At 50.8% G+C, this 230686-nt stretch carries 183 protein-coding genes, 3 rRNA genes, 11 pseudogenes and 5 riboswitches (2 of these 202 cut by a window edge); of the genes and pseudogenes, 42 read left to right on the top strand and 155 right to left on the bottom strand.

The window, feature by feature from the left end; genetic code table 11:
- Positions 1-164, top strand: the 3' end of a protein-coding gene (locus JI735_RS12890) for an ABC transporter ATP-binding protein (RefSeq protein WP_039835242.1). It extends 697 nt beyond the left edge of the window; 164 of the gene's 861 nt are visible here — the last part of the coding sequence; its start codon lies beyond the left edge, outside the window; the stop codon is at positions 162-164.
- Complete coding sequence (locus tag JI735_RS12885; protein ID WP_039835241.1) at positions 164-820, top strand: ABC-2 transporter permease; 657 nt, start codon at positions 164-166, stop codon at positions 818-820. Before JI735_RS12890 ends, JI735_RS12885 begins: the two co-directional genes overlap by 1 nt.
- Positions 821-1059: 239 nt before the next feature.
- On the opposite strand, the gene JI735_RS12880 is transcribed toward JI735_RS12885, so the two are convergent.
- From JI735_RS12880 to JI735_RS12850, 7 genes are all read right to left on the bottom strand, one after another.
- Positions 1060-2475, bottom strand: coding sequence for a flotillin family protein (locus tag JI735_RS12880; RefSeq protein ID WP_233476376.1), 1416 nt, complete (start codon positions 2473-2475; stop codon positions 1060-1062).
- A 28-nt stretch (positions 2476-2503) separates the two neighbouring features.
- Entirely contained in the window at positions 2504-3010 is a 507-nt protein-coding gene (locus JI735_RS12875; RefSeq protein ID WP_233476375.1) for an NfeD family membrane protein, read from the bottom strand.
- A 184-nt stretch (positions 3011-3194) separates the two neighbouring features.
- A riboswitch (cyclic di-AMP (ydaO/yuaA leader) is annotated at positions 3195-3382 on the bottom strand.
- A 198-nt stretch (positions 3383-3580) separates the two neighbouring features.
- Positions 3581-4321, bottom strand: coding sequence for an ABC transporter permease (locus JI735_RS12870; RefSeq protein ID WP_039835238.1), 741 nt, complete (start codon positions 4319-4321; stop codon positions 3581-3583).
- A gap of 17 nt (positions 4322-4338) precedes the next feature.
- Entirely contained in the window at positions 4339-5046 is a 708-nt protein-coding gene (locus tag JI735_RS12865) for an ABC transporter permease (protein WP_039835236.1), read from the bottom strand.
- Positions 5043-5954, bottom strand: a complete 912-nt coding sequence (locus JI735_RS12860; protein ID WP_039835234.1) for an ABC transporter ATP-binding protein — start codon at positions 5952-5954, stop codon at positions 5043-5045. The genes JI735_RS12865 and JI735_RS12860 overlap by 4 nt, the downstream gene beginning before the upstream one ends.
- A gap of 6 nt (positions 5955-5960) precedes the next feature.
- Positions 5961-7208 carry a sensor histidine kinase gene (locus tag JI735_RS12855; RefSeq protein ID WP_202677446.1) on the bottom strand — a complete coding sequence of 416 codons (1248 nt, stop codon included), beginning with the start codon at positions 7206-7208 and terminating at the stop codon, positions 5961-5963.
- Positions 7205-7918: a response regulator transcription factor gene (locus JI735_RS12850; protein ID WP_020430442.1), complete on the bottom strand. Its 714-nt coding sequence runs from the start codon at positions 7916-7918 to the stop codon at positions 7205-7207. Before JI735_RS12850 ends, JI735_RS12855 begins: the two co-directional genes overlap by 4 nt.
- A 139-nt stretch (positions 7919-8057) precedes the next feature.
- Here JI735_RS12850 and JI735_RS12845 point away from each other — a divergent pair, with 139 nt between their 5' ends.
- Positions 8058-8600, top strand: coding sequence for a CDP-alcohol phosphatidyltransferase family protein (locus JI735_RS12845; protein WP_202677445.1), 543 nt, complete (start codon positions 8058-8060; stop codon positions 8598-8600).
- Positions 8601-8889: 289 nt separating this feature from the next.
- Here the strand turns inward: JI735_RS12845 and JI735_RS12840 are convergent, their stop codons facing one another.
- The 4 genes from JI735_RS12840 to JI735_RS12825 form a co-directional block, all read right to left on the bottom strand.
- A complete protein-coding gene (locus JI735_RS12840; RefSeq protein WP_039835230.1) occupies positions 8890-9528 on the bottom strand; it encodes a glycoside hydrolase family 11 protein in 639 nt (212 codons plus the stop codon).
- Positions 9529-9896: 368 nt separating this feature from the next.
- A complete protein-coding gene (locus tag JI735_RS12835; RefSeq protein ID WP_039835229.1) occupies positions 9897-10937 on the bottom strand; it encodes an NAD(P)-dependent alcohol dehydrogenase in 1041 nt (346 codons plus the stop codon).
- 221 nt (positions 10938-11158) lie between these two features.
- Positions 11159-11731: an ROK family protein gene (locus tag JI735_RS12830; RefSeq protein WP_411830118.1), complete on the bottom strand. Its 573-nt coding sequence runs from the start codon at positions 11729-11731 to the stop codon at positions 11159-11161.
- The gene (locus JI735_RS12825) at positions 11662-12285 is read right to left on the bottom strand and encodes an ROK family transcriptional regulator (RefSeq protein ID WP_202677444.1); all 624 of its coding nucleotides are present in this window, start codon (positions 12283-12285) and stop codon (positions 11662-11664) included. The genes JI735_RS12830 and JI735_RS12825 overlap by 70 nt, the downstream gene beginning before the upstream one ends.
- Before the next feature lie 73 nt (positions 12286-12358).
- Between JI735_RS12825 and JI735_RS12820 the strand changes: the two genes are divergently transcribed.
- Complete coding sequence (locus JI735_RS12820) at positions 12359-12802, top strand: acetyltransferase (protein ID WP_202677443.1); 444 nt, start codon at positions 12359-12361, stop codon at positions 12800-12802.
- Here the strand turns inward: JI735_RS12820 and JI735_RS12815 are convergent.
- Together JI735_RS12815 and JI735_RS12810 are read right to left on the bottom strand one after the other, a co-directional pair.
- Complete coding sequence (locus JI735_RS12815) at positions 12797-16162, bottom strand: HEAT repeat domain-containing protein (protein ID WP_039835226.1); 3366 nt, start codon at positions 16160-16162, stop codon at positions 12797-12799. The genes JI735_RS12820 and JI735_RS12815 overlap by 6 nt on opposite strands.
- A gap of 167 nt (positions 16163-16329) precedes the next feature.
- Positions 16330-17359 (bottom strand): annotated as a pseudogene (locus JI735_RS12810) (glycoside hydrolase family 88/105 protein).
- Between the two features lie 195 nt (positions 17360-17554).
- Here JI735_RS12810 and JI735_RS12805 point away from each other — a divergent pair.
- A complete protein-coding gene (locus JI735_RS12805) occupies positions 17555-18496 on the top strand; it encodes an AraC family transcriptional regulator (protein ID WP_039835224.1) in 942 nt (313 codons plus the stop codon).
- A 539-nt stretch (positions 18497-19035) separates the two neighbouring features.
- Here the strand turns inward: JI735_RS12805 and JI735_RS12800 are convergent.
- From JI735_RS12800 to JI735_RS12760, 9 genes are all read right to left on the bottom strand, one after another.
- The gene (locus JI735_RS12800; protein ID WP_233476373.1) at positions 19036-19944 is read right to left on the bottom strand and encodes a glycoside hydrolase family 43 protein; all 909 of its coding nucleotides are present in this window, start codon (positions 19942-19944) and stop codon (positions 19036-19038) included.
- 13 nt (positions 19945-19957) lie between these two features.
- Positions 19958-20728 carry a carbohydrate ABC transporter permease gene (locus JI735_RS12795; protein WP_083886641.1) on the bottom strand — a complete coding sequence of 257 codons (771 nt, stop codon included), beginning with the start codon at positions 20726-20728 and terminating at the stop codon, positions 19958-19960.
- A 56-nt stretch (positions 20729-20784) separates the two neighbouring features.
- Positions 20785-21672 carry a carbohydrate ABC transporter permease gene (locus JI735_RS12790; protein ID WP_039835218.1) on the bottom strand — a complete coding sequence of 296 codons (888 nt, stop codon included), beginning with the start codon at positions 21670-21672 and terminating at the stop codon, positions 20785-20787.
- Positions 21673-21685: 13 nt separating this feature from the next.
- Positions 21686-23098, bottom strand: coding sequence for an ABC transporter substrate-binding protein (locus JI735_RS12785; RefSeq protein WP_051051740.1), 1413 nt, complete (start codon positions 23096-23098; stop codon positions 21686-21688).
- A gap of 126 nt (positions 23099-23224) precedes the next feature.
- Positions 23225-24985: a cache domain-containing sensor histidine kinase gene (locus JI735_RS12780; RefSeq protein WP_083886639.1), complete on the bottom strand. Its 1761-nt coding sequence runs from the start codon at positions 24983-24985 to the stop codon at positions 23225-23227.
- A gap of 2 nt (positions 24986-24987) precedes the next feature.
- Complete coding sequence (locus tag JI735_RS12775) at positions 24988-25959, bottom strand: helix-turn-helix transcriptional regulator (protein WP_202677442.1); 972 nt, start codon at positions 25957-25959, stop codon at positions 24988-24990.
- Positions 25932-26582, bottom strand: a complete 651-nt coding sequence (locus JI735_RS12770; protein ID WP_202677441.1) for a response regulator — start codon at positions 26580-26582, stop codon at positions 25932-25934. Before JI735_RS12770 ends, JI735_RS12775 begins: the two co-directional genes overlap by 28 nt.
- A gap of 343 nt (positions 26583-26925) precedes the next feature.
- Positions 26926-28092 carry a DUF4317 domain-containing protein gene (locus JI735_RS12765; RefSeq protein WP_039835214.1) on the bottom strand — a complete coding sequence of 389 codons (1167 nt, stop codon included), beginning with the start codon at positions 28090-28092 and terminating at the stop codon, positions 26926-26928.
- 131 nt (positions 28093-28223) lie between these two features.
- Positions 28224-28967, bottom strand: a complete 744-nt coding sequence (locus tag JI735_RS12760; RefSeq protein ID WP_202677440.1) for a hypothetical protein — start codon at positions 28965-28967, stop codon at positions 28224-28226.
- A 68-nt stretch (positions 28968-29035) separates the two neighbouring features.
- On the opposite strand from JI735_RS12760, the gene JI735_RS36900 reads away from it, so the two are divergent.
- Entirely contained in the window at positions 29036-29158 is a 123-nt protein-coding gene (locus JI735_RS36900) for a hypothetical protein (protein WP_267919230.1), read from the top strand.
- A gap of 60 nt (positions 29159-29218) precedes the next feature.
- On the opposite strand, the gene JI735_RS12755 is transcribed toward JI735_RS36900, so the two are convergent.
- From JI735_RS12755 to JI735_RS12725, 7 genes are all read right to left on the bottom strand, one after another.
- Positions 29219-30541, bottom strand: a complete 1323-nt coding sequence (locus JI735_RS12755) for a metal-dependent hydrolase family protein (protein WP_039835212.1) — start codon at positions 30539-30541, stop codon at positions 29219-29221.
- 90 nt (positions 30542-30631) lie between these two features.
- A complete protein-coding gene (locus JI735_RS12750; RefSeq protein WP_039835211.1) occupies positions 30632-31240 on the bottom strand; it encodes a TetR/AcrR family transcriptional regulator in 609 nt (202 codons plus the stop codon).
- Between the two features lie 64 nt (positions 31241-31304).
- Positions 31305-31466 carry a hypothetical protein gene (locus tag JI735_RS12745; RefSeq protein ID WP_167330803.1) on the bottom strand — a complete coding sequence of 54 codons (162 nt, stop codon included), beginning with the start codon at positions 31464-31466 and terminating at the stop codon, positions 31305-31307.
- A 163-nt stretch (positions 31467-31629) separates the two neighbouring features.
- On the bottom strand, positions 31630-33639 hold the full coding sequence (locus JI735_RS12740) for a serine hydrolase domain-containing protein (RefSeq protein ID WP_202677439.1): 2010 nt from the start codon (positions 33637-33639) through the stop codon (positions 31630-31632).
- A gap of 217 nt (positions 33640-33856) precedes the next feature.
- Entirely contained in the window at positions 33857-35017 is a 1161-nt protein-coding gene (locus tag JI735_RS12735) for a cobalamin-independent methionine synthase II family protein (RefSeq protein WP_039833039.1), read from the bottom strand.
- A 357-nt stretch (positions 35018-35374) separates the two neighbouring features.
- On the bottom strand, positions 35375-36169 hold the full coding sequence (locus JI735_RS12730) for a hypothetical protein (RefSeq protein WP_039833038.1): 795 nt from the start codon (positions 36167-36169) through the stop codon (positions 35375-35377).
- 138 nt (positions 36170-36307) lie between these two features.
- A complete protein-coding gene (locus tag JI735_RS12725) occupies positions 36308-37411 on the bottom strand; it encodes a slipin family protein (protein WP_039833037.1) in 1104 nt (367 codons plus the stop codon).
- A 719-nt stretch (positions 37412-38130) separates the two neighbouring features.
- Here JI735_RS12725 and JI735_RS37305 point away from each other — a divergent pair.
- Positions 38131-38214 (top strand): putative holin-like toxin, encoded by an 84-nt coding sequence (locus JI735_RS37305; RefSeq protein ID WP_219214875.1) that lies wholly within the window; start codon positions 38131-38133, stop codon positions 38212-38214.
- A 222-nt stretch (positions 38215-38436) separates the two neighbouring features.
- Here the strand turns inward: JI735_RS37305 and JI735_RS12720 are convergent, their stop codons facing one another.
- The 20 genes and pseudogenes from JI735_RS12720 to JI735_RS12630 all read right to left on the bottom strand — a co-directional run bounded on the left by JI735_RS12720 (position 38437) and on the right by JI735_RS12630 (position 65331).
- Positions 38437-39234: a DUF6602 domain-containing protein gene (locus JI735_RS12720; RefSeq protein ID WP_039833036.1), complete on the bottom strand. Its 798-nt coding sequence runs from the start codon at positions 39232-39234 to the stop codon at positions 38437-38439.
- A gap of 62 nt (positions 39235-39296) precedes the next feature.
- Entirely contained in the window at positions 39297-41711 is a 2415-nt protein-coding gene (locus JI735_RS12715; RefSeq protein WP_039833035.1) for a restriction endonuclease-like protein, read from the bottom strand.
- Entirely contained in the window at positions 41683-43872 is a 2190-nt protein-coding gene (locus tag JI735_RS12710) for an McrB family protein (protein ID WP_039833034.1), read from the bottom strand. The genes JI735_RS12715 and JI735_RS12710 overlap by 29 nt, the downstream gene beginning before the upstream one ends.
- 34 nt (positions 43873-43906) lie before the next feature.
- Positions 43907-44344 (bottom strand): nuclease-related domain-containing protein, encoded by a 438-nt coding sequence (locus JI735_RS35635; RefSeq protein WP_233476372.1) that lies wholly within the window; start codon positions 44342-44344, stop codon positions 43907-43909.
- A complete protein-coding gene (locus JI735_RS35630; protein WP_233476371.1) occupies positions 44337-44603 on the bottom strand; it encodes a hypothetical protein in 267 nt (88 codons plus the stop codon). Before JI735_RS35630 ends, JI735_RS35635 begins: the two co-directional genes overlap by 8 nt.
- Before the next feature lie 146 nt (positions 44604-44749).
- Entirely contained in the window at positions 44750-45205 is a 456-nt protein-coding gene (locus JI735_RS12700; protein ID WP_233476370.1) for a hypothetical protein, read from the bottom strand.
- A gap of 770 nt (positions 45206-45975) precedes the next feature.
- Positions 45976-47730 carry a type I restriction-modification system subunit M gene (locus JI735_RS12695; protein WP_039833032.1) on the bottom strand — a complete coding sequence of 585 codons (1755 nt, stop codon included), beginning with the start codon at positions 47728-47730 and terminating at the stop codon, positions 45976-45978.
- On the bottom strand, positions 47723-48859 hold the full coding sequence (locus JI735_RS12690; protein WP_039833031.1) for an AAA family ATPase: 1137 nt from the start codon (positions 48857-48859) through the stop codon (positions 47723-47725). The genes JI735_RS12695 and JI735_RS12690 overlap by 8 nt, the downstream gene beginning before the upstream one ends.
- Positions 48856-50055, bottom strand: coding sequence for a restriction endonuclease subunit S (locus JI735_RS12685; RefSeq protein ID WP_039833030.1), 1200 nt, complete (start codon positions 50053-50055; stop codon positions 48856-48858). Before JI735_RS12685 ends, JI735_RS12690 begins: the two co-directional genes overlap by 4 nt.
- Entirely contained in the window at positions 50048-53056 is a 3009-nt protein-coding gene (locus tag JI735_RS12680) for a type I restriction endonuclease subunit R (RefSeq protein WP_039833029.1), read from the bottom strand. Before JI735_RS12680 ends, JI735_RS12685 begins: the two co-directional genes overlap by 8 nt.
- A gap of 424 nt (positions 53057-53480) precedes the next feature.
- Positions 53481-53789 carry a hypothetical protein gene (locus tag JI735_RS12675; RefSeq protein WP_039833028.1) on the bottom strand — a complete coding sequence of 103 codons (309 nt, stop codon included), beginning with the start codon at positions 53787-53789 and terminating at the stop codon, positions 53481-53483.
- A 129-nt stretch (positions 53790-53918) separates the two neighbouring features.
- The gene (locus JI735_RS12670; RefSeq protein WP_233476369.1) at positions 53919-54929 is read right to left on the bottom strand and encodes a carbohydrate-binding protein; all 1011 of its coding nucleotides are present in this window, start codon (positions 54927-54929) and stop codon (positions 53919-53921) included.
- A gap of 137 nt (positions 54930-55066) precedes the next feature.
- A complete protein-coding gene (locus JI735_RS12665; protein WP_039833042.1) occupies positions 55067-55633 on the bottom strand; it encodes an SF0329 family protein in 567 nt (188 codons plus the stop codon).
- Between the two features lie 131 nt (positions 55634-55764).
- A complete protein-coding gene (locus JI735_RS12660; RefSeq protein WP_039833041.1) occupies positions 55765-56754 on the bottom strand; it encodes a tRNA dihydrouridine synthase in 990 nt (329 codons plus the stop codon).
- Between the two features lie 208 nt (positions 56755-56962).
- Positions 56963-59338, bottom strand: a complete 2376-nt coding sequence (locus JI735_RS12655; protein ID WP_202677438.1) for an S-layer homology domain-containing protein — start codon at positions 59336-59338, stop codon at positions 56963-56965.
- Positions 59339-59361: 23 nt separating this feature from the next.
- Positions 59362-60828: a hypothetical protein gene (locus JI735_RS12650; protein ID WP_202677437.1), complete on the bottom strand. Its 1467-nt coding sequence runs from the start codon at positions 60826-60828 to the stop codon at positions 59362-59364.
- A 723-nt stretch (positions 60829-61551) separates the two neighbouring features.
- Entirely contained in the window at positions 61552-61944 is a 393-nt protein-coding gene (locus JI735_RS12645; protein WP_039836611.1) for a hypothetical protein, read from the bottom strand.
- A gap of 117 nt (positions 61945-62061) precedes the next feature.
- Entirely contained in the window at positions 62062-63363 is a 1302-nt protein-coding gene (locus tag JI735_RS12640; protein ID WP_039836612.1) for an ATP-binding protein, read from the bottom strand.
- 207 nt (positions 63364-63570) lie between these two features.
- Positions 63571-64023 (bottom strand): annotated as a pseudogene (locus tag JI735_RS12635) (RtcB family protein); the annotation flags it as partial.
- A 30-nt stretch (positions 64024-64053) separates the two neighbouring features.
- Positions 64054-65331, bottom strand: coding sequence for a limonene hydroxylase (locus tag JI735_RS12630; RefSeq protein WP_233476368.1), 1278 nt, complete (start codon positions 65329-65331; stop codon positions 64054-64056).
- Positions 65332-65836: 505 nt separating this feature from the next.
- Between JI735_RS12630 and JI735_RS12625 the strand changes: the two genes are divergently transcribed.
- On the top strand, positions 65837-67147 hold the full coding sequence (locus JI735_RS12625) for a helix-turn-helix transcriptional regulator (RefSeq protein ID WP_039836614.1): 1311 nt from the start codon (positions 65837-65839) through the stop codon (positions 67145-67147).
- Positions 67134-67958, top strand: a complete 825-nt coding sequence (locus JI735_RS12620; protein WP_039836615.1) for a WYL domain-containing protein — start codon at positions 67134-67136, stop codon at positions 67956-67958. The genes JI735_RS12625 and JI735_RS12620 overlap by 14 nt, the downstream gene beginning before the upstream one ends.
- Before the next feature lie 56 nt (positions 67959-68014).
- On the opposite strand, the gene JI735_RS12615 is transcribed toward JI735_RS12620, so the two are convergent.
- A complete protein-coding gene (locus JI735_RS12615; RefSeq protein WP_267919278.1) occupies positions 68015-68293 on the bottom strand; it encodes an NUDIX domain-containing protein in 279 nt (92 codons plus the stop codon).
- Positions 68294-68391: 98 nt separating this feature from the next.
- Positions 68392-69108: a hypothetical protein gene (locus JI735_RS12610; protein WP_051051961.1), complete on the bottom strand. Its 717-nt coding sequence runs from the start codon at positions 69106-69108 to the stop codon at positions 68392-68394.
- 241 nt (positions 69109-69349) lie between these two features.
- Here JI735_RS12610 and JI735_RS12605 point away from each other — a divergent pair, with 241 nt between their 5' ends.
- From JI735_RS12605 to JI735_RS12590, 4 genes are all read left to right on the top strand, one after another.
- Entirely contained in the window at positions 69350-70036 is a 687-nt protein-coding gene (locus JI735_RS12605) for a response regulator transcription factor (protein WP_039836616.1), read from the top strand.
- A complete protein-coding gene (locus JI735_RS12600; protein ID WP_039836617.1) occupies positions 70023-71012 on the top strand; it encodes a sensor histidine kinase in 990 nt (329 codons plus the stop codon). The genes JI735_RS12605 and JI735_RS12600 overlap by 14 nt, the downstream gene beginning before the upstream one ends.
- 82 nt (positions 71013-71094) lie before the next feature.
- Entirely contained in the window at positions 71095-71778 is a 684-nt protein-coding gene (locus JI735_RS12595) for an ABC transporter ATP-binding protein (protein ID WP_039836619.1), read from the top strand.
- Positions 71775-74360: an ABC transporter permease gene (locus JI735_RS12590; RefSeq protein ID WP_039836621.1), complete on the top strand. Its 2586-nt coding sequence runs from the start codon at positions 71775-71777 to the stop codon at positions 74358-74360. The genes JI735_RS12595 and JI735_RS12590 overlap by 4 nt, the downstream gene beginning before the upstream one ends.
- A 6-nt stretch (positions 74361-74366) precedes the next feature.
- On the opposite strand, the gene JI735_RS35625 is transcribed toward JI735_RS12590, so the two are convergent.
- Together JI735_RS35625 and JI735_RS12585 are read right to left on the bottom strand one after the other, a co-directional pair.
- Positions 74367-74624, bottom strand: a complete 258-nt coding sequence (locus JI735_RS35625) for a type 2 periplasmic-binding domain-containing protein (RefSeq protein ID WP_233476367.1) — start codon at positions 74622-74624, stop codon at positions 74367-74369.
- Between the two features lie 5 nt (positions 74625-74629).
- Complete coding sequence (locus JI735_RS12585; RefSeq protein WP_233476366.1) at positions 74630-75247, bottom strand: LysR family transcriptional regulator; 618 nt, start codon at positions 75245-75247, stop codon at positions 74630-74632.
- Between the two features lie 123 nt (positions 75248-75370).
- On the opposite strand from JI735_RS12585, the gene JI735_RS12580 reads away from it, so the two are divergent.
- Positions 75371-76330: an NmrA family NAD(P)-binding protein gene (locus JI735_RS12580; RefSeq protein ID WP_039836624.1), complete on the top strand. Its 960-nt coding sequence runs from the start codon at positions 75371-75373 to the stop codon at positions 76328-76330.
- Between the two features lie 15 nt (positions 76331-76345).
- Complete coding sequence (locus tag JI735_RS12575; protein WP_039836626.1) at positions 76346-76852, top strand: phenolic acid decarboxylase; 507 nt, start codon at positions 76346-76348, stop codon at positions 76850-76852.
- Between the two features lie 126 nt (positions 76853-76978).
- On the opposite strand, the gene JI735_RS12570 is transcribed toward JI735_RS12575, so the two are convergent.
- On the bottom strand, positions 76979-79219 hold the full coding sequence (locus JI735_RS12570) for a right-handed parallel beta-helix repeat-containing protein (protein WP_039836627.1): 2241 nt from the start codon (positions 79217-79219) through the stop codon (positions 76979-76981).
- Between the two features lie 316 nt (positions 79220-79535).
- Between JI735_RS12570 and JI735_RS12565 the strand changes: the two are divergent.
- Together JI735_RS12565 and JI735_RS12560 are read left to right on the top strand one after the other, a co-directional pair.
- A pseudogene (locus tag JI735_RS12565) lies at positions 79536-81373 on the top strand (HSP90 family protein).
- Positions 81374-82432, top strand: a complete 1059-nt coding sequence (locus tag JI735_RS12560; protein ID WP_039836629.1) for a hypothetical protein — start codon at positions 81374-81376, stop codon at positions 82430-82432.
- 128 nt (positions 82433-82560) lie between these two features.
- Here the strand turns inward: JI735_RS12560 and JI735_RS12555 are convergent, their stop codons facing one another.
- Positions 82561-84186 carry an amidohydrolase family protein gene (locus JI735_RS12555; protein ID WP_039836630.1) on the bottom strand — a complete coding sequence of 542 codons (1626 nt, stop codon included), beginning with the start codon at positions 84184-84186 and terminating at the stop codon, positions 82561-82563.
- 111 nt (positions 84187-84297) lie between these two features.
- On the opposite strand from JI735_RS12555, the gene JI735_RS12550 reads away from it, so the two are divergent.
- Together JI735_RS12550 and JI735_RS36895 are read left to right on the top strand one after the other, a co-directional pair.
- Positions 84298-84849, top strand: a complete 552-nt coding sequence (locus JI735_RS12550) for a TetR/AcrR family transcriptional regulator (protein ID WP_039836631.1) — start codon at positions 84298-84300, stop codon at positions 84847-84849.
- Positions 84850-84855: 6 nt separating this feature from the next.
- Positions 84856-85071: an SDR family NAD(P)-dependent oxidoreductase gene (locus JI735_RS36895; RefSeq protein ID WP_267919277.1), complete on the top strand. Its 216-nt coding sequence runs from the start codon at positions 84856-84858 to the stop codon at positions 85069-85071.
- Between the two features lie 303 nt (positions 85072-85374).
- Here JI735_RS36895 and JI735_RS35620 read toward each other — a convergent pair.
- The 6 genes and pseudogenes from JI735_RS35620 to JI735_RS12520 all read right to left on the bottom strand — a co-directional run.
- Positions 85375-85446: pseudogene (locus JI735_RS35620) on the bottom strand (NAD(P)H:quinone oxidoreductase, type IV); the annotation flags it as partial.
- 40 nt (positions 85447-85486) lie between these two features.
- Positions 85487-86356, bottom strand: coding sequence for a hypothetical protein (locus tag JI735_RS12540; RefSeq protein ID WP_039836632.1), 870 nt, complete (start codon positions 86354-86356; stop codon positions 85487-85489).
- 303 nt (positions 86357-86659) lie between these two features.
- On the bottom strand, positions 86660-88246 hold the full coding sequence (gene rlmD / locus JI735_RS12535; protein ID WP_202677436.1) for a 23S rRNA (uracil(1939)-C(5))-methyltransferase RlmD: 1587 nt from the start codon (positions 88244-88246) through the stop codon (positions 86660-86662).
- 88 nt (positions 88247-88334) lie between these two features.
- Positions 88335-89228 (bottom strand): diacylglycerol kinase, encoded by an 894-nt coding sequence (locus tag JI735_RS12530; protein ID WP_039836639.1) that lies wholly within the window; start codon positions 89226-89228, stop codon positions 88335-88337.
- A 433-nt stretch (positions 89229-89661) separates the two neighbouring features.
- Positions 89662-90432 (bottom strand): sirohydrochlorin chelatase, encoded by a 771-nt coding sequence (locus JI735_RS12525; protein ID WP_202677435.1) that lies wholly within the window; start codon positions 90430-90432, stop codon positions 89662-89664.
- 3 nt (positions 90433-90435) lie between these two features.
- Complete coding sequence (locus JI735_RS12520) at positions 90436-90726, bottom strand: YerC/YecD family TrpR-related protein (protein ID WP_020428424.1); 291 nt, start codon at positions 90724-90726, stop codon at positions 90436-90438.
- Between the two features lie 429 nt (positions 90727-91155).
- On the opposite strand from JI735_RS12520, the gene JI735_RS12515 reads away from it, so the two are divergent.
- The gene (locus JI735_RS12515; protein WP_233476364.1) at positions 91156-91836 is read left to right on the top strand and encodes a tyrosine protein kinase; all 681 of its coding nucleotides are present in this window, start codon (positions 91156-91158) and stop codon (positions 91834-91836) included.
- Here the strand turns inward: JI735_RS12515 and corA are convergent.
- The 14 genes and pseudogenes from corA to JI735_RS12445 form a co-directional block, all read right to left on the bottom strand.
- On the bottom strand, positions 91755-92714 hold the full coding sequence (corA, locus tag JI735_RS12510; RefSeq protein ID WP_039836645.1) for a magnesium/cobalt transporter CorA: 960 nt from the start codon (positions 92712-92714) through the stop codon (positions 91755-91757). The two genes, JI735_RS12515 and corA, sit on opposite strands and share 82 nt — an antisense overlap.
- 196 nt (positions 92715-92910) lie before the next feature.
- Positions 92911-93813: a response regulator gene (locus JI735_RS12505; RefSeq protein WP_039836647.1), complete on the bottom strand. Its 903-nt coding sequence runs from the start codon at positions 93811-93813 to the stop codon at positions 92911-92913.
- Between the two features lie 3 nt (positions 93814-93816).
- Positions 93817-95106, bottom strand: coding sequence for an ATP-binding protein (locus JI735_RS12500; protein WP_202677434.1), 1290 nt, complete (start codon positions 95104-95106; stop codon positions 93817-93819).
- Positions 95107-95195: 89 nt separating this feature from the next.
- Positions 95196-95846 (bottom strand): amino acid ABC transporter permease, encoded by a 651-nt coding sequence (locus JI735_RS12495; protein ID WP_039836651.1) that lies wholly within the window; start codon positions 95844-95846, stop codon positions 95196-95198.
- On the bottom strand, positions 95810-96124 hold the full coding sequence (locus tag JI735_RS12490) for a hypothetical protein (RefSeq protein WP_167330824.1): 315 nt from the start codon (positions 96122-96124) through the stop codon (positions 95810-95812). The genes JI735_RS12495 and JI735_RS12490 overlap by 37 nt, the downstream gene beginning before the upstream one ends.
- Positions 96125-96270: 146 nt before the next feature.
- Positions 96271-96921, bottom strand: a complete 651-nt coding sequence (locus JI735_RS12485; RefSeq protein WP_039836653.1) for an amino acid ABC transporter permease — start codon at positions 96919-96921, stop codon at positions 96271-96273.
- A gap of 121 nt (positions 96922-97042) precedes the next feature.
- Complete coding sequence (locus tag JI735_RS12480) at positions 97043-97891, bottom strand: glutamate ABC transporter substrate-binding protein (protein ID WP_083886793.1); 849 nt, start codon at positions 97889-97891, stop codon at positions 97043-97045.
- Positions 97892-97930: 39 nt separating this feature from the next.
- Positions 97931-98659, bottom strand: coding sequence for an amino acid ABC transporter ATP-binding protein (locus JI735_RS12475; RefSeq protein WP_020428575.1), 729 nt, complete (start codon positions 98657-98659; stop codon positions 97931-97933).
- A gap of 345 nt (positions 98660-99004) precedes the next feature.
- A pseudogene (locus tag JI735_RS12470) lies at positions 99005-99993 on the bottom strand (inorganic phosphate transporter).
- Positions 99994-100005: 12 nt separating this feature from the next.
- Entirely contained in the window at positions 100006-100623 is a 618-nt protein-coding gene (locus JI735_RS12465; protein WP_039836659.1) for a DUF47 domain-containing protein, read from the bottom strand.
- Between the two features lie 204 nt (positions 100624-100827).
- Entirely contained in the window at positions 100828-101937 is a 1110-nt protein-coding gene (locus JI735_RS12460; RefSeq protein WP_202677433.1) for a DUF3048 domain-containing protein, read from the bottom strand.
- Between the two features lie 591 nt (positions 101938-102528).
- Complete coding sequence (locus tag JI735_RS12455; protein ID WP_039836665.1) at positions 102529-103305, bottom strand: DODA-type extradiol aromatic ring-opening family dioxygenase; 777 nt, start codon at positions 103303-103305, stop codon at positions 102529-102531.
- Positions 103306-103415: 110 nt separating this feature from the next.
- Complete coding sequence (locus JI735_RS12450) at positions 103416-104246, bottom strand: alpha/beta hydrolase family protein (protein WP_039836666.1); 831 nt, start codon at positions 104244-104246, stop codon at positions 103416-103418.
- Between the two features lie 198 nt (positions 104247-104444).
- Entirely contained in the window at positions 104445-104645 is a 201-nt protein-coding gene (locus JI735_RS12445; protein ID WP_039836667.1) for a hypothetical protein, read from the bottom strand.
- 183 nt (positions 104646-104828) lie between these two features.
- Between JI735_RS12445 and JI735_RS12440 the strand changes: the two genes are divergently transcribed.
- Both JI735_RS12440 and JI735_RS12435 read left to right on the top strand, forming a co-directional pair.
- Positions 104829-105491 carry a DUF1129 family protein gene (locus JI735_RS12440; protein WP_039836668.1) on the top strand — a complete coding sequence of 221 codons (663 nt, stop codon included), beginning with the start codon at positions 104829-104831 and terminating at the stop codon, positions 105489-105491.
- Between the two features lie 43 nt (positions 105492-105534).
- Entirely contained in the window at positions 105535-106479 is a 945-nt protein-coding gene (locus tag JI735_RS12435) for a glycine zipper family protein (protein WP_051051962.1), read from the top strand.
- A gap of 74 nt (positions 106480-106553) precedes the next feature.
- Here the strand turns inward: JI735_RS12435 and ilvA are convergent, their stop codons facing one another.
- The 4 genes from ilvA to JI735_RS12415 form a co-directional block, all read right to left on the bottom strand.
- On the bottom strand, positions 106554-107816 hold the full coding sequence (ilvA, locus tag JI735_RS12430; protein WP_039836669.1) for a threonine ammonia-lyase IlvA: 1263 nt from the start codon (positions 107814-107816) through the stop codon (positions 106554-106556).
- Positions 107817-108338: 522 nt separating this feature from the next.
- A complete protein-coding gene (locus JI735_RS12425; protein WP_020430599.1) occupies positions 108339-108596 on the bottom strand; it encodes an aspartyl-phosphate phosphatase Spo0E family protein in 258 nt (85 codons plus the stop codon).
- A 232-nt stretch (positions 108597-108828) separates the two neighbouring features.
- The gene (locus tag JI735_RS12420) at positions 108829-110238 is read right to left on the bottom strand and encodes a hypothetical protein (protein ID WP_039836670.1); all 1410 of its coding nucleotides are present in this window, start codon (positions 110236-110238) and stop codon (positions 108829-108831) included.
- Between the two features lie 265 nt (positions 110239-110503).
- Positions 110504-112495, bottom strand: a complete 1992-nt coding sequence (locus JI735_RS12415; RefSeq protein ID WP_039836671.1) for a serine hydrolase domain-containing protein — start codon at positions 112493-112495, stop codon at positions 110504-110506.
- 206 nt (positions 112496-112701) lie between these two features.
- On the opposite strand from JI735_RS12415, the gene JI735_RS12410 reads away from it, so the two are divergent.
- The gene (locus JI735_RS12410) at positions 112702-113289 is read left to right on the top strand and encodes a sensor domain-containing protein (protein ID WP_039836672.1); all 588 of its coding nucleotides are present in this window, start codon (positions 112702-112704) and stop codon (positions 113287-113289) included.
- A gap of 114 nt (positions 113290-113403) precedes the next feature.
- On the top strand, positions 113404-115227 hold the full coding sequence (locus tag JI735_RS12405) for a helix-turn-helix transcriptional regulator (protein ID WP_233476363.1): 1824 nt from the start codon (positions 113404-113406) through the stop codon (positions 115225-115227).
- A gap of 54 nt (positions 115228-115281) precedes the next feature.
- Here the strand turns inward: JI735_RS12405 and JI735_RS12400 are convergent, their stop codons facing one another.
- The 38 genes and pseudogenes from JI735_RS12400 to JI735_RS12205 form a co-directional block, all read right to left on the bottom strand.
- Positions 115282-116598 (bottom strand): SEC-C metal-binding domain-containing protein, encoded by a 1317-nt coding sequence (locus JI735_RS12400; RefSeq protein WP_039836675.1) that lies wholly within the window; start codon positions 116596-116598, stop codon positions 115282-115284.
- Between the two features lie 275 nt (positions 116599-116873).
- Positions 116874-118139: a phosphoribosylamine--glycine ligase gene (gene purD / locus JI735_RS12395; RefSeq protein ID WP_039836676.1), complete on the bottom strand. Its 1266-nt coding sequence runs from the start codon at positions 118137-118139 to the stop codon at positions 116874-116876.
- A gap of 22 nt (positions 118140-118161) precedes the next feature.
- Positions 118162-119709, bottom strand: a complete 1548-nt coding sequence (purH, locus tag JI735_RS12390) for a bifunctional phosphoribosylaminoimidazolecarboxamide formyltransferase/IMP cyclohydrolase (protein ID WP_039836677.1) — start codon at positions 119707-119709, stop codon at positions 118162-118164.
- 281 nt (positions 119710-119990) lie between these two features.
- A complete protein-coding gene (purN, locus tag JI735_RS12385) occupies positions 119991-120605 on the bottom strand; it encodes a phosphoribosylglycinamide formyltransferase (RefSeq protein WP_039836679.1) in 615 nt (204 codons plus the stop codon).
- Complete coding sequence (gene purM, locus JI735_RS12380) at positions 120605-121645, bottom strand: phosphoribosylformylglycinamidine cyclo-ligase (RefSeq protein WP_202677432.1); 1041 nt, start codon at positions 121643-121645, stop codon at positions 120605-120607. Before purM ends, purN begins: the two co-directional genes overlap by 1 nt.
- An 885-nt stretch (positions 121646-122530) precedes the next feature.
- Positions 122531-124025 (bottom strand): annotated as a pseudogene (purF, locus tag JI735_RS12375) (amidophosphoribosyltransferase).
- Entirely contained in the window at positions 124010-126256 is a 2247-nt protein-coding gene (purL, locus tag JI735_RS12370) for a phosphoribosylformylglycinamidine synthase subunit PurL (protein ID WP_039836686.1), read from the bottom strand. The pseudogene purF and the gene purL overlap by 16 nt, the downstream one beginning before the upstream one ends.
- Positions 126234-126923, bottom strand: a complete 690-nt coding sequence (gene purQ / locus JI735_RS12365) for a phosphoribosylformylglycinamidine synthase subunit PurQ (RefSeq protein WP_039836687.1) — start codon at positions 126921-126923, stop codon at positions 126234-126236. Before purQ ends, purL begins: the two co-directional genes overlap by 23 nt.
- Before the next feature lie 5 nt (positions 126924-126928).
- Entirely contained in the window at positions 126929-127174 is a 246-nt protein-coding gene (gene purS, locus JI735_RS12360; RefSeq protein ID WP_019913657.1) for a phosphoribosylformylglycinamidine synthase subunit PurS, read from the bottom strand.
- A 311-nt stretch (positions 127175-127485) separates the two neighbouring features.
- Positions 127486-128375: pseudogene (locus JI735_RS12355) on the bottom strand (phosphoribosylaminoimidazolesuccinocarboxamide synthase).
- A 49-nt stretch (positions 128376-128424) separates the two neighbouring features.
- The gene (gene purB, locus JI735_RS12350; protein ID WP_039836689.1) at positions 128425-129720 is read right to left on the bottom strand and encodes an adenylosuccinate lyase; all 1296 of its coding nucleotides are present in this window, start codon (positions 129718-129720) and stop codon (positions 128425-128427) included.
- A 6-nt stretch (positions 129721-129726) separates the two neighbouring features.
- Positions 129727-130950 carry a 5-(carboxyamino)imidazole ribonucleotide synthase gene (gene purK / locus JI735_RS12345; protein WP_267919228.1) on the bottom strand — a complete coding sequence of 408 codons (1224 nt, stop codon included), beginning with the start codon at positions 130948-130950 and terminating at the stop codon, positions 129727-129729.
- Between the two features lie 101 nt (positions 130951-131051).
- On the bottom strand, positions 131052-131537 hold the full coding sequence (purE, locus tag JI735_RS12340; protein WP_039832235.1) for a 5-(carboxyamino)imidazole ribonucleotide mutase: 486 nt from the start codon (positions 131535-131537) through the stop codon (positions 131052-131054).
- A 241-nt stretch (positions 131538-131778) separates the two neighbouring features.
- A riboswitch (purine riboswitch) is annotated at positions 131779-131880 on the bottom strand.
- Between the two features lie 159 nt (positions 131881-132039).
- On the bottom strand, positions 132040-132474 hold the full coding sequence (locus JI735_RS12335) for a universal stress protein (protein ID WP_020427263.1): 435 nt from the start codon (positions 132472-132474) through the stop codon (positions 132040-132042).
- Positions 132475-132500: 26 nt separating this feature from the next.
- Complete coding sequence (locus tag JI735_RS12330; RefSeq protein WP_020427264.1) at positions 132501-132764, bottom strand: DUF1294 domain-containing protein; 264 nt, start codon at positions 132762-132764, stop codon at positions 132501-132503.
- 223 nt (positions 132765-132987) lie between these two features.
- Positions 132988-134232, bottom strand: coding sequence for an MFS transporter (locus JI735_RS12325; protein WP_051051317.1), 1245 nt, complete (start codon positions 134230-134232; stop codon positions 132988-132990).
- 84 nt (positions 134233-134316) lie between these two features.
- Positions 134317-136455: a DNA topoisomerase III gene (locus JI735_RS12320; protein WP_039832234.1), complete on the bottom strand. Its 2139-nt coding sequence runs from the start codon at positions 136453-136455 to the stop codon at positions 134317-134319.
- A 108-nt stretch (positions 136456-136563) separates the two neighbouring features.
- On the bottom strand, positions 136564-137754 hold the full coding sequence (locus tag JI735_RS12315; RefSeq protein WP_039832233.1) for a DUF4179 domain-containing protein: 1191 nt from the start codon (positions 137752-137754) through the stop codon (positions 136564-136566).
- Positions 137729-138313 (bottom strand): RNA polymerase sigma factor, encoded by a 585-nt coding sequence (locus tag JI735_RS12310; RefSeq protein ID WP_039832232.1) that lies wholly within the window; start codon positions 138311-138313, stop codon positions 137729-137731. Before JI735_RS12310 ends, JI735_RS12315 begins: the two co-directional genes overlap by 26 nt.
- Before the next feature lie 147 nt (positions 138314-138460).
- The gene (locus JI735_RS12305; RefSeq protein WP_039832231.1) at positions 138461-139207 is read right to left on the bottom strand and encodes an acyl-[acyl-carrier-protein] thioesterase; all 747 of its coding nucleotides are present in this window, start codon (positions 139205-139207) and stop codon (positions 138461-138463) included.
- Positions 139208-139404: 197 nt separating this feature from the next.
- Positions 139405-139521: ribosomal RNA gene (gene rrf / locus JI735_RS12300) — 5S ribosomal RNA — on the bottom strand.
- A gap of 148 nt (positions 139522-139669) precedes the next feature.
- Positions 139670-142596 (bottom strand): 23S ribosomal RNA (locus JI735_RS12295).
- Positions 142597-142967: 371 nt separating this feature from the next.
- Positions 142968-144518 (bottom strand): 16S ribosomal RNA (locus JI735_RS12290).
- Together the 16S, 23S and 5S rRNA genes form the textbook arrangement of a ribosomal RNA operon.
- Positions 144519-144929: 411 nt before the next feature.
- The gene (locus JI735_RS12285) at positions 144930-145739 is read right to left on the bottom strand and encodes a transglutaminase-like domain-containing protein (RefSeq protein ID WP_039832950.1); all 810 of its coding nucleotides are present in this window, start codon (positions 145737-145739) and stop codon (positions 144930-144932) included.
- Between the two features lie 13 nt (positions 145740-145752).
- A riboswitch (cyclic di-GMP riboswitch) is annotated at positions 145753-145834 on the bottom strand.
- Between the two features lie 74 nt (positions 145835-145908).
- Positions 145909-145990: riboswitch (cyclic di-GMP riboswitch) on the bottom strand.
- 120 nt (positions 145991-146110) lie between these two features.
- Positions 146111-146767 (bottom strand): class D sortase, encoded by a 657-nt coding sequence (locus JI735_RS12280; RefSeq protein WP_020431872.1) that lies wholly within the window; start codon positions 146765-146767, stop codon positions 146111-146113.
- A gap of 52 nt (positions 146768-146819) precedes the next feature.
- Positions 146820-146990, bottom strand: a complete 171-nt coding sequence (locus JI735_RS36890) for a GtrA family protein (protein ID WP_202677430.1) — start codon at positions 146988-146990, stop codon at positions 146820-146822.
- Positions 146978-147223, bottom strand: a complete 246-nt coding sequence (locus tag JI735_RS36885; RefSeq protein WP_202677429.1) for a GtrA family protein — start codon at positions 147221-147223, stop codon at positions 146978-146980. Before JI735_RS36885 ends, JI735_RS36890 begins: the two co-directional genes overlap by 13 nt.
- Entirely contained in the window at positions 147213-148202 is a 990-nt protein-coding gene (locus JI735_RS12265) for a glycosyltransferase family 2 protein (RefSeq protein ID WP_039832948.1), read from the bottom strand. The genes JI735_RS36885 and JI735_RS12265 overlap by 11 nt, the downstream gene beginning before the upstream one ends.
- A gap of 51 nt (positions 148203-148253) precedes the next feature.
- Complete coding sequence (locus JI735_RS12260) at positions 148254-149528, bottom strand: phospholipid carrier-dependent glycosyltransferase (protein ID WP_202677428.1); 1275 nt, start codon at positions 149526-149528, stop codon at positions 148254-148256.
- Positions 149525-151036: a glycosyltransferase 87 family protein gene (locus JI735_RS12255; RefSeq protein ID WP_233476362.1), complete on the bottom strand. Its 1512-nt coding sequence runs from the start codon at positions 151034-151036 to the stop codon at positions 149525-149527. The genes JI735_RS12260 and JI735_RS12255 overlap by 4 nt, the downstream gene beginning before the upstream one ends.
- Positions 151021-152079 carry a carbohydrate binding domain-containing protein gene (locus JI735_RS12250; protein WP_202677427.1) on the bottom strand — a complete coding sequence of 353 codons (1059 nt, stop codon included), beginning with the start codon at positions 152077-152079 and terminating at the stop codon, positions 151021-151023. The genes JI735_RS12255 and JI735_RS12250 overlap by 16 nt, the downstream gene beginning before the upstream one ends.
- Entirely contained in the window at positions 152076-153296 is a 1221-nt protein-coding gene (locus JI735_RS12245; RefSeq protein WP_233476361.1) for a hypothetical protein, read from the bottom strand. The genes JI735_RS12250 and JI735_RS12245 overlap by 4 nt, the downstream gene beginning before the upstream one ends.
- 131 nt (positions 153297-153427) lie before the next feature.
- Positions 153428-154075, bottom strand: a complete 648-nt coding sequence (locus JI735_RS12240; protein WP_233476360.1) for an ArnT family glycosyltransferase — start codon at positions 154073-154075, stop codon at positions 153428-153430.
- Positions 154076-154197: 122 nt separating this feature from the next.
- A complete protein-coding gene (locus JI735_RS12235) occupies positions 154198-155598 on the bottom strand; it encodes an NCS2 family permease (RefSeq protein WP_039832945.1) in 1401 nt (466 codons plus the stop codon).
- A 122-nt stretch (positions 155599-155720) separates the two neighbouring features.
- A riboswitch (purine riboswitch) is annotated at positions 155721-155819 on the bottom strand.
- A 597-nt stretch (positions 155820-156416) separates the two neighbouring features.
- A pseudogene (locus tag JI735_RS38125) lies at positions 156417-157590 on the bottom strand (IS3 family transposase).
- A gap of 452 nt (positions 157591-158042) precedes the next feature.
- Positions 158043-159581 (bottom strand): glutamine-hydrolyzing GMP synthase, encoded by a 1539-nt coding sequence (gene guaA / locus JI735_RS12215; RefSeq protein WP_039832582.1) that lies wholly within the window; start codon positions 159579-159581, stop codon positions 158043-158045.
- A gap of 516 nt (positions 159582-160097) precedes the next feature.
- Complete coding sequence (locus tag JI735_RS12210) at positions 160098-164072, bottom strand: transglutaminase domain-containing protein (protein WP_202677424.1); 3975 nt, start codon at positions 164070-164072, stop codon at positions 160098-160100.
- 103 nt (positions 164073-164175) lie between these two features.
- Positions 164176-165573 carry a polysaccharide deacetylase family protein gene (locus JI735_RS12205; protein ID WP_039839685.1) on the bottom strand — a complete coding sequence of 466 codons (1398 nt, stop codon included), beginning with the start codon at positions 165571-165573 and terminating at the stop codon, positions 164176-164178.
- A gap of 108 nt (positions 165574-165681) precedes the next feature.
- Here JI735_RS12205 and JI735_RS12200 point away from each other — a divergent pair.
- Positions 165682-166352, top strand: a pseudogene (locus JI735_RS12200) (DedA family protein).
- Between the two features lie 22 nt (positions 166353-166374).
- Here JI735_RS12200 and JI735_RS12195 read toward each other — a convergent pair.
- A complete protein-coding gene (locus JI735_RS12195; RefSeq protein ID WP_039839688.1) occupies positions 166375-167658 on the bottom strand; it encodes an MFS transporter in 1284 nt (427 codons plus the stop codon).
- A gap of 152 nt (positions 167659-167810) precedes the next feature.
- On the opposite strand from JI735_RS12195, the gene JI735_RS12190 reads away from it, so the two are divergent.
- The gene (locus JI735_RS12190; RefSeq protein ID WP_039839690.1) at positions 167811-168749 is read left to right on the top strand and encodes a helix-turn-helix transcriptional regulator; all 939 of its coding nucleotides are present in this window, start codon (positions 167811-167813) and stop codon (positions 168747-168749) included.
- 166 nt (positions 168750-168915) lie between these two features.
- Here the strand turns inward: JI735_RS12190 and JI735_RS12185 are convergent, their stop codons facing one another.
- Both JI735_RS12185 and JI735_RS12180 read right to left on the bottom strand, forming a co-directional pair.
- The gene (locus tag JI735_RS12185; RefSeq protein WP_039839693.1) at positions 168916-170445 is read right to left on the bottom strand and encodes a DHA2 family efflux MFS transporter permease subunit; all 1530 of its coding nucleotides are present in this window, start codon (positions 170443-170445) and stop codon (positions 168916-168918) included.
- The gene (locus JI735_RS12180; protein ID WP_039839696.1) at positions 170442-170897 is read right to left on the bottom strand and encodes a MarR family winged helix-turn-helix transcriptional regulator; all 456 of its coding nucleotides are present in this window, start codon (positions 170895-170897) and stop codon (positions 170442-170444) included. The genes JI735_RS12185 and JI735_RS12180 overlap by 4 nt, the downstream gene beginning before the upstream one ends.
- A 239-nt stretch (positions 170898-171136) precedes the next feature.
- Here JI735_RS12180 and JI735_RS12175 point away from each other — a divergent pair, with 239 nt between their 5' ends.
- Positions 171137-171823 (top strand): hypothetical protein, encoded by a 687-nt coding sequence (locus tag JI735_RS12175; RefSeq protein WP_039839697.1) that lies wholly within the window; start codon positions 171137-171139, stop codon positions 171821-171823.
- A gap of 115 nt (positions 171824-171938) precedes the next feature.
- On the opposite strand, the gene JI735_RS12170 is transcribed toward JI735_RS12175, so the two are convergent.
- Positions 171939-176228: a 2-hydroxyacyl-CoA dehydratase gene (locus tag JI735_RS12170; protein WP_233476466.1), complete on the bottom strand. Its 4290-nt coding sequence runs from the start codon at positions 176226-176228 to the stop codon at positions 171939-171941.
- Between the two features lie 125 nt (positions 176229-176353).
- Positions 176354-176821, bottom strand: a complete 468-nt coding sequence (bcp, locus tag JI735_RS12165) for a thioredoxin-dependent thiol peroxidase (RefSeq protein WP_039839704.1) — start codon at positions 176819-176821, stop codon at positions 176354-176356.
- 102 nt (positions 176822-176923) lie between these two features.
- Here bcp and JI735_RS12160 point away from each other — a divergent pair, with 102 nt between their 5' ends.
- Complete coding sequence (locus JI735_RS12160; protein ID WP_051052347.1) at positions 176924-177976, top strand: LCP family protein; 1053 nt, start codon at positions 176924-176926, stop codon at positions 177974-177976.
- A 164-nt stretch (positions 177977-178140) separates the two neighbouring features.
- Complete coding sequence (locus JI735_RS12155; protein ID WP_202677423.1) at positions 178141-179457, top strand: glutamate-1-semialdehyde 2,1-aminomutase; 1317 nt, start codon at positions 178141-178143, stop codon at positions 179455-179457.
- Between the two features lie 784 nt (positions 179458-180241).
- Here the strand turns inward: JI735_RS12155 and def are convergent.
- The 8 genes from def to JI735_RS35610 form a co-directional block, all read right to left on the bottom strand.
- Positions 180242-180805 (bottom strand): peptide deformylase, encoded by a 564-nt coding sequence (def, locus tag JI735_RS12150; protein WP_233181565.1) that lies wholly within the window; start codon positions 180803-180805, stop codon positions 180242-180244.
- Positions 180806-180957: 152 nt separating this feature from the next.
- Positions 180958-182253, bottom strand: a complete 1296-nt coding sequence (locus tag JI735_RS12145; RefSeq protein WP_202677422.1) for a stalk domain-containing protein — start codon at positions 182251-182253, stop codon at positions 180958-180960.
- 97 nt (positions 182254-182350) lie between these two features.
- Positions 182351-182620 carry a hypothetical protein gene (locus JI735_RS12140; RefSeq protein ID WP_202677421.1) on the bottom strand — a complete coding sequence of 90 codons (270 nt, stop codon included), beginning with the start codon at positions 182618-182620 and terminating at the stop codon, positions 182351-182353.
- Between the two features lie 17 nt (positions 182621-182637).
- Positions 182638-183522, bottom strand: coding sequence for an inositol monophosphatase family protein (locus JI735_RS12135; protein ID WP_051052349.1), 885 nt, complete (start codon positions 183520-183522; stop codon positions 182638-182640).
- Between the two features lie 211 nt (positions 183523-183733).
- Positions 183734-184741: a UV DNA damage repair endonuclease UvsE gene (gene uvsE / locus JI735_RS12130; RefSeq protein ID WP_039839713.1), complete on the bottom strand. Its 1008-nt coding sequence runs from the start codon at positions 184739-184741 to the stop codon at positions 183734-183736.
- A complete protein-coding gene (locus tag JI735_RS12125; protein WP_039839714.1) occupies positions 184738-185055 on the bottom strand; it encodes a hypothetical protein in 318 nt (105 codons plus the stop codon). Before JI735_RS12125 ends, uvsE begins: the two co-directional genes overlap by 4 nt.
- Positions 185056-185103: 48 nt before the next feature.
- Positions 185104-186195, bottom strand: coding sequence for a D-alanine--D-alanine ligase (locus JI735_RS12120; RefSeq protein ID WP_039839715.1), 1092 nt, complete (start codon positions 186193-186195; stop codon positions 185104-185106).
- Between the two features lie 19 nt (positions 186196-186214).
- Positions 186215-186805 carry an amidase domain-containing protein gene (locus JI735_RS35610; RefSeq protein WP_233476359.1) on the bottom strand — a complete coding sequence of 197 codons (591 nt, stop codon included), beginning with the start codon at positions 186803-186805 and terminating at the stop codon, positions 186215-186217.
- Here JI735_RS35610 and JI735_RS35605 point away from each other — a divergent pair, their 5' ends adjacent.
- Positions 186806-186952, top strand: coding sequence for a hypothetical protein (locus JI735_RS35605; protein WP_233476358.1), 147 nt, complete (start codon positions 186806-186808; stop codon positions 186950-186952).
- A gap of 1141 nt (positions 186953-188093) precedes the next feature.
- On the opposite strand, the gene JI735_RS12110 is transcribed toward JI735_RS35605, so the two are convergent.
- Positions 188094-188264 (bottom strand): hypothetical protein, encoded by a 171-nt coding sequence (locus tag JI735_RS12110; RefSeq protein ID WP_167330856.1) that lies wholly within the window; start codon positions 188262-188264, stop codon positions 188094-188096.
- Positions 188265-188397: 133 nt separating this feature from the next.
- Between JI735_RS12110 and acnA the strand changes: the two genes are divergently transcribed.
- Positions 188398-191142, top strand: coding sequence for an aconitate hydratase AcnA (gene acnA, locus JI735_RS12105; protein ID WP_202677420.1), 2745 nt, complete (start codon positions 188398-188400; stop codon positions 191140-191142).
- A gap of 166 nt (positions 191143-191308) precedes the next feature.
- Here the strand turns inward: acnA and JI735_RS37300 are convergent, their stop codons facing one another.
- The 3 genes from JI735_RS37300 to JI735_RS12090 form a co-directional block, all read right to left on the bottom strand.
- A complete protein-coding gene (locus JI735_RS37300) occupies positions 191309-191713 on the bottom strand; it encodes a response regulator transcription factor (RefSeq protein WP_325175603.1) in 405 nt (134 codons plus the stop codon).
- Positions 191710-193530: a hypothetical protein gene (locus tag JI735_RS12095; protein ID WP_202677419.1), complete on the bottom strand. Its 1821-nt coding sequence runs from the start codon at positions 193528-193530 to the stop codon at positions 191710-191712. Before JI735_RS12095 ends, JI735_RS37300 begins: the two co-directional genes overlap by 4 nt.
- Positions 193531-193640: 110 nt before the next feature.
- Positions 193641-194384 (bottom strand): IclR family transcriptional regulator, encoded by a 744-nt coding sequence (locus JI735_RS12090; protein ID WP_039839721.1) that lies wholly within the window; start codon positions 194382-194384, stop codon positions 193641-193643.
- 276 nt (positions 194385-194660) lie between these two features.
- Here JI735_RS12090 and JI735_RS12085 point away from each other — a divergent pair, with 276 nt between their 5' ends.
- Positions 194661-195629 carry an alpha/beta hydrolase gene (locus JI735_RS12085; protein WP_039839745.1) on the top strand — a complete coding sequence of 323 codons (969 nt, stop codon included), beginning with the start codon at positions 194661-194663 and terminating at the stop codon, positions 195627-195629.
- Positions 195630-195668: 39 nt separating this feature from the next.
- Here the strand turns inward: JI735_RS12085 and JI735_RS12080 are convergent, their stop codons facing one another.
- On the bottom strand, positions 195669-197237 hold the full coding sequence (locus tag JI735_RS12080; protein ID WP_167330857.1) for a sensor histidine kinase: 1569 nt from the start codon (positions 197235-197237) through the stop codon (positions 195669-195671).
- Positions 197238-197399: 162 nt separating this feature from the next.
- Positions 197400-198920, bottom strand: coding sequence for a response regulator transcription factor (locus JI735_RS12075; protein ID WP_039839726.1), 1521 nt, complete (start codon positions 198918-198920; stop codon positions 197400-197402).
- Positions 198921-199188: 268 nt separating this feature from the next.
- Between JI735_RS12075 and JI735_RS12070 the strand changes: the two genes are divergently transcribed.
- The 5 genes from JI735_RS12070 to JI735_RS12050 all read left to right on the top strand — a co-directional run bounded on the left by JI735_RS12070 (position 199189) and on the right by JI735_RS12050 (position 206253).
- On the top strand, positions 199189-200907 hold the full coding sequence (locus JI735_RS12070) for an extracellular solute-binding protein (RefSeq protein WP_039839729.1): 1719 nt from the start codon (positions 199189-199191) through the stop codon (positions 200905-200907).
- A 19-nt stretch (positions 200908-200926) separates the two neighbouring features.
- Positions 200927-201817 carry an ABC transporter permease gene (locus JI735_RS12065; protein WP_039839731.1) on the top strand — a complete coding sequence of 297 codons (891 nt, stop codon included), beginning with the start codon at positions 200927-200929 and terminating at the stop codon, positions 201815-201817.
- A gap of 158 nt (positions 201818-201975) precedes the next feature.
- The gene (locus tag JI735_RS12060; RefSeq protein WP_020430618.1) at positions 201976-202713 is read left to right on the top strand and encodes a carbohydrate ABC transporter permease; all 738 of its coding nucleotides are present in this window, start codon (positions 201976-201978) and stop codon (positions 202711-202713) included.
- 33 nt (positions 202714-202746) lie between these two features.
- Positions 202747-204993, top strand: coding sequence for an amylo-alpha-1,6-glucosidase (locus JI735_RS12055; protein ID WP_051052354.1), 2247 nt, complete (start codon positions 202747-202749; stop codon positions 204991-204993).
- 81 nt (positions 204994-205074) lie between these two features.
- Positions 205075-206253: a Fe-Mn family superoxide dismutase gene (locus JI735_RS12050; RefSeq protein ID WP_039839733.1), complete on the top strand. Its 1179-nt coding sequence runs from the start codon at positions 205075-205077 to the stop codon at positions 206251-206253.
- Positions 206254-206364: 111 nt separating this feature from the next.
- Here JI735_RS12050 and folE read toward each other — a convergent pair whose 3' ends face one another.
- The 5 genes and pseudogenes from folE to JI735_RS12025 form a co-directional block, all read right to left on the bottom strand.
- Positions 206365-206958 (bottom strand): GTP cyclohydrolase I FolE, encoded by a 594-nt coding sequence (gene folE / locus JI735_RS12045; RefSeq protein WP_020430615.1) that lies wholly within the window; start codon positions 206956-206958, stop codon positions 206365-206367.
- Between the two features lie 50 nt (positions 206959-207008).
- Entirely contained in the window at positions 207009-207260 is a 252-nt protein-coding gene (locus JI735_RS12040; RefSeq protein WP_039839736.1) for a YneF family protein, read from the bottom strand.
- Positions 207261-207378: 118 nt separating this feature from the next.
- Positions 207379-208580 (bottom strand): annotated as a pseudogene (gene queG / locus JI735_RS12035) (tRNA epoxyqueuosine(34) reductase QueG); the annotation flags it as partial.
- An 18-nt stretch (positions 208581-208598) separates the two neighbouring features.
- Complete coding sequence (gene lepB / locus JI735_RS12030) at positions 208599-209216, bottom strand: signal peptidase I (protein ID WP_039839738.1); 618 nt, start codon at positions 209214-209216, stop codon at positions 208599-208601.
- 241 nt (positions 209217-209457) lie between these two features.
- Positions 209458-209877, bottom strand: a complete 420-nt coding sequence (locus tag JI735_RS12025; protein WP_039839740.1) for a GNAT family N-acetyltransferase — start codon at positions 209875-209877, stop codon at positions 209458-209460.
- 588 nt (positions 209878-210465) lie between these two features.
- Here JI735_RS12025 and JI735_RS12020 point away from each other — a divergent pair.
- Positions 210466-211074, top strand: a complete 609-nt coding sequence (locus JI735_RS12020; protein ID WP_020430610.1) for a superoxide dismutase — start codon at positions 210466-210468, stop codon at positions 211072-211074.
- A 419-nt stretch (positions 211075-211493) separates the two neighbouring features.
- On the opposite strand, the gene mutY is transcribed toward JI735_RS12020, so the two are convergent.
- Both mutY and acpS read right to left on the bottom strand, forming a co-directional pair.
- Positions 211494-212942 carry an A/G-specific adenine glycosylase gene (gene mutY, locus JI735_RS12015; protein WP_202677418.1) on the bottom strand — a complete coding sequence of 483 codons (1449 nt, stop codon included), beginning with the start codon at positions 212940-212942 and terminating at the stop codon, positions 211494-211496.
- A gap of 84 nt (positions 212943-213026) precedes the next feature.
- The gene (acpS, locus tag JI735_RS12010; protein WP_039833434.1) at positions 213027-213425 is read right to left on the bottom strand and encodes a holo-ACP synthase; all 399 of its coding nucleotides are present in this window, start codon (positions 213423-213425) and stop codon (positions 213027-213029) included.
- A 524-nt stretch (positions 213426-213949) separates the two neighbouring features.
- On the opposite strand from acpS, the gene JI735_RS12005 reads away from it, so the two are divergent.
- Positions 213950-214768 (top strand): alpha/beta hydrolase family protein, encoded by an 819-nt coding sequence (locus tag JI735_RS12005; RefSeq protein WP_039833433.1) that lies wholly within the window; start codon positions 213950-213952, stop codon positions 214766-214768.
- 69 nt (positions 214769-214837) lie between these two features.
- Here JI735_RS12005 and nadE read toward each other — a convergent pair whose 3' ends face one another.
- From nadE to JI735_RS11990, 3 genes are all read right to left on the bottom strand, one after another.
- Complete coding sequence (nadE, locus tag JI735_RS12000; RefSeq protein ID WP_039833432.1) at positions 214838-215647, bottom strand: NAD(+) synthase; 810 nt, start codon at positions 215645-215647, stop codon at positions 214838-214840.
- 124 nt (positions 215648-215771) lie between these two features.
- Entirely contained in the window at positions 215772-216206 is a 435-nt protein-coding gene (locus JI735_RS11995; RefSeq protein ID WP_039833431.1) for a BrxA/BrxB family bacilliredoxin, read from the bottom strand.
- 129 nt (positions 216207-216335) lie between these two features.
- Complete coding sequence (locus JI735_RS11990; protein WP_233476357.1) at positions 216336-217901, bottom strand: two-component system sensor histidine kinase NtrB; 1566 nt, start codon at positions 217899-217901, stop codon at positions 216336-216338.
- A 359-nt stretch (positions 217902-218260) separates the two neighbouring features.
- On the opposite strand from JI735_RS11990, the gene JI735_RS11985 reads away from it, so the two are divergent.
- Positions 218261-219532, top strand: a complete 1272-nt coding sequence (locus tag JI735_RS11985) for a BaiN/RdsA family NAD(P)/FAD-dependent oxidoreductase (protein ID WP_039833430.1) — start codon at positions 218261-218263, stop codon at positions 219530-219532.
- Here JI735_RS11985 and JI735_RS11980 read toward each other — a convergent pair.
- The 5 genes and pseudogenes from JI735_RS11980 to JI735_RS11960 form a co-directional block, all read right to left on the bottom strand.
- Positions 219468-220082, bottom strand: a complete 615-nt coding sequence (locus JI735_RS11980; RefSeq protein WP_202677417.1) for a hypothetical protein — start codon at positions 220080-220082, stop codon at positions 219468-219470. The two genes, JI735_RS11985 and JI735_RS11980, sit on opposite strands and share 65 nt — an antisense overlap.
- Positions 220079-220408 carry a hypothetical protein gene (locus tag JI735_RS11975; RefSeq protein WP_202677416.1) on the bottom strand — a complete coding sequence of 110 codons (330 nt, stop codon included), beginning with the start codon at positions 220406-220408 and terminating at the stop codon, positions 220079-220081. Before JI735_RS11975 ends, JI735_RS11980 begins: the two co-directional genes overlap by 4 nt.
- Before the next feature lie 175 nt (positions 220409-220583).
- Positions 220584-221834 carry an ABC transporter permease gene (locus tag JI735_RS11970; protein WP_202677415.1) on the bottom strand — a complete coding sequence of 417 codons (1251 nt, stop codon included), beginning with the start codon at positions 221832-221834 and terminating at the stop codon, positions 220584-220586.
- Positions 221831-222603 (bottom strand): annotated as a pseudogene (locus JI735_RS11965) (ABC transporter ATP-binding protein). Before JI735_RS11965 ends, JI735_RS11970 begins: the two are co-directional and overlap by 4 nt.
- A gap of 113 nt (positions 222604-222716) precedes the next feature.
- Positions 222717-224015, bottom strand: a complete 1299-nt coding sequence (locus JI735_RS11960) for an MFS transporter (protein WP_051051541.1) — start codon at positions 224013-224015, stop codon at positions 222717-222719.
- Between the two features lie 333 nt (positions 224016-224348).
- On the opposite strand from JI735_RS11960, the gene JI735_RS11955 reads away from it, so the two are divergent.
- Complete coding sequence (locus JI735_RS11955) at positions 224349-224816, top strand: MarR family winged helix-turn-helix transcriptional regulator (protein WP_020428240.1); 468 nt, start codon at positions 224349-224351, stop codon at positions 224814-224816.
- Between the two features lie 142 nt (positions 224817-224958).
- On the opposite strand, the gene JI735_RS11950 is transcribed toward JI735_RS11955, so the two are convergent.
- The 3 genes from JI735_RS11950 to JI735_RS11940 all read right to left on the bottom strand — a co-directional run bounded on the left by JI735_RS11950 (position 224959) and on the right by JI735_RS11940 (position 227522).
- Positions 224959-226467 carry an MDR family MFS transporter gene (locus JI735_RS11950; protein WP_408637969.1) on the bottom strand — a complete coding sequence of 503 codons (1509 nt, stop codon included), beginning with the start codon at positions 226465-226467 and terminating at the stop codon, positions 224959-224961.
- Positions 226468-226511: 44 nt separating this feature from the next.
- Positions 226512-227063 (bottom strand): GNAT family N-acetyltransferase, encoded by a 552-nt coding sequence (locus tag JI735_RS11945; protein ID WP_039833424.1) that lies wholly within the window; start codon positions 227061-227063, stop codon positions 226512-226514.
- Positions 227064-227222: 159 nt separating this feature from the next.
- Complete coding sequence (locus tag JI735_RS11940) at positions 227223-227522, bottom strand: hypothetical protein (RefSeq protein ID WP_020428244.1); 300 nt, start codon at positions 227520-227522, stop codon at positions 227223-227225.
- Positions 227523-227762: 240 nt separating this feature from the next.
- On the opposite strand from JI735_RS11940, the gene JI735_RS11935 reads away from it, so the two are divergent.
- Positions 227763-228245 (top strand): GAF domain-containing protein, encoded by a 483-nt coding sequence (locus tag JI735_RS11935; protein ID WP_202677413.1) that lies wholly within the window; start codon positions 227763-227765, stop codon positions 228243-228245.
- A 117-nt stretch (positions 228246-228362) separates the two neighbouring features.
- On the opposite strand, the gene JI735_RS11930 is transcribed toward JI735_RS11935, so the two are convergent.
- Positions 228363-230686, bottom strand: the 3' portion of a protein-coding gene (locus JI735_RS11930; protein WP_039833423.1) for a glycogen/starch/alpha-glucan phosphorylase. Its footprint extends 109 nt past the window's final position; 2324 of the gene's 2433 nt are visible here — the last part of the coding sequence; the start codon falls outside the window, past its right edge; the stop codon is at positions 228363-228365.

Below are 230686 nucleotides of genomic sequence, written 5' to 3'. Positions count from 1 at the left end.
AGATTGACAAATCGGAGGTCCTTGCCTACCGGAAGTGCGACTATCAGTGGGATGTGCTGGTTGCCGATAAGGAACAAGCGCGCCGCAAGCATAAGACGGCAGTAGTGGACGACGCTTCTATTGACGATATTCTTCTTCTCTATGTAAAGGGGGAACAGGTGTAATGAAAAGCTTGATTTTAAAAGATTTGTATAACATTGGACACAACGCAAAATCCATGTTTTTTATGCTGCTGGTTTTTGCCTTCATATTTGTTCCTTTCAGCGGACCGGAAGCCTATATTATCGCGAGTGGGGTTCTATGCAGCATGATGGTTATGACTACGTTCAGCTTTGATGACAACTCCAAGTGGATGAAATATGCTATGGTTACCCCAGTTACCAAAAAAGACTTAGTGGCTAGCAAGTTTATCGTTCTGCTGATTTTCTCGATTATCGGTGTTGTCATCGGTCTAGTGATTGGTTTCATTGGCGGCATCATCGTCCGTAAAGTTGATTACAGCAACATGAGCGACGTCCTCACTCTGCCGGTAGTGGCTGTGGTTGGACTTGTGATTGCGGAAATCTTAGGAAGTATGTCTATCCCTCTCTTATTTAAGTTCGGTACAGAAAAAGCCCGTACATTATCACTTGTTTCCTTTATCATTCCCGCTGTAATTTGCTTTGGTGTATATGAGATTCTTATCTTCTTTGGTGTTTCTTTCACAGATCAGCTTGAATTGATCCTGCTGTGCTGCTCCCCGGTGATAGCGCTGGTATGGAACTTGATGATGTACAAAATCAGCTATGCGATCTTCTCAAAGAAGGAACTTTTATATTAAGAAATGAAAGAAGGACAAACAGGTACGCCGCACGCCCGGAAGTTCTATCCTAATGTTGTTCAAATTGAGTCAGGAAAAAGTTATAAAAAAATCCAAGTGGAAAAAGGATTACTAATTCAGTTCATTTCGCTCCTGAGAGTAAAATCACCCAATTAAGTTCCCTTTTTCCACTTGAATCTCCATTTGTTGACTGTTTTAAAACCTTCAATCTATTATTCCTATTCCTACGAAGCTACAGATTACTGCTCCTTATCCCGCCCGAGCAGCCCGCTGAGCGCCTCTGTCACGTTCATGCCGGTAAGCGTCTTTGTCAATTCAGGAACCTGGGTCATGATTTTGGCGATATCGCTGGTAATTTTGTTCACGCCGGATGAAGCTCCATCCTGGGAAATCACTGTAATCTTATCGACCTTGGCCAGCGGAGAGGCGATTTTCTCGGCCAATTCCGGCAGGACCTTCAGGAATTCCACTGTAAGCGCAGCTTGCGTGAACTGTTTGTACGCCTCGGCTTTCTTCTCCAGCGCTCCCGCTTCCGCCGCTCCAGCCAATTGTACAATTTCCGCGTTGGCTCTCCCCTTCGCCAGCTCGGCTTCTGCTGTGGCCAGCCCCCGCTTGGTCGTCGTGGCCGCCTCTGCCTCCGCTTCAAGAATTTGCCGCTGCTTGGCCGCTTCCGCTCTCATAATCGTAGCCTGGTTCTCCGCCTGGGCCGGCTTGATCACCGTTGCCTCCAGCTCCTTCTGTCTCAGCTCCACTTCAATTTCCCGGACAGTCCGGTTAGCCTCCGCTTCCATCTGCGTGATCTTGACCTGCTCGGTAACCAGCGACTGCTTGATTTTGTTCTGCTGCAATTCGTACGCAAGATCCGCCTGGGCTTTCTTCACTTCTGTCTCCAGCTTAAAGTCCGCCTGCTTAATGTTCAATTCCTTCTCGAACTGAGATTCCTTGGCGCGGGCGGCGGTTCCCGCTTCGATGGTGGCCTGATGCGCATTGGCTTTGGCAATCGAGGATTCCTTCTCCGCCTCAGCTTGCTTGATCTGGATATCGCGTTCCGCTTCTGCCTTGGCGATGCTGGCATCGCGGCGGATGCGCTCAATTTCCGGAACCCCCATGTTGTCGATATACCCTTTGTCATCCGTAATTTTCTTAATGGTGAAGCTGACTACCTCAAGCCCCATCTTGTCGAGGTCTTCCGAGCAGGTCTCCCGCATCTTGCTGTTGATTTCGTCAGGAGTTTTTAGAATGGATTCCACTGTCAATTGTCCGATCAAGCCGCGCAAATGGCCTTCCACCGAATGCAGGATAATCGTCTCGCGGTCCTCTTCCGGCCGGTCGATAAACTGCTCACTGGCCGTCAGAATAGCGGTTGGATCGCTTTTTATCTTAATCTGGGCCACCGCCTCCAGGTTGAGCTTGATGCCCTGCTGGGAGAACATCGCCTGCGCCGGGATGACATCGAAGCTCATCAGCATCATGGAGATGGTCTTATTGTTCTGGAAGCCGGGGATGACGAACGTCCCGCCGCCCTGAACCACTCTTTTTCCGCCGAGGCCGTAGACTATCATCGCCTGATTGGGCGGAACTTTTTTATAAGCGTTCACGATACTGAACAAAGCCAGGAGAATAACAACAACAATTCCCGAGATTAAATAGAGCATAACCATCCGGTTCGACACTCCCCGTTATTTATAATTGTCCGCTTTCCCTCTCGAAGAGGGTTACAGACGCCATTCCTTTTTCCACCTTTAAAATAATCACCCTGTCGCCCTTGGCGAGCTGCTGCCCGGGCTCTGCCCGCACACCAATGGAGCGCATCGTTCCGTGCAGCACATATTTCATTTCTCCAACTGCTCCATCCGCTGCAGGAATGCTGATATACCCGAGCTGCCCCGCCTGCTCATAATCCAATTCATTCATGCTGTTATCGTACCGGGTCATCACCCGGGCCAGCACCGCATACATCAGACAGCCGACCAGCAAGGCAACCACGGTGCCGATCAGCAACACGGCAAGCATATTTATTCCGCTGAACCGGGTAAGCACATAACCAGTGCCGCCCCAGACCGTGACAAACACCATCAGAGGGAGTATAGGCACAAAGCCCGGACCACCAGCATCGCCGCCTCCCGCATGCAGATGGCCCGCCAGGCCATGCCCATGAAATCCGCCGCTGAGGAGGAGCAATAGTCCCACCCAGAAGCACACGATAAATACAGTAACGATAACTATCCCTCCTTTTAAGCAGTTTAGATCGTATCAAAATACTCTAAATATCGTTGTTATACGATTTTTAGTTTCTCATGCAGATCGCCTGCACAGCAAAAAGACCACAGAAGCGGCAGGGCTCTCCGTGGTCGGTTAATCGATCATGGCGCTCATCCTCTCTCTTCGAGGCTTACGGGGTTAGCTGACGGATTCGGGCAGCGAGATTGCCCTACCCTGCAAGAAGCGGCTTGTCAGCACGCTGCAAGGATTCACCCCAGGTGAGCGGAAGCTATCCCAGCAAAAGCCGCATTCACCATTGGTTCCCCCGTTCCCAGTACCGGAATTCAGCCATTTGAGAACAGTTATATTTCATTCGGTTGCTGATTTGAATCTTACGCCTGTAGCCGTTTAATGTAAAACGTTTCCTGTGACAAAAGAAGCCAAAAATGCCACCACTTCACGAATGAAGGCGCATTCTTGGGTTTCGCTCTTAAGCGGCCGGTGATTTACTCTATTTTGCTCCATTTCTCGAAAGCAGTGAGGCACCTCAACACTTCTCTATAGCCGAGCCCCACGCACAAGCGAACGGCGGCCCGCCCAGATGTACGCAGCAGAGGTGGCGGCCACAATGAGAATGAACGGGATCACATCCAGCCGGGGCGACAAAGCGGTTCCTCTTGGGTACATTGCGTAATAGGCCGTTGTGGAGGGGAACCAGGCACCGATCGAAGCATGGAGCCCGGTAAGCACAATATTGGCTATCACAATCGAAGCCGATAAAATCAGAGAGGACACAAACGACTTCAAGCGCATGGACACCCATAACTGCAGCGCCGCAAACGGCAGGATAGCCAGCCAGCCCCCAACCGTACCGGTGATCAATTCGGTAACATCCAAATCATTCCCCAAGTGAAGCAGTTCTCCCGCGAGCAGATAAGAGCCGGCAAAAAGCAGTTGAATTAAACCCAACAGCAGCATCAGCGTCCCCAATTTGGCATAATAGACACGGGAACGGGGAATGGGCAGGCAAAACAGCTGTTTCCAGCCCCCGTTAATATGCTCATAACGGCAGATAAAAGAAGCCAGCACCCCGGCATAAAGCGGATATAAAAACAAGCCGTGAAAGCTGGCCATATGCAGATAGAAGGTTTTCCAGCCGCGCACATAGAAACCGGCAAAATTCTCTGAATCTAAACTATTGATTCCGAGCATCACCGTTCCAACCGCACCGATAAGGAACAGGATGAAGATGACGGGATACTGCAGCTTCATTCGTTCGGCTTTCATCAAAAATTCCATAATCACACCTCTGTTAATCAGAATTGTTTGTTTTTGAAATGCAGGGTCCCGGCGGCCAGCAGCATCGCTCCCAGGCCTGCGCTAATGCCAATCCACCTCCCGGGATGCGCCATGAACGGACTGGACAGGGTCGGATAGGCCCATGGCCACACCCAGGTCCACAATGCTGCACTGCTGTCCCGCGCGATGAACAGGCCGGACACAGCGCCCAATAAGCCAATGGACATCGGAATGGCCTGGTTCGAGAATTGGACCGACAGCCACATCTGCAGCCCCAGCACCGCTGCTGAGGCGAGAAAGCTGTACACGATTTGCCTGATCAGGAACTGGAACGGCAGCGGTTCGGAGGTGTAGCAGATCCAGAGCAGAAGCAGGCCGGCAATAATCAGCAAGGCAGTACAGAGCAGCAGGACAAGAACCCACAACGCCTTGGCCCAATAAAGAGCAGCACGGGATATGGGCAGGGTCAACAGCTGCTTCCAGCTGTTGGATTCGTGTTCCACACCGGCAATCATGCCAGCGAGCAACGCGGTGTTCAGCAGCATCACGAAACCCAGAAACATATACATCACATTAAACACGCCGTATACCCCTGCCGGACCTTTGAAATAGAGGTACCATTCCAGCGCCATAAATGCGATGAACAGCCCGGAGCTGATAACCGGCAGCCAGCAGGCTGCCGGTTTGAGCCGCATGCCTTCGGCCCGCAGGACCCGCCACATCATAAGCTTACTCCCTTTCCGGTCAGCTCCATGAACAGCTCTTCCAGCGATTTGCTGTGTTCCCGTGCATTCATAATCCCGTATGGGCCCAGCAGCTTGAACAATTCTGCCTGCGGCATACTGGCATTCTCTGCCGCAACCGACAGCATATTGCCTTTCCGCTCCACGATGAATCCTTGCAGCAATAGCGTACGCAGTGCTTCCTCCGGGCGCTCCACGGCAAATTCCAGCACTTTGCCCCTCCGCCGCTCCAGCAATTCCAATGCCCCCTGATAGACGAGCCGGCCGCTGCTGATAATCCCGATCTCATCTGCAATCGTATCCACCTCGCTCAGCAGATGGCTGGACAGCAGGATCGTCATCCCCTGATCATGGGCCAGCGACAGCATCAGATGCCGTATTTCCTGGATGCCCGCGGGGTCCAGGCCGTTGGTCGGCTCATCCAGGATCAGCAGCTGCGGCCCCCGCAGCAGGGCTGCTGCGATGCCCAGCCGCTGCTTCATGCCAAGGGAATATCCGCTCACTTTGCGGTTCGCGCTTGACGTCAGCCGCACAATTTCCAATACCTCACCGATGCGCCGGTCAGGCAGCTTCAGCAGTGTGCTCAATATTTTCAAATTTTTGTACCCGGTCAGATGCCCGTAATAGGACGGGTTCTCTACCAGAGAGCCTACCTTGCGCAAAATGTCCAGACTGTTCTCCGGCATCTCTTGTCCAAACATGCGGATCGTCCCGGCATCTGCGCGGAGCAATCCCAGCAGCATTTTAATCGTTGTAGTCTTTCCCGCACCGTTCGGCCCCAGAAAACCGTAGATCTTTCCCTTGGGAACCTCCAGGTTCACTTCATTAACCGACACCAGTTCGCCGAAGCGGCGGGTCAGCCCTTTGGTCTCCACTATAAGTTGCGGCATCTCCTGTCACCTCATATCTTTAATATGGAGACTATAATAGCCGCTGGAAGTAGCAGCGGGGTAAAGAAAAGTAAAAATCAAGTAAAATTCCCCCACACAATAATTTCCAATATAATAAAAAACAGGCCAACACCCCAAAGATGGGTCCGGCCTGCTTTCAAAACAGAAAAAAAGGGTGATACGTGTTCCTTGCTGCAGTTTGCTATGTACCGTCATTGTGCCGCCATGCCGTGTTACAAAATCTTTTGCCAGCACCATGCCCAGGCCGGAGCCCGCCAATCTGGCCCGTGCCGACAACACATCGTCTTCAGCAGCATTCAGCCGCTCCAGCGTCTCCGCATCGATTCCCGTCCCATTGTCGCGGATCTCAACCGTCAGTCCGTGCTGATCCCAGTATACTTCAGCTTCAATATGGCATCCCGCGGGATTGTGAATCACCGCATTCCACAGCAGGTTGTGCAGCGCCCGCCGAATCATGCGTTGGTCGATATCCAGGCATTTCTCCCCGGCTGTATTGAAGGCGAAGGTATGCTGTGCAGCCAGCGGATGATCGGCGACATCGGTAACAATCTGCCGGATAAACCTTGCCATCTCCGTAGACTCCCGTGAGAGCGGGGCCTCGCTGCCGTCCAGCTGGTAGGAAGCATTCATATCTTCAATCAGCTGCTCAACCTGGATCGTCTTTTGTTCCATTAAGGAGCCGAACTGGATGATTTCCGCAGTGGACCACGAATATTGGTCGGCAGCCGCAATCATGGAGCTGTAACCGCGAATATAAGCCAGCGGGGTTTTCAGATCATGCCGCACACCCGCAATCCAGCTTTTGCGCTTCTCATCCAATTCGCGTCTTTCTTTCTCTGTCCGCTGCAGCGCAAGGGTCAACATAGACATCTGCCCGATGATTTCCCTAAAGAGCGTATAAGGCAGCTTGAGCTGATTTCCGGAAAGGGGGCGTCCGCGCCAATTGCTCCGCGAAGGTTCGTCATAGTGGCCTTGCGCCAGCCGCTTCAGCCAGGTCAGCATATAAAAAACCGGCTTCATCAGGCTCCACAGATAAAAGGCAAGGGCAGCCAAGCACACAGCCAGGAAGCTCCAGATTTGAAACTGCATGTACCGAAACCCCTTCAGCCATGGAACCAGATCACGCATAAAAAGAAAAAGAATAAACAGGACGAGCCAGACGGCAACAGCACCTACGAACAGCGCCAGCAGAAAGAGCAGCAGCCGCAGACCAACACGAAGAACCCCTGTCATACTTGTCCGCCCGGCACGGGGTCCGGAATAAATTTGTAGCCTAACCCGCGGAAATTAACAATGTAACGGGGCTGCTTCGGGTCCCGCTCTATTTTGTTCCTGACTTTGGAGATATAAATCACAACCGTTTTTTCATCGCCCAGCTGCATTTGGCCCCAGACCTGTTCATAGAGCTGAGCCGTTGTAAAAAGCCGGCCCGGATGCTCGGCGAAAAACAGCAGCAGCGCAAACTCCTTAGCCGTACAATGCACCTGCTGGCCGCGCACCGTCAGCCCGCCGGTGTCCTTGCTGATCTCAAAATCAGCAAAAGCGTAACAGGCGGCCGGAGCCTCCTGCTGATACAGCCTTTTTCTGGCAAGCTGGGCTTTGATCCGCGCCACCACCTCCAGGGAGTTGAACGGCTTCGTGATATAATCGTCCCCGCCCATCGCAAATCCGGTCAGCTTGTCATAATCGGCAGCCCTCGAAGTCAGGAATAAGACCGGGGCGTTTGTTTTTTTGCGCAGTTCCAGACACAGCTCGAAGCCGTTGCAGTCCGGGAGCATCACATCCAGCAAAATAATATCAGGCTCCCGGCTGTCCAGCAGGCTCATCGCCTCCGCCCCGGTAGAAGCGGTAAGGACGGAAGAATATCCTTCCCTCGACAGCAGCAGCTCTAGCATGCAGGCAATTCCTGCTTCATCTTCTATGATCAATATCGTGTCGTTCATTGTCGTTTCCCCTCCATTACCTTTCCGATTATACTGCAAAATGGGGATTTCTTCCTCATGAACGATAACACCTATGATATAATATGAACGCCAATGCAGTACTAATTGCCGGCTGATACATAGAATCCCGTGTGATGAGGTGGGACAAATAAAACATATACCCAATATACTCTCTGCCCTGAGGATACTGTGCTCTCTGCTGCTGCTCGCTCTGCAACCGTTATCCGCCATGTTTTTGGGCCTGTATCTTATATGCGGGGCAAGTGATGTGCTCGATGGATATGTCGCGAGAAAGACCAACAGCACCAGTTCTTTAGGGGCCAGTATAGACAGTGTTGCGGATGTTGTTTTTATAACCGTTCTGCTGGTTGTCTTCCTTCCGATCCTTCAGCTCTCCCTGTGGGTCATCTGCTGGATAGCCGCGATTGCTCTGATTCGCCTGGGCTCATTGCTGGTCGGATATGTAAAATACCACGCATTATCTTTTCTGCACACTTATGCCAACAAGGCAACAGGACTGGCGCTATTCAGTTTCCCGTTTCTGTACAGTATATCCGGACTCACCACGACCTCCATTATAATTTGCGGATTAGCCAGCTGCTCGGCCATAGAAGAACTGCTGATCAATATACAATCCAAAGAGCTGTTAAGGGATGACGCGGGGTGGATGTTTAGAAAATGAGGAGCCGTTGTCGACTGAAATCATTGATTTTGAGTTTTTTTAATCTTGTTCATGAATCCATTGAAAAAATGCTGAAGGACTGTGGACTACTCTGACAATTCACCTGAGGCGCTCCTATTCCGCTTCTGTCGGTAAACGGTAACCATTAGCCCCCGTAATGATGGTTACTGTGAAATAAGGCCGCCGGCTATGAAGCCGGACAGCCTTAGACACACTCAATGATTAAAGACCTGCTCAACCTTCCGGATACGGCCAGGTTGCGTCAGTTGCCTTGCTTGGAGATGAACTGTTACCACACTGTTACATTAGAACTCCCGCTGCTTTGATATCCCTCTGTAGCCAGTACCTGGTAAGACCAGCTGCTTCCCAGATTCATTCCTTTACTCGCCCATGCTTTAACGTGGTTGGCAAAAGTGATCGTGGCATTGCTTCCGGTCGGTCTCTTTGTCTGTCTCACACTCCAGAACTGCTGGAATGTTTGTACGCCGTCAATGGAAGGTGCGTTGTAGCGCATAGTTGTATAGATGTCATAGGTGCCGCCATCACTCGTCACTGTGCCTTTGTACGTTCCGGTAGGTCTATAAGTGCCCCAGCTATCAACAACGTAATATTCGATGAGTGAGTTTCTCGTCCATCCATAGAGCGTTAAATATCCATTGCCGGACGGTGCCCAGACACCCGCGTTGTAATTGATAGTTCTGTCGGGCGACCCGACGGTCCAGCCTTTGCCCACAACAAAATTTCCCGTATTGGACCAGTTGACACTGTAATTTCCGCCACTGCCATTAACCGCATTAACTGTCCCGCCGCCATCAGTCCAATTTTGCCAATAATCCGTTGCTGCGCTGGCGGTTGCTGCGAACAAAGCGGTACAGCTCATGGAAACTGCCATCACTATCGTCATGATTTTCTTATTGAACTTAATCATCGTTTACCTCCCCAAATTTTTAATTTGTAATTATTCACCTGTATACGGTTTGAATAATATCCTTTTTTAGATCACCCCTTTTCTTTTTGGGTCAGTTGATTCTCTTGGCAGTCATATCCTAACCTCTGTCCTGAATCCGTAAGCCCCTGACTGCAGCCTCTATCCTGAGAAGAAATTTCTCTTTCTAGTACAATGCAAGACAACCTGCGTCTTACATATAGCAAATTATAATAAGTAAGCGCATTCATTTACATTACCAAATTAAAGAATTATCCCATATTTTTTCAGTCATTTGACTTCGCACAGCAAAAAACCGCCCGGTTAGGACGGCTACACATTATGGAATCTTGAAAAGTAACTCGGGTGCGTCATCCCATCCGGATCACAGCCTTCACCACTTCTTGCTTATTATCGGTCACATAATCGAAGGCTTTCTGGGTATCCTCAAAGCTGAATTCATGCGTCACGATGCCCTTGACGTCAATTTTACCATCTGCGATTGCTCCAATGGCGGCAGGATACAGATTGCGGTAGCGGAACACCGATTTGATGTCAGCCTCCTTAAACATGATCTGCATAAAATCAAAATCGATGATATCCTTGGCCGCCAGGCCCACAAGGACAATCGTTCCGCCTCTTTTGACCAGATAGGGCGTCTGCTTAACGGTATGCTCGCTCCCTGCCGTTTCAATCACCTTGTCCATGCCCTGGCCGTCCGTTAGCAGGGATATTACATCCCGGACATTCTCCTGCTTGGCGTTGATTACCCGGGTTGCACCCAGCTTCTTTGCTGCTTCCAGCCGCTTTTCAATGATATCTACCACCACAATGTCTGTTGCCCCGTAAGCTTTGCAGGCCAGGAGCGTTACGAGCCCGATGCAGCCGGCCCCCAGAATAACGACGCGGTCACCCAGCTTGATTCCGCCTTGGGCCGCAGCATGCAGACCCACTGCCAGCGGCTCCACCAGCGCTCCCTCTTCTGAAGATACGTTGTCCGGCAGCTTGAAGGCCATGTTCTCCGGAAAAGCGATATAGTCCAGCAGGCAGCCGTGGTAGGGCGGGGTAGCCAGAAACTTCACATCCGGGCAGAGATTATACTTTCCGCTCTTGCAGAATTCACACTGGCCGCAGGTGACTCCAGGCTCCAGCGCGACCCTGTCTCCCACCTTCAGATTCTTCACCCCGGGGCCCAGTTCAACCACTGCTCCGGCACATTCATGCCCCAGAATAAAATCGCCCTCAACAACGAAGTCACCGATCCGGCCATGCTCCAGATAGTGGACATCGGAACCGCAAATGCCGACATACTCCAGTTTGACAATAACCTCGCCCTCTTTGGCCTTGGGCATGCCGATTTCATTCATTTCCAATTTCTTCAGATCCGTCATATAAAAAGCTCTGTTCTTCATAAGATATTCCTCCTCGGGGATAATAGCGCCTAACTATCGCTAAAATACTTTTATAAAACTATTTAAATAAGATTATAGTCCGATTTGATTTGAAGTCAACACAAACACTAAAAACTCCCCCGGCTGAGGGCGGGGCCGCAAACGCGGCGCCACCCTTTTCCGGAGGAGCGGTAGAACAAGAGTATACAGTTTCTGTTAGATTCACGCTATTCGGCAACAATCTAGATGCTGTCAATAAATTCTGTTACCAGCTCCAGGGCGGCTCCCACGGCAGTAGCCTCCAGCTTGTATTTGCAGACGCGGAGGTATGTGCCATCCCGCTCGAAGGTGTTCTTCCGGGCCGCCAGCCCTTGAAGGGTATCTATATACTCCTCCATATATGCACCGGCATAGCCGCCCAGAATCACATCGCAATCGTACAGCATCCGCAGGTTGTTAACCGTGATCACCAGATAGCCGATGTACTCCTGCCAGATTGCCTTTTGCGGCTCATGTCCCTCCCGCAGCCGCCGGAAAAATTCGGAAATGCTTCCCTGCGTGCTGTCCGAGAGAATTTTCGCTGAGCAATAGGCATCCACGCAGCCCTTCTGCCCGCAGTAGCAGGTACGGCCTTCAGGCATGATCGTCATATGACCGAATTCCCCGCCTCTGTGGTTCTGCCCGGTATAGATCTGATTATTGACGATAATTGAACCGCCGACACTGTTGTTAAGGGACAGATAGACTACATTGTGAATGTCTTTTTCTCCCCACAATTCGGTGAAGCCGGCTGCGTTCGCATCATTGCTGAGAATACAGGGATAGCGGATAAATTCGGCGAAACGCCGGATGCTCCCCCCTTGAAGTCAATGACGGTGGCATAGCTCACCGTTTGGCGGTCATCGGAGAGAATGGCGGGCAGCGCAATCCCGACTCCCAGAATTTTGCTGCTGTCAATCCGGCTTTCTTCCACACAATCATCCACCAGCTTGCCCACGCTTTTAAAGTAGACTTCAGTGTTCGCAAAGGGAAAGTGGTTTCTGACATGCTTGATGATTGTACCGCTCAGGTCAATGATGACAATGCCGACATGATTCCGGGTCACATCCAGCCCGATTGCGTATCCCGCCACACTGTTGCAAGCCATCGATTTCGCCTTCCTGCCTCCGGTGGACTGAAACAACCCGGTCTCCACGATCAGCTCTCTTTCCTGCAGCTCCTTAATGTTCTGGGTAACCGTAGGAAGACTCAGATGGAGCGCCTGTGCAATCTCCTGGATGGAAGTAGCTTCACGGTGGTACAAATATCGATAAATGGCGTTACGGTTCATCTTTTTTACTTCCATGCTGTTCAAGCGGTGTGTCGCCATTCCAAACCCTCCGGCTTTTGCAAATGTACTTTAATAATACTATACTCAAAGGAAAATGGTTAAGGTAGAACATATGAACCCGATACATAGGATCACAGACAGAAATGAGGAAGTATCGCATCAACTGCTGTATATTTGGGAAACAGCTGTGCGGGCTACGCATCTATTCCTTACCGAACAGAATATTGCAGCATTAAGCCCCTTGGTCATTCAAGGTATCCGGCAAATTCCCCACCTGCTGGCTTATACAGATTCGGATCATTATCTCGGCTTTATAGGCGTTCAGGATACTAAGATTGAAATGCTGTTCGTAAACCCCGCCGCCAGGGGAAGAGGCATAGGAAAACAACTCGTGACTTATGCCGTACAGACACTAAACGTGCTCTACGTTGATGTGAATGAACAAAATCCCCAGGCAATCGGATTCTACGAGCATTTGGGATTCCGGGTATTTGACCGGTCTGAACGGGATGAGCAAGGCCAGCCTTTTCCTATTTTGCATATGAAGTTATCATAGCTTGTGGGTCCAAATGTTAAGCGCAAGTGAGCGGACGGCAATGTTCGTGTGATTCCTATACAGCCTCAAACGGTCAGCACACTCCTGACCCCACAATAAAGCACTTCCGGCAGCTTCAAGCACAGAAAGTCCTATATACTGATGTTCATAACCTCTTTCAGCGCCTAGGAGATCTACAATTTCCAGCAGGGTTTCCGGATTCCAATAGCCTGTGCTGTCTTGTAAGTTATCCGCGATCTGCTTATAGGCATCGCCTAACAGCTGTGGCTGATTTGTAATACAGTCGACCATCCGATGGAGATAAGCGACGGATTCCTCCACATTATTCCAATCTATGGCTGCTATATACAATTTCATCACCACTTGATGCAAAGTCTCATCATAAACCAGACAGTCAATCAGGCCCATAAACAAAGGTACGAGGTGTATACGTGAATTTTTGGGCAAAGCGATCAGCTCGTTGATAAGTTGCATGAGACGCTGCCGGTGAGGCAAATCTCTTGTGGCCGTTGCATTCCATTCATCGCTTATGGCCGTATTGGCCAATTTCTGACAAACACCGGTTACAGCTTCATTGACCTTCCCGTCACGGCATGCTTCGATCAGCGTGTTCATGGCAAAATTCCACCTGCTGCTGTCCTCCAAATCCGTAATCGCCTGGGCAGTGGCAGCTGCAATGACTTCTTCATTTCCATTGGTCCACTGCATCATACTGCTGAATGCACATCTGCCGGCAAACGTATCCGGATGACCTGCAATTTCAATGATTAACCCTAAATAACGCGGTCTATAGTCTAACGGAAGATCATTAGGCCGCTGAGATAATAAACTGGCCGCGATGTCCCTCTCTGATGAAGCAGCCATTGCACTTAAAATAGTCCAGCTGCGTTCATCGTCCAAAAGCTGTCTCGCTGCATGCCCTATGGCAATAATTACGTCCTTATGCGCATTTGGTTTTTCGAACTCCTCCAACAATAGCGGAATGCTGTCACTGCTTCTATACGCCCCCAGCAGCCGGATGGCCTCTTTTCGGACCGTAACTTTCAGCTTGTCCCGGTGTAACAGCTCCTTAAGCATTGAAGCCAGTAACACCGGATTCACTCTGCGGATGCATCTCGGTATCGAATACATGGCTACACGGGCCCGGTCGCCATCCAGATTCTCCAGCAGAACGGGAAGTGCCTTCTCCGGTTCTTCCATGAGTGAAAGGGCATGAAGCGCGGCTTCTGCTACAGGCACTTCCTTATCGTGAATAAGCTCCAGTAACTGATCCGGACCAAGGTCAGGCATACTTCCCATGATCCTAATCACTCTGGAACGCTCTGAAAGGCTGCGTTTGGCATCGAATGCAATTTTGCCCAATAATGAACTTAAAGATTGCTGCTGGCGCGGCAGCCACCTGTTGAACCCGTCCGCAGCAGGCACCGGATAGATGGTTTTGCCCGATAAGAACCTGCCTTTAATCACAGTACCCGAAATAAACGGGTCCAGCCATTCTTGACGTTTCCGGTGCAGATGTTGGAACACTTCATATATGGTAATAAACGATTTATCCAGAGCCAGTAATTCCCCAACTCTTTCATCCCGTGTGTGATGCGGGGCAAGCCAATGTCTGGCCGCTTGTATGGCTGTCGAATCTGTTTTGGCCCGCGTTGCTTCCTTTAACAATTGTTGAAGTTTGGTGATGCCATAACCTCTTTTGCCGAATGAGTTAGCCAGGCTGAGGACCAGATTGTAGTCTTCCCGCCGGTTGGCCTGTACAGCTAATGTATAAATGGCGTCGAAGACAATCCCTTCTACTCCCCGGGGTACATTCTTCTCCAAGGATGGAAGGGCAAGCTGTCCGCTCTGCTTAGCCAGCTTCTGGATCGTATTTAACGAAAACTTGAACAGCTCACCGTGAGGATACGATGCGTTATGGCGCAGAATGGCAAATGCCAATTGTTGAACGGAGAATCGGGTACCATATGAAGTATCCCTGGCATCCATAACACTATCTACAAGCAAAGTCAGATCCTGCACATGGGCATCCGTGAACACAGACGCAGGACTATCCGAAAGCTCTTTAAAAACTGCGCCCCGGACAGGGTCCTGGTCATTTTTGATCCGGCCCAAATACACCAAGGTTTCATGCATCCCCTGTCTCGACAGAACCGTACTCCGGATCAGCTGCATAAGCGCCGTTGCGCGTTCGTCTGCGTTGGATACCTGTGCCGCTTGCTCGAGCTTCTCTCTTGAATGATGAATTGAACGGCAAGCCGTAATTCTAAGCATCCGTTCCCGGTCATCAGAGACCTCACGAAGGCCAAGCATCCGGGCGGCTTCCTTGTCACGTAAGGCATGCGGCAGCACATACAGCAATTTTTCCGGAAAAATGCGTTCCTGGCGTTTACCTTCTTCATACACCGCATCAAAAACCGCTTTACGGCTGGAAGGCGCTAGATGATGAAGTAATTTCGTCATATGCACAGGCCGGTCTGCGAGTAATTTGGCTAATTCCATCCATTGATCTAAGGATAAATAGCTTCTTCTTTTTAGAACCCCGTCAGGGATACCCTGCGAAATCAGGTCGCTTCGCGACTCCTTCCGTGTCAGCAGCCTGTACACTCCATCAGGATTGATGCGGGTTAAAGTACTAAGCTGTTTCTTCAGCGCAGGATGCAGGATACCCATGGGTCCATGATTCGCTGCACATTCCAGCACTACCTCCGCCTTCGTCAGGCATAAAATTCCAAAAGCTGAGGAGAACCTCCACCAGACATAACCTTGTTCCCTAAACGGTGTGTTTGCTAAAGTCGTCTTGAAATACTCAGCAACCGCATCAGGATGCCGGCCGGCTAATTTGCTCCAGTCTTTTATGGCATAACCGATCTCTGTAAGCCATTGACTGACCGTATCCTTCCTGCATGCCGATAGTACAATGGCTGCCTCCTCCGCTCCCCACCGGGCATACACCACAGGCAGCAGCCGCTCCGCCAGTTCTTGACGGTTCATAAAAGAAACACTGCGCAGCAGCTTCCGGCGGCAATCCTGTGATAAATGGGGAAGCTCGCGCTCTATATCCGTATCTGAAGCCATTTTGGCCAAAAGCCCCGCTGCCGTATTTCTGACACTTGCCATAGGATGCCGCAAGGCTGACAAAACAACACTAGCATCCTTGGTGACTTCAGCCCCGGCCAATGCAAGACGTCCTTCATAAGCACCATCCTCCAGTAAGGAAGACAGCAGCCCGGAATACTCGGTTGAGCCTCTATGGTCACGGCCTAGAACCGCTATCTTTTTAATCCTGTCTGAATATCCCAGTGAGTCTAATTCTTTGAGCAGGCTCTTTTTATCCAGTGAATCTTTTCTGAAAATCATAAGTTCCCTCCTCCACCTGTTCTGATCTCATTCAAGCTTTATTCTCCATATCACAATCCATCCCCTTTAATAAATCTATAATTTTACATCCCCGCAAAAAAACAAGAGTAACCGTGAAGCCGTTTGTTCAACCGCCTTCAAAGTTACCCTGTAGTGTATTACTTACTCTATTCATTCCGCTGCTTAAGCATATCGGACAGAAAAGCCAGTGCCAGGCCTTGGCCCCAGCCCTGAATCCAGTCTTTGGGGATGTTGCGGTACCCTTCCCGGTCCTTCATCACTGCTGTGCCGCCGGACACACCAAGTACCCGCCCGTCTTCGCTGATATTTTGCAGGATGCCTTGCAGGGCCTTTTGCACATATTTGGTATGCAGCGGATTGCCGTTGTTGATCATAGCCGCCGCAATCCCGCAGGATGCAGATACTTCCTCATAGGAGTCTTCATCATCCAGCACCGTCCGCCACAAGCCGTTCTCCGTCTGAACAAGCTTCAGCGCCGCCAGCTGATCCCGGAGCGAACACTCCACATCCATACACTGCGGGTACAAATACCAGTCCTTCAAAAGCGGTTTGACCTGCGACATGGTATAGGCGCCCCAGGCATTCGCCCTCCCCAGAATAAACCGGACATATGATCCTGCTGCACATGATTGTAACCGTGGAACCAGAACCCGCTGCCAGGGTCTTGCAGATATTTGATATGCCAGTAATACTGATTGAGGGCATCTTGGATCAAGTCCTGGTCGTTAATTTTGCTTCCTGCGCGGAGCAGAAAAAATGCCGCCATAAACAACGTATCCGCCCAGGCCTGCTCCGGAAAATCATTGGACACGGATACCGTATGCTGCAGCACCTTGTCCCCGAACCTGAGCGCATCGTTCCGGAGATAATCCACCTTGCTCATCACAATATCCCAATATTTCTGGTTCCCTGTCTCTTCATACAAGGTGATCAGCATGTGGCCCATGGCACAGGTGTTCACTGTCCAGTCCGGCAGGCCCAGCCCGATATATTCATCCGTCCACTGGACAAGCCTATCCAAATACTCTTTATTCCCCGTGGTCTGGTAAGCTCTGGACACCCCATAATAAGCCACCCGCAGGGCCATTCCCAGGTTAAATCCATCGCCAGTGTTTTTCTGGTAACCCTGTCGATCACGCTTAGGATTTCTTCCCTGTCATATTTCAATTGAAGCATCTAAATTCCCCTCTCTGATACACACGCCCCCCAAAGGCGCTTGAGAGCCGTCCGTAATCCTGCAAACGCTTTATATACTCCATTGTAAGCAGTATAATGGTCTACATCTAAGCACATTCGCAGCAAAACTGCGCAATTCCAATCATTTATTCATAATTCCAAAATTAACGTCAATGAGAGCAGGAGTACTTCAGTATGCCCAGAAAAAAGAAGCCCGTTATTGAATACCGCCACTATAGCCTGCCCATCGATTTTCCGGTCTTGCTGTTAAGCGGGGAACGCTGGAAGATTTCCGATATCCGAAGCGAGCATCTCCATTTCCATAACCATTTGGAGATCGGCATCTGCTATTCCGACAGCGGCATCATGGAGATCAAAGGGGAAGCGGTACCTTTTACAGCCGGTGACGTAACCTTCATCCCAAGGTATCTCCCCCATACGACATACAGTTCGCCGGATACCGCCAGCCTGTGGTCCTATCTCTTCTTTTCGCCGGAGGACCTCTTTCAGCATTCCTTCAAAAGCGCATACAGCAGCTTCGAGCCGAATTTATGGGCGGTGACGGGAAAAAACTGTATATTAAACAAGGAGCAGTATCCCAAGGTGTATACCCTTGCCACGTCGGTCGTAGAGGAACTGAAGCAGCAGAAGCCCTACTACCAGGAAAATGCCTACGGCTTATTGTTATCCCTTTATATAGAGCTCCTTAGAATTCATTCCACGAATGAAATGCTGGCAGAACAAGAAGCAGAGCATAGCCTGAAAGGTGATTTTGTCATTTCCCCGGCGCTGGAGCATATCACGAAAAACTACATGACCCCCATCACCATCGATTCCCTAGCCGGGCTATGCCACTTAAGCACAACCCATTTCCGCCGAAAATTCCATGAAATCATGGGAGCCGCCCCCCTCGATTTTCTGAGCAGGACCCGAATCGAAGAAGCCTGCAAGCAGTTAAAAAGCACGGATCACTCCATTCTTTCGATCTCCGGGCAAGTCGGCTTTCACTCCATCTCCAGCTTCAACCGCTGCTTCTCCAGGCTTATGGGAGAGTCCCCCAAACAATGGCGCAAAGGCGCACAAGCCGAAGCGCAATCGGCAAAGGCGTCGATATTGGAGTTTACGGGGTGGGTGTGATGGGGGCGGCCTTGTCGGCTAACCTGCGGAGATAAGTTCAACCAGGGTAAATTTGAGCGGATCCCCTTCGGCCAATCCAAGTGGAAAAAGGTTAACTAATTTGCTCAAACACCATGCCCTCCGCAGATTAAGTGGAAAAAGGTGCATTAATTCTGCCCATTTCGCCGCTGACGAGGTAATATGGCCCAATTAAGTTCCCTTTTTCCACTTAACTCTCACAATTGTTGATTTTGGGGAGAAATAAGCTCCCTTTTTCCAACTAGCGCTTACGAAGAGGCCGGTGAGATAGCGCTAGTGGAATTAGGATAGCTAGACCGGCGGATTCCCCAACTTTATAGGTCCCAAGATAAGGGGAAACTGGCCGGCCTCGCTCCAACAACGGCATTTCTGCCGTTGTTTCCGGGCGATCCGACCTTCGGCGCTTCAACAACGGTAGTTCTGCCGTTGTTTCCAGGCGAACCGGCCTTCGGCGCTTCAACAACGGCATTTCTGCCGTTGTTTCCAGGCGAACCGGCCTTCGGCGTATTCGCAAGGAGCGCTTACCAGCGATCGGTCATGATTACCGGCTTAATCCCTCCGGCCTCAAATTCCATCCTGTCGATGCATAACACGCGGTTGCCCGGCTCCTTGTCCCCGATGATTCTCCGGTGATAGACAATCAGCCATTCATCCTCATCGGGCAGATGCAAATATCCGTGATGGCCGGGGCCCTCTGCCACAGGCTCCTGCCTTTCCAGAATGGTTCCCTCGTTGGCGAATGGCCCGAGCGGACTGGCGCTGACACCGTAGGCCACACGATAGGTGCCGTTGGTCCATCCGCCCATGGACCACATCAGATAATAGAGGCCGTCCTTCTTGATCATGCATGGCCCCTCCACATAGCCAGGAGGCGTAATAGAACGAACCGTCTGCCCATCGGAAAAAGCAACAAATCCGGTCATATCCTCATTCATCCGGGCCACGTTGCAGTGTCCCCAGCCCCCGTAATAGAGATAGACCGCGCCGTCATCATCCTTGAATAAATGGGCGTCGATCGGCTGGGCGCCGTGAATGAAACGGTCAATCAGCGGCTTGCCGAGATAACCCCTGTAAGGGCCTTCCGGGGAATCTGCAACGGCAATCTCCAATCCTCCGGCTTCCCCGTCCTTCTGGATATCATTGGAGGCGAACACAAGGTAATGCCTGCCCTGATGCTCAATCTGGGTAGGCGCCCACACCGCTCTCCAGATCCAGGGGAAATCCTTCATCTCAATAATGCTGTCGTGTCTGTTCCAATGGATCAGATCCACAGAACTGAAAGCATCCAGATTCATCTGCTGCGTATATTCCGTAAAAGACCTGGTGGCATAAATCCAGTGCCTGCCTTGATAGGTTCTTGCCTCCGGGTCCGCATACCAGCCGGGTATGACAGGGTTCGTTATCCCTTTCAGCAGATGCTCTTCTTTCAACGGACATCCTCCTTTATCCTTTTAATCCCGTTAAGGTTATGCCCTCCAGAAAGTAGCGCTGGCCGGCCAGAAACACAATGACACAAGGCAGGACAACTGTGGCCGAAGCCGCCATCAGCAGATCCCACTGTGCGGTGTAGGAGCCCTGGAACATTTGCAGGCCCAGAGCAAGGGTGAAGAGGCTGTCGCTCTTCAAATAAATCAGCGGTCCCATGAAGTCGTTCCAGGAGGCCAGGAAGCTGAATAAAGCGACCACGATCACGGCGGAACGGCTCAAAGGGAAAATGATGCGGGTATAGATTTGCCAATAACTGGCCCCGTCCACAAAGGCTGCCTCATCAAAATCACGCGGAATCGTTAAATAGAACTGCCGCAGCAGGAAAATATTGAAGATTCCGCCGCCGAAGTAAGCGGGGATAATGAGCGGATATAATGTATCATAGAAGCCCAGCGCCTGCCAGCCCAGAAAGCTCGGTATCATCGTTACCGCCGCCGGCAGCATCATGCTGGTCATCAGAATGGCGAATACGGTATCCCTGCCCTTCCACTGAATCCGTGAAAATCCAAAGGCGCCGATCGTGCTCGTGATGACAGTCCCCACAAGCACCGTGACCACAATAATAAGCGTATTCTTGAAAAAGGTGTCAAACGGCAGCGCCGTGAGCGCCCTCTGAAAATTGCTCCATTGAAACGGGGCCGGAATCCATTCCGGAGGCATGGTGAAAATCTGCGATAAATTCATCAATGAGCTGCGGACCAGCCATACAAACGGAATGATGAACATTCCCGAGATGAGTACAAGCGCTCCATAACCTGCGGCAAGTGTCAGCTTCGATTGCCTCAAGAACGTTCCCCTCCTTCGTAATATACCCAGGACTTCGAGGTTCTGAAGACGATAACGGTAAAGAACAGAATAATCACAAACAAAATCCAGGCCAGCGCAGACGCATAACCCATATCGGCATCCCGGAAGCCCGTTCTCCACAGATAAAATACGTAGAAGAGGCTTTTATTGTTCGGTCCGCCTTGCGTCAAAATATAGGCTTCGTTGAAGACCTGGAAGGAGCCGATAATAGTCATGATCGTATTGAAGAAAATCGTGGGGGTCACCATCGGAATCGTCACGTGGCGCAGCCTGTGAAACCAGCCGCCTCCATCGACCTCAATCGCTTCATAATATTGCCGGGGGATGCCGGAAAGTCCCGCGAGGAAAATAATCACCGTGCTTCCGATGCCCCACAATGTGGTGAGAACGACCGACGGAATGACGCTTTCCTCCGAATACAGCCAGCCGCTGGTCGGCAGATGCAGCCGGCTTAACAGCGAGTTGATCAGACCAAGATCGGGATTAAGCAGCCACATCCAGATCATGGCCGACGCCACCGCCGGTACGATGCTCGGGAGATAGATAATCGTGCGGAATATCGCCCGGCCCTTCACATTGAGATTCAGCAGCAGCGCGACGGCGAAGGACAGGATGATCACGGCAGGCACACGCAGCACGACGAAATAGAAGGTTGCGCCCAGCGATTGATAGAACAGCTCATCCTCGCCGGAGAACAGCCGTATATAATGATCCAGGCCGGTAAAAGAGGTGTGCGCTTTGAAGACATTGTAGTCGGTCAGGCTGAGCACCAGGCTTGCAATCATGGGACCCAGCGTAAAGACGGCAAATCCGAGTATGGCGGGGGCGGTGAACAACAGCCCGTAGAACATTCCCTTTCGCATACCTGCCTCCAGTCTATTCCTTGATATCGCGGCGTCCCTTGATTTGTGCCTGCACTTTTGCCGCAATGGAATCCATCGCTTCCTGGGCCGATTGCTGGCCGAGCCACACCTTATCCAAGGCAGGATTGACGATATCCATAATATTATTGAAATTCTTCACATAGCCTGTCGGCGTCTGATGCCCTTTCGTCAGAATCACATCAACAATCGCCTCTTTGTAGCCGGAGGGTCGTGCCTCCAGATTTTCTGTCCATTTTGCCAGCAGCGCGGGGTCCGTGTACCAATCCTTGAGGGAAGGCATCCAGGTGCCGGCTGTAATCATATCTATTGAAGCCTCCGGGTCAACAAGCGCTTTCATGAGCTCCCATGCTTCCTGGGGATGCTTGGTAGACTTGAAGATAGAAAACATCGCGCAGACCACAGTAGTCACCGGCTCTTTCAGAACAGGCATAACTCCGACATTGAAATTGAACTTGGATTGCGCCAGCCCTGCGCTCGCCCATTGCCCGTCGATGGTCATCGCCACCTTTTTGGTCTGGAGAGCTACGTTCGTAGCCGGGATATTCTTCGACTGCACGGGGGAAGGCGATACGTGATATACGTTCATCAGATCTGATATTTTCTGAATGGCTTCTACAGCCTCCGGCTGGTTGAGTCCGAACGACTTTCCATCCGCCGAGATAAAGTCTCCGCCGTTGGAGTAGATAAAGTTGCTGTACACTCCCCACCAGGTGGAGGCATTCACCCCGTATTGTTTGATTTTGCGGGGATCGAAATCCGGATCAGCCGCTGTTTTGCCGTTGGTGTCCACGGTCAGCTTCTTGGCGGTCTCCACGAATTCATCCCAGGTCCAGGCATCGGCTACATTCGACGGGGGCGGTGCAATTCCGGCTTCCTTAAAGATATCTTCATTGTAGAACAGGCCGAAGGACTCGGGTCCCGGACCAATGCCGATTACATTTCCCGGCTCCAGTGAATAGATAATATTGGGAACCAGCGTACCGGGGCTGATATCGGCATCATGATCGAGAAATTCCTGGAGATTATAGAACTTCCCCTGCTCGGCCAGAGGGAAAGCGATGGTGCCGGATTCCATCATGGCGACATCCGGAACATCGTTTCCGGCCACCATGGTTGTAAGCTTGGTATCATAATCAGCGGCAATATGCTGAAGCTCTACCTTGATATTAGGAAATTTGTCCTCAAACCTCTGGATGGCCTTTTTGTACGGAGCCACTTCTTCGGGCGAACCCCAGACCGTCATCCGCAAGGTAATCTTCTCCTTGGATCCGGAATTCCCGGAACTCCCGGAAGACGCGGAGGTATTAGAGCTTTCTGAACCGGATTTCGAGCATGCAGACAGTACAGCGGCAAGCATCAGGACCAGTGCCATTACAGTGAAGAGCGATTTTCTTTGTCGCAACATCTTCCGAGCCCCTCTCGATTTCAAAATTCAACGGTTCATAGCTGCAGTCTATGATGGCTTTATTATAAAATAATAGATAGCGCTTACATAACCCTAATCTCTTTGGAATGGTGGATTAAGATTAGCTTATACCGGCAGTGTAATCACAACCCTTGTCCCTTCTCCCGGAGCGGAAACAATGGAAACGCCGTATGGCGTCCCATAAGCGATCTGAATGCGGTCAATGGTATTCTTAATGCCCACGGATGAAGATTTCTGGTACAAAATCGCCTGAACCGTCTCCTGGCTCATGCCCCGTCCGTTATCGGCCACCTCATAAAACCGGGTTCCCTCTGCAATCCAGCCGCGGATGCGGATCATGCCGCCCGATTCCGTCTGGTTGAAGCCGTGCAGAATCGCATTCTCTACAAACGGCTGGAACAAAAGCCTGGGCACATCGTATTCATAGAGCTGCGGATCGATAGCATACTCTACAGTGAACTTGTCCTCGAAACGGATCGACATGATATAGAAATAGTTATCCATCCAGTTCATTTCTTCGGACAGATGGACAGCATCCCAGGTCTTTCTGGAGGTGTAGTGCAGCATATTGGATAAACAGACCAGCATTCTGCTCAGCTCCTGCTGACCGTTCTCAATCGCCGTCCAGTTCATCACATTCAGGGTATTGTATAGAAAATGCGGATGCATCTGCATCGTAAGCGCCTGAATTTCGGCTTCCTTTTCCTTCAGCTTGATCTCGTAATTTTCCGTGACCAGCAGATGAATGCGGTCATTCATCCGGTTGAAGCGCTTGGTCAGCATGCCGAACTCATCGTTGGTCACGACCTCCACCCGGGTCTGAAAATCCCCCTCGCCCACCGATCTCATCGCGCTTAGCAGCCTTTTGATCGGCTTGGTGATTTTGCCGGCGATAAAAAAAGCGAGAATAAAGGCCGCAATGCCGAGTACAACCGCCAGTACGGTAATGGACGTCCGGATTACGGGCACAAAGCTGCTCAGCAGCCCCGCTTCGGGAATCCAGACCACAGACATCCATCCGGTAACCTCCGAGCGGTCAAAACAGACAATGACCGCTTCCCCGTCCAGGGTCATCCTCCGGGCCCCGCTTCTCTCCTGCTTCAGCTCATCCAGCCATGCCTCCTTAGAAGTGCGTGCTACAGCGCCCGGCTCACTGCTGGCCACGACCTTATCATACGGATCAAGCACCATATAGCGCGCGCTTCCCGAAATGCTGTCCGCGTACAAGGATTTCAGCACCTCGGATTTGAAGCTGATGGCAAGGACAGGCCGCTCCGCCCGGGCATTCATTTTTTCCAGCTTCGTATTGCCCAGATACGTGAAATCCAGCACGCGTGTAGCGGAGAACAAATAACGGAACTCCAGATTTCCGCTCTGGAGATAGGGCTGGTGGAACATGGATACGAAATCGTAGGTCGGAACCCAGACCAATTTCCCTCCCGCCTGCCGCGCCACTTCATAGATATCCGATTGCGTAGGATCGCCTTGAGGCAGCGTTTGTCCAAAGGTGAAGTAAGAGGTCCATAACTGGTAGGCATAAATATCCTGATTCTGTGAAAAGTATTTGCCGAGTATAGCCGTTACCTGCCGGTCCGCTTCAAACAGCCCCGCTTCGTTCGCGGGGTCCAGCTGGTTGAAAATGCGGAATAAATCCTTATCCAGGAATAAGGACATGCTGTTCTGGTCCACGATCCGCAGCTTCGTATCCATGACCTCATTGTTCTTTTTGACAAGCTCATACACATTTTTCTGCGCCTGTTCCGTGATAATCTGCAGGCTGGTCCGATAGAATAAGGTCCCCAGTACGAGAAGGGGGATGGTGATCAGAAAAATATAACTGGCCAGCAGCCGGTACCGGAAGGTCATCTTCATGCCTCCCGTTTCCTTTGCGAAAGTACGTGCTTATAGGTTTTTGGCGACATGCTGTGATATTTTTTGAATACGCGGCAGAAATATTTGGGGTCCTGAAACCCGCACTCTACAGAGATCTCGTATATTCTGAGCTTATCCTCCGCAAGCAGCTCCTTGGCCCGCTTCATCCGGACTGCCGTTACATGCTCGGAGAAGGTCCGTCCCGTCCTGCTCTTGAATAACGTGCTGAAGTAGGAAGGGTTGAAATGGAAGTAATCTGCCGCCCGTTCCAGCGTCACCTCTTCCTTCGTATGCTCCCGTATCCAGCTTAGACATTCGGTGATGACAACCTCCCCTTGATCCTGTCTGGACAGGCTCAGCGCAAGCTGCACCTCCTGGAGAGCCTTTGCCAGCCGGGCCATCAATTCCTTATATGAGCTGCACGAACGGATAAGCCTTGTGGCGGTATCGGCGAGGATCTGCCCGGCCTTCCTGTCCAGAATATCCTGGTTGTCACTCCGGATCTGGAGCAGCATAAGCGACGCCTTCTCCTTCAACAGCATCGGAACGGCATGCCCGCCGCCCGCAAGCTGTGTGAATATTTCGCCGCATATGTGCAGAACAAGCGCCGCATCGTCCCCTTTCAGAGCTTCGTACAGCCTGCCCCAATCCGGACTTGCCGCCAGGGGCGAGGAAGAGATTTCATCTGAAAAAACCAGCCCATTCCAGCCTTCATAAAAATTATAGCTGCAGGCCCTTCTGGCCAAGAGATAAGCCTGCGGCGCGCCGGCAAGCAGGGAAGGGGATGCCGGCCCGATACCATGGGCAAGGCGTCCCGTATGCGCCCAATCGGACGCCAGGGCGGCGGCGAGGGCCCGCGCCTTCCCCCGCTGCTCTCCGTCAAGCCGCCGCAGGCCAACCAGGGTAACGGCTGCCTGGCGGCCATCCTCCAGCGTTCCGCTTAACGGAACCGTGAGCGCCTCCCCCATTGGGACCAGACCTGCTCAAGCCTGCTTACGAGCTGGTCACTGTCCTGCGGTTGAGCGCCTTCCCGGAAGCTTTCCAGCTCCGAATACACCACAACCCCGCTCTCCCGCAGCCATTCATAACGGTTCAGCTCCTCCAGCTCCGGCACTGTCGCACTTCCGTTCAGCCAGGCCAGAATCAGGCGGTTGCGGTAGGCACAGGAAGACAGCTGAAGGCGGCGCTCCAGCGCCTCCGCTTCGCGGCGCTGCTTCCGTTCCGCATTCAGCTGGACGTCGATGCGGCTCAATACATCCTCTATTTTCTGGACGTCCACCGGCTTCAGCAGGTAATCATAAGCGCCGTGACGGACTGCCGTCTGCGCATATTCGAACAGATTGTAAGCGGATACCATTACAACTTTGGCTTTAATGCCCTCCAGTTTAAGCCACTCCAGAAACTCCAGTCCATCCATGCCAGGCATACGGATATCCGTCAATATCGCCTCCGGGCGATGCGATTTCGCCAGTTCCATGGCCGCCAAGCCATCCTTTGCCACGGCAACCTGGTCTTCCGGCCGAAGGCGGTGAATCAGGTTAACCATTCCCCGCAGATGCCTGGGCTCATCATCCACAATCAATATTCTCACTATGCTCAGCCTCCCGACTCTTATTGCAGTTCATAACAGCCGTCCCGCAAGAGCGTTTCATCAGGATAAGCCGCCCTGCGGTATGAATCAGCCGGTTGTTTGCTCTAATTATAAAAGTCCTTCCTGCCTCTTCATAGTACATTCATATTGGATAGGTGGACTGTGATTGGGAGAGGGAGAATTACTCAAGGTCCTCCGGTGACTCATCCTCCAGCAAGACGATATCTTCTCCTTGGGATTGTCTCATTGTGATATTCTCTTTCCCCCAGGTACACATAAATACAAGCATGGGCTACCCCCAGTCTTTATCCAAGACTTCAAGGATAGCCCTTCCTCCAGAAAATTATAACGTCTCCGTATTGAGCGTAAACCCTTCGATCACAACTTCCTCGTCCACCTCGATCATGATGCAGCGTTTCCCCTGATAATTCACCTGCTTCACATATCTGAGATCCTGCGGGCTGACCGAAATCGTGGCAACCTTCGTCTCGATCTTAATCGATTTGGTCGTATATTTCGGGATAACGCTGCTTGCCTTCATTTCGTAGTACTTATCATCGATGACCGTTTCGAACGCCCGCTCCACCTTTTCCGCCGTCACGTTCTCAACGCCGCTTGATGCCAGGACGCGTTCTACATCTTTGTAATCCAGCTTAGGAGGCTCTTCCTCCCCTTCGCCGCTTTCGATGACCTGTTGGATTTCCTCATACACCTGGGCGAGGGTGGTTGTATCGAGCTGTTCGCCCGCCAATTCCTTCACGATATCCTCGAAGAAGCTTCTCTCTTCCAAGGCGGTCACCGATCGCTCGGCATTCAGGACCTGCTCGATGAACTGCGGGTCCGGATAATTCGATTTTCCCGTACAGTACAGAACGCGGTTCACATCCGAATAGTTGTCCGTCACACTCGGATAAAAGAAGCCCTGCTCCGGCGAGCTCAGCTTGATAATCGGATCGACAATAATATTGTACTTGAATTCCCGCTCCACATAGTCGAACATGAGGTTTTTGCGCTGCTGTTCCGTGGAATTTACGCTGCACAGAATGAACGGATGCGCGAACATCTCATCCTTCCCGCTCTCTTCGGCTTCTTCATTTCTCGCCTTAGTCGGCCGGTAATACTGCCCGCGGACAAAAGTGACTACCATATCCTTTTCATACTTGGCATCTACCAGCATCTTGTCCACGAGCAACATCATCAGGTCCTGCCATTCTTCAGGATCACCTGTCACCAGGCCCTGGTGAAGCATGACCCGCGCCGGCTCCTCCGAATCCTCCTGAAACTTCAGCTCGAACAGCTTATGGTCCAGCTCGCCGGTGAGCAGTTTTTTGAAATTGCCCATATACAGCTCCTGCTTCTCTCTGTCCACGAGGCCAAACGGCAGGCGCTCCCAATGATAGATCTCGCTAGTTTCCTTCATAATATACACGTTCAGAATGTCGTAGATGTTCATCAGATCATGATCCAGCTTAAATTGCTTGCGTATGTGCGCGACTTCTTTTTTATTCATAACAGGTTCGGCAGCTCCTTAGGTGTGTAATGGCTCTATCTAGTATAAATGATAAGGACGAAGTTTGTTAACAGTATTGCAGCAAGCAAAAATACCCGCAGGCGGATCGTCACAGGTATTCAGCGGGAGGGTCAAGCTCCCCTATAGCTTCTCAACATACTGCTTCGCCTCGCCCAGAGACAGATCCGTATGCTGGCGGACGAGCTTAATGGCCGGAATGAGCTTACCGTCCTTCTTGAGCTGGCGGACCGATGCCTGAATATCTTCAGGGGAATCTGCCGGCCATTACCTGCTTCCGCTCTGCGCTTCATCTCAGCAGCTGCTTTCTGCTCTTGTTCTTCCGTCAGGAACTCGTCTGCAGTCTGGATTAACGGTAGACTGTGCTGCGGCAGCATGCCAATGACGGCTCCAAGAAGGGTTCCGGCAATGGAGTACAAGGCCAAATACTGTACAAAGCGGTATAAATACAGCCATGCCGTGCTAAGCTCCAGAACCTCCCCGCTCTGCTTCAGAATGGTGATATGATCCGTGATGGCATATTCACCGGGCGCATAATTATTTACATCCTGCATGACCTGCAATTCCCCGATCGGCGAAACGATCCATTCGAGCGGCTTATTAAAAACAGGGTTGCCTGCCGTATCGATCATCATGCTGAACAACGTGAATACGGCAATGACATAGACAATATTACGGTTCCACGTAAACCGTTTCGCAAGCACCACAATACTAAACACCACCAGCAAGGTAAGGCCCCTTATGTAATTGTTATGTAGATAAGCTTGTAAAACCGCCGGCAAAACCCATCCGAACAACAGCACCATAATGGCTGCAAACAGAAAGACAAACAATAGGACCTTGGCATTTTTTTTCATATATCAGCATCCTCTCTTTCACTCTAATACATTTTTACCCAAACGACCTGAACTTGTTGCGGTAAAACATGGGGCGGAGAGCAGAAGCGATGCATTATTTGGCGCAGCTGCAATTCAAATACGGAGCCGAAAAGCGATGGGCGATATTTGAGAGGAAATATGGAGCTATTTTTGAGGAGTATGGGATTTGAAATATGCTGAATATTATGTAAACAAAAAGAAATAGGCCGCCCTGCTCAAAGGTAGCGGTCCTATTCCCACACCAAATCAAGCAGCTCGTCCACTGCCTGAATTCGGGTCACCGCTGGTGTCTGTATAAGGTTTCCTCTGACCATAACCATAGCGGTGCCCGCCAAAGCTTGTATGTTATCCAGCGGGTTCTGCTCCAGCACGATTAAATCCGCCTGCTTGCCGATATCAATGCTCCCCGTCAGGTGATCAATCCCCAGAATTTCTGCATTAGATTTCGTCACCTGCTCAATGATCCGGCGCGAGTTCAGCTTCGTTTGTCTCATGAAATGGTCCAGCTCCCGCCACAGATCGTAATGGGTGACATAGGGCATAGCGGCATCCGTACCAACGCCAATTTTGATATTATGTTCTACGGCTTGCCGCACCCCTTTCAGCATGGAGTCATACACCCGCCGGGAATTTTCCTTAACCGTCTCACTTACCTTCGTCAGGCTCAGGTCCAATTTGGCACTCGGATATGCGGCCTGCAACGTTGGAATCAAAGCGGTGTAGCCTTTTAATGCCCTGGGATTATTCTGGTACAGGCTGATAATCTCTTCATCCATCTCCGCGCCGTGTTCAATGGTATCGACCCCGCCCTTTAGCGCGACTCTCACCCCTTCGGTACTTTCCACATGGGCCGCCACGCGTATGCCAATTTTATGGGCTTCCTCACAAATAGCGGCGACTTCTTCCTCCGTCATTTGCAGACGGCCTGCTTCTCCGACTGTTTTGGCATCGGTAACCCCGCCGGTCACACAGATTTTGATGAGATCTACTCCGTTTTTCACATTGATTCTCACATTTTTCCTTGCTTCCCATGGTGAATCGCCAACCAAAGCCAAATAAGGTGCACCATGCCCGCCCGTTACGCTCAGAAAATAACCGGACACCAGCAGATTAGGCCCGACAAACTGATTCGCCTTAATTTCATCCCTCAACTGCACATCAGTATACAAGAACTCCCCTACGCTGCGCATAGTGGTTACCCCGGAATGCAGGGCGGTCAGGGCATTTCGCTTCATCCGTTTCTTCAGCACGCTTCGGCCCAGCCTCGTATCCAACATATGACGAAACGCAAAATCCAGCAGCCCTTCGCTGGCTGACAGCGTAAACGGCTTACCGTCGGCAAAAAGATGGACATGCGCATTGATCAAACCGGGCATCACATATTTCCCTTCTACATCGATTACTTGATAATGGCTTGGGATGGCCGTCTCGCTTGCTTTGCCAATCTCCTGAATCAGCCCGTCACGGATCAGAATCGTCATATGGGCAGCTACGCCTCTCTCCGCGTCTCCATAAATCACATTGCAGTTCTTAAATGCATAACCTGTCTTCACCGTTTCTTCCTCCTTCGCATAATCACGCTGCTCAATATTGAATCACAAATTCATTATTAGGTTAAAAAAATAGGGACTCGCACATCGGCGTTATTCATTGATGCCCGTGAGTCCATGCAGCCAATATAAGCTCAGTGCCTCAAAAATCCGTCTCCGGCTATCAGCGCCCATTTCCCGCTTCAATAAATCCAGAATCATATTGATGACATTGCTCGCAATAATGCTCAGCAGAATCATATTTTCTTGGGTGCCGATTTCATATCTTTTATAATGATCCTTTAAAAAGGGCTTTTTGGTTTCGATCATCAGCTCAATTAGCTCGTTTTTGGCATTGCTGTAGACTGTCCCTTTATTTTTCTCAAAAATAATGACGATCTGCATGCTATATTGCGTTAACAGGTTCATTTGCTCCTGAACGATGGCCGATTGCTTGGCACTACCCGCTCTCTCAAAAAAAGTCTGGTTATCCAGACGAATGCTCTCCACCAGCACATTCTTCAAATAATCCACCAATGACGGCGGCACCACGGCATAGAATAATTCCTTTTTATTTTTAAAATAAGTATAAATATTCCCGACCGAAATCTGGATTTCATCGGCAATATCGTTCATTTTGGCATCCGCAAAACCTTTGCGGAAAAACACCTTCAAAGCAGCGGATTCGATATCCCTCTTAACTTCGTCTTTCTTCGCTTGCATGCTGGGCGCTCCTTAATAGTGAATGGGTTATTCGTTATTAGGGTAATGCAGAAATAGGGGTTTGTCAAACTTCCGCAAGAATTTCTTTCATTCCATTAGAATGTTCTTTCACTAATTTGCCCGCCTCGTCTTTGTAGACAACATAAGTTCCATTTGCCTTAGCGTCCAGCTTTGCACGTTCACCTGTTAACTTAATCAGCTTCATTAAATCATTGTTAGCTTCCATACTTGAACACCCCATTTCTTTCAGAATACCATTAAAAAAGAATATATGCACTTCCACATATTTTCAACAACATGTATCCAAAAAAATCATTCACCACCAACTCCGCATGTATTGAATGAGCTATCCCAAGTCTTTAATCAAAGACTTGGGATAGCCCTTAAATTCATTTCACGGACAACCGATTGCAAAACAGGCTCAGCAATGCGGCAGCCTCCTGCCGCAAGAGGGGCTCGGTTGACCGGTAGTCCAAAGCTCCGGCGGAATTCGGTGCAAGTTCCGGCCCGTACATGCCGTTATTCACAATATACTTCACAGCATCCACGGCCCAAGGCGCCGTGTCCCCCGCAAGCTTGGCTCCGGATGATTGGGTCATATTCACTCCGGCGATCATCGCCGCCCGCCACATCAAGACAGCGGCCTCCTGGCGCGTAATATCCGCAGTGACAGCAAAGCTCTGCTCCGGTCCGCGCCCTTGCACAAGCCCAAGCTCGATGGCTTTCTGCACATAGCCCAAATATTTTTTCTCTTCGGGTTCACTCGTTAACGTCGTGTTTTTGGATGGGGCTACCCCTGTCAAATGCATAAGCCCCGAAATAAACTCCGCCCGGGTGATTTCCCGCTCCGGATGAAAAGCGCTCTCCCCATCAGAAGCCAATACACCGAGCTGACCGGCTTCATGAATCCATGCCGCATAAGGATGCTCCTTCCCCACATCCGAATATACAGGGGGTTCAGGCACTTTTTTCGCCCAGCTATCCATCTTATTGTAAAAGGCATATTGGGTACCGTTGGAATTGACCTTGAAGGCCGCCTTATTCCCTAGCTCATCTTCAAACAACAAGGGAGCTATTTCCCGGAGGATATGCGACCCATAAGGGTCCTTGATTTTCAACTTGCCATCATCCGTAGCGGAAACCTGAAGAATCCAGAAGGGAAGCCGCAAATCCTGATAAATCCCGGTCAGCTGGCCCAGCTCCGCCTGGGATGTGACTGTAGTGGAAGCCGTTGTTGGTTTCCCAGGATAATAATGATCCATAAAAGCTTTGAAGAACTTCTCCCGCAAATCCGGGCCGTCACTGTTAAAAATAACAAAACCGCCTACGTTCTGTTCCGGCATAAGCCACATCCAGGAGTGATACCCCGGCAAATCCCCGCCCTTACCAATAACACGCTGGCCGTTGTAGCTATTTTGATAAAAGGATTCAAAACCGTAGCCCGTGCCAGGAACCTGCGGATGAATCTGATGGTGGATCTGCTGCATATCCTTAACCGAATCCCCGCTCAGAATCCGGGCCCCTGCGAGCTGTCCGCCATTCAACTGCGCGATCATAAATTGGGCCATGTCCCTTCCGGTGGAGAACATGCCGCCATCCGGTGACTCGGCGGGCCTGGACGGATATTCGGGGATCGGGTCTTTTTGGGCTGTATAGGGTACAGCCAGATCCTTCCGCAGCCCGGGCGTCAGCTTAAAACTGCTGCTCCCCATGCCAAGGGGCTTGAAAATATGCTCCTGCACATATTGGGTAAACGGAACGCCGGTCATCCGCTCCACAATATACCCCTGCAAATTAAAGGCATAGTTATCGTACCGGTAAGCTTCACCGGGCTCCCGGACAATCGTAGGCACATTTTCCTTGATGAACTGCTTGTTGGAAATCTCTTGTGCTGAGCCGCCGGCGCTATCCGTATAATCAAACCCGGAGGTATGGGTCAACAGATGCTCCATGGTTAGGGTTTTATTGGTTTTGTTGACAATGTTCAATTCTCCCAGATAAGTCTGGAGACCAGCATGTAAATCAATGGCCCCCTGTTCGGCCAGCTGCATGACCGCTGTTGCGGTGAACAATTTGGAAATGGAAGCTACACGGAAAACGGTCTTTTCCGGATCGATCGGCTTCTTGCTGCTGATATCAGCGTAGCCGTAGCCCTTTTCAAGCAAAATCTGATTATTCTTCACTAACACAACGGCTGCCCCGGCAAGCTGCTTCTTGATTTGCGGCTGATTGAAGAATTGATCGGCAAAAGCTTCCGCTTCCTTCGCTTCCGTTACCCCTGTGGTTTGTGGTTTAAGGGCGGATGCATATGCCGCCGGCTGCGGGACAAACGAAGCTATGAGCAAACTGCTGAATACGGGTAAAAGAACCTTCCGACAAACAATTGTGCGAATATGCATTACACTGCCTCCTGTTTTGAATGCCTGGATGAATGTGCCGGACCGACAGCAAAATACCCGCTAATCTGGTTAATCCCACTCCTTTCATGTATTGCGGGCTGATCCGGGACCTCCCCAACCTAACAGAAGCCTTGTCATAAAGACGAGTGACAACCCGTCATAACTTCATACGACAACAAAAACGCCTCAGAGATAGTCTCTGAAGCTAAGTTAAATATTAATTACCCCAATATTGCTGCGCAATCTGTTGTCCTTGTCTAATCTTCGCCCACTGCTGATCTTCCGTTAATTCGTTGCCGCCGTCGCAGGACGCGAAGCCGCATTGATGGGACAGCAGTAATCTGTCCTTCGGAATGATTTTGGAGGCTTCGTCCAGCATTCTGATTACGCGGGCTTCATCGTCCAGTGTGCTCGTTTTGGAAGACAGCAAGCCAAGTACAATTTCCGTGTCGGGTCTGTCTTGGAACACCGCAAGTGCCTCCAGAGAGCCTGCACGTTCATCATCCCATTCCAGGAAGAAGCGGTCGTATTTGAGCTGCTTCAGGAACAGATTCGCAATCTTCGCATAGGAGCCGCCGCCCATATTACGGGAATCATAGTTGCCACGGCAGTTATGCGTCCACATTTTGAGGCCCAAGCTATGACCGTAATCAATAATGGTGTTGTTGATGTCAATAAATTCTGCCGCCAGCTGCTGTACTTCCGCTTGATTGATATGCTCACCGGTATATGGAGAGTTCGGGTTATCGTCGGCGAACAGCTCCCATAGGCAATCGTCGAACTGCAAAATGGTTCCTCCGGCCGCAGCGAATTCCTGGACAAAATCCTTATAAGCGTTAACCAGACCGGCCTTCAGCTCAAGTCTGTCCTTATACACCGCTTCTGTTCCGCCAATGTTATCCGACCAGGACAGCTCACCAAAAATATGGGACGGAGAAGGCACGCACAGCTTGGTCTCGCGGTCTCCAGCCAGAGCCTGAAGCTTGCGGTAGGCATGAAGGAAATGATGGTTCTTCGCACCGAGTTCACCGGTAATGCGCAGACCGATATCTTTTCGGGTCTCATATTTGGAAGCTCCGTCTGTATCTCTGAAGAAGTATCCATGATCCGCGATATAACGCTCAATTCCCTGGAAGCCCCAGACAAAGTCCAGATGCCACATCGATTTGGAATATTCCCCATCTGTCAGAATGGACAGCCCATTCTCGCTTTCTTGCTCGACTACAGCCTGAATCGCCTCAGCTTCACACTGCTCATACCCCTGAAAGTCCTGGTAAAAGGGATACCGGATATCATCCCTGTGTTCAATTTGCTGTTTATATTCTAATAGCTCCGCCGGACGCAGCAGGCTGCCTACGATCTGAAATCTGTTGCACATGGTTAGTCCTCCTCTATTTCTCACACATCTCTTTCTCTTGTGTTTAAATTCTAGCATGGAGGACTTAAAGGTACGTAACACTTAAAAATGATATCTGGTTATAGTGAAAGGTTATAGTGCAGCAGCCCGGATATAAATTATCTGTTGGCTTCGTGAGACAATCGTAATACTTAGCTTAGAGAATCGTAAGCTCTCTTACTTATTTTAATCCATGTAAGAATAGCCGGTGCGGCCATAAAGTAAGAATATGTAATGGGGATTGATATTTCACAACAGGTTCCCGGAATTAATCTAACTTCATAGCCTCAGCCCACTCTTCCGGCGGAGTGAAAACCCTCATTTAAATTCATAGAGAATCTACAAAAACGCTCCGAAATACAACTCTACTGCCTCCTGAGAATAGCCGTCATCCCCCTGCCACTCTGCCACAGAGTTAAAATCGTGACTTCCGCCTCTGCGTTTCCGTGGTGTGTCCCGCGGTACCAGCAATCCGGCATAGCCCCATATCTCCATGATCACATCCCGTTCATTCTTACTGGAGGGAATCACTTCCTTCCACCGCTTCTCCAGCATCCGTGCACTCTCATGGTCCGCACAATCCCGGATCGCTTCCAGCATCCCGGAGAGTATGGCAGCATCCTCGTTGGTAACCTCGAACCCTTCTTCTTTACTGAATAATTCAAGGTCCAGCCAGCAGTATAAAAGCCAGTTCAGACGAATACCGCCCCATTTAACCCGTTCGAAATTCAGCACATTCAGATCCTGATTAATATATTCCCGGTCAGACATTAATCTGTGAAAGTTACAATCCCCGCAGCTGCTGTGATTGGGCCGGACTGAGCTCCGCTCTCCATAGGTATGCACAGGTAGAGCGGAAGTCAGGGCCCAGCTGGAAAGGGCGCTCCGCAAATGAACCTTCTTCGTTGATAGACTGTGCAGGAACGCGGCAGCTACCCGCTCCTTAGTAATCGTCTGATGCAGCTCATGCAGCCGCAAGACAATCTCGTCATGGGTAATCGTCACAGGATCGAACATCAACCCTTTGCTTTTGGCATAGTCGAAATCCTCACCGGTGAAGGCAGCAGGACTGCTCCTCCAGCCAGATGAGGTCCAGAAGGTGTTTATAAGGATTTTCTTTGCTTTGTTGTCCATGGGATCACTTCCTTAGGGTTAGGCTTAATCATCTCAATAGCTTAGTTCTATAGCTTCTATGTAATTACCTGTTTTCCGGTACTCTGACTAAGATTAATTCCCTTTATTTGCACAAGAAATAGACCGCCAGGAAGCGGTCTACTTCTTGGCACCGATGAGTGAGCTTAACCGCTCCAGCAAATCGCCGCCGCCCGTAACAGAGATGGAACCGATTTTGTCGCATATCTTCTCGAGGAATTCCAGCTCCTTCAGACGGAACAGTGTCTGATTCTCGTCCATCAGCTTCGCTGTATTCAGCAGGCTGCGCGTCGAAGCTGTCTCTTCCCGGCGGGTAAGCAGGTTCGCCTGCGCTTTCTTCTCTGCGAGCAGGACGGTGTTTAGGATGTCCTTCATTTCCCCCGGTAAAATTACATCCTTTACCCCCGCCCCGAGGAAACGTACCCCGAACTCTTCTTCCTTCTCCTGGATACGGGACAAAATGAATGTGGCAACATCCTCTTTCCGCTTCAGAAGATCGTCCAATTTCAGCGTCCCGACATATTCCCGGAGCAGGAGCTGAAGCTGGATGTGTATCTGCTCGTCAAAAGCTTTCAACTCCAGAACGCGGTGCGGATTGACGATTTTGTACTGGCATACGAAGTTCAGACGCAGCGTAACCTTATCCTCTGTCATCATTTCCTGGCCAACCAGATCCATCTGCTGTTGTCTTAGATCGACCGTTTTTGTCAGCACCGAGACCGGTCCCTTCCAGAAATAATACTTACCAGGCGTAAGCTCCCGCTTGAGCGTATGATCATAGAACAGGAATCCTTGCTCATAACTCGCGATTTCACAGCACTGCACATACGGAGTAAGCTTCGTGATAATTGAACGGTCGATCCCGGCAGGTAGCTCCGGCTGTCTGGTATCCGTATGTACGAAGGTGTGCTTTTTCAGAAGGTTCCAATAAGCATACACACCCGGCTTCAGCAGCTGTATGAATTGACCATCCTCATAGTGCAAAACAATCTCATGATCCTGTACGCGTACGACATCGAGCTCCCGCAGGAGTCCATCATCCTGTAAAAACAGCTGCAGGTCTTTGCCCTCGACACTAAACGGTTTGGCAATATTCAGTACTGCCACTGTATGCTGCGACCATGATAAGTAACGGTAGGTTCCCGGTAGCAGCCGTTTCACATAACTTCCCTTATAAAAGAGCAGACCGCGCTGGTCCGCTTGAATCGTTATTTGCTTCAACATAGTATTGCCCCCTTCATGTTTGACCAATGGATGACAGAATCCCGCTGCAGACCGGGCGGAATCACGTTTGAGAGAGGCGGTCTGCCGGGAGGTCCGGGAGGACATTTGAGTCCGGGGCTAACCCATACTTCAGCCGGCCTTCGTTCTCTTCTGTCCTTGCCAAAATCTCCCCAGCTGCCGCACCATCGGTATCCACGGATTGCAAAGCCCTTTCGCAGTGCGCTATACTAGCCGCCAGAGATTCTGTCCATTGGTTTGCTAACTCAAAATACGCTCAAATTTGTAGCTCGATGGAATCGAGTACTCTACCAGAATCGCTCCCAAGGCGATTGGGGAATCGAACCCCAAAGGTGACTCTTACCGAAACGGACCGTACAGGATACCGTAACATACATGCCGGCACTGCGGGATCGCCTGAGATCCGCGCCTCGTTACGCCCGCCCGGATAAGAACCGAATGTTTCTTACAGGTTCTATCATCGCTGAGATCATGCTGAACGAACATGGCGAAAGTATTACGATGGAAGAATAAATTTCCAGAGGGGGGTCTTGGGCTGCATAGAAAAAAGCTCAAAGGCAGGTATGGGAAGCCCTGCCTCTGAGCTTTTTTTGGAGATTCGGTTTTTATACTCAAAATTTTCCATTCATGGTATAATCGCAGGAGCAATAGAAAGGCTTATATGGGCGGTCGGCTAAGCTCCCGGAAGGGAGGTGACGCCAATGGAGGTTTACCAAGCATTGTCCCTGATGTTCATGTTCGGCATGTTCATTATCGCGCTGCTAAATTACCTCAAAAAGAAATAGACCGCCCTGCTCAAGGGAAGCGGTCTATTCTTTGACTGGTATTTAAAGCCGCCGCCCTTAAAAGCGGCTATTGCTCCGAGAGTCGTGTGTCCAGCACGGCTCTCTTTGTATTCTACGTTTTTTCTGCCTTTACTATACCACAAATCATTTCATAAAGTAAGAAAATCTCAGTTGTTGGTATCATGGAGCCATCACTGTCTTTATGACATGAGCCCCACTTGATCAAAACCCAATCCTTTCCTTAAGAAGCACGCTAGACTCCTTCGACTGAGGAAACCATAACGGCTTAGAAAGAGTAATAGCAGTATTATCTAATGTACTTAATAAATTGGACACAAAATAATTGAAGGATTGCTCTCTAGTATCATATAATCCAAATTCAGGACTATTTTGGGTTGTATCATTCCAATGCAGGCCATATAGTTGTTCATTCATACATAAAGACGTTAAAGTTCTCGTCTGCAAAAATTGCAGGTCCGTCCCTTCATACTGCACCCTTTTATCCCGGTAGAACTCCTTAATTTTCGTAAATAATCGTTGTGCGACATTCCCTGGACCAATGTTACGATAATCCTTATAGCCAAATGAAAAAATCCCAAAATAAACGTTATCGGAAGGCCGTTTCATTATTGATTGTACGGTATAAAGATTCTCTAGAGCATCTATCAATTTTGTCCCTACGCTCAGACTAGTCTTCACTTCTATTACCGCTCTAACATATTGGTCTGGAATAATAACAAAGTTAGGTCCATTAAAAAGTAATGGGGAGGCTTGATCATAGATAATAATATCCAGTTGCTTACTGCAAGATTCGCCATCATTAGAGAGAATAAATCCACTGGAAACTGAATACTTCTGAGGAATAAACCTCTTTAATACATCTTGCAAAATAGCCTCTTTATGTGTTCCATCAGAAATCCAATGAGCACTTCCGATGATATCTCTCACCCGGTTTTTAGCAACATCTAATTCCTTGCTAAAGCTCTGGTAATAACTTGGCAAGCTTCTCTCAACAGGCATTTGACCACCTCAGTCATCTGTATCAAAACCACATTATTATTAGTTTTTTGGTGTCATCCACTTCAAATATTCCTAACCTCCACAACCCTACCCAAATCCACAAACTCCTCATGATCCAGCTTCACCTTAACTCTGCCCTTGCGGCGCTTCTCGCGCCATTCCCGTAGTGCTTCCTCTGTTTCCAGACGGAGCTCGGCAATCTCCAAGGCCCGGTCCAGGATATACTTACTGGTGTAGAGCACCGTGAGAATCCCTTGTCCCCCTAGCATAATAGGAGCAGTTAAGATCTTCCATTGCTCAATCGTAAAGCGTACATACAGATCTTCTTCGGTCCCCGGGCGACAAGGAACTTCCTTAATCTCTTTACGCCGCAGCACCTTCCAATCCGCTACCTTCCCCACCCAGTGAATGCCTGTTTTAGCGGGATCAACGAACTTTTTGCGGGATTGGCACATCGCTACGTACTCGATCTGGGTAAGTATCTTCTGGCTGGCAAGATTCTTAAGCGGCATATGATAAAAAGCCTTCCGCACCGCCACCTCCACCTGCTCCCGCCCCCGGACAGAACCGACAAGCACATTTTTGCCCGCAAGCTGATTGGCATAGTATTCTTTCGTCCCGCGTGGACGTGTAGAGCGTTCAAAGGCTTTTTCCGGACTATCCTGAATGATCTCATCCAGGAATTGCTCCACCAAGCTTGTAGAATTCGGCAGGAACGGCAACGCACCAATATTCAATAGCTCGATGCTTTTGTAAAATTGGTGGCTCTTGTACCGCTCTTCATCCGGATAAGGAAATAACACATAAGCGCCAAACATGCTTCGCTCATATTCACCTGTGCCCTTTTCCTGATACACTATCGCGTCCCGATAACGATGCATTGTATTAATGTCGTCCTCTTCCGGCCCAGGCTGCCCATACTTCCCCTGATAAGGCGTACCTTCATAAGCGGGATTCAAGCGGTATTTCGCATCAAACACATACTTGTATTCCTTGATCTGACCAGCATCCTTCTTCTTCAGGGTGAGCACATTATCCGGACGCTGACTGAGCGTCGGGGTCTTATCCGAGTCAGGAATCGAGTTATAATACAGGATGAACTGCTCCCCGTTGACCGGATTCTCGTACACCATATTAGCGCTCTGTGAGCGATCAAGAGTAACGAAAATACCGTTCCGTTTCACCTTAATGATGTCCTGCTTCACCAGTTTATATTTCTGCCCCAGAAGCTGATTCAGCTTCAAGAAGCACCAATACTCATAGAGCTGAGCTACATCCTTCATGGATAAGCGGAACAGCTCACCTTGAATAGATAAGCCTTTAAGCAGCATTAGATAACAGCGATAGACTTCGCGGTATCCAGGGGCCATCTGCAGCACAAGGGTAACGGACATCTGCTTCAGCACTCCAGCCTCACGCAAAAAATCCATCTTGAGCACCCGTTCCAGCTGAGTAAGCATCTTATCTATTCTTTTGCTGAGTAGCGGATCTGGAGTCCGGCTATTTTCTTTCCAGCGGCCCTTAAGCTCCTTAAGCTTCCCATGAATTCGTTCCAGCATCCAGCGGATGAACCGGTTCTCATTGGTATCATAGGAGAGGCGTCTGCGGTTCTCCATGAAGTGCGTTGCTGTGTAATTCTGACCATTAATTCTTAAAAATCCATTGCTTTCATCTACTTTTAATCGTTCAGGATGCTTCGCCAGCTCGCGGATGTTCTCTCTTCCGGCCTTTTTGACCCGATTGGCATCCATGAGCCGGCGATCCTGGAGCAGAGCGTAATTAGGATTCTTGTTAATCCGTTCGACTGCATCCAAGAGTTGTCTAAAGACATGCTGTAGTATGGTGAAAAACTCCGTCAAGCTCTGATGCTGCGTCTCCCGCAGGCCTGTTAGCTGATAGGTTTTGCGCAAAAAATCAAACGCCAAATTATAAATCTGCGCATTCACTTCATTCAAAATATTCTGGTAATCCAGCTTGTAATCCATCTTCGAGGGGAAAATCTCCATCTCTACCCGCAGCAAAGTCTGTCCATTACTTCGGACTTCCCATTCCGTCAAACCGACCTCATTCCCAAAGTTCAGAACACCCGCAAGAATAGAATCACCTAGGGGCTTAACTGCCTGCCGAAGCAACACATTTTCATGATAAAAGGAAAGGCTGGCAGCGGTCTTATTCTGGATAACCAGTTCATACGACTGTGTCTCATAAAAACAAGGAAAAACAGAAACTCCCTGCTGCCAGTCCACCATCCCGTGGGCTTCAGGCGAAAAGACTTTGATCTGAACATCACCAAGCCGTTCGGAGCAAGCAAGCCCAAGCTGTGCACTCACCCACTCCTGCTCCGAAGACCGATGAAGCTGCAATGTCTCCACCGTAGGATGATAAGGGCGCCCTTGAAGAAAAAGCGTAAAAAGCTCTGTTTCTACACGGAGCAATTCTACCGTCTGATTAAGAGAGCCAGTATGAGGTAAATCCATCTTCCTCCAGCCTCCTGAGCATAAAAGCCAATTTACGGGCACTTTGTGGATGTTTGGCCGTAGGCGGAGTTTGACCAGCAGCCCATTTCATATAGAGCGGAGAAGCATCATCCATAAGTTTCGGAAGGTCTACTGTAACGCCAGATCCGCTACCAAGAGCGCCTTTCATCAGATTCAACAATACCCGGCGAACCGAAGAATGGCTCCCTTGAATGCGCGGCAGTATCTTTTGCAGCAGTTGCCAGTCAAAGGCTTCTTCCTCACTCATCAGCTTGTACCGATCGTTATAAATCATATAAAAGCAAATCGCATCCCGCACCCGAAAGCCCACATGAGCATGAATATCCTCCAGCAAGGTATTGATCTTAACCAATCTCTCTGTCGTCCGGACAACGAGCTCTTTGTTGGTATCATAGGCATTTACTAGCTGCAAATAATCAGAGCGCAGAAAAAGATGATTCAGTTCAGTAAGATCAGCGGGAGCATCCGCTTCTTCCTGCCCATTCACGTCCGGATACTGCTGCAGATTGATGTAATTGAACTCTAGCGTGTTGGCGCGGTCGAGGACTTTTTTGCTAAAAGGATGTGTGGTCTCGTCCATGTTCACCGTCCCGATCAAGAACACATTTTCCGGGATACCAAGACCGCCATACTCCGCTTGATCCTCAGGCGTATCCAGCAAGGTAGAAGAGATGAGCGCCTGCGTCTGAATCATCCCCTCCTGCCACTCCTGCGTCTCTAGCACACTTAACATGTCGCTGAAATAATGCTCCACCCGTGCCAAATTCATCTCATCCAGGCAGATAAAATAAGGCTTGTGCTGATTCCCCGGCTTCCGCGCCTCCACGAACACCTTCGTAATCGGACCCGCTTGGAACCTCCCCGACAGGTCCTTGTACCCCAGCAGATCTGTAGGATCGCTCCAATCCGGCCGCACCGGAATCTGGGCATACTGCCCGTTATCCTTCGTTGCCCCTAGTGCTTCCGCAAACAGCTTCACCAGTTTAGTCTTCCCTGTGCCCGATATCCCTGCCAGGATAACAAAAGGTTTAGCTTTTAGCGAGAGGTAGAAGTTCTCGATAAGGTGCTCAGGGAAGAAGAAGCCTTGGCGGCGGATGTGGGATTGGATTTGGTGGAGTAATGTTGTAATACTAGAATCTGACGACGGTAAAATAGGAATCACCTCATGCGAGCTCTCCGTATTGGAGATAGTCTCATCTTGATCTAAAATGGCAAAATCAGGCCAATTCACTTCTGCCGTAAGCGACTGAAGCACTTGAAGAGCTTGTCTTGAAAAGCGGAACAGATATCCTTGGTTCACTCCACCTCCAGAATGAAGCGGACCTTGGGTTATGTTCAGTTGCATAATTTGCTGATTAAACTGTTGTAGCATAATAGGCGGAATGAGTTCCACATACTCTGTTCGAACCAATCGTCCTTCTTCTTGCCAGTTCGTATTGGCCATGGAGCCTGGTTTGGGTGCTTCCACCGCCGCATCTGTTACCTGGCTTACATAACGAATAGCTTTATTGGAGTAATGGAGGATGATATCTCCTTGTTTAACTTCCTTCATCGTCTCCCAATGATATAGCTTTCGGCCTTGAGTATTCAGTAGGGGTGCCCACAGAATTCCCTCTTCCTTCTCCTCCTTAATAGTAGCTCCTTGATTCACCCACCAAACGTTGGGCTTCGCCTTATATGTTATAAACTCCAAACGGTATTCGAAAGGAATTCCTGTCGCGTAGAAATCTATGTATTCAGCTTGATCTTCAGGAACGACAACCTGGGGTTTCTTCGCATCATCTGCTAGTTGATTTGTTCTCTCTTGCATAATGTAGGAATAGGAATGCTTGAAGGTTTCAATGAACAAATCCTTTAACATTTGATTTCCGTTATATCGAAGTTGAAGAGCTTCCCGACTAGCAGATACTTGATCAATTTTAAATAAGGTGGCTTCATAATTTCGATCTTCATAGATGAGCTTAACCTTTATTCCTTCACCTAAATTAGGCTGTTGACCTTGATTAGCTTCCAAAAAATCCGGATGAAACTCAACTGGAATATGCGTACCGTCACGAAAGATAGAAAAGTCCACCTTTTTGCGACCGATTAAGTTATGGATCTCTGTATCCTTCCACCAGCTTCGTAGTTGTTTGATCATTTCTGTTAACTCCCTTAGTCCAATGATAGGTATTTTACTGATGCTTCGTGTTGTTCCCCTTTATTCTCTGTACATGAAGCTTACGAATTTCGGAGTCGGTAATATTAGCCTGAACCAGATGATCGTATATGCTTTGGGCCTGCGCCGCAGAAATAGGAGGTTCAGGAGTTCCCGTTTTTAAACTAATCAGCTTCCTAGAGATAAACTCACTTAGTTCCACATCATAGACAACCAGTTCATCTGAGTCGATTTTCCGAAGCTCTGGATCAATACTGAACCGACATCTCATCGTGAATGAAATCATAGAGATGAATTTTACTGCGGCTACACCTTTTAACAGGCCCTCGATGGCCTTGATATGTCCATAGTTTTGTTTCAGCGGATTGTACATCTTGTAGCGGTTGCTCACTGACCATTGCTGATCCTGACGCCCACCTTTAATCTCACCCTGATAATTCTTCGTCTCAATCACGAATAGGCCGTACGGAGAAATAACGAGATGATCCACCTGAGAATAGCCCGTGCGCGCTTGGATTTGGAATCAATAAATCGCTCAACGCTTTGCATTCTTTAGGAAGCTGCTCCAATTGAAGATTGATTTTGTGCTCGCCCAGCTCTCCGATTCGGGTTAGAGCTACCTTTGGTTTCGGCTTGGGAGTTTGCACCTTACGCCCCGCCTGTGGCGGCTTAGTGTCGGGTTTTTTGAAGAGAGACAATAGCGTTTTAAACATAGCAAAACCTCGTATCAACTGGATTTACAATATGTATGGTTATTCGACAATATGGGAATGTATTCCTTCCAAACATGTACACAAGAAAAAAGGACTGTCGCATGGACAGCCTCAACATAAAGTTAACGTATACCTTGGATTTCGTCTTAATCTGATAGAACAGAAGGAGCAGCAAATGCATTAGCAAGCTGCATTCCATCCTTAAGCCCTTGTAGATATAGACGTTCATATATAACGGATTGCTTTAAAGAAAGCTTATCCTCCCAATACTCAAACTCTGGCTTACGTGCAATATCCATGGAGGCAAACAACGCAAGAAAAGCTTTGCGCTCTTCTTCAAAAGCTTGTCTTGGCTCGGATTGATGTTCAATCCGTGCGCTCACCTCATCCAATCGCCCTTGAATCGTTTGTATAAACCATGCCGGAAAGCTCACCCCATCCCCTCCTAGACAATATTCGGAACGAAATGTTCCTACATGTCCGTTTTTTTTCTGATACATCCGATTAATGAGTTCGTCCACCTTACGACTCTGGGCCTGAACCGCTTCATTGCTGCTTAACGGAATCCCCTGCTCCAGTGATTTCTGTCCGAGTTCATTCAACTTGCGCTTCTCCTCCTCATATTTGTGCGTCAGATTGTGCATTGCATCCTCACCTTTCTAGCAAAGCTATTATCATTAGCTAAGCTTTTCAAATGGCTACAACTCGCACTCCAATGAAATTTTTGTCACCGGTGAATCTTTTCGATGCTTCATTTCGGTATCGCCTATAGCCAAATTGTATGCGAAGAAAATGTTATTTTAATGCGAATATCGAATTAAAATAAAATAAAATCGATAAACGAATTGAAATTTCTATACATCGTCTACAGGAAAAAGGGATACATTCCCAAGTTGCATATCTTCGGTTTAGACATCAGCCCGACCAGTTTATCGCGATTGGAAGGTCAACAGGCTTGTGTAGGATTATGAGGTGGTGGCAATTGCGAAAGCGCTGGAGGTTTCTGTTGGGGGAGAGTGAATGAAGAGAAAGTGTAATTTAACTATCCTGGTATAAAGAGATCGTTATTTTCTTTAACTGAATGCACTTGCATAAACCTACCTTTCCTATTTGTCCAAACCCTTTACTCAACCCCTAATGGGTATTGGCAATTACGCGTAAGTATATACCTAAAATGTTCAAAAGGTTAGTGACCTGAAGCAATGTCCAACTTTGTATCTCCTTTAGTTTCGCTTATACGAGATATACCTGGTCTGTAAAACACTTTGTGTAAGCTCTCAAACCTACTAAATTAGAATCAAAAAAAGATTTGAGAGCACACATGGGATTATAGACAAATGAGCTGCTCGGAAGCTGAAACAACATCTTAGCCTTATGGCAACTCAGGTAAACCAAGCTCTTTTAAAAATTGGTTGTGCATAACCTTTGCTTTGCTAATAGTATCTTCGATTTCATCCAGATTCTTTTTCACATCTGTAAGGTTGACAATTTCTTCTTCTGCAGCCGTGCTCACATATCGTGACATGTTCAGATTATAGCCGTTTCTCTCGATTTCTTCCATTGAGACGCGGCGAGAATACCTTTTGTCGTCTTCTTTTCGATATTGATATGTGTCAACTATTTTATCAATATGTTCCGGCAAAAGAACATTTTGCCGTTTACCCTTATTGTAGTACTCACTTGCATTTATAAACAGCACGTCATCAAATTTTTTGCATTTTTTAAGTACAAGAATACAAACCGGAATACCTGTTGAGAAAAACAGGTTAGCAGGCAAGCCAATAACAGTGTCGATATTTCCATCTTTGAGTAGTTTTGTTCTGATTTTCTCCTCTGCACCACCACGGAACAGAACACCATGAGGCAAGATGATTGCCATTGTTCCCTCATCACTTAAAAAGTGAAACCCATGAAGTAAAAATGCGAAGTCGGCCGCCGATTTTGGTGCAACGCCGTAGCTTTTAAAGCGGAAATCTTCTGCCAGAGTGTCATTAGGCTCCCAACGGTAGCTGAAAGGTGGATTGGCTACTACTGCATCAAATTCCAACTTTTTTGCCGGGTTCATTTCATTAAGAATGTCCCAATCATTTAGCAGAGAATCTCCGTGAAATATTTTAAACTCAGAATCTTTAAGCCCATGCAGAAGCATATTCATACGAGCAAGGTTGTAAGTTGTAATATTCTTTTCCTGTCCGTATATCTGACCGATGCTATTAGCACCAAGCTGTTTTCTAACATTAATTAGAAGCGAGCCGGAGCCACACGCAAAGTCAAGCACGTTTTTGAGTTGCTTCTTTTTGCCTGTGCTTGGGTCTTGGCTGTCAAGAGTAACTATGCGAGAAAGGATGGTTGAAATTTGCTGAGGCGTATAAAATTCCCCGGCTTTTTTGCCTGAGCCCGCTGCAAATTGCCCTATTAAGTATTCATAAGCATCGCCTAAAATATCACTTTCGTTAGGGAACTCTGATAATCCTTCTGCAATAGCAGTTATTATTGAGCACAGCGTTTCATTTCGCAATTCATAATTTTTTCCAATTTTGTCAGAGTCGAGATTAACCTCGGAGAACAAACCACGAAATGTACTATCAAAGGATTCATTTTCTATAAACTTAAAGCCTGATTGCAAGGTCTTCAAAAGGTATTTACTTTGTGTGCGGGCTAATTCATATATATTACTCCAAAGATAGTGTGGCTTAATTACAAAATGAACTTTACGGCGCATTTGTTTTTCAAATGTAGTCACTTGATCTAAATTGTTAATATACCAAACCACAAGAGGTGTCAGCTTCCCACTTTCCAACAACGCCTCATGTTCTTCAATTAAGGTCTTTTTTACCTTGCTATCTAATTGCTGTTTATTAAAATAGTCTGTTATCTGTTCTTTCAATGCATTAACAGCATCATCTTGATTAGCTGAAACGACGATTTTATTTATTTCTTCCTCAGATTGCAAATAATCGCTTCCAAGCTCTTTTTTTACAGCTTCCTCATAATTATCTGAAAGATAGCGCAAGAAGAGAAAGGATAGCATATAATCACGGAAATCGTCGGCATTCATAGCACCACGCAGTTTATCGGCGATACCCCACAGGGTTGCACCTAATTGTTTTTGTTGTGCATCATTCATCATTTTCCCTCGTTTCTTCGTTAAACAAATCAGGGTTAAACCTATATAAATTCATATAACGATCTAAAATATCTCTAAAGACCTTTTTATTATCGTCAACCATTTCTCTCGGTTCAAATAGGGAATAATTACCATGACTTAATATATTCACATACCTTGCATATGTAACTTCATCTGAGTCGTCATCTCCACTCTTAATACACTCGCTAAAATCTGTATATCCATGAAATGATGCCGATTTTTCAAGAATATTACGTAAGATATTAAAATGATATGTGTATAGCTTCCCAGTTCTCACCGCTTCTCTCAATTCTATAATCAATGCAACATGATGGAAAAATGGTGTCTCACCAGTATCTTGAAGTGCATACTCGCCAGTTTCTCTGTTTTTAGTTAAAAAGTAATCTTTCCCCTTTGATTTTTTTAACTCATTATACATTACATTGAAGAACAACGCATGGTGAGAGGAGATCACAACTTTTAAATCTTCTTGCTCTTTCAATAACTGAGCCAAATGGCTTGCAATTGCAATTGCATTATTATCGTCTAAAGATGAGATTGGATCATCAATATAGATGTACTTAACCCAACTATATGCCGGCTCTTGGTCAACTACAAGTTCAACAATCGCAAGAAAGAAGCACCAAACAAAAATATTTTCTTCTCCACGAGAAACTTTAATATTTTCCACTTTTTCAGTTGCGTTATTATTGTTTCGCACTTCTCTTGAAAAGTGTACAAACCATTCATCATACATAATATCAAAATCAAAATCTGCATATCGCCTTAAAAACTTGCGTATGCGTTCTTCCATTGCAAGCTCCCGTAAGCCATTAAAAAACTTTGAACTTCTATTTAGATACAAACGCCTTTCCGTATCACCTTCTAAATCGTTATCCCAAGTAAACAAGTCTTCCGTAAAAGCGTTATAATACAACGTGTCTGTCGACTTTTCTTCACTACCGGGAATGGGTTGTTTCCCCAAATCCTTAAACGCGCAGGAAAGTCTTGTTTTCCCAGTCCCATTATAGGCAAAAAGAAGAACATACTTCTTGCTACCAAGAAGCGTTCTAAAATGGGTCGCCAACGCGTTTAAATCGGAAAAAGAAGATATCGGTTGGGGACTCATTCACTCACCTCCTTAATAGAAGGGAAGAGCCCTTGCATTAAGCCTTTTTTGTGGGCCTGTAGAACTTCAATTTTATCTGCTTGTGAGATTATGAGATCATCAAGGGAAGAAAGACAATCAGCAATTTTTTGTTGTTCTTTTTCTTCTTTCGGAACACACGTTGTTATTTTTTCAAGTGTTTCAACCGACAAGCCTGGTTGTGCCTGCCCTGTTGCATATTGGTTTAATTTTAGATTTATTAATAAATAGTAAAGCCACTTTGCAATTATGCCTTCACTCTTTGTTGCCACAACTGCATGTTCAGTTGCATGAAAATCACCTGTTCCATAAGTAACATTACCACAGAGTGCGCCCTGTCTGCCAATAAGGGGAAACTCGCCAGAATGAGTGTACGAGAACGTATATCCACGTAAGCCATTCCCTCCATAACATGGATGCATATTGTCTTTTCTTTCTTTAAAAATCTCTGACGCCTTCACAAATTTCCCAGCCTGCATAGCGCAAACCTTTGAAAGCTTTCTTTCTTCCCATTCACCACTACCCCTAAACTCCGGAAACCTCCACTCTGGTACAGTCTCACCCTCGGCGGGGAATAACTTCTGCATTAAGCCTTTTTTATGCGCTTTAAGAGCCTCAAGCTTTTTATCTTCAGCGCTGATCAGACTATCAAGTGAAGAAAGGCATTCAGCAATTTTTTGTTGTTCTTTGTTTTCTGGTTTAGGTAGTAGTATAGAAGAAAATTGACTATAGCTCACCATCTTACCATCTCTTATGCCTTCTAAGTCTTTGTTTAGATCTTGTATAAACTTATTTGTTTTAAAATAATACTTGTAGTATTGTTCCACTATTGGAGTTTTTTTGCGTAAAATAATATAAGCTGGACTGCAAATACCATGATACAACGAATATTCTATGCCGCCTTGAAATGACCTTAAACTAATGATAAAGTCTCCTATCTCGACAACCTTGTAACTTACAAGGCTCTTATCCGTTACTGACACATTATAATCAATCTGATCTCTTGGAACTGCTCCATGTTCCTGCGTTATAGCGAGAACAAGAAGATCGGAGTTATGATTTTTATTACTGATTGATTCAAATATTACATTTCCATTCTCAAGGTTAATTGCGCCGTTTTCACTAAATTCAGGAAACCTTAGTTTCGGTACCATAGTCACTTTATCTTTCTTATTCATACGCATTCAGCCCCACAATCACACGTCCGTCTGCAAGCTTTTTAAGCAGCGGGATTAAATTGTCCATTAATTCCAGTTCCTTCTTTGTCCTGTCTCTCCAGCCAAGCTCCAGAGGCTCTAACAAATCGCTTAGTTTTTCACCGTCAAAAATCATACGACCTATAATTTCATCTACAAAGGCTTGCAACGATGCAGGTTCAATACCATGTTTGTTTGCAATTAATTTCATTTCTTTCTCTGCTTTTTCTTCCTTGAATTTTTGGTATCCTGCTTTTATTGCCTTTTCATCCAACCCTTTTCCGGTTTCCAACATACTGATATAAGCAATTATATCCTCACGCTCTTCCATCATATTGGAATTGGAACAAAGCAAACTAATGAGCTGATCACGACTCATTTTTTCTTTTTTAGGCACATCCGGTTGTGTATACCTAGAAATTAGTGACATGATGTAATCATAATCAATTACGGCAGAGGAAAACAGAACAAACTCAAAATCGAGCTGTTCGACCACAGGGTCTTTATCCTTGAAATCTTTGCCTTGCTGTGCTTTTAGCATTTGAGCTGTTTCAATATATACACCACGGAACGCACGCAAAGTGTCTTCTGGCAATAATTCCTCAACTTTTGCCGCTTGTTCTTCTTTAATATCTGTATATTGGTCAAGCTGTGTTTTAAGGCGCTGCACTTCTTTGAATTTATTGATGAATTCGCCTCGTGCGGCATCACCCTTAAGATTATTTACTTGTTCCGGCTTGTATTCTAACCCCTGGGATTCCATAAACCTTTCAAGCTCGGCAACCGCCTTATCCAGCTTTTCAACCACAACAGGAGCCGGATCGACAAGCCAAATTTCTTTTGCCCTACTACTGTTTCCTTTTCCAGAGAACAGCGCAATTGCTCCATCTACATCCTTCTCTTGCCCTCTAAAGTCAAGAATATTTCCGTAAGGCTTTGTGTCGTTCAAAACACGATTTGTTCGTGAAAATGCTTGGATTAAACCATGTTGTTTTAAATTTTTATCAACGTACAGGGTATTTAGATACTTGGAATCAAATCCGGTTAAAAGCATATCCACCACAATAGTTATATCAATTTTGTTTGCATGCGGATAGTCGGAATTAGGGTACTTTTGGTCTTTAATGCGTTTTTGCACATCTTGATAGTATAAATCGAATTCATTTATGCTGTGATTTGTGCCGTACTGCAAGTTATAGTCATCAATGATGATTTTGAGCGCAGCCTTTTTCTTATCGGGTTCTTGTTCGTTATCCGCTTTTTCTTGCTGCAGGTCTTCTTGTAACTGCTTAACATCTTTGTTTCCTTCAGCCGGTGGAGAGAAAACACAGGCAATATTCAATGACTCAAAGCTTCTGGCCTCATTCTTTTTGCGTTCCCCTTGTAACGACTTGAAGATCTCAAAGTATTCTATTGCATCATTGATAGAAGCTGTAGCAAACATCGCATTGTAACGTCTACCATTAGTAGCGGCATCGTGTTTTGATAGTATTGCTTCGGCAATTGCCTTTTTACTTACATTGTCAGAGACCTTTACTGCTTTTTTGAGATCTTCCGGCTTATAATAATCAATGTGAAAACGAAGTACATTACGGTCATCAATGGCATTCGTTATGGTATAGGCATGCAGTTCTTTTTCAAAAACATCTATTGTTGTGATAAGAGTTTTAACTTCACCATCAATTTGCTTATATGTTGCGTTTTCTGGAAATATTGGCGTTCCAGTAAACCCAAAAAGCTGTGCTTTTGGGAAAAAGTTTTTAATTGCTTCATGATTATCACCAAACTGGGAACGATGACATTCATCAAAAATAATAGCAATACGTTGATCAGTAAGCTTTGCCAAACGATCTTTGTAGGTAGGCTCGCCCCTTTTCTTTTTCTCTTGGTTACGCTTGTGGTCTTCATCAAGAGCAAGACCAAGCTTTTGGATTGTGGTAACTATAACTTTGTCACGATAATCATCCGAAGTCAGACGCTTAACCAAACTTTCTGTATTTGTGTTCTCTTCAACGCAGCCTTCTTGAAATTTATTGAATTCTAATCGAGTTTGTCTATCAAGGTCTTTTCTGTCAACAACAAATAGACACTTCTTAATTTCAGGGTTGTCTTTCAAAAGGGTTGATGCTTTAAATGATGTAAGTGTTTTACCGCTTCCGGTAGTGTGCCAAATATATCCATTACCACGATTCTGGTCGATACAGTTCATTATCGCCTTAACAGCATAGATCTGATAAGGACGCATAATCATCAATTTCTGCTCACTTACCACAAGCACCATATATCGACTGATTAGTTGCCCGAGAGTGCATTTTAGCAAAAACTTATCAGAAAAATCATGGAGATGGGTAATTTTATTATTGTCTTCATCTGCCATCTGATAAATCGGCAAAAAACGCTCGTCTGCATTGAAGCAAAAGTGCTCCTTGTGATTGTTGGCGAAATAATATGTGTTACTCTCATTGCTCACAATAAAAAGCTGCATAAAGCAAAGCAATGAATTTGTATAACCATTGCCCGGGTCGTTTTTATATTCTACAATTTGCTCCATTGCTTTTTTAGGTGTGATTTGCAGTGACTTCAGCTCAACCTGAACAACAGGAACACCATTAATGAGGATGATAACATCATAACGATGGTTGCTATTATCCGTATTAATTCGCAACTGATTTATCACTTCAAATTCATTTTTACACCAGTCTTTAATATTAACAAGAGTGTATTGTAATGGCGTGTCATCATCACGTTTGAAGGTATTGATTTCTCTTAAAGTCTTAGCTGCAGTGAACACATCTGCAGTGATAATATTATCCCTGAGGCGTGAAAATTCAGAATCACTTAAATTTACACGATTCAATTTTTCGAAATGCTCTTTGAAATTAGCTTCAAGTGCCGATTTGTCTCGAATGTCTTCCCGATATATGTATTTTAAATCACGAAGCTTTTCAATAAATTCGACCTCTATTTGTCTTTCAGATTTCATATCCAAACCTCCTTATGCTATAAAATAGTATTAGCCGAAGCCCTTTCAGTATGCAATGCCTAATTGTTTTCATGAGCAGCCCAATCAGCTGAAGACTAATATTTTCATTCTTACAAAGCTCTATTAAAGCATGACGGGCTATTGAATTCGGCCTTGTATAATTATTCTCGCATCTATTCACAGATGTAAATCCAACATGAAGCTCACGCGCAAGCCCATCTTGAGACAAACACAGCTCCAAACGCACTTTTTAATCGCTTCGCTTAACTCCATTTAGAATCAGCTCGTTATTGTACAGCTAACCATAATGAATTATATCATAAGATATATGCGTTTTTTGAAAAGTTATTGACAGACACCATGCACTAATATCAAAAACACGCCTCAGGCTTACTACCCAAGGCGTGTATTCTTTAATTTTTCACTACACAAACCCATCCTCAGGCTCCCCCACCTCAAACCCCAATACTCTCGTCGCTTCTGATTTAAACCTATCCATCCATGAATCCCAATCGCTCTGATTCATCTGCGCATGAAATGATAATCCGCTCGGCTCAACGGATGCCGAAATGAAAATATCATCCTCTTCCTGCCCAAACCAGTGTGGAATCCCGTCTGTATAGCCCATCCAACCAGGCATAGACTCATATATATTAGCAACCTTATTCCATACTTCATCAGGTAGATGAGCCCATATATTCAGATTACAATGATGAGAGTTTGTTTCATTCACTGGCCTTCCCCCTTAGCCTAGATCCTTCAGATAGACTTCTATTACATCGTACCATATGTTGGGATATCCATCCCAAGGTGCAAAATAAAGACGCTGCGAGGAAATCCCCGAGCGTCTTTTTGCCTTCTTTTAATTCTTCCCGCCATACCCCTTATATGTAGCATAAACGGCATTGGCGTATTGATCTGCCAGAATAGGACGGCCATAGGAATCTGTAGCGCCTGGATACCAGTTGTCTCCTCCGTTATAGTGCAACAGTCCGTTGTATATATTTCCGAACCTGACAATCTTCTCATCCAGAATCAGTGCGCCCAGGCATACCTGATCCTGTTCACTGCTGTGATTATACGAGCGACCAAATTTGGCACTGAACTGGGATAGATAAGCATTACGTGTGTTAGGTTCTACCTGCATCAATCCGTCACCGGCTGATGGGCTCCCCGGCAGACCTGCTCCAAAGCTGCTTTCCTTCTTGATCACTGCACTCAGCAATAAAGCAAAATCTCCGCCTTTACCGAATTTATTGTCTACATTCATTACATAGGTCCAGATTTGGCTTGGAACTTCGGAAGGCTTGGTTACAGACGTAGGCGGTGAACCCGTATAAATCTTAACCGAGGTCATCTTGTCATTGACACTGTCGCCGACCCAGGATGAGCTTGCAGTAAAGGTCCATTTAGTTCCTCCAAAATTTTCATCCTCATAGACTTCAACCGTCCAGCCGCTGGGCACCTTGAGCGAGGACATCCAGTCATTCGGAATTCCTGCAGCATTTAACTGAGATAGTACATAATTGCCTACTCCAAGGGTTACTGCCTTTCCGCCATAGTTGATATCTGCATAGAATGTGACTCCGTTGGTTGCCGGGGGTGTTGTTGGTGTCGGTGTTGTGGTGCCTCCACTCTGCCATAGTGCAGGAACATTCGGCGGCTCCCAGCCTGTGAGGGAAGTATGTGCCTGAAGACAGGTATACGTACTTCCGCTATAGGTTACTGTATCATTGACTGCATATGCAGTATTTGGAGCCCATGCTCCTCTGGCGGCCGCGTTTGCAGGCGGTAATGCGGTGAAGAATACGGAGAGGAATACTGCTAAAACTATCAATACGGATAACGCTCTGGCAGGAACTTTTTTATTCAATAGCCAAGCCTCCTTATAATATATTGGCCTGTATCCCGCCCACGGGAGGATAAGCATCCACTTGGATGATCCACAGGGTACTATATTTTATTACCGTTTTTATAATTAATTCCATGATTAATGTATCTTTAGCATTTTTATTTACCCCGCCGCAATTCATAAAAATACTGCACAACCGGATGCTTTAACTGCATCATCTCAGACATGCTTAAAATCCGCTTTTTGCCAACTCTCCTGTCCAGCAGGGCTAGAATATTCAATACCATATCCTTGCTCTCTAAGCTTTCCTCTATCGGAGTAGTTAGGAACTTATTCGCCACCACAATAAAATTCGATTTAGTTAATGCAGCCTGTGCTGACATTAGCTCTTTGGCATGCTCTGTACTTTTTCTGCTTCTGGCCATTACGATTAGACGATCCTCCGGCACTGGCCCCTTCGTCGCTTGTCTGACTGCTTCAATGTCGTCACTGGTGATAGGAATTTGGATATCCGGATCATTTTTGATTTCCAGCTCTGTTTGATACCATCTGATCGCGTTCGTTTTATCACTCATGTTGAGTACGTTCTTTTTATCTACCGAAATATAGCAAATCCCTGATTTATCAGGCAGGTAACGGTAACCTGGGGCGCGGTATTCTACCCTTCCGTTTAATGCAGGACTGAGAAAGCCCTCCAGTTGTTGCTTCAATTTGCTCCAGGACATGTGATCCCCCTCCATATAAAAAAGAGGAAAGGCTTATTGGCTCCGGGTGGGTCCCCCTCTCCATTCATCCAATCCTCAATCATTTCACTTCTTTTTCTATTTTCCACACAGATTTCTACAATCTTGGCAGCTTAATCCCCAAGTTCCTCCGCCCCATCTTGCTCCTTGCCTCCAAATTCACCCAGAAGCGCACGCACTTCACTTGTGGACTTGGTGTTCATTAAGCTATTTCTTAATTCACTTGCCCCGCGGAATCCGCGGACATATATTTTGAAGAATCGTTGAAGGGGGCTGAACGAACGTGGTGCCTGCACTGAGTATTGATCATAGAGATCCAGATGCAGCCGCAGCAGATCAAGCAATTCCCTACTACTGTGCTCCTTCGGCTCCTTTTCAAAAGCAAATGGATTATGAAAAATACCGCGCCCGATCATAATACCATCCACACCGTACTCTTCAGCGAGCCTCAGGCCGGTCTGGCGGTCAGGGATATCCCCGTTAATGGTCAGAAGGGTATCTGGCGCCACCTCATCACGAAGCTGCTTGATCTCCGGAATCAGTTCCCAGTGGGCATCTGCTTTGCTCATTTCCTCTCTTGTGCGCAGATGAATGGACAGATTCACAATGTCTTGCTGCAAAATATGGGTTAACCAGCCGCGCCATTCGTCTAAGCTGCTGAAACCGAGCCTTGTTTTTACGCTGACGGGCAGTCCCCCGGCTTTGGCAGCCTGGATGATATCCGCTGCGAGTTCGGGACGGTAGATCAGGCCGCTTCCCTTCCCGTTCTCTGCTACATTCGCTACAGGACAACCCATATTAATATCGATGCCTTTGAAGCCTTCTTGCGCCATCCCGATGCTCATCTGACGGAAGAATTCCGGCTTATCTCCCCAGATATGAGCTACAATGGGCTGTTCATCCTCTGTAAACGTCAAACGCCCGCGCACCGCATGGTTTCCCTCCGGGTGACAATAACTCTCTGTATTCGCAAACTCCGTAAAAAACACATCCGGTCTGGCTGCTTCACTTACGACATGGCGAAAAACAACATCCGTCACGTCTTCCATGGGTGCCAGTATAAAAAAAGGCCGGGGTAAATCACGCCAAAAATTCTCTGTCATATCCAAAACCTCTCTATGAATACAGGACAAATCTTTATCCCGAAGTAGTAAAACTAAGTTGTTTATGCCCTTACTTCTTTAATGAGTATATCATACCCCCGAGAGATCCGTTAAATTAAAGGGGATACCTAAACCTATTTTCGCCGCACATAGAAGAAACCGCGCCAGCAATAGCTGTCACGGCTTCCATCATCCTTATGCGAATTTCTTACTTATTATACAGTCTGTAGAGGAACACCGCAGCTTCTGCTTTGGTTGTGTTTCCGGTCGGATTGACTTTGTTCCCGCTGCCTTCGATCAACCCTTCCTTAACCATCGCAGCTACGCTGTTCACCGCATAGGAAGCAACTTCGGACTTGTCGGTGAATCTCTCCAGATCTGCAGCCTCAGCCTGGTTACTCAACTTCTTCTCAAGTTTCAAGGCTCTTTCGGTCAACACCATCATGTCCTGTCTTGTGATCTTATAGGCGCTGCCGAAACTGTCGTTGTCTATGCCATTCGTAATACCAAGTGCTTTAGCAATTGCAATTTCATTATAGTAATAAGTACTCTTCTGTACATCGCTGAAATTTCCATTTACTCTTGCATTCAAGCCAAGTGCCCTGACAAGGGAGTACAGGAAATCTGCCCTTGTGATACCGGTTGACGGATTGAATACATGACCTTCTGTCTTGAGAATATCCTTTGACGCAAGTACTTCGACCGCGTTCTTGGCCCATACAGCCGTTCCGAGATCTGTAAATGTCCTGGATACGTAAGCTACTGCGTAGCTGCTGAAATGAGTAGTTGTGAATGTTACCATACCGGTCTTGGGAGCATAGCGTCCGCTCGGTACTGTTAGAACATCCCCGCTTCCGTCAATGTACCAGACAACAATCATTTCGGGATTCTTCAATTCATCCGCAGACGGCTTGTAAGGCACGGATACCGTTACAGGTGCATCGGGATTGCTCCAGGCCGTTTCTTTGCCGTCCACCTTAAGGCTAAGCTGAATGACCGGCTTATCGCCGAGAGCCGTCTTCACTTCCGCCGGAAGCTTGGCCTTGTCGCCTTTTCCAATCTCCAGTGCTACTTCCTTGCCGCTGCTTTCAGTTGTGCCTGTTAACATGTTACCGGATATTACTACCTGACCGAATTCTGTGGAAATGGTGAGTTTGTCATCCTTTGTTCCGCTTGTCAGCGCTGCAGCAGGCAAGCCTACCGAGTATGAATTCACTCCTTGTGCCGCTGGTATGTCCAGGGTAACATTTTTCTCCATGAATTCCTTTACTTTTGCCAGATCCAGTACCTTAACAAATGCAGTTCCATTATTCACAGTCGCCTGCATGGTTACTTTCTGGCCCTGTACAACTGGTGCTGCAGGTGCAGGTGTTGCAGATGCTGCAGGTGCAGACGTTGAATACGTTCCAGGTGCAGGCGTTGAAGATGTCCCAGGATCAGGCGTTGCGGATGGTGTTCCAGGTTCCGGAGTGGACGGAGTCTCCGTCTTGCTATTGGTTACTTTTAGGGTATACGTCTTGACCCTGCCGTCTGCACCTGTGACCTCAACCTTTATATCCGTTTTTGTACCAGGTGTCAGCGTTATAGCTTCAGAAGCGGTACCGCTGGCAACCGCCGTATCGTTCACTTTAATGGTTGACCTGCTGTCTGCCGCTGCCGCTGTCACGGTAATGCTGTCAGCATCCTTCAGGGACACATCATACTCTGTGGTGGCTGCGTTGAACGCCGGCTGGAGTGTTCCCGCACTCAGTGTCAGGCTGCTGAGGTCGGCATTCACACTATTTGGTGTATAGACTCCAAGATCGCCAAGGTCGATGGCATTATTCCCGATGGTCTGATATTCGCCTGCAAAGTAATCATCCAGATACGAATGTCCAAGAATAAATCTGTCCGGCTTCATGGCGCCATAGTAGCCGGCATTTGCATTGCTCTGCCCGTCAAACAGGACATAGCTCCCCTGCCATCCGGAACCGGATACCCCCCAGCTGATGATGTGATCGATATACGGGGCGAACTTGTTGAACATTTTGTAGAGCAGCGCGTACTGATAACCAAGGGCGTCTGACTGTCTGACATTGAGTACTGCGGGAGCAGTCGCACCGCCTCCGGGAGCATCGGTCGGCACCTTAAGGTCAAGCTCTGAATAGGTAATACCAGATAGCAGGCCCCGGTCCACGAGAGAGGCATAGAGGGCCATCGCATATTGGTTATCGCTTGCAAGGGTCTTACCCACCGCGTCGTGTCCCTGGATACCGATGTCCTCGATAAGAGGTCTTCCGTCATACAGCGGATCGGAGCGCCATGCAGTATTTAATTCGAGAACCATGTTGTATACAGTCCTCGCTTTGCTGCGGGTCGCAAGTCCGTAATCGTTGTAGGTCAGCTTCGGAGGATTATCAACGATGTAAGCGTCAATGCTGCCTTCATTGTCGTGTCCATCAAGCTTCATGTACTCTGGAAGGTTAGCGTAATTGGCTTTGTAAGCTTCCGCCATCTTGGCGTTGGGGGCCGCGATGTGCGCGTTTTTGAAAAGCAAGTAAACGTAATGATCTGTGATGTCGCCGCCAATCTGATCATCTGACATTGCAGCAAGCCAGTTGGTGTGTTTCAGGCTCGTTCTCCAGCTGTTCGCATCCCCGGGATGAGTTCGCTGTGGCGGCTTTCGTGTATCTCTTCGTTGAGTACATCCCAGGAATTGAAAGGAATGACGCCACGGGATTCGCTTGAGCCGTACTTCGTATCTGTGGTCAGGAAGTGCCGCATCACATACATGGTGTGGTTAAACTGCACTCTTCTTGCCATCTCTTTGTCTACCTTAACCGTAGTGGTAACGCCGTTGCCAAGTCCGTAGAAATCGGTCCCGCCATTATACCCGGAGGCAAGGTTCGCAGGAATAATCTGAGTCATCCAGCCAGGCGCCTGGTTGTACCATGCCAGAACATGGCCGTGAGACTTGTACTGTCCGGGAGTTCCCGAATCCCTGATCGCCTGATAAGCGTTGGTCGGGAAACTGTATTCCGCTAAGCCAGGGGCAGTGGTTGCGCCGTTCAGAGCCTCGCCGTTAACGCTTTTCAGCCATTCCGGGCCACGGGGATGCGTTCCATCGGCCTTCAGATTGTTGCCGTCGACGAAGATTTCATAGTGATTGGCTCTGGTTCCGGTTACGGGTCCGGTGCCGATCGCACCAACCATAAACAGGCCATTTTCCTTATTGTAAACACTCTTTAGAGGCGCTACGGCACTCTGGTGTTCCTTGTTGACTACGTCCGGAAGTGCAACACCATTAGGATCAGGTGCGGTAATCTGGATGTTGGCGACAAGCAGCATACCAGTTTCTTCAGGACGGGCATTCTCGCCATGAAGCTCAAGAATAAAGCTGGAGGAAACGCCTGTTGAGGCGGTAATACTGTGATGCGCCTTCAACCAGGATTCACCGTTGTAACTGCCAACCCAGTCGGGATTTAGGTTGTTGTACTGGTAATCCCTGAGGTAGCTATCGAGGTTGGTGTTGGTATTTCTGACTCTCCACCTCATGTATTTGCCCTGCGCGCTCTTAGGATAGTAGACATCGAATTCAATCGTTGAACCATCAGTGACATTTACGGACGGGGACAACGGGGATTCGAGACTTATGCCGCCGAACGTGCTTTTTCCGTTATGGGCGTAATTAATCTGAAGCACTTCCGCTTTACCTTGGGCATCTGCAAAAGGATACGGGATCGTCTTGAATGTGCCACCGGCAAAGTCGGCGGGGACACGGTTGTCCAGCGGAGTTCTTGCCGTCCAGGTATTAGTGGGCGCGGTAACTTTTACAGGAACCTTACCCGGACCCGGATCAAGACGGAAATAGGGATCGGAATCATAGACAGCTCCATACACAGACTGACTGACTTGGAGCGGGAATTCCGGATTGCCGGTTTTTAAAGCTTCGGCTTGAGCAATGAGGTCGTTCAGTTCAATTGACGGTTCCTCTCCAGCCGCAGCAGCCGGGACGGGAGTATACGTGAAGATGGAGAACAACATGATGAAGACGAGGAGACGGGAGATGTTGATTACACATTTTCTACTGTTCATCTTAGTTTGACTCCTTTTCTTAAGGAAATCTCTAAAGTCTTGTTTTAGAGTCATCGCAATTAATAGGTTGTTTCGGTTGCAGATATCCTATTTTTTAATATTTACTCCTGGGTTGATGTCATGTCTGGATTGACGATCAATACAACACCTCCCTCTGAACTTAAATAGCAGACAATAGCTTGAAAACGCATTCACAAAAGCGGACGGATAGAAGACCTCGATTATCTACAGCCCTGACATATGAATGCAGCCCTGCTTCTACTGACCACACTGATCCGCCAAATGTCTTGCGCAGTAACAAAACGATGCCCTTCCCTTCCAGATGTTAATTGTATGCGCTTTCCTGGACAGCGTTTAAACGCCAATTACTTGCTGTAACAGCTTTCATAATAACAACAGGAAGGGAAAGTCTAAATATGGGTAATGCACGAATGATTTTAATATATTACGAAAATACAACTTCTCATCTGATCCTGCATAAGCATAAAAAAAGAAGACACCAGGTTTCCTGGTGTCTTCTTTTCATTTAGGACAACGCCAAAAATTCTCTGTCATATCCAAAACCTCTCTATGAATACAGGACAAATTTTTATCCCGAAGTAGTAAAACTAAGTTGTTTATGCCCTTACTTCTTTCACGAGTATATCATACCCTCAAAACCATGATTTCCAAAGGCCAGATTGTTCCCTTCTCCACGGATATATTTTATATGATAGCCAGCTCTTATAAAAACCATTGATTATTCTCTTCAATAAAACCCAGGCATTCCGTCACATTGCCTTCATACAAACTGACCCATTGTCCGGTGTGTCGCTGAAAAGCCGCTTCGCATTTGTCACCATGCGTATCAAAAAGCGTAATGCGGGCCATAGGAAACTCCGCATATTTGCCCTCAATTAACGGCTTTATAAATTGCGCCTCCGGGTTATCCCAACCAAACTGTTCATGCAGGCGATACAAGTATATCCTTCCTGCCTTTACTTCAACACGATGAACTCTTTGGGTTAGCTCCGGGGAAGCCGTTACCGCTTGTTTGACTGCCGCTTCCAACCTTGATTTATCCGTCGCCCCCAGTTTAACCGGCTTGGGATTATACGACCAACGTTTATCTGCCATGACTTTTCGCCTCCATAAATTGTATATACACGAAAAAACGCCAACCGGACTTCAGCGCTGACGTATTTCTGAATCTTATATATCATCACTTTAGCTCTAGTCTTGAAATAACATTCTTTATATCCGCTTCAAACAAGACAACGCATAAAGTGGGATACTTCTCAGCCCATTTTCAAACCCGAAATTTTTAGCGGAGACCCGAATCGCATAAGGCGGCTGATACAAGGAAATATAGTTTTTCAAGCTTTTCGCTCGGACGTTATCCGCTGATTTCCCCTCCAAGGGAATAATATTCCCCTGCCTATCTTGAAACACAAAATCCAATTCCGCTTTGCCTGGAGAACTCCAGTAGTACGGAGTGAAGCCGTTCGTGACAAGAGCCTGCATAATATAATTCTCGGCCAAGGCGCCTTTAAATCCATTAAAGTTTGCCGGGCCGTTCATGATCACATTCGCTGCGATATCAAATTTGGAACACAACAATCCGGTATCCATCATGTACACTTTGAAGGAACTGTTATCTGCATAAGCGCTAAGCGGCATTTTCCCTTCTGTAATCCGAATACATTTGTTGATCATTCCTGCTGTCCTCAACCAATCCAGCGGCGTTTCGTACTCATAAGCCCTTGCACCCGATTTAATCACTTTATACTGAAACTTGTGGTTCTCTTTGGCTAGCTGCGCGGGAACACTGGCCCATGCGGCCATGATTTTTGTCGTTTCCTGCGGTGAGGCATACTTGGCCATGTCAGCGATATATGCATCGTTCAGCATTTTCTGAGCGGCAACGACAAAATTAAAGTCCTGCGTATCTACATATTCAATAACGGCCCTTGGCATTCCTCCAACTACCAAATAAGTTTTATACAAGTCCATAGCCGTTTCATGCAAGGATAAGGGAGTAAAGTGCTCATACGATTCTTTAATCAACTCGCACATATCCTTATGCCCTGTCGCCCATAAGAACTCTTCAAAATCAAGGGGGTACAAATTCATCATATCCACTTTTCCAACGGGGAAGGAATACTTCTCACGATTCAGCGCCACACTTAATAAGCTGCCCGCAGCAATAATATGATAGTCCGGCTCGTTCTCACAGAAATACTTTAAAGAGGTTAACGCCCGCTCGCAGGCCTGAATTTCATCAAAAATAATCAGGGTATCGTCTTTAAAAATGGTTTGTCCACTTTTTACAGACAATTCCTTGATAATACGTTCTGGATTTAAATCCCGCTCAAAGATGGAGGCAATCTCACTGGAGCCCTCCATATTAAAATAAACGGTGTTTTTATAATGGTTTTTTCCAAAGGTAAGCGCCGTATAGGTTTTTCCTACCTGCCTAGCTCCATAGATGACAAGAGGCATTCTTTGGGGCTTATTCTTCCATGAAACTAATCTTTCTACAACTTTACGTTCCATAAAGTGTATTCACCTCACACTTAATATGACATTCCTGCAAATGTGAAGCAAGCGCACTTCCTGATTTTTGATAAGCGGAAACGGCTGCGCTGTTCTTTTAAAGGACGGGGGGGTCAGCGAGAAATAGAAGGATAATATATAGCATGAAACATATACGATCGTGTCCAGAGACCGATTGCCGATCTTTGATGTACTTTTGGAATTGCCTCAATCCTTATACGGATCAAACTCATCTGCTCCAGCCATGCACACACCAATCGGTTTCAGTACATGCATGACCTCGATTGTTCCGGCATGCGCATCTAATACTTCTTGAAGCTTCCGGTAAACAAAAGGACTTTCGTCCGTGCCTGCACCGCGCAGTTCAACACCGAAATCCCGGACAGCCTCCAGCATTTGCTCTGCAGTAATTTGACCGCCGCTGCGGGTGCGGGTTTTCCAGTTCATTTTGCCTGCCGCCTGGGTCCGGCTCATGATTCGCCCTGCTCCATGAACGGTGCTGTAGTAAGAATCTTTGCTCTCTATGCTATCCTTTCCTTTTACGACTACGGATATATCCCCCATACTGCCGCCGATAAAACCAACCTGGCCGGGCGCGGACGGGGTCGCCCCTTTGCGGACGACGACGACTTCTTTGCCGTTGTGTGTCTCTTTCCAGGCACTCCTACATAATAAATGCTTTTCCCATACTTACAAACCTTTTGCCTCACGGAGTTCGCGAAGCCGTTCTTTTACCGAGTCTTCAGGCTCGACTACTAATAAGTGAGTGACCGCTTCAACAAGCCGATCCCCCCAAGAAGTAACGTTCCAGCCCTCCAATGCCTTGAGCGCCATGTTCCGGTTTGAGATTACTGGACTGTTCAGGCCAGTGAAGATCAATTCTGTACCAATCCCTTCGAACCGGTCCAAGCTCTGCAAAATAGCGCCCAAATTCCTATGTGCTGCATATTCTTCGCCATACCCCATCTTATTCCCGGGGCCTGTGGCGATTTGCTGCAAGGGAAGATGTTCGGTGGCGAATTGAACAAACTTTCGAATCCGGTCTGGATCATTCGATTTCATAAGCTGATAGTAATAAAAATTCTGTAGCGGGTTTGCTGCAAGCTGATCGTAAAGAGTGTCCCAAATATCAATGCCAAGCTGCTCCGCACAAGCTACGCCATAGTAACGGTCCGGCGAATCACCGCTGCTAACAGTATCCATAACAATGCTGATCCACTTGGTGTCGGCCATAATAGATTGGCAAGCATCGCTAATACCGGTTCTTAACTGCCCGCTCCAGCCCGCCGACATCCGGACAGCCCACTCCTCCTCATCCTGAGTCAGGAAGGCGTGAATGCTAAATATAGCTGACAGATGTTTTGCGGCTGTCCCTATCTCCCGGGTCAGCCTCACGTAATCAGACAACACCTGCGGAGCATGCTCATAATCATCCATGTTCTCAGCCGGCCCGCCATTCAATAACGCTTCAATGATATCGGTTGCCCCATCTAATAATGCGCTATCTACCCGATCAGCCGAAAGCGCCTCCCGCAAGCCGCCATTTCTTGCACAAATACAGGCTAAATATTCGTTCATGACGCTGTTGCGGCATCCTTGCCGCAGCAGCCAATCTTTTATCTCCTGACTAGCCGGCTCAAGTCTCTCGACGATATGTATTTTCCCCCAGCCATGAACACGTTGAGCCAATTCAAATAGAACCTGATTGCTGTCTTCCATTCCATTATGAATCGCAACCGCAGCATATAGCGTAAATTCCTCGTGTCTCCCCAGGGTTAAAAGCAGGTCCTTTTCTTGCTCATTCTGAAAAAGGCCCAGCATTGCAATTCCGAATTTGACGGCATTCCGGTGAGCCGCATGTTCCGCCAGCCATTTCGCCTCAAGGAATACGGGACCTGGCTGTATTCCGGGCTGCATGCGTACCTCATCTAGAACGGTATCCATCATGCCGCCGATATCTGTCTTCACAAGCTTAGCATATAGGGCCTTTCTTATTGAATTTTTAGGCTTTCTGGATTGCTTCGCCAGCAGGTGAACCAGCTCCCGTGCCTCATCCGTCATCTTAGCAGGTCCGGCATGATGCCCAAATGCTCCATCCATACCGCCCGCTACCCATCTGATTGTACTGCCGGCCCAAAATTCTTCGTCATCCGGCAGCGATCCGTCCACGGATTCCCCTTGTCCCTGAATATAGGAATAAATGGAGGGCTTGCCCTCCCAAAGTGGCCGTATAGCTCTATCGAAAAAAATAACCATCGTTCACATCACCTCTTCCTTACTTTCTTCAATACCTATCGGAACAACCCGATGATCTTGTAAGCCGCCGCATTATCGCATCAGCTTCTGTATCTATATTCGCTTACTTGGTGCGGAACGAACATGGCGAAAGTATTACGACCGAAGTTTTTTCATTTCATCCCATTCCCTCCCCTGTTACAATGGAAGAAGATGCTTTTGGGAACGGGGGATCACTTTGGCTAAGGAGAGCTTCGATAAAGAAATCCAATTCTTGCGTATGCTAGTACTGACTAGCGGGGCGTTTAGCAGACAACAGTTCGCAGAGCGGCTCGGCATTTCCGTCCACACCTTTGATAAAACAATCCGGCGGCTCAAAGAGGTCGTCAGTTCCGTGCACCAGCATTTGCCGCAGGAACAAAGCAAGGAATTATCTGAAACTATACGGTACAGCTATTATGACTCCACCGACCCGCTGCTCCTGTTTCTGTATCGCGCCAAATCCGTCAAGAAATCCGAAAGTCAGAGAGTCTCGCTGCTACTGGCCGCGATGAATGAACAGGCTTTGACTGCGATGGAGCTCTTGGATATATGCTGTAGCAGTCTGCCTTCCCATCTTCCTCTGCCTGACGAGAAGACTATCCGCTCGGACCTCAAGTACCTGGAGGAGGTCGGAGTCATCAAGAGGGAGCAAGGGCCCCGCCCCTTCCGTTACCGCATTCAAGACGAATTAATCCGCGGCTTATCGGACGATGAGCTTATCGATTTATATGATTTTGTGGATGTGATGGCGAACACGCAGGTCCCTTCCGTTCAAGGCTACCTGCTGCGCGATGGGTTAAAGAAGCATCTTCTGCACAATCAATTCGAGCAGCATGCTGTTGAACCATTTTTATATAAATATCACTTTTACTCCCGGATCTTGGACGAAGCGCATCTCTTCACGCTCCTTCATGCCATCCGTCTCCGCCGCAAGGTCCGTTTTCTGTACTTCTCGCCGAAGTCTGAAAAAAACTACGCCTCCCAAAACACCAATCCCCTGTTTGAACGGGATACGGAGGGCAAAGCTGAAAAGACGCTGCCGCTGAAAATTGTCTATGATCATCAATATGGAAGATGGTATCTGCTTTCCCACAGCCGGGAGGGGATTCGAAAATACCGCATGGAAGGAATCACGCACATTGAAGAGGATGAACCCGTGGATGAGGCCTGGTATGAGGAAAAGAAAAGCGAGCTTGCCGAGAAAATACGCTACAGTTGGCTGATCGATACGGGACGTCCGGTGACAGTCCGCGCCCGATTTTATAATCCGGGAGGTTCCGGACCGAACTTCATCAAGGAACGGGTACAACTGCAGGGACAGTGGGGACAGATCGTGTCTGAAGATGAACATTCATTTATCTACGAAATTACTGTTAACGGGATCACCGAAATCAAGCCGTGGCTGCGGAGTTTCGGTTCCAGCTGTGAGATTCTGGAGCCTGTTCAGCTGCGCCGGGAAATGATTGCCGAATGGAAGGAGATTCAGTCTTACTATGAATCTGTTTGAGAAAATATTCAATCACCAGATCATCTCCCGGTTGGAGGATTCCGGTACCTTTATGGTCACGTCACACGAACGGGCCTGGCTGAAGACGATGCTGGAACATCCCGCCGCGGCGGATGCTTTCACAGCAGATACTTTGGACAAGCTGCGTTCTGCCCTCGCCTCGGATCAGATGATGGATACTACAAGCCATTTAATTGAAAAAGCCCGTACGATGGAAAAGCAGATCTACCACCCGCTCCTGCGGCCTTTGCGCCGACACATTCTGAATAAGACGGGCATCCGTATAACCTGCGAGATTAAGGGTGGACGTGTAAACACAGACTATCCGGGTTTTCCGTATAAGCTGGAGTACTCCATGGTCAAACGGGAATGGTATTTGCTCTGGTATCACACCAGGCATCACGCCTTCATGAGCACCAGGCTGAAGAAGATCCAATCCGTCACACCTGAACCTATCGGACCGTCAGCAGCACAAAGCATTCAACAGGAGATCGGAAAAACACTTGAATCCCGTAAGAGTGAAGTGCTCATTGAAATTGTCCGGATGTATAACGCGGAGTTGTCCCGCATCCTGTACACCTTCTCCAGCTTTGAAAAAAACGTTGAGTACGATATGGAGAACGATACCTATCAAGTCCGTGTCACTCTGCTTGGGGACGAAATGGAGTATTTACTTTCCAAGATCCGTTTTCTGGGGAAGCGGGTTCGGGTGGCCCAAAGCGATTATTTAAAAAGACGTATGTTGGAGTCATCGACGAAGGCTTTAGAACGCTACGGGGTTAATACGGCTGATGAGGAGCTGTCTTCGTAATTCTGAACGAAGCCGGGTTGTCATCACGCACATCAGCCGAAATATAATCCAGCGGCCTATATTCTTGCTAACGCTACTCTTCGTATACTCTCTTTTGTCCAAGGAGGAGCTTGGGGGTGATTCATTATTTCCTCGTAGGTCATCCAATATACGGCTTCAACCTCATCTGGACTTTTGCTATGTGCTGTACCGCTGTCATATTCGCATAGGAAGACCATATTTATAACGTTGCGTCCATCATCTGTCACAAAGGAGGAGCTGTATGCAAAAGTAACAGTATCTTTTATCTCGATTCCAACTTCTTCATACAGTTCCCGTTTTACAGTCCGTTCCAGGATTTCGAGTGTGTTCAGGTATAGAAAGTCCCGTAGAAGAGTCAGATACGCGTAACTTCCCTTCTCATTTTTTCATGGTTATATATCACGTAATATCACTATCTTGTTTTTGAAGTCACTGTTGATATATTCTCTTGAGAAAATTCATACCACGTTACATCCCTTTTAGCATCTTCTTCTTTAACAAAAGCTTTATATGAATCTTCAGTAACTAGTTTATTATTGATGTAGTATGCTATGGCGAATGTGGTGGATGATTCATTAGTAGCACTCGATTCATGATAAGCTAAATTGTCAATTTCACAGGAATTGGTTTGGAATCTTAATTTTCCATATCCGTTGTAAGTTAACCCGCCGCTTAACCATCTAAATGTTCCGTCAGTTTTAAGATCACTTAACTGGTCGTTTCCAAAAAAGTAGCCATAGACTTCACTGTTCATATAATGCAGGACTTCAACAAAATTCGGATTCTCATCTACTGTTAATCCAAGAACAACTTCAGGTATTTTGTCACCATCCATATCAAGCACGGCAAAGTGATTTATTTTAGATGTAGTTCCATAAATCTCGTTATTAGTTAAAAAATCATTCAAATATACCTTTTTCTTAGTTTCTATGCTGTAAAATTCAATCTTATTTTGCAATACTGTCTTATATGCTTCCATAGCTAAACTCTTATTGTTCTCAAGTTTACTTTCAGAAGGAGTAATATGGGCAGAAGAAGTAATTGTTGGAACACTGGTGTCAGAAATTTTATTACTACTTGAAATACTTAACAAAAACATAAGAAGCACATACATAATTTGTGATTTCATTTAATCTCTCCTCAACTATCTTCCGAAAGGTTATTTCAGTATAGCGGGAAATGGGCAATATTGGAACCTGACATTTCGGAATACCAAGCTGATTGCTGGAATGCTGATCTTTAATGCCGCCCTGCTTGTATATTTCCGTCAAAAGAAATTTAATAGTTATGGAGGTGTTAGGCGTAGTTGACGCCGAAAACCCGGCAGATTGACAGTATATGAGCAGTAAAGTAAAGGATGATGAACATAAATGAAACGGATATTTTTGGTTGAGGACGATAAGGCAATCGCTAAAAACCTTATCCTTTTGCTTCGCTCGGAAGGATTTACAGTCACCCACGCCCCTACGCGGAGTGAAGCCCTTGCCGCAATTGCCGGAAATAAATTTGACTTGGCGTTGATTGATATTTCTTTGCCTGACGGAAATGGCTTTACAGTGTGCACGGAAATCAAAGAAACTGGGGATGTTCCCGTTATCTTTCTGACGGCTTCCGGCGATGAGGCGAGTGTTGTTACCGGGCTGAACATAGGCGCGGACGACTATATCACCAAGCCTTTTCGTCCGCGTGAATTGATTGCGCGAATTGGAACCGCCCTGCGAAGAAGCGGACGTTCCGGTTCGGCTTTTGAAATCTGCGGGCTTCATGTCGATACGGCAAGCGGTGTTGTGAAAAAAAACGGCAACGAGGTTTTTCTTTCAGCATTAGAATACCGCTTGCTGCTGGTGTTTATTAGCAACCCAAAAAGTATTATCACGCGGGGCAGGCTGCTTGACGAATTGTGGGACGCAGCAGGCGAGTTTGTCAATGACAATACACTGACCGTGTACATCAAACGTCTGCGGGAGAAGATCGAGAACGACCCGGCAAACCCGCAAATCATTCTGACCGTTCGCGGGACAGGGTATAGATTGGGGAGCGAGTATGCTTCGGAATAGAGAGTTTCGGCTGTTTGCCATTTTGTTCTCTTTAATGGCCGCCACCTCTGTAATGGTGGGATTTGCAATCAATACGTTGGCGGGAATCCTTGCCATGGCTTCTGCCGCCGCCTTTGGCACAGCGTTTTTCGTGTTTACCAAAGCCCGGTACAAAAACATTGCGCGGATTTCCAATCAAATTGACCTTGTGCTTCATAATGCTGACCATCTGTTTATTGGTGAATCGGACGAGGGCGAACTTTCCATTCTGCACAGCGAGATCACAAAAATGACGCTGCGTATTCGGGACCAAAACAACGCGCTGAAAAAAGAAAAAGAACATCTTGCCGATTCGCTGGCCGACATCGCCCACCAGCTCCGGACCCCGCTCACATCCGCGAACCTCATTCTGTCATTGTTAGCGAATAACCCGGATGAAAACGAGCGGAAAGCATTTGTGCGGGAAACAGAGGAATTGCTTGTGCGGATGGATTGGCTGATTACTTCCCTATTGAAATTATCCCGCTTGGACGCGGGCATTGTGGTGTTCCAAAGCGGGCAGATCGATGTGAACCACTTGATAAACGCCGCGCTTCGCCCGTTCCTGATCCCCATGGAGCTGCATGATATTGATCTTCAAATAGACGCACCGGAAGGGATGATTATTCAGGGCGATTCCGGTTGGCTTTCGGAAGCCATTCAAAATATCCTCAAAAATTGCATGGAAAGCACAGGCGAGAACGGGAGGATTGAGATTGTCTGCACAGACAACCCCTTATTTACTGAGATAACCATCCACGACAGCGGCGCAGGCTTTGAAAAAGAAGATTTGCCCTCCCTGTTTGACAGGTTTTACCGCGGGACAAACCCAAACGCTACAGGATACGGGATTGGACTTTCTCTCTGCAAGATGATCATAACACGGCAGGGAGGGACGATTACCGCAAAAAATCACCCGCAGGGCGGCGCGATATTTGCCATTCGTTTCCCCAAGTGACGGATCTCTCACCTGAAAGTCACAGAGATGTAAGTTGAAGGTTCTATTATATGGGTAAAACATGAGATAGGAGACTCACATAATGGAGTTTTTAAAAATTGAAAATTTATGCAAGCTCTATGGCAAGGCCGAAAATCAAGTTACTGCGCTAGACCATGTTTCGCTTACCCTCGAAAAGGGGGAGTTTACCGCAATTATCGGCTCCTCCGGCTCCGGCAAATCCACGTTGCTGCACATCATCGGCGGCGTGGACGTGCCGACAAGCGGAAAAGTGTATTTGGAGGGGCAGGATGTATATGCCCAAAGCAATGAAAAACTCGCCATCTTCCGCAGGCGGCAGGTCGGACTGATCTACCAGTTTCACAACCTCATTCCCACGCTGAATGTGGTGGAAAACATCACCTTGCCTATCCTGATGGACAAGCGGAAGGTCAACGGGGAACGGCTGAATGACCTGCTCGAAATGCTTGGGCTGCAAGACCGCAAAACGCATTTACCCAATCAGCTTTCGGGTGGTCAGCAACAGCGCGTTTCCATAGGACGTGCCTTGATGAATGCCCCGGCGGTCATGCTTGCCGACGAACCCACGGGCAGTCTGGACAGCCGGAATGGACATGAAATCATCAAGCTGCTGAAAGAAAGCAATAAAAAATATGGGCAGACCCTGCTCCTCGTCACCCATGACGAGAATATCGCCCTCCAGGCAGACCGCATTATCGGCATATCAGACGGCAAAGTAGTGCGGGACGAGAGGGTGCGGCCATGAACATTTTTAACAAGGTCACCCTGCAAAGCATGAAAAAAAGCCGTACCCGAACAATTGTCACAATTATCGGAGTTGTTCTGTCCGCCGCCATGATCACAGGCGTAGCCACCTTTGGCGTTTCCCTGCTGAACTATATGGCAAACGGCGCGGCCCAGAAATACGGCGGTTGGCACGTCGAGTTTTTGAACGTTGATTCCTCTTTCGCACAGGAACGAACTCTCGACAAGGGAGTTGCAAACACCGCAACAGTTGAAAATATCGGCTACGCAAAACTTGACGGAGGGAAAAACCCCAAAAAGCCGTATCTTTTTATGGCCGGATTTAGCAAGAAAGCCTTTGATACCTTGCCCATCAGCCTGATGTCCGGCAGGCTGCCTGAAAACAGCGGGGAGATTCTTGTTCCGATGAGCGCCGAAGTAAACAGCGGCGTTAAATTCGCGGAGGGTGACACGCTTTCACTTGCTGTCGGAAACCGCATGAATGGCAACAAGAATCTCGGTCAACACGACCCTTACATTTCCGGGAAAGAAACTCTTATGCCAAAAGCCAAGAGAACCTACAATATTGTCGGTATCTACTATTTACCCGGTTTTGAGGAACCTTCCGCGCCGGGATATACCTTGATAACGAAAGCAGATGCCGGGGACACAGCGGACAGCTTAAACCTATTTGTCACGCTTAAAAACCCGCGTAGTGTTCACGCTTACGCAAGCAGCACAGCCGGAACCGGGGCTTACGTCTTTAACGATAATGTGCTGCGCTTCATGGGTCTTTCGGGCGATAATATATTCAACACGCTTCTGTACTCGGTTGGCGGCATTTTGGTTGCCTTGATCATGATCGGCTCGATTTTTCTGATTTATAATTCGTTCAACATATCGCTGAACGAGCGCACACACCAGTTCGGGATTCTCTCGTCAGTGGGAGCCACAGCGAGGCAGCTGCGAAATTCGGTGCTGTTTGAGGGACTTTGCATTGGTGCGGCCGGCATACCGATTGGCGTTATTGCCGGCATAGGCAGTATCAGGCTTGTGATTTCCGTTGTCGCCAGGAATTTTGAGAACATTCTCTACACCAACGTACCTTTAACATTGACAGTGTCCATTCCCGTAATTGTTGCTGCGGCTGCAGTTAGCATGGTTACCATTCTGATTTCGGCCTATATTCCGGCCCGAAAGGCCGCAAGTACTCCCGTTATGGAGATTATTCGTCAGACGAACGAGGTCAAAATTGAATCCAAAGCCGTGAAAACGTCAAAACTGGCGCAGCGTATTTACGGTTTAGAGGGAACCCTTGCGCTAAAGAATTTTAAAAGAAACAAGAAACGGTATCGCAGCATTGTACTATCCCTTGTTTTAAGCGTAGTGCTGTTTATATCCACCAGTGCTTTTGTAACGGATTTGAAGCAATGGTCGGAGCGGGCAGTAGTGTTTACTACATTTGACATCATTATGTCCACACAGGACATGAACGATAGCGAAATGCTGCCGCTTTATGACAAACTAAAAACCGCCGATGGTGTTTACGAAAGCTCGTATCAAGCGCTTATGAAGTATTCATGCGTTGCCAAAGCAAGCGATCTTTCAGATGATTATTGGAAATACGCGGGTTCACATTCGCTGGATGAAACGGTTAATTTGCCAATGGAAATTCAGTTTCTTGATGACAGCGCCTACCTGAACATTATCAAAAGCTTGAACTTGCCGGAAGAGGAATATACCGGGCAAAATGCGAAAATGATCGCCGTTGCAAAAATGAAAAACCACATGAAAGATAACCGGGAGGAAGAGGTTGAGAATATTAGTGATCTGTTCAAGAGTTCTTCCATGAATTTTACCATCGCTCCCGAAACCAATGGCAAGCCGAAGATGGAACAGGGGCGAAACGTAAGTATTAAGTTTGTCAATACCGTGCCACCTGATGGACCTTCGATCCCAGAAGACTCCAAGGTGAAGAATCCGTTCATTTTTAAGGTGATGGTCCCTTATTCAATCAAAGAGAAATTTGAAACCTCCGATACCCATGTGGCTGTTAAGGCCTTGACCTTTCGGTCAAAGACTCCCATACAGTCGACGGCTAAAATGGAAGCGATGATTAAGGGTGCGGGAATTAAATCCAATTATACCCTGTACAATTTTTCTAAAGTGCTTGATGAGAACCGTAATATGATATTCATTGCCAACGTGTTCGCTTATACTTTTATCATTATGATTTCGCTGATTACGGTTGCCAATGTGTTCAACACCATTTCCACCAATATCAAGCTGCGCCGGCGGGAGCTTGCCATGCTCCGCTCTGTGGGGATGTCGGAACGCGATTTCCAAAAGATGATGAATTTCGAGTGTGCCTTTTATGGCATGAGCGCGCTGATCTTCGGGCTTCCCATAGCGGCAATCTCTGCTTGGCTGATTTACAAAGTGATGGGCGGCGGGGCGGACAATATCGCTTTTGTGTTCCCGTGGGGCAGTATCGGAATCAGCGTGTTCAGCGTGTTCTTTGTGGTGTTCATTACAATGCTGTATGCCATTAGCAGGATAAAAAGAGAAAATATTATTGACGCGCTTCGGGATGATATGACTTGATTTGGTTTAAGTGAGTAACTCTTTTATAGTTGAAATCCAGTGTTTTACTTCTAAGCGCACTTCGCTTCTAAGGCAAGCAAGACCGTAAACCACTTCTTCAGTATAGCTTAAAGGAACACTGGCGATCTCGCAATCCTCTCCAATCACAAAGTCCGGCAGAACCGAAACGCCAAGATCACTTTTTATCATGGTATGTACTGTATTAATGGTATCTCCATAGGTATAAATGGAATCGGGGCAATTCTCAATAATTTTCCTGTTCATCTTTTTTAGGGTTGGGGGGATTGGTGTTCGTCAAATAAAATGATCGATTGATGATTTAATTGTTCGATGTCCAGCTCACTTTCATTCGCGAAAGGATGATTTTTGGGCAGTACACAAACATAGGCCCCTTGAAGTACCGGATAAAAACAAAAATCAATGTCCTTTCCCAAATTATCTTCCGAAGTAAATATGATATCAAACTTTTGGTTTAATAAATCTTCTTTCTCTCTGGTCAAATTAGACTTTTTCAACTGAATTTGAATCTGCGGGTATTTTTCCTTAAATCGCCTAATCATGTCCGGCAAAACTTTCTTCTCAAAAACAGTCTCTGTGTATCCGATAACCAAAGTGCTTTCATATTTTTCCGAGAGCCGTTTTGCTTTCTTAATAGATTGGTCTAATCTGAATAGAAGCCCTTCCATATCTTCGTAAAAGCTTTTGCCGGCTAAAGTCAAATTAACAGTCCTTTTGTTGCGGACAAATAAAATGATTCCCAGCTCATTTTCTAAACTTTTTATGTTGTGGCTTACAGCAGGTTGTGTCAAATTTAATTTCTCCGCCGTTGTTGAAAAATTCAGTGTCTCGGCAAGAGAAACAAAGCACTTTAATTGCTGAATATTCATTTGAAACATCCTTTTTATTAATAAATCCTTTTTATAAATCATAACATAGGGTAATTTCACTCTAGTGTCAACCTATGCTATTCTTTCCTTGTGAAAGTTATCACTAGGAAAGAAGGAATAAACATGCGTTATATTGTAACAGGCGTAGACGGTCAACTAGCAAGCCGTGTGGCGGAAACGGTTCTTGCAGAAGTAGATGGTTGCAATTTAACCTTCACATGCATGAAAAAAGACAGAATTCCCAAAGATACGGTTCAACGTTGGGAAAATGCGGGAGTCACAATCTTTGAAATCAATTATGATGACATTCCATCCATGGAACGGGCTTTCAAAGATGGTGATCGTATCTATATTGTCTCTGGCCTTGAAGTAGGCAGAAGAGTCCAGCAACACAAAAATGCAATTGATACGGCAATCAAAGCAGGAATCTCTCACATCACATATAGTTCATTTGTCGGTGCGACAGATCCTAATTACGCTCACGTTTTTGTAACTCCAGACCATACAGCAACTGAAAACTACTTAAAGTCAACAGGTATTACCTACAATGCAATGAGAAATAACTTGTATTTAGAAAACTATCTGACTATGTATACGATGCTGGCACTAATGTCCAACAATAAATGGTTAAGCACTGCCGGCGAAGGCCGGGCTACTTTAGTTCACAAAGATGATTGCGCAAGGGCCGCAGCCGCAGCCCTGCTCGGAAAAGGCAAAGATAACAAGGCTTATAATATCGTAGGATCAGAGTCTGTTTCCGTAAGGGATCTGTGCAACCTCATTAAAGAAGTTTCCGGTAGAGACCTGGAGTATACTCCTGTGAATGCGGAGCAATATTATGAACACCTGGGCAAACTGCACATTCCCAGAGAAATTACCGGAGATTTCTCCTGCTCGCCTGTTCCCTTCTGCGGCGATGATCTCGTGACCACCGATGCCAGCATTAAAGAAGGGCTTTTAGACGTTCAATCCGATGCCATTGAAGCTTTGACTGGACAAAAGCCAAAAACAGCAAGAGATATTATCGGAAAATATAAATATATTTGGGAGAACAATATTCAAAACTGGCGGGATATGAAATAATAAGGAGAACTCCATATGCAACCAAAAGAAGCTTTAAAAGACTTTGTAGGAAGCCATATGATTTATACTTATGAAATTGGCTGGGAATACGAAATCTACATCAAGAATGACCATACCATTGATTATCGTATCCATAGCGGCATGGTGGCGGGCCGCTGGGTGCGCGACCAGGAAGTTGATATTGTAAAACTAACAGAAGGCGTTTATAAAGTATCATGGACCGAGCCAACAGGAACGGACGTTGCCTTGAACTTTATGCCAAATGAAAAACGAATGCACGGTGTTATTTTTTTCCCAAAGTGGGTTCATGAACATCCGGAAATTACGGTTTGTTATCAAAATGATCATCTTGAATTAATGAAAGAAGCGCGCGAAAAATATGAAACTTATCCAAAATATGTTGTTCCTGAATTTGCTGATATCACATTTTTGGAAAACGCCGGTATTGACAATCAAGAACTAATTTCCAAAGCGCCTTATAAAGGGATGACAGACGACATCCGTGCAGGAAAATTGAAATAAGTAAATCCAAAAACGGATTATCGAAATGATTTCGGTCAAACTGAAGAAGAACAACAATCGGCCTATTCGCATGCAGTGCGAACAAGGCCGATTTTTCATATGATAACCCTACTCTGTAAAAATAATTTATTGCTCAACTACCCCAAAATCATCCACATAAACATATGCTGTACCGGGATTCTTGTAAGCATACACTGTTGCCCTGGTAGCGCCTGCTCCGGTTGTAAAAGGGATGTTTACCATTGTCCAGGATGTACTGTCAGATGTTGCAGATGCATCCGTTCCTTTAAAGCCATTAACGCCAATCTGAATCTGCTCTCCTGTGTCTGCCTTAACCCAGGCGGTATACATATAGCTGGTATTAGGACTTAGCCCAGTAAGTACCTGCTCGATACCATCTTTTCCGGGTCCCAATCTGACACTCTTAGAACCGCTTCTTGCTTCCGGTACACTTGCAGCAGTATCTGAATATGTTCCTGCCCATGGTGAGATTATCCCTTTCTCGAAATCAGATTGCCTTACGTTATTAACATAAAGTAAGCTGACACTCTCAAAAACCGGGTCCGGAGGTGAAGAAAAATTATGCCCGGCAGTCCAGACAGTTCTACCAAACTCATATGCTCCAAGATCCGGTGCCGCACCCACATAATCATTCGTGATTCCAGATATTACAACCCCTGCATTAATCGCTGGAGAAGTAGACTGCAACCTGAAATCATATGCTGCGGGATTTACATATAACGGATTGGTTTCTGAGGTCATATTATTTCCTTCTATATGAGTACCAGGCAGTGTAAAGGCTGTAGTAAAGATATTGTTGAAAATTCTGTCGCCGTACATATCTGACTGAAAATCACTTCCCCAATATCCTACATTCCCGTTACTGTAGGTGGTATTGTTATAAATTAGATTAAAATTACTGGGTGTATTCAATCTTATCCCTGTATAGTTTCCCCATACAACATTATGATGCACAATATAACCCTTGCTGCCGTTATCCAGATAGATCCCAGTGCCGGAATAATTTTTTGCCAGATTATCATGGATGTAATTATGATGAATTACCGTCCCTTGCCCATCCCAGGCAAATTCATAGAGTATTCCGCAGTCTTTTGTCAGCTTTCCTGCATTGTACAGATTATTATATTGGATCCGGCTGTTTTGGGTAGGCATAAATATCAGATGACGCCCAGCGTTATATACCGTATTATGACTGATTAGATGGTTTGCCCCTAATAGATAGATTGCCGGAATATCCGCTGCCGAATAGTTTGCTTCATGAATAAGATTATTAATTACCTTATTTCCTGTTCCCTCTATACTCACCAGATTACCGGAACTGTAGGTCAAAGTACTGTCTCTAAGCTCATTATTGGTACCGGACATAAATATCCCTGTACTGTATTGTCTGGTAACATCCGAATCATGACTGACATATTCCGCAATCATATTAGAAACTTTACAGTAATTAGAATTAGACATTTTAATGCTGGAGGCGAAGATATTAATTCCGGTAATATTTATGTAAGAGCGGGAACTTAAATCAAAAGCATAAGTCCGCGTCTTTGCTTCTACTGTCAAAGTATTCGGATCAGCTCCACCAGGGGCCCATAAATAAAGTCTGCCAGTCATGCTGTCATAATACCATTCTCCCGCACTGTCAAGATCTTCAAGATTACCAGTAATATAATAGCTGTTACCGCCTGTCGCTGCAGCAGCCATTTGATCAAAGGTAATGGAGCCGCTACTTGAGCCGGTAATGGTACTTTTATAAGATTTGTAGCCTGTTCCCGGAACACTCCAAACCGTTTTGCCCACCCAGTATCCAGGTGCCTGAGTTAAGTCCCCATCCTTGATGGTTGTAGTGGAACCGGAATCAACTGTTGCATATGTTGAATTCAAGGGATCAAATGTTGGTGAATTGGGCCATCTGGTTTCAAATTGCATTTGCTTATTAACAAATATCTGATCTTTTGTTCCAAGGGAACCCGTCATTTTCGCGTAATAGATGGACCGGGAATGATTTTTCCAGCCAGTAACCGGATCGGCACCGGATACCGTTACGTTCTCTCCTGTATAAGCCTTAAAGTTTATGGGATTTGCAGAAGTTCCGGAAGTAGGAGGTGTTACTGTTTCCCGGTATGTACCGCCTCGTATGATGCAGGTATCTCCGGCTGTCATGGTATCTGCTGCCTTTTGTATGGTCTTCCATGGATTTGATCGTGTACCGGTTCCAGTGATGTCATTCCCCGTTGTAGACACATAATATACGGAATTTGCCTTTACCGTTTCCACACCCAGATTAAAACTAAATACATAAATCATCATAATTACAACTAAAAACCTAATGCCTGTTCTCTTATTCATAGCTTACCTCCTGTAATGAGTTCTATTAATAGATACGGCTTCTACGCCTGGGCTTAAGCTCATTGCTAGGTATGTTCTATTATGGGAAATTTATGTATATAAGCCCTAATTATTTAATCGACTTCTACCGGCTTAAAGTTTATGCTTCTTTCGGCGGAGCTTCTCCGATACTGAAGCAATCCAGTTATTACATCCTTAGAACTAAACGGGATCACGAGGGGATTGGCAATATCTGTTTCTTATAATGCGGCTTCTGGGTAATATATAGAGTTGCGTCCGTCTACATATCAAATGATTACAGAACAGGAGAACAAGAATGGAGAACCAGAACCGGGATACCTACCGCTTCCAGGTCAACTTAAGCGGTATGATCAACATTTTGTCTAACCATTTGTATAGCAGCCCGAAGGTATTCTTAAGGGAGCTGCTGCAGAATGGCATAGACGCGATTACTGCACGGCAGGCTTATTCCCTGACGGATACGAAGGCAAGATTCATGTCGAGGTAAGCGGGACCTCAACCGGGGCGACCTTATTGGTAGAAGATAACGGAATCGGGTTAAACGAAGCAGAGATTCATGAGTTCCTGGCGATGATCGGACAATCCTCCAAGCGGGGTGAAGACTTTCTCTCCACCAACACCTCTTTTATCGGGCGGTTTGGCATCGGACTCTTGTCCTGCTTCATGGTGAGTGATGATATCGTCATGGTCACCCAATCCGCCAAGGGCGGACCTGCACTGGAATGGCGCGGGAAGCCGGACGGCACCTATACGATCCGCAAGCTCGAAGGGCAACATGCTCCGGGCACCAAGGTTTTTTTGCGTTGCAAAGAAGGCTCCGAAGCTTACTTCGAGGAGAACAATCTGCAGGAAGGGCTGTTCCATTACGGGGCTTTGCTGCCTTACCCGATCCAACTGGTGTCAGACCGTAACACCCGCCTGATTAATCCGCTGACTCCGCCATGGGTCAAAGATCCGCAACTGGCCCGGAAGCACCGTGACGAGGTGCTGGCCTTCGGCAAGCAGGTGCTGGGGGAGACGTTCCGCGATTTCATTCCCCTGCACACCGCCTCGGGCCGGACGGGAGGCATCGCCTTCATTTTGCCGCAGGCGGTGAACCTCAATGCCAAACGCAATCACCGGGTGTACTTGAAGCACATGCTGGTCTCTGAAGCTGCCAGCAATATCCTGCCGGACTGGGCGTTTTTCGTGAAATCCCTGATCTGGACCGATGAGCTGCAGCCGACCGCTTCCCGGGAGCATTTCTATGAGAATGCCCAGCTGGAGCAGGTGCGGGAAGAGCTGGGGAACTCCATCCGCCAGGAATTGATGCGGATGGCGGAGTACGACCCGGATCGCCTGCAATCTATCATTTCGCTGCACGCCTTATCCATGAAGGCCCTCGCGGTGGAAGATTTGTCTTTCTATTCGATTATTCATGAGTGGCTGCCGTTTGAGAGCACATTTGGCAGGAAGCCGCTTGGCGAACTGAAGCAGCACCCTCCCCTTTACTTCACTGCGACGCTGGACGAATACCGCCAGATTACCCATGTGGCTTCGGCCCAATCCATGCTGGTGGTGAATGGCGGATTTATTTACGATGCCGAGCTGCTGTCCCAGCTGCCGCTCGTTGACCCGGACGTGGAGACTGAACGGCTGCTGCCGGAGGAGGTATCGTTATCCTTTACCGATATTACACCTCAAGAGCGGCTGAACTACTATGAATCCGTAAGACTCGCAGACAGTGTCCTGCAGAAATTCCGCTGCCAGGTGCAGCTGCGCCGCTTCAAGCCGGAGGAGATTCCTGTACTCTACACGCTGTCCGAGGAGTCCGCCCAGTGGCGCGTACTTGAAGCAACGAAGGAAGTGAGCACTGACGCCCTGTCCTCCGTGCTGGGCAGCCTGGGCGCTACGCTCAAGGATGCGGCATACGCCACGCTCTACTTCAACCTGAACAACCCGGTCATCGAGCGGGCATTTCATCCGGCGCACCAGAAGATGCTGCCCTCCATTATCGAAATGCTGTACTGTAATGCGCTGATGATGGGACATTATCCGATGAACCGCCAGGAGATCGCGCTTCTGAACAAAGGCATTATTCAATTTATTGATTGGGGATTGACGGCCAGTCATGTCACAGGAGGAAACGAATAGATGAACTTTACCGAGATGAGTTTCGACGACTTGATGGAAGAAGCCTATGGCCTGCCGGGAGGCAAGGCTAAGCTGGAGCTGCTGGAGCAGGCGGTACGGGTGGCAGATGCCGCAGGAGATATCGATCAGGGCTATGAGGCCCGCAGCGAAATCGTAGAGCTGGGCAGCTTCCATGGCTATCCGATGAAGGCGCTGGTCGCCTTTTCCTGGCAGCTGGGACAGTATGACAAGAACCCGGGCCGGTTCGATGATTACAGCCTGATGTGGTCGTACAAGTGGGTGCTGGACCGCATCTCCGCTTTTGCAGAAATTAGCCGTGTCCAGATTGAGAACCTGCTGGAGGATATGAAGACCCGCTTTGCGGCCGAAGGCTACAGCAGCCGGACCTATCACTATTACCGGGCGAAGCTTCTCGCCGATTTCGGAGAACTGGATGCTTCTGAAGTCGAGTGGGATATCGTACAGTCCATGGAACGGGATGAGATGAGCGATTGTGAGGCCTGTGAGCAGCACGGTCTGGTCGAATTTCTGGCGAAGCGGAACGAAGACGAGAAGACCGTGAAGGCAGCCGAGCCGATTCTCAAGGGTCGAATGACCTGCGGTGAGGTCCCTCATGTGACGATTACGAAAGTCCTGTTCCCCCTCCTGCGGCTGGGCCGTCAGAAGGAAGCGGATAAGCTTCAGAAGAAAGGCTACAAATTGGTAAAGGGAAACCGCGACTTTCTGTATCACCAGGGAGAGCATATTGGCTACCTGACGTTGACCGATCCGGTCAAGGCACTGGAGGTCTTCGAAGAGTACGTCGCCTCCTCGCTGGATCATGAGAACCCGATCGATCAGATGATCTTCAATGCCTATTCGGCCAAGATGTTCCGCCGGCTGGCGGAAGAATCCATCCGGTTCCAGGTCAAGCTTCCGGCAGGGCACCCGTATGAGCACCAGTCCGGGGAGGTTGAGTCGCTCGCGAAGCATTTCCAGCAATTGGCTCTCGCCACAGCGGAAAAGCTGGATAAGCGAAACGGTAACGCCTACTATACCACACTCCTGCAGCAGTTGTAGGCTGTGTTCCGGCAGCCGTCCTTGATTAAGGACAGGCGCGGCAAAAAGCAGCTCCCGTATTGGGGCTGCTTTTTGTGTTGAGAAGCAGACACTATGCGTTCCAATCTGCTGCAGACAAACTGCATTCACTATTTCGTTCCCAGCTTTTGCTTAATGGAGCTAAGCTTTTGATTATCGTGATAGGCACCCGCCCGTATCACAGCGTTAATTTTATGAAGATTTTGTACGCTTTCTATGGGGTTGGCGTCCAGAAGGACCATATCGGCGTTTTTGCCAATATCCACGGTGCCCATATCGTTCATCCGATCCAGAAATTCAGCCCCATTCAGAGTTGTCATCTGAAGAACATGAAGCGGCGGGATACCGGCTCTCTCAAGCTCATCAAATTCCTCGTGAAGGGAATAGCCCGCTATCTGCCAGCTGTCTCCGCTGCCCCCATCTGTACCCGTCATCATCTTGACGCCCTTCGCATCATAAGTCCTGACGAGCTTCAGATAAAGATCGAAAAGCGCCTGGGCGGTAGCTTCACTTCCATCTGAAAACAGGCCGGACCGCATACGTACCAGGGTCGGACACTGCCAGGTATTGTATTGCACATAAACATCGGCAAGTTCCTTTGCCTTTTCATCGCTATACGTATTGATGATATGCCTCAGCTCCGCCTCATCCTCTTTGCCGCCTGAGGTTTTGATGGCCATCTTGAGAACCTGAGCATTCACAAAATCCCGTAGGCCTTTGATCTTCATAAGCTGCACAAAAACCGGATTCTCTGTGATTCCAGCCGGTATCCTCTTTGCCTGCGCCCGCAGCATGTCTTCATCCGTGGAGCTTGAGATCAAGCTCCCGTTGTTGATTCCGAAATGCTCTACACTGCGGAAGCCGTGTTGGGCAACCTCTTTTAAATCCATATCGGACAGCACATGCCCCACAAGCGGCATATTCAATCTGTCCGTTTCCGCCTGAATGGCCTTGAACACATCGGGCGTAACGCCGCCCACTTTGATAAAACCGGCCCCTGCCTGTTTTTGCAGCCGGACTAAACCGACGGCAATCCCGGGCGTCGGCGCGTTGATCGGTGTCAGAACATCGCCAGGCATGGTGAGGAGCGCCGGCCGGTCTGCCGAATTGGTAAAAGCGCCGGAATGCCATTCTTTCAATAGCTCGTACGAGCCGCTCATCTGCCTGAACCCTGTGATACCGTTAGCCAAGAGACTCTCCATCATCTCGTCTGTGTGCTTGTCCCCAATAACGTGCATATGCATATTCAGATATCCGGGAACGGCGTATTTTCCCGCAGCATCTACGACCTTGGTATTTTCACCAGCTTGGAGCGTGCCCGTTGGCGCAATAGCTTTGATTTTCCCGTCGGCGCACAGAATGCTCATGTTGGAAGCTAAGCTGCCGGTACGCGTATCCACAATGGTGACGTTATTCAACAGGAGCTGATAGGGCGCGCTGGGCTGTTCCAGATTTTGTCCGGTGTAGGGTTCGATAACGGGCGAAGGCTGCCCTGCAAACAAACCGGCCCATGCCACGGCCAGTGCGATGACCCAACAAAGCGGGACGCGCCACCCGTGCCAGAATGTCGACCTTCTCACAAACACCAACGCTCCGATGCAGGCTGCCAGTATCAGATACGCAAACCAGCGTTCTCCGCTGCTGATCATCAGCACGAGCACAATACCAAACAGAAGCACGGACAGCAGTGTAAATCCGCTCGTCTTCAGAAAGCTTCTTCTTATATGATTCTTCATGATGTAACCTTCCTTGATCCATTTTATTATGGGGCTAAATTATGATACAAATATATCATAAGTCTGAATGTGATCAATGGAAGATGAAGAAGTGGAACAGGAGCGGCGGTAATGTATCGTATTGGCAATGATAAACGGAAAACACAATCGGCAAAACTGGTTTGTAAAGGCCTGGAGGAATTGATGCGGACGCTTGATTATAATGACATCACCGTAACCAACATCGTCAACACCTCCGGTGTCGGCAGAGCGACCTTTTATCGGTTGTTTGACGACAAGTCGGATGTTGTCCTGTACCAGATGGAATCAGTCTTCACTGAATTACTAAGGAGTGTGGGACCTTATTCCGATTCCAACGCGATGGTTGAGGCTTTATTTGAGATCTGCTTTGGTCAAAAAGAGTTCTTTCTATCGCTCATAAAAGCAAATCTGTACGGAGAGTTTCAAACCCGGCTCGCCAATATCCTCAGCCAAAAACTGAGCTTCGTTAAAGAAAGGACTGGTTTGGATGACAGGAGCTGGCAGTACTTTATACAAGTCCGCACGGCAATGCTTTTGTCCGCTCTGCGCGTTGCGATTACCCAGTTTAACGAAGACAATCCGCCGGATGTACTGGAGACACTGAACAAGCTTTTCGGCAAACAGCCGGCGTTATTCAATTAAGCGGGGATATCCGCGTGCTTTCGATTCGTTTTAGGTTACCAGTTAGTTAATAATGGTGGTGTCGGTGGGCCCATGTTGTTAACTGAGATGAGCGAAGAATACTTCGACAAGATTCTTAATACGAACTTCAAAGGATCGATTTTTTTAACACAACAACTTGTCGGATTCATGGAGGATGCTGGAGCTTTGCCTTATGAATGCCAGAGTACAACTACGACATGACTGGGTAGCGCTTATCGCAGATTATAAAGCGAGCGGACTCACCATGTCTGCTCGGTGCACGGCTAATCAATTCAAACGCGCTGGATTCGACCCGAAGCTGCTCCGTGAAGCCAGACTTCTCGCATAAACAGGTTTTGGCATCGCAGCTGTGACGAGCGGGTTTTGAACATCTTCACGTTGCGCGGCTTACGACTCTCTTCGTTTTAGCAACACTGCACACTCCACGTAAGCGGGTTGCATAATTTAGACGCTAAATGTAGCAGCTCCAGTGGGGTCAGCACCGATTACAGCAATATCGAACATTTGGTCAACCGTTACACTAGTTCCGTAAGGAATTCCTCCCGCAGCGAACAAAACAGGATCGGTGCAGCCAGGTGTTGTGATGACATTTTATGCTTAGAGATGACTTTGAGCGCTAATTACACCTGCACTTTGGTCGTCCACCGTATAAAATGTTTATCATCCACACGGATAAACACATCCACAGAAGCAAAAGAATACTAATTCGTACAAACAAACCTGCTCTGAAGATTAAGAGATGGCTTTTGTATCCGAAGTAAATAATCGCACCAACCAAAGTTACCGCTGCTATTTTCCGCTTCAAATGTTGCTGAAAGTACCCCCATACGATAATCGGATAACTGATCGAAACAAAAGTGATCCAGATACCGAAACGGCTTATTTGGGGATTAGAGGATAACGCTTCCGTAAATCGCATTAGTCCGAGCAAATCAAGCACACCCCATTGAAACAGGATCGTAGAAACGGGGAACATAGCCAAAACGATATAGCCATAATAGTATATCGGACGGACACCTCGAACGATATGGGCATACAACCACTTCGAAATAGTGAACAGCAGGAGCAATCCAATAAATGTCATCCAGGTTTTCCACCAATGTTGCTGATAAATGTCTAATGCCTTGAAAATTTCCTCCAGCATACAGTATAGGAAGGCAACGATAACCCCCCAGTAAAATGACTTTCGGCGAATCGTCAATAACAGGGCTGATGATGCCACACCGAACTGTGAGAACAGATTACCCGTTAAAACGTCATTAAACGGATCAAGATTTGGACTGCGAATAATTTCAGGCGAATAGGTATACGCATCAAAAAAAATTAAAATAAAGGTTTCGAAATATAGGGGTAAGCCAACAATCGACAAGTAAAACGCAAAGGTTCTCATGCGATTCTCTGAATGATACAAAGTATATATGACTTGAATTACGATTGCCAAACCTAACAACAAATACCATATAGTATGTGACCAGAATAGATTCACGGCTTGATCCTCTTATTTCGATGTAGTATTGAACATTTACCATTTTAACCATTTTATCACTCGTAAATTCTTCTGGGACAATTTCATTATCCGTTATTTTCGAACAACGCATGTTTTTGCTTGATACATTTTTGACCGGAGAAAATACGGAGAAAACCTGATTTCTCAAGGTGTTTCAGTTCTTACAACCCTTTTAAAAAGAAAAGAGCCGTGGAAAACAGGAGTGGATACCTGAATTTCGCTTGGCTCTTTGGCAGAGTTTTTAGGCTTAAGGCAAACTTCGTAAGCTCAGGAGTGACTGAATTAGCTTTCCACATTTATTCTCACGAGCGACGCACAACACTCCACATGCACCGTATGCGGAAACATATCCACCGGAGTGACCTCCGCGGTCTTGTACCCGCCATCCTCCAGCACCCTCAAATCTCTCGCCAACGTCGACGGATTACACGATACATACACCACCCGCTCCGGCTGCATCGCCAGAATGGTATTCAACAGGCGAGGATCACAGCCCTTGCGCGGCGGATCGACGACGATGACATCCGGAGTGACGCCCTGCTCTTTCCAGTTCGGAATCACGTCTTCGGACGCGCCGACTTCAAACACTACGTTGTTCATATTGTTAAGCTTCGCATTCGCCCGCGCATCTTCTATAGCTTCAGGCACAATCTCTACACCGTACACCTTAGCCGCATGCTGGGCCAGGAACAGCGAAATGGTCCCGATGCCGCAGTAGGCGTCGATCACTGTCTCATTACCGGTCAGGCCTGCGTACTCTACGGTTTTGCCGTACAGCACCTCGGTCTGGGCCGGGTTGACCTGGTAGAAGGAACGGGGCGAGATGGCGAACTGCACATCGCCGATGTAGTCATAAATGACATCTCTGCCCCACAGCACGCGGGTTTCGCTGCCGAAGATTACGTTGGTCCGCTGGGTGTTGACGTTCTGGCAGATGCTCTCCACCTGCGGCAGCGCCTCGCGGATGCTGCCGATCCAGGCATCCAGATGCGGAATATCGCGGCCGTTTGTGATCAGCACCAGCATCATTTCGCCGGTGCTGAAGGCCTTCTTCACCACGACGTGGCGAAGAAGGCCGCGTCCGGTTTCTTCATCGTAAGCTGTGATCCCCAGGTCTCTGCCGATGCCTTTTACAGCAGCAACGACCGCGTCGTTATCCTCATGCTGAATCAGACAAGTCTCCATGTCGACAATCCGGTGGCTGCCGCGGGCATAGAAGCCGCCGACAAGGCCGCCTTCGGTGACGCCGATGGGCACCTGGGCCTTGTTGCGGTAGCGCCAAGGCTCGTCCATGCCCAAGGCAGGGCGGACGATGATGCCGTCAGAGCCGCCGGCAGAATTTGCCGCATTGCTGCCGTTGCCCGCTGCCTCAGCCAGCTTGATCCCCGCATCCTCCGGGGAATCTGAACCGCCAGCAGCGTTAGCCAACGCACCTTCCAGCTTGTCCGCGCCTCTCCCCGCTGCCCCCGCCACCTGCAGCTTCCCAATCCGCTGCAGGTTGTCCACCACCAGCTGGCGTTTCCACGCCAGCTGGGCGGTGTAGTCCATATGCTGCAGCTGGCAGCCGCCGCATTGGTCATAGATCGGGCAAGGCGGCGCGATCCGGTCGCCGCTGGCCTGGACAAGCTCAAGCAGCTTGGCGTAGCCATACTGCTTTTTGGTCTTAAGGACCTTGGCGCGGACCTTCTCACCGGGAAGCGCACCCTGCACAAAAAGGGTAAAGCCTTCTACTCGGCCTACCCCTTCGCCTTCATGAGTCATGCCGATAATATCGAGCATGACCTCGTCGTTCTTGTTCACTGGCAGTCCGGCGGCAGGTGCCGAGCTGCCCCGGCGGCTTGCGCTGCGTCCACTGCGTTGCTTACTCATCTATTGGGTTCACTTCTTTCATTATCTTCACTGTTAAGCGTCTTAACTATCATCCCCGGAATCTATATCATCATTTAGTTACTCCCGGTCAATTATTCTGTGCAAAAATCTGCAGATGCTGCGGCAAAATGCTGAATTGGCCCGGCAGTGTCCCGCCAAGCTCGCCGTCCAGGTTCAGCTGGACATAACCGGGGGAGGTGACCTCCATCGCATCGGTGCGAAAGTATACGACTTTCTTATCTTGAAGGTGCTCGCCACGGATCGCCAGGCTGACCAGCCGGATGAACTCGGCCAGGTTGCATTTTTTGACTCCGATCACGTCGAACAATCCATCATCAATGCGGGCATCTGGAGCAAGCTTTTCGAAGCCGCCTACGGAATTGGTATTGGCAATGAGAAAAAGCATGAACTCGTCATGGATCAGCTCCTGCCCGTTCGCACGGATGAACAGCTCCTGCGGAGACAGGCTGGCCATTTTTTCAATACCCTTCAAATAGTAAGCAAGCTGGCCCATCATGGTCTTCAGCCTGCTGGGAACCTCGTATGTCAGCTCGGTCAGCCTTCCGCCGCCGGCTATATTAATGAAGTAACGGTCATTGGCTTTGCCGAGGTCAATCAGACGCGACTCCTGGCGTAGAATCAGATCACAGGAATCCTCCCAGTTCTTTGGAATGCCCATCGCCCGGGCAAAATCATTGGTAGTCCCCAGCGGCAGTACACCCAGCGGAGGAAGATTCGGCTTCTCAGCCATGCCATTAATGACCTCATTCAGCGTACCGTCGCCGCCGGCCGCAATGATCAGATCATAACATCCGCGCTCCACAGCTTCCGCTGCCGCTGCCGTTGCATCGCCCTCTCCGGTTGTTGCATGGCATGTGGCTTCAATACCGCCAATATCCAGCCGGTCCAAAATATCGGCGAGCCGCTTCTTCATTTCCTCCCGACCAGAAGTGGGGTTATAAATCAATCTCGCAGTTTTCATTACCGGAACGCCACCTGTTTTTATAATAGATAACCTTACTGATTATACCCAATTCGGGGGCACACAAGCAATCTCGGCATGCAAAAACGGCTTCACTATCCTTACAATCAGGCGCCAGTACCGTTTCAGCGGGTAACGGAGGAATATTTACAGCATGAAGATATACATTCATATATTTACAGATGAGAGGAATATTTCTGCATTTCTGCAGGAGGGACAAGCTTGTTCCGCCGCCAGACATCCATCCCGCTCCTTCGCGGCACTTCCGGCGATGAAATTTCGGGGAAGATCCCCAATCGGTCCTCGCCAAATTCGGGTTTTCCACAGCAATGTCCTCTGTCCGGACATCGTTATTAGGATCGACAGCATAAATATATGTATGCAGCAGCAGGGAGAATAAATACCGGATACGTGTTTACTTGTAAAATATCCTTTAGCAGTGTTCCCCAAGCTGCTCCAGCATAACCTTCACCTGTCGCTCTATCCAATGCGGCAGCAAGGGATGCGGCAGCAGCGTCTGGCCCGAATAGGCATATTCTAAGCCGCGAAGCCGTTCGGGAATCACAACTTTGGTGAAATAGCCTTCACTTAAAAAGAGCGGTGCCACCAATACCTCATGGCCCTGCTCCCGCCAATGCTCCACCTTGCCCCGTACACTGTCCGGGTTCAGCAGCCCGTAATCCGCCGCTGCCGCTCCGCTGATCCGGCGCACACGCTCCGCCAGCGAAGAGATGCCCTGCTGCCAGCGCTGCCGGAAGCCCTCATGCCTGCTGCCGTGGCCCACGAGCAGAATCGTCTCCCGCTCCGGATGCTTCGACAGGCCGCGCAGCTTATCCCAGATCATAACGGCAATATCCGGGTCATCGTCGACCGGGTACCCGTAATGCACCTTTGCTTTGACGGCAAAGCGTTCAAGCTCGGTTTCCTTTTCAGGCGCAGCTTTGGCTCCCAGCGCATACTCTATTTCGTCGACATGCGTACTGCCGGAAGACACAAACAAGGGGATCACAAGAATATCTGTGACCCCTGCACCTTCCAATCTGTCTATGCCATCCTGAATCAGCCGGCCTTCTACCAGCTCCAGAAAAGAAGCCTCAACATTCAGCTCTTCCCCAAGCGTTAAATGGCTTACCGCCTCATCGACCATGGACACCCAGGTCTTGTCGCGTGAGCCGTGACTGATAATCAGTATGCCCGGCTTCATGAATTAGCGTCCCAAACGTTCCAGCGTTAATTTGTAACCGTCATTGCCGTAATTCAGGCAGCGCTTCACACGCGAAATCGTCGCCGTGCTGGCTCCGGTCTCCGCTTCGATCTGATTGTATGTAGACCCTTTGCCCAGCATACGTGCTACTTCGAGACGCTGCGAGAGGGATTGAATCTCATTCACTGTGCAAAGATCATCAAAGAAAACATAGCATTCTTCCATATCCTTTAATGTTAAAATGGCTTCAAATAATTGGTCTATACTTTTATCGTTTAGCTTCTTAAGCTGCATCGATTATCATCCCCTAAAAGTTTGGTCAGTGCTGACATCACTGATAAGATATTCTTCGAAAAAAAGAGTTCAGAAACTTAAAATTAATGACCATCTTGCCTCTACTATATTGTACTGGAGCACATTTTTCAAGCATTAACGGTTTCACGCTGTAAAGAACGAAATCGACGGACAATCGTCCACCCTACACGCACAAAATTCACCCGGCTAAATATTTACTTTTTAAGAGTTCAGAGGATTTACCGCCTTAACTATAGTACTACATAAGCGCCGAAAATCAAGCATGGTCACGTTTTCTTCACTTCCGGCCCGGCCGGGTGGGCATCCGCCCTTTTCCGCTGCTGCCCCGGTAAACCGGGCGTTTGTCTATACCTTATGTTCGCCTATGACATACAGTATAGCAAACCACTAACGAAGGAATGTGATGTTATGCCTCATCATTACTATAATCATTCCCGCCGGGGTACGCGTTCGCTGGCTGAGCCGTATCCTTCATCGCCGTATCCCGGAATCAGTTCATATGCCCAGCCTCCCTTGTACGGGGAAGCCGCAATGCTGCCCGCCGCAGGAGCGGAAGCCGCTGCAGAAACGGCACTGGCCGTCCCCGTTGCCGAAGCCGCCACCGCCAAACCCGGCGGGTTACTCGGAAGCCTTGGCAATCTGGGCAACCTTGGCAATCTCGCAAATATGGAACAGATCAAGGGCATTGTTGACCGGCTGGGCGGCATAGACGGCATTGTCAGTTCTATGGGCAAGGTGCAGAAGGTCATGCAGGGATTTCAACAGATGGCCCCGATGGTGAAGCTGGTCATGGGCAGCTTTGGCAAGAAAAAGGCTCGGGCGGTGAGCTTGCCGCTGAAGAGGATGCTGCGCTCTACAGCCCCAAACGGCGCAAGAAGAGACGCCAGCGCCCGCAGCCGCGCAAAAAGACGGCTCCAAAGAGCCGCCGCAAATCCTCCTCCGTTAAACGCCGCCGCAAGTAGGCGGCGTTTAACGCTTTTAGCCAGCCGGAGCCCGTTGATCCATGCTCACTTGAACCAGCCGCTGCGCCGGAACCAGCGGACCATGCCCGCGCCGAGCACCAGCATCAGCAGAAGCACCCCAAAGTAGCCATATTTCCAATCCAGCTCCGGCATGACCCGGAAATTCATGCCATAAATCCCGGCAATCAGGGTCAGCGGCATAAAGATGGTCGTTATGACCGTAAGGGTCTTCATAATCGAGTTCATCCGGTTGGAGTTGAGCGAGATGTAGCTGTCGCGCAGATCGGCGGTCATTTCCCGGTCGACTTCGATCATATCGGTCAGCTTCAGCAGATGATCATAAATATCACCGAAATAGATCCGTTCCTCCCCATTACTCTGCACATGCTGTGAGTTCAGAATCCGGTACATCAGATCCCGCATCGGCACAATCGTCCGCCGGAGCTTAAGCAGACGGCCGCGCACATTAAAAACCTGGCTCATCAGCTCTTCCACCGACTCGCTGCCCCCTTGGCTCTCCAGGTCGGCAAGCTCGTCCTCCAGACTGTACAAGCTTGGAAAATACCGGTCCACCAGCTTATCCATCACCGTGTAAGCAGCAGCCATTGGACCGCCTGACCAGCCTTTACGGCTATGGATTTCCGCCTTCACCATCTGCCAGGCCTCTTCCATCTCCTGCTTCTCCTGATGATGATAGGATACGAGAAACCGTTTGCTGAGGAACAGGTCTATCTCCTCGGCTTCCAGCGTCCGCTCATTGAGCGCATGCAGCACAAAAAACTGCACGTCCTCATAATAATCCAGCTTCGGGCGCTGCAGAATATGCATGCAGTCTTCAATGGCCAAGGGATGAAAATGAAAATATGTATCCAGCAGCAAAGTCTCCTCCGCTGTAGGTGTGGAAAAATCCGCCCAAACCCAGGCATAGTCCGCAATGGTGATGTCCTGAAGCGGCAGATCCGTCAGCACCTCACCTGTATGGGTTACCGCAAGCGTTCGTATCATATGCGTCCTCCGTCTATTTCTTTCCGCAGCTCTTTTCTTCTACTTAACCATTGTACCGCAAGAAGACGCTTCTTCCCAAATCCCCGCTGTCCCGCTCACCTCCGCAAAAAAATAACCTCCGGAACGGAACCGCTGTATAGCAATAGCAGTCCCTATCCGGAGGTTAATTGTACTTCATTCAGCGCCCTGCTTCATCTCAGCGGTTCATGCCTTCCATCAGCTCCAGGTGGAGCACCTGCAGGAACTTCTTGATGTTGACCTTGACCTTGCCGGATTCCCTGCCCTGTTCAATCTCCTTCATCTTCAGCCGCACCTCTTCAAAATCGAAATAAAGCGGCGCGTAATATTCGAATTTGGGATTGCCGTAATCGGTAATGCCGATGGAAGCCAGGTTCGTCAGGCCCGCCGCCAGCGCCCGGCGCAGCCGCTGCTCAATCGCTTTGACTTCCTTGGCCGCTTCGGCGGGAACGGTTTTGTAGGTGGCGGCAGCCAGCTCATACAGCTCCTTGAGCGGAGGAAGACTGTCTGTGTTTTCTTTTGCCGCAGCGAGCTCCATGATTGTAATAATATCCCGGCTTCCGCTCTCCGAGATCATCCCCATATTCATCAGGATGGGCTGAATGATCTCCTTGACCGTACGTTTGCTGGCCTGAACCGGCGGCAATCCGAACTGCAGCCCTTCCAGCTTGCCAAGGCTCAGCTTAATCTCGTCCAGATAGCGGCCCAGCGCGTAGCGCTCATTTATTTTGTGCAGCACCGACTCTACCTCAATTTTGTTGATCGGCTTGCGGATGAAGAACTCAATTCCGCTGCGGTACGCGCGGCTGACCATGTCCCCTTTCTCAATCTGCGAGATCATCACGAACTTGGAGCGGCAGCCCTGGGACTGCAGCGAAATGATCGTTTCAATTCCATCCTGATCCGGCATCAGCAGGTCCATCAGCACAATATCGGGATTCTCGCTCAGGATCAGGCGTACTCCATCCTGCCCGCTTTCTGCCGTGCCGGCCACTTCGCCCAGCCCGCTGTCCTCTATAATATGCTGCAGCATTCTTCTGGCAGCCCCATCATCATCCACTATACAGAAAGAAAGCGGCATGCTCTATTCCTCCTTCCGCAGCTGTGCCGTCGGCACAATAATCTGAAACATGGCCCCTCCGCTATGGGAAGCCGGCTGGACGGTTATTTCTCCTGCAAATAAATGAACAATATCCCGTACATGTGACAGTCCAATTCCCGTCGCGGCTACGCCTTCTTCATTGAATTTGGTCGTGAAACCAGGCTCAAACACCAGTTCCAGGTCGCGTTCCGGAATCCCGCTGCCGCTGTCGGTGACGGTGAACAGGGTATTGTCTTCTTTTTCATACATGTCCAGAGAGATACTGCCCTTCCCTTGGATCACTTCAACGGCATTGGCGGTGAGATTGTTCAGCAGCGTCAAAAGGGGGATGTAGCTGTCCGTGGTGTAATCAGAGGTATGTTGGATGCTGAAGCTGATCTGTTTGCCGAGCATTTCTGCATATTTGGCATTGCTCTTTACGGTGAAGCGGAGAATGTCGGATATCGGCATATCGCCGGTAACCTCGCGCTCTGCCAATTTGACAAGACCTGCCAGAATCCGCTGGGAATCCTTCTTCACTTCATGAATCTGCTGGGTGATCTCTAGGACCTGCCTGCTGTACCGCGGCATCCCTTCCTCGGCCTTAAGATTCCGGTACAGCTCATAGCTGCTGAGCGTTACATTTTCCAGGGTCCCGATCGATTTCTCCAGATAAAAAACTTCACCATACAGCCCCGAGCCGAATCCGAGCATCTGTTCAATCCGCCGGGTCTGCTCCCTTTGGGTGATCCTGAGCTGGCTGACCGAAATGCTGCTGTACACCCCGGTGGTAAAATACGTGCGCAGCACAGCAATCGCCATCAAATAAGTCCATTCATTCAGCCGAAAGGTGGCCGAGTCCAGCACAATCAGCCGGGTCAGCAGCTCCATTTCATTGGACAGCAGATCAATCAGCGCAGCTACCCCGCCTAGCACCAGCGGATGGAAGGAATCAATCCGGCTTTTGATCAGATTCATCAGCAGCGCAAACACCATATAATAGACCATAGCTGAGAAATGGCTGGTCAGGCTCTGCAGGAGGGTCAGCCCGCTACCCCACACGGCATCCATTGCAGTACGGAACAGCAGAACAACAATCCCTGTAGCCACTCCGGTGATCACATAGGGCAGCCGCCTCATTAAAAGCAAAAACAGCAGAAAAGCGCTGCTGCCCATTGCAATCCGGAAGATATCGCCATCAAACGGATTTATTTTGAATTCTCCGGCCACTGCCGTACCGGCTGCAGCCATTGAGATTTGTACAAGTCTTGATTTCAGAAAAGATTGTCCCATCACTCACTGCTCCTGCCCGGGGATGTTGACAATTATAGTATCATAACCGCCTCTCATTTTATACGCATTCCTGCATGAATTCTCCTGGTTTAGACGGTTTTATTCTCCAATTTCCGCGAGACGACCGAAAGCATGTAATTGACGGCAAAATAAATTAGAGCTACCAGCATCAGTGTTGGTATCGCGTAGCTGTAGCTGTGCCCGATGACAATGTTGGCGTTATGCATCAGCTCCGGCAATGAAATGACTACCGCCAGCGAGGTATCCTTCAGCAGGGATATGAACTGGCTGACCAGCGGCGGAACCATCCGCCGGAGTCCCTGCGGCAGCACGATATGCCACAAGGTCTGAAAGCTGCTGAGCCCGGAGGAGCGTGCGGCTTCAATCTGCCCCTTATCAATAGAAGTGAGTCCGCCGCGGACGATCTCGGCAATCATCGCAGCCTCGAATATGGTTAACGCGACAATGGCCGCTGTAATCAGGCTCATCTTGATGCCCACCTCAGGCAGCGCGAAGCGGACGAAGAAAATAATCAGCAGCAGCGGCAGATTGCGGATCAGCTCCACCAGGTAGAACATCACTGGCGATAATACCGGAATCCCGGCGTAGCGGACCACGCCAATTACGCAGCCGATCACAAAGCTCAGGATGATCGACACAAACGCCACGATCAGGGTAATGTACAGCCCGTCGAGCAGAAATTTCAAATTATCGGCAGAGAAGGCACCGGCAAAATCCAAAAGAATCCCTCCTTAATGCTTTGATTGTAAAGGTGTTGAAAAATGAGAGAAGGCGGCTGCTTGAGGGTGCGGGCAGTTGCGGCACACTTCTGCGCTGCGGTGGTGGCGTGGGCCAAGCCGGAAAATAAAGATTCGGGGCGGGGCATGCCGGTGACGGGTAACTCCGGAGAATGTTTGGACTTCCGGCCGCTGTTATGTTTGGATTTCCTCGATTTAAACCGCTGGCTGCGGTAGAAATCCAAACATAAAGGCGGACGCTGACGCTCCTCCAGTTCCAAACTTCCCCTCCGTTACTTTCACCTTCAAGCTGCGCTTATCTTCATTTCGGGCAGAGCCTTAAGCTTCAGGCGAACGCAAAACCTGCAAGATTGAAGATCTGACAGCCGCTTCGCGGACTACATAAGAGCAAAACGCGAAACTTTAACTAATATTTACGCTGCAACCTGCGCTCCCACACGCGCACGCCATAGCTGAGCGGGAGGGTAAGCACCAGGTAGAACAGAGCTACGAAAATGTAAGTATCAAATGTGCGGTAGGTTTCCGTTGAAATCCCGTCCGCGAAATACATTAGGTCCAGGCCGGCAACGAGGGTCAGTACCGAAGAGTTTTTGATCAGGTTGATGAACTGGTTGCCGAGCGGAGGGATCACCAGCTTGATCGCCTGAGGCAGGATCACATGCGTCATCGTCTGCATATAGCTAAGGCCGGAGGAGCGTGCGGCCTCCATCTGTCCCTTGGGGACTGCTACAATTCCCGCGCGGATGGCTTCGGCGATGAAGGCCGAGGTATAGACGGTTAGTCCAATCGTGCCTGCCTTGAATCCATCCAGCGTAAATCCCAGCGCAGAAGGGCCGTAGAAGAAAACATACACCACCAGCAGCAGCGGAATGTTGCGGATAAACTCCACGTAGCCCGTTCCAAACCACCGCAGCGGTTTAACCGGAGTAATGCGGAAGACCGCGATTACTGTCCCGATGATGAAGCTGCCGATTAGCGCGAGCACACTGGAGAGGACGGTTCCCCGGAAGCCCTCCAGATACTGGCCGAAATGATCGGTTAATATTGAGAATTCCATAGATGTCACCTGCCCTTGCCTAAAAATAATTGGAGCACAAACACGAAAGGATGGCCGGCTGGCTTCCCCGTTCCATCCTTTCGCTTTTGCCTATAAGCCCTGCTGTGTTACTCAGTAACCTTTATTTTGCCGGAGCTTTACCGATCCACTTGGTGTAGATGGCATCATATTCGCCGTTTGCTTTTAGTTCAGCCAGTGTATCATTCACAGCTTTAACTACAGCGGTGTTGCCTTTTTGTACAGCAATCCCGTAAGGCTCGTCAGTGAACGGCTTGCCGACCACCTCATACCCCGGGTCCTGGGCAGCCATACCGTACAGTATCGCATCATCGGTTGTGAGCGCATCTCCTTGGCCGGCCTTCAGCGCGCTGAACGCATCCTGGTAGTTGTCGAATTCCAGCACGGTCACACCCGGAACCTTCTCTTTAATATTTTTGATCGAAGTTGCGCCCTTGGAGCCGAGGATCTTGGTATCCTTGGTCACGTCCTCAATACCTGTGATCGGGCTGCCCTTCTTCACCAGCAGCGATTGTCCGGCCTGGAAGTAGACATCGGAGAAATCCACTTCTTTTTTACGTTCCTCTGTAATAGTCATGGTAGCGACAACCATGTCAATTTCGCCGTTGTTCAGCATGGGGATGCGTGTCTTGGAGGTCACTTCTTTCAGCTCAATCGCGTTTTCATCACCGAGAATGTGCTTGGCGATGGCTTTGGAGATGTCAATGTCGAAGCCTTCCACTTTGCCGGAAGCCGGATCTTTCAGCCCGAACAGCCGGGTATCGTACTTCACGCCGACCAGCAGCTTGCCGCGGTCCTTAATCTTCGCGATGGCTTTGGAATCCGTGCTGTTTCCGGCAGCCGCATTATCACTGCCTGCATTGTTACTCTTGGCATTGTTGTTGCCGCATCCGGCAATCACCAGCATAGCCGCAATCATCAGCACACTTAAACATTTGAAGCTCTTGGACATTTTCATTTCTCTTCCTCCCCTTATTCCTGTCTATTTTGTTTAATGGCTTAATACCCGGCTGAGAAAAGTGCGCGTCCGTTCTTCCTGCGGATTCGCGAAGAATTGCTCCGGTTCCGCCTCTTCCACGATTTGGCCCTGATCCATGAAGATGACACGGTCCGCAACCTCACGGGCAAAGCCCATTTCATGAGTGACCACAACCATGGTCATGCCCTCACGGGCCAGGTTGCGCATCACGTCAAGCACCTCGCCGACCATTTCCGGGTCAAGCGCTGAGGTTGGTTCGTCGAACAGCATAATTTTGGGCTTCATGGCCAAGCCTCTGGCAATCGCTACGCGCTGCTGCTGGCCGCCGGACAATTGCGACGGATAGGACTGGGCTTTGTCGGCGATGCCGACCTTTTCCAGATAATACATAGCCGTTTTCTCGGCTTCTGCCTTGGTCAGGCCCAGCACTTTAACCGGTGCCAATGTAATGTTGTCGATCACTTTTTTATGCGGATACAGATTGAAATGCTGGAACACCATCCCGATTTCCTTGCGCAGCTTGTTGATGTCCGTCTTGCGTTCATTTACTGTGATTCCATCAACGGTTAAGCCTCCGCTCGTGATCGTTTCCAGCCGGTTGATGCAGCGCAGCATAGTGCTCTTACCGGAGCCGGAAGGACCGACTACAACGACTACTTCCCCTTCCTGAACATGCAGATCAATATTCTTCAGCACGTGGAATTGTCCGTAATGTTTCTCTACTTGATGAAAGTCAATCAACGACAGGCCTCCTTTGCCAGACATTGTATACTTATAGAATCTTCGGGCTTCCTTCTGTCAGCTATGGTAACACTTAAAACACACCTTATCGCAGAGACTACTAAATCCTACATAATCCTACGCAAGCCACAAAATATTCATGTCATTTTCTTTTCAAATTGTGATGTATTTCATTTATTTTTAGCCCTGATTAATGATTTTTATCATTTAACTGTAAGTTTTTATGACATTCCTCTCTTGAAAAAATAAGCATAAACGGTTATGCCATCCTAAAAAAGGCAACAAAAAAAGATGTCCGCAGCCAGCTCTGGCTTCCGTGACATCTTATGCATACAGCAATGCAGTTTAGAATATGAGTTTGAACACAAGTCCTGCCAGCACTGCGCTGATTGGAATGGTAATAAACCAAGTGACCACAATCCGTCCGGCAACTCCCCATTTCACAGCAGAGAAACGCTTGGCCGAGCCGACACCAAGAATGGAGGATGTAATAGCATGTGTCGTACTGACCGGCAGGTGCAGCATTGTTGCCGAGAAAATAACGGAAGCGGCCGAAATATCAGCAGCGAAGCCGTTAATGGGCTCGATCTTGAAAATCTTGGTTCCCATGGTCTTGATAATTTTCCAGCCGCCGATCGACGTACCGAGCGCCATCGATGTAGCTGCAGCGATTTTGACCCATAAAGGGACCTCCATCGTATCCAGACGGCCCGAGGTAACAAGCGCAAAGGTGATAATCCCCATCGCTTTCTGGGCATCATTGGTACCGTGCGTAAAGGATTGAAGCGCCGCTGTAATCACCTGCATGGAGCGGAAGCCCTTGTTCACGGTATGCGGACTGCGATTGGCGAAGATCCATTTCAGAATCGTCATGACAATATAACCAATTACAAAAGCAATCAGCGGGGAGAATACGAGCCCCTCCACGATTTCGATAAAACCATGCCATTTAATATGCTCGGTGCCTGCACCTACATAAACCGCTCCAGCCAGTGCCCCGATAAGCGCATGGGAGGAGGAGGACGGAATTCCCAGCCACCAGGTCACCAGATTCCAGATAATCGCGGCGATCAGCGTGGCTATGACGATGTCTACCCGTTGTCCAGCAGGGACGGGTCCGTGATGCTGCCGCCGATTTTTTTGGCTACGCCTGTGAACATCAGCGCCCCGATAAAGTTCATCGAAGCCGCCATAATAATGGCCGTCCGGGGCCGGAGCGCCCGCGTGGAGACCGAAGTGGCAATCGCATTAGCCGTATCGTGGAACCCGTTGATGAAATCGAAAGCAAGCGCGAGAAAGATAACAAAACCCAGCACAAATAATGATGTTTCCATATTTCAGGCCCCTTATGAGTTGCGCATGATGATCGATTCCAGCATGTTGGCTACATCTTCGCATTTATCGGTTGTAGTTTCGAGCCGCTCGTACAGCTCTTTGCGCTTGATGAGCTCAATAGGGTCTTTTACCGATTCAAACAGGGCTTTGGTGCAGATGCGGAGCACTTCATCGCCCTGGTTCTCCAGGTCGTTCAGACGGATGGTGTACTCGCGGATCGCCAGCAGCTTCTTCTGGGAGAGCAGATGAACCGCTTTTTGAATTTCATACGCCGACTGGCGGAGAATTTCTGCGAACTGCACGATATACTCGTCCGGTTCGAGCAGGTTGTACATATAAAAACGTGAGGCTGAAGCTTCAAGACCGTCAATGACATCATCCATGCTTGTGATCAGGTCCATAATATCGTCGCGTTCCAACGGTGTGATAAACGTTTTGTTCAGTTCCTTGATAACGGTGTGCGTGTACGTATCGCACTGGGATTCATATTTCTTCATTACCCCTGCGAAGTTCTCTACATTTTCCCGGAGAGCCGTAATATTCTGAGCGAAATAGTCTGCTGCCTGGACAATGGTATCGGCCATATTTTCAAGTGTTTCAAAAAATATGTCCTTTTTTCTCAACTTCATTAGTTTAAACCCCTTTACATAAAATTGCCGTGAAAACGTGAAGCCATTCATATGTAAACAGCATGAAAATGAATGACAACCCTTGTTATCTTATCATATCCATAGAAGGGATAGAAGTAAAAGAAACGAACTTTTTTACACTATATTAACAATTCCCTCTAATCGGGAAAATAATCATCCGGACGGCAAGCCTTCGCTCAGGAATCAGGTAGAAACTGGAACTCGGGATACTTCCATATGGCTGCTGAAGGTTGGACTATTCGGTACAATCAGAATATGGGTGACGCCTGGATACATCGCTGCCTCTTTACCGTCACGCTTCACGAAGCGGATGACATCCTCCGGCTTGCGCGACCATCTGCCCTTCACTGCTTGTCCACGCTGGAACAGCACAGCTTCGCCGCCAAGCTCGATGTCAATCTGCAGTCTTCCCACATCGTCGAGCACTTTATGGTCCGCCCCCATCACGATCACATTGGCTGCCTCCACCGGATTGCCGTTGTTCAGATCCAGATGCGGCTTGCCGTTCACCCCGCGCAGATAGGTCCCCCGTTCACTGCTGTACTTATAGCTTACGGTGTAGCTTTTCAGCAGGAAATTGATATTGAACTCCGCCGCAGGCTCCCCTTCAACCGGCACATCATCCTTATCTGTGAAAAGATACCCGGGAACCTCAGCGGTTCCGGCGTATCCGAGCTTGTCCGCCCCCTCGCGCAGCTTGGCGGCATTGCTGTAGAGATTATGCGGCGCTTTGCGTTCCTTGTCCCGCCAGAAATACGCCCCGGCCCGGCCAATCTCGTCCATATCATCCTTCTTCTCCTTCTGGAGAATGGCATATGCCGCCGGACTTCCTCCGGCATGTACCGTCACTCCTCTGTAGCTTTCGCCAATGTCAATCAGATAGGGCCGGATGCTGCGGATCGGTCCGATTTTGACCACGCCGGTATGGCTCTGGAAAATTCCGATCAGGCGCGTAATTCCGCCTTCGGCCAGCACCTCATACAGGATATCCGCCTCACTGATCCCGGACTGCGGCCGGGCCGCCGGCGCGTTGTTGATCATCACCGCCAAAGGGCGGGGCAGGCTGCTGCCCTCCAGCGGAAGTCCGGTCAGCCCGGAGGTGATTAACCCTGCCGCAGGCTCGGCTGCCGGCGACGGTCCGGCAGTGGCGGCAGGCGATGGCAATGGCGCAGGAACAGGCGCTGCCGTAGGAGCAGGCACCGTCTCCGCTTCCTGTGCCCCGCAGGCGGTAAGGAGCAGGGCAGCAAGCACACACCCGGAAATTAGACGGGAAGAGTAACGGCTTAGAGTCATATGTATTTTTCCTCCTATATTTTCTTGCATTCAGGTGACTTCAGAAGCGTTGGCTGCGTTTTGTCAGCTTTCTTCCATTTAATCACAGCCGGATGCGTTTGTCTTGGTTCCGGCGAAGAATAAAAGAGCTCATATTGTTAAATCACATACACAACGCTCGCCCAGAAGTCAGTTAGGACATGCATGAAGGCCGTATAATTATGGTGTGGGATTCTGCGGACACGCTGAGCTCCCTTCACGATCTATCCGCAGCTGTTGCGGACAGGAAAGCCGTTATTGAAGGAGGATTCGTCTATTCCGCAGGATTACGGACTGAGATGCCTTTATTTGTCCCTTTCCCCTTTATTCCAGGCTCCATCGGACGAACTAACGGCTCCTGAGTCCGTAACTGCTGAAAAAGTAAGGTTTTTGGCAAAATAAGGGCTCCTCAGTCCGCATCAGTCTGCTGATGGAGCCAATCCTCCTGCATCGCATATATCCTCGGAGGCTTCCAGGATCTCCGCATTTTTTGACATTGTATAATTTCCTATAGAATTAAAAAAGATACAGCGCATCATGCTGTATCCTTCATGTCTCGTATGTGTAAGTAATTTAGTCAACCATCCAGCAGTTCAAGCTGAGCGTACCGTACTGGTAGGCCTGGATCATCAGCTGTGCGCGCCTGCCCTCATCGGCTGTCCCCATCACATAGAAGAGCGGCACAAAATGCTCCCGTCCATAGGTGGGTACCGCATCGCGCACATGCGGCGCTTTTTTCTCGTAAGCGAACAGGGAAGGCAAATCCCATGCTGTAAGGCCAGCGGCGATCCAGGCATCGAAGTCAAGCGCCCATTGCTCGGGCTGATCGTCCTGCTTCAGCAGCCGCAGATTATGAACAAGCCCTCCGCTCCCGATCAGCAGAACCCCCTCATCCCGCAGCGGAGCCAGCATTTTGCCGATATTGTACTGCTCCTCCGGGGCACGCAGGGAATCAACAGATAACGCCACTACCGGAATATCGGCAGCCGGGAACATCTTCTTCAGAATCACCCAGATTCCATGATCCAGGCCCCTTCCCAGCACAGGCTGGTGAGGGAGGTTGTTTGCGGCAAAGAGCTCGGAGATTCGGCGGCTTAGTGCGGGATCACCCGGGGCCGGATAGGTCAGCGAGTACATCTCGTCCGGAAATCCATAGAAATCATGCAAGGTTTCGTGCTGTCCGTCCACTGTAATCAGCTGCTCAGGGCTGTCCCAATGCGCAGAGAAGACTACAATGCCGCGTGGGGTCCCCAGATCAGCCCCCAGACGTTCCAGAAAACGGGTATATTCGTTATCCTCAAGGGCAAGCAGCGGAGAACCATGTGCAATAAAAAATGCCGGTAATTTCATAGGGTGCCAACCTCCATAACCCAGTATATGGTCTGCCTCTTTATTTTACCGCTAATTCTGAGTTAATGCGAGTGGAGGACAATCCCTGGTGCACCGGAAATCTTAATGTACTATATCATCCAGTTCTGCCATTCTTCCTGAATATGCTCCTGCTGATTCATCCAGTCCTTCGTCCGCTTCATGACCTGGGCTTGGGCGGGACCTGATGAGAAGGTATGATCGGCCTGAAAAATCACCTCTTTGTCGCAGCGCCCCTCCGGACGTGTCCAGAACAGCTTCTGGTAGAGGAAGGCATAATCCACGGGAATCACATCATCAGAGGTGCCGTGGATCACCAGCACATCGCCGCTGAACTTGCCCGCTTCCTGAAACGGCTGAAACGCAGCAAGCGAGTTGAAATACACTGGAGTGAACGAGTAGCCGGCAAAGTCCGAGGTGCCGCTTTTCACCGCACGGTCGTAAGCTTCCCTCCCCACGATCTTTACGATATCATTGAACGGGTAGCCCACCGCTGCCCACAGCACAAGATTCTTGACCCGGCGGTCCCGCACTCCGGTAAGCAAGGCCACTGCACCGCCAAGACTGTGTCCGATCAGCGTGACCCGCTGCGGGTCTACATCGGCAGAGCTGATTCCATAATCCAGGACGGCCCGGGTCTGGGCAATCATCGATTCCATGTCTTCACTGCCGTAATTTCCGCTGCTTTCCCCGCAGCCGGCATAGTCAAAGCGGATAACCATATATCCGTCTGCAGCCAGCTCCCGGGCAGCCTTGACAAAAATCCGGTCAACCCCGATCCGGTTGCCAACAAACCCGTGGCAGATTACCGCAAGCGGCACGCGGTCCTTGCAGCGCCCTGAAGTCCCCTTCTCTCTGGCTGGATAGTGGATGCTTGCTGTTAATTCTTCCCCGTTATGCCGGATGATAATATTCCGTTCCATTGCCGGACCCCTCCTCCAAAAGTACACAATTTCAAATTATAATTATCCCGATTAAATTAGTCAGATTAATATCTTAATTATACGTTTTGTGCTATCGTTGTCAATAAGCTGCCGGGATAAGAGGCTCTGCGGGGAAGAAAAGGCCCCCTTCGCTTCCAAAAAGGAGCAAAAGGAGCCCGGCACAGGACAGGCTAAGCCTCATTCATAGCTCTGATGAAACATATCATGTGTTTCCCGTCTGCCTTCCCAGTCTTCCAGCCCATTCTCAGGCTCTCCCTGCACGGAATCCCATAGGCTGAAGCCGTCAGAATTGCCCCAATCTCCAACTTCACCCGCCAGCGGAGGCGCGAAGCCGTCACCTACAAATTTGCCAGGTTCCTGTCTTTTCTCAGTATCCATAATGCTCCCTGCCTTCCTTGAAGCTATAGTGGTGAAGCAGTACCATTATCATTGTTCACTCATCCATACAGATTATTCATGCCCGGGGGCAGAACGGCTTGTCCTTGCGCTGAGCCGCTGCCCAAACGTATACTCTAGGTTAAAGGCTACTCTGATCCACTATTGGAGGTTTATATTTCTGCTATGAAAGTCAAAGCTATGATTAAGCAAAATAACGCGCTCCGTGAGCAGATGACACCGTTTAACCGCTCTTATTATGAAGATATGCTGCTGGGGCTCCGGGCCAGCAAGGTGGACCCTGTCCGCACCGAGGAGCTGCTGCTTGAGGCAGCGGCGCTGCTGCTGGAGGGACAGGCCAAAGGTAAAAACGCCAAGCAGATTTTTGGCGAACATCCGGAGGATTACTTCAAGGAGATTGCGGGCAGCGCTCCCGCCCGCAAAGTGCGCAGCAAGCTAAACTATTACCTGATGATTCCCTGGGCTGCCCTGACCGGACTGTTCAGCGTGTATGCAATCGCCGGACTGGTCCTGTTATGGAGCACAGGTGACACGGAGATGTTCGGACAAATCAGCATCTTTACAATACTTGTCGTAGGGGCAGGAGCTGTTGTCCTGATCGAGATCATCATGAAGTGGCTGTCCTCCTTATCCGAAGATGATGCCCCGAAGCCCAAACCCTTCGATATTAAGGGTCTCGGAATTTATGTGGGCATAGCCATCATCGTAGTATTCCTGGGCATTTTTCTGGACAACCTGTTTCCGGTCATTTCTCTCTCCCCGTGGGTGAGCCTTGTTCTGGCGGTGGCTGGAGGGCTTGGATTGAAATTTATATTCTTCAAATCATAGATGCCACATTTCAATTCCAACTCAAAACAGGAGGAATATTTCCATGAAGATGAAAACAACGGTTCTAACCGCAGCGATAGCTGCAGCTCTGGGATTGCAGACAGGCCTTCCCGGACATGTCCTTGCCGAAGGTTCGGGAAGCAGTACCGGCGGCGCTGCAGGAAGCAAGACGGCAGCATCGGCCAACAGCCATGCGGAGGCGGTATACAAGGCAGCCCTGCCGCTGCTGTCCTCTTCTGCCAGGCTGCCGGAGGCTATTAAATATCTGAACAGCAATATCTATGCGGTCACCCCCTATCAGGCAACCGTGTTGACCCTGAAGCTGGAGAATCTCCACAAGGCTGCACTGAGGGCATGGGAGAGCAAATTCATGAACAGCATTGTCCAGAGAAAACTTACCTCTGTCTATAAGGCGGGGATCAGTATGGCCAAGCTGGCCGACAGCACAGATGACACTTCTTTGCGGAGCCTCCTGAAGAGTGCGGGAGAAAGCGGCTATAAGCTGGAGACGGCGGAAGGCTCATTTTTTCCGGTGATTGACTATGCGGCTTACCGCAAATATAGAGTGTACGTCACGGCTGATATCCGTAATTATATTTCGATCATGGGCACGGAAACGGATCTTCCTTCCTCCAAGGATAACGGTCTGATCATTTCCTGGGGCGATGTTGCCGCACGCGCACTGGCCCAGGAGGAGTTCATCCAGAGCTACCCTAAGTCCAACCGCATTTCGGCGGTAAAAAACTTGTATTCCACCTATGTGACTAATACCTTTTATGGACAGAACAATACTCCCCTTTTCCATTACGACAATCTGGAAATGGATCTGGAGGCGCAGAAGGCTTACAGCGGCCTGCTGGCCAAGTACAACGGCAGCAGCCCGTTTTTGCAGAAGCTGGACGGCCTCATGAAGCTGCTGAAAGACAATGGATACAAGCTGGATGATGGCGTAACCGAGTATCTGAAATCTGAAGTACCTCAGTCCTGATCATTTATTATGCAGAAGGCCCGCCCCATAACATCTGGGGCGGGCCTTTTATAGTGCTCGTTTCCGATCGGGAATCAGATCAGCATATTAAACAGGTTGGGGTCCTTGTTAATTTCCAGATACTCTACGCCCTTCTGCTGCATGCGTTCGATAAGCGGGGTGTAATCCTCCTTATGCTGCAGCTCGATGCCGACCAGTGCCGGACCGTTTTCCTTGTCATTTTTCTTCGTGTATTCGAAGCGGGTAATATCATCCCCGGGTCCCAGCACATCCGCCAGGAACTCGCGCAGTGCCCCGGCACGCTGCGGAAAATTAACCATGAAGTAATGCTTAAGGCCCTCGTAAATCAGCGACCGTTCTTTGATCTCCTGCATCCGGTCAATGTCATTATTGCCGCCGCTGACGATGCAGACCACCGTCTTGCCGCGGATTTGGTCGCGGTACAGATCAAGCGCCGCGATGGGCAGTGAACCCGCAGGCTCCACAACAATCGCATTCTCATTGTACAGCTCCAGAATGGTTGTACAAGCTTTGCCCTCCGGTACTTTTACCACATCGTCCAGGCGGCGGGAGCAGATATCATAGGTCAAGCCGCCCACCCGTTTCACGGCAGCCCCATCGACAAATTTATTGATCTCTTCCAGCGTGACTACTTCCCCGCGCTGCAGCGCTTCGCTCATGGATGCCGCCCCGGAAGGCTCGACGCCAATAACCTTGGTAGACGGGTTAACCGTCTTCACATAGGTAGCCACACCTGCCGCCAGTCCGCCGCCGCCAATGGTGACGAACACAAAGTCTGCGGGCTTGTCCAGACTCTCCATGACCTCCATGGCAATCGTACCGTTGCCGGCGATAATGCGCGGCTCATCAAAGGGATGGATCAGTGTCATGCTATGATCAATGCATGCCTGCAGCGCCTCATCGTATGCATCATCGAAGGTATCCCCCTTCAGAATCACCTCTACGAATTCACCGCCGAACTTGCGGACCTGCTTAATCTTCTGATTAGGGGTCGTACTTGGCATATAAATCTTGCCTTTAATGCCCAGCGCCTTGCAGGAATATGCTACCCCCTGCGCATGGTTTCCCGCGCTTGCACAGACAATACCCTTGGCTCTGTCCTCTGCAGACAGGCTGCGGATCATATTGTAGGCACCCCGGATCTTGAAGGAGCGGACAATCTGCAAATCCTCGCGTTTCAAATACACACTACAGCCGTATCTGGCCGACAGCACTGCATCCAGTTGCAGAGGGGTGCGTACAATAACTTCCCGCAGCACATGATGAGCACGCACGATATCTTCCATTCCGACGATCCGGTCTTCGCCTTCTTTCATTTTCTCTCGCCTCGCTGTCTCTATCTAATCATTTCACTTCTTGTAACATACTATCCCGAGGACATTTTATCAAGTATTGTCCGCTCCCGGCAATACAATTTGCCGGAACTCAAGCCTTGAAATTAGATACGGTATGAAGCAGCTTCTCCGAACTGTGCTTGATCTCTTCCATCTCGGTGTCCATGTCAGGTATTCTGCGAAAAATAACATAGTTAAATAAGCGTTTACCTATGTAAACACCTGTTCAGAGTATTATTTCATAGTTTTCTAAAAAATCATGCACTTCCATGTCATGTTATGTATCAGAAGAGAGGATTGGCAGTGATTTGAGGGGAGTCAACAAGGCGGGCGAAAGATGAGGATTAGCAGGAGCATTATTGCCGCAGGCATTCTAATGGCAGTTACTCATGTGAAGCCCGCAGCGTAAGCACCCTGCTATTCCAATTACATTAAAGTATGCTGGCGCATCTAGAGAAAAATAATAGAAGGTTGTGTAGTGCGCAGATTGGGTTACCCTCCGTTTTATGACGCGGAGTTTGCGGTGCGGTACAGCTGTGAACGGGTTGGCCATAGCTCTTCGGATGCCAGCCGGTTGATTGCTGCGCCTGATCTTTTTTTCACTTGGGTGATGCTGCTTCGGGTGTATTGGTTAATCAGTTCGTCGAGTACCATCGATTGATGAAGCACGGCTGGATGATCCAGATCGTACTGGTATTGCAAATTATTCAAATCTTGTCTGGCTTGTTCCAATATTTGTTTCAAACATTCTTCTTCTCTCACTCTTATCCCTCCTCTTTTAGTATTTTAGAGGGCTATGTCTTTTTCGGGGTGAAAATTTTTTCAGATAATTTTAGAGAGAATTCAAAAAAAGACCAGCCGGAGACTGGTCTTTTTTCAACTATTTATTAACAACAGAATAATAGCGATCGATTACCCCCCATGAGAATCGGACAAAATAACGATGCCACGCGAGGTACCCGAATGAACCGGAACAACCAGCACCAGGGCAAAACTAGCTACGACCAATAGGGATGCCAATATTCTTTTCATGTTCTTCTTCCTCCTCTTTTAATAGGTTCTGATATCTATTTTGCGTTTCTGGGGATGCCAGCGCTCTATATTTCTCAAATAATCTCACACAGGCGAGAATACGGGTTTCATTGTTGATGAGAGATGACTTGGACAGACTAGCCAATAAGTATTCAAACCCAACCAGATATAGCTCTTGCTTCAGATAGTACTGGGCAACCCCATACAGAAAACGGGCATGCTGCTCAGAGACTACCTGCTTCGTATATACACCAACAGCCTCTTGATGTTTGATCTGCATGTAGCCCTTGATTTCGGAATCAAAATACTGCAGAATGACATCCACATTGAGATCGAACAGGTTGGCAGCGGTTGTTATGTTAAGTAAGCCCACTAACAGCTCATCCTTGTTCTTTTCGATATAGGCCACATAATCGGCAAGCACGCTTTCATCCCCGCGCATCAGCTTGGATACGTAGATGTTAGCCTGTGCCCATCCTTTATACAGTTTCAGCCAATGCAAGGTTTCTTCATCGGTTTCCTTAACCCAGCTCAAGTCTTCATAGGCATATGTATATTGGATTCCCTGCTCATAATCGTTCCTGGAATCGCAGACGCTCCCACGAAGCAGATAAGAGAAGGCCAAATAAACAAACATAGGCTTTTTCGGTTTCTTCTTCGGCTCCTGTTTTGCTCTCGCTGGCTGTGGTGTCATAAAAAGTTGAATTTTTGCCAGCCGCCCCATTTCCTCGGCTATCCGTTCCACTTTGTCCCAACGCCTCAGAGAACGGTAGGTATTCGCCAGGTCCCTAAGCGCATCAAGCTGGTCGATCTCATCAAGCCGGTCTACAAAAGGCTCAAACTGGAGCGCACACTGGAGGTTGTCCTCCTGATTATCGCTTAGCCGGAGCGTAAACAGGCGATACTGGCAAAAAGCCAGCCGTTCGGAATGCTGTCTCCTCTCACTGAGGGCAACGCTTTCATAGAGCAACGCTGCCGCGGCGCGTCTGCCTTCCGCGAAAAATTCTTCAGCTGTCTCAAACAGCAAAGGAGAATACGTCAGATTGTCCAGGAGCAGCGGCAGGATTCGCCTGATGCAATCCAGCTTGTCCAGCTCCGCACAACGGTACAGAAAGGGTTTGACCCTGCGCCAGTTCGGTACGGCTTCAACCATACATTCCTGAATATACTGCTCGTAAAAATGCCCTTTGGGCATGCCCAGCACAGCAGTCATCCGGTCCAGCTGATCCACTCCCATAATCCGGTTACCCTTCAGAATAGAGCTCACCGTGCCTGCATTAAGCCCCGCCAGCCTTCCTAACTGGCTGAAGCTCAAAGCCTCCCGTTCAATAAAACTCTCCAGCTCGGTGCGAATCGTGGTTGCATGGTTCAAAAAAAACCACCCCTTAGAAACGCTTCACAATGGCGAATTTCCCCGCTTCAGCTTCGCTAGCATTTGATAATATTTTCTAATATATTGCAAATATAACCATAACCTGCGGCCATGTCAATTCATTTTTTCGCATTCTCTTTTTTTCTGCATTATGTTATACAATACGCCATTTTTCGCGTAGCAATTTGTTCGATAATGCGGGAATTCATTCCCCAAAAAGATGAAGCGCTGTTCCATTCAGCGCCTCACTTTTAACAGATTATATTCAGGGTTTAATTGGTAAGGTGTAGTAACCGAAAGCTTTATCAAGCAGCGCGCTGGCTTCTTGGCGGCTCAAAGTTTGTGTGGACCGGAAATTAACAGTCTGGCCGGAATTAATCTTCGTATCCGGGTCTGTAATGCCTTGAGAAACAAGTGCAGCGATTGCATCAACCGCCCATGAATCCGTTTTGCCGGTTAGCTTAACCTTCGTTTCAGGCACTGCATGCTTAAGATTTTGAATCATTACTGCCGCCATTTGTCTTGTGATTAAGGATTTTGGCTGATAATTAGGGACCCCCGCTATCATCCGCTTCTTATTTTCACGAAATTCATCCGGAAACGTATGCATGCCATGGGCACGCAGCAATACATCCGCAAATTCTCCCTGTGTTATCTTTCCTTTAGGATCAAAGCGGTTACCTGATTTGGCTCCCATAATGTCTAAACTGTTTAGATTATCAATATACGATTTATATACACTGTCATTGGGCACATCGGAAAATGCAGGTTTCATCTTTACTTTTTGGGAGTAAGCAACGAAATCCATTCCGTTGGGATTCGTATAATAGAAATAGGTGATATCGCCGGATTTATCTTTTTTGAATGCCATTTTATTGCCGGCTTCATCTTCAAATAAAAGCGGATGAACCATTTTCAGCGTATGCTTGCCCGTAGTCCCCGTTTCCATGAATAAATTCCCGTCCGCATAGGAAATTTTAGACCTTACCCCATATAAACGTGTGTTTCTGTATAATCCAACATAGGCTTGGGCGGCTTGCTTGCTTATTTTCGAATAGGTGGATGGCTGCGCTTCTACAGTCTTAGGAAAATAGTGATTCATAAATGCCTCGTACACACCTAAACTCATCATTGAATCGTTATTATAAGACAAGTATAAAGCAGTATTCTTCTCTGGCAAAAGGGCAATTAAAGAGGAATGCCCCGGAACATTTCCGCCCTTGAGGATTACATGCTGGCCATTCATCACATTGTTGAAATACCCTTCGAATCCAACGGTTGTGATAGGAATTGCAGGATCAGCGTAAAATTGATAGGTATGCATCAAATCGATGCTTTTTCTGCTGACGATTTGTTTGCCTTCAAATTCTCCTTTGTTTAAGTGCATAATCAAGTACTTAGCCATGTCTTCACCTGTTGAAGTCATACCTCCATCAGGTTTCTCGGACGGCGCGAATCCATTTGTCGGCTGAAGCTCACCGTTCGGTCCATAGTGCGCAGCCATATTGGATAATATTTCAGGGGTTAATCTAACACTGGTCTTGTTCATCCCTAATGGTTTGAATACATTCTTCTCCATATATTGCGAATAAGGCATGCCGCTTACGTTCTCTACTGCATATCCCGCCAGCATAAAACCAAAATTGTCATACGTATAAACTTCTCCCGGAGGTCTTACCACAGTCGGCATATTCTTATTGAGATACCCCTTCATTGAAATGTCCTTATTCAAATACTCCACCGAGTAATCAGTGACGATATCCGGCAAGTCCACCCCGCTCGTATAGGTAAGCAGATCAAACATCGTCAGCGGTTTTCCCGTTTTGTTAGGTACCTTCATCCCACCGAGATATTCTTGGATGTCATGCTTAAGATCAATTTTTCCTTGATCGACAAGCTGCATAGCCGCCAATGCTGTAAAAGACTTGGTAACAGATCCAATTTGGAAAACAGTATCTTTATCGACTGGTATCTTCTTTTCTCTATCTGCATAACCGTACCCTTTACTTAAAAGCACTTTTCCGTCCTTAACGACTACAAAATTGGAGCCGACTGTATTGAATTTCTTCATATTGTCCGCAAATACAGAATCAGCGAACGCCTCCACTTCCTTTGAATCTTTTGGCCCTTCCAAGCTGACTTTCTCTGCTGGTTTCTGATCTGATGCAGCTGCACCATCAGCAGCTGTACAAGCTGTAACGATACCCGCAGATAATAGCAGAACTGCAAGACCGGTGTTGCGGATTGCTTTTCTCATTGTTCCTGTCTCCCTTTTATCATATTTGCCCTATGACCACTTGGCCTACCCAAGTATTGCAAAGTGCCTGTCATACGGACAAGCTGCGTTTCGTCACCACTTTCTCCGGGGTCTCTAATCATGTCACATGACATTTTCGCACTAGATGAAGTGACACGGGAATCAGTATGATACGTCTATTACATTGAAGGGACGATGGAACATTCATGAATAAAACGATCCGCTGCTTTTTCCAAAATGGGTACTTCTTATTGCTCACTTTTGCTACAGGATTATTTTACTTTTGCTTTTACCTGGTTACTCTGACATTAGGCATAGGCCTTTCTTTTACAGTCGCAGGCATTCCCCTGCTCACACAAGTATTGCGAACCACGCTAACCTTTGTGCAATACGAACGTATCCAAACGAAGATCTACACCGATATCACCACTCAGCCTTACGAATGGAGGATAAGCACAGAGCAACCTTTATGGGCGCAAGCTAAAGAGGAGCTTACGGATAGACGTAACTGGGTCGCGATCTGTTGGTTGATGTTGAAGTTTGGGATTGGTTTTCTGTGTCTCCCAAGTGTTGCTTTGCTCTGCGTGACGCCTCTTTTGTTAATGCTAACTCCGCTGTTCTTTCACATCTTTGATATCCGCCTTTTTGGGATACAGATAGATACCTTCATGAAATCACTTTTAATTATGGCTATGGGGGTTATTTTTGCTTTTATAAGTTCTAGGCTATTAAATGCCTTGGTTCGTCTAATAGGCGGTTACACGCGTCAAATGACAAAAAGGTTAAACCGGTAGCTTCTGTGTACAACTTGCATTTGTCCAAACCTTGCTGCGGAAACTTATCATTTTATCGAACTTAGACTTATAATAGTAAATAATAAAAAGACATAGAAGATTTAGCAGGGGGTGATGAACTTGTTTGAAACGGTAAAACAGTGGTTCTGGTATGACTGGATCATGTTCATATTTCGGCTTATTCTTAGTATTTCTCTCATGTTCACAACCGTACAACTGCATACCCAGATATCCCTGCCGCTTTGGGCTTTGATTTTTTGGCAGATTTTCGCTTTTTCCGTTCCCTGGCTTTGTTTGCAGCTCAACTATAAGTATTATCTGCTTACAGAAATGATTTTTTCGGGCGGACTATGCCTGTATTTAACATCTTTGTTTCCTGAAGCTTATCTCGCGTTTATAACCTATGCTTTCCTGATTGCGGTGAATAGCGCCCGTCAATCCTATCGTTGGACAGGGCCCGTAACAATCCTGCTCCTGCCGGTTTTGATAAATGTGTTATCTCACCAGAGCAATTATTTGGTCATGATGCTCCAAATCGGACTCGCTTATGCCATCGGGTTTGCCTTTCATTTGCTGGTGGTCAATCATCGGCAGAGTGAAATTATCCGGGAACAGAATACGGTCTTAAAACAGTATTTTCCCCAAATTGAACGCATCACGCTAGCTGAAGAACGGGACCGGCTCTCCAAGGATCTCCACGATACCATTGGACATTCCTATACTTCTATCATCATGGGATTAGAAACATTGCGTCCTGAGCTTTCTACAGAGGACGTGAAACAGAAGGTCAGCTCTTTATTGAATCTAGCCCGAAAAAGTTTACAAGAAGTCAGAGGATACCTGCATCAAATCGATTCCCAGCAGGAGACACTGCCGATGCTGCAATCGTTGCAGCAATTAGTAGAAGATTTTCAATCCCAAGCAAAGGTAAACGTTCACTTCCGGACCTTTGGAGAGGAATACCCGCTATCCAAGCTGGCCAAGATGGCATTCTATCGTTGCTTGCAGGAATCGTTGACTAACGCCGTCCGGCATGGAGAGTCTACGGAAATTACTGCTACGCTGAAATTTGAGCAGCGGCAAGCCAGACTGGAAATACAGGACAACGGGAAAGGAATGGAGAAATGGCAGGATGGCTTTGGCTTGAACGCGATGAAAGAGCGCGCCATGAATCTGCAAGGACAAGTGTCTGTTTATTCCGAGCCCGGGGAAGGAACGCTCGTGACCTGCACCTTGCCAAGACAAGCAGAATTACCGGATGAGGTTATTCGCCTGCTGATCGTGGATGACCAACCCTTCATCCGGGAAAGCCTGCGGACCATTCTGGAGGGGCACAAGGATCTGAAAGTGGCCGGATTGTCTGAGGATGGCTTACAAGCCATTGAGAAATGTGAGCAGAATCAGCCCCAGGTGGTACTCATGGATTTGGACATGCCCAATATGGATGGAATTGCAGCATCCAAAATCATTAAACAAAAATGGCCGCACATTCGAATTCTGGTTCTAACCACGTTTCAGGACACTGAACAGGCCCTTGAAGTTCTGCGAAGCGGGGCAGACGGCTACTTATTGAAATCTATTGAACCGCGTGAGCTTGCTGAAACTATTCGTCATGTCTATCGCGGGGGCACACTGATTGATCAGGAGATGTCGCATAAATTGTTTGAGAAGCTCGAAGCGGACAAGCATGGAACCGGAGTGTTGAAGCCAAAAACAATAGAGAACTTCGACCTGACTTCAAGGGAAATAGAAATATTGCAGCTTGTTTGCAAAGGTCTGCGTTATAAAACCATCGCCTCCAAATTATATTTATCAGATGGCACCGTGAGGAATTATGCCTCCGCAGTCTATATGAAATTGGGTGTCCGTAACCGGGAAGAAGCTGTACAGAAGGCAATGGAAGCCGGATTCCTCGAAGCCGGGCCCGGAACCTCCTGAAAGCAAAACAATCACAGCCGCATGCGGCTGTGACCGGTTATTGGGAGAATTCCCCTATTGTTTTAGCATCCACTTCAGCAGATCCGGCACGCTCGCCCATAGACGGGAGTGCATAATAACATATTCAATCGCTTCGTTGGAATCGCCCATTCCGACAAAATCAGGAAGGTTATGCGGCAGCCGCTTCACACCCAGCAGGTAATCGGGCACATGCTTGTTCACACCCCGGGCCACGCGGTACAGCATTTTGAGCTGGGAGGTAATTCCGTTCTTCTTATACTCCAGAATGATCCGGTCATAGGCAAAGGCTGCTGCGGCGTCATCCTTGCCATACTTCTCCAGCACCTGCTCTGCCCGCTTCAATTGGTTGCTGTACAGGTACACAGCAGCGAGCAGGTAGCGCGCTCCGGTATTATCTTCCGTATTCAGCTCCAGAATATGCTCCAGGATTTGTGCTGCTTCTTTGGCATCTCCGCCAAACCAGCAGGATTCGGCGTAGCTTTTACAAATCCGGATGTATGGCCGGGTTTCATGAAGCCCCCAGAAGTCCCCTTTGTTCTTCTCAAAATACAGCTCGCCCAGCTCGCGTTCGCCTGCAGCGATTCCGGCCTTGAGATAAGCCCGTGCCTCCTGCTCATTGTCCGATTCCTCAGCCAGAATGAGATACGCATCAGAGCTGTCAGGATACATCTCCAGCGCCGTTTCCGCCAGCTGTATTCTCCGTTTGGAAGAACTGGCTTCCATCGCCTTATACAGCAGAGCCTGCGCTTTGTCCTTCGGTGTGCCCGGGCCGTTCAGCATTGCCAGTTCGTCAGCTTCGCCGCCCATGCCGTAATCCTCGATGTAATTGAGTATCTCCTTAACCTTGCGGGAGATCGTCGCCGCCGTTACCTCATATTTGTCGGCCAGCTCAGCCTGCGAAACATTGAAACCGTATTCCTCGGACAACAGATACTCGATTGCGGCACAGAACGAGCCTGTCTTTTTCACGGCAGGTCTGGTCTGGCGGGAATAGCCGTTCCATAGCACCAGAGCTTCAAAAATCAGCTCCCGCTCGTATTGGTTCCTCATGCTCTCGATAAGCTGCAAGGCCAGCTGTTCGTGAGCCGGATGCTCCCATTTCATTTCACGCGCCACCATCTTTTTCAGCTTGGTCAGGGTCAGCTTGCCCTCAGGCTGAATCGAGGTTTCCTGGACCGCCTGTTCCATTTCCGGCCGGATAGCTGCCGGCTCTTGTGCAGCCGCCGCTTCCTCCGTTGTTACCAGCCGCAGTATGGATTCTACCGCAGAGGACTCCTTGTCCAGGCAGCATTTCTTATATTTTTTCCCGCTTCCGCATGGGCACAAGTCATTTCTTCCAACCTTACTCAAAACTAATTCCCCCTTAAATCTGTCACTAACCATTCGCATGAGCTCATTGCTGCTTAAGCACTACAGGCATCATTTTCCGGCACGAGGTTTTTCTATATCACTTACAACTTCCGGTGATTTAAAAAAGGCCTTTCCTGAAAGGAAAGACCCTTTATCTGTATATATCCGCACATTTTTCCCCCGTACGAGTTGTATTATAGCACTTCTTCTACCACTTGTCAGTCCTTTTTTAGGACTAATAGCGTAAAAACTTGCGCTAATACAGTTCTTTATCCTCAGATCAGCGCCTTCATGGCGATGTCGCTGCGGCTGTGCATTCCGGGAAATGAAATCTTCGCCACGCTGGCGTAGGCTGCTGAACGCGCTTCGGCAATGCTTGCTCCCATGCCAACGACTCCCAGCACGCGTCCGCCATTTGTTACCCATGTTCCCTCTTCCGTCCGTTCCGTTCCGGCATGAAAAACCAAATCATTCGAGCAGTTCTCAAGACCAGCAATCGGCACGCCCTTCGGATAAGGCCCGGGGTATCCCTCAGAAGCCAGGACCACGCACACCGCTGCTTCCTCGCTCCACTCAATCTCGGCCTCTGCCAGTCTTCCTTCCGTGACCGCAAGGAATATCTCCAGCAGATCACTCTTAAGTCTTGGAAGCACGACCTGTGTTTCGGGATCGCCGAAACGTGCGTTGAATTCAATGGTCTTCGGTTTGCCATCCGGTGAGATCATCAGGCCGGCGAACAGCACACCGCTGAATGGACGGCCTTCCGCTACCATTGCCCGGGCTGTCGGCTTGATAATCGTCTCCACCGCTTCCTGAATAATCGCTTCGTCAATATGCGGCAGCGGTGAGTAAGTGCCCATGCCGCCTGTATTCGGGCCTTTATCACCGTCAAATACAGGCTTGTGGTCCTGTGCGGCAACCATCGGACGCACAGTCTCTCCATCCACAAAGGCAAGAATCGACATTTCCTGCCCGGCCAGAAACTCCTCAATGACAACCTGTGCCCCGGCTTCCCCAAACACCTTGGTCACCATGATATCCCGCAGGGCGAGTTCCGCCTCTTCCCGGGAGTAAGCCACGGTCACACCTTTTCCCGCCGCCAGCCCGTCCGCTTTGATGACAACCGGCAGTCCCTGGCCACGCAAATAGGACAGCGCTGCTTCGTAGTCACTAAACTTCTCATAGGCAGCGGTAGGGATGCTGTATTTATGCAGCAGATCCTTCATAAAGGTTTTACTGCCTTCAATTTCCGCTGCATTCTTGCGGGGGCCGAATACAGGAATATGATGTGCTTCGAATGCATCGACAATGCCAGCCGCCAGCGGATCATCCGGCCCGATGACGACGTAGTCAATGCTCTTCTCCTTGGCAAAAGCGGTCAGCTTATCGAACTCGAACACGCCGATCGGCACACATTCGGCCAGCTGCGCAATCCCGGCATTGCCGGGTGCGCAGTAGATTTTACCCGCTTTGGGACTGCGGGACAGGCTCCAGATGATGGCATGCTCGCGGCCGCCGCCGCCCACTACTAAGATATCCATTGAATTGAGTCCTCCCAGCGTTCTAGTGTTTGAAATGGCGAACGCCGGTGAAGACCATGGCAATACCATATTCATTAGCAACTTTGATGGACTCTTCGTCCTTAATGGAGCCACCCGGCTGAATAACCGCCGTGATGCCTGCTTTTGCTGCCATTTCCAGCGTATCGCCCATTGGGAAAAACGCATCGGAGGCCAGCACAGAACCCTTGGCTTTCTCCCCGGCCTGCTCAATGGCGATCTTCGCCGCACCGACACGGTTCATCTGGCCTGCGCCTACGCCGACTGTCATATCATCCGCCACCAGCACGATAGCGTTAGACTTCACATGCTTAACAACCTTCCAGCCGAACAGCAGCTGCTTCAACTCTTCTTCAGTAGGCTTGCGGTTCGTCACTACCTGCAGCTCTTCCGGATTGACGGAATGCACATCGCTCTCCTGAACGACCATGCCGCCTTCAATGGAAGTTACCACAAAGCTGGATTTCCGCGCCGCAGCCGTGCTGAGATTGCCCAGTTTGAGCAGGCGGATATTCTTTTTCTTCGTGAGAATGTCCAGCGCTTCCTCTGTGAAGCCCGGTGCCAGCACGATCTCCAGGAAGATGTCCTTCAGCATATTGGCCGTATCGGCATCAATAATCCGGTTGGCCGCTACAATTCCGCCAAAGATGGAGGTTGGATCGGCATTATAGGCTTTTTGATACGCTTCATATACGCTTGCCCCTACGCCTACCCCGCAAGGATTCATGTGCTTCACTGCTACCACAGCCGGCTCTTCGAACTCCTTCACGATCTGCAGCGCCGCGTTGGCGTCATTGATGTTGTTGTAGGACAGTTCCTTGCCGTGCAGCTGCTCGGCAGCGGTCAGCGAGTCTTGAGCGGCCAGAGGTTTGCGGTAGAACGCTGCCTTCTGGTGCGGATTCTCCCCATACCGGAGATCCTGAATTTTCTCGTAGGTTACCGTATAGCGCTCCGGCAGCGGTTCACCGGTCACATTCGCCAGATAATCGGAAATCAGGGCATCGTAAGCCGCCGTGTGGCGGAACACTTTTGCCGCAAGACGTTTGCGGGTTTCCAGAGTAGTATCTCCGCCTGCACGCACTTCCTCAAGCACCGAGACATAGTCGGCTGCATCCACGACCACACTGACAAAAGCATGGTTCTTCGCCGCCGAACGCAGCATCGTCGGTCCGCCGATGTCGATGTTCTCGATCGCTTCCTCATACGACACATCCGGTTTGGCAATCGTCTCCGCGAACGGGTAGAGATTCACCACAACCAGATCGATGTAGTCCAGGCCCAGCTCCTGCATCTGCCGTGTGTGCTCCTCGTTGTCACGGACCGCCAGAAGGCCGCTGTGTACAGCCGGATGCAGCGTCTTCACGCGCCCGTCCATAATTTCCGGGAACCCTGTCACATCCGAAATGCCGATGACCGGAACGCCTTCTTTTGCCAAAAGGGTGCTAGTGCCGCCTGTGGAGATGATTTCTACGCCCAATGCAGACAACCCGCGGCAAAAATCCACGATGCCCTGTTTGTCCGATACGCTGACCAGCGCTCTTTTGATACTCACTTTGATAGTCCTCCTCCGGATGATGTTAAATTTTAGTTGCAGGTGAAGCACACTGAGAAAATCTGCCATATAGATTGAACTTGAAATCTGTAATCTTCGTTGTGCCGATACTAACCTAATTGAGTAAAATGGGTTACCAACCTCAATGCAGCTGCGAGGGACGATGCACAATTTCCTCTTATTTCAACACCAACTGTGCAAAAAAAGAACAAAATCTGCCTTCTTCCGGGCTGCCTTCACTGCTTGTGCAATATTTCCCGAGAAATATCACAACCGGGCGGCTATTCCCGAATAACCGTTTTTCTGCCATCCAGTTCTACCTTTCCTTCAGCCAAAGCACGCACAACCTCAGGGTACAGCTCATATTCCACTTGATGAATGCGCTCTGCCAGCGATTCCACAGTGTCACCAGGCTCCACGGCCACACTGCGCTGGGCAATGACCGGTCCGGTATCCATGCCGCCATCGACAAAATGCACCGTTACTCCCGTCAGCTTCACACCGTAATCCAGCGCTTGGCCAATGGCGTCCTTTCCGGCGAAGGCGGGTAAAAGCGAGGGGTGGATATTTACGGTCCGGCCTGCGTAAGGCGTCAGCAGCACCGGGGTAATCAGCCGCATGTAACCGGCCAGAACGATCAGGCCGATATCCCGGCGCTGCAGCTCGGCTACAATCTCGGCCTCGTAGAGCTCGCGGCTTGCGAAGTCCTTCGGCCGCAGCAGCAGAGCTGGGATGCCCGCCTCCTCCGCACGCTTCGCCACAGGCGCTTCCGGTCTGTCGGATACCAGCAGCTCTATACGCCCTCCGCCAAGCTGTCCTGCCCGCTCCGCCTCTGCCAGTGCGGCAAAATTGCTGCCCTGCCCGGAGGCAAAGACAGCGATCCGGCTCCACTGCATCACACTTCAGCTCCCGTAAAGGTAACGATGCGTTCCCCTTCCGTTACTCTGCCGATCAAGTAGGCTTCTTCCCCGGCCTCTTTTAACCATTCCAGTGCGCGTTCTCCATCCGCCTCAGCCACAACCAGCACCAGACCTACGCCCATATTAAAGGTGGTGAACATATCACGGTTGCTGACGCCGCCTTTTTTCTGCAGCAAATCAAAGATCGGCAAAACCGGCCACGAGCCGTAGTTAATGTCCACGTTCACACCTTCCGGCAGCACGCGCGGAATGTTCTCGATGAACCCGCCTCCGGTAATATGGGCCATGCCCTTGACCGGCAGCTGCTCCAGCAGCCCCAGCAGCGGCTTCACATAAATCTTGGTAGGCGCCAGCAGCACATCTACCAGCGGAGCGCCCAGCTCCGGCACTACATCGTTCAGCCCATAGCCGTCTTCCTCCAGCAAAAGCTTGCGCACCAGCGAAAAGCCGTTGCTGTGCACACCGCTGGACGCCAGGCCAATGACCGTATCTCCAGGCGCGATATCTGCACCTGTCACCAGCTTGGCCTTGTCGGCTACACCCACCGTGAATCCGGCGATATCATATTCACCCGCCGAATACATGCCCGGCATCTCAGCCGTCTCGCCGCCGATCAGCGCGCAGCCTGCCTGATGACAGCCTTCGGCAATTCCGGCAACAATCGCTTCGATCTTTTCGGGCACAACCTTGTCGCAGGCCAGATAATCGAGGAAGAACAGAGGCTCTGCCCCCTGCACTACAATATCATTCACACACATGGCTACCGCATCGATGCCAATCGTGTCGTGGCGGTCGGCCGCGAAAGCGATTTTGAGCTTCGTGCCCACCCCGTCGGTTCCCGACACGAGCACCGGCTCTTCATACTTGTCTTTATTGAGTCCGAAGAGTGCACCGAACCCGCCGAGCTCTGTCATCACTTCCGGACGGAATGTGCGCTTCACATGCTTCTTCATGCGTTCTACCGCTTCATTGCCAGCTGCAATATCCACTCCGGCGTTTTTATAAGCTTCCGACACTATTGGACACCTCATTTAAATTAGTTTAGAGCGCGTGTTCGGGGCGGCAGGGATTGATGGGTGGTTATAGTCGTCATTACGAGGAATGTTTGGACTTCCGGTCGCTGCTATGTTTGGATTTCCTTGATTTGAACCGCTGTCCGCGGTAGAAATCCAAACATAGCATATGCTTCCGAAGCGAGCTTTCCTACGGAAAGCTTTCAGGCGAACGCTGACGCTCCTCCAGTTCCAAACTTCCTCTCCATAACTCCAACCACCGGGTTCAACCCCCGCCGCAAGCCGCAGTTACGCGCCTTGCACAGGGCAGTCAGTCGGCGCTTTTGGCGAAGCCAAGCGCCTCCTTTAGCGAGAGCTCCCCCGCTTTTGCGCAGCAAACAGAACGGGGACTCAAGCTTTTGCCCTTGGCGCACGGGGCGATGCCGTGCGCGCCGCAGGCGAGAGAACCCCCGCTTTTGCGCAGCAAACAGGCTGGTTCTTGAGCCCTTGCTTTTGCCCTTGGCGCACGCGGCGAAGCCGTGCGCGCCAAGGGCGAGAGAACCTCCGATTTTGCGCAGCAAACAGGCTGGTTCTTGAGCCCTTGCTTTTGCCCTTGGCGCACGGGGCGAAGCCGTGCGTGCCGCAGGCGAGAGAACCCCCGATTTTGCGCAGCAAACAGGCTGGTTCTTGAGCATTCAGGCCCGGCGGGGCAGCATGCCGCCAGGGCGCGGTGCGCCGTAAAGCGTGTCCGCAGGACAAAGCAGGCACCCGCACCCACGTCCTCTTAGAAAGTTTAGAGCAAACTCCTACCGCCGAGCTTTCGGGTGGCCGGAGGGCAGCGCCCTCTGGAATCCCCCTTTGCAAGGGGGACTTAGGGGGATGGACCCACGACTTCAGGGGACGGACCCCTTAACACGAGCACCCGTCCTTCTCCTCCCCGCCAAAATCCACCTGCGTCGGGTAATCATTATCGAAGCAGGACAGACACAGGCCGCCCTTATAATCTCCGCTGTTGTAACCGCCGATGGCCTGGATCAGGCCTGCCGGCGTGAGGAATGCCAGCGAATCGGCATTGATCTCGTGGCAGATTTCTTCGACCGTCTTGTAAGAGGCGATCAGCTCGCGGCGGTCCGGAGTATCGATGCCGTAGAAGCAAGGATTCTTGAAAGGCGGCGAGGTAATCCGCACATGGACCTCAGTTGCTCCGGCTTCGCGCAGCAGGTTGACGATCCGGCGCGAAGTGGTGCCGCGCACGATGGAGTCGTCGATCATAACCACGCGCTGGCCTTCTACGACGCGGCGCACCGCGCTCAGTTTCATCTTCACGCCTTGCTCGCGCAGTTCCTGACTCGGCTGGATGAAGGTGCGGCCGGTATATTTGTTCTTAATCAGGCCAAGCTCATAGGGAATGCCGGTCTGCTCGGCATAGCCGATGGCCGCGGAGATGCTGGAATCCGGCACGCCGGTTACGATATCAGCGTCAACGAAGGCTTCCAGCGCCATCCGGCTGCCCATCCGTTTGCGGGCGGCATGAAGGTTGGAGCCGTTCAGATCGCTGTCCGGCCGGGCAAAATAAATGTATTCCATCGCACACAGCGCCTTGCGCTGCGGCTCGGCAAAATGGTCTTCCCGGAAGCCGTTCTGGTCAAGAACCAGCAGCTCGCCGGGCTCAATGTCGCGGACGAACTGAGCGCCGATGACTTCCAGCGCGCAGGATTCCGAGGCAAAAACATAGGCTTCACCTACACGCCCCATCACCAGCGGACGGAGGCCATGCGTGTCGGAAGCTACAATCAGCTTGTCATTGGTCATCAGCAGGAAGGCGAAGCCGCCCACCAGCTGCTGGAGGGCATCTTTAGTCGCTTCGACAAACTCCTTCTGCGAGCGGGCAATCAGATGCGCCAGCACCTCGGTATCGCTTGTGGTCTGGAAGATGGAACCGCTCTGCTCCAACTGCTTGCGGATCAGCGGCTCATTCACAATATTCCCGTTGGTGGCAATCGCCAAATCCCCGTCACGGTATTTGAAGACCAGCGGCTGCGCATTGGCCAGACGGCTGTCGCCGCTGGTGGAATAGCGCACATGGCCAATGGACATGTTGCCGACCAGCGAGGCGATTCTGTCCTTGTCGAACACTTCTTTGACCAGCCCCATGCCGCGGTGATAGTGGAAATCCCGTCCATCTGCCACGCAGATGCCCGCACTCTCTTCCCCGGTGCTGCAGGGCATGCAGGCCGTAATATGACATGGAGGCAGCCTCCGGGTGTCCGAAGACCCCGAAGACGCCGCATTCTTCTTTTAGCGTATCAAAAATATCTCCCGAGCCCGTTCCTTCGTTGTAAAAGTCGCCGGTCCACAGGATGGGGTTCTCCTGCTTGTTCCCGGTCTTTATTTCATAAGACATGGAATAGCATCCTCCCAAGTGGTTTTTAGTGCGGCTACAGCTTCGTCCAGCACGGCTTCGCCGTCCAAGGAGACACGCAGTCTGTCGCCGCCGACCGTTCCGATAATTTCAGCCGGCACGCCATAGGCAGCTACTGCTGCCCTCAGCTCTTCCGCACGGCCAGGTGCCGCTGTCAGCACAATGCGGGATTGGCTCTCGCTGAACAACGCCACATCTCTGCGCAGTCCGCCAGCGGACCACTCCACATTCGCACCGATAGAGCCGCTGATACAGCTCTCAGCCAGCGCTGCGGCCAAGCCCCCTTCGGAGAGGTCATGCGCCGAGCGGACCAGTCCGCTGCGGATCGCCGCAAGAACAGCATCCAGCAGCTTCTGCTCGGTTGCCAGATCCAGCTCCGGCGGACGGCCTTCCGTCAGGCCGTGTACGGCATACTGGAATTCGCTGCCGCCCAGCTCCGCCTTAGTCACGCCCAGCAGCAGAATAGCATCGCCTTCCTGCTTGAAGGCCTGAGTGGTAATATGATCGGTATCTTCGACTAGCCCGACCATGCCGACAACCGGTGTCGGATAGATTGCTCCGGAGGCATTTTCGTTGTACAAGCTGACATTGCCGCCGATAACCGGCGTGTCCAGCACGCGGCAGGCTTCAGCCATGCCATCTACAGCACGTTCCATCTGCCAGAATATTTCCGGCTTCTCCGGACTGCCGAAATTCAGGTTATCCGTAATCGCCAGCGGCTTGGCCCCGGAACAGACGATGTTGCGCGCCGCTTCGCTGACTGCAATCCGCCCGCCAACTTCAGGGTCAAGATAGACATAACGGCCATTGCAGTCTGTAGTCATAGCCAAGCCCTTGCGGGTGCCATGAATCGTCACCACCGCCGCATCGGAACCCGGACGGACCGCAGTGCTTGTCCGGACCATGTAATCATACTGGTTGTAGACCCATGCTTTGCTCGCTACTGTCGGTGATGCCAATACGGTATGCAAGGCGCCGCCCAGATCCTTTACTTCTGCATAACGAAGTGTATCAACCGATGCATTCTTTTCATAGTACGCAGGCACCGCAGATGGCTTTTTATAAATCGGGCACTCATCCACCAGAGCCTTTACCGGCATATCACCGACAACCTCGCCATGATGGAACAGCTTCAGGCGGCCGTCATCGGTTACCTTGCCCACTTTACGGCAGATAACCCCCCAGCGGTCAAAAATCTCCTGTGCCTGTGCTTCATCCTTGGGTTCAACCACAAACAGCATCCGCTCCTGCGACTCAGACAACATCATCTCGTAAGGCGTCATGCCGTCTTCACGCTGCGGCACCTGGTCCAGATACAGCTCCAGGCCGTTGCCCGCCTTGCTCGCCATTTCGGCACTGGAGCAGGTCAGTCCGGCTGCGCCCATATCCTGAATGCCCAGCACAATGCCGCTGTCGATCAGCTCCAGGCAGGATTCCATCACCAGCTTTTCCATAAACGGATCGCCGACCTGCACCGCTGTCTTCTTGGCTTCCGATTCCTCGCTCAGCTCGACGGAGGCAAAGGTTGCGCCGTGAATCCCGTCGCGTCCGGTAGGAGGACCTACGTAGAACACCGGGTTGCCTACACCTTTGGCTACACCGCGCTGGATTTTGTCATGATCAATGAGTCCGACACACATGGCATTGACCAGCGGATTGCCGTCATAGCTGTTGTCAAACATAATTTCGCCGCCCACTGTCGGAATCCCGATACAGTTGCCATAGCCGGCGATACCGGATACGACATGCTCGAACAAATATTTGACCCGGTCGCTTTCGAGCTTCCCGAAACGCAGGGAGTTCATCAGCGCCACCGGTCTTGCGCCCATGGAGAAAATATCGCGGATAATCCCGCCCACCCCGGTCGCCGCGCCCTGGTAAGGCTCAACTGCCGAAGGATGGTTATGGCTTTCGATTTTGAACACAACGGCCTGGTTGTCTCCAATGTCAACGATCCCGGCGCCTTCGCCCGGTCCCATCAGCACGCGCGGCCCGCTCGTAGGGAAACGGCCCAGCAGCGGCTTCGAGTTCTTATAGGCACAGTGCTCAGACCACATTACACTGAACACGCCGATCTCCGTATAATTTGGCTTGCGGCCCATGAAAGAAGTGATGAGCTCATATTCGCTGTCCGACACACCGAATTGATTGTAGATTTTCTGCTCCGCGATTTGCTCGGCTGTCGGCTCCTTAGCGGATACTTGCTGTGTCATAACGATCCCTCCATGTCTTGAGAATGGATGTGAACATCCGTTTGCCATCTTCCGAACCAAGCAGGCTGTTCGCTGCGCGTTCCGGGTGAGGCATCATGCCAACCACATTGCCCTGCACATTGCTGATCCCGGCAATATGCTCCACGGAGCCATTAGGATTATCACTATAGGTGAACACGATCTGATTATTGGCTTTTAGCCCGGCCAAAGTCTCTTCATCACAGTAGTAGTTGCCTTCACCATGCGCGATTGGAATGACAATCTCCTCATCCTTCGCATAATCAATTGTAAACGGCGTAGTGTTATTAACCACCTTAAGCACCGTATCATGACAGCGGAACTTCATCGACATATTGCGGCGCAGGGCACCTGGCAGCAGGCCGGCTTCGGTCAGAATCTGGAATCCGTTGCAGATGCCGAGCACAAATTTGCCCTGCTCTGCGGCTTTGGCCACTTCAGCCATCACCGGAGCAAACCGGGAAATCGCACCGCAGCGCAGATAATCACCATAAGAGAAGCCGCCCGGCACAAGAATACAGTCATAAGCCGACAGATCAGTCGCCGTATGCCACACATATTCTACTGGTTCGCCGAGGCTGTCTTCTACCGCCTTGTAGCAGTCAATATCGCAATTGGAACCCGGAAAGACAAGTACAGCAAATTTCATGACTTTTAGTCCTCCAATTCGTAGCGGTAATCCTCGATTACCGTGTTGGCCAACAGCTTTTCACACATTTCCTTCAGGCGTCCTTCCGCTTCAGCACGGTTGTCGGTATCCAGAGTCAATTCCATATACTTGCCAATGCGCAAGCTCTCCACTTCCTGAAAACCAACGGAATGCAGCGCCCCTTGCACGGCTACACCCTGGGGATCGAGCACACTTTTTTTGATGGTGACATACACTGTCGCTTTTAACATACGCTTGTAGTTCCTCCTAAAATTTAATGAGCTTGGCTTGGCGTAAATAATGGTCGGTACCTCAACGTTATAACTAACTCAACTGCTTGACATACAGCTTTTACTGCATAACATACAGCTATAATCTCAATATCTCCGGCAAAATCATTTTTAGTTGTATTCCTTACAGTTATATTCCTGAATATCTGCTTTTTAAGGCCTTATCACCTGTTTTAGCTGTACCAAGTACATTTAAAATGCAAGTTGCATTTATTTTGTGCAAAATAACTGCATAGAGTGCAATTAATACTGGCCGGGATAATACAAACAATCTATAAAGTCTTGCCGGTGAGGCGATGATAAATGTCCAGATAACGGCGGGTGGTTTCTTCCACGACTTCTGCCGGGAGCGGGCCCGGGGTGCTGTTCTTGTCCCAGGAGGATGCGGAGAGATACGTCCGGACCGGCTCCTTGTCCATGCTGTCGATCTCAATATCCAGCGCATATTTGTCCTTGGCCCAGAAGCGTGAAGCATCCGGTGTAAAAATTTCGTCGATCAGGATCACCTTGCCGTCCAGCAGCCCGAACTCGAATTTGCAATCCGCGAGGATAATGCCACGCTCTTCGCAGTACTCTCTGGCAAAAGCGAACAGCTTCAGGCTTTTCTCCTTAAGCTCCAGCGCAAGCTCCGCCCCAATCAGCTCCTGCATCTTCTCAAAAGGGATATCCTCGTCGTGGCCGACATCATTTTTGGCCGCAGGGGTAAAAATCGGCTGGGACAGCTGCGCGTTTTTGCGCAGGCCCGCAGGAAGCCCGATGCCGTTGACCTTGCCGGTCTCCTGATACTGCCGCCAGCCGCCGCCGGTAATGCAGCCGCGCACGACGCATTCGATGTCAATACGCTCCGCTTTGCGGACGACCATGATACGGTTTCTGAGCGCCTCCCGGTCCTTCACGATCCCCCCAGCTGGTCCACATCAATATGCACGACGTGGTTCTCCATCAATTCACTGGTTTGGCCAAACCAGAACGCGCTTAGCCGGTTAAGCACATTGCCTTTCTCCGGCACCGCCGGATCAAGCACGTAGTCGAATGCGGATATCCGGTCCGTGACCACGATCAGCACTTCTTTCCCCAGATCGTACAGCTCGCGAACCTTTCCTTTGTAGAGCAGCGGTGCATTTACGAGATCCACAGCCGTGGATACGGCAGGGTATGTCATGACCTTTCCTCCCTTGAACAAATGATCTTGCGTATACTCTTACCTTTAATTAAATAAGCTCCAGCTTACGGAAGATGGTATCCACATGCTTAAGGTGCCACGAAGGATTAAAAGCATCCTCAATCTCTTCCGGGCTAAGCACAGCGGTGATTTCCGGTGTGGCCTCCACGATATCGCGGAACTGGGTTTGCTCCTCCCAGGCCTGCATCGCACGCGGCTGCACGGTATCGTAGGCCTGCTCGCGGCTGAAGCCCTTGTCGATCAGCTTGGTCAGAATGCGGCCGGAGAACGGCACCCCGAAGGTGCGGTTCATGTTGCGTTTCATATTGTCCGGGAACACGGTCAGGTTCTTCACGATGTTGCCGAAGCGGTTCAGCATATAGTTCAGCAGCATGGTCGCATCCGGAAGGATAATCCGCTCCACGGAGGAATGCGAGATGTCGCGTTCATGCCACAGCGGCACGTTCTCGTAAGCAGTCATCATGTGGCCGCGAATAACGCGCGACAAGCCGGAGATGTTCTCGCAGCCGATCGGATTACGTTTGTGCGGCATCGCCGACGAGCCCTTCTGGCCTTTGGCAAAAGCCTCTTCCACCTCGCGGATTTCGCTCTTTTGCAGCGCGCGGATTTCGGTAGCGAACTTGTCCAGGGAAGTGGCGACAAGGGCCAGCGCAGCCATATATTCCGCGTGGCGGTCACGCTGCAGCGTCTGTGTGGAGATCGGCGCCGGGCTGGTGCCCAGCTTGCGGCAGACGAATTCTTCAACGAACGGGTCGATATTGGCGTAGGTGCCGACCGCGCCGGAGATTTTGCCGAACTGCACGCCGTTTGCAGCATGGCGGAAACGCTCCAGGTTGCGCTTCATTTCCTCGTACCAGAGCGCCATTTTGAGTCCAAACGTGGTTGGCTCGGCATGTACGCCATGGGTGCGTCCCATCATCGGAGTGTCTTTATAGGCCAGCGCTTTGTCCTTGAGAATTCCGATGAAATGGATAATATCCTGCTCCAGAATCTCGTTGGCCTGGCGCAGCAGATAGCCGAGCGCCGTATCCACAACGTCCGTGGAGGTTAGCCCATAGTGTACCCATTTGCGCTCCGCGCCCAGGCTCTCGGATACCGCACGGGTAAACGCAATAACATCATGACGTGTTTCGAGCTCAATCTCATTAATGCGGCCGATGTCGAATTTGGCATTCTTCCGCAGCTTCGCAGCATCTTCATGCGGGATGACTCCCAGCTCGGCCCATGCCTCGCAGGCGCAAAGCTCCACTTCCAGCCACGCGTTGAATTTATTCTCTTCGGTCCAAATGGCCCGCATCTCAGGTCTGCTGTAACGTTCGATCATATCTGGTCAGTTCCTCCAAAGGTTAGTTTGCTCCACCCAGGACAACCCGTCGCCGGTGTCCTTGCAGAGCAGGTTGATGTGGCCCATTTTGCGGCCGGTCTTGCTCTCAGCCTTGCCATATATATGAAGCTTGGGTGCTACACCAAGCCGGTTTCCTGCTTCATCCGGGGCACAGACCGCCTGAATGGCCCCATCCAGATGCTGGCCCAGCACATTCACCATGACCACAGGGGTCAGCAGCGAGGTATCACCCAGCGGCAGATTGCAGATGGCACGCACATGCTGCTCAAACTGCGAGGTGACACAGGCATCCATCGTATAATGCCCGGAATTATGCGGACGCGGCGCCAGCTCATTTACGAACAGCTCGCCGCTCTCGGTCACGAACATTTCCACCGCCAGCAGTCCAACCGCATTCATCCCGGAGACAATCCGCTCGGCCAGCTCGCAGGCCCGCCGCTGAATCTCTTCCGGCACCCTGGCAGGCACGATCGACAGATGCAGGATGTTGTTCACGTGGATGTTCTCCGCGGCCGGGAAGCTCTTCACCTCGCCGGAGGCGCTGCGGGCGGCAACCACAGAAATTTCGCATTTGAAGGGGACAAATTTCTCCAGCACCAGCTCGGGCAGAGCGCCTCCGGCTGAAGCGCCCGGCGCCACCTGCCGGAAGGCGGCTTCCAGCTCCTCCGGCTGGCGGATGACGGCTTGTCCCTTGCCGTCATACCCCCCTGTGGCTGTCTTCAGCACACAGGGGAGGCCCAGCTCGGCTGCCGCGGCCGTAAGCTCGGCCAGGCTGCCGACCTTGCGGTACGGGGCAACGGGGACGCCCGCCGCCTCGACCGCCGCCTTCTCGCGCAGCCGGTGCTGCGTCGTATACAGCAGCGCGCTGCCCTGCGGCACGTACGACTCTGCCGTCAGCAGCGCGGCCACGTCCGCGTCGACGTTCTCGAACTCGTACGTGATGACGTCCGCGCGCCGGGCCAGCTCACGCGCCGCGTCCCGGTCGTCGTACGCCGCTGTAATCTGCGGCGTCACCTGCCCGCAGGGCGCATCCGGCGCAGGGTCCAGCGCTACGAAGCGGTAGCCCATGGCGCTGCCGGCCAGCGCCATCATGCGCCCGAGCTGCCCGCCGCCGAGCATGCCGATGACCGCGCCGGGCAGCAGGGTCCGGGCCGCGCCTGTACCCGGCGCGGCGGTGTCCTCCGAAGCGGCAGCTGCCGGCTTCGCCATCCCCCTGCCCTCCGGGCTGCCTTGCCCCGGAGCTTCTAGGCTCTGTGCTGTCAGCTCCCCAGCCGATGCCCCCAGCCCACCAGTCTTCAGCTCTTCCGGCCTCATAGGCTCTCGCTGCTTTCCAGCACTTCGCGCTGAATGGCGTCGCGCCGCTGCTGCGCCCGGCTCTGCACCTCAGGATCGAATGCGCCGATGATCTGCGCAGCGAGCAGCCCCGCATTGGTCGCTCCTGCACGGCCTATCGCTACGGTGGCTACCGGAATGCCACCCGGCATCTGCACAATGGAGAGCAGCGAATCCAGACCGTTCAGCGCCTTCGACTGTACCGGGACTCCGATAACGGGCAGCATGGTCTTTGCTGCCACCATCCCCGGCAGATGCGCTGCACCGCCTGCTCCGGCGATAATGACGCGCAGCCCGCGGCCTGCCGCTTCCTCCGCGTAGCGGAACATCAGATCCGGTGTGCGGTGCGCTGATATCACTTTTTTCTCATACGCTACCCCCAGCTCCTCAAGGACGTTGCAAGCATGCTCCATTGTTTCCCAATCTGATTTGCTGCCCATGATGACACCAACCTGCACTGACATGATTCAACCTACCTTCCGCTTCCCGATTTAGAGACTCATGTGTAATAAGTTTGTCCTGTTTCATGCTAGTTTTCCATAAATCCGAAAAAAAAAGCCCGGATTCCAGACGCATTTTGCTGCGGATGGACCCAGACTACTTCGGGAATTAGGAGTGCAGCCCCTATTTACTGCTTCAGCGGCATGCAACTGGGATAAGCGCACAGCTCGCCGCCCCGTGTCCGGAGCGGCGCTGACGGCCGTTCTAGTCATCCTATTCCCTCGTAGTCCGGCAATTTACGGTTACCGGGTAGAAACTTCCGGGCCTTATCCCCGGTTTTATACGAGCTCTTCATAGGTTCATCTTAACAATGGCCTACACATCATGTCAACTTAAACACGAACATTGTCATATAAAGGAGTTAAAACGTTCGCTTTTGGGCACATTTGGATTCTTCATCACGCACGCAGTTCCATTGCCTAAAAGAAAAAGGGGAACGCACGGGCGCTCCTCCAGGATAATATATTATTTTACAACCAGTACCGGAATACGCGCGCTCTGAACTACATTATGGCTTACACTGCCCAGAACAAATTCACGAATTCCACCCAGTCCACGGCTGCCGATCACAATGACATCCGCACCCTGCTCCTTAGCGTAGGTCAAAATCACTTCAGCAGGAGAGCCCTGCAGCAGTTCAACTGTCGCATTCAGTCCTTCAGCTTCCAGACGGCTTTTCACTTCATCGGTGGTTTGTACCGCCAAATCATAATAGTCCTTATTCACTGAAGCCGGCAGAGGCGCGAGAGCTTCCCCGATAAAAAACCGCGGGAATTCAAAAGCGTGTACAACGTAAAGGGATGAGCCCGGAGTTACCTTGGCCAGTTCGATCGCGCGCTCCAGCGCCTGATTGGAAGCCTTGGACCCGTCATAGGCCAGCAATATTTTCGAGAATAACATGTACGCCACCTCTTCTTCTGTTTTGTTTATCCCAAAAAATAACCATACAGCAAGATGTTCAGCAGCAGCAAGAGCGGAATTCCGATCACGAAGGAAGTATGCCTGGTCTTGTGGCGTTTGTGGTACATGGCAATCAGCACGCCCAGCGCGCCGCCCATAAATGCCAGCAGAAACAATGTTTTTTCGGGTACGCGGTCCCGTCTCTTCCGGGCCTTGTTCTTATCTTCGGACATGACCACATAACCAATAATATTAATCAGTGCGAACCACAGCAGTACAACCTGGACCATCCTTGCCGGCCCCCCCTCCCACTCAACCTATCTACTGTATATTATAGTCCCCTTTTTGACAAAAAACCAATAACTCTTACATCAGCTGCCAAGTAAAAGCGCCTTCCCCGTCCTTAAAAAGCGTATCTTCCAAGGCATCTATACTCTTTATCGCTTCCAGATATCCGGTTCAGCGAGTAATAGAACGATAGTTTATAGCATGAAGCTTACAACTTCTTATGTTTCAAGTCTCTGCCCCGATCTTTGGAGCCCGGCCGCCGGTTCTGCCCGCTTCCCTAATCCATACCCAGGAGAGCAATGCAGCCAGCAGAGCGGCGATTCCTCCCAGCCAAAACCCGCCTTTCAATCCATAGGCCGAGCTCATCCATCCCGCCACAAAAGGGCCGCCCGACATACCGATGGCATACACCGCCTGGTAGAACCCCATTGCCGTTGCCCGTTTGAACGGAGCCACACCGGAGACTGATTTGCCCAGCAGCAAAGGGAAAATCAGCCCCTGCATAAAGCCATTCCCCACCTGGGTCGCGCACAGAGCCGCAAGAGTCGGCATCGAGGGGATCAACAGTGTGAACAGTGCGCTTCCGGCAAACCCGAGCAGCAGTGTTCCCCGGTCGCCAAGCAGCCTTCCGAACCAGCGGGAACCATATAATGTCGCTGCCGCATGGGGCAGCATGAACGCCAAGGTGAGCCAGCCGAGGCTTTCCTTGCCCGCACCGATTGCAAGCGCCTGATTCGGAGTATACCCGAACATCGTAATAAACAGTACACAATGCGCCAGCACCGATAAAAGCGACACTTTGACCAGCAGCGGCTCCTTGATCACTTCAGCCAGGTCTTTAAGCTGAATTGCATTTTCCCGCTTATCCTGCCGTTGTTCCGGCAAACGTAGTGCAAGCAGCAGCGCAGCCGCAGCCACCACTCCACCAATGACAAACGGGGCGTTCCAGCCCCAGTGCTCTGCTATATATCCGCTGATCATCATGCTCGCCAGCTGTGCAATCACCGTGGTGAACTGCAGCATGCCCATCGCCCTTCCAGCGTCCTCTTTGGGAAAATATCCGGCAAACATCACCGAATAAACAACCCAAGCCGATGCGGCAATTCCGGATACCGCCCGGGCTGCGAGCGCCCAGCCAGGGTCCGCACCCGCCAGGAACAGCAGACAGCTTGCGCCGCTGGCGATCAGTCCCAGGTAGATAAAAGGCCTGCGCCGGTTCAGAACATCCGAACCAATGCCGATCGGCAGCCGGAACAGAATCTGCATCAGCCCATACACTCCAAGCACTGCCCCAACCATTACATAAGAGGCTCCCAAATGCTCCACGTAAGGCGAAAGCACCGGTACATAGATATAAGAAGAGAACCAGAACATAAAGACAATTATCAAAAAGAAAAACCGGCTTCCGCCCTGCCTTCCCTGGGCTCCCACCGTTTGTGCTTCAGCACTACGCCGCTGAACTGCCGCCACTACATCACCCGCTTATTTCTATTTTTCCGCAACCGCTATCTGTACCGCCCATTCCCGGCTGCAGCAGGTTCGTTCCTGATCTCCTTATTTGCCCTTCTCCTTGGCTTCCATCGCTGCTTTGAGCAGCTCACCCAGGTTAGAGCCTACACTCTCCTGTTTGCTGTACTGCTGCACGAGCCTCTGCTGCTCACGTTTGTTGATATGCTTATGGTCTTTATCCATTGTCTCTGTAATTCCGCAGCCAAGGCACTGGACATAGAGCCCTGCCTTCCCCTCTTTTAGCTCCATCTTCTTGTGGCACTGCGGGCAGCGGCGGTTAGACAGCTGCTTCTCTCCCGCACGGGTATAACCGCAGTCATCTGCCGGGCAGACCAGCAGCTTGCCGCGCTTGGTCTTCTTCTCCAGCAATCTTGTTCCACAGTTTGGACAATGGCTGTTCGAGACATTATGCGGCTTATATTCCGCCCCGCTGTTCTTCACACCGGACACCAGCTCCTGTGCCATGCTCCGGATGCCTTGCAGAAAAGGCTCAGGCCGCCCTTGTCCGCGGGCGATTTTCTCCAGCTCCGCCTCCCAGCGCGCTGTCAGCTCAGGTGTGTGCAGTTGTCCTGCCACCAAGCCTATCAGCTGCTTGCCTTTTCCTGTCGGATGCAGCAGATTGCCCTGACGTTCAATCGTATCGGAGCTGACCAGTTTCTCGATAATGTCAGCGCGTGTAGCCGGCGTTCCCAGCCCATGCTTCTCCATCTGGGTCAGCAGTGAAGCTTCATTGTAGCGCTTCGGAGGCTGTGTCCGGCCTGGCCGGATGATGCACCGCTGCACGGTAACGGCTTCCCCTTCACGCAGTTCAGGGAGCTTCACACTGCTTGCCGCCGGTTCATCTGCGGTGTTCCCGTCTTCGTCATCGCTGCTCATATCTCCGCCGTAGACCTCGCGCCAGCCCGCATCTTTTACCGTTGTGCCTTTGACATGAAAAACTTCTCCATCAACGTTTACCGTCACCGCCACCGCATCGTAACGCGCTGCAGGATAGAACAGGCTGATGAACCGGCGTACAATCAGATCATAAAGCTTGCGTTCCTCAGCACTTAGCTGATTAAGAAGTACAGTCTGCTCCGTAGGAATAATCGCATGGTGATCGCTCACCTTGCTGTCATCCACAACCCGCTTGGTGATCGGCAGCGGCTTGCGCAGCAGCGGTCTTGCCAAGGCCGCATAAGGCCCCACAGCCACACTGTCCAGCCTTTCCTTGAGCGTGCCTGTCATATCCGACGTCAGATACCGGCTGTCTGTACGCGGATAGGTCACCAGCTTATGCTGCTCATACAGCCGCTGAAGCACACTTGAGGTTTGCTTGGCCGAGAATCCGAACTTGCGGTTCGCATCACGCTGCAGCTCTGTGAGATCATATGCCAGCGGATGGGGTTCGCTTTTCTCACTTTTTTGCACCTTGGCGATGCGTCCGCTTCGTCCCGTGAGCCTCTCTTTCAGCTTTGCCGTTGTATCCCGTTCAAAAATACGCCCATCTCCGCCCTGGGCCCGCCAGCCGGCCTGGAAGCTGCCAAAATCAGCCGTCAGCAAGTCATACTCCTGGGAACGGAAGCCGGTAATTTCATTCTCCCGGTCCATAATCATGCCCAGTGTCGGGGTCTGCACCCGTCCGGCAGACAGCGGCGCACCGAACTTGCAGGTCAATGCCCGCGTCACGTTCAGCCCGATCATCCAGTCTGCTTCAGCACGGCAGCGCGCCGATTCATACAGCCGGTCAAACTCCCGGCCCGGCCGGAGCGATGCGAACCCTTCCCTGATCGCCTTGTCCGTCTGCGAAGAGATCCAGAGCCGCCGGAACGGCTTTTTCCAGCCAGCCATATTCATGATCCAGCGCGCCAGCAGCTCGCCTTCACGCGCAGCATCCGTAGCCACAATCAGTTCTTCTATGTCCTGCCGTTTCATCAGCTGCTGCACAGCCTTGTACTGCTGGCTCGTCTCCCGCAGCACCTTCAGCTTGGCCTTCTCCGGCAGAATCGGCAAATCCTCCAGCGCCCAGTTGGCAAATTTATTGTTATAGTCCTCCGGCTCCGCCAGGCCCACCAGATGCCCCAAAGCCCAGGTAACCACATATTTCGGTCCTTCAATATAACTCTTCTGTTTGTTTCCACAGCCCATCACCCGCGCAATCTCGCGCGCAACCGACGGCTTCTCGGCAAGTACTAATACCTTCATAGCTCTCTCCTTTCCATACTGCCTAATTATAGCACGCCTGAATCCCGCTTGAAAAAAAGCCCGCATCTGCCATCAGGCAGACACGAGCTTCTTTTTGCAGAATTATTCTTAAGGGATTTGAATCGTTTGTTCAAGCTCTGGGTAATAATGCTTCACCGGTTTTCCGTTGGCATCCTTCAAAGGCTTGAGATCTTTGTCAACGGCATGCGTAAATGGCTTAACCGTAATCGTTTTCGGCGCTTTCGGGAACGGCTCGAAGTCAAGATCGACGATAGGGTGAGTTGTGACTAGCGGACTGTAAAAATATCCTTGTTGGGAAAGCACATTATTGCTTTGATCGCCCACGATATCATAGAGCATTTCGGAAGCGTTGTAGCCGGATATCGGCTTCGGCAAGCTTGGAACTTTACCTGCTTCATTCACAACCATTCTGCTTGTGGCCGGAGTCAGCTCCAGTTTTTTAATGGTATAACTGAATTCCTGTGTCTTTTTCGTTTGGTTCAGATCAAGTTTGACAATGCCTTCCGTTACCTTTTTCACTGGCACCTTGAATTCAAAAGGCTCTGCGATTTGTGTTACCGGTATACTGACGCTTAATTCGAATTCATTACCATAGCCTTCAGTGTTGCTCAGCTTTCTGAAATCATACAAAAGGGTGTTCTTTTTTCCTTCAACATCGCCAGACATCGACATTCCATAAGCTACTTCTTTTCCATCCGGCATTTTTAGGACAGCTGAACCCAGCAAGCCCTTAACGGACTGGTCTAATGTTACTTTTGCCTTCTTTTCCTTTACAGCCGGATCAAACTCAATGGGTTCAATAATTTGCTTTGCCATCGTCTCGTCGTTATCAATACCTTCACGTTCGATTGCGAACGCCAACCGCGTGCCGTCATAATAGATATCGGTAAGCTTCAACGTCACCCCATCATGGGTAACGCTTTGGTTAGGGGCCGTGGATAGACCTTTTTCACCTGCGGCTTGAAGACCCTTATCCTCTATATCTTTAAAAATATTTCCTACAATCGGAATCTGCTTCAACGTATCCGCCATAACCGGTGATACAAATCCGCTCCCGATAATCCCTGCGCCCAGCACTGCTGCTGTGGATGTAGCCACCAGCGTTTTTTTCAGGAATCTGCCGCCACGTTTGGCCGATGCTCTTTTTTCCATATCCTCTTCTCCTATTCGCTTCATAATTAAATCGCTGAAACTGTCTACCGGCAGCCCATGATTTTGGACCATTTGACGAATGTCCTGCATCTTCCGGCTTTCAGTTCGACCTTGCCACTTCTCCATGAGAGCCTCCTCCTTCATTCATCTTTTGCCGGACCAGCTTTTTACGCAGGCGTTCAAATTTCTTCCGCAGGGCAGCAGGATTACAATCCATAATTTGCCCAATCTCCTCGAAGCTGTACTGTTCAACAACCTTGAGGATCAGCAGATTACTTTCCTCGGCCGATAAACTGTCCATCAATAACTGTACCGGCCCTTCATCGCTGGGATTATAATAAGCCTTCGGGTGCTGCTCTTTATACAGGGATAACAGACGGCTACGCCGCTTGCGTTTACGAATCTGGTCCAGACAATGATGGTAGGCCACTTTATACAGCCAGGCGGAAAAAGATTCCACTTTCCTATAACGCTCAAGCTCCCGATACACTTTCACAAAAATATCTTGAACCGCATCCTCAGCTTCTTCACGGCTTTTCAAAATGTAATAACAATACGTATATATCTGCCTTTCAAAGGCCCGGATTATCGTTGCAAAAGCCTCACGGTCTCCTGCACGCACCTGATTTATGGCTTCATCAACCAGCGTTGGACTCGCTTGGGCCCCGGGGTCTCGCCGTTCCAAAGAATCACCTCCTCGTTGACTGCCTACACCTATATAACGTTTTTCAGTTCCCGAATTGTGACAAGCGGTAAAAAAGGAAAAATACCCCCAAATAAAAAAGACAGTCCCCGTTATCCTTTCAGAGGGCTGTCGCTCTTTTTATTTTCACTACAAAACAAACTTAAGGCAAGCTTCAAAAAACACGGTTTCCCCACTCTGCCCGCGTACGAACATTCCCTGATCTGTTACAGGTGTCCGCAAAATCACCATCTCATCCCCAAATGTAGCCTCCTGCAAATAACTGATCCGGAAGCTGGCCAATTCCAGCTGCTCCCACTCTTTCAGTGACAGCGTATCAGTGCATAGCTCGCCATAACGTGCGTTATTCAGATGGCTATTACTATCCAGGCCGCTGTAACGCACCTGGTAGCGATAGGCTTCCACCAATGGAAGCTCCGGGGGGATCGTGACCTTTTGCGGCATGGGGCCCACGGAATCGCCAGTATAGTGCTCCACCTTCACCGGGAGAGCTGACGGACGAAGGATCTTTCGTTTGGCAATATCGACAAGCGCCCAGACCGAACGGGCCGTGACGATTTCTATTTGGCTGCTGTCAAAAATCCGGTAATCGCGCTGCCAGAGCGCTCCTTTGGTTCCTTTACTCCACGTATGTATAGTCAAAAGATCATTTGGATGTGGCATACGCTTGAATTCAAGCTCCAAAGTAATCAGCATCCATCCTATTCCAGCCTCCAGCATCTGCTCCATGCCCACACCTGACCCACCCACTGCTGAATCCGCCGCGCGCTGCATCATATCCAGCACAAAAGACAGCTTTCCCTGGGAGCGGTAATCCGTATCGCTCGCGTGTACGGAATACTGTTCGGTCCATATGAGATGAGTAAGGTTATCCATAGGTTTATCCCCTTCTGTTCATTAAATAAGCTTGCATGTATCAAGGCATCCACATTTAAGTCTACTCTATCCACATAAACTGGGGAATACTCGGCAAAGTTCCCTTGCAAAGCTTTATCCACATGTGGGTAACCCACAGCAACTAAACTTTCCAGAATACAAAAAACCACTGTTGAGTTACTCAACAGTGGTCATGTGCTTGGCGGCGTCCTACTCTCCCAGGACCCTTCGGTCCAAGTACCATCGGCGCTGGAGGGCTTAACGGTCGTGTTCGGGATGGGTACGCGTGGAACCCCTCCGCCATCGCCACCAAACGGGCACTTGCGGTGCAAATGCGTAATTCAGGTCTCAGCATCGCCAAATGCTGAAAGCAAATGTCACATCATGCGGCCACTTGGACCTCATGACTTCCAATTTGATTCCTGAAAACTGAATCCGAAACGAAAACTGCATTTTAGTTTATTGGATAAGCCCTCGACCGATTAGTATTGGTCAGCTCCACACGTTACCGTGCTTCCACCTCCAACCTATCTACCTCGTCGTCTTCAAGGGGTCTTACATGCTGGGAAATCTCATCTTGAGGGGGGCTTCACGCTTAGATGCTTTCAGCGCTTATCCCGTCCGTACGTAGCTACCCAGCCATGCTCCTGGCGGAACAACTGGTGCACCAGCGGTACGTCCATCCCGGTCCTCTCGTACTAAGGACAGCTCCTCTCAAATTTCCTGCGCCCACGACAGATAGGGACCGAACTGTCTCACGACGTTCTGAACCCAGCTCGCGTACCGCTTTAATGGGCGAACAGCCCAACCCTTGGGACCTACTTCAGCCCCAGGATGCGATGAGCCGACATCGAGGTGCCAAACCTCCCCGTCGATGTGGACTCTTGGGGGAGATAAGCCTGTTATCCCCAGGGTAGCTTTTATCCGTTGAGCGATGGCCCTTCCATGCGGTACCACCGGATCACTAAGTCCGACTTTCGTCCCTGCTCGACTTGTAGGTCTCGCAGTCAAGCTCCCTTCTGCCTTTGCACTCTTCGAATGATTTCCAACCATTCTGAGGGAACCTTTGAACGCCTCCGTTACTCTTTAGGAGGCGACCGCCCCAGTCAAACTGCCCGCCTGACACGGTCCCCGTACCCGTTTAGGGTACCAGGTTAGAACCTAGATACGATCAGGGTGGTATCCCAACGGCGCCTCCACCGAAGCTTGCGCTCCGGCTTCTACGGCTCCCACCTATCCTGTACAGATCGTACCCAAATTCAATATCAAGCTGCAGTAAAGCTCCATGGGGTCTTTCCGTCTTGTCGCGGGTAACCTGCATCTTCACAGGTATTAAAATTTCACCGGATCTCTCGTTGAGACAGCGCCCAAGTCGTTACGCCATTCGTGCGGGTCAGAATTTACCTGACAAGGAATTTCGCTACCTTAGGACCGTTATAGTTACGGCCGCCGTTTACTGGGGCTTCGGTTCACAGCTTCGGAGTTGCCTCCTAACCGCTCCCCTTAACCTTCCAGCACCGGGCAGGCGTCAGCCCGTATACTTCGCCTTGCGGCTTCGCACAGACCTGTGTTTTTGCTAAACAGTCGCTTGGGCCTTTTCACTGCGGCCCCCTCGGGCTATTCACCCTACCGAGGCACCCCTTCTCCCGAAGTTACGGGGTCATTTTGCCGAGTTCCTTAACGAGAGTTCTTCCGCGCGCCTTAGAATTCTCTTCTCGCCTACCTGTGTCGGTTTGCGGTACGGGCACCTTCTCCTGGCTAGAGGCTTTTCTTGGCAGTGTGAGATCATGACCTTCGCTACTGTAATTTTCGCTCCCCATCACAGCCCAGCCTTATGGTGTGCGGATTTGCCTACACACCAGCCTCACTGCTTGGACGGACATCCATCAGTCCGCGTCACTACCCTCCTGCGTCACCCCATCGCTCATAGCGGATTACGGTGGTACAGTAATTTCAAACTGTTGTCCTTCGACTACGCCTGTCGGCCTCGCCTTAGGTCCCGACTTACCCTGAGCGGACGAGCCTTCCTCAGGAAACCTTGGGCTTTCGGCGGATCAGATTCTCACTGATCTTTTCGTTACTCATACCGGCATTCTCACTTGTGTACGCTCCAGCGCTCCTTACGGTACACCTTCAATGTATACACAACGCTCCCCTACCCCTGATGCAAAGCATCAAGCCATAGCTTCGGTGGTGTGTTTAGCCCCGTTACATTTTCGGCGCAGAGTCACTCGACCAGTGAGCTATTACGCACTCTTTCAATGGTGGCTGCTTCTAAGCCAACATCCTGGTTGTCTGTGCAACTCCACATCCTTTCCCACTTAACACACACTTGGGGACCTTAGCTGATGGTCTGGGCTGTTTCCCTTTTGACAATGGATCTTAGCACTCACTGTCTGACTCCCGGCAAGAAGTCCATGGCATTCGGAGTTTGACTGAGCTTGGTAACCCTTGCGGGCCCCGCACCCAATCAGTGCTCTACCTCCACGACTCCATTCACCGAGGCTAGCCCTAAAGCTATTTCGGGGAGAACCAGCTATCTCCGAGTTCGATTGGAATTTCTCCGCTACCCCCACCTCATCCCCGCACTTTTCAACGTACGTGGGTTCGGGCCTCCAGTGCGTGTTACCGCACCTTCACCCTGGACAGGGGTAGATCACACGGTTTCGGGTCTACGTCCACATACTTAGTCGCCCTATTCAGACTCGCTTTCGCTGCGGCTCCGGCTTCTCACCTTAACCTTGCATGTTAAACGTAACTCGCCGGTTCATTCTACAAAAGGCACGCCATCATCCATATAGAGGACTCTGACTTTTTGTAAGCACACGGTTTCAGGTTCTATTTCACTCCCCTTCCGGGGTGCTTTTCACCTTTCCCTCACGGTACTGTTTCACTATCGGTCGCCAGGTAGTATTTAGCCTTAGCAGATGGTCCTGCCGGATTCATACGGGGTTTCACGTGCCCCGCACTACTCGGGATCCGTCTCGGAGGGAACAGGGTTTAGGCTACAGGGCTTTTACCTCTATCGCGGGCCTTTCCAGACCTCTTCGCCTACCATATTCCTTTGTAACTCCATGTGAGACGTCCCACAACCCCAAGGAGCAAGCTCCCTGGTTTAGGCTGTTCCGCGTTCGCTCGCCGCTACTGACGGAATCACTATTGTTTTCTCTTCCTCAGGGTACTTAGATGTTTCAGTTCCCCTGGTCTGCCTCTTCACACCCTATGAATTCAGATGTGAGTGACTGCGAATTACCACAGCCGGGTTTCCCCATTCGGACACCCCGGATCAAAGCTTGCTTACAGCTCCCCGAGGCAGTTTCGTTGTTCGCCACGTCCTTCGTCGGCTCCTGGCGCCTAGGCATCCTCCGTGTGCTCTTATTAGCTTAACCACGATTTTCTCCGTAGGAGAAATATCGAACATTGAATGAATTCAAAGCTCTTTACTTCCGTCAGGAAAATATCGGTCACTAATAACTATTTCAACTTGTTCACACAAGTTTCAGCTAAAAGATGTTCTAAAACGCATTTTCGTTTCGGTATCCAGTTTTCAAGGATCAAGTGTTTCCGGATTTAACTCCGGAAGAAGATCATATCATGTTTCCAAGCAGCTTGGCTACAAGCAAGTTCTGGAAACCAATATGCCCTTTGAGAGCTTAAACTCTCAAAACTGAGCAACGAGTGAGCAACAGGCCTAAACCTGAGTTTTGGAAGCAAAGCTTCCGATTTGAATGTTCTCATTGCAGAGAACGATTCTCCATAGAAAGGAGGTGATCCAGCCGCACCTTCCGATACGGCTACCTTGTTACGACTTCACCCCAATCATCTACCCCACCTTCGGCGGCTGGCCCCCTTGCGGGTTACCCCACCGACTTCGGGTGTTGTAAACTCTCGTGGTGTGACGGGCGGTGTGTACAAGACCCGGGAACGTATTCACCGCGGCATGCTGATCCGCGATTACTAGCAATTCCGACTTCATGCAGGCGAGTTGCAGCCTGCAATCCGAACTGAGACCGGCTTTGCTGGGATTGGCTCCACCTCGCGGCTTCGCTTCCCGTTGTACCGGCCATTGTAGTACGTGTGTAGCCCAGGTCATAAGGGGCATGATGATTTGACGTCATCCCCACCTTCCTCCGGTTTGTCACCGGCAGTCACTCTAGAGTGCCCAGCTCTACCTGCTGGCAACTAAAGTCAAGGGTTGCGCTCGTTGCGGGACTTAACCCAACATCTCACGACACGAGCTGACGACAACCATGCACCACCTGTCTCAACTTTCCCCGAAGGGCACCTAATGCATCTCTGCTTCGTTAGTTGGATGTCAAGACCTGGTAAGGTTCTTCGCGTTGCTTCGAATTAAACCACATACTCCACTGCTTGTGCGGGTCCCCGTCAATTCCTTTGAGTTTCAGTCTTGCGACCGTACTCCCCAGGCGGAGTGCTTACTGTGTTAACTTCGGCACCAAGGGTATCGAAACCCCTAACACCTAGCACTCATCGTTTACGGCGTGGACTACCAGGGTATCTAATCCTGTTTGCTCCCCACGCTTTCGCGCCTCAGCGTCAGTTACAGCCCAGAAAGTCGCCTTCGCCACTGGTGTTCCTCCACATCTCTACGCATTTCACCGCTACACGTGGAATTCCACTTTCCTCTTCTGTACTCAAGCTGCCCAGTTTCCAGTGCGACCCCAGGTTGAGCCCAAGGTTTAAACACCAGACTTAAGCAGCCGCCTGCGCGCGCTTTACGCCCAATAATTCCGGACAACGCTTGCCCCCTACGTATTACCGCGGCTGCTGGCACGTAGTTAGCCGGGGCTTTCTTCTCAGGTACCGTCACTCCGGTAGCAGTTACTCTACCGGACGTTCTTCCCTGGCAACAGAGCTTTACGATCCGAAAACCTTCATCACTCACGCGGCGTTGCTCCGTCAGGCTTTCGCCCATTGCGGAAGATTCCCTACTGCTGCCTCCCGTAGGAGTCTGGGCCGTGTCTCAGTCCCAGTGTGGCCGTTCACCCTCTCAGGTCGGCTACGCATCGTCGCCTTGGTAGGCCGTTACCCCACCAACTAGCTAATGCGCCGCAGGCCCATCCTCTAGCAGCAGATTGCTCCGCCTTTCATCCCAAACCCATGTGGGTCAAGGAATTATCCGGTATTAGCTACCGTTTCCGGTAGTTATCCCAGTCTAGAGGGTAGGTTGCCTACGTGTTACTCACCCGTCCGCCGCTAAGTTTACCCCGAAGGATAAACTCCGCTCGACTTGCATGTATTAGGCACGCCGCCAGCGTTCGTCCTGAGCCAGGATCAAACTCTCCAATTGGTATTGAAAAGAGCGATAGCTCATTTTGAAACATCTGACGAGAATTTGCATTCTCTGATGAAATTTCTAAAGCGCGAAACACGCTATGAAAATCATCTATTTTGGATCTCACTTGCGTGAAATCCCACTCACTCGTTGTTCAGTTTTCAAAGATCAAACTCGTTGTCGGCGATGATTATGTCGTCACCAGCAACTCTTATAATATATCACGTTTGTTTGAGAAATGCAAGTTTTTTTCGAACAATCTATTCAACTGTTCTTCTTTTACTCTGCAGCGCTCCAACAACGCTTATTTATAATACTCCAGAGTCATATAAAAAAGCAACCCTTTAGAAAAAGAAAGATAACCCACTTAATATTTAAGCGGGTTATCTCCAAAAGATCCGATTGTTGATTGTATATTCACTTCTCTTAATAGAATTTTGCTGCGGAGTATTTGCTTGCTACTTTAATTAATCCCGTTTCTTTGTTGTTCTTGCCCAAACCGGCATCAACTGTAGTGTCGATAGTCACCCACTTGCCGTCAAGCAAGACTTCGTTCCAGGCATGGTATGAAGTCACATAGCTGGTATTCCCCATCACCAATTTGGTAGGTATGCCTTGACTGCGGAGCATGGTTGCAAACAATGAAGCATAATCGTAGCAAATCCCCTTCTTGGTGGCCAGTGTATTGTCATTGTTGGGGATGTAGTCAGTCGTAACACTGGAAGCTAAGCTATAGTCATATTTCACATTAGAAACGATGTAGTTGTATATTGCTTTTACCTTTTGTTCATCAGTGGTCAGCCCCTGTGTGAGCTGAGCAGCCTTCAGAACTGATTTATCGGAAGAACTCCATTTCACATTCTGTACGGAGCTCAAGTATACGTCGTTCGCATCGCTCATGCTGAGGTCTACGGTTTCGGAGGACATCACTTTGTATTTATTGCCGGTAGTGTTCTCCAGAACAGAAACTTTATAAGATCCATTACCTTGCTGCAGCGGGAAGGTTTCATTAGGCTTAGAAGCATATAGGTTATATGTGTAGCTGTTGTTGTCCTTAGTAATCATGAGCTTAATACGCTTGTCCTTAGGAACTTCATAAGAAACAGCGATAACCCCTTGATTCAATTGCGATGTATTCAACCAGCCTGTGTCCGTGCTGGCAGCTTCAGCTGATCCTGTCTGAACGGAAGCGGCAACTACAAACAATGTTAACAACGTAAAAAAGAACTTCTTCATGGATAAAACCCCTTTCGGTAGCTGGCTGCCATCCATAGCGGGAAGGCCCTTTAGCTTTGCGTCCCTACCTTTCGATAGGTTTGCCGTTATCGTATAAGCTTTATCTGTTCTTACTTCTAATGCGGTTTGATAGATTCATATTTAAGAACAAACAAAAAAAGCCTCTTCATTCGGTAGCTGGCTGCCATCCATAGCGGGAAGGCCCTTTAGCTTTGCGTCCCTACCTTTCGATAGGTTTGCCGTTGTCGTGTTTAGCTTTTATAGTTATATAGTATCATATTTATATCTATATTCAAGACCCAAATCACTAGACTTCTACTATTTTTTAATTAAATTCTAATATACTACCTTTAGGCCGCGCTAATTGGGATTTAAGACAATCTGGCATGAATAATCAGGCGATGAGTCGGATTGACCAATGGATCACAGGTAATCAGAGTGAGTATTTTATCATCGTTATGTCCATTTAATACGGAAACATCCGTAGGCTCTACAATTGAAATATCATACACTACGTATTGGTAATCCTGTTCCTTTGTTTGCACGGATATGGTATCACCGACCTCAACTTCGTTGAGCCTGTTAAAAAGCCTGCCTGCTGTTCTCGATCTATGTGCTGCAATCGCAGCATTGCCAACCTGCCCGATAGCCGCGGTCTCCTTCATGTGGGCGGCAGCATGCTTCATGTTGGCTTTAGTGGCCCCTTCCAGTACGGGCAGCTTCAAATTGATTTTGTCGATCTGGATAATGCCTGTGATCTTGCCTCCCAGCTTAATTTCGGGAGCCGGCGCTTCTGTCGCTTTCGCCAGGTCACCCTCAGAGGATTCCTCGGCGAGAAGCTGGGTGACTTCAGCATATTGTTTGTGCAGATCTGACTGCGGAGATGGTGACGGCGAAATCTCACTGTACGCCTGTTCGGCTTCCTCCAGCAGCTTCTGCTGCTGCCAGTCGTTATACCATTCATTTGCTTTGGGGTACAGCATCAGCAGAATCCCGGCAAGAATAATTAAGTAAGAGAACTTGCGCATGAAATCACCTCCGAAAGTTAGTATTAAAGTCCAATCTATCTAGTGCATTTTTTCAAAATACCCACTTCCGGCTTCCGAAAAAATTGATCACTACGGTTACGACGGTAACCAGCACTTTGGCAACCAGCACCTGAATGCCGAAGCGGCCGGTCAGCAAATGCATAAGCAGCACTGATATCCCCAGCACAACCAGGTTCAGCACAATGAACCTTACCAGCTGCATCCGGTCAAAGCTATCCTTGCTCCCCGGTCCCGGTCCCGAAAAGTCACCTTCTTATTCCAAATGAAACTGTTGGCGGTACCGGCGCTGTAAGAAATGATCTGCGCCGGGGCATTCATCATCCCCAGTGAGTGCAGGAGAGTGAATATGGCAAAATCAATCAAGGTATTCAGCACACCTACGGCATTGAATTTTAAAAACTGGATGAATCCTGCATTAATCTGTCTATCTGGCATAATCATTGTCCTTCCGCACGCCCGCGTTCTCTCCGCCACTCTCTGCATCGCCGTAGCCCCTCGTCTCACGCACGATATACAGCGGTCTATCCTTGGATTCATCATAAATCCGCCCAATGTATTCACCGATTACGCCGAGCAGCATCAGCACAATACCATTAAACAGCAGATTCACACCCACGATTGAAGCCCAGCCGGGTACCGTCCATGAGGTGAACACCTTCTGGAACAGAACAAAGAACAGATAAAGAAAGCTGGAAAAGGAAAGAAAGAAGCCAATGTATGAGGCTATTTTCAGCGGTTTGTGGGAAAAAGAGGTGATGCCGTCCAGCGCAAACCGGATCATTTTCTTCAGCGGATATTTGGTTTCACCGGCAAAACGCTCTTCACGCACGTATTCAACCATAGTCTGGCGAAAGCCCACCCAGCTTACCAGCCCGCGCACATAGCGGTTCTTCTCCTTCAGACCGCGCAGCACATCACATACCTTGCGGTCAATTAACCGGAAATCACCCGTGTCTGTAGGAATCTCCACACTGGTCATGCTGCTGAGCAGACGGTAGAACATCTTTGCGGTTGCTTTTTTGAAGAGCGTTTCTCCCTGGCGCTTAAGCCGCTTGGCATAGACTACCTCATAACCCTCTTTCCACTTCGCAATCATCTGCAAAATTACCTCAGGCGGGTCCTGAAGATCCGCATCAATAACCACGACCGCCTCGCCTTCAGCATAATCCATCCCCGCCGTGATCGCCACCTGATGGCCAAAATTGCGCGAGAAATCAACCAGCTTGACATGCTCGTCGCGGCTGCTGATCTCACGCATAATCTCAGCTGTACGATCCCGGCTCCCGTCGTTAACGAAGACAAGCTCGTAAGAATCGCCGCAGCCGTCCATGACCTTTTTGAGACGCTCATACGTATGCTGAATGACTTCTTCCTCATTGAACATGGGGACAATTACACTGTATCTGGCTTTCACCTTAGTTCCTCCTAAAATTATGTAACTGCTGTGTAAGCATCCGCCACTTCACTAGAAGACCCAGGAAGGGAACCAGCGCAGCACAACGTCCACATAGTCTTTACTAACCTGCATGCCTGACAGCACAGGATAAAACATTACAAAAAGCAGTGCGGCAACGGCCACATAAGCATGACGCAAATACCGGGCCTCCGGGTATTTACTGTCGAGCAGCTTCATGATGTATACAATAGCAAGAATCATGAACGGCACCATGGCAAAGTAGTGGTAAAGGAACGTTTCACGCGGCACCAGCATCCATGGAACATACTGCGAGAAAAATCCGATCCAGATCATGTACAGGTTCTTGTCCTTGCGCTTGATTGTAAACCAGACCGAAGCCAGCATAGCAAAAATTCCGGTCCACCAGATCAGCGGGTTCCCCATAGTCACGATGCTGCTTACCTGTCCTTCCAGCAGTCCTTCACCGCCGCTGAAAAACCATACCGGCCGTTTCATGAAGGGCCATTCCCACCAGGAAGAAGCGAAGGGGTGAGTGGCAACAAGCTGGCTGTGGTAATTGTACATGTTCTTTTGCGCATCAATCAGACCTTTGAAGGTGTAGCCGTCTGCCGAGACCGACAGAACCGGGATAAAGGACAGGCTGTAGATCACCCCTGGAATAATGACAAAAAACAGCACGCAGCTAAGCAAGGTAACAATGGTATTCTTCCAAAACGATTTGTCCGCGGTGCTGCAGGCGGCCTTGAGCTCCTGATCCCCCACTCTGCCCTCCGCCAGCAAACGTCCCGCCGCCCTGTACTCTCTGTAGCGTTCAAACAGGGCAAGCGCCAGCATGATGGCAAGACCCGCACCCCCGTAGATTACAATCCACTTGGAGGCGACGCCGATCCCAAAAAACAGGCCGGACCAGAAAAGAGGCATCAGCGTCCGGCGCAGCGGAATGCGGTAGAAGCTCATTGTGAAATACCGCTGCATGAAATAGAACATCAGCATGATGAAGAATACACCGTAGACATCGATGGTTGAGATGCGCGTCTGGGTGAAATGCATGAAATCCAGTGCGAACAATCCGGCGGCAAGAGCGGCATAGAGGCTCTTTTTGAACAGCCGCAACGCCATTATATAGATCAGCGGCAGCATGGCAATACCAAAGAGCGTGCCGATAATCCGCCAGCCGAACGGATTGACGCCGAACAGCTCCATCCCCACAGAGATCAGCAGCTTGCCAAGAGGCGGGTGGGTATTCTCGTACGGGACGATACCGTGGGCATACTCATAAGCTGTACGGGCATGATAAATTTCATCAAAATAGGTGCTGTTCATAAACCCGGAATTCTCCGGGATGACCGATTGTTCATCAAACAGGTTGGACGGCTGGCCCCTTTTGGCAGTTGTACCATCAGGTGTAACGCTGGCGACCGGAAGCGGTGTTTTGCCTCCCCCTGCTCATAGAAGGCCATTTCATTCAATGTGAATCCCGGAGAAGTAACGGTCAGCTTCACATATCTTGCCGCAACGTTCAAAGGCTGGCTTTTCCAGATAAACACATTGCCGACATCCTCATTGACATCCAGCGGGCCGCTCCAGGTATCCGGCGACTGGCTGAATTCCAGCTTGAATTTGCCGGTCCCGACACCGCCGAATATGTTCACCCGTTCCAGCTGGCTGCTCTGGCCCAGGTCCACAACAAAGCTCTCGCCGCTGGCTGCCGGTTCCCACAAGGTTTCCGGGGCTTTGGCCGAGCCCAGATGAAATAAAGCCAGCGCCGCATAGACGGCGGTAATGCCCAGCATCCAGATCCAGTCTTTGCGCTGCAGCTTAGGCAGCCCTATCCGGCTGGTGCTTTTGGGAAGTGGACGCATCCCCTCGGCCAGCTCCAGGTCCGCATCATATTTCTCTGCCGCCGCAGCCGGAGGAAGAATTGGTTTAATTTCTTTTCGGACATATACCACATACCCTACATACAGCATGTATAACGCCAAAGCAATATTGGCAATTGCAGTCACCAGCACAATGCCGTCCGAAGGCGGATTATTGCCGGCGTTCAGATGGGCCAGCGTATAGCCTACATTAAGATACTGCGTCAAAGTAAATCCGAGGAACAGCGTCAGGAAACGGCGGTCCCGGCTCTCGATATAGGTGAACAGGCACAGGAGCAATGCCGGGTACATGTACCGTTCATGCATTTTTGTCCCGAAGACAAACACGATTGTGATGAGAACCATACCGATAAAGAAGGACTTCGAAAGCTCTTTACGGTCTTTTTTGAAAGAGTAATACGCGGCAAGGGCAACGGCCACCAGGATGAAAATAAAACCCCAGGCACGATAAGTAATTCCCAGCCACATGGAATCAATGGAAGCCCATAAGGGATCGGTCAGCGCATATAGATTAAAAGCATTGACCGTTGAATACGGATAGGAGGATAAGGTGCCCTTATAAAGATCAATCAGCCCGCCAATTCCGCCGTTATTCCAGAAGAATGGAGCCGCCAGTACAGCAAAGATGCCAAGCCCGTAAAGAGCGCCAACCGCAAGCTGCTTCCAGGCACGGTGATGGTAGAAGGCAAACAGCAGTACTGGAGTGAAAATCAATGCCTGCGGCTTAACAAGCGTAGCCAGGGCAAAAAAGATTGCCGAACGCACAAAGCGTTGTTCCGATGCGCCCAGAATACTGAGCAGCAGGAACACTAAAAAGAAGGAATCTGCTTGCCCCCAAGCGGCAGAGTCCATCAATACCGCCGGATTGAACAGGAACAACAGCATCAGGCCGATGGCCGTGCCGGAACCCAGTTTCGCACGTCCTGCACGGTAAATCAGCCAGCCCAGCACCAGATCGGAAAGGATTGCCGGCAGCTTGAAGAGCAGGGTCTCTCCCCCGAGCCGTGCGCAAATCCGAACAGTCCGCGAATGAGGCTCAGCACGTACAATATGTACAAATAACCTGGAGGATAATCGGCAAAGTACCCCTCTTCATAAAACTTGCCCGGCCCCAGGTCCACAAGGCGCTGGCCCCAGGCGATAAAGGTGTTCATGTCATTCTGATATCCCTGCGCGGTCAAGCCAATCCAGATCCGCAGGATCAATGCCGCGCCGAAAACCACGTAGAGCCAGCGGGTATAGACAGCAGCCGGCTGCTTCAGAAGCCGTTCACTGCGGAATGCCCTATTATAGAAAAAGGCGAAGAACACACTGAATACTGCCGACAGCAGCAGCAGCTTGGCAGGCGATACCTTGTGCGGTGTCTCCGCAGCCTGACCGCCTCCGTTCTGGGCTGCTGCGGCCGCGCTGTCGAGCGAGATGACACCGGCTCCCGCAGGAACGGCATCCACCTGCTCTACCGACAGATCATCAAAGTAGGCTTTGCCTTGAATCAGACTGGCATAGCCGCCCAAAGCTGCACCGATGCCCAGCTCTTTTTGCCCGGAGCCGGTTTGGCCGTAGAATTCAAGGTATTGCCAATCTCCGCCTGTATCCGTGGTAGCGGGATACCCCCCTCCTATGCCTACGGGGAAAATGTTCGCACCCAGTCCCTGGCCTGCGGTGCTGACGATTTTGACGTAACCGGAGATCTTATAATAGCTGTTAGGCGAGACTGCAATCGTCTGCACCCATTTGAGGTGATTGGGTTCCAGATTCTCAATAACCGCAGCCCTGGTACCGGAATGGACTTCCTCAGACTGCACAGAGAGCAGCCCCGAGCTGTCCCCCTGAATCCACATGTCCTTGGTCCAGCCCGCAGGAGCACCTTCCTCCCCTTCCTCAAAGCCCGGATTCTGCAGTAAATTGCCCGCTGCATAACTGCTTGTTACAGGAAGAATGAACAATAACAGCATTAAAACCAACATTGCGGCCGTGCGTGTACTCCTGATCATCGTTCCAACCTCACCTCGTCAATGTTAATCCAGCCATTCCCGCCGGTTATGTAAATCTCCGCCTGCTCGCCCTGCTTAAGGAACGCATCCGGAAGCACAACAGGGTGATATTCGTCCCCTGCTGTCAGTTCAGCTTCCGCCCGCACAGAGCCGTTCACACGGATTCCTATCCTTCCTCCTGAACCCCCGGCGCTCACCATGGCAGTTAGTTTGTAGGTCCCTGTCCGGGCACTAAAGGTCTGTTGAATGCTTTTGTCTGAACCTATGTCAAGATATGCATGGCCTGCTCCCGAGTAAGGATTATTGCCGGCTGCACCCGTTCCCGTTGAAAAGCTCCAGCCGGAGGTTCCCTCTTCAAATCCTCCATTAGGCACTTCCGCCTGAACTCCTTCAACATTCGGGGCGGCATTACCTTCCGTGTTGTTATAAATAAGCACACTATAATTAGTAAATTTCTTAATTGTATACCCGCTGTTCACAGCAGGCACGGGGTCGTTGTTTCCAAAGACATATGCCGCCTGTCCCGGCTCAATGCCCGGAGCACCAAATTTGTACCGTCCAAAGGAAGACACCATCTGAAAAGCATCCCCGGGATTGATATATTTGACCGAAGCCAGAAAGTCATGCGGATTGATTTTCTCATAAAAAAGCACATAAATATAGGGCATATTGACTTTATCTGTGACATAGATATCGCCGCTGGCTGTTTCTGAAGCGTACTGTATAGCCTCTCCCAGCGAATCATAGAAGGCCGGGCCAATCTCCTTAGCAAACTTTCCAAAATAGGCATTTGTAAAAAAACCGAACATCACAGCAAATACGGCTACCGACAGCAGAGCGGCAAGCTTCAGCTTCTGATGCAGCGAGAATACAGCTGTGGCAACCAGCATAATCAGCGGATAGAAAATGATATTGATCCGGTTGATGTTCACATCAGTGATCAGAGCCATCAGGATAGCGGTGCCCAGCCAGAGCAATACGGTTACATACCCAAGCCCCTCACGCCCGCGCTGATACACCTGATACATCATAACAATTAACCCGAGCAGAGCAAAGGGCAGTGCAATCGGGTAAGCATAGCCGTATGGAGATATGGCATTCCAGGGCAGCCCGTCGCTTCCGCTGCGCAGCAGCTCAATAAACCTGCTGAAGTTGCTGGAAGCTGTGTGCAGAAGTTCTCCGCCGAATACCGAGGAAATCTGCTCCACCCGGGGCATGGTTAATCTGGGAATCGTGAAGAGCCTGGTGGCTATCTCATGAAACCCATAATGATTAATTACTATAAATAATAGTATAGGCAGGGCAAGGAGGACAAAAAAAACAACGTTCCATACCAGCATCCGGAATTTTAAGACTCTACTATACAATAGAAGAAATGCGGCACAGATAGCAAATACCGGCACAAAAAATAGGCTGTTCCGTATGCATATAACGAAATTGCCATAATAACCGTAAAGCCGTAGGACCATTTGGGTGTCTGAAAGGATTTCAGCAGACAATAGACGGCAATCAGAATCAAGGTAGGGAACAAGTTGGATTCCAGCGCCCAGCGGGACATCATAATATGCCAGGGATTGATGGCGATGAAGAACATGGCGAAAATCCCGCCTGCCCGGGTTGGAAACAGCTGTCTCATACTTAAATAGAAAAAAATCATGCCGAGCAAACCCATCACCAGACTCAGCGCCCGGACAGACAGCGGTGTCAGCCCGAAGAGCCAGATAAAAGGCAGGGATAAATAGGCATAGAGCGCATTCTGTCCACTGCCCCAGGCGATAAGGTGAATAGGCAGATGGACACCGTTGCGGTCAATCCCGTAATGCAGGATCGCGTAAGCATCATAGCCGATGGATGCCTCATCCTGATTAAGTCCTGAAGGAATAGATCCGAGATAGATTATCCGTACAATTGCACCCAGCACAAACAGCGCGAGCGGCCAAGGATTGTCTATACAGGATCGGTACACTCTTTTAAATAGGCCGGAAATAGGGATCACCTCTTCAACAATATAATCCAAATGCCGGATGATGAAAAGACTACGGAAAAAAAGCCCCGCCTAGTACAGGCAGGGCCGCAGAAATAAACTACGAGTTCTGGTTGAATTGACGATGTCTTAGCTTAACCCTGGCTGCCGATCAGAACGTAACGCAGCACAATCAGGACGGCGAGCAGCCACATCATCCAGTGGATGTCGTATTTCTTCTTACCGGCAAGATTGGCAACACAGGCCAGGATAACATAGGTTACAATACCGAACGAAATCCCGTTCGCAATATTGTAGGTGAAAGGCATGATGGCGAAGGTAAGGAACGCCGGAATAGCCAGAACCATATCCTGAAAATCAATTTGGCGGATGGACTGCGCCATAAGCACCCCGACAATGATCAGCGCGGCTGCAGTAGCCGGACCTGGAATCAGCGCGACAACAGGTGCCAAGAACAGTGCGAGCAGGAAGCAGACACCGGTAGTCACGGCAGTCAGACCTGTACGGCCGCCTTCGGCAACACCGGCAGCGCTCTCTACGTAAGCGGTAGTAGTGGAAGTTCCCAGCATCGCACCGCCGGCAACAGCTACTGCATCGACGAACATGGCATTTCCGACACGTTTCTTGCCTTCTTCGGGGTTCTTCATAATTCCGGCACGTTCAGCAGTACCAACAAGCGTACCAAAAGTGTCAAACAATTCTACGAAAGTGAAAGTGGCAATCGCGGACACGATCCCGGTGTGCATAATGCCCTCCCAGTCAAATTCCCAGAAGTTGAGCTGGGTGAAGTCAGGAACCCAAGGCGTCTGCGGATTCGACAGCGTGCTGAAATCAACAGCACCCATGAGAATAGCGACAACGGTCGTGCCCAGAATCCCGAACAGAATCGCGCCGCGCACGTGCAGCACCATCAGGATGGAAATCAGCAGCAGGCCGATAATTACCAATTGAACATTGGTGTTTTCCAGGCTGCCCATATGAATAACCGTTTCAAAGGAGAGGACATCTGTAAACTTGTTAGCGGCGATATCCTTCCCGGCTTCAACGCCGATCGTCATCAGTCCGCTGTTCTTGAGGCCGATAATGGTAATGAACAAGCCGATACCGACGGTAATGGCATGCTTCAGGCTGTCAGGAATGGCGGTAAGCAGAATCTGCCGGACACGGGTGATTGTCAACAGGATGAAGATAATCCCGGAAATAAATACGGCGGTCAGACCCATCTGCCAGGTGAATTCATGATCGGTGGTTGCCGAGGACAAAACCACGGATGCAAAGTATGCATTAAGGCCCATACCAGGCGCCAGAGCTACCGGGAAGTTGATGAACAGTCCCATGGCAATGGTGAAAATCCCTGCAGCCAATGCTGTAGCCAGGAATACGGAATACCAGCCCATGTCGATGCGGCCAAAAGCGGTCAGAGTGCCGGGATTCACCGACAAAATATACGCCATTGCCATAAAAGTGGTCAGACCGGCCATAATCTCTGTGCGCACTGTGGTGCCGTTTTCTTTCAACTTGAAAAAGCGGTTCAAATTGTTCTCCCCTAAGGTGTATGTTGTCTAAAAGCAACAAAAAGCCGGCATCTTGGGAGACACCGGCCCGAAAAAAGAGCAGCTTCGCATGTCCAATGGATAAAAATCCGAAGGATCGTGAAGGCCTTGCTCTTCTTAATCGTAGCCAGGTCATTACGGTGACCTCGTAGAGACTTCCGGGCCGATTCCGGAATTATACGAATGTTTATGCTGCTCTAACGCTTTATTATTGTAGGTGTACTTAACATAACTTGTCAATGGAAAATACGAACAATGAACGGTATTTTTTTGTTATTGTTCGTAATTCAGACATTTCTTCGGATGTATCCCGTGCCTTCCATTCAAACTGACCAACGACATTACTTAAAGAAACACAGAAAAAAATTGAAGAAATTGATTTTGTGCTAAATTCCAAAAAAGATACTATCTGCGATACCGCAAAATCCATGATGAAAAAGGTAAGGGCACACCATAAATTAATGAATAACAGCACGGGACTTACGGCCGAAGGGATTCCCCGCCGCTCCCAAATTAACGGGAGCATGCCGAAGACGATCGGTGTACTATAGGCAGCATAGGCAGGCTTAGCGTCTTTTAGCTTACTTAGCGCTCACCTTGTTGCACAACGTACACAACTCTTGCTCAAAAGTCAATTGAGACATGCATTGTAGGCCGTATGATTATGGTGTGGGTCATTCTGCGGAAACGCTGAGCTACCTTTACGGTCTATCCGCAAGAGAGCACACGCTTAGCTTGGAGGCAAAAATCAGCCGTTGCGGACAGGATGTGCTTCTGTCAATAGAGTGGACACAGTAAAATCAGTTTGCGAGTGCAAGATTGCTGTAATATAATGCCTCAAAGCGATCCGGTGAAAGATAACCCAGCTTACTGTGTATTCGTTTTCGGTTGTAGAAGAACTCAATATACCGGAACAACTGGTTCTGTGCTTCTTTTTGCGTTTGGAATTTTCTGCGGTAGATGAGTTCTCGTTTGAGAATACTGTGAAACGATTCAATGCAAGCATTGTCGTAGCAGTTCCCTCGGCGGCTCATGCTGCGAATCATATGGTATCCCTTGAGCTTCTTCCGGTACTCTACAGAGGCGTACTGACTTCCGCGGTCGGAATGGTGGATCAGTCCTTTCCCGGGCTTCTGTGCGTTGTAGGCCTTGTCCAGGGCCGCTGAAACCAATTCGACTTTCATTCGGTTGCCGAGCTGCCAGCCGACAATCTTGCGTGTGTACAAATCTAAAACGCTCGCCAAATAGATCGTGCCTTGGCGTGTTCGGATATAGGTAATATCCGTGACCCATACTTGGTTGGGTCTAGTACACACGTCGAAATGTTGGTTTAGCCAATTCGGGGCAATCGGGAAGTCGTGGTTCGAATCAGTCGTCTGAACTTTAAATTTCCCCATTGCTTGGGAACGAAGATTGTGCTCTCGCATGAGTCGGCCTACCGTTTTCTCCCCACGGTAAACCCTTCTTGCTGGAGCTTCTTTGTGATTTTGGGGCTACCGTAAATTTCACCGTTGTCATGAAAGTGGTATTCAATGCGCTGTACGAGCCGTTCCCGATGCTTCATGCGCTCACTGGGAGGGGTCGCCCGCCACTTGTAATATCCACTTCGGGAGACTCCGAGTACGCTGCACATCTTCTCAATACGGAACACGGAGCGATGTTCCTCAATAAACTGGAACTTCAGTCCCGGTCTTTGCTGAAGATGTGCATCGCCTTTTTTAGGATGGCGACCTCCTCCTCCAGATCCTTATTCTTTTGCTCGAGATCCGCAATTTGTTGTTCTTGGGCACGCAGTTTCCCGCTCCCTACAAACGGTTCATTGGGGAACTGCCGAAACTTCATCATCCAATCTTTGAGCGTTCCTTTCGGAATGTTGAGTTCTAGGGCAATCTCGTCCATGGATTTCCGTTGTTCTTGGATGTACTTTACGGTTTCTTCTTTGAACTCTTTGTTATATCGCTTCCGTTCGACCACGGTTACCACCTCTTCTAAAGTTTATTCTATTATCTATGGGGGTGTTTCCCGTGTCCACTTTTTAGTCTAATTCAGGAAAGCCGTTATTGAAACAAGATTCGTCTATTCCGCAGGACAAACGGACTGAGATGCCTTTATTTGTCCTTTTCCCCTTTATTTCAGGCTCCATCGAAGGATATAACGACTCCTGAGTCCGTATCCGCTGAAAAAACAAGATTTTGGGCAAAATAAGGTTTCCTCTGTCCGCTTCAGCGCTTTAGTCCGCTGGTGGAGCCCAATTCTCCTGCATCACTTATATCCTCGGAGGCGTCCAAGATATCCGTATTTTTTGACATTGTATAATTTCCTATACAATAAAAAATACTCCCTTCTATTTGCTAAACAACGCAGATAAAAGAGAGTAATTTTTTGCACTCTATAGTTGCGGATGAAAAGGAACTTTCAATGCCCTTTTATTCCCATTCAATCGTTGCCGGCGGTTTCGAGGTGATGTCGTAGACTACCCGGTTGACATTCTCAACCTCGTTAACGATACGTACTGAAATTTTCTCCAGTACCTCCCAAGGGATACGTGCCCAGTCGGCGGTCATGCCGTCGATGGAGGTAACTGCGCGGATGCCTACGGTGTACGAATACGTACGCTCGTCACCCATAACGCCCACACTCTTCATGTTAGGCAAGGCGGTGAAATACTGCCAGATCCCGCGGTCTAGTCCAGCTTTGGCGATCTCTTCACGCAGGATGAAGTCGGAATTGCGCACGATCTCCAGCTTCTCTTCGGTAACCTCGCCCAGCACGCGGATAGCAAGTCCCGGACCCGGGAAAGGCTGGCGCCAGACGATGGCATGCGGCATTCCCAGCTCTTCGCCCAGCTTGCGCACCTCATCCTTGAACAAGGTATTCAAAGGCTCGATCAGGCTGAACTTCATATCTTCCGGCAGTCCGCCGACATTGTGGTGCGATTTGATAGTCTGCGCCGTTGCCGTGCCGCTCTCCACAATATCGGTGTACAGTGTTCCTTGGGCAAGGAAAGAGAACTCACCCAGCTTGGCCGATTCTTCGTCGAAGCAGTAAATGAACTCGTTGCCGATGATTTTGCGCTTCTGTTCGGGATCGGAGACACCTGCCAGCTTGCCCAGGAAACGCTCGCGCGCATCGATCTTCACCACATGAATATCGAATTTGCCGACAAAGGTTTCCATTACGCTCTCTGCTTCACCCTTGCGCAGAAGACCGTGATCGATGAACATACAGGTCAGCTGGTCGCCGATAGCGCGGTGAATCAGCATCGCAACTACCGAGGAGTCCACACCGCCGCTGAGGGCGCAGAGCACTTTTTTGTCACCGACTTTGGCCTGAATATCCTTGACGGCATCCTCAATAAACGATTCCATCGTCCATTTGCCTTCACAGCCGCAAACCTCATACAGGAAGTTCGAGATCATCTCATTCCCGTTCACGGAGTGGCGCACCTCCGGATGGAATTGCACCGCGAAGAATTTGCGGTCCGCATGGCTCATTGCCGCAATCGGAGCACTCTCCGTGCCGGCATCCAGCTTGAACCCGGCAGGAAGCTCCACCACATGGTCTCCGTGGCTCATCCATACCGTCTGGCCGCTTTCGAGGCCGGCAGCCAGCACAGCGTCCAGTTCAAAGTCAACGTTGGCCTTGCCGTATTCCCGCTTGTCCGCACGTTCAACCTTCCCGCCCTGCTGATGGGCCATAAGCTGCATCCCATAGCAGATGCCGAAAATTGGCAGTCCCAAATCATAAATGGCCGGATCTACGTGAGGCGCATTCTCAGCGTACACACTGCTTGGTCCCCCGGAGAACACGATCCCTTTTGGCGAAAGTGCCTTAATCTTCTCAATTGGCGTATTGTACGGCAGAAGCTCGCTGTATACCCCCAGGTCCCGGATTCTGCGCGCGATAAGTTGATTGTATTGTCCCCCGAAATCGAGAACGACGATAATTTCATTTGGCTTGTTCATTACGTGCCTCCCTTGATTATTGGATTCATTATACTCATGGTTAATTCTCACCGTCAAGGAAAGTAGGGCACGTTGTCTCTATGGTTTTTTCCTTGTCCGGCGCGCGGATACCCGCAGTTTGGCGGATGTTGATAGGTTGGAATTCCGCAGGATGAGCCAGAGGGAATTTATGGCTGATGCAGAGGGGGCATACCGGGATTATTTCAAACACTAGCCGAAGTGGAAAAAGGGAACTTACATTAACGGATCCCGCGTCCCCGCAAACGTTAATTGGAAAAAGGATCACTAATCCGGCCTTTTAGCATCCTCAGCAGGGATTTCGCTTCATTTAACTCTACTTTTTCCCACTATTCCCTCAAAAATAAAGCTTCTGCATCCATTTAGGTGTACTAATTCCACTTCACTTTCCCGCAGCTCTCCTTGAGCCTACTCTACCGCGACATCAAAAGGAAAGGATCGTTTCCTGACTACTAAAAAATAGGCCATTCGCTGTTCGGGCAGCAAATGGCCTGCTGATCAAGCCAGGCGGAAGGTGATCGCCAGACAGTTGGCGACAAAGGCCGCTCCTTCTGCACCGGCTGCCGGGACTAGCGCCAAGCCCCTTTGGCCGGGTGACGGGTTGTCCGGGATCGGCGCTGTTTCCCGCGCCGGGATGCCCGGGAGCGGCGCTAATTCCCGCGCCGAGATGCCCGGGAGCGGTGCTAATTCCCGCGCCGAGATGCCCGGGAGCGGCGCTGGTTCCCGCGCCGGGATGCCCGGGAGCGGCGCTGGTTCCCGCGCCGGGTTGCCCGGGAGCGGCGCTGGTTCCCGCGCCGTGAACCCTGGCCGGGCGGACCAGCACGGTGGTGCTGATGCCGCGCGGCTGCTGTACGCCAGGGCTTCCCACTGGCGTATGAACTGCCGGACCGCGGCGCGCAGCCGCGCGTCCTCAATCGCCAGGGAGGCGGCGTACTCCCTGGCCGTTACCCCGGGCGGCGGCGGCCCGTACCGCGCCGTCAGCCCGCGCCAGGCCAGAGCGGCGGCGCGCAGCTGCCGCTCGCGGCTGACCCTGCCTGCGCGCCGCGCCGCCGGCAGCAGGGCCAGGCAACGCCGCCAGCGCCAGGCGGCGGCCAGCCCCACCAGCGCGGCGGCAGCCGGCGCTGGCGGGTTCCCGCCCGCCTGCGGCAGGGCGGGCAGGGCGTCCGCGCCAAGCGCAGCGGACGCGGGGATTCCCGGCGGCGCAGATGCAGCCGCGGCGGGGTCCGCCGCCGGGCCTGCGGCAGCGGCGAGGGCGGCAGCGGGCGTAGGGTCGAACGGGACCCAGCCCGTGCCGGGAAAATAGACCTCCACCCAGGCATGTGCATCCCCCTGGGTAACGTCATAGCGCGGCGGTACAGCATCTGCCGCCAGGGTTCCCGGCCCGTAGCCCTGGACATAGCGGGCCGGAATGCCGGAGCTTCGCAGCAGCACGGTCATCGCTGTCGCAAAATGCACACAGTAGCCCTGCTTCGTGACGAACAGAAAGTCATCCGTGAAATCAGACCCCTGTGGCGGTATCCGGGTCTTCAGCGTGTAAGTAAATCCGTTCTGCAGGTAATCCCGAACGGCGGAGACAGCGGCATAGCGCGTGTCCGCAGAAGCCGTGAGCCTCCCGGCCAGTTCAGCGACCCGGCGAGGCTGCTGAGCCGGCAGCTGCAGATATGAATCCCGCACGGACACCGGGTCCATTCCGGCAGAAGCCCGCAGCACAGCCGGGTCGCTCTCCGGGAGTATCGAAGCTACTGTGTATTCCGCAACTCTGACGGAACCGCCCGCCTCAGGAAGCCTGAAGCTGTCCTTCTGCGGATTAGCCAGCACATAACCAAGCCGGCTGCCATCCGTCAGTGTGACGTTTTCAATATCAGCCACTGTTCCGGCACCGAACAGCGGCAGTCCGCCCGAGGAGGGGACCGCGAATTGAATCCGCTGAACAAGCCTGCGGCTCTTTCCGGCCTCTTCTGCCTGGTTCTGTCCCGGACCCGGCAGAGCGGTTAGATTAAACGGCAGAAATGCCGTCCCGTCCCTAATCCAGCGGCGTCCATCATAGTAGGCAATACTCTCTCCCCTCCAGTAGGAGGGCTGATCGGCCACAACACTGAAAACTGCTTCAGCACTGGAAGCCAGGGGAGCGCCCAGCTCCGCTTCTCCTGAACCATAGCCTGTGCTCCCTGACCGGATCTGCTGCTGTTGTGAAGATTCCTGGATTTGCCCTGCCGCCCAGTGCTGCATCCTGTCCAATATCGGCTGGAAGGTGATCGGCCCGCCTTGACGCGCTCCATACAGCTGCCCGCCTGTCCAGGCTGCCAACGTGATGATCAACGCTGCGGCCAGTGCCAGCCCACCCCAGCGCGTATAAGGAAGGACAGCGCTTCCGGTGCCTTCTTTAAGCCGCAGCAGACGGTTCAAGGCCTGCAGCCATAGAATCAGACCCAGAGCAACTATGACATCCCCGGTTGTTTTCACCGTGAAGCCCATATCCAGCGCCAACAGGTATATCAGAGTCACTAGAGTAAACAGCGTCGTGCTGCCCCTGTACAGCGCCAGCTGCTGCACAGAGCAAACCAGCAGCCCCCAGCCCAGCACCAGAATTAGCAAGCGGCTGTTCTCGCTTAGCGCTGAGATATGTCCTGAGAAGAGCAGCGCCAGATCGTCTGACACTTCTGCGGCATACAAGCTTAGCCAGCGTCCCCCCTCATTGCCGTCACATATATAGAACCAGGTCAGAGACATGATCATGAACTGAACCGGATATTGAACGAAATTAGGAAGCCGGAGACTTCCCCACAACAGCAAGGCTGCGGCACAAAACAGCAGCGTGTGCAGCAGCCGCAGTGTCTCCGGCTCCACGGCAGTCCGGAGCAGGGGAAGCAGCCATTCCATGAATAGCCCCATAATGGCCAAAGAGAACAGCAGCCGATAATGCAGAGGACTACTGTCCCTGCAATCAGCTTGACTGTCCTCCACATGATCCCGGATGTCCAAGGCTGCTGAGGTATCGGTCCGCAGCCCCCAGCGCTTCTTCCGCACGGGTAACATTCCGGTAAATTCTACTGCCGCTGCGGTCGTCCGCCCCCTACCAAAGCGTTGATCGCTCCTGAAATCCATGGACTTCCACCCCTTGTTTCCTTTTGACAGGGAACCGTCCCCGAGGCAATACAGGCAAGCACCAAGTCTGGTCAAGCTGGTGCCGATTGTGGCTGCCGGACTCCACGGGCTATTCACCGGACCTCCTGCCGGCCGCGGGGCTGGCTGATCCCAGACATAATACAGTTCAACTTTCACGCCCTGCACCAGAAAACGGGCAAGTGTACGGGCGGCTTCTTCCTCCAGCCTGCCGGTAATGACTACAGCTGTCATCCCGGGAATCCAGCCCCGCGAAGCATCCTCCAGCAGCGCGCTTAGAGAACGCCCGCCGTCCGGGGTAATCTCGGTGAGCATATCCTGTACTCTGGACGGGATTTGTCCTAGTCCTTCATGTTTGGCCATGCCTTCCGGCCATCCGCCGCTGAAGAACTGCACATAGGAGCCGGTTTGCTCTGCAGCCAGCAATAGCCCCATTGCAGCGGAAACAGCCCGTTCAAAGGGGGCAGGCGGGTTCCCGCGCTGCCCCCGCGGTGTCAGAGCCCCGCAGGGAATTTCATATTCCCCGGAACTGTTGGCCAGAACAATGCAGGACATGCGTCCTTCTTCCCGCTCCGGCACCCGGCTCTGCAGCGTCCCCTTCCGTGCAGTGTTCTTCCAATGAATCCGGCTGAGCGGGTCACCCGGAGCATACTCGCGGATTTCACCGGCTTCGGCGCTGTAATTACGCGTTCGGCTGCTGCTTACCGTGTCACCCGGCATTACACTGCTGTATTGTGCAGTTCTGCCTATATACAGGGGTCTTGGCCGGACTTTGAAGCTGTCGCCGCTTCCGGACTGACAGCCTCCGGTAAATAAGCCAAGCAAATCTCCCCAGCTGACACTGCACCCGTGAAGCCGGTGTACTCCGCGCTGCACCTCATGCAGCGAATAGGTGTAGGCCAGCGAGCGCCGGAATCCGGGAAACAGCAGCTGCTGGTGCGTCCCGCCGCTCCATTGGTCGGCTATAACCATCCACGGCAATGGAATTCGTGTCCTGAAGGTGACCTTCACGTCCACAGTCAGCGTATCCCCTGCTACAGGATGGACAGCAGACAGGCTGCGGGTAACCGTCACCTTGCGGGGACCCAAGAGCTGCAGCAGCAGCCCTCCAAGCATTAGAACTCCGCTGGCCGTTAAGAGAAACAGCAGTGTTTCTCCTCCGCGCCAGGCATACAGGGCGCCGGTGACAGCCGCCATTGAGAGTATTCTTATCCACTCTCCGGCAACATTTCGGGCCCGGTGAACAGGCAGGCTTCCGGTCGTATTCAAGCTATTGTGTTCTTTCCGGTCAAGCGGGTCCGGTTTCATTAAGGATGAAGAGGACAATTGGGCTACCCTTCCTTTGGCCATAGACTAGCTTCCTGCAGCCATAAGGAGCTATGGCGCGGAGGAGCCTGATAATGTCTATTCTTCCCACGAAAAAGGGTGCCCAGACCTCCAGCTTTGCTACATTTCAAAGCGTCTTTACTCTGCGTTCCTCCGCAGTCACTGCTGCGGTCAGCGGCGGGTGTCCGGCAGCATCCAGCAGCCCGCGGAGGGAGACCCATAGCGAAGAGCCGATGAGCTGCACGTCCGCACTGCGGATCTGCTGTCTGCCGTCCCCATCCGTTACAGTGAGCTGCTGATGCGCTGCATCCGCCAGGATGGTCCGGCCATTCCAGACCACCCTGCCGGAGCGGCTGGACACCTCCCAGCTGACCTTCCCCCCAAGCCTTTCAACTGCTGCACGCAGCGGCACCTTATATTGCCCTCCACTGATGGTGTACTCTCCGGGGAGCAGCTTGGCTTCCAGCAGGCCAACCTCCAGGGCCAGCGCCTTGCCCGGTGTGAACAGCTCAAGGTTAGGAAGGATATTCGCAGCAATCCATGCTTTGGAAGGCTGGGCATGACCCGCTCCGGCAGCGGAGGCAGATACTCTGAACTGGACTGGCTGCACCTCCCCGTCCAGCACGCCAAAGGTATATCCAGCGGCTTTATAGCGCTTGATAATCTCCGGCAGGGCCTTGGCGCTCTGCTCGTGGCCGCCTCCGTCATGAAGCAGCAGGATTACCCGGGAAGCGGTCAGATCTGCTACAGATTCCCGCAATATATCCGCAGCAGGCACCCCTTTGCGCCTGGAATCACCACTATCCGCCGTCCAGTCCATTACGGAATAGCCGGCTTGCGCCAGGAGCCGGAAATACGTCTTGTCGAAATGTCCGAACGTGCCGCCCGGAGCACGTACGAGCTGCGGGCGCACCCCGGTGATGTTCCGGACAATCTCCTCGGTTTGCTTGATTTGCGACCAAAACTCTGTAAAGCTGCTATATAAATCACGGTAATTATGATTATACGTATGATTGCCGATGGCATGGCCCTGTTCCCATATGGCGCTGATCAGCTCCGGGCGCTGTTCGGCCTGCTCCCCAAGCACAAAAAAGGTCGCCTTCACCCCCTGCCGGCGCAGAATTTCCAGAACCTTTGGAGTGATTTTGCTGGGGCCGTCGTCAAATGTTAAGTAGACTATTTTTTGCTTGGTCTGCGCAGGCAGGGGAGGTTTGGCAGGAACTTTGGATACTGCGGCCCCATTCTTTACTGCAGCCTCTGCCCTTATTGCAGTCTTTGCTGAGGTTTGGGCGGCTGCCTGTGAAGGAGTAAGGCTCATGGAAAATGCTGCGCCTGAAGCAAAGCTTGGCAGCGGTTGAAGCCGGCCGGCATCAGGCGGTGCCAGAGGCACAGCTTGCGTCAGGGCAGCCGGAAGATTATTCTTAAAGAGTACTGTACGCCCCGCAAATGCAAGGACCAGAACTACCATAGTAAGCAAACCGCCGAGCACGACCCGGCGGACATTATTTTTTGGGCAACCCTTCATCTTCTCTACCTCCAGCTTTCTATTGGCGCGTTCGCGTCTTTTGGTAGATTGTATGAAGACAAGCCCGGAAATAGAATTAGGCATGGTGCCCTTGGAGAGTGAAGACTTATGGAAATGCTGAAATGGATACAGGAATTGTTCGCCAGTTATGGCTATAGTGTGCTTTTTTTTGGACTTTTGCTGGAGTTTGTGGCTCTGCCTTTTCCCGGAGAAACCACCATGGCCTTTGCAGGCTTTCTTTCTTACACCGGCAAGCTTGACTTCTTTGTGCTGATCGCTGTGGCTTTTGCCGGAACTACAGTTGGCATGACGGTGACTTATTTTATCGGGCTTAAGGCCGGACTTCCTTTTATTCAGCGGTATGGCAAATGGTTTCTGTTCTCGGAGACCAAGCTGGAGAAAACGCAGCACTGGTTCGACCGTTATGGCAGCATTCTCGTTTCCATCGGCTACTTCATCCCGGGGTGCGCCATTTTACCGGCTACTTTTCAGGTATTACTGCTCTGCCGTTCCGTAAGTTTGCCCTCTATGCATACAGTGGCGCTTTGCTGTGGGTAGTGCTTTTTCTGGGAATCGGAAAAATATTCGGCCCCCAGTGGATGGGCATCTTCCATCTGGTAGAGAAAAATGCAATCTGGATTGCCGCAGGCGTCGCAGCCGTCGCAGCATTTATCATCCTGTACCGCTACAGGCATAAGATCGGGTCCCGGCTGCTCCGGCGCAAAACAGGCATTAACCTGGAAACCCAGGTGGTTAAGGTCAAAGAGCCGTCCAAGTAAAAAACAGTGTGTTTTTCTAGGGTCACTGGCGCAGTTGCGTTGGCATCTTCTTCCGGTCACGGAGCAGCCATGCCAACACTCCGAGCAGCAATGCCGCCCCTGCGAAGCCGGCACCGCCTGCGAAGCCCAATGCCCTCGGCTCCATGACCTCCAGCAGCCAGCCGGCGCTGAACATGGACAGCCCAATCAGTGAACCGCCCAGCGCTGATAATATCCCAAAAACAACCGGCTGCTGGGCGGCAGGCGTTTCCCGCATCACCAGCGTATCCAGACAGGCACTCCCAATCCCCCCGCATAACGACAGCAGAATATATAGCACAAAGGCCACCCCGAAATGCCTGCTGCCACTGATGCACATCAGCAGAATCCCCTCCAGCAGCAAACCGCCAAGCGCAATCCCGAGCAGCCTCCGTTTCAGCAGCCGCCCGGCAAAAAAACTGAGGCTCAGCCCGGTGCCGAGTGCGGCATAGAAAGCTCCGACCCCCACATCGCCTGCATGAAACACCTGTACCGCATACACACTGATCAGCACATTGTCCCATCCATTAATCACCGGCACCAGCAATTCATAGGCCAGAATGATCTGCAGCACCTGACTGCCGCCAATCAGAACCCTAAGGCTCTGCCAGCGGCCAGTCCTTTTCAGAGGGCTCTGGATAACCGGTTCCGCCGGAACAGAATCTCCCAGCAGTTCAGTCCCGCTGGAGACGGCTGCTGGAAACGATATGCCCCAGACCAGAAGAGCAGCCAGCAGGAACGAGACGGCATTCGCTACAAAAGCCATTTCCGGCCCCCACCACAGCGACACTAGTCCGCCTGTAAATGCCCCCAGGATCAGCACACAGCCGGTCATCAGCTGCTCCAGACTATTGATTTTATGCAAGGAGTCAGGACCGGCCAACAGCGGAATCGAGGATTTGCGCACTGGACTGTAAAGGGCTTCCCCAGCCGCCATAATAAAGCTCCCGGCATACAGCAGCCAGAGCCTGTCGGCTCCGTCTACCAAAAGAAAGGACAAGGCGACCGGCACACGCAGCAAGTCAACGGCCATCATTATTGTTTTGCGCGGCAGCCTGCCGGCAAGCATTCCGCCAAGCGGGGCCATGAACAGAAAAGGGAGCACCCTCATCCCCAGCGAGATCCCTACCGCCATCCCCGATCCGGTCACCTGCAGAATCAGCGCCAGCATAGCGACGCTGCTGAACCGGTCGCCGATGCCGTTAACCAGTCCGGCCGCAAACAACTTGGAATACCCCTTAGATTTCCGCTTCAGCACTTCCATTGAGCCATTCTCTGTTATATTCATGTTCACAACTTATCCCTCACATCTAATATTATATAATAATCTAATTAGATGTTATTCTAATATTAGATAAATTGCAAGGCTGTTTCCTTTGATTCTGTGCGGGAATACAGGGATAATGAACCTATGAATACACGCGAAAGAAGGAAGCCTGTGTGAAAATTGACCGTCTGCTCTCCATTGTCATTTTGCTGATGAACCGCCCGCTGGTCCAGGCCAAGGAACTGGCCGATATGTTCGAGGTGTCTGTGCGCACCATTTACCGTGATATCGACAGTATTAACGGAGCCGGCATTCCCGTCGTCACCTATCAAGGCGCGAATGGCGGCATTGGGCTTATGGAGGGATACCGGCTGGACCGCAATGTGCTTTCGGAGCGCGAGCTGGCCGATATTTTTACTGCCCTGCAGAGCGTATCTTCTTACGGAGCCGGAGAACACAACCTGCTTATGGAAAAAATCAGCAGCGTGATTCCTCCCTCAAAGTCGCATGCCTTCCGCAGCAAAACTACCCAGCTAATTGTCGACTTCTCCCCCTGGGGGCTGCAGGGTCCGCTGGAGGAGCGCCTGGCTCTGCTGAAGGAAGCGCTGGAGGAGAGCACTGCCGTGGCTTTTGATTATGTCAGCGCAGACGGCCAGATCAGCCACCGGATTGTGGAGCCATATACGCTTGTACATAAAGGTGCGGGGTGGTATTTATACGGATTCTGCATACAGCGCCAGGATTTCCGGCTGTTTAAGCTGCTGCGCATGAAGTCGCTGGCTAAGGAAGCCCGGAGCTTTGAACGGCTGGATATTCCCCTGCAGGATCTGCCCTGGACAGAGGGCTGGAAAGAACCGCTGAATACACAGACCGTTGTCCTGCATTTTTCGGCAGAGGGCAGACATCTGGCGGAGGACTACTTTGATTGCGAGGAGCTGGAGGCCGATGGCAACGGCGGGTATACCGTTAGATTAGCTTATGCGGAGAACAACTGGCTGTACGGCTTTTTGCTGAGCTTCGGAACGGTTGTGGAGGTACTGGAGCCTGAACCGGTCCGCCGCAGGCTGGCCGGACTGGCAGCAGAAATTGCCGCCAAATATAAGCTCTTATAGCCTAATTAGGATCAGAACTCGCATTCTATCCTGAAATAACGATGTCCGATTCTTACGGAAGACTGCGGATTTCAAGTACGAAAAAGGACTATCCAAGCAGCCCAGGTAAGGCTGGCGGATAGTCCTTTTTTGGTTCAGACCATAATTTATGATGATGCAAATGATCTTATGCCTGCTGCGACTTCACCTTGGACGGCTGCACAGGTTCGGTCTCTTCCGTTTGCAGGAAGTCAGGCTGAGGTGAGGTCTTCTTGATGAACAAGGCCAGCACCAGAGCTACAACCGTCACCCAGGTAGCCACGGTAAATGCATGGGTAATCCCGTTGATCGTTGCGTCCTGTGTAAGCTTGAGCATAGCCGCCTTGTCGGTCTGGGATACAGATCCGCTCATTACGGCTTCTGTAATGTTGCTCTTCGTCCGGTTGGTCATCAGGCTGACGAACAGCGCCATACCCAGGGCTCCCCCTACCGTCCGCAGGGTATTCGACATTGCCGTACCGTGTGAAGCCAGACGCTGCGGCAGCTGGTTCAGACCGGCGGTTACGATTGGCATCATCAGCATGGACATCCCGAACATCCGCGCCGTGTAAGTCAGAATCAGGTGGGTATACGTAGTGGTATGGGTGATCTGGCTGAACTCCCAAGTAGTAATTGTAGTGATAATCAAGCCTATGACGGACAGCCATCTGGCGCCGATTTTATCAAAAATAATCCCTGTGATCGGAGACATTATGCCCATCAGGATTGCACCCGGCAGAAGCATAAGTCCCGACTCCATCGGTGTAAAGCCACGGATCGTCTGGAGATAAATCGGCAGCAGAATCATCCCGGAATACAGTGCCATTGTGACAATAATGTTGATTACAGTAGTTAATGAATACATGTTGTAACGGAAAATGCGGAATTCCAGCAGCGGCTTGTCGGTCTTAAGCTCACGCCAGACAAACAAAGCCAAAGCCACAACGCCCAGAATCAGGCAAGCATACACAGTTGCACTGTTCCAGCCGTCTGTTCCGGCATCACTGAAGCCGTACAGCAAACCGCCGAAAGCAAGCGTGGACAGCACCACACCCATTTTATCCAGTCTGGGTGAAGTCAGCTTTCCGACATTCTGCATTGTCTTCATGCCAAGCAGGGTAGAGAAAACAGCCAGCGGAAGCACAATGTAGAACAGCACCCGCCAGGAGTAGTTCTGAACCACCCAGCCGGACAGCGTTGGTCCTACAGCCGGGGCGAAAATCATGGCGACCGCCATCAGGCCCATCGCTTTGCCGCGCTCTTCGATCGGGAAGATCCGCAGGAATACGATGTTCATCAGCGGCATCAGAATACCTGCGCCGACAGCCTGGATCACTCTGCCGACCATAATCATCTCAAATCCGGTACCTATAGCACAGACCAGCGTTCCTATGGAGAAAAGCATCATTGCGGTAGTAAACAATTGACGGGTAGTAAACTTCTCCACCAGATAGGCACTGATTGGAATAAGCACCCCGTTCACCAGCATAAATCCTGTTGTCAGCCATTGTGCCGTATTGGCGGCAATCTTGAGGTCTTCCATCATTTTGGGCAGTGCCACATTCATCAGCGTCTGATTAAGCAGCGCCACGAACGCGCCGATCAGGAGGGCCGCAATAATGGGACCTCTGCGTATCGTCTTCGACGTCGCGGCAGCGTTAGCAGTTATTGTGCTCATAACTTGTTGTTCTCTCTCCCTTGTTCCAAAATGGTAATGATTTCCCGGTGCAATCTCAGCAGTTCCCTGGCATCCTCCGGCGGTATATTCGCCAAGGGCTCCAGATGGCTGCGGAGCGATTGCTTGCTTTGCTCCCTGATCTCCCGGCCTTTGTCGGTTATTGCCAGCTTAAATATACGTCTGTCGCTCTCCGAGCGTTGTCTGGTTATCAGTCCAGCCTTGACCATCCGGTCGACCACACCGCTGGCAGCGCTGTTTCCCAAATGCAGCAGATCCGCAAGCTCCGTAATCCCTACATGCGGGTGTGCCTCCAATTTGCGCAAGACCATTAGCTGCGTGGATGTGATATTGAGCTTTTCTGCATCCTTCCACATCAGCTGCTGGAAATTATGGATAATGCAGCGGAATGAAGAAAAGATATCATCCAATTGCTTCTCTCTATCCTCCAACATTCATCGCCTCCAACCATTCAGTAAACCTATTAATAATTCGCATGCGAACTATTTTACTATTTACCTATTTATTCGTCAACCACTTGCTGAAAATTTCTGAAAAAAATCATGGCACCACAGCATATCCTTAGTGTGGGCCTCTGCCGCAAAACAGACACGCTTTAAAACCAACCAGCTTTGGGATTTGTTATATAATCTAGAGCATAAGCCTACATTAAAGCGGAAGCGGTGAGCCCTTTATGTCTCTTGAAGCACGGAAAATCTGGAATGCCAGCCATCAGCAACTGACGCGAATCATTACAAAGCCGGAAGAGCATGCTAATGCGGCGGCTCTTTTTTTGGAGCTGCATAACTGCCTCTACGCCTCAAACGGCAACAACCCGGAGCAGACCAATTATGAAGACGAGCTGTTAAAAGATCTCCGGGAGCAAACCATGCGCAGTTATCCGGTACATACGGCTAACAGCAACAATTCGATCGTGTGGCACATATGGCATAGCGCACGTATCGAGGATATTACGATGAATATCCTCACTGCGGACCGTGATCAGATTCTCCATTCAGAACATTATGCAGATAAGCTCCATACCCCTTTTATTCATTCCGGAAACGGGATGAGCGAACAGGAGATCGCTGAATTCAGCGCAACCGTCGACTTGGAAGCCTTGCTGGAATATCGCCAGGCCGTAGCCGCCGGGACACGATCCATTATCGCTGGATTGCAGCCAGGGCAATTCCGTAGCAAGCCCCGTTCAACCCAGATCAGCAGAATTTCCGCAGAAGGCGCTGTCAAGGAAACGGAGCAATGGCTGATAGACTACTGGGGAGGCAAAACCATTGCCGGCCTCGTACTGATGCCTGCCACAAGGCATAACTTTGTTCATCTGAACAAAGCTATGCGCGTCAAGCTGAAACTGCAAAAATAACTCCTCATCTCCTAATGAGCCTGCCTGCTTCGTCCTTGGAGCATGGGTTGCCAAAATAAAAAGAGCGTACCCCCGTCTAAAGGGTACGCTCTTTGAATTTCACTGAACTGCAAGCTTACAGGTCGCTTCTGATGCTTCCGACCACTACAGGCTTCATTGCACTGCCTCTTTTCACCTTTGCGGCAGAGGATGGAGTGCTGCTCGTCAACCCGCTGGCGATCGACATCATCAGCTTGATCCGGTTCGCCTGGTTGACGACACTGACACCGGCATCGTAATCAATGGCGGCAATGTTGGCGCCGGGATACAGGTCCTTCAGCCCCTTAATCATTCCCCGTCCGGTAATATGATTCGGCAGACAGGCAAAAGGCTGGATACAAGCAATATTATTAACCCCGTTATCCAGCAGATCCATCATTTCTGCGGTCAGGAACCAGCCTTCGCCCATTTGATTGCCTACGGAGACCAGGCGGCTGGCCTTCTCGGCCAGTCCGTAAATATTCTCACGGCCTTTGGCCAGACCTGCTTCCTCCAGCGCCGCCTTGACAGGCTTGCGGTAAATTTCCAGGTAGGAAATCAGCATCGGATTAAAGAAGCCCAGCTTTTTGCTTTTGCCGAACTGCTCGGCTTTGTATATCGGATTGTAGACGCAATAGAAAATAAAATCCAGGAAATCCGGCATAACCGCCTCGCCCCCCTCGGCCTCAATCATCTCTATGATGTGGTTGTTGGCGTCCGGATGGAACTTGATCAGGATCTCGCCGACGATCCCCACCTGCGGCTTCACGGTCTTGACCACCGGAAGCTGAACGAATTCGGCGACGATTTCGCGGGTCAGCCGTTTGTATTCCCGGAACGAAAAGGTCGAAAGACTGGACTTGCAGCGGTCCATCCCTTTGCGGAACAAGGCCTGTGCGCTTCCCGGAATCACTTCATATGGTCTGAAGCGGTGCAGCAGCCGCATCATCAGGTCGCCATAGCAGGCGGCTGCAATCAGCCGGTTGGCCAGCCTCAGGCTGATCCGGAACCCCGGCTGGTTCTCCATTCCGGAGGCATTTAGCGAAATTACCGGAATCTGCCCTAATCCGGAGTCCTTCAGCGCCTTGCGCAAGAGCGAGATATAATTGGTTGCCCGGCAGCCGCCCCCGGTCTGCGACATGATTACAGCGGTCCGGTCCGGATCATAGTCTCCGCTCTTCAGGGCAGACAGCATTTGCCCGATAGTGACAATCGCCGGGTAGCAGGCATCATTGTTGACATACCGCAGGCCTTCCTCTGTCTCCTTCGGCCCGGTGCTTTCCAGGATTTTGAGCCGGTATCCGGCGTCCCGGAAGACGCGTTCGAACAGCTCAAAATGGATGGGAGACATTTGTGGTGCCAGAATGGTGTAGGTTTCCTTCATTTCCTTCGTAAACGGCATGTTGGCCTGTGTTTTATACAGGAGCTGGGGCTTCACATCCCCTTTTTCCCGCTCGCGCATAGCCGCAAGCAGCGACCGCAGACGGATGCGCGCCGCGCCCAAATTGCTGATCTCATCAATCTTGATCAAGGTATATACCTTGTTGTTGCGCTCCAAAATTTCCTGAACCGCATCGCAGGTAATGGCATCAATGCCGCAGCCGAAGGAGGTCAGCTGTACCAGCTCCAGATCATTCCTGCTGGCGGCCAGACGGGCCGCACGGTACATCCGGGCATGGTAGGTCCACTGGTTAACCACGCCCACTTCCCCTTCACTGCGGTCCAGATGGCAGATAGAATCCTCGGTCAGCACAGCCAGACCCATGCCCGTGATCATCTCGGCGATGCCGTGATTAATCTCGGGATCTGCATGGTAGGGATGGCCGCAGAGCAGAATGCCTTTGGTACCGCTATGGGTAAGGAACTCCAGCGTTTCTTCACCTTTGTTCCGCAGATCAGCTTTGGCCCGCTCGGCTTCGGCAAGTCCCGTCTGCACGGCAGCAGCAATTTCTTCCTTCGGGATATCCATGAAGGTTTTTACCAGAACCCGGGTGAGCGCCGGAATATCATCGAAGGTCAGAAACGGGCTCACGAGCGGTATGTTTTTTTCTTTTAATCCATCCATATTGTTGCGGATCACTTCGGGATAAGAGGCCACCACCGGGCAGTTGAAGTGGTTCTGCGCCGCGTCGTCTTCCTTCTTCTCGTATACAACCGCCGGATAAAAGATGAAATCGACGCCTTTGCCAAGCAGGCTCTGCACATGTCCGTGGGCCATCTTCGCCGGATAGCAGATGGATTCTGAAGGAATGGTATCCATTCCGCTCTCATAGAGCTTCTTGCTGGATTTCGGCGACAGCACCGCCCGGTAGCGCAGTGTGGTGAAAAAGGTATGCCAGAACGGATAGTTCTCGAACATGTTCATGGTCCGCGGAATGCCGACTGTCCCCCGCTCCGCCTGCTCCACAGACAGCCCCTCATAATCAAAAAACCGTTCATATTTGTATTGCATGAGATTCGGCAGATTATTCTTCTCTTTCTTGCCTCCGGCCCCGCGCTCACAGCGGTTGCCGGTGACATGGAAGCTCTTGTCCGGGAAGCGGCTGATCGTCAGCGCGCAGTTGTTAGCGCATAGTCTGCAGCGGCCCGGCGACACTTCATATTGGAAGGCTTCCAGTTCTTCCGGTCCCAGCAGGGTGCTGACCCCGTCAAGACCGGCATACTCTCTGGCAAGCAATGCACAGCCGTAGGCGCCCATCACTCCGGCAATATCCGGTCTGACCACTGTTCTTCCGGTCAGCAGCTCAAAGGCGCGAAGCACGGCTTCATTATAGAAGGTACCCCCTTGGACAATGATGTTGCGCCCCAGATCGTCAGCGTTGCGGATTTTGATGACCTTCTGGAGCGCATTTTTGATGACCGAATACGCAAGCCCTGCCGACAGATCAGCCAGCGTGGCCCCTTCCTTCTGCACCTGCTTCACTTTGGAATTCATAAAAACCGTGCAGCGGGAGCCCAGATTGACCGGCTGGGCGGATTCCAGTGCCGCTGCGGCAAATTCCCCGATGCCAAGCCCCAGTGCGGACGCAAAGCTCTCCAGGAAAGAGCCGCAGCCCGCCGAGCAGGCTTCGTTCAGCATGAGGCTGTCGATGGCGCCGCCGCGGATCTTGATGCACTTCATATCCTGTCCGCCGATATCCAGAATGAAATCGACCTCCGGCATGAATTTGGAGGCTGCCTTGTAGTGCGCGACCGTCTCCACTTCGCCGCCGTCTGTACGCAGCGCTGCCTTGACCAGGCCTTCCCCATAACCGGTTGCATATGCACCGGCAATATGGCAGCCTTCAGGCAGAATCCGGTAGATCTCCTTCAGGGCATCGCTGACGGACTGCAGGGGGTTGCCTTTGTTGCTTCCATAAAAGGTATAGAGGATTTCATCCGCAGCGCCGGTAATCACCAGCTTGGTTGTGGTAGATCCGGCATCGATGCCGAGGTAGCAAGGTCCCTGATATGTATCCAGCTCCGAACGCGGAGCTGCTGCCTGGCTGTGGCGGAGCCGGAACTGCTCCAGAGCCTCCGGCGAGGCGAACAACGGCTGCAGTTCGGCATCCTCGGCACGGTCGGCCGAGAAATCAACGGCATCCAGCCGGGCCATCCAGCCGGACAGCGGCAGAACCAGCGGATCGGTCTGCGACAACGCTGAACCAATGGCGACAAAATACTGCGAGTGCTCCGGAAACAGCACATCGCTGTCGCTAAGCCCAAGCGTCTCGGCAAACCGCTCCCGCAGCGCGGGCAGAAAGGTCAGCGGCCCGCCAAGGAAAGCCACCCGGCCACGGATCGGGCGGCCGCAGGCCAATCCGCTGATCGTCTGGTTGACAATGCTCTGAAAAATCGAAGCCGCCACATCCTCGCGGCGGGCGCCTTCATTGAGCAGCGGCTGGACATCGCTTTTGGCAAAGACGCCGCAGCGCGATGCGATAGGATAGATTCGTTCATGCTGCTCGGCAAGGACATTCAGACCCGCCGGGTCGGTCTGCAGCAGGGAGGCCATCTGGTCGATGAACGCTCCGGTGCCGCCCGCACAGGCCGTGTTCATCCGCTGCTCGATGCCTCCGCTAAGATAGATAATCTTGGCGTCCTCGCCGCCCAGCTCGATAGCGGTATCGCACTGGGGGATCAGCTCGCTGATCGCCTTCGTGCAGGCGATAACCTCCTGCACAAACGGGACCTCGCCAAGCTTCGAGAGGGACAAGCCCGAGGAACCGCTTACAGTCAGAGCTGCCTCGCGATCCGGGAACCTGTCCCGCACATCCGACAGGAGGGAAAGCGCAGCTTTTTTTATATCGCTAAAATGTCTCACATAATCCTGATATACAATCACATCGTGTTCCATAACAACCAGTTTGGCCGTAGTTGATCCGACGTCCAGCCCAATACGCAGCATCATCATGCCATTCATCACCATGCCTTGCTCCAAATTTGAAGTAATATGAGGCAACTATATCATGAGAGCGCCTGATGGAAGCTGTTAAAAATGTTACAGACATTTACAATTCGTTACCAGCATACTTATTTATTCATGATTTCTCCCAATAGTGCTTCGACATGGCCCTTGACACGGACTTTTCTCCACTCTTTGACCAGAATGCCCTGCTCATCAATGAGGAAGGTGGACCGCACAATGCCCATAAATTCTTTGCCGTACAGCTTTTTGAGCTGCCAGACCCCGAATAATTGGCTTACGGTATGATCCTCATCAGAGAGCAGCGGAAACGGCAGACTGTGCTTCTCGATGAACTTCGCATGGGAAGACAGGCTGTCCGGACTGATCCCCAGCACGACTGCATTGCCCCGGGCAATCGGGTCCCCGGCGTCACGGAAATCACAGGCCTCCTGCGTGCAGGCGGGCGTCATATTTTTGGGATAAAAATACAGCACCAGCTTGCGGCCGCGGTAATCGCTTAAGCTGATATTCTGTCCTGTTGAAGCAGGCAGAGTAAAGTCCGGCACTTCTTGTCCGACCTCGATTTTGTTCATTAATGTTTCTCTCCTTAATAATATGGATGAATATTCCGAAATTGCTTGTATACCTAAAAGAAATTATAATGTAGAGAATGTGAATGGGAAAGGAAGAACGAAATGCCACCAAGAAAGAAACGGCACGCAAAAGCCGGCAAGTCAAAGAAGAAACCGCTGCTCTGGACTCTGGCAATTATACTTCTCCTGATTATCGGCGGGATAGTCTATTATTTTGCAGAAATCTATAATCAGATGGACAACCTGCACAAGACCGGTGAAGACTCGCCGTTTGCAGCAATTCCCTCACCTTCAGCCGAAACCGTTCAACCTCCCAAATGGGAAGGCACCGAACCGGTTAACATCCTGCTTATGGGTGTCGATGCGCGCGGAGTGAAGAAGGGTGAAGTCCCCCGCTCGGATACGATGCTGGTTGCCTCCCTTGACCCGGTCAAGAAGAAATTCTATGTATTCTCTATATTGCGTGATACCTATGTTTCTATCCCTGAGCATGGCAAAGAACGCATCAATACAGCGATAACCCACGGGCCCAATACCGCGATGCAGACCGTCAGCGAACTGCTTGGCATCCCGATTCAATACTATGTCTATACCGACTTTCAGGGCTTTATTAAGCTGGTGGATGCAGTGGGCGGCGTCGATTACGAGGTCGAGAAGGATATGGTGTATAAGACGAAGGCAGACGGCCCCGAATACGACATTGATCTGAAAAAAGGCTTCCAGCATCTCGACGGCAACATGGCGCTGCAATATGTGCGGTTCCGCCATGATGCCACTTCCGATTTCACCCGGACCGAACGTCAGCGCGGCTTCCTTAAGGCCGTAGCAGATAAGGTCATCAGCACAACTGCCATTATCAAGCTGCCTACGATTCTATCCCAGGTTACGCCTTATATCGATACCAACCTGGACGTTAATGACATGTGGAAGCTGGCTACTGTAGGCTATGACAGCTCGATGGGCGGCAGTGCACAAATTCCGCCGATGAATCTGCTTACCGAAGAAAAAACCAGCGGCGGCTCCGCAGTGCTCGGCATCAGCAGCGAAAACAAGCTGAAGGAATTCGTTCAGGATACACTGGCTGGTCCTGAGCCGTCTCCATCGCCGGATGCTTCTCCGGGCAGCAGTCCTTCGGCCAGCGCCGGGAGTAAATAAATCACTTATCAGCGGGGAATATAAGGATGCTTCATAGCGTGAACTATTACCCATCCTTGTATCTTCAATAATACCCATGCTTAGCATCAGGGCGGGCGAACAGCGGATAAATCCGGCGGTTCGCCCTTTCCCTTGTGTTACTATCATTGAAAGGATGATTAATTATGAACCGTACCACCTCTGAACATTTGTATGAGGAAGCTCTGCAGCATATCGTCGGAGGCGTCAACAGCCCCTCCCGTTCCTTCAAAGCCGTTGGCGGCGGCGCTCCTGTCTTCATGAAACGCGCCGGAGGCTCCCGCTTCTGGGACGAAGACGGCAATGAGTACATAGACTATCTGGCCGCCTATGGACCGATTATTACCGGCCATGCCCATCCCCATATTACTGCGGCGATTACACAAGCAGCAGAAAACGGGCTGCTGTACGGAACACCCACGCAGCTTGAGATCAAGCTGGCCAAAATGCTGAAAGAAGCTATTCCTTCGATGGATAAAGTTCGCTTCGTCAACTCCGGCACCGAGGCCGTCATGACCACGATCCGTGTAGCACGCGCTTATACCAAACGCAGCAAAATTGTCAAATTCGCCGGCTGTTACCATGGCCATTCCGACCTTGTCCTGGTCGCCGCCGGCTCTGGCCCATCCACCCTTGGCATTCCCGACAGTGCCGGAGTGCCTGCCAGCATCGCCCAGGAGGTCATCACGGTTCCCTTCAATGATCTGGACGCGCTGCGTGAAGCGCTGGATAAATGGGGCGGGGACGTCGCGGCGGTAATGGTAGAGCCGATTGTCGGCAATTTCGGCATGGTCATGCCGCAGCCGGGCTTCCTCGAAGGGCTCTGCAAGCAGGCCCATGACAACGGATCACTGGTCATTTACGACGAGGTCATCACCGCTTTCCGTTTCCATTACGGTTCCACCCAAACCTATGCAGGCCTCGATCATCATGAGGACATCATCCCTGACCTGACCGCACTCGGCAAAATCATCGGGGGCGGCCTGCCGATTGGCGCTTACGGCGGACGCAAGCATGTTATGGAGCAGGTCGCTCCGCTCGGCCCGGCCTATCAGGCCGGTACGATGGCGGGCAATCCCGCTTCCATCTCCGCAGGCATCGCCTGTCTGGAGGTGCTTGCAGCCGAAGGTGTCTATGACGAAATGGAGCGGCTGGCGATCCGCCTGACCGAAGGGCTGCAGGCATCCGCTGACCGCCACGGCATCCCGCTGACCATCAACCGGATCCGCGGCGCGTTTTCTACGCATTTCTGCAATCATCCGGTGACCAATTACGAAGAAGCACAGGATACGGACGGCGGGCTGTTCGCCAGCTTCTTCCGCCACATGCTGAACCGCGGCATCAACCTGGCCCCGTCCAAATATGAAGCCTGGTTCCTGACCACGGCGCATACCGATGCCGATATTGACGCTACACTGGAAGCTGCGGAAGCCTCGTTCCGGGCCATGGCGGCGGAGAAATAATCCTTCCGCAGGCAGCGCCGTGCATTTCATCTCGCTGAGACTTCTTAATTTTAAAAACAAACCCACTGCGGATTCGCGCAGTGGGTTATTTTTGCGTTAACGCTCAGTATGAAGCTAGTGAAAGCCAATCTGCTTGTCCAGGTGAACCTCCATAAACTCTGCGGCAACTCCAAGTGGAAAAAGGGTAACTAATTTGCCCCAGCGCCCTGTTCGCCGAAGATTAGGTGGAAAAAGGGTAACTAATTCTGCTCATTTCGCCCCTGGCGAGGTAATTCGGCCTAATTAAGTATCCTTTTTCCACTTAAATCTCCCGATTGTTGATTTTGGGGAGAAATAAGTTCCCTTTTTCCAACTATATAAACTGAACTTGTGATTTTTCTATTTGGGATTAGTCGTGACTCCAGAGAATGTTTGGACTTCCAGCCGCTGCCCATCTGCAGATTTCTTAATTTTGTACCGCCGTTCGCGGTTGAAATCTGCAGACAAAGGCGGACGCTACCGCTCCTCCAGTTCCAAACTTCTCCTCCGCCACTTTCCCCTTAATTGTAATATTTCCAAGTTCAATTTATATAGCGCTTGCTTACCGCATTCTTGGCAAGGACTAGCCGGAAATAGGTTACCCGATCCAACTGATTTCCACCTTTTCAGGTGAATTCCACTTCATTTTCTGCAACTCACACGCTGATCCTCCCTCAAACCGCTGTTCCGGAGGACAGCGTCGGCGGACAATAGCTTAAGCAGGAATGGCAGGCTTATCTGCTTATCTGCTTTTCGGCTTTTCTGTTTATCTGCTTTTCTGCTCATAAAGACTGCGGATCTCCACACCCTGGGGGAGTTTGAAAGGATTCTCTTCATTGATCCGGTCGTAGAACATGATGCCGTCCAGATGATCGATTTCATGTTGGACTACAATGGCTTGATAGCCCTTGAATTTCATAACGACTTCCTTGCCGGTCATATTATAACCCTTTACCTTCACGGACTCGTATCTGGGCACAAAGCCATGCACCGGGCGGTCAACGGACAGGCAGCCCTCGCTCTCCGGAAGATAGATCATGGCTACTGAATGGCTGATCACCTTCGGATTGACCCAGGCATGCTCCACCATATTGCCCTTCTCATCTCTCAGGTACATTACGAACATCCGCTTCTGCAGTCCGATCTGATTCGCCGACAGCCCTACGCCGGAGCGCAGCTTATATTTTGCGGCAACCTCGGGGTCCTGGCTGTTCTTCAGAAACTGCATCATGCACTGCAGCGCCTCTTGATCCTCGGCCTGCAAGGGTATTTGCACGGGCTCCGCTACAGTGCGCAGCACGGAAGCGCCCTCACGCACAATATCGTCCATAGTAATCGTATATTCCGCCTTAAATTTTGCACTAGACAACAACATTCATCCACCTTTATGCCGTACAGGCTGAATTTAATATTTTCTTTATATAGATTGAACTTGTGATTTTTCGATTTCGGGATTGTTCAATCTATATAGCTTATGCGCGTCTATGGATTAATGAAAGCCGTCCGCAGCTTGCTGCTGTAATTCACATCGAAGCCCAGACCGGTGGCGAGGGCGGCAAGCGGGAGATAGGTTTTATCCTCATTGCCAACCTTTTGCAGGAACGCCGGTGTATCGATGGCTGCCGCTGCCCCGTTTACCTTGATCGTTTGGGAGCCGATTGTTATCACCACAGTTTTTCCACCGTACACAATGGTCGCACTCTGGGTTTTATTGTCCCACTTCCCGGTGGCGCCTACAGCATTCAGAATATCCTTCAATGCCAGGAAGTTCTGCCCGTTCTTCAGAATCGGCTTGTTCGGCGTATTCAGCTCCACTCCCTTCACCACAATTGACATGGGTGCGGATGCGGCTGTCCACGCGGAAACGGATGGAACCCGGTACTCTCCCCAATACGTTTCGGCGAATACCTTGGCGATGGTTTCATACCCCAGCTGGGTCGGATGAAAATCCGCCGCCCCTGCGCTAATGATATGAGTCCGCGACGCTTCGACGCCGGCGAATTTCTCCGCCACATGGGCCACTTTCACCGGAGCATCCGGCTGATCCAGGCTGGCGGCTACGCTTTCCGCCGCTCTTGTGAACTGCTGGGCAGCGCTCATCAGCTTGAGATATGAGCTGCTGACAGCAATCTTGGGCGCCGGCTGATACTGGTCGGCCAGCAGAATCGTGGCCTTCGCATTGACTGCGCGAATATTCTCAAGCGCGGCCTTGACATTGCTGCTGTAGCTTGCCAGAAGCTGATCCAGCTGAGCCTTGAAGGCCTCTTCCGTCAGATCCTTGGCCGTGACCAGCAGGCTGCTCACATCATTCCCGCCAATGGTCAGCGTAACCAGGTCAGCCTCGCTAAGCTCAGTCTTGATCTGCGGAGTGAGCGCGGCAAATTGGTTGATCCGCGGATCAGGAAGACCGGCCTGAATCCCATCGGCAGTGGCAGCTGCCCCATCTTTAATGGCTGCCGTATAATTCAGCAGCCCCGCCGTAGTAAGTCCCAGAATGCCATAGTTGCTAAGAGCGCTTCTGCCATGATACCAGCCTTGCTCCAGCAGCCGCTCCGCATATCCGTAGGGCTTCACATTCGGATCGGTCATTCCCGGCTCATACCCCGCCGTGATGGAATCCCCCAGTGCTACGATGCGAAAAACCTCCTGCTCCGAACCTTGTACTGCTGCAGCAGCTTCAGCTGCACTTGCAGAGCCGGCTCCTGCACTGATCCACAATGTGAACAGCAGCAGGCTGCTCGTGCCAGCCGCGTACATTTTTTTCCATGCACTCAGCATCGTATCCCTCCCAAATTGGTATAATTCCATTCTATCATCCAGTCCGTGTATGCAAAAGAGCGGCTTCCCGGTATCCGGAAGCCGCTCCTGGCAGGAATCAAAATGATTGCTTCGTGTTATCTTTGTCTTCAGAACCATGATCTTTCTTCGCCCGTTCCAGATATTTATCATATCTGTCATCCAGCTCATGGCCTATTTTACGGTAGCGCAGCGTTTCTTCCACAATCGGATCAAGTGTGGTCTGAATACGGATTTCATACTTGGGCGAGATTTGGCGGATCTCCTTGGCAGTCCGGTCGGCCTCTTCCATCTCGCCATCCTCCAGCAGCTCGCTCAGCTTGCGCTCCAGATCATCCTTTTCACTCATGCTTCTTGCCGCCCTCCTTATTTGTTGTATCCCGTTGCTTCCGCTTCGCTAAGCGAGGCCAACAGAAAATCATGGATTCGTCCGTTGCTCGCCACTACATGACGGGTGCCAATATCATAGGGATTGCCCAGCGTATCCGTTACCTTGCCCCCGGATTCCAGTACCAGCAGCACGCCAGCCGCACAGTCCCAGGGACTTAGGCCGACCTCCCAATAACCGTCTACACGGCCTGCTGCCACATAGGCCAGATGCAGAGCGGCAGAGCCGCCGGCACGGATACCCCGGATCTGCGGAAGAATCTGCTGCAGTCCGGCCATATTCGCCGGCTGGGCGAAGGTACGGTCAGGCGGGAAGCCCATCGCCACCAGACTGCTTCCCGGGTCCGATTCGGCAGACACGGAAGTAGGAATCCCATGCATATAGGCGCCTTTGCCCTTCTCAGCCACAAACATCTCATCGCGGATAGGGTCATAGATAACGCCTACGGTCAGCTCACCCTTGACTACCAAAGCTATCGAGACACAATAAAAAGGAAACCCGTGTACAAAATTGGTCGTCCCGTCAATCGGATCAACAATCCATAAATATTCATGCTTCCTTCCTTCTTCCAGGGCGGCAGTCAAAGCATCCGCTCCTGGCTGAACGCTTTCTTCCCCGAGAATTGCATGGTCGGGATAATGGGTCAGGATCAGCCGGCGGATCATCTGCTCCACGCCTTTGTCCACTTCTGTAACCAGATCCTGGGCTGACGTCTTGCTGCCCAGTTCCTTCACACGGCCCTGTCTGTTCTTGATCCATTCCCCCGCTTTGGCAGCGGCATTGATCGCCGCCGCAGTATGCCCCTTACTGGTAACAACGTAAGGCTCCCGGTCGTTCCGGTTATCAGAATTTGTAGGATTCATATCTTCACTCCGCTTTCTTGAGCATAATTGTTTCCATATGTAGAGACAAGGTGCACTCTTTGGAACCAGGGCATCCACCAACCGGCCAGACCAGGTGCTATCGGAGCGCCGGCCTTGTGTTCGCTTTTTTATTCAACGTACCCTATTTAAAGAGACTAATCAAGTCAGAGGTTAGCCCGTTTTCCGCTTCTAGCGCGGGGTTATCCGGGGTTTATGGTTCAATATTGACGCTTGCCCCATCTAGTACCGTTATTCCGTTCCCGGCTTCGGCAAGCTCCTTCAGCGTTTCCATCAGGTCAAACAGCGCTCCGTCCTTCGCCTTCGCTTCAATCATCGCATCCACGGCCGGAGTGTCCGCCGCGATACGCTTAAGAAAAGCCAGCAGCGGCGCAGGCTCCACACCATCAGCATGGCTGCGAGGGTCGGACGGGCTGCGCGGACTGGACACATGAATCTTCGGGGGCAGCGTTTCACCGGGGAGCACATCCTTCAGCGCCAGTGGAGTCTGCCAGGTCTTCATAATCTCCGGCCACAGCTCCCAGGGAAGCTCGCCTTCATTATTCACCCACTGATGATGAATATCCAGCACCATAGGGACTCCCAGCCTCCGGCTGACCTCAAGCGTCTCCGGGGCATTGAACGTCTTGTCATCATTCTCCAGCGTCGTCCGCTCCTGCAGGTCCAGCGGCAATTCTGCAAAATGCTCCAAAAAGCGCGCTGCAGCCGCAGGCTTGTCTCCATACGCGCCGCCGATATGAATGTTGTTCTTGGCGGCCGCCGGCAGATCCATGGCATTCAGCATATCCACATGATGCTGCAAATCCCGGACCGAACTGGCCAGCACCTCAGGCCGCGGGGTGCTCAGTACTGTAAAGTGGTCAGGATGGAAAGAAACCCGCAGTCCATGCTTTTTCACATAGCTGCCTACTTCGGCAAAATCCGCAGCCAATGCTTCAAAGGGATTCCAGTCCTGCAAATCGGGATGCGTCGCCAGCGGAATCAGTTTTGAAGTCAGGCGGTATACCCGGATATCGGAGCCTACATTATGCTTCAGCAGACGCAGCGTGTTGTGAAGATTCCCCCGGGCGATAGCCTCCAGCCGCCGAAGTCCGGCTTCCCGGTCATTCAGCTTGCTGAAGCTGGCCATGGTCATCGTCTTGGAGGGCGAGCAGTCCGGGATAACCGTGGACATGGCTACATAGCCAAACCGGACAATCATCCTTCTTCACCAAAAAACATCTCATAGGCCAGCGCCGTCTGCACCCGTGATTCTTCTTCATTCAGCTTGCGCACCAAATCCATCTCGACGGCTGTCACCTCGTTGCCCTGGAAATTAATTTCCGCGATCGATGCAGAAATTTTGACAATGGCTACTGCCACATTCTCCGGTGTGTAGGCGATGACCTTCTGGCCGGTCGGATACACGCGGAAGCCCTGCTTTACCATTTTGGTGCGGCCGTATTCCAGCAGCTCGTACAGCTCCTGGTCATTCTTGAACTTGCATACAGAATTGAATTCGGATTGAAATCCCATGGTTCCTCACTCCTTCCCGGCCGGAATGATCCCGCCGCTCGCAAAATGTTATTCGTTATCGTATTTCAGATTCTGCTTGAAATGGTAACGCTCCAGCGCCAGCTCGATCATGCGGTCCAGCAGGGCCTGATAGGATACGCCGGTCTCGCGCCACAGCAGCGGATACATGCTGTACGGCGTGAAGCCTGGCATTGTATTCACTTCATTAATGAGAATCTTTCCATCGGATTTGCGCAGGAAGAAGTCGGCACGCGTAATGCCGCTGCCCTCAATCGCCCGGAACGCCTGAATCGCTGACTCCCGCAGACGGTCAGCCACCTCAGGGTCCACAGGGGCCGGAATCAGCATCTGCGATTTGCCGTCGGTGTATTTTGCCGCATAATCATAATATTCACCAGAAGAGACGATTTCACCCGGAACTGAAGCCTCCGGCTCCTCATTGCCGAGCACACTGACTTCAACCTCGCGCGCATCAACAAATTCTTCAATAATGACCTTGGTATCATAGCGGAAGGCCACCTCCACCGCCTTAATCAGGCTCTCCTTATCAACGGCTTTGGAAATGCCTACACTGGAGCCCAGATTGGCCGGCTTGACGAATACCGGATAACCCAGCTTATCCTCCAGGCTGATGATCAGCTCATGGCTTTTGCGTTTCCAGGCGCTGATATTGAAATAGCAGTATTCACACTGATCCAGCCCGGCCTCTCCGAACAGCTTCTTCATGACCACTTTATCCATGCCTGCAGACGATGCCAGGACACCCGCTCCGATATAAGGGATATTAGCCATTTCGAACAGGCCCTGAATCGTCCCGTCTTCTCCGTTAGTGCCGTGCAGCAGCGGGAACATCACATCAATCAGCTGGTCTCCGCCGGTCAGCCCGCTGAACACCGCATTCAGTGCCATACTCATATCTCCGGCTTCGCCGCCCAGCTTCAGTTCCTGGATAGTTCCAAAAGGGGCATCCAGCGCCGCTCCGACCTTCCAGAGCCCCTGCTTGGAAATATAAAAAGGTATAATCTCATATTTCGCGTAGTCAAAAGCGTTCATAACTGCAAATGCCGTCTGCAGCGATACCTCGTGCTCTCCGGATTTGCCGCCGTACACCAGTCCTACGGTTATTTTTGTATCCCCCATGCCCTAACCTCTTTCTGATTTATAAGTAGTCATTGATGTGGAAAAAACGGTAGGCCGTTCTGTCGGTCCATGCATAGGAATCGCGGTAATCCCAAAACCGGTGCCGGCTGCTGACCGTCCGCGCATTCACCAGCGGCTGCCCAGCCGCATCAAAAGCGGTAACAATCGTGCTGTGCTGATAATGGCCGTTGCCGTCCCAATCATACTGGATGATGTCTCCAAGCATCAGCTGGTCCGCCCGCTCCACCGTCTCGGCCCGGAGTCCGCTGCTTCGGCCTGCGCTCAAATAACGCTGCAGACTGTCCGACACGGCCCAGCTGAAGCTCCACCATTCCTGCGCGCCGTTGTAGCCTTTGTACCACCAGCCCGTTTCTCTTTTACCAGTATAGTTGATAGGCGCTCCCCCTGCAAAGAGACATTGGGACACATAATTGGTGCAGTCCACCTCAAACACTTCAAACTCCGGATTGCCGTCTTTCCACCAGCGGTCTGCATAGGCTGCAGCGTCTTCGCGGCAGTAGCGCACCTCTTTGCTGCCAGTAATACCGCGCAGAATATCCTTGTTAAGCAGCGGCTGCGACGGCTGCGGGACAGGGAGCGCCTCCCCCATTTGGACAGCCGCAGCGCCGGTTCCGCTTCTGCCACTCTGCGCATTGAATTCCGCTCCGGCACGCTGCGCTCTACAGCGGCAATTTCCCAGGTGCTGCCTTCAAGCACCAAAGTCAGCCGCTCCGATTCAATGACATCCTCGCGGTGAGTGATGCCGCCTTTTTCGTAATATAACGCACTGTGCAGCGCTACATCCGCCACCACCTCTGACGGGTTCTGCCGGATGGTCCGGAGCGTGCGGACCCCCGTCTCTGAACGCAGCGGTGTAATGCCGCGCCGCTCATACCACTGCGCGAGCCGCCGGGAGCGTTCTCCCTGCTCCAGCAGGAACCGCGGGTCCCGGACCGTGCTGCGCTGCTGCTCGGCACCGGGCGCTACCCGCCCCTTATTCAACTGATCTACATACACATACAGACTTTGCTTCCACTTCTGCTCCATTCCATTGATCCGCCCCTTCATCCCTGTTTGGCTGCTGTTCTATGTATATGAGGAAATCCTCGCAGCTATACAGTTGGAATAAGAAGAAACGCTTCGGGCGGGCTGATACGGGGTTAATACAACTCACCTTAGGTAATGAATAGGCTATTGCAGCCCCCTTAATTGAGAACTCTACTGTTGTCGACTAGCCCCCTCCCTTACTATTAGGCCAATTTATTGTGTCGGGCTTCTGCAGGGTTTGGTGTTTAGTATTTCTGGTGGGGATCGAAATCATTAGTATAATTGATGAGAAGGTATGTTAAAAAAACAAAGCATACAAGTGTGCACATTGAAAGTCTTGGAGAAGCCATGGAACAAATTCAACGTTCCCCGCCCGCCAACTTCTGGCTGGATCAGAGGTACTTTTACCTCTCATTCGGCCCACCAGCCCAATTCCGCCGAAATCAGAGTTACTTTTACCTCTCATTCGGCCCCGCAGCCCAACTCGGCCGATAGTATCAAGAAGTTTATGTAAGGAGAAAACGGCCTTCTTGGAGCTTCGTTTGCTGGTTAGGTGGAAAAAGTATCACTAATTAGTTTAAGCATCCAGCAACCCGGCAGGCTAAGTGGAAAAAGGTACACTAATTCAGCCCGTTTCGGTCCAGATAGAGGCATACTGCTGAATTAAGTTCCCTTTTTCCACTTAAACCTCACAATTGTTGATTTCTGAGGAATTTAAGTTCCCTTTTTCCACTTAGCTTACCTTCCCATTATCACCACCAGCCCACTTTTGACAAAACCAAAGGGATTTCTGAAACTGCTATTTATGCCATATCGCTTCTCATCTGGCCCAGCAGCCCAATACTTCAAACTCAGAGATACTTTACGCCTGTCGGGCGCCTCCATTGTTCCCTATCCTTCCCCTTGCGGCGCTCCAACAACGGCATTTCTTCCGTTGTTCCCACCATCCCCCGCCGGTGACGCTCCCACCACGGCATTTCTGCCAGCACATCCGGTGCAATCCTCATTTTACCAAGCGCCAAAACTACATCCCGCCGGGAAATCCGGGCGTTCCAGCGGCAAAAAAAACTTTACTCCCCCCATTGTAAACGTTATACTTAAGATATATAAAATATTGAAATGTAGTTTCATCAGATGAAACAAGGAGGCGCATATATGCCAAGCAAGGACCATTTTTCGCTGGCCCGCACCCTGGAGTCAGGCGGCAAAAGCTATCGCTACTATCATCTTAACTCCCTAGAAGAGCAGGGCGCAGGCGATATTTCCTCCCTGCCGTTTTCCATCAAAGTATTGCTTGAGGCTGCTGTCCGCCAATACGACGGACGGGCGATTACTGAAGAACACGTGAAGCAGCTGGCCGGCTGGTCAGGCGGCATCGACCGCAACAAAGAAATTCCGTTCATCCCGGCCCGGATCGTGCTGCAGGACTTCACCGGCGTACCGGTGGTTGTCGATCTGGCAGCCATGCGCGATACCGTCAAGAAAGCCGGCGGCGACCCGAAGAAGATCAATCCGCTCGTCCCGGTCGACCTGGTTATTGACCACTCGGTTATGGTCGATGCTTTTGGTACCGCAGACGCGCTTGAATACAATATGAACGTAGAGTTCGAACGCAACGAAGAACGCTACCGTTTCCTGCGCTGGGCACAGACAGCCTTCAACAATTTCCGCGCCGTTCCACCGGCAACCGGAATTGTGCACCAGGTTAACCTGGAGTATCTGGCCTCTGTGGCAGCCACCAAAACGAGTGACGGTGAAACTGTAGTATACCCGGATTCCCTGGTCGGAACCGATTCCCATACGACGATGATTAACGGCCTTGGCGTAGTAGGCTGGGGTGTGGGCGGCATCGAGGCGGAAGCGGGGATGCTGGGGCAGCCGCTTTATTTTGTGACACCGGATGTGGTGGGCTTCAAGCTTACAGGCAGTCTGGTTGAAGGGGCTACCGCAACGGATCTGGCGCTGACCGTCACCCAAATGCTGCGCAAAAAGGGCGTAGTCGGCAAATTTGTCGAATTCTACGGACCGGGTCTGGCCAACATCAGCCTGGCGGACCGCGCGACAGTGGCCAATATGGCTCCCGAATACGGGGCGACCATCGGTTTCTTCCCTGTGGACGACGAGACGCTCGCCTACCTGCGCAGCACCGGCCGTCCGGATGAGCTCGTGGAGCTGGTTGGAGACTACTATAAGGCGCAGGGAATGTTCCGTACCTCGGATACACCGGACCCTACATTCACCGATACCATTGAGCTTGACCTCGCTTCGGTGGTTCCAAGCCTTGCCGGACCGAAACGTCCGCAGGACCGGGTTGAGCTGACGCATATGAAAGAAAACTTCGAAGGTATTATCCGCACACCGGTCGACAAGGGCGGCTATGGCCTGAGCGATGATAAAATCAACGAGGTTGTAGAAGTGCAGCATAAGAACGGGACCACCAGCAAGCTCAGCACAGGCGCGGTTGTGATAGCCGCAATTACGAGCTGCACCAACACTTCCAACCCAAGCGTAATGCTCGGGGCCGGTCTGCTCGCCAAAAAAGCCGTAGAACGCGGACTGACCAAACCCGGATACGTAAAAAGCAGTCTCACTCCAGGCTCGCTGGTTGTTACCGAATACCTGGAAAAGGCGGATCTGCTGAAGCCCCTGGAAGCGCTCGGCTTCTATCTGGCCGGTTACGGCTGTGCCACCTGTATCGGCAACTCCGGCCCGCTGCCGGATGAAGTCAGCCAGGCGATTACAGACAATGATATGACTGTAGCTGCAGTAATATCCGGAAACCGGAACTTTGAGGGCCGGGTGCATGCGCAGGTCAAAGCGAATTACCTGGCGTCCCCGCCGCTTGTCGTAGCTTATGCGCTGGCGGGCACGGTCAACATTGATCTGAAGACGGAGCCGCTGGGCTATGATCCGCAAGGCGAGCCTGTATACCTTGCCGATATCTGGCCAACCTCCGCGGAAATCCGCGAAGCCATCGGCCTCTCCCTGAGTCCGGAGATGTTCCGCCGCAAATATGAGAATGTATTTACGGCCAACGAGCGCTGGAACTCCATTCCAGTGCCAGAGGGCGAGCTGTACGAATGGGATGATAACTCTACGTATATCCAGAACCCGCCGTTCTTTGAGAATCTGGCAGACGGTGTCGGCGATATCAAGGACATCCGCAATGCCCGCGTGCTCGCGCTGCTTGCCGATTCCGTAACCACCGACCACATCTCGCCAGCGGGCAATATCTCGACCTCCGGCCCTGCCGGCGAATATCTGCGGAGCCACGGCGTGGAACGTGCAGACTTCAACTCCTACGGCTCGCGCCGCGGGAACCATGAAGTGATGATGCGCGGCACGTTTGCGAATATCCGCATCCGCAACGCGGTCGCTCCGGGAACGGAAGGCGGAGTCACCACCTTCCTGCCAAGCGAAGAGGTGATGTCGATCTATGATGCATCCATGCTGTACCAATCCGCAGGACAGAATCTGATCGTCATCGCCGGCAAAGAGTACGGCACCGGCAGCTCGCGCGACTGGGCAGCCAAAGGCACACTCCTGCTGGGCGTCAAAGCCGTTATCGCCGAGAGCTTCGAGCGGATTCACCGCAGCAATCTCGTCGGCATGGGCGTACTTCCGCTGCAATTCCAGGAAGGCCATGGATGGAGCAGCCTGGGCCTGACCGGACGCGAGACCTTCAATATCACCGGACTCGGCAACGATGTTCAGCCGGGCCAGGAACTGGCTGTCACTGCGACCCGCGAAGACGGCACCCAGTTTGAATTCCCGGTTGTTGCCCGCCTTGACAGCACCGTGGATATCGACTACTACCGGAATGGCGGCATTCTGCAGACCGTCCTCCGCCAGATGCTGGCGGATGCCACCACATCGGATTCAGCGCTGCCGGTGGAATAAATCTTTGGGAATGAACGGTTACCGGCGCGTGTCTCCGGTAATCCGGTTCCTTTCTGAAACAAACAGCCTCCAATCACTCCCTTGCGGAATGATTGGAGGCTGTTTGCTGTATCATTTGCTTGTATAGTTTGCCATATTGCGATGCAAGAAAAGTCCATAACAAACGCTAAATCTCAAGCCCCTCTGAATTCAGAATTCTTTTATAGATAAGGGCAATAATCTGCGAGCGGTCCGTCACGTTCATTTTATTGAAAATGCGGCTCAAGTGGTTTTTGACCGTATGTTCACTGATGAATAACGCAGAAGCAATTTCCTTATTGGTCTTGCCGAGGATAATCAGCTCCAGCACCTCTTCTTCGCGGGGCGAGATTCCCCACTCTTCCTTAGGCGACTTAAGAGCTCCGTTGTTCAGGAGCTTCCCGGGTGAGACTGCCTGCTCCTGCTGCTGTTCCCCGGACCGGCTGAGTATAAACGACTGGAACGACGCCAGCAGCTCCTCATTGATTGACGCCTGTACATTACAAACCATCTTAAATCTCGAAAGATCAAGCCATTTCTCCCTGCTGTTCACCTGCGTCTCCCCTGCTCCCGCTCACCCGTATGCTGCAGTACAAGAGCCAGCACCTGGGCCCCAAAGGAAAGTAAAGGTTTCTCGATGTCAAAATAAAAAGCAGACAACCGGTCCACCTGCTTCAGCAGCAGAATCTCTTCGGTAAAGAAATCATATTCATCCAGCAGTTCCAGCTGAAAGGGGGCCAGCAGACAGCTGCGTGTAAGTCGTTCAGAATCGCTTTCCGGCAAACCCAGGTACCGGCCAAAATCATACGCCAGCCCGGAAGCCTCCTGCGAAACACGATGCAGCCCGGGATAGGTGTCCTGCAGCAGATTGCGGAGATTATCCAAAAATACTCCGGCATGCTTAGTGTACCTGCTGTCCTTTTCCAGTAGACGGATGGCCGTCGCAGCCAGGGTGGCGATGCATTCCGTAAATGCCCGCCATTCCTCCGCTTCGCTCTGCTGCCGGAACCCGACGGACAAGATGCCCTTGAATGCATTTTCGGCAATGAGCGGACATTCCAGCAAATAACGCTCGCCTGCGGCTTCATTAATGATAGAGGCGGAGAGAAAGGCCTGCGGGGAATACCGCTCCTCCAGATCCTTCACATACAACTGCTCTTCCGCTCCAGTCCAGCCTCTGGAGTAATATGTACTCTCGGCATCTTCCTGGTTCATAAAAAAGACAAGCACCGGCGAAGGCGAAAAAGGCATGCTCATCAAGGTATCGAGCAGCACGCTGCCCAGTTCCTTATATGTTGTGACTTGCGGCAGCTGCCGCACGGCTTCCTTAAGCCGGAGAGTTCCTTCCTTGCGCAGCTCTTCCCGCCGCATCAGCTTCTCGCCTCTGTCCGAAAGCCCCACCAGGGAGGCAACGAGCTGTTCCTCAAGGTCGTAGCTTTGCACCTGTTCGTTTTTGCTGAATCCCACCGCCAGCAAAAGCGCTCTTCTGCCGCCGTAGATCAAGGCCGGATAGCAGGACAAATATTCCGGCTGCGGAAGGCCGCACTTCGTGAAGAACAACGACCTCGGGTCTTGCGCAGGGGTTCTCCAGTGCCTCGGCTCTTTGCCAAGCACAGCCTGTCCCAGATACCCGTCGCCTTGCTGGAAAACAGCATTCAGCAGCAGCGGCGCCCCTTTTCCGGCGGCATAATCCACCTGGAATCTGCCATCCTCATTCTCTTTGGCAAAAGCGTACAGGTCCCCAGCCGAGGAACTTGCCGCCAGCTGCTGCAGAACCTCTTGAACTTTGAGGTAGTCCTTCTCCAGGCCTGTTAAGAGCCGGGAGGTCATTTCCCCAATCCTCGGCACTCCGGAAGTGGCTGCACAACCGGATAGCAGTTTACAGAGGATCCGGCCCAGCACCGCAATCTTTTCCCGTACCTCGGCAACCTGCTCCAAGCTGAGCTCAGGTTGGGCAAGCAGCTCTTTCTTCAACTGGGCAAAGGCAGGATGATTTTTCATTTTCGCTTCAAAAACGGGCATGATCAGCGCTTTGGTGCCCTCTTCCATATAGACGCCCGCCCATAGATAATAAGTCTGTCCATAACCCGGGAACAGCGGGATAATAACGTATTTTAATCCGGCAATCCATTCCTCCAGAATGACTGGATGCGACAAAGAACCCAATCTGCGCAAGGTAGGCTTGAAGGGGTGGTCCAAATCCTGCAGAGAAGTCAAAATGATCTCATAAAACGCTCCGGTGGCCACTGGACGGGTAAAAACATTCCCTTCCTGATCCGTAAGCACAATAGCCTGCCCGGTGGCTTTGCCGAACGTTTCCTGGACCTGCTCCATCTCCTCTATTAATGAATCGGGTAATACAGTAGCCATCCTATCACCCCATGCCCCGGAATTAACCATAACTACCTATAGATAATGACTGTATAGCTCTCACTTACTAATTACCCCCTAAATCGACTAAATAACGAAACCTCAATACATTAGGCCATCATCAGGCCCATTTCTGCGGCGTTTTCAGCCAAAACCACGGCATAATCCTCCAGCATCTCCCGTGAGAGGCGGCTGACTGGCCCCGACAGCGAAAGCGCAGCGACCACTGTTCCCGCCCGCCCGACAATGGGCACAGCCACCGCTGCCGCGCCTGGCTCCCGTTCCTCAAAGCTTGTCGCATAACCCCGGCGGGTAATCTCCTGCAGCTGCCCCAGATATGCGCCTTTGTCCACAGCCTCCGGCCAGTTCGGGTCGGCCAGCAGACGGGTCTGGACCTCCTGCGGCGCATAGGCTGCCAGCACCTTGCTCGAAGCGCCTACCGAAAGCGGCAGCCTGGCACCAATCTGTGCGACCCGGCGGATCGCCTGGCGGCTCTGCACAGCCTGGATGCGTACACGCTCCAGATCATCGCGCAGATACAGGCTGACCGTCTCTCCGAGCCGGTCACGCAGCTTCTCCATCGCCGGAAGCAGCAGCGCCGCCGGCTCATCCAGAGTTGGCAGATGCGTGGACAGCTCCCAGATACGGATACCCAGGCGGTATTTTTCCGTCGCTTCATTGCGCAGAAGGAACCCTTTTTCCTCCAGCGTGGTCAGCAGCCGGTGTACCGTGCTTTTGTGCAGACTGATCTTGGAGGCAATCTCGGTCAGGCTCAGATCATTTTCCTGTGTAAAACACAGCAATATATCCAATGCCCGTTCTACCGCGCGTACAGTCAGTTTACGGTCCTCCACTGCGATCTCCCCTTCAACTGTTTCATTAAATGAAACCCGGTTACATTATTAAGATAACCAACTCTATCTTAGAGCAAATGCCCCGGCAAAGTCCAGCAGTTTCGGAGAGCGGAAAAGAATGGGTCGCACTTTACAGTTGCGTTACAAAAGCGGCTAATTCATTGACTTTGTAAGATCATAATCATACGATTAAACATATGAATTATATTTCCGGACACTCTAGGAGGGGACCCTATGGATTTAGCAACCACGCATACCGGCACGCCGGTCTCCCGTATGCCCGATGAGCGCAAACCAAATGCTGCACCCAAGCTTTCACTGCGGATGATTCGCGTTAAACATATTATTGTTGCTTTGCTTCTGTCCGTTTTTTTCTTTTTTGTCTTCTGCTTCATCGCACTGCACGGTTATATCGCCTGGGTGCTGTCCAACCCTACAGTGGCCCCGCTGTACTCCAACCCGTCACTGGCCAAAGGACTGGATTATGAGGATATCACCTTTCCGGCGCTGGACGGCAGCCGCATGATGCAGGGCTGGTACATTCCGTCCAAGGGCTCGTCCAAAACGATCGTGTTCAGCCACGGTTATGGCGCCAACCGCGAGGAAGCCTGGGTCCCGATGTACGATCTGGCCCATTATGCGCACAGCCTTAATTTCAACGTAGTCATGTTTGATTACGGCTTTGCTTCCAAGACCAACAAGGATATCGCCACCGGCGGCAAAAAAGAATCCCAGCAGCTCCTTGGCGCCATAAGGTACGCCAAGGAGCATGGAGCCAAAGAGATCGTTGTCTGGGGCTTCTCAATGGGGGCGGGTACTGCTCTGCAGGCAGGACTTGTCACCAAGGATGTCGATGCCATGATTCTCGACAGCACCTTCCTGCTTGAGCCGGATACGCTGTACCATAACATCAAACAGAACATTGATCTGCCCCGCCAGCCTTCCCTAGAAATTATGGAATTGCTGTTCCCGGTGCTGAACGGCACAGGTTTGAACCAGATTCCTTATACCAAGGTCAAGGCGGAGGATTACCCGTTCCCTACTCTCTTTCTGCACGGCACCAATGATGACAAGGCTCCTTACCCCATTGCGGAAGAACTTGCGGCTAATCAGAGCAACCCGTACTCGGATTCCTGGATTGTGAAGGGCAGCCACCATGAGCTGCTGTTCCGCGAGCATCCGCGCGAGTATCTGCGGCGTGTGTCCGCTTTTCTGGGCAACGTGCAGCTGGCCAAAGCCCGGTAGAACAGACACGTACGCCATAAGTCCATGGGGCAGCACATCTTAATTGTGTTCATCATAAGGAATTTTGAGCAGGACCTGCGTTCCTTCTCCGGGAATGCTGTTAATCGTCAATCCATACTGTTCGCCGTACATTACAACTGCCCGGTCATTTACATTTTTAAGCCCGTATCCTTTGGATTGAGATTTAAGCAATAGGGCAAGCCGCTCCTGCTCCATTCCGATTCCATTGTCAGTGATCAGAAAAACTATGCTTTGATCTTCTTTTTTGCCGGAGAGATGTATGATTCCGCCGCCGTCTTCACGGTTTTCAATTCCATGAATGATCGCATTTTCGATTAAAGGCTGAAGCATTAAATTGGGCATGCGGCAGGAAAGAATGGAATCATCAATCTGATAGTCTATCCCGAAACTGTTGCTGTGCATAATCAGCTGGATATTAATATAGGACTGGACATTAAGAATTTCGTCCGAAACCAATATCAGATTCTCGCCCTTATTGAGCGTAGTACGATAAAAGGTAGATAAAAGCTGCGCCATTTCACTGATATCCGTCGCATGGATCCGAATCGCCCGCCAATTTATTAATGACAGGGAATTGTAAAGAAAATGAGGATTGATTTGCGCCTGCAGAGCTTTCATTTCATATTCCTTGCGTGCGATTTCCCCCACATACACAGTATCGATAAGAGTCTTGGTTCTTCCCAGCATACTGCCAAATCCCCGGATCAGATCTCCAATTTCATCTTTAGAATCGCTAAAGACTTTAATCTCTAAATTCCCTTCACCTATAAGTTTCATATTTTTGTGCAGGCGGTGGATAGGCAGCATAATTTTCCGGGAAAAGAGTGTGCCCGCCACAACGACTGCAGCGATGCAGGCGGCAATCATCAACAGGACGGTCAAGGCAATCCACCACGCCGATTTAGTGATCAGACTTGTCGGCTTATACAAATATACTTTCCATCCTGTTATCGGAATCGAAGACTGCAGGACGGTGTAGTTCTTCCCACTCCAATGAAGCTCATCAGCTTCCTTATCGGAAACGGGGATACCTGAATTTTTGCGGTCAGCCCCCGGTGAATAGATAGAATTCCCGTTGGAGTCCGTTATGACTATCTCTGCTCCATGAGATTCGAGCGGTTCAAACGTTGTAAATAGCGCATCATAGTCTACAAGTGCAAACAGAATGTTATCTTTGGGATTTTCCTGTTTCGTGCTGAGGATACGCCGGGCACTATATACACTCTTGCCGCTGGAAAACCAAAGAACATCAACCGACTTCATGACAAGCGGGTACCATGAGGCTTCTTTGATTTCATCGATAGGTCTTACTGTGTTTCCATGTGGAGGCAGATTCGTTCCGGTATACAAGATGATTTGTTTTACCCCGGTGTTTAAGTAACGCGCTGTAAAGAAATTCTGATCGATTACGTTATTTAACTGGTCATACATTTCATACGCACTGGTATAAGTGGTGTTGGCGGCATTCACAATCTCCTGGTTGAAGCTCAGAAAATTCATTACTTTATTGTAGACATCCAGCTGGTTGTTTACAGCCAGGACGCTTTGTTTTAATGTGGCATTCAGATCGGCTTTTGACTGCTGCACTAAGAGCGATCTGGTTTCTGAGAAGCAAAAACTTCCGAGGACAATAACAGGAATCATGCTGACCAGCAAAAATGAAAGCTTTATTTTCGTTTGAAATCTAAAGTCTCCGATTTTCTGTTTAAAGGCCTTCCACGTTTGCATGCCGTTCCTCCCGGGCTGGGGTTATTTCTGATTGTACTGCCGGAATTTCTCAGGAGTCTGCCCAAAAAAATCTCTAAAATTCTGACAGAAATAAGAAACGTTTTGAAACCCCACTGAATAACAAATATCCGAAACCTTAAGATGTGTTTGCTGCAGCATGTCCTTCGCTATATTCATACGGACATTTTTAATATACTTGTTCAATCCGCAGCCCGTATTTTTTTTGAAAATGGAGCTTAAATAATGGGGCGATAAATGGATCTTGGCAGCAAGAAGATCCAGGCTCAAATCCTCGCCATAATGATCCTCGATGTACTGCTTTACGGCGGCAATATCCCGGTTTAAAAATTCCGAACTGTTATACTCCTGGTCAAGAAGAGTAATTCCGGCCATGATAATCTCTTTTATTTCCTTTAATTCTTCTGACTTATATATTTTTTCGATTCCATGGCTCAATTCCATTTCAGAGATAGGAGCAGAATACGTCATAATTTCCTGATATAAAGAAGAGAACATATACTTGACATATAATTGAGAGAATTGGGCCTGATTCGCATACTTTTGATACAAAAGATCTGTATTTGCCCTAAGACTGAAAATGTCCCTTTCCTTCAAATTATTCCTGATGTGATCTAAAAGCTCGTAATCGGATAACCCGGGGAGCCTGTCATTAGCAAAATAAAAATCTTTCTTCACTTCAAATACAAAATAATCCGGTGAGAAGAAACGGTATTCCATCAGTTGATCCAGTTGAATCAAAGCAGCGGAAAGATCCTGCAGCATTGTGAATTCATCATTGATAGCGAGATAGCAGTGTACTTTATATTTATCCAGTATACTATCATGCAAATGCTCTCCTAAATTATAGAAAGAACAGGAGGACACGGCCGGTAGACCGGGAAATAACAGCAAGCTCTGGCAGCCATTCAAATTCACATAATCAACAGGGTCCTCTAGTAAAGACAAGATAAACTCTTCAAACTCCGGTCCGGCATTTTCAAAAAAGTTCTTGTCAAATTCCAGCAAAAACATACCATGATAACAATCGGGAAGCTCAAATGAGATCTCCTTCATGGAAGGAGGGATTCCCAGGCCGTTAACAAGATTAAATAGTACATGCTTTTTGACATACTCAAGTTTGATTTGCGCAGCGATGTGTTCCTGTTCCTGATCTGTGAGCTGAGCGATTACTTTTTGCATCGTATTCCGAAAAGCTTCAACATTGATCGGCTTGAGAAGATACTCAGATACACCAAGGGAGATAGCGGTTTTTGCGTATTCAAATTCAGCGAACCCGCTGAAAAGAATAACCTTTAATTTGGGCTGGAGGGCCAAAGCTTCGGTTGTAAGCTGCAAACCATCCATTATGGGCATCCGGACATCCGTAAAGAGGATATCGACAGGATTCTGCTCCAAATACTCAAGCGCCTTCCGGCCGTTTTCCGCCGTCTCGATATGGAGGAAAAACCCCAGTTCATGAATGAGAAATTCAATGCCTTCCCGTTCTTCCCTCTGGTCATCTGCTATTAGTATAGTTAACATCCCGGCCGCCCTCTCCATGCGCTGTAATCCATTTGTTCCTAATCATGTGTATTGTACCATGATTTCAATGAGCTTTTCAGTAAGCCGAACGCTTTGTTTCAAGTATGTTATTTATTTGCGTAAAACGTAATTTATTTGTATTTACGCTCAAAAGTAAAGGGCTCTACAATAAAGAAGCCAGATTAATTCCGGGTTCATAGCAAGCCGGCGCTTTGAATCCGTTATCTTTAGTACACTGACTCAACATATCTATTAAGGAGGTTCTTATATGTCATCCAAGATCACAAAGTCCTGCTCTATTTTATTGACAGCGCTTTTAGCCGTTTCAGTTGCAGGCTGCCAAAGTTCCAATTCCAATAATGATTCAGCCAAAAGTCCTGCTGTAGATTCAAATGATCCGGCGTGGAAGGAAGCCCAAACGTCTCCTTATACCCCGTATCCTGAAACCGTTACCTACTCCATTGGACAGGTAGCCTCCAACTTCTCCGCGCTTGCGGGAACGCCTTATGAAAAGGATAATGCAACCGACAATGTGTGGACCAGATATTTCAAAGAGAAACTCAACGTGCAAAACAAAGTTGCATTTGAAGCAAATGACGGCACGGACTATAACCAAAAGGTTTCAATGGCCATTGTAGGCGGCACGATTCCTGACATCATGGTTGTCCCTGACCTCTCTACTCTGCAGCAGCTTTATGAAAACGATCTTATTGCGGATTTGACAGATGCTTATAATCAATGTGCCAGCGACCAAATTAAGGAGATTTACGACTCCTATAAGGGTCGTGTGCTGGATACCGCAAGGTTTGACGGAAAACTGATGGCGCTGCCGACTACGGAAATTTCACACGGCCCGGGGGTGCTTTGGCTGCGCAAAGACTGGATGGATAAATTGGGACTCGCAGAGCCCAAAACGATGGAGGATGTAGAGAACATCATCACCCAGTTTGTTGAAAAAGACCCTGGCGGCAATGGAGCGGGAAACACCGTCGGGCTTGTGGTCGACAATGAAAATACCGCTGGTGTTTCCGGCGGCCAGTATGAACTGAACAACATCTTTACGCTGTATGGCGCATTCCCGAAACAATGGATGGATGATGGAAGCGGCAAGGCAGTGTATGGTTCCGTGCAGCCCGAAATGAAGCCGGCCCTTGCAAAGCTGGCGGATATGTACAAAAAAGGCTTGATCGACAAGCAGTTTGCCGTACGCACAGCCGACGACCGGAAGGCGCTGCTTACCAGCGGAAAGAGCGGCTCGTTCATGGACAACTGGTGGGGAAGCTGGACGGTAGCGGATTCGATTAAATTAAATCCAAATGCCAAATGGGTTTCTTATGTGGCTCCGCAGTCCGAGGATGGTTCAGTAACGATGTTCACCGGCAATCCTTCAAGCAGTTACCTTGTGGTCCGGAAAGGGTTCGAGCATCCGGAAGCCGCTATAAAAATCGCCAGCCTTCAGTTTGATTATCAGCGCTATCAAGAAAAAGATGAAGCGGTCTTAAAGAAATTTGAGGATTACGCCAGCCTTAACGTTGGGGGATCTCCGATTGCTATCAATATCGATTACTATGATGCATTTTACCGTAATGTCGGAATTATGGAAGAGGCGCTGAAAACAGGGGACAGCAGCAAACTGCTCACCAGCAACGATAGAAACGCCTATCGCTCCTACAAGAAGTATCTGGATAACGTAAAAAACGGGGAGAAACTGGATTCGAATGGATGGGCCGGTTATACTTCGAGCATCACGACGGCCAACCTGGTCAAGAATTCAAAGATCAAGGAAGTGAACCCTGTATTTTTTGGAACAACGCCTTCCATGGCACTGAAGTGGCCGACGCTGACGAAAATGGAGCTGGAAATGTTCCTGAAGATCATTACCGGCGAGCAATCTCCTGACGCTTTTGATAGCTTTGTCAGCAGCTGGAAAAAAACAGGCGGCGATACGATTACGAACGAAGTCAATGAAGCAATCACCTCCAAATGATAGAAAGAGATGATTCTGAATGAACAATAAAAAAGATCAGGCTGCGTTCCACCTTATGCTCGCACCAAGTATCGTTTTCCTGATTATTTTCTCGTTTATCCCAATGTTCGGTATCGTGATGGCTTTTCAAAATTACATTCCTGCTAAAGGCATCAGCGAATCAGCGTGGGTGGGACTGGATAATTTCAAGTTTATGTTTCAAATTCCCGACAGCAGGCAAATCTTAGTCAATACTATAGTCATAGCCTTATGGAAAATTATTGTGGGCACTGTTGTTTCAATCGTATTCGCCTTGCTCTTGAACGAAATCCGTGTACGGTTTGCCAAAAAATTCATGCAGACCGTTGTTTATCTGCCGAATTTTCTGTCCTGGGCCGTGCTGGCTACTGTCGTAATGAATATTTTCTCTTATGAAGGTCCGGTTAACGCATTTTTGGGATGGCTTGGCATTGATCCGGTTTTGTTTATGGCCAGCAACCACTGGTTCAGACCTATGCTGGTATTAACAGATGTCTGGAAAGGCTTCGGATATGGCTCTATCATCTATTTGGCCTCCCTGACGGCAATTGATCCGGGGCTTTATGAAGCGTCTTCCATTGACGGCGCCAACCGCTTTAAACAGCTGTGGCATATCACGCTGCCCGGCTTGATGCCTACCATCCTGCTCGTTACAACTTTAAATCTGCCCAACGTGCTCAATGCCGGATTTGACCAGATTTTCAATCTGTATAATCCTTTGGTTTACGCAACGTCCGATATTATTGACACCTATGTATACCGGGTGGGCCTGGTAGAGCGGCAATACAGCCTGGGAACAGCGATAGGGCTCCTGCGGTCGGTTGTCGGAATTGTCCTCATCCTTTCCGCCAATAAACTGGCACAAAAACTTACTGACTACAGAATCTTCTGAACAAGGAGGTGTTATTCATTTACACTCATTCCGTCAAAAGCCGAATTGCGGACACTATAATCTGGATATTTGTATTAGCCTTCACTTTATCCTGCCTCATACCTTTAATTAATCTGGTTGCCATTTCGTTCAGTGACAATGCGGCGGCGTCAGCAAACATGGTAAGTATCTTCCCGGTTAATTTTACGTTAAGCTCCTATGAGAAGCTGGTGTCGGACTCCCAGTTCTGGCGCTCCTTTATGATCTCGGTGGAACGGGTTGTCCTTGGTCTGATCGTCAATATGATGCTGATGATTCTTGCTGCTTATCCGTTATCCAAAAGCTCAAAGCAATTTCGGGCACAGAAGGTGTATATGAATATTGTGATTTTCGCCATGCTGTTCTCCGGTGGTCTCATTCCAACCTTTATGGTTGTCAAAGGGCTTCATCTTCTGGATTCCATTTGGGCTTTGATTCTGCCGGGGGCTGTGCCGATTGCCAATGTCATTTTGCTGATGAATGCTTTCCGCGCTGTACCGAAATCTCTGGAGGAGGCCGCAACCATTGACGGGGCTTCGCAGTGGAGAATTCTCTCAACGATATATGTGCCTGTGGTGCTGCCTACACTTGCCACTGTAACGCTGTTTACGATTGTCGGACATTGGAATGACTACTTCAGCGCTTTGGTGTATATCAACAAAACATCGAATTACCCTTTGCAGACTTATATCCAGCAGCTTAGCGTGGACGTGCAGAATATAACTGATCCTCAAAAGCTCATAGAATACTCCAAGATTTCGAACCGGACGCTGAATGCTGCCAAAATCGTGATCTCAACCTTGCCATTACTCCTGATTTATCCTTTTATGCAAAAATACTTTGTTACAGGAATCGTGGTGGGTTCCGTTAAGGAGTAATGTATAAAATTTTATTTCGGGAGGTACACATTAGTGAAATTATCAACAAATATTGCCGGGCAGACATCCGATATTCTGGATGACATGAAGATATTCGTTTCCCGTGATGAGAATCGCGGGATATCCTTTACCAACAAGGAAGCCGCTTATTATTATACTCAATCACATCTCAACGATCATGTGGAGCATGCTTATTTTGAGGGATTGAACATCTCGAAAAGCAGAATTTTCAGCGGGTACACCTTAATTGCAGATCAACAGAAACTGGATAATCAAGAAGCTGAAGTCTGTGTGTACCCCTATAAAATGGTGCGTATGCATGGAAGCCTGACAGAAGAGCTGTGGATGTTTGACTACAAAAATGTGCTGGGGATCAGTCTCACCGGTGCTCAAGAAACCATTGGAATTGAATTATTGGGAGAACAGCTCAACCTGCTGAATCCACGTGACGGCATCGCTTTTTTCAATTCAATAGAAGGCGGATGGGTTATTGCTGTAGGCGCAGCAGGCAACCAGCCGGTGGAAGTTAAGAATCATACCGTTTATTCCGCTGCCAACGCCGGAAGCTTTTATATCGCCGTGGGCAAAACGGTTGCCGGAGCGGCAGATATGATTCATGATACGAGACGGGACGCCGTCTCTATGAAGCACGAACGAATGAAACGTATGGAGGATTTTTTGCAGAAGAATGTCTACATCGCCAGCAGCAGTGATTCGCTCACCTTGTCTTTGAATTGGTTAAACATCACGATGGACCAATTGGTGACGAGACAGCAAGGCGATGGAATCTATGCCGGCCTCCCCTGGTTTAATGAATATTGGGGAAGAGACCAATTTATTGCGCTCCCGGGAGCCGTATTGGTAACCGGGCAATTTGAAACTGCTAAAAATATATTGCTGTCCTTTGCGAAATTCCAGAACACCGATGCAGCTTCCAAATACTTCGGCAGGGTGCCCAATATTCTTGCCTTAAAAAATGTAGACTACCATACAACCGACGGGACACCGCGGTTTATTATCCAATTACAGGATTATGTTAAATATTCGGGTGACACGGCGGTCATAACAGAGCTTTACCCGGCGGTACAAAACAGTATAGAAGGCTCTATTAAGCATTGGGTGGACGATAAAGGCTACCTTATGCACGATGATAATGAAACCTGGATGGACGCCCGGGATGCCAACCTGAAGTCTTACTCTCCCAGAGACACCCGGGCCAATGACATTCAAGCGCTCTGGTACAATCAGCTCCGGGCTGGAGTATACTTTGCCGAGTACATGGGCGACAGCGGCAGTGCGAAGAAATGGAGCAATATCGCCGGCAAGCTCAAAAGAAACTTTGCAGCGGATTTCAGGGATCAGTCACATCCCTATCTGGCTGACCGGCTAAACTCTGAAGATGAGCCCGAATTCTCACTGCGGCCAAACCAATTGTTTGCCTTGGACATGATTGAAGATGATTCCTTCAAATGTGAAGTGACCAAGACAGCATGGGAAGAGCTCGTTTATCCTTGGGGAGTTGCCTCATTGGATCAAAAACATCCGTTTTTCCATCCATTTCACTTAACCAGCCTGTACCATAAAGATGAAGCTTACCACAATGGTACGGTTTGGCTCTGGTTAAACGGTATAGCCATGCAGCGCATGATCGAAGCCGGGCAGGAAGAAACTGCTTATACACTGTTCAAGAATATGAACTGGCAAGCGCTGAACCTGGGAGTAGTCGGAGGACTGAGCGAGAATATGGATGCTTATCCGCAGGAAGGCCGGAGCTGGGCCAAACTTACGGGAGCATACCTGCAAGCCTGGTCCAATGCCGAGCAGCTGCGTGTGTGGTATCAGTATTTTCTAGGGTTCCGGCCGGATATGATTCATCAGGCGCTTACGCTTGCGCCCCGGATTCCCGGGGAGATCAGAGATTTACAGGCCCGCGTTAAGATTGGAAGTGGCACCATTGACATCACCTATACAGCTACAGCGGCAACAGAACAAACGTATCTTTACGGGTTTAAGGGAATCGGACTCACGGCAGTTATTGATATATCTCCTTTTAAGGTTCTGCAAATTGAAGTGGAAAAGGATTGTGAACTGAAAATCACCCGGACAGAACTTAAATTAACGGCTGTCCTTAGCGATAAAACCGGCACAATCGGCAAAGAGATTATAGTATCCCGGCTGCCGCTGCGTGAAGAGCAGCAATTGAATGTAAATCAAGTGTTTCAGAATGTTAAGTTTGCAGAGCCAGCGGATTTGGGGAACCACCCTGTTACGAAGCGTTAAAAATTTGATCCGGAAAACATAAGCTGCTGTTCCCGTACATAGAATGCACTGTTAAAGATTTATGACGGGAGGATTGCAGGTATGCCGGATCAATACGGGCAAGTGCTGCCCGTGCGTATTCTCGAAGAAATTGCATTCTGGAAAAAACAGGAGCAGGAGCATACGGAAGTCATCAAGGGGGTTGTACCTCAGCTGGAGAAGCCTTTTGTGAAGTTGCTGGACGAATGGGCTGTTGTTTTTGAGGCCACCGGAGCAGCAACACGCCAGCTGATGGAGGCTTCCCGCGCCTCCAGCCCTGCAGAGCAGGCCGCCGGAACAGAACAGCTTCTCCAGGTGGCCTGCTCCCAGTCCCGCGAGTTCATCCGGCAGCAGCATGCCCTGATGGAGGGAAGCGCTGCTGTAAAAGCCCAGCCGCTGGCTGGAACTGTGCTGCTGCATATCATCCGGGAGTCAGAGTATGTTGAGGCTCTTCTGAACACCCTGTCCGTACCCGGCATTGCTCCCGGATGGACGCGGGAGCCTGCAGCGCCGTTGCCGGAAACAGCAGACGAACTCAACGCCAGATACAAACAGGCCGGATATGAACCGCAGGCTCCAATGGCTTCTCCGCTCTCCGGACAGCAGGAGCCCGGAACGGTTCCGATAGGAGGCCATACTCTGCCGCCCCTTCCCTACGCCTATAATGCACTGGAGCCCTACATCGATGAAAAAACAATGCGGATTCATCATGACAAGCATCATCAAAGCTATGTAGACGGGCTGAACAAAGCGGAGAATAAGCTGGCCGAAGCCCGGAAAACCAAGGATTTTGATCTTGTAAAGCATTGGGAGCGGGAGCTTGCCTTCCACGGGGCCGGCCATTATCTGCATACCATCTTCTGGAACGTCATGTCTCCGCAGGGCGGAGGCCGTCCGACAGGTCCGCTGCTGGATGCCATAGAGCACAGCTTCGGCAGCTACGATGCCTTCAAGGAACAGTTCACAGAAGCGGCCGACAAGGTGGAGGGCGGGGGCTGGGCGATTCTGGTCTGGAGTCCCCGCAGCCGCCGGCTGGAAATTCTGACAGCGGAGAAGCATCAAAATCTCTCCCAATGGGATGTCGTTCCCCTGCTGGCCCTCGATGTATGGGAACACGCCTATTATCTTAAGCATCAGAATAACCGCGCGGATTACATCAAGGACTGGTGGAAGGTTGTACATTGGCCTTATGTCTCCGAGCGCTTCAATGCCGCCCGGAAGCTGGTCTGGCAGCCCTTCTGACAGCGCGGCAGCAGCCCTTTCGGCAGGCAAAGGTAAAAGAGCCCTCCCGTCACTTCACAGTGCCGGAAGGGCTCTTTGCCGTATACTGAAACGGGGCAACCCCCCCGTCTTCTATTCTTTGATCAGGGCCAGAAACTCCGCCCGTGCAGCAGCATCCTCACGGAAGGTCCCGCGTGCTGCCATGGTTACCGTTTTGCTGCCGGGCTTCTTCACCCCGCGGGCACACATGCACAGATGTTCTCCTTCCACAACAACCATCACACCATGAGGATTCAGGACCTCTGTCATAATATCGGCAATCTGCGCCGTAATGCGTTCCTGCACCTGCAGGCGCCGGCTGACAGCTTCCACCAGGCGGGCCAGCTTGCTAAGCCCGGCAATCCGTCCGCTGGGAATATATCCGATATGCACCTTGCCAAAAAAAGGGGCCATGTGATGCTCGCACTGGCTATAATAGACAATATCCTTTACGATCACCAGCTCTTCGTGAGACTCATCAAAGGTCACTCCAAGCGCCTCACGGGGATCAATCGAATACCCGCCGAAGATCTCCTCGTACATCCGTGTAACTCTGGCCGGTGTTTCCAGCAGCCCTTCACGGCCGGGATCTTCCCCGATTAATTGCAGTATTTTCTCAACATGGTACTCGATTTGTTCCCGGTTTGCAGCAACCTTGCCGTTCATATAATCCTTGACTCCCCCCATGAAGCCTCCCCCTTCCGTACCCGTATCTATTTCCGTTTATCCGGGACCGGTTACTTGCCTTTGCGGCCTTGTCTTTTTCCTGCCGCTGGTGCGCGTCCCGGCTGATTGCCGTTCTTCATCATCTGCTGGGCACGCTGCATCTGCTTGCCGTTCAAGTTATAGCCCATCTGTTTGGCAACCTTCTGCAGCATTTCCGGATCATTCTGCATCGCTGTCATTTGTCTGCGCAGATAATACACACCAATGAAGAATCCGCCGATCAGACCTACGACAAGCGTAATAATTGGCAAAGCAATGTTCATCTAAAGTCCACCTCTGTACTTGAGTTGTCCGCAATGCCGCTGTAGGCACGCGAATCTATCATAGCATTTCAAGAACTGGACAGCAATTGGCAAATGAAGCAGGTTAGCCTTGCCCACTGGCTCCATCCTGCTCCTCTGCCTCCCCCCGTTCCAGCAGCTTGCCCTGTGCCCGTTCCAGCATTTCCCGGACGGTAGAGTCCTCTTCCTTGTGCAGCGCCAGCTTCACCGCCGCCAGCGCTTCTGCGCCTCCAATGCGTCCGAGTGCCCAGGCCGCACTTCCGCGCAGCTCCGGACGGGTTTCCTTCAGCACAATCTCCGTCAGCTTCGGCACAGCCCCGGCTTCCTTGAAATTGCCGAGTGCGATCACCGCGTTGCGCTGAATCGGCTTCTTGCCCCGCCAGGCCGCTGAGCTGCTGCCGAACTGCTCCTTGAACTCACGGTTGCTGAGCTCCAGAATCGGCAGCAGCAGCGGCTTGACGACCTCCGGATCAGGCAGCAGCTCCGGGCGGTGATTCCAGTTCTTCCCCGGTTCTTCGGGCAGACGATCTGGCAGGTGTCGCAGCCGTACAGCCGGTTGCCGATCTTGGTCATGTATTCATCACTCAGAAAACCCTTGGTCTGGGTCAGATAAGAAATACAGGCCTGGGCATTCAGCTGTCCGGGACCTACGAGTGCACCTGTCGGGCAGGCGTCAATACACTTCGTACAGCTCCCGCAGCCCTCTTCCACAGGTGTATCCGGCGGAAAAGGAATATTCGTCACCATCTCCCCGAGATACATCCATGAGCCCCATTCGGGAGAGATAATGCTGCAGTTTTTGCCGCTGAACCCGATGCCTGCCCGCTCGGCAACCGCCCTGTCGACCAGCACTCCCGTATCCACCATGCTCTCCAGCTCCGCTCCCGGCACCCGCTCGCGGATGAAGGCCTCGAGCTTCGCCAATGCCTCACGCAGCACATGATGATAATCCCGGCCCCATGAGGCCCGGGCCAGGATGCCGCGGCGTGCGCCAGGCTCTGACTTCGGCGGATTCTCCATTTTGGAGGGATAGGCTACAGCGATAGCGATAATAGACTGCGGCTGCCCGCCGGACTGCAGGGCGGGGATGGTCCGCTTATCGAGATCCGGCTCCTCGAAGCCGGAATCATAACCGTTGTCACGATGCTCCTGAAGTATATTTTTTAAATATAAAAACGGCTCCGCAGTCGCAAAACCGATATCATCAATACCGATTTCCGGTGCGGCAGCCTTAATTTCAGCCTTAAGACCTTCCCATTTCGAAGGCGGGGGAGCATAAGATGTCTGGATGTTATTGTTCATTACCGCCTTCTCCTTCACTTATAGTGCATTTGCTTTGCTAAGAGGCCACCAGATATACGCAGCCTTGCCGACGATACGGTTCTGCGGAACGGCGCCAAAATACCGGCTGTCCTTGCTCGCCCCGGCATGCCGGTTGTCACCCATCACAAAATAGGTTCCCTGTTTAACGGTAAGCTCGGCAAAATCAGGGTCTTGAATCTCCGTGTCCACATAGGACTCGGCAATAAGCTTGCCGTTCACGTACAGCTTGTGGTTCCGCACCTCGATCCTGTCGCCGGGTATCCCGATGATCCGTTTCACCAGATATTCCTTGCGGTCCGGGCCGGTGCTCGGGTCATGCAGCACAACCACATCGCTCCGCTTGGGACTGGCAAAGGTTAATGATATCTTGCTGATAATCAATTTTTCGCCCTCAAACAGCGTGGGCTGCATGGACTGGCCTATAACCGTTGAGACATTGAACACAAAAATATTGAGCAGTGACATCAAGGCAAATACAATTGCAGCAGTAACCAGCCAATCCCGGAGATCGCGGACCCAGCCTGTTCCTGATAAGGAGCCGGTTCTCCGGTGTGTAACGGACCGGTATCTGTGCTTGCGGCTCCGCATGAAATCTTCTTCAAGCTCCCGGTTCATAGGCCACCTTCCTGATTATCATTGGTCATTCAAGTCCCATAACAATAGAAAAGCATATCTCCCGGCCATTTGCAATGGACTTGGAAAGATATGCTTCAGTATAATGAATCAGACTATGCAAGCACGCATTCAATACTAAAAGTATGTACTCTTAATACTCGCAATCATTGCAGGCGTACAATCGCAGTAGTTCTCTATTCTAGAAAATGTTTCCGCTTACGCAGCACCGGAATCAAAACGCTTACCCGACAATGCTAAGCTTCCGTACCGACTTGAAGATTTGATTCTCGTTATAACCCATAGCTTCATAGAGCGGCAGCGCAAATGAGTTATGCTCATCGACGGCCACATAAATGCCGCTGACCTTGCGTGCCTGAAACTTGTGTTCCATCGCCGATACAAGACCTCTGCCGATTCCTCTGCGGCGGTATTCGGGATGGACGGCAATGCGGAAATAACAGCCGTGATTCTTCTCGATCGTACCAATCAGCGCACCAACAATCTCCCCTTCATCCTCGGCTACAACAATGAGATCAGAGTCCCATGAAAGCTGCCTGGAGAAAGGCTCGATAGTGCTCTCGAAACATTCTTCCGATAATGCGGTCTGCAGCAGTTCAGTCACAGGGGTAACGTCGCTTAATTGAAAGGAACGAACGTGCATTCTTTAAATCTCCCTTTTCTATGGCTTAGAATTTAACAAAAAGAAGGAGTTCCCGTAACGGCATAAAGAGGAAAAAGAAAAGCAAATGAATGATTCCCAAAGAGATATCTGAAATCAAACAGGGAAGTTGCTTCTCAGCGGCTAAAGAAGTATTAACCTAATGTTAAACAGTTTATAGCTTCTTTAAACTTCAAAAAACGAGGAATACCTGCTTTTAAGTCTATTAAAGCACACTTTTCTAGCGATATCATCAATTTTCTTTTGAAAGCGCTTGATTTAAAGCGTTTGCATTGTATATAATTACATAAATCCTTTATTAAGGTAATTATGGCGGTGTAAACAACTGCCGGCGGCGGCCGTTTCGATTTTAACACGGCGTTGACACTTGCAGTCAGGTTTCAATGCCTTAATACTTTTTAAACATTTACGTTTGTTTAGTGTTGCATTATTGTTCCAGATACGGTTTAATAATAGTATCTTATCGGGTACATAACCTATAAGGTACATCGGAAATAAGGGGTTTTGACGTCAAGGCCGCCAAAATTCTTTATCCATACAAATTCAAATACCACTCAGGAGGGATTTTCCATGGCATTTCAATTACCGGCACTTCCGTATCCGAACAACGCTCTTGAACCGCACATCGACGCATTGACGATGGAGATTCACCATGACAGGCACCATAACACATACGTGACGAACCTGAACGCCGCTCTGGAAAAGGCACCCGAACTGCAGGGCAAGAGCATCGAAGAACTCCTTACCGACCTGAACGCAGTACCTGAAGCGATCCGTACGGCTGTCCGCAACAACGGCGGCGGACATGCCAACCATACCCTGTTCTGGGAAGTCATCGGACCGAACGGCGGCGGCGCACCAACCGGCGCACTGGCAGCTGCCATTGACAGCGAGCTTGGCGGTTTCGATAAATTCAAAGAGGATTTCGCTACGGCGGCAACTACCCGTTTCGGCAGCGGCTGGGCCTGGCTCGTTGTTAAAGACGGCAAGCTGGCGGTTACCAGCACACCGAACCAGGACAACCCGATCAGCGAAGGCGCTACTCCGATCCTCGGACTGGATGTATGGGAGCACGCTTACTACCTGAACTATCAAAACAAACGCCCTGACTACATCAAAGCCTTCTGGAACGTAGTCAACTGGGAAGAAGTCGGCAAACGCTACGAAAGCGCAAAATAAGCTTCAGCAGCATAAATCAGCTAAGAGAACAAAACGGCTGCACCGTCCAATGATGGACGGTGCAGCCGTTTTGGATTTTAGTCTAGCCCTGCCTGGAGCGCCCTCTATGAACCCTGCGGCAAGCCTTAAGTGGAAAAAGGGCACTTAATTCCGGTTCATTCCGCTTCTCCACAAGCATTAGGTGGAAAAAGGACACTTAATCTGGCCACTTTCTGCCTTTTCGGGTAAATCCGCTTAATTTAAGTCTACTTTTTCCCACTATTTCCTCTGTCGAAAGCTTCTGCGTCCATTTAAGTTCCCTAATTCCACTCCGCTTCTTTCCTGCAGCCCACGCACGATCCTGCCCTTTTGTTTTCTGATCCCAGCCCCGCCTGCAGAGCAATCACTGTAAGCGCACTTTGTACAGTATCTGAGAGAAATCATCCATTTTGTTCATCGAAATAGCTGTTCAGCAGCTTCAAAAACACGTTCGGGAAAGCATAATTAGCCATTTCCTCACGGTTGATCCACCGTACCGCTCCGCCATCCTCGGGATTGCCGTTGCCGTCCGCGAACGGCTCTATAGAGCCGCTGTCCGCAGCAGGCCGCCCGTTTGGGGTGCCTGCGGCACTGAACAAGTCAGGGGTGCCGCTGCCGGGTGCTAACGCGGCGGAACTGCCGGCGTCGGCGTTCAAGGCCGGCGCATCACTGTCCGCGGCAGGCAGCTCTGCGCCGCTGATACCGGTGGCGGCCGAACCCTGAGGCCCGCCCGCGCCGGCTGGCCGGCCGGCATCCCCGGCACCCGGGGATTGCCCGGCGGCGTATGCCGCCCGCCCTTCCGCCGCCACTGGCAGCGCGCGGACATCCTCTTCCCTGCAGCGGTACACCTGCAGGGTCCACACAATATGGCTGAACGTATGTTCCGCAGCCATCCAGTGCTCTTCCGGCCGGGCAGGAATCCCGGCCTGCCTCAGGGACCGGCGCAGCCGGTCCAGCGCCGCGGCCTCCGGCAGCAGCGCGCCGCCCCTGCCGCCCTCCGCAGGCGGCGCAGGCCAGTGCGGCAGCTCCCACATGCGGGCCAGAAGCCCGCTTACCGGCCGCTGCCGGATGAGCACCCGGCCCGCGTGCTCGCCGCGGCCTTCCACCAGGGCCGCCAGCCGCTCCTCCGGGCGCGGCGGCTTCGCCTTGGTTTTGACGGGCAGCGAAGTTTCGCAGCCCGCCAGCCGCGCGGCGCAGTGCTCCATCACCGGGCACGGCAGGCAGCGCGGTGATTTCGGCGTGCAGACAAGCGCGCCAAGCTCCATCAGCGCCTGATTGAAATGCGAAGCTTCGCCTTCAGGGATCAGCTCTGCGGCCAGCCGTTCCATTGCAACACGGGTGGGTCCCTTGGCGATATCATCCTCAATGAGGAAATAGCGGGACAGCACCCGCATCACATTGCCGTCCACGGCCGGTTCCGGCCGGTTGAAGGCAATGCTGAGGATGGCGCCTGCTGTGTAAGGGCCCACGCCCTTAAGGCCAAACACGGCGTCACGGTCATTGGGGACCTGGCCGCCATATTGCTCTTTCACCTGCTTGGCTGCATGCTGCAGGTTACGGGCCCGGGAGTAGTAGCCGAGCCCCTCCCAGCACTTCAGCACCTCCTCTTCCGGGGCATCAGCCAGTGATTCCACCGTAGGAAAACGCTCAATAAAACGGTTAAAATAAGGAATTACCGTATCCACTCTGGTCTGCTGCAGCATAATCTCCGATATCCAGATGTAATAAGGGTTGCGGTGGCGCCGCCAGGGCAAATCCCTTTTCTGGCCTTGATACCATTCCAGCAGGAAGCGGCTGAAGAATAACTTGGCTTCCTGCTGTGTTTCACTCTGCTGTTCATGTATTGTCATCGTTATTCTCCTTGCCGTTCATATAATCTTGCACCCGGTACACTTAGGCTGACTTAGATTATTGGGGGATGTCCCGGGTAGGTCTTAGTGTCTGTGCTGCTTCTCCACCACCGCGAACGCCGAAGCCAACCCGCGGCTGTGCGTAATCGTGAGATGAATGGTATACTCCTGCTCCGGCAGCCGCAACCGGGACCAGGCCTCGGCCGACAGTGAGGCTACCGGCTTGCCCATGGCGTCCGGCAGAATTTCAATATCCTGAAAGCCTACCGTATGGCCGATTCCGCATCCGAGCGCCTTGACTACCGCCTCCTTGGCTGAAAACCTCCCGGCTATGAACTCTGCCGCCTTCCCGCCTTTGCCTGCGGCCAGTACCAGCTCCTGCGCGGTCAGAATCCGCCGGGTGAACCGGCTGCCCAGGCTGCCATTCGCAATACCCGCAACCCTCCCGATTTCCAGCACATCATGCCCGATTCCGTAAATCACAATCCCACACCTCTCATGGCTATACATTCATTAACCATCTCATATTCCCTTCTATCCTTACCGTGCTTCTAATGGTATGATCTTCCTATAGGCGCCAGAAATCTCATATAACAGAGAAAGTCCGCCTGCCTCTTTACCATGAACTATATAAACTGAACTTTTAAATTTTTTGATTTAGGAAGGGTCGTGACTCCCGAGAATGTTTGGACTTCCGGCCGCTGCCCATATCCAGATTTCTTGATTCATACCGCTTTTCGCGGTAGAAATCCGGATACAAAGGCGAACGCTGACGCTCCTACAGTTCCAAACTTCTCCTCCGCCGCTTTCCCTCTTCTTCTTAATTTCTCAAGTTCAATTTATATATTAATAATAGTTTTAACGTCAGCATTCTGCTATCTTAAAAGAAAAAACCGCTAAAGTCTATTTATGGGTATATCCGGTATATTTAAGACCTTCAGTTTAGCACCGGATTCGAACACAGCCTGGCTGTGATACTAGAATATCAAGGAAAGGGAGACTGCCCTATGCCCCGTAATTTCGAATTGCCCGCAGGAGAGGATGCTGTCCTGCGTTGTTCACATTTTCCGGCCCAAGGCGAAGCCAAGAGCCTGGTTGTGGTCGCTCACGGCTACAAGGGCTTCAAGGATTGGGGAATGTTCCCTTATGTTGCAGAGGCCCTTAGTGATGAGCATGAAGTGATCAGCTTCAACTTCTCACATGCCGGAATCGGCGAAGATCTGCAGAATTTCACCGAGCTTGAAAAGTTTGCCCGCAACACCTACCAGCGCGAGATCAAGGATATGGAGATCCTGCTCTCCTATCTGAGCCAGCATCACAGGTTCGGAAGTCTGCCTGTCTTTCTGCTGGGACACAGCCGCGGTGGGGGCGACTGCCTGCTCTATGCACTGGATCATCCTGCAGAACTTGCCGGTGTGATCTCCTGGAACGGAACCACCAGTCTGGACCTGTTCACAGAAGAGCAGAAGCGTGAAATGAGGGAAACGGGCCGGACCCACGTCCTCAATGGACGGACAGGCCAGCAAATGCCGCTGGATGCCATCATTATAGAAGATCTGGAACAGCAGGCGGAACGTTACAACATATTGGAGCGGATGAAGCAGGCCGCCTTCCCCGTGGTCCTGATCCAGGGGAGCGAGGACGGCGAGCGGCTGCGGCGCGGTTCAGAGCAATTGATCCGGTCTCGGCCGGATATTGAATGGATACAAATTCCGGGAGGCAATCACACCTTCGGCACCGTCCATCCTTTTACTGGAACCACACCTCAGCTGGAACAGGCCATTGCCGCCTCCAGGGATTTCATCACCCGGGTTTTGGCGGAGTAGCTGTTATCATAAAAAACCGCCGGAGCGTCTGCATTGAACGCAGCTCCCCGGCGGTTGGGCAACACATTTTTAAATCCCGGGAATCACATTGCGCTTATGCGCGGTTCTCCGGTAGAAATTCTCCAGTTTCTTCGCCGCTTCAGGGCTGACGGTTTTGCCCTCCAGGTAGTCGCTGTTCTCCTCATAGGTGATGCCTAGCTCCGCTTCATCCGTCTGTCCCGGCCACAGGCCGGCTGTCGGCGCTTTGGTGACAATATCCGCAGGCACTCCGAGGAATGCAGCCAACTGGCGCACCTGGCGCTTATTCAGCGAAGACAGCGGTGTAATGTCCACGGCACCATCGCCCCATTTGGTATAGAAGCCGGTTATAGCTTCGGACGCATGGTCTGTTCCCACTACCAGCAGATTGTTCTCAAAAGCCAGCGCATACTGCATCACCATGCGTGTTCTTGCTTTTACATTGCCTTTACCCTGATGGGTGATGTGGCGGTGCTGTCCAAGCGATTTCAGGCTGTGCTCTACCTCAAGGGCGATCTCGTTGACCGCTTCCTCGATGTTGGTCTCTGCTTTATGCGTCAAACCAAACGCCTCAGCGACCGCATAGCTGTGCTCGATATCCTCCTGTTCGCCATAAGGCTGAAAAACACCAAGCGTCATATAGTCTTTGCCTTCCTCGGCTGTAAGCTCATCCGTAGCCCGTTTACACAGACCTGCGGCAACCGCGCTGTCTACCCCTCCGCTGATTGCAATCAGCAGACCGCCCGCCCCTGCTTCCAGCACATATGCTTTCAAAAAATCCACCCGTTTCCGGACCTCAGCCTCCACATCAATGGAGGGTTTAACACCAAGGGCGGCAATTATTTCGCTCTGCATACTCAAGTACTACACCCCGTTTCAGATAATTTGCGGTGTGAAACCTATAAACCCCTGTATTTTCAAAAAAATCCCGCAGACTTCCGGACTACCGGCAGCCTGCGAGACTCAAGTAAAGACCAGCCTTATTTTATTGGCACAGGCGGTTGAATACATCTTTCAGCTCAGCCGCAATTTCGGCAGCTGAACGGTCTTCGACCCCATGGCGTTCGATGAAGTGAACAAGCTTTCCATCCTTCATCAGCGCGATCGAAGGCGAAGAAGGCGGATACGGTGCAAAGTACTCACGCGCTTTGGCTGTGGCTTCTTTCTCTTGACCAGCGAACACAGTGTACAGGTGATCCGGCAGAATCTCATTCTGCAGTGCCTGGGCCACGCCCGGGCGGCATTGACCGGCTGCACAGCCGCAGACCGAATTCACAACAACAAGCGTTGTTCCCTTGGAGCCAGGAAGCACTGCTTCCACCTCTTCCGGAGTCAACAGCTCCTTAAATCCAATGCTTGTCAGATCATCGCGCATGGGCTGGATGGAATCCCTCATATATTGATTAAATGACATGGACATTCTGTGCACTCTCCTTTATCCTTTGAATAATTTGCAAGACCACGTTGCAGCAGGATTTACTAACTTTATTATACATACATACTCTGTGAAAGCAAGCGGCAGCCGCTTCGTTATCCCTTATCAGAAACACTACAGCCGCGGGGGAGAATCAGAATCTTCCTTCGTGGCGGCAGCCTGCTGTCTGCCCTCCTGCCCGTAAGGAAAAGAAACGATAAATGCCGTACCTTTCCCCTCTTGGGACTCCACTCTGATGCTGCCATGATGCCGCTCGGCAATGCTCAGGCACAGCGGAAGGCCCAGTCCCGTACCCTGGTTTTTTGTGGTGTAAAAAGGTACAAACAGCTTCTCCAGCTGACTCTGCGGAATTCCGCTGCCAGTATCCTGTATAATCAGCTCCACCTTATTCTCGTTAAAATGCGTTTCCAGAAGCAGTTCCCCTTTTGGTTCCATCGCTTCCATCCCGTTCCGGGCCAGATTAAGGATCAGCTGCTTGATTTCCCTGGGGTTTAGCTGAAGCAGCGGAAGGGATGGACATAATCTCAGCTCCACGCTTTGGCCGCGGAGGTTAGCGTCGGCCCACAGAAGGGGGGCGAGTTCTTTTATAATATGATGCAGCTGAACAGTCTCCTTGTCAGAAATCCGGCTCTGCGCAAGGGAGAGAAAGTCATTAATAATCCCGTTGGCCCGGTCCAGTTCCTCTATGACAATCTGATAGTATGAGTCCATTTCCCCGGGGCTTTTCTCCCGCATAAGCTGCAGAAATCCGCGGACTACGGCCATAGGATTGCGGATTTCATGTGTAATACCCGCTGCCATCTGCCCGACCAGGGTTAGCCGCTCCACGTTGTCCAGTTCGCTGCGGAACTTCTCTTCTTCGGTCAGGTCCTGGATAATCAAAACCCGGCCGGCTGATCCTCCTCCCAATCCTTGCTGCAGAGGCGCAGAGAATACATTGTAGGTTCTGGAGTCATACTGCACTTTCTCGTTATACCGTTGTTTGCTGAATCCGCTATCTCTCATACGCTTTAGGGCCTCCCCGTTAATCTCTTGGAGGAGCAGCCGTTCTGCCTGCTGGCCTACAATAGCCTCCCTTGTAATGCCCGGCTCATGCTGCCGGAAGAGCTCCAGCATACAATCATTAATCTCCGTTACATAGCCCATATCGTCAAGTAGCATAATACTGACAGGTACGACATTGGTGATCTGCTGCAGCTTCTCCGATTCCCGTTCGAATTTCTCAGAAATCCCTTTCATTTCCTCCCGGGTCTGCAGCCTGTCCCAAGCAGTTTCGATACAGTATAACAAGCTGCCTCCCAGAATAACCGGAACCAGCAGGTAGAACAAGGCCACTGCCATTTCTTTGGGCGAAGTGTCGTACAGGCTGGGGCCATACATTTTTGGCGCAAGGACAATAAACATCATGCTCGGAAACAGAACACTCCAGAGAATGAAGATTTTGCCCATAATGTTTTCGCTCTTAAAAGGCTTCGCCATGCCAAACAGCAGCGGATGCAGCAGCACGCCTGTGTTCAGCACCAGATTGCTGAGGCCGGGAGGCTCCGAGAATAATGCAGTGCACAGTATAAAAAAAACAGCTAAGCTGATCCCCGAGCGGAAGCCGGCATACAGGATACCGATATATGCGGGGATCATCGCTAAATTCAGATAGATTGCACCAAACAGGGTTGTGGACAAAAACATGCAGAAGACGATGCTCAGTGCACAACTGAGTATTAAAAAGGATTGGTCATCTGGGAACTTTCTGTTCCTTCGCATGATATGGCCTTGATCGATCCACCATTTAAACATGCACAGAAAGGAGCAAGCCGCTGTAATTTGCAATAAAATATCCTTTACCGCATAAATAATTGAAATCACTCCCCTAATTGGACAAATTATCCTATTCACATTGATTAAAGCACACACGCGCTATCCTGACAATGTAAATCCCGACGCTAAGGTCCGGGTCTCTGGCCCAGCCATGGGCTTAATGGTATGATTCCGTTAGGGGGTGCAGGTCGCACCGTGCCTTTAACATGTAAAGGAGCAGATTTATGAGCGGCAACTATGATGTAATTATTATCGGAGGCGGACCTTCCGGGCTTATGGCCAGCGTAGCAGCAGCGGAGCATGGAGCTTCAGTTCTGCTGGTGGACAAAGGTTCCAGGCTTGGCCGGAAGCTGGGGATTTCCGGCGGCGGCCGCTGCAATGTGACCAATGCCAAGGAAACCGCTGAACTGATATCCCATATTCCCGGCAACGGGCGCTTTTTGTACAGCGCATTTGATCATTTCAACAATTTGGATATTATCCGGTTTTTTGAGAATCTCGGCATCGCCCTGAAGGAAGAAGATAACGGGCGGATGTTTCCCGTGTCTGACAAGGCCTCAAGCGTCGTCTCCGCGCTTATCGGCAAGGTGCGCAGTCTGGGCGTGCAGATGATCACGGACAGCCCGGTGGCGGAGGTTCTCTATGGAAATGGCAGTGTGAGAGGCGTCCGGTTGACCACGGGTAGAACACTCAGCGCCAGTGCCGTAGTCATTGCCACCGGCGGCAAATCAGTTCCTCAGACCGGCTCTACCGGGGATGGCTATCCATGGGCTGAAGCCGCCGGACACACCATTACGGAGCTGTTCCCCACGGAAGTACCCATCCTGTCGCGGGAGGGGTGGATCAAGTCAGGGGAGCTGCAGGGCCTGTCCCTGCGGGATGTGACGCTCACGGTCTGGAATCCTAAAGGCAAGCGGGTCATTGCCCACCGGGGCGATATGATCTTTACCCACTTTGGACTCTCCGGGCCGATTGCGCTGCGCTGCAGCCAATTCCTGCGCCAGGTCCAGCGCAAATCCGGAACCGATACCGTAGAGCTGTCCATTGATCTTTTCCCCGATCTGAACCCGCAGGAGATGGAAGAACAGCTGCAGAATAAGCTGAAGCTGGAGCCGAAGAAGGCGCTCCGCAACTCACTGAAGGGCTTGCTGCCGGAGCGGATGATTCCTCTCCTGCTCGCCAAAGCGGAACTGGATGGCGACACCACCGGGCATCATCTGCCCAAAAGCGGGCTGCAGGCGCTTGCAGCACTTCTGAAGCGGATGCCGGTTCAGGTGCATGGCACCCGCTCCCTGGAGGAAGCCTTCGTCACCGGCGGCGGCGTCAACCTGAAGGAAATTAATCCGCGGACCATGGAATCCAAGCTGATGCCCGGCCTGTTCTTCTGCGGTGAAATACTGGATATTCACGGCTATACCGGCGGATACAATATTACCGCAGCCTTCTCCACAGGATATACAGCAGGCAAGCATGCGGCAGAGCAGTACCGGAAATAAGCTGAACTTGAAAGAGCAAAGCGGTCCGTGTGCGGCGCAAACCCGCCGGCGGCGCTCCAACAACGGCATTTCTGCCGTTGTTTCGGCTCAAACCTGCCAGCGGCGCTCTAACAACGGCATTTCTGCCGTTGTTTCGGCTCAAACCCGCCGGCGACGCTCTAACAACGGCATTTCTGCCGTTGTTTCGGCACAAACCCGCCGGCGGCGCTCTACCAACGGCATTTCTGCCGTTGGTTCGGCTCAAACCTGCCAGCGGCGCTCTAACAACGGCATTTCTGCCGTTGTTTCGGCTCAAACCCGCTGGCGGCGCTCTACCAACGGCATTTCTGCCGTTGGTTCGGCTCAAACCTGCCAGCGGCGCTCTAACAACGGCATTTCTGCCGTTATTTCGGCACAAACCCGCCGGTGGCGCTCTAACAACGGCATTTCTGCCGTTGTTTCGGCTCAAACCCGCCGGCGACGCTCTAACAACGGCATTTCTGCCGTTGTTTCGGCTCAAACCCGCCGGCGGCGCTCTACCAACGGCATTTCTGCCGTTGGTTCGGCTCAAACCTGCCGGCGGCGCTCTAACAACGGCATTTCTGCCGTTTTTCGGCGCAAACCCGCCGGCGGCGCTCTACCAACGGCATTTCTGCCGTTGGTTCGGCTCAAACCTGCCAGCGGCGCTCTAACAACGGCATTTCTGCCGTTGTTTCGGCTCAAACCCGCTGGCGGCGCTCCAACAACGGCATTTCTGCCGTTATTTCGGCACAAACCCGCCGGCGGCGCTCTACCAACGGCATTTCTGCCGTTGGTTCGGCTCAAACCTGCCGGCGGCGCTCTAACAACGGCATTTCTGCCGTTTTTCGGCGCAAACCCGCCGGCCGCTCTAAACAACAAGCCAGCCTCCTATATATTCAGGAGGCTGGCTTGTTCGGGTATTATACGCTCCCCCTCTCGGGGGTGTGCTTATTAGAACAGGAAAATTCATTACCAAAAACCGGGTTTGAAATTTCCCTATGTCTGGACCGATCGTGACTTTGGAGAACCTTCGGACTTCCGGCCGGGGCTGTTATCTGGCAAAACGGAACGCGCTGAACATATTGGCGATCAGGTATCCGGCTATGCCGCCAACAGGAATAAACAGCACCAGCCCCAGCCAGCCATAGAGCTGCGTACAGATTACCGCCGAGCACAGCAGGGAGAACGGCAGCAGCAGGAGCGGCAGCGTTTTTGAGCCAGCCACTGCCTTCTGTTCTTTGGTGAACGGTAAAATCCCGATATAGTCATCCCCGGAGAACAGCAGCCAGAAGGAGGACAGCCAGTAGGCCATTAACGCGACTAACAGTGCGAAGATCAGCCACTTCAATAGGGAAGGAACAATAAACACCGCGATCAGCCCCACACCGGTAAACGACAGATACAGCTTCAAATGGGCCGGGTTCCGCACCAGCGCCTTGATGGCCGCCGCTGTGAACCGGCTCTCCGGCGTCTTGGACTTCAGCAGCGGCTGCGATTTACGGAAAATCCACGGTTTATAGCGTGTAGGCCGCGGTTTATCGAGCACCCCGCGCAGCAGCAGGGCAGCGATTCTCATCCGCTGCTTGTAGTCTTCGCGCACATCATTCATGAAGGTCCCGCTCAGCCGCAAGCGGTAGCGGATGGCCCAGACCGTCACCACCGCTAACACTGCTGCTACAAGCAGCAGCAGGGATGGGCTGTCCTTCCAAAACAAGCCGGCCCGGATATAGATGCCGCAGGGCACGGTTACCGCAGGAATCAGCCACAGCCAGCGGCGGAAGCCCTGGCGCTGGACTTTCACAATATGCCCCAGCAGCTTAACGCACCAGCTGCAGGCGAGCGTCATAACAAGCAGCGCCCAGGCCGCAGCCGGACTGACGCCGTAGCCCCGCACGATGAAGGGCAGCAGGATGGCATACACAGCCGCCATCTTAAGAGATGTAACTGCCAGACTGTAGATCGTTCCCCGCAGCACAATTGTTCTGATCCAGTTCTCCCGCTGCCTGAGGAACAGCAGATCCCCTTCCTGGAGCAGAAGAACCAGCCCTCCGTTGGCTATGAGAATAGACAGCAGGGCGAGGATCAATGCAAACGGCAAATCTGCGGTCCAGGCAGGTAACTCATGGTTCCAGAAGCCATAGTAAAACCGCCCGCCCAGCAGACCCCCGGGAATAATAATATACAGCAGCACCGTCCAGTCCGCAGCCGTGCGGATGATTGCCGATTGCTCGCGGAAGTGTGAGAATAGCCGCCGCTTGAACAGCTTCGGGGCAGTAGGAAAAGCAAATGCCCCTCTGCTCATGTCAATTCATCGAAGCAATCAAACAACGACGCCTCCGGCAATCCCGCCTGGGCGCGGATGTCTTCCAGTGTACCCGTAGCTGTCATTCTCCCCCGGAGATCAGCACAAAGCTGTCGCAGATCTTCTCGGCGGTGTCCAGCACGTGCGTGGACATCAGCACTCCGGCTCCGCGTCTGCGCTCCGCTTCCAGCAGCCGCAGGAAATCCTTGGTGGCACGCGGGTCCAGCCCGATGAACGGCTCGTCCACAATATAAATATCAGGCTGGACCAGGAAACCCAGCATCAGCATCATTTTTTGCTTCATACCCTTGGAGAAGCCTGCCGGAAGATCATTGCGCACTTGTTCCATGCCAAACTGCGACAAAAGCTTCTCGGCAGTAGCCCCAAAGGTCTCATAAGACAAACCATAAGCGGCAGCAGCCAGATCCAGATGCTCCCACAGTGTCAGATCCTCATAGAATACCGGCTGCTCCGGCACGTAGGCATAGGACTTGCTCGCCCCGCCGAGCTTCACCTGGGCTTTGGCATGCTTCAGCAGCCCAAGCAGCGTCTTGATGGTGGTGCTCTTCCCGGCACCGTTCGGGCCGATTAAACCCAGCAGCTGGCCTTGCTGCACCTGGAAGGAGATATTGCTTATTCTCCTGTCGCCGGCTTCATAACCGGCCTCTTCAATATAGACATCCAGTACAGTATCCCGCTCCGCACTCTCCTGTTCACTGTCTCCGGCCGCTTCAAGCTCCGGCCCCTGCGGCGCTTCTGTTTCTTCCATACAGCTCTCCATCTCCTAAACAATAATAGCTTTGGTAGTGCCGGATCACTCCGGTAATCCGATCATATCACCCTCAGCCAGCGTGTACCAGCCTGGTTCAGACGACAGCAGAGTTAAGCCGCGGACTGTTGAAGCTCTTGCGCCGCTTGGTCCCGGTTTTCGATTCCTGTCCGCAGGAAGAGGACCGCCGCTCCGAGCAGCGCAGACAGCACACCCGAGACTAAGAATGCTGTGGCCGGGCCGGAAGCTGTGACCAGCGCACCGCCGGCTACCGGACCAAGAATAACCGCCGCACTCGTCAGGCTGCCGACGATTCCGAATACCCGGCCGGTATAGGCCTCGGGCGTCCGGCGCTGCAGCATCGAGTTGAACGGTATAATCACAAAGCCTGCACCCACTCCGGCGAGAACAAACGAGCCGAACAGCATCATATCCATCCAGAAGCCTGCCTGTCCGGTGACCGTCACGAGGGCTGCACCCGCAAACACAGAGCCCATAAGAAAAGTTCCCGTTCCCATAAACACCAGCGGATGTTTGCCGCTTCCCAACCGTCCCACTGCCAAAGCAGAGAGCAGGGTGCCAAAACCGCTGGCGGCTACGCACCAGCCCAGCAAATCGGCGTTCACTCCCGGAATTTCCCGGAACAGAGTAACCGTCTGGGAATCAGCAATTTGAAGCACCAGCAGGGCGGCGACAATCATCACGACTCCACTGAGCACTACGGGCATGCTGCCGATCAGCCGCAATCCCGCACCAGCTTCTTTGCGGAAGGATGAGCGGGCAGTGTCTCCGTCCTCATTGGGCCGGCCGGTCTTGAACATTCCCACGCGCGGGAGTCCCAGCAGGATAACCGCTGAAGCAATGTAGCTCACCGAGTCAATGAAGTAGCAGGCCGAAATGCCGACAGCCGCAACGAGCAGCCCACCAAGGGCTGGGCCGATAATTTTGGTGATCTGCTCGATAGAAGAGCTGAGCGCTACAGCCTGATCCATTTGTCCGGGCGGCACCAGCTCCTTGAGCTTGCCGCTTTTGGCCGGAGAGAACAGCACATCCATAACTCCCTTCGCCAGGAGCAATACATAGACTTGCCAGAGCGAACCGGCAAATACAAGACAAGCCACAATCCCGGCACGTACCAGATCGGAACCGATCATAATCGCTTTACGGTCCACCTTGTCACTCAGATATCCCGCGAACGGACCGCCAAGCAGCATCGGCACTGCCATGCATAAGGAGACAGCTGTAATCTCCCAGGGCGAAGCCTGCCATTTCAGCCCGACCATGGTAAGCAAGGCCAGAATATGAAGCCAATCCCCGATGTTGGACACAAGCTGCGCGGTAATCAGCAATACAAACGGTTTATTCGCTGTCAGCTTCACTGCCTTTGTGACATTTTCCTGACTTTCTTTCATCCTTTGTCCACTCCCCGTACGATTGGTTATCTACTGTAACCATAATAAGGAATTGCAAAGGAGGATTCATCGAACCCCGGCTGTAATTGCCCGCTGTGCCAGAGGCTTAACCCCCTCTCCTTCCTGAGACGGATGAAAGTGCAGCCAGAATGTTCACCACTTTTATGCACAGTCAAAAAATTGTTTGATTTTTAATAATTAAAAGTGTGCTCATTGTGACAAATCACATGTTCATTATCCATTCTTTGACGTATTGTAAAGCTAGATCAACCAAAGCCAGGATTCCAAACCGTGCGGGCCAGCCCGCACGATTAACAATAGAGGTGGAGAAGCATGATACAATCCTATGAACGCGACACTCAACTGACACTGCATTTGTACCGGGTTTTTGCCAAGTCCTTCAAGAGTATTAATGAGCATGCCGTAACCGGCAGCAAGATTGAAGGCTTCAATCCTACAGCCTTCGCTGTCATGGAAGTCCTCTACTACAAGGGTCCGCAGCCTATCCAGCAGATCGGTGCCAAGCTGCTGCTCCAGAGCGGCAACGTTACGTACGTGATCGACAAGCTGGAAGAACGCGGCTATCTGCAGCGCAAGCCCTGCCCAAGCGACCGGCGGGTGATCTTTGCCGAGCTGACCTCAGAGGGCGAACGCCTCATGAACGAAATGTATCCGAAATATTCCGAACGGCTGCATCTGGCATTTAGCGGACTTAGCGACGAAGAGAAGGAACAGATGATTACCCTGCTTAAGAAGATGGGCCTGCAGGCAGAGAAACTTTCGCCGCTGCCCCGCAAGTAGAATTAAGGCCGCAAAGGTTGTGAATCGTTTCACGTTCCCGGACATTCCTTGCTTCTACAGACAGAAACCGGCTGTGCCCTCCTGTTCAAGGGAGTACACAGCCGGTTTTGTGTGCTTCTTACAGCTTGTCCGGCGGCATAACTTAGGCTTCCTTCTGAGCGGCGGGCTCTTCCTTCAATGAAGGCAAGCCTTTACGCAGGCCCATAGTAATCAGCAGCGACAAGACAGCGAACACTGCCATCACGATGAACAGCGAATGCAGACCGCCTTCCAGCGCGCTTTTCAGGCTGCCCCAGGCTTCACTTGAAAGCGCACTCTCCCCCTGTGGATGAAGGAGCTGATTGATATCGGTGCCAGCTTCAGCAGAGCCCGGCGCCCCATCCAGCTGCCACTTCACATTCAAATTCAGCCAGGAGCCAAAAATCGCAACCCCCACCGTCTGTCCAAGTGAACGGGTAAAGGTATTCAGCGCTGTAGAGGCCCCCCGCTGGCTATGTTCAACGGAGGACTGGGCAATAATAGTGAACACGATGGAGGCATAACCGAAACCCACTCCACAGGCCAGCATCAGGCCGAGGAGCAGCAGCTGCGGGGATTCCGCAGTCATAAATACCAGGCCGCCGGCCCCCAGCACAATTAATGAAAGACCCAGCACGCCCGTCTGGCGGGAACCGGAGCGCAGAATCATTCTCCCGCCAGCGAACGAGCCAAGCACCCAACCTACCGACATCGGAGCCAGCAGCAGGCCTGACAGGGCTGCACTCCCGCCGGATACTCCCTGCACCCACAGCGGCACATAGGTGGTCAATCCGATAATCAGCGTGCTGACAAGCAGATTGGCCCCGGTAGAAACAGTAATATTACGGATGGAGAACAGCCCGAGCGGCAGCATCGGCTCAGAGGCACGGCGCTCCACCCGCCAGAAAATGACCAATACCGCAACGGAAGCAGCTAACAGAAACAGCAGCAGCGGAGAAGTCCACGGCAGGTTCTGGCCCCCGGTCGTCAGTCCGAAGAGAAGGGCCCCCATCCCCGCTGCGAACAACAGCACACCCGGCAGATCAAGCTTCGCCTTGCGCCGTACTTTTTCTTCCTTCAGAAAACGGGAGATGAAGACAATGGACAGCAGGCCAAAGGGCAGGTTGAACACGAATACCCAGCGCCAGCTCAAATAATCCACAACATAACCGCCAAGCAGCGGGCCTACCAGCGATGAAATCCCCCAGACGGAGCTCAGCAGCCCTTGGGTTTTGGCCCGTTCCTGAATGCTGTAAATATCCCCTATAATGGTAAAAGTCATCGGAATCAGCGCACCTGCTCCGATCCCCTGCAGACCGCGAAACACAATCAGCTGCTCCATACTCTGAGCCACACCGCACAGCAGCGAGCCTAATAGAAAAACAGCAACACCGCCGATGAACACCGGCTTCCGGCCCATCAAGTCACTAAGCTTGCCGAAAATGGGCGTTGTCACTGCCATGGCCAGCAAATAGGCGGTAAAGATCCAGCTCAGCCACTGCATCCCCTGAAAATCTCCCACAATAGCCGGTCCGGCAGGCCCGGTAACCGTCCCTTCAATCGCTGCCAAAAAGGTGGCCAGCAGCACGCCGGTCAAGATAAGCTTACGTTCTTTTGTTCCTGGTGATATCAATGACTCCAAATCCTCTCTCTCTATGTATCAGAACAAAAACTTCATCATCTGGAGCCGCGCAGTAATGCATACAGGACAACATCCTGGAATCCGGCATCCGTATGCCGGTATTCACGCAGCAGCCCCTCCCGCTGAAACCCGAGCGACTGAAACAGCCGCTGTGCCCGGATGTTGTCCGGATGGCAGAATGCTTCGATCCGGTTGAGGCCCATCACAGCGAAGCCATAGTCCAGCAGCAGTTCCAGCGCCTCCCGCATATAGCCCAATCCCCAGTAATCGGGCAGCAGCTCGCAGCCGATTTCTCCCCGGTAAGCACCCTGAAGCTGCCAGCTGTTATAGCCGCAGCTGCCGATCACGTCCCCCTCAGGCCCGATGATGCTCCAGCGCAGGCTTTCTTCCTCACAGGACATTTGCAGGAGAACGGCGATCAGCTGTTCAGCTTCCTGCGGTGAAGACAGCAGCGGCGCAGCCAGCCAGCGGTTAACCTGCGGATGGGACCAGACGGAGTACAGCGCAGCCGCATGACCCGCTTCCAGCGCACGCAGTTTTACTTTTTTTCCCGGCAGGTCCGGAATTACTCCACCAGATACATACACAGCGATCGTCCTCCTTCAACCTTCTTAGTATACATCAAATGAAAGCCTTTCTCTGAGGTGAAGTGTGCCCGCTTTCTGTCTGCATAAAAATAGCGCCTGCCAAGAGGCCATGATCGCCACCCGGTACAGACGCTGTCTTATTCTGACGCAGCCCCGGCGTTATCCCGAAGCTCCCGCTGCCTTGACTGGTTTCAACACCTCGGTGCACAGCACCTTAAGCTTGTCCTGGATAGCCTTGAACTCCTCAATTCCCGTGCCGGTAAGGCTGTATGCCTCTCCATGGGCAGTCAGGAAATTCTCCTGAGAGAGCCGTTCCAGCTCCTGCTTCACTTCGCGTTCCGCCACCCGGTATCCCAGATTCTCCAGCTCCGGCAGCATCTCTGTCAGTGTCAGGTCCTTCTCATGTGCATGGTACAGCATGTGGATTCCTATGAACAAGTTTTGTACATCGGCGCGCATATTCCACTCCTTCCGGCCTGAAGCCTTAGGTATTTATAACAGCATTACCCTGTGGAGAGATTTCGGAAACATGATCCAAATCTGCCAGATAAGCAGGGTAGTGTCCCCAAACTGCCGGTGTAAAATTTATACATTCTGTTAAAATCCCCGGAATGCTTGACGTATCCCGCCGGGCTGTACTATGTTGTTAGTTACAGTTATGGATTTATGCTGACTTATCGTACAGGAAGGTGATGCTTCATGTTTCAAGCCATGCCCTATGACGGCACACGCAGCGAGCGGTACGAATCCGTTCTAAGCCAGCTCGGCGCACTGATGGAAGGCGAGCCGAATGCCATTGCCAATCTGGCCAACGCCTCCGCACTCCTCAAATTCTCTCTGCCGGATACCAATTGGGCCGGCTTCGACTTATTCGACGGCAAGGAACTGGTGCTCGGCCCCTTTCAGGGCCTGCCCGCATGTATCCGGATCCCGCTGGGCAAAGGCGTCTGCGGCACAGCCGCAAGCGAGCGCCGCACACTGGTCGTCGGCGATGTGCATGCCTTCCCTGGACATATTGCCTGTGACGAGGCTTCCAATAGCGAAATCGTCGTCCCGCTGGTCCAAGGCGACCGCCTGCTGGGTGTACTCGATATCGACAGCCCGATCAAGCACCGCTTCGATGATGAAGAACGGCGTTTCCTGGAAAGGTTCGCCGGAATGGTTGCCGAAGTTATCCGCTGACTCCTTTTCCGAACAGGCAAAAGGCCTTCACCGCTCAGAATCATCTGCGCTGGTGAAGGCCTTTTTGGGTGCCGTGTGGCGGGACAAGTCCTTCCCCCTGATCCCCGGAGGTTCCGCCTACAGCTGCACCGGACTAATGTTCCAGATTTCGGATGCATAGCGGGCAATGGTATTGTCGCTGGAGAACTTGCCGGAATGCCCGATATTAATGATGGACTTCTTCAGCCATTCCTTCTGGTTACGGTAGGCCAGGTCAATATTGACATGGGTCTCGACATAAGAAGCGAAATCCTTAAGTACGAAGAACTCGTCATTATTGTCAATCAGCGACTGGTACAGCGTATCGAATTCCTGGGTATTGCAGCAGATGGGACCCGGCGTAACCAGTTGGTCCAGTACTTCCTTTACACGGCCGTCCCCGTTGTAAATATCACGTGCATGATAGCCCCCGTACTGGTAATAATCCATAACCTGCTCGGCACGCAAGCCAAACAGGAACATGTTGTTATCCCCGACCATCTCATGCATCTCCACATTGGCTCCATCCATCGTTCCGATGGTCAGCGCACCGTTCATCATGAATTTCATGTTGCCGGTGCCGGAGGCCTCCTTGCTGGCTGTAGAGATCTGCTCGCTGACGTCGGCAGCCGGAATAATCTTCTCCGCCAGGGATACCGAATAATTTTCGAGGAAAAAGATGCGGATTTTGCCCTTGATCTCCGGATCTTTGTTGACAACATCGGCCACAGTGTTGATCAGCTTGATGATCCGCTTCGCCAGGTGATAGCTTGGCGCTGCCTTGGCTCCGAAGATAAAGGTGCGCGGCACCATATCCATGGAAGGGTTATCCTTAAGCTGATTGTACAGGTGCATAATATGGAGCACATTCAGCAGCTGGCGCTTGTAGGCATGCAGACGTTTTACCTGCACATCAAAGATCGAGTCGGGATCTACCTGAATCCCGTGCTTGCTGAAGATGTACTCGGCCAGACGCTGCTTATTACGCCGTTTAATGCCGGCCACCTGCTGCTGGAAGGAAGCATCCTCGCTGTATTTGATCAGGCCGATCATCTCCTGCGGATGATGAACCCAGCGTGTGCCGATGGATTCATTGATCAGTCCGGCCAGCTCAGGGTTGGCATGAAGCAGCCACCGCCGGTGGGTGATGCCGTTCGTTTTGTTGTTGAAGCGGTGCGGGTACATCTCATTGAAGAGGCGCATTTCGCGCTTCTGCAGAATTTCCGTATGCAGCGCAGCCACACCGTTCACGCTGTGGCTGGCTACAATGGCCAGATGGGCCATGCGCACCTGGTCATCATGAATGATCGCCATTTGATTAATCCGGTTCTGATCCCCCGGATATTTGCTCATCAGCTCGCCGCAGAAGCGGGCATTGATCTCCTCGATAATGAGGAAGATGCGCGGCAGGAGCTCCCGCACCATGCCGATCGGCCATTTCTCCAGCGCTTCGCTGAGAATGGTGTGGTTGGTGTAGGAGACCATCCGGGTGGTCATGCTCCAGGCCTGATCCCAGCCAAGTCCGTTCACATCCATCAGTATCCGCATCAGCTCCGGAATGACCAGTGTGGGATGCGTGTCGTTGATATGCAGAGCTACTTTGTCAGGCAGAGATTCAATGCCCAGCCCTGTCTTGCTGAAGGTCCGCAGAATGCTCTGCACCCCGGCGCTGCACAGGAAGTACTGCTGCTTCAGGCGGAGCAGCTTGCCTTCATACTGCGAATCATCCGGATAGAGGAACTCCGAGATCGATTCCACCGAGCGCTTATATTCCAGAAATTTGTGGTAGTCACTTCCGGCCAGCGAGCCAAACATCCGCGAAGGCTGGGTGATGGACTCTGCGCTCCAGTTGCGCAGGGTGTTCACATGTCTGCGGTCTGCTCCGATGATCGGGACATCATAAGGGACTGCGCGCACGGCCTCATAGTCTTTATGCTCGAAGACCAGCTCGCCGTTCACTTCGTCCGTCTCGACATGCCCCCAGAACCGCACCTCCACCTGTTTGTCTTCCCGTCTTACTTCCCATACGTTATCATTCTGCAGCCAGTAATCGGGCAGCTCCACCTGATACCCGTCAACGATTTTCTGCTCGAAGAGGCCGTATTTATAACGTATGCCACAACCGTGCCCTGCATATTGCAGGGAAGCCAGTGAATCCAGGAAGCAGGCAGCCAGACGGCCCAGACCGCCGTTGCCAAGCCCCGCGTCTGCTTCCTCCTCTTCCACGTCCCGGAGGGAGAACCCCAGCTCTGCCAGTCCGTCACGCACAACCTCAAGCACGCCCATATTCAGGAGGTTATTGCCGAGAAGTCTGCCGATTAGAAACTCCATGGAAAAATAGTATACCTGCTTATCCTTATCGGCCTTGAACTTCTGGTTGGTCTCCGCCCAGTTCTTCCCCACATCTTCGCGGATCATGTTGC

Source organism: Paenibacillus sonchi (assembly GCF_016772475.1).
In the GTDB taxonomy this organism is placed as follows: Bacteria; Bacillota; Bacilli; order Paenibacillales; family Paenibacillaceae; genus Paenibacillus_AQ; species Paenibacillus_AQ sonchi.
This window is presented reverse-complemented; position numbering and strand designations above follow the sequence as displayed.

Bases quoted from the DNA above. Each gene is read 5' to 3' on its own strand.
- JI735_RS12885 (WP_039835241.1), top strand. From the start codon at position 164: ATGAAAAGCTTGATTTTAAAAGATTTGTATAACATTGGACACAACGCA.
- JI735_RS12880 (WP_233476376.1), bottom strand. From the start codon at position 2,475: ATGCTCTATTTAATCTCGGGAATTGTTGTTGTTATTCTCCTGGCTTTG.
- JI735_RS12870 (WP_039835238.1), bottom strand. From the start codon at position 4,321: ATGGAATTTTTGATGAAAGCCGAACGAATGAAGCTGCAGTATCCCGTC.
- JI735_RS12865 (WP_039835236.1), bottom strand. From the start codon at position 5,046: ATGATGTGGCGGGTCCTGCGGGCCGAAGGCATGCGGCTCAAACCGGCA.
- JI735_RS12860 (WP_039835234.1), bottom strand. From the start codon at position 5,954: ATGCCGCAACTTATAGTGGAGACCAAAGGGCTGACCCGCCGCTTCGGC.
- JI735_RS12855 (WP_202677446.1), bottom strand. From the start codon at position 7,208: ATGACAGGGGTTCTTCGTGTTGGTCTGCGGCTGCTGCTCTTTCTGCTG.
- JI735_RS12850 (WP_020430442.1), bottom strand. From the start codon at position 7,918: ATGAACGACACGATATTGATCATAGAAGATGAAGCAGGAATTGCCTGC.
- JI735_RS12840 (WP_039835230.1), bottom strand. From the start codon at position 9,528: ATGATTAAGTTCAATAAGAAAATCATGACGATAGTGATGGCAGTTTCC.
- JI735_RS12835 (WP_039835229.1), bottom strand. From the start codon at position 10,937: ATGAAGAACAGAGCTTTTTATATGACGGATCTGAAGAAATTGGAAATG.
- JI735_RS12825 (WP_202677444.1), bottom strand. From the start codon at position 12,285: ATGGCGACACACCGCTTGAACAGCATGGAAGTAAAAAAGATGAACCGT.
- JI735_RS12820 (WP_202677443.1), top strand. From the start codon at position 12,359: ATGAACCCGATACATAGGATCACAGACAGAAATGAGGAAGTATCGCAT.
- JI735_RS12815 (WP_039835226.1), bottom strand. From the start codon at position 16,162: ATGATTTTCAGAAAAGATTCACTGGATAAAAAGAGCCTGCTCAAAGAA.
- JI735_RS12805 (WP_039835224.1), top strand. From the start codon at position 17,555: ATGCCCAGAAAAAAGAAGCCCGTTATTGAATACCGCCACTATAGCCTG.
- JI735_RS12795 (WP_083886641.1), bottom strand. From the start codon at position 20,728: ATGTTCATCATTCCGTTTGTATGGCTGGTCCGCAGCTCATTGATGAAT.
- JI735_RS12790 (WP_039835218.1), bottom strand. From the start codon at position 21,672: ATGCGAAAGGGAATGTTCTACGGGCTGTTGTTCACCGCCCCCGCCATA.
- JI735_RS12785 (WP_051051740.1), bottom strand. From the start codon at position 23,098: ATGTTGCGACAAAGAAAATCGCTCTTCACTGTAATGGCACTGGTCCTG.
- JI735_RS12780 (WP_083886639.1), bottom strand. From the start codon at position 24,985: ATGACCTTCCGGTACCGGCTGCTGGCCAGTTATATTTTTCTGATCACC.
- JI735_RS12775 (WP_202677442.1), bottom strand. From the start codon at position 25,959: ATGGGGGAGGCGCTCACGGTTCCGTTAAGCGGAACGCTGGAGGATGGC.
- JI735_RS12765 (WP_039835214.1), bottom strand. From the start codon at position 28,092: ATGAATAAAAAAGAAGTCGCGCACATACGCAAGCAATTTAAGCTGGAT.
- JI735_RS12760 (WP_202677440.1), bottom strand. From the start codon at position 28,967: ATGAAAAAAAATGCCAAGGTCCTATTGTTTGTCTTTCTGTTTGCAGCC.
- JI735_RS36900 (WP_267919230.1), top strand. From the start codon at position 29,036: ATGGGGCGGAGAGCAGAAGCGATGCATTATTTGGCGCAGCTGCAATTC.
- JI735_RS12750 (WP_039835211.1), bottom strand. From the start codon at position 31,240: ATGCAAGCGAAGAAAGACGAAGTTAAGAGGGATATCGAATCCGCTGCT.
- JI735_RS12745 (WP_167330803.1), bottom strand. From the start codon at position 31,466: ATGGAAGCTAACAATGATTTAATGAAGCTGATTAAGTTAACAGGTGAA.
- JI735_RS12740 (WP_202677439.1), bottom strand. From the start codon at position 33,639: ATGCATATTCGCACAATTGTTTGTCGGAAGGTTCTTTTACCCGTATTC.
- JI735_RS12735 (WP_039833039.1), bottom strand. From the start codon at position 35,017: ATGTGCAACAGATTTCAGATCGTAGGCAGCCTGCTGCGTCCGGCGGAG.
- JI735_RS12730 (WP_039833038.1), bottom strand. From the start codon at position 36,169: ATGGACAACAAAGCAAAGAAAATCCTTATAAACACCTTCTGGACCTCA.
- JI735_RS12725 (WP_039833037.1), bottom strand. From the start codon at position 37,411: ATGTTGAAGCAAATAACGATTCAAGCGGACCAGCGCGGTCTGCTCTTT.
- JI735_RS37305 (WP_219214875.1), top strand. From the start codon at position 38,131: ATGGAGGTTTACCAAGCATTGTCCCTGATGTTCATGTTCGGCATGTTC.
- JI735_RS12720 (WP_039833036.1), bottom strand. From the start codon at position 39,234: ATGCCTGTTGAGAGAAGCTTGCCAAGTTATTACCAGAGCTTTAGCAAG.
- JI735_RS12715 (WP_039833035.1), bottom strand. From the start codon at position 41,711: ATGGATTTACCTCATACTGGCTCTCTTAATCAGACGGTAGAATTGCTC.
- JI735_RS12710 (WP_039833034.1), bottom strand. From the start codon at position 43,872: ATGATCAAACAACTACGAAGCTGGTGGAAGGATACAGAGATCCATAAC.
- JI735_RS35630 (WP_233476371.1), bottom strand. From the start codon at position 44,603: ATGTTTAAAACGCTATTGTCTCTCTTCAAAAAACCCGACACTAAGCCG.
- JI735_RS12695 (WP_039833032.1), bottom strand. From the start codon at position 47,730: ATGAATGATGCACAACAAAAACAATTAGGTGCAACCCTGTGGGGTATC.
- JI735_RS12690 (WP_039833031.1), bottom strand. From the start codon at position 48,859: ATGAGTCCCCAACCGATATCTTCTTTTTCCGATTTAAACGCGTTGGCG.
- JI735_RS12685 (WP_039833030.1), bottom strand. From the start codon at position 50,055: ATGAATAAGAAAGATAAAGTGACTATGGTACCGAAACTAAGGTTTCCT.
- JI735_RS12680 (WP_039833029.1), bottom strand. From the start codon at position 53,056: ATGAAATCTGAAAGACAAATAGAGGTCGAATTTATTGAAAAGCTTCGT.
- JI735_RS12665 (WP_039833042.1), bottom strand. From the start codon at position 55,633: ATGTCCTGGAGCAAATTGAAGCAACAACTGGAGGGCTTTCTCAGTCCT.
- JI735_RS12660 (WP_039833041.1), bottom strand. From the start codon at position 56,754: ATGACAGAGAATTTTTGGCGTGATTTACCCCGGCCTTTTTTTATACTG.
- JI735_RS12655 (WP_202677438.1), bottom strand. From the start codon at position 59,338: ATGTCAGATGATCAGATTGGCGGCGACATCACAGATCATTACGTTTAC.
- JI735_RS12650 (WP_202677437.1), bottom strand. From the start codon at position 60,828: ATGAACAGTAGAAAATGTGTAATCAACATCTCCCGTCTCCTCGTCTTC.
- JI735_RS12645 (WP_039836611.1), bottom strand. From the start codon at position 61,944: ATGGCAGATAAACGTTGGTCGTATAATCCCAAGCCGGTTAAACTGGGG.
- JI735_RS12640 (WP_039836612.1), bottom strand. From the start codon at position 63,363: ATGGAACGTAAAGTTGTAGAAAGATTAGTTTCATGGAAGAATAAGCCC.
- JI735_RS12620 (WP_039836615.1), top strand. From the start codon at position 67,134: ATGAATCTGTTTGAGAAAATATTCAATCACCAGATCATCTCCCGGTTG.
- JI735_RS12610 (WP_051051961.1), bottom strand. From the start codon at position 69,108: ATGAAATCACAAATTATGTATGTGCTTCTTATGTTTTTGTTAAGTATT.
- JI735_RS12605 (WP_039836616.1), top strand. From the start codon at position 69,350: ATGAAACGGATATTTTTGGTTGAGGACGATAAGGCAATCGCTAAAAAC.
- JI735_RS12600 (WP_039836617.1), top strand. From the start codon at position 70,023: ATGCTTCGGAATAGAGAGTTTCGGCTGTTTGCCATTTTGTTCTCTTTA.
- JI735_RS12595 (WP_039836619.1), top strand. From the start codon at position 71,095: ATGGAGTTTTTAAAAATTGAAAATTTATGCAAGCTCTATGGCAAGGCC.
- JI735_RS12590 (WP_039836621.1), top strand. From the start codon at position 71,775: ATGAACATTTTTAACAAGGTCACCCTGCAAAGCATGAAAAAAAGCCGT.
- JI735_RS35625 (WP_233476367.1), bottom strand. From the start codon at position 74,624: ATGAACAGGAAAATTATTGAGAATTGCCCCGATTCCATTTATACCTAT.
- JI735_RS12585 (WP_233476366.1), bottom strand. From the start codon at position 75,247: ATGAATATTCAGCAATTAAAGTGCTTTGTTTCTCTTGCCGAGACACTG.
- JI735_RS12580 (WP_039836624.1), top strand. From the start codon at position 75,371: ATGCGTTATATTGTAACAGGCGTAGACGGTCAACTAGCAAGCCGTGTG.
- JI735_RS12575 (WP_039836626.1), top strand. From the start codon at position 76,346: ATGCAACCAAAAGAAGCTTTAAAAGACTTTGTAGGAAGCCATATGATT.
- JI735_RS12570 (WP_039836627.1), bottom strand. From the start codon at position 79,219: ATGAATAAGAGAACAGGCATTAGGTTTTTAGTTGTAATTATGATGATT.
- JI735_RS12560 (WP_039836629.1), top strand. From the start codon at position 81,374: ATGAACTTTACCGAGATGAGTTTCGACGACTTGATGGAAGAAGCCTAT.
- JI735_RS12555 (WP_039836630.1), bottom strand. From the start codon at position 84,186: ATGAAGAATCATATAAGAAGAAGCTTTCTGAAGACGAGCGGATTTACA.
- JI735_RS12550 (WP_039836631.1), top strand. From the start codon at position 84,298: ATGTATCGTATTGGCAATGATAAACGGAAAACACAATCGGCAAAACTG.
- rlmD (WP_202677436.1), bottom strand. From the start codon at position 88,246: ATGAGTAAGCAACGCAGTGGACGCAGCGCAAGCCGCCGGGGCAGCTCG.
- JI735_RS12530 (WP_039836639.1), bottom strand. From the start codon at position 89,228: ATGAAAACTGCGAGATTGATTTATAACCCCACTTCTGGTCGGGAGGAA.
- JI735_RS12525 (WP_202677435.1), bottom strand. From the start codon at position 90,432: ATGAAGCCGGGCATACTGATTATCAGTCACGGCTCACGCGACAAGACC.
- JI735_RS12520 (WP_020428424.1), bottom strand. From the start codon at position 90,726: ATGCAGCTTAAGAAGCTAAACGATAAAAGTATAGACCAATTATTTGAA.
- JI735_RS12515 (WP_233476364.1), top strand. From the start codon at position 91,156: ATGCCTCATCATTACTATAATCATTCCCGCCGGGGTACGCGTTCGCTG.
- corA (WP_039836645.1), bottom strand. From the start codon at position 92,714: ATGATACGAACGCTTGCGGTAACCCATACAGGTGAGGTGCTGACGGAT.
- JI735_RS12505 (WP_039836647.1), bottom strand. From the start codon at position 93,813: ATGCCGCTTTCTTTCTGTATAGTGGATGATGATGGGGCTGCCAGAAGA.
- JI735_RS12500 (WP_202677434.1), bottom strand. From the start codon at position 95,106: ATGGGACAATCTTTTCTGAAATCAAGACTTGTACAAATCTCAATGGCT.
- JI735_RS12485 (WP_039836653.1), bottom strand. From the start codon at position 96,921: ATGGAATTCTCAATATTAACCGATCATTTCGGCCAGTATCTGGAGGGC.
- JI735_RS12480 (WP_083886793.1), bottom strand. From the start codon at position 97,891: ATGTCCAAGAGCTTCAAATGTTTAAGTGTGCTGATGATTGCGGCTATG.
- JI735_RS12465 (WP_039836659.1), bottom strand. From the start codon at position 100,623: ATGAAGTTGAGAAAAAAGGACATATTTTTTGAAACACTTGAAAATATG.
- JI735_RS12460 (WP_202677433.1), bottom strand. From the start codon at position 101,937: ATGACTCTAAGCCGTTACTCTTCCCGTCTAATTTCCGGGTGTGTGCTT.
- JI735_RS12455 (WP_039836665.1), bottom strand. From the start codon at position 103,305: ATGAAATTACCGGCATTTTTTATTGCACATGGTTCTCCGCTGCTTGCC.
- JI735_RS12450 (WP_039836666.1), bottom strand. From the start codon at position 104,246: ATGGAACGGAATATTATCATCCGGCATAACGGGGAAGAATTAACAGCA.
- JI735_RS12445 (WP_039836667.1), bottom strand. From the start codon at position 104,645: ATGGATACTGAGAAAAGACAGGAACCTGGCAAATTTGTAGGTGACGGC.
- JI735_RS12440 (WP_039836668.1), top strand. From the start codon at position 104,829: ATGAAAGTCAAAGCTATGATTAAGCAAAATAACGCGCTCCGTGAGCAG.
- JI735_RS12435 (WP_051051962.1), top strand. From the start codon at position 105,535: ATGAAGATGAAAACAACGGTTCTAACCGCAGCGATAGCTGCAGCTCTG.
- ilvA (WP_039836669.1), bottom strand. From the start codon at position 107,816: ATGAAAGAAGGCGAAGACCGGATCGTCGGAATGGAAGATATCGTGCGT.
- JI735_RS12415 (WP_039836671.1), bottom strand. From the start codon at position 112,495: ATGAGAAAAGCAATCCGCAACACCGGTCTTGCAGTTCTGCTATTATCT.
- JI735_RS12410 (WP_039836672.1), top strand. From the start codon at position 112,702: ATGAATAAAACGATCCGCTGCTTTTTCCAAAATGGGTACTTCTTATTG.
- JI735_RS12405 (WP_233476363.1), top strand. From the start codon at position 113,404: ATGAACTTGTTTGAAACGGTAAAACAGTGGTTCTGGTATGACTGGATC.
- purD (WP_039836676.1), bottom strand. From the start codon at position 118,139: ATGGATATCTTAGTAGTGGGCGGCGGCGGCCGCGAGCATGCCATCATC.
- purN (WP_039836679.1), bottom strand. From the start codon at position 120,605: ATGCAGTGGAGCCGGATCGCTGTCTTTGCCTCCGGGCAGGGCAGCAAT.
- purL (WP_039836686.1), bottom strand. From the start codon at position 126,256: ATGACACAGCAAGTATCCGCTAAGGAGCCGACAGCCGAGCAAATCGCG.
- purQ (WP_039836687.1), bottom strand. From the start codon at position 126,923: ATGAAATTTGCTGTACTTGTCTTTCCGGGTTCCAATTGCGATATTGAC.
- purS (WP_019913657.1), bottom strand. From the start codon at position 127,174: ATGTTAAAAGCGACAGTGTATGTCACCATCAAAAAAAGTGTGCTCGAT.
- purB (WP_039836689.1), bottom strand. From the start codon at position 129,720: ATGATCGAACGTTACAGCAGACCTGAGATGCGGGCCATTTGGACCGAA.
- purK (WP_267919228.1), bottom strand. From the start codon at position 130,950: ATGGCGAAGCCGGCAGCTGCCGCTTCGGAGGACACCGCCGCGCCGGGT.
- purE (WP_039832235.1), bottom strand. From the start codon at position 131,537: ATGTCAGTGCAGGTTGGTGTCATCATGGGCAGCAAATCAGATTGGGAA.
- JI735_RS12335 (WP_020427263.1), bottom strand. From the start codon at position 132,474: ATGTTATTCTCGAAAATATTGCTGGCCTATGACGGGTCCAAGGCTTCC.
- JI735_RS12330 (WP_020427264.1), bottom strand. From the start codon at position 132,764: ATGGTCCAGGTTGTACTGCTGTGGTTCGCACTGATTAATATTATTGGT.
- JI735_RS12320 (WP_039832234.1), bottom strand. From the start codon at position 136,455: ATGAAGGTATTAGTACTTGCCGAGAAGCCGTCGGTTGCGCGCGAGATT.
- JI735_RS12315 (WP_039832233.1), bottom strand. From the start codon at position 137,754: ATGGAGAAGTGGCAAGGTCGAACTGAAAGCCGGAAGATGCAGGACATT.
- JI735_RS12305 (WP_039832231.1), bottom strand. From the start codon at position 139,207: ATGGATAACCTTACTCATCTCATATGGACCGAACAGTATTCCGTACAC.
- JI735_RS12285 (WP_039832950.1), bottom strand. From the start codon at position 145,739: ATGAAGAAGTTCTTTTTTACGTTGTTAACATTGTTTGTAGTTGCCGCT.
- JI735_RS12280 (WP_020431872.1), bottom strand. From the start codon at position 146,767: ATGCGCAAGTTCTCTTACTTAATTATTCTTGCCGGGATTCTGCTGATG.
- JI735_RS36890 (WP_202677430.1), bottom strand. From the start codon at position 146,990: ATGCAGCTGGTAAGGTTCATTGTGCTGAACCTGGTTGTGCTGGGGATA.
- JI735_RS36885 (WP_202677429.1), bottom strand. From the start codon at position 147,223: ATGCCAGATAGACAGATTAATGCAGGATTCATCCAGTTTTTAAAATTC.
- JI735_RS12260 (WP_202677428.1), bottom strand. From the start codon at position 149,528: ATGAACAGCACCTATTTTGATGAAATTTATCATGCCCGTACAGCTTAT.
- JI735_RS12250 (WP_202677427.1), bottom strand. From the start codon at position 152,079: ATGATCAGGAGTACACGCACGGCCGCAATGTTGGTTTTAATGCTGTTA.
- JI735_RS12245 (WP_233476361.1), bottom strand. From the start codon at position 153,296: ATGCCCCGGGTGGAGCAGATTTCCTCGGTATTCGGCGGAGAACTTCTG.
- guaA (WP_039832582.1), bottom strand. From the start codon at position 159,581: ATGAACAAGCCAAATGAAATTATCGTCGTTCTCGATTTCGGGGGACAA.
- JI735_RS12210 (WP_202677424.1), bottom strand. From the start codon at position 164,072: ATGGCCAAAGGAAGGGTAGCCCAATTGTCCTCTTCATCCTTAATGAAA.
- JI735_RS12205 (WP_039839685.1), bottom strand. From the start codon at position 165,573: ATGAAGGGTTGCCCAAAAAATAATGTCCGCCGGGTCGTGCTCGGCGGT.
- JI735_RS12195 (WP_039839688.1), bottom strand. From the start codon at position 167,658: ATGAATATAACAGAGAATGGCTCAATGGAAGTGCTGAAGCGGAAATCT.
- JI735_RS12185 (WP_039839693.1), bottom strand. From the start codon at position 170,445: ATGAGCACAATAACTGCTAACGCTGCCGCGACGTCGAAGACGATACGC.
- JI735_RS12180 (WP_039839696.1), bottom strand. From the start codon at position 170,897: ATGTTGGAGGATAGAGAGAAGCAATTGGATGATATCTTTTCTTCATTC.
- JI735_RS12175 (WP_039839697.1), top strand. From the start codon at position 171,137: ATGTCTCTTGAAGCACGGAAAATCTGGAATGCCAGCCATCAGCAACTG.
- JI735_RS12170 (WP_233476466.1), bottom strand. From the start codon at position 176,228: ATGCTGCGTATTGGGCTGGACGTCGGATCAACTACGGCCAAACTGGTT.
- bcp (WP_039839704.1), bottom strand. From the start codon at position 176,821: ATGAACAAAATCGAGGTCGGACAAGAAGTGCCGGACTTTACTCTGCCT.
- JI735_RS12160 (WP_051052347.1), top strand. From the start codon at position 176,924: ATGCCACCAAGAAAGAAACGGCACGCAAAAGCCGGCAAGTCAAAGAAG.
- JI735_RS12155 (WP_202677423.1), top strand. From the start codon at position 178,141: ATGAACCGTACCACCTCTGAACATTTGTATGAGGAAGCTCTGCAGCAT.
- def (WP_233181565.1), bottom strand. From the start codon at position 180,805: ATGGACGATATTGTGCGTGAGGGCGCTTCCGTGCTGCGCACTGTAGCG.
- JI735_RS12145 (WP_202677422.1), bottom strand. From the start codon at position 182,253: ATGCTGAGTGCATGGAAAAAAATGTACGCGGCTGGCACGAGCAGCCTG.
- JI735_RS12140 (WP_202677421.1), bottom strand. From the start codon at position 182,620: ATGAGTGAAAAGGATGATCTGGAGCGCAAGCTGAGCGAGCTGCTGGAG.
- JI735_RS12135 (WP_051052349.1), bottom strand. From the start codon at position 183,522: ATGAATCCTACAAATTCTGATAACCGGAACGACCGGGAGCCTTACGTT.
- uvsE (WP_039839713.1), bottom strand. From the start codon at position 184,741: ATGATTGTCCGGTTTGGCTATGTAGCCATGTCCACGGTTATCCCGGAC.
- JI735_RS12125 (WP_039839714.1), bottom strand. From the start codon at position 185,055: ATGGGATTTCAATCCGAATTCAATTCTGTATGCAAGTTCAAGAATGAC.
- JI735_RS12120 (WP_039839715.1), bottom strand. From the start codon at position 186,195: ATGGGGGATACAAAAATAACCGTAGGACTGGTGTACGGCGGCAAATCC.
- JI735_RS35610 (WP_233476359.1), bottom strand. From the start codon at position 186,805: ATGGGGGAGGCGCTCCCTGTCCCGCAGCCGTCGCAGCCGCTGCTTAAC.
- acnA (WP_202677420.1), top strand. From the start codon at position 188,398: ATGCCAAGCAAGGACCATTTTTCGCTGGCCCGCACCCTGGAGTCAGGC.
- JI735_RS12095 (WP_202677419.1), bottom strand. From the start codon at position 193,530: ATGGCTACTGTATTACCCGATTCATTAATAGAGGAGATGGAGCAGGTC.
- JI735_RS12085 (WP_039839745.1), top strand. From the start codon at position 194,661: ATGCCCGATGAGCGCAAACCAAATGCTGCACCCAAGCTTTCACTGCGG.
- JI735_RS12075 (WP_039839726.1), bottom strand. From the start codon at position 198,920: ATGTTAACTATACTAATAGCAGATGACCAGAGGGAAGAACGGGAAGGC.
- JI735_RS12070 (WP_039839729.1), top strand. From the start codon at position 199,189: ATGTCATCCAAGATCACAAAGTCCTGCTCTATTTTATTGACAGCGCTT.
- JI735_RS12065 (WP_039839731.1), top strand. From the start codon at position 200,927: ATGAACAATAAAAAAGATCAGGCTGCGTTCCACCTTATGCTCGCACCA.
- JI735_RS12060 (WP_020430618.1), top strand. From the start codon at position 201,976: ATGGTAAGTATCTTCCCGGTTAATTTTACGTTAAGCTCCTATGAGAAG.
- JI735_RS12050 (WP_039839733.1), top strand. From the start codon at position 205,075: ATGCCGGATCAATACGGGCAAGTGCTGCCCGTGCGTATTCTCGAAGAA.
- folE (WP_020430615.1), bottom strand. From the start codon at position 206,958: ATGGGGGGAGTCAAGGATTATATGAACGGCAAGGTTGCTGCAAACCGG.
- JI735_RS12040 (WP_039839736.1), bottom strand. From the start codon at position 207,260: ATGAACATTGCTTTGCCAATTATTACGCTTGTCGTAGGTCTGATCGGC.
- lepB (WP_039839738.1), bottom strand. From the start codon at position 209,216: ATGAACCGGGAGCTTGAAGAAGATTTCATGCGGAGCCGCAAGCACAGA.
- JI735_RS12025 (WP_039839740.1), bottom strand. From the start codon at position 209,877: ATGCACGTTCGTTCCTTTCAATTAAGCGACGTTACCCCTGTGACTGAA.
- JI735_RS12020 (WP_020430610.1), top strand. From the start codon at position 210,466: ATGGCATTTCAATTACCGGCACTTCCGTATCCGAACAACGCTCTTGAA.
- mutY (WP_202677418.1), bottom strand. From the start codon at position 212,942: ATGACAATACATGAACAGCAGAGTGAAACACAGCAGGAAGCCAAGTTA.
- JI735_RS12005 (WP_039833433.1), top strand. From the start codon at position 213,950: ATGCCCCGTAATTTCGAATTGCCCGCAGGAGAGGATGCTGTCCTGCGT.
- JI735_RS11995 (WP_039833431.1), bottom strand. From the start codon at position 216,206: ATGTCCATGTCATTTAATCAATATATGAGGGATTCCATCCAGCCCATG.
- JI735_RS11985 (WP_039833430.1), top strand. From the start codon at position 218,261: ATGAGCGGCAACTATGATGTAATTATTATCGGAGGCGGACCTTCCGGG.
- JI735_RS11970 (WP_202677415.1), bottom strand. From the start codon at position 221,834: ATGAGCAGAGGGGCATTTGCTTTTCCTACTGCCCCGAAGCTGTTCAAG.
- JI735_RS11960 (WP_051051541.1), bottom strand. From the start codon at position 224,015: ATGAAAGAAAGTCAGGAAAATGTCACAAAGGCAGTGAAGCTGACAGCG.
- JI735_RS11955 (WP_020428240.1), top strand. From the start codon at position 224,349: ATGATACAATCCTATGAACGCGACACTCAACTGACACTGCATTTGTAC.
- JI735_RS11940 (WP_020428244.1), bottom strand. From the start codon at position 227,522: ATGCGCGCCGATGTACAAAACTTGTTCATAGGAATCCACATGCTGTAC.
- JI735_RS11935 (WP_202677413.1), top strand. From the start codon at position 227,763: ATGTTTCAAGCCATGCCCTATGACGGCACACGCAGCGAGCGGTACGAA.